Consider the following 230,686-nt stretch of genomic DNA (forward strand, 5'->3'; position numbering starts at 1 on the left):
AGTATCACCGAGCCGCATGGCCGTTCCGGGGAACTCTCCGCTCGATCCCGCGCAACGGATTTCGAAGAGGACGGCGTGAGCGCATGGACCGGGCCTGCCGATTTCGGATAGACCGAGGACGTCCCGGCGACGTGGTCACTGCGCTTCTTCCAGTTGCTTGCTGATCTGGTCGATCCGGCGGATCCGACCGTCCGAGGCCAGGCGGCCGAACATGTAGATCTCCGCCGTGAAGGTCCTGCCCTTGCGCAACTTGGTGCGCAAGGTCCACCGAGCGGCGATCCGGTCACCCGAGACCAGCACCTCGTGGATCTCGACACCAGACCGGTCGTCGGCGAGCATCGCCTCTTTGTCGACGTTCTTGCGGACGGGACGGGCATGGTCGATCATGCGCTGCCGGTCGATCACGAGCCCGTCGTTGCAGTACTCGAAGTCCGGAACGAAGTAGCGGTCGAGGATCGCGCCGGGTTCCTCGTCGGAGACGGCCATGTCCCGTGTGTAGGTGATCAGAAAGTCGGCGAGATCGCACTCGGATCCGATGCCCATGAAGTTTCCTTGCAAGGAGAGGGGCCTGCTTCCACCAGTAGATCAAAACTACACCCCGGCGGGGTATTCCGCCATCGAATGTCTCGGGCCGACGCCTGGACGAGCGGCTACGGGCGCCGAGAACTCGGCCACCTTGCGCGGCCTGCACGACACTCAGGGAGCGGCCCGCTCATCTGCTCGGCGGCCAGCGGTTCTCGCCCGCGCACGTCGGAGACGAGTTCGGGGTCGATGGTCTCGCCGCGCCGGGGCACACCGACGGCGCCGGTCCGTTCGAGGCTCACGACCGCGACGTCGTCGTATCGGTGGACGGCTGCGAGCCGCAGTCCGTCACCTCAGCGTTTGCGGAAGGTCCGCGCCTCCTCGGCCGCGGCGAGCACGGCCTCCAGCGAGCCGCCCGCGCTCGCCGCGACGGCCGCCGCGATCGCGCCCTCCACGAACGGCACGTCGGCGATCACGATCCCGGGCCCTTCGAACAGCCGGGCGGTCAGCACCGAGCCGCCCAGGTCGGGGATGAGGAGCACCCCGTCGCCGCCGTCGGCCCGCTCGATCGCCGCCGCGACCAGGTCGGGGCTGGTGCCCAGTCCGCCGTCCTCGGTGCCCCCGGCCGGCACCGGCGCGGCGCCGGTGCCGCAGATCCCCGCCGCCAGTGCCGCGACCTCGGCGGCCAGCGGCCCGCTGTGGGAGACCAGCACGATGCCTACCACCGCGCGGCCACCGTACGGAGCGCCGCCACCAGGAGCGCGGCCGAGGCGGCACCGGGGTCCTGATGGCCGACGCTGCGCGGGCCGAGATAGCTGGCGCGACCCTTGCGCGCCTGCATCGGGACGGTCGCCTCCGCTCCGTTCCTCGCCGCGGACGCCGCGGCCTCCAGTGCCTCCGGCACCTCCCGCCCCTCCCGTACGGCCTGCGCCAGTGCCCTGACCGCCGGGGCGAGCGCGTCGACCATGGTCTTGTCCCCCTCCACCGCCGATCCCAGCCTCCGCACCCCGTCCACGGCGGCCTCCAGAGCCCCGGCGAGGGCGCCGGGGGAGACCGCGGGCTCCTCGCCCAGCGCCTTGCCGGCCTCCCGGAAGGCCGTGCCGTACAGCGGGCCGGAGGCGCCGCCGACCTTGCGGATCAGCGTGCCCCCCACCAGGACGAGCAGCGCCCCGGGGGACGCGGGCGGGCGGTCGGCCAGGACCTGGACGGCGGCGGTGAGACCCCGGTCGAGGTTCGTCCCGTGGTCGCCGTCGCCGATCGCGGTGTCGAGCCGGGTGAGCCGGTCCTTCCCGGCCCGGACGGAGCGGGCGGCCTCCTCGATCCAGGCGGCGAAGAACCCGGTGCCGAGCGGCGGCCCCTGCGTCCCTTGCGGCCCCTGCGTCCTTTGCGGTGCCGCTGTCCCCGGCGCCGTCGGTGTTCCCGGTGTTCCCGGTGTTCCGGGTGGTTCCGGGGCCATCAGCGTCCCCATCGCAGGGCGGGGGTCTCGACCGGGGCGTCCCAGAGCCGGGTGAGCTCCTCGGTGAGCAGGCAGACCGTGACGGAGAAGCCCTGCATGTCCAGGCTGGTCACGTAGTTCCCGACAAGGCTGCGGGCGACCCGCGCGCCCGTGCCCGCGAGCTGGTCCGCCACCTCGGCGAAGGCGACGTAGAGCTCGATCAGCGGGGTCGCGCCCATGCCGTTCAGCAGGACGAGGACGTCACCGGAGACCGGCATGTCGGCGCAGACCGCGTCCAGCGCGACGGAGACCAGGCCCCGGGCGTCACGCACGGCCTCGCGGGAGCGGCCGGGCTCACCGTGGATGCCGACGCCAAGCTCGACCTCGGTCTCGTCCAGGTCGAAGGAGGGCACGCCCGCCGCGGGGACGGTGCAGGCGCTCAGCGCGACGCCGAAGGAGCGGCTGCGCGCGACGACCTCGCGGGCGACCCGGGCCACCTCGGCGAGCGGGGCGCCGGTCTCGGCCAGCGCTCCGGCGATCTTCTCCACGAAGAGCGTGGCCCCGGTGCCCCGGCGGCCCGCCGTGTGCGGCGAGTCGCGCACCGCCACGTCGTCGTCGACGAGCACGCTCGCCACCTCCAGGCCCTCCTCGGCGCAGAGCTCGGCGGCCATCCGGAAGTTGAGCACGTCCCCGGTGTAGTTCTTCACCACGTGCAGCACCCCGGCTCCGCCGTCCACGGCGGCGCTGGCCTCGGCCACCTGGTCGGGGACGGGGGAGGTGAAGACCTCGCCGGGGCAGGCCGCGTCGAGCATGCCGTACCCGACGAAGCCGCCGTGCAGCGGCTCGTGCCCGGAGCCTCCGCCGGAGACCAGCCCGACCTTGCCGGGGCGTGGTCCCGAGGCGCGCAGGACGATCCGGTTCTCCAGGTCCACCCGGAGCCCCGGATGCGCGGCGGCGATCCCGCGCAACGCGTCCGGGACGACCGTTCCGGCATCATTGATGAGCTTCTTCACAATGAGAACTTCTCCCCTTCACCGGGTGGGGACAAGCCCGGCGCGGAGAGTTCGCCGGGGGACCCGCCCGCTTCCAGATGGCGGAGCAGAGCGGCGGCCTCCCGGCGGACGCGCGGGTGCGGGTCGTCTCGGCTGACGGCCGCGAGCCGGCTCGGAGTGGCGGGATCGGTGCGGGAGCGGACGGCCGCCGTCCACAGGGCGATCCGCCGGACCTGCCAGGCATCGTCTCCCCGGGCGAGGTCCCAGGACCACGACGCCACGCCGGGATCCGTAAGCGGGGAGAGCTCAGCCACCCGCTGCACCGCCGCCGCACGCACACCCCAGTGCCCGGTTCCGTCGGCGAGTCCACGGAGCCAGGGCAGCGGTTCCGGATCCCGCCGGTCCGTGCCGGCCTCCAGTGCGCAGATGCAGGCCACGGCAGGGCTGGGATCGCACAGGAGCCGGTCCCGGAGGGAGGAGAACGCCTCCGGGAAGCGGTGCCGCACACCGATGAGCGCCTCGGCGGCCGTCTCCCGGACCTGCCAGTGGTCGTCGTGCAGCGCGCGGTCGCACAGCAGGTCCAGCGTCCCGGGGGCGCCGGTCCGGCACCGGGCCAGCGAGCGCAGCGCCGCCCGCCGCACCTGGGCGTGGTCGTCGCGGACGGCCCGGTCGTGCAGGAGGGAGAACGTCGCCGGGTCATGACCCCATTCGGAGAGGAGCGCCTCGAGTGCCGCCCGCCGTACCCTCCAGTGGCCGTCGGCCAGGGCGCGGTCGCGCACCAGCGGCAGGGTGCCCGGTTCGCCGGGCCAGTTGTCCGCCAGCGCTTCGACGGCAGCCTTCCGCACCTCGGGGCAGGGGTCGCCGACGGCGAGGGATCTGACGAGATCGTGAGTACCGTCGTCGGGCCAGTTGTCCGCCAGCGCTTCGACGGCAGCCTTCCGCACCTCGGGGCAGGGGTCGCCGCCGGCCCGGTCCCGGAGCAGAAGGCGCGTCGCGGTCTCATCCGGCCAGCTGCCCGCCAGCGCCGTCACGGCGGCGGCCCGGACGGTCCCGTCCCCGTCCCGGCTCCCCGTGATCAGTGCACGGACCCACGACCGCACGCCGGGATCGTCCCGCCAGCAGGCGGCCGCCGCCTGGAGCGCGGCCGCGCGGACGTCCCGGTCCCGGTCGCCGGCCGCCCTGCCGCGCAGCCAGGACAGGACCGCTCCGTCGTCCGGCAGGGCGCGGGCGAGGCGGCCCGCCTCCAGCAGAGCTGTACGGCGGACCTCCCAGTGCGGGTCGTCCTCGGCGCGTCCGCGCAGCCAGGCCGTCGTCCCGGGGCCACCCGATCCGCTCCGTGCCGCCGCCTCCACCGCCGCGAGCCGTACCTTCCAGTGCTCGTCGCTCTCAGCGCGTTCGCGGAGCCAGGACGGAGTCGCGGGGTCGCCGGGCCAGATCCGGGAGAGGACCTCCACCGCGGACGTCCGGACCCGCTCGTCGCGATCGGCCGTACCGCGCAGGCGCACCCACGACGACGTGCCGGGCAGGGAGGATCCGCTCAGGGCGGCCGCCTCGACCGCCGCGGCGCGGACATCGGCGTCGTGGTCGGCGACGGCGCGTTCCGCCAGCCAGGACAGGACGCCCGGCGTGTCCGGCCACAGCCGCCCCGCGAGAGCGACCGCGGTGCCGCGGACGCTCCCGGAGCCGTCCTCGACGGCGATCCTGGTGACCCACGGCAGGACCTCGGGGAGGTCCGCGCAGGCCAGGGCGGTCGCTTCGACGACCGCGGCCCGGGATTCCGCCTCCCCTTCCGCGCAGGCGCGTTCGCGGAGCCAGAGGAAGGAGAGAGGATCGCCTTGCCTGGCTTCGGCGATCTGCTTGAAAGCGGCGCGCCGGACCTGCCAGTGGTCGTCGGCCGTAGCGCGCTCGCGGAGGAAGGCGAGGTCGTCGTCGTCGATCTGCAGCAGCAATGAGAGCTGCAGCAGGGTGGCGCGCCGGACCTGCCAGTGGTCGTCGGCCGTGGCGCGTTCCCGCAGGAAAGCGCGGTCATCATCGCTTTTCCCGGAGTGAAAGTACTGCAGGGCGGCGCGCCGGACCTGCCAGTGGTGGTCGGCCGTGGCGCGCTCGCGCAGGAACGCGCGGTCGTCCTTCCTCCAGGAGCGGAGCCGCTGTACGGAGGCGAGCCGGACCTGCCAGTGGTCGTCGGCCACGGCCCGCTCGTGGAGAAGCGACGCGACGGCCGGATCATTCCACCAGGGTGAGGGGAGGTTCCGCACGGCGGCGTGGCGGACACGCCAGTGAGGATCCGTCAGTCCCCGCTCTACGGTCATGCCGTCGGAAAGCGGCTCCACCTGTTGCATGGCGGCCGCACGCACCTCCCACGCGGCGTCCGTCAGCGCCCTGCCGCTCAGCCATGCCGCCGTCACCGAGCCATCCGGCCGGGCCGTCGCGAGCGCGACCAGCGCCGTCGCGCGGACCTCGGCGTCGTCCGCGCTCTCCACCCACTGCGACAGCCACTCCAGGACATCGGGGCGGCCCCGGTAGGACTCGGCGACGACGCGTGACGTCTCCCGGCACACCCGGTCTCCACCGTCCCAGGCCTGCCCTTTCAGCCACTCCAGGATGTCGGGCCGGTCTCGCCATCCGACGGCGACGATGCGCGCGGCGAAGGTGCGCACCTTCTCTGTGACGTCTCCCTCGGCGCGTCGTCTCAGGAGGGGGAGGGTGTCGGGGTGGTCTTTCCAGCCGGTGGCGAGGGCTTGGAGGGCGGCGGCGCGGGTGTCTTCGTCGGGGTCGGTGACGGCGCGTCGTCTCAGGAGGGGGAGGGTGTCGGGGTGGTCTTTCCAGCCGGTGGCGAGGGCTTGGAGGGCGGCGGCGCGGGTGTCTTCGTCGGGGTCGGTGACGGCGCGTCGTCTCAGGAGGGGGAGGGTGTCGGGGTGGTCTTTCCAGCCGGTGGCGAGGGCTTGGAGGGCGGCGGCGCGGGTGTCTTCGTCGGGGTCGGTGACGGCGCGTCGTCTCAGGAGGGGGAGGGTGTCGGGGTGGTCTTTCCAGCCGGTGGCGAGGGCTTGGAGGGCGGCGGCGCGGGTGTCTTCGTCGGGGTCGGTGACGGCGCGTCGTCTCAGGAGGGGGAGGGTGTCGGGGTGGTCTTTCCAGCCGGTGGCGAGGGCTTGGAGGGCGGCGGCGCGGGTGTCTTCGTCGGGGTCGGTGACGGCGCGTCGTCTCAGGAGGGGGAGGGTGTCGGGGTGGTCTTTCCAGCCGGTGGCGAGGGCTTGGAGGGCGGCGGCGCGGGTGTCTTCGTCGGGGTCGGTGACGGCGCGTCGTCTCAGGAGGGGGAGGGTGTCGGGGTGGTCTTTCCAGCCGGTGGCGAGGGCTTGGAGGGCGGCGGCGCGGGTGTCTTCGTCGGGGTCGGTGACGGCGCGTCGTCTCAGGAGGGGGAGGGTGTCGGGGTGGTCCTTCCAGCCGGTGGCGAGGGCTTGGAGGGCGGCGGCGCGGGTGTCTTCGTCGGGGTCGGTGACGGCGCGTCGTCTCAGGAGGGGGAGGGTGTCGGGGTGGTCTTTCCAGCCGGTGGCGAGGGCTTGGAGGGCGGCGGCGCGGGTGTCTTCGTCGGGGTCGGTGACGGCGCGTTCGAGGAGGAACGGCCGGGTGTCGGGGTGGTCTTTCCAGCCGGTGGCGAGGGCTTGGAGGGCGGCGGTGCGGGTGTTCTCGTGGGGGTCGGTGACGGCGCGTTCGAGGAGGAACGGCCGGGTGTCGGGGTGGTCTTTCCAGCCGGTGGCGAGGGCTTGGAGGGCGGTTCGGCGCAGTTCCCAGTGCGGATCGGACAGGGACCTCTCACTCAGGAACGTCAGTGCCCCGGGAGCCTTCGGCCAGTGGGCGGTGATCGCTTCGGCCGCCGCTCGGCGCGCGGTCGGGTGCGGGTCGCCGGTGGCGCGCTCCCAGAGGAGAGGGAGGACGTCGGGATGGTTCTGCCAGCCGTCGGCCAGTGCGTGAAGCGACGCCGCGCGGACCTCCTCGTGGGAGTCTTCGAGGGCCCGGTCACGGAGGAGCCGGAAGGCGCCGAGGTGGTTCCGCCGGTTCTCGGCGACCGCCTGCAACGCGGCCGAACGGACGCTCCGGTGCGGATCGCGGAGTGCCATGGCACGCAGAGCCGTCAGAGCGTCCGCGTGATCACGCCACTTCTCCGAGAGCTGCTCCAGGACGGCTCCCCGCACATTGTGGTCGGGATCGGTGAGAGCGCGATCTCGGAGGAGCGGCAGGGTGCCGGGATGACCGGGCCAGCCCTCGGCCAGCGCCCGCACCGCCCTCTCCCGCATGCCGGCGCCGGGTCCCGCGGTCGCCTGCCGGTGGAACCGCTCGCGGAGGAGGTCGTCGTCGGGGAAGAGGGCGACGACGATCTGCGTCGCCGTCCGCAGCTCATCGAACGAATCGGCCAGCTCGCGGATCAGGAACCAGTGCAGGTAGGGGTCGCGGCCCGGCCAGCGGGGCCGGACGGCGCCCATGGCGGGGATGATCTGCTCGGTGAGCAGTTCCCTGTTCTCGAGGTGGTATTCCCTCTCCGCGTGCTCCAGCCAGGCGATCACCGCTCTCACCACCGCGGCGCCCTGCGGCTCCATCGCTCCCAGGTTGCGGGTCTCGGCGATGCACCGGGCGGCCAGGACCAGGTGGTGCGGCTCGTCCGTGTCGGTGTGCGGCCACAGCGGATTCGCCTCGTGGAGCAGGTAGTCGATGATCCGCCCGGTGAACTGCTCGTCGATCATCCCGGCGATCAGGAGGAGCACCTCCCGCCAGGCGGGATCGCGCCAGTGGCCGCCGAACACCTCGGCCGTGAGCTGACCGGGATCGAGCTGCCGCTTGTTCTGGAACCGCCGCACGATCTCGTCGGCGCAGAAGAACTCCAGGAAGGCGCGATGGACGAACCCGTAGACGCCTCCGCCGTACAGGCTGAGGATGAAGTTCCGCTCCCGGAACTGCTCCAGCATGCTGCGTGCGATCGTCTTCGCCGCCGGGGGATCGAGCTGGTAGCGGCCGGTCAGGTAGCCGATGAACTCCTCGAGCAGGTCCTCGCCGCGGATGTGGTTGCCCGCCAGGCCCGATCGGCCGCTCTGCATCCGCCAGGCGACCCGGCGGAGCAGTTCCTTCTTGTCCTCGCTGTCGATGTAGTCGGCGGGGATGCGGGCGTTCTCCAGGTGCCTGTTGACATCCCAGTGCTCGACCAGCACGGAGGCCGCGTGCAGGTACACCGCCCGGCGTTCGCGGGGGAGCTCCTGGCGCCTTCCGATGATCGCCAGGATGGTGAGCAGCAGCGGGTTGCCGGCCAGTTCCCGGATGGACGGCGAATCGGACATCGCATGGAGCAGGCGTGCCCGCAGGTGCAGGGCTTCGTCCCTGCGGTCGTGGATCGCCAGCTCGTACCAGCGGGCGGTGAACTCCTCGATCTGCGCGGTGTCGAGGTCCTGGAGGGTGTGGTGCCGGAATCCGGCGTCCTGCAGCTCGGCCCGCCGGTATCCGATGATCCGGCTGGTGACCAGGATCCGCACCTTCGGGTACCGCGTGGCGAACCCGGCGATCTGCCGGGTCACCGCCTCCCGGATCTTCGGGTCGAACAATTCGTCCAGGCCGTCGAAGATGACCAGCGCCCGCCCGTCCTCGCGCAGGTAGGAGTCGAGGGCGTCGGCGGGGATCCCGCTGCCTTCGGTCCGGTACAGATGGTCCAGGTAGCCGAGGAAGGTGTCGCAGCGCGAGCGCAGGTCGGCGTAGGTCCGCAGCTCCACCAGCAGGGGAAGCCAGTCCTTCAGCCCCGACAGGGCGTCCGGAGTCTCCCCGTTGAGGAGGGACAGGATCAGATAGCGCGCCAACGTCGACTTCCCGGCTCCGGGATCGCCCAGCAGCACGGTGAGCCGTCCGCCCGGTTCGCCCAGCACCTCCAGGACCGGACGGCGGGGCGTGCCGTCGTAGGTGGTGCGCGCCTGCGCGACCCGGTGCGGGTCGAGCCCTTCGGGGAGGTCCTTTTCGGAGATCTCCTCCGCGCTGAGCAACCGTCTCCAGAGTTCCTTGGACAGCTCGACCGGAGGAGGGTCGGCCCGGACGTGCTGCGGCACGAACACCGCGCGGAGGAGGACCGGAATGTGGGTGTCCTGCTCCGCCGGTGTCAGGACCGCCAGGTCGAGACGGCGGTAGCGCTGCTCCATCCGGGTGAGGTAGGCCGCGCGGGCGACCGCGAACGGCTCCTGCCTGAAGGCGGCGGACCCCGCCTCCGCGACCGGAGCCGTGTGCGCGTCCCGGCAGGCGACGAGCGCGTGGAGGACGCGCCCGCCGAGGTCGTCGGGCGAGGTGAAGGTGTCGACCATGACGCCGGAGGTGAGCAGGCGGTTCCGGAACGCCTCGACGGCGGAGCGGTCCTTGTCGACGAACCGCATCGGGATGGGGGCGTCCTCGTCGAGGAGGAACAGCAGGCGGGGGAGCCCCCGGCCGGTCGCGGAGACGAATTCGAGTTCCGTGTAGGAGGAATCGCTGCCGGGAGCGATGGAGCCGTACCGGAATCCGATGATTCCCAGGTAGAAATCGCATGTTCCGACGCGTTCATCGCAGTATGCGGCGGGAGATTCGTCCGTGGCGGGGAAATGCCTCATGTCCACGGGTGTCAGTCCGGCCCGGCTGACGGCGTCGATGGCGGCCTGGACGAACGACCCCCCGGAGGGATATTCCGCCAGGTCCGATGTGTGGCTGATGAAGACGCTCGGCACATCGCAGAAATTACCCGCTGATGTGACTTCGTCGGGCTGTATGCGCGAAGCGGTCCACTTGTGGCAGAACATGCCGAACCAGAGGGATTTTTCCGGCTGCTTTCTATGAGGTTCCAGCCGGCGCGTGGCGCGGCAGCCGCCGGATCCGTGAGGGAGGCGGCCTGATCGGCGCTTCCGGCCGTGTGGTTGGGTGACGGATGTGACGGTGGGGGAGATGGCCGCGCTGGTCGGGGTGGGGGCGCTGGCCGGAGTGGTCAGCACGGTGGTGAGCCTGGCGTCCGTGATCTCCTATCCGGCGCTGCTGGCGTTCGGCCTGTCCCCGCTGAGCGCGAACGTCACCAACACCGTGGCGCTCGTCTTCACCGGCCTGGGGGCGGCGGCCGGGTCGCGGCCCGAGCTCGCGGGCCAGGGACGGCGGGTGCTGCGCCTGGGGTGGATCACCGCGCTGGGCGGGGCGGCGGGCGCCGCGCTGCTGCTGACGACTCCGCCCCGGGCCTTCGAGGCGGTCGCGCCCTGGCTCATCGCGGGCGCCTCGCTGCTGCTGGCCCGCCCGCCGCGCCCAGGAGGGCCACGCGGGCGGAACGGAGCGGACGGACGGCATGGGCCGGGTATGCCTGCCGGAGCGGACGGACGGCATGGGCCGGGTATGCCTGCCGGATCGGGCGGGGACGGCGCGGGGAGCGGGGACGGTGGATCGGGCGGGGGCGGCGCGGGGAGCGGGGACGGTGGATCGGGCGGGGGCGGCGCGGGGAGCGGGGACGGTGGATCGGGCGGGGGCGGCGCGGTGGAACGCGGCTGGGCCACGCGGGTGGCGCTGTTCGCGGTCGCGGTCTACGTCGGCTACTTCGGGGCCGCCGGGGGGATCCTCATGTTCGCGGTGCTCAGCACCGTGCTTCACCGGCCCGCGGCCGAGGTCAACGCCGTCAAGAACGTGATCGCCGCCCTCGCCAACGCGGTGGCCGCCCTCGGCTTCGCGCTCTTCGGGCCGGTCCGGTGGGCCGTCGCCGTACCGCTCGCCGCGGGGTTCCTGGCCGGCGGCTGGATCGGGCCGGCGATCGCCCGGCGGCTGCCCGGGCGGTCGCTCCGGCTCGTCGCCGCCGCCTGCGGCCTGGCCGTCGCGGTCAAGCTCGGGGTGGAGACCTACCGGGTCTGACCTCCGGGCGCCGCGAACCCGGGACCTCCGGCCCGGACCGCTCCGCGGTGTCGCCTCCGCTCCGCGGCCGGCACCGACGCGATCACCGCTATCGTCACTTTGAGTAATCAGAAAATGCTCAGGGTGACGACACGGGCGGGCGTGCTCCGCCGCGAAGGAGGACGGGGTGCTGCACCACCCTCTGGAAACCGTGGTGGAGCCACCCGCGGGCGGGCCCGCGGACCCGGCGGGACCGCCGCCTCCCGGCTTCCTCGTGCGCCGCCGCCGGCTGGTCCTGTGGCTCGCCGCCCTCGGCCTCGCCGGGGCGGCGCTCGTCGGCCACGGCGTCCACGACCGGCTGAGCTTCGGCGGGGCGACGGTCTCCGGGTCCGAATCCGGACGTGCCGCGGAACTGCTGGAAGCGGGATTCGCCGCGGGCGACCCCCACCTCGTGGTGATCGCCCGCAGCACGCAGCCGGTGGACGGCGCACAGATCGCGCGGGCGGGTTCGGAGACGGCGGCGCGGCTCGCCCGCGACCCCGGCGTCGCCCGCGTCGCCTCCTACTGGGACGCGCGCTCACCCGGCCTGCGCAGCCGGGACGGACGGGCCGCGCTCATCGTGGCCCGCCTGCACGGCGACGACATGCGCCGGACGGCCACCGCCGCCCGCCTGGCGCCCGGCCTGACCGGTGCGCACGGGCCGCTGACCCTCTCCGTGACGGGGGAGGCCCAGGTCACGGCCGAGGCCCGGAGCCGCAGCGAACACGATCTGCGGACGGCGGAGCTCATCACGGCGCCGCTGACCGTCGCCATCCTCCTGCTGGTGTTCGGCGGCCTCGTCGCCGCGGTGCTGCCGGTCCTCGTCGGCGTGTTCGCGGTGACCGGGACCACGGCGGTGCTGCGCCTGCTCACCGAGGTGACCGAGGTCTCCGCCTTCGCGATGAGCATCGCCAGCGCCCTGGGGTTCGCGCTGGCGGTGGACTTCAGCCTGTTCATCGTCACCCGATTCCGGGAGGAGCTGGCGGACGGGCGCGGCGTCGCCTCCGCGATCCGCGTCACCCTGCGCACCACCGGCCGGGCCATCGCCTTCTCCGCGTTCACCGTCTCGTCCTGCCTGGCCGCGCTGCTGCTCTTCCCGTTCACCCTGTTCCGCTCGGTCGCCTTCGGCGGCATCGCGGTGACGCTGCTGGCCGCCGTCGGGAGCCTCGTGGTGCTGCCGGCGGCGCTGGCCGTCCTCGGAACGCGCATCGACGGCCTGGCCGTTCCCGGGCCGTGGCGGGCCGCACGCGGCCGGACGCCCCGGCGCGGCCCGGAGGGGCGGTGGTTCCGGCTGGCCGAGGCGGTGATGCGCCGACCGCTGGCCGTGGCGGTGCCTGCCGTCGTGCTGCTGGCCCTCGTCGCGTCGCCTTTCCTCGGCGCCCGCTTCGGCGTCTTCGACGACCGGCTGCTGCCGCCCGAGGCCCCCGCCGCGCGGGCGGCGGAGGACCTGCGCCGCGACTTCGACGCCCGCGACGGCATCTCGGCGACCACGGTGGTGCTGCCCGGGATCACCTCGGCGGGCGGTGGTCCGGTGGCGGCGCCCGGCCGTACGCCTCCCGGCGACGCCGGCGCGTGGCCGGACGTCCCCACCCGGCCGGGCATCCGTGCTCGGGTGGAGGCCCGTGCTCGGGTGGAGGCCCGTGCTCGGGTGGAGGCCCGTGCTCGGGTGGAGGCCCGTGCTCGGGTGGAGGCCCGTGCTCGGGTGGAGGCCCGTGCTCGGGTGGAGGCCCGTGCTCGGCTGGACGCCTACGCCCGGCGCCTGTCGGCGCTGGAGGGTGTGGCGCGGGTGAGCACCGCCACCGGCTCCTATCGTGACGGCGGGCTCACGGGCCCGCCTCCCGGTCCGGCCCGGCGCTTCGCCTCGCCCGCCGGGACGTGGCTGGCGGTCGCCACCGACCACGAGCCCTACTCCGTGGAGAACGGCGAGCTCGCCCGCGCGGTGCGTGCGGTCCCCGCCCCCGGCCCGGCGGTGGTGGGCGGGCCGGGGGCGCAGCTGGCCGACATCCGCCAGGCCGTCGCCGGAGCCCTGCCGCAGGGCCTGGCCCTGGTCGTGCTGACGTCCTTCGTGCTGATCACGGTGATGACCCGCAGCGTGGTCCTGGCCGTCAAGGCCCTGGTGATGAACGCCCTCAGCCTGGGGGCGACGTTCGGCGCGCTGGTCCACGTCTTCCAGGAGGGCCACCTGCGCGAGCTGGTCGGGGGCTTCTCGGTGACGGGCACGCTCGACGTCCTGGTCCCGGTGCTCATGTTCTGCATCGCCTTCGGGCTGTCCATGGACTACGAGATCTTCCTGCTGTCCAGGATCACCGAGGAGTACCGGCGCACGGGGGAGACCCGTACGGCGGTGGCGACGGGGCTGGAGCACACCGGCCGCCTGTTCACCTCCGCCGCCGTGATCTTCGCCGTGGTGATGGCCTCGCTGGCGACCTCCGGCCTCGTCCTGCTCAAGATGGTCGGGGTGGGGCTGGCACTGGCCGTGCTGCTGGACTGCACACTGATCCGGGCCCTGCTGGTGCCGGCCGTCATGTGCCTGGCGGGCCGGGCGAACTGGTGGTCCCCTCGCCGCCCGGCCCGACGCGGCGCGCGGGAGGGGTACGGCGCGCGGGAGGGGTACGGCGCACGGGAGGGGTACGGCGCCGCACCGCAGAAAGTGAATCTACATCGTAAAGGGCGGAGGCCGGTGACCGGCTGAGGTACGGTTCAGCCATGGCTGAGATCGTGTATCCCCCGGTCATCGCGGCGGCGAAGACCATGTTCCGGCTGCTGGACATGAAGATCCGCATCGACGGCGCCGACCGGATCCCCCGGAGCGGCGGCGCGGTGCTGGTCAGCAACCACATCAGCTATCTCGACTTCATCTTCGCCGGGCTCGCCGCCAACCCCGCCGGACGTCTGGTGCGCTTCATGGCCAAGAAGGAGGTCTTCGACCACCGGATCTCCGGCCCGCTGATGCGCGGCATGCACCACATCCCCGTCGACCGCGCGGCGGGCGCGTCGGCGTTCGGTGCGGCGCTGAAGGCGCTGAAGGGGGGCGAGGTCGTCGGCGTCTTCGCCGAGGCGACGATCAGCCGGTCCTTCACCATCAAGGACATCAAGAACGGCGCGGTCCGGATGGCCGTCGCCGCGGACGTGCCGATGATCCCGATCTCGCTGTGGGGCACCCAGCGGTTGTGGACCAAGGGCCGCCCGAGGAAGCTGACCCAGCGGCACGTGCCGATCAGCATCACCGTGGGCGAGCCGATGCGTCCCAAGCGCGGCGACGACTACGACGCCGTCACCGCCGACCTGCGCAGGCGGCTGGAGGAACTGCTGGACCGGTCCCAGCGGAGCTATCCGGAGATCCCGCAGGGCGTGTGGTGGCAGCCTCGCCACCTGGGCGGCACCGCGCCGACCCCGGAGGAGGCGGCGGCGATGGACGCGGCCGAGGCGGAGGTCCGCCGCAAGCGGTGAGCGGGCGCTGTTCCGGATCCGCAAGCGGTGAGCGGGCGGGGACGCTGTTCCGGATCCCGCAAGCGGCGGGCGGATGCTCCCGCCTTCCCGGCGCCGAGCGGGCGGATCCTGGCGATCCGGACCCTGCAAGCCGCGAACAGGAGGGTTGCAAGTGGCGTAGTGCACCATATGTCCATGAGTGACTCGTTCGACGACATCATCGGCGCCCTCCAGCCCGGACCGAAGCCGAGTCCCGGCAACCTGCCGGGGCGTGCGGTCCAGGCGCTGCTCGTCGGGTGCTGGTTGCTCGTCTGCCTGCTGCCGATCCTGCTCGCGGTGGACGGGATCGAGCTCGCGGCCGGGAAGACCGGAACGCCGGGCACGCTCACCGTGGTCTCGTGCGAGGCGCTGGGTCAGGGCCGCTACGACTGCAAGGGCAGCTTCACCCCCGACGGCGGAGGCGCCCCGGTCCCGGTGGACGCCTCCCCGGACTCCGAGGCGGGCGACGTCACCCGCGCCCAGCTGACCCCGGAGGGGGACCGCGCGGTGAAGGCGGGTACGGCCGGCGTCGTCGCCGCCCTCACCCTGCCCTTCCTCGGTGTCGGGGGGCTCGGTTTCCTGCCCTATGTGATCATGTACTTCCTCGGCGTGCGCCGGGGCCGGCGCGGCGCGGTGGTCGTCGGTTTCGCGGTCACCGCCCTCGGCACGGCGGGCGTGGTCGCCGGCATGGTCGCCTCGTACTCCTGACGCCCGCCGGTCGGGCCCGTCCGTCGTGGTCGGTGAGGCGTTCCGGCAGGGGGAGCGCCTCCGCGGGGAGCCGGCCCCCCTTCCCCGCGCGGGACCGTCGTACGGGCGAGGGACAGGCGCGGGACAGGCGAGGGGCGGGCGAGGGACCGTCTGCGGGCGCGGGACGGAGAGGCGCGCGGGCCGCGGGGCGGGATCAGGCGCATCCCTCGAACTGGGGGACGGTGAAGGTGAGGGCCAGCCCCGACCCGCCGAACCACTTGCGCAGCAGCCTCGCGGCGGTGCCGTCCTGGTACATGGCGGTGATGGCGCGGTTGACGGCCTCGCAGCCGTCGAGATCGCCCTTGCGCATCCCGATGCCCAGCCGCTCGTCGGTGAACGGGGCATTGACGATCGTGAGGGCCGAGCCGTCGCGCGCGGCGAACCCGGCCAGGATCAGGTCGTCGGTGGAGACGGCGTCCACCGCTCCGGCGCGCAGTTTGGCCAGGCAGTCGCCGTAGGAGGAGGCCGGGACCAGCTCGACCGGGATCCGCCGCTCCTCGGCGACGCGGCGCCAGGAGTTCGATCCCGCGGCCTGGCAGAGGCGGCGGCCCTTCAGGTCCCGCACGTTCTCGACGGCCCGGTCGTCGGCGCGGACGAGGGTGTCCTGGTGGGCGACGTAGTACGGCCCGGCGAAGGTCACCTTGCTCCGGTTCTCGGGCGTGATCGAGTAGGTCGCGACGACCAGGTCGACCGCGCCCTTCTGGATGAGACGCTGGCGGGTGGACGACAGCGCGGTGACGAACCTGACGTCGGGCACGCCGATCCGCCGCGCGACCTCGGTGGCGACGTCGACGTCGAAGCCCTCGTACCGGCCCTCGGCGACCTTGACGCCCAGGCCCGGCTGGTCGGGCTTGACGCCGACCACCAGGGTCTCCCGGTCGAGGATCGACGCGGGGCCGCCGGTCCCGCAGGCCGCCGCGGGAAGGAGCGCCAGCAGGACCGCCGCGGCGCGTGCGATCAGGGGCCGTACGGTCGGGGACGGCACGGTCACAGATCGCAGGGTCACAGATCGCAGGGTCACAGATCGCGCGGTCGCAGAGCGCGCGGTCGGGGACGGTGCGGTCGCAGATCGCCCGGCTTCCCGCGTCATCGCGGCCCCTCCCGTCATCGGTACTCCGACAGCCGGGGCCGGACCCCGGCGAGGATCATCGCGGCCGTGCCGGCCATGGCGATCGGCAGGAGGAACCACAGCCGGCCGACCCGCTCCTCGCCGATCCGGATCTCCCGGTCGAACGTGCGGCGGTGCAGCTCGGCGAGTCCCAGCAGCGCGGCGTCGTACTCCTCGAACGCGCTCTCCAGCCGCCCCATCCGCTGCTCGACGGCCCGGCCCGGCTCCAGTTCCCGCATCGTGCGGTCCGCCTGCTGGAAGTCCCGGTAGCGCGCCAGCACGTCGGCGACCGCGGACCCGCTGCCGGGCAGGCGGGCGCGGGCCGCCTCCTGCCCGACCAGCCCGAGGAAGGCGGTCCGGTTCCGGTCCACCGCCGCCTTCACCGCCCGCTGGTAGGCGACGAGGTTGCCGCCCGGCGTGTACAGCACCGACTGCGCCTTGTCGAGGTAGGTCTGCTCGTAGGTGTCGGCCCGCCCGGGATCGAGCAGCCAGCGGCTCTGGTCGCCGTGCATGCTGCTGCCGACGGCCCGGGCCCGGGCCAGGGTGAGGACCGAATCGAACCCGTCGCGCTTGGCGGCCCGCAGGACCTCGGCCTCCTGCCCGAGGACCGTGACGCCCGTCAGCGCGTACGCTCCGGCGATCGCCGTCGCCGCCAGCAGGGCCGGGTTGAGGACCCGGCGGAACCGGCGCGCCAGGACCACCTGGAGCCAGAGCAGGCAGCCGAGTGCGGCGGCTCCGGCGGCCCCGGTCAGGATCTGCCCCGCCCGCACGGCCAGGGTCCGCTCCTGGTGGGCGCGGCGCACGACGGTCCCGCTCTCCAGGGTGAGGTTGTAGGCCATGGGCAGCAGCTCCAGCCGCATCAGGTCGGTCGCCCGCCGGTAGACCTCCAGGACGGGTCCGGGCGGCGGTCCCGCCGGGTGCCCGGCCTGCTCGGCGAGGAGCAGGGCCCGTGCGGCCAGCCGTTCGTAGCGTCCCAGGCCGTCCAGCACGGCCTGGACGGTCCGCCGTTCGGCCGGGTCGCCGCCGGCCAGCGCGGAGGCCTGCAGCACCGCCCGTCCGGCGTCGCCCCTGCGCCGCTCGTAGACCTCCAGCGCGCGGGCGCGCCCCTTGCCCAGCCGGGGCTCGCCGCCGATCAGCAGCACGTTGGCGACCTGGGCGTCCATGTCGCTGAGCGCGAAGTACAGGTCGGCGCTGGCCACGACCTGCGGCCCGGCGTCGTGGCCGATGACGTCCAGGCCGTCCCGGACGCTTCGGGCGGCGGCGAACAGGGTGCCGAACAGCACGGCGAGGGCCAGCACGGAGACGGCCGTGATCAGGCGGATCCGGCCGGGAACGCTCCGCGGCAGGAGGGCCCGGCCTCCGCGTCCGGGGGCGGCGGGGACCCCGCTCCCCGAGGGGACGGAGGGGCCGGCGGTGGCGGTCTCCGGGTCGCCCGCCCGATCCGGGTACGGGCCCGTCACAGCATCGTCCAGGGACGGGTGGCGTTGGCGCGGTCGATCAGCGCGTGCCGTTCGGCGGCGGTGGCCGCGCTCCGGGCGAGCCCGCGGTAGAGGCGCTCCAGCTCCCGGCGGAGCGCGCGTGCGGTGAACGGCACGCCCAGGATCGTCCCGGAGCCGCGGCCCCGGCCGGAACCGAGCCACTCCAGGGCGCTCTCCAGCACCTCGGCGGCCAGCTCCCCCCGGCGGCGCGGGTCCAGGTCGGCCAGGTCGTCCAGGCGGGCGCCGGCCCCGGTGAGCGCGGCGGCGTCCAGCGCGGCGGGGTCCCGTGCCCGTACGGCCGCCGCCACGCAGGCCAGCCGCGCCGCGACGAAGTGGCCGGAGCTCGGCGGCACCCCGTCGAGGACCGCGACCGCCCCGTCCGGGTCGCCCGCCGCCAGGCGGGTCCTGGCCAGGCCGAAGGACGCGCTCACGTAGGAGCGGTCGGTGCGCTGCACCGTCTCGTAGCGGCGCGCCGCCGCCCGCGCCTCCCCCGCGCACTCCAGGCAGAACGCGAGGGCCAGCCGGGGCGCGCACTCACCGGGCAGGAGGCCGTAGCACCGGTCGAAGACCTCCGTCGCCTTCGGGAGGTCGCCCGAGACGAGTGCGCGCACGCCCCGGCACCACAGGACCCGCCAGTCGCCCGGCAGCTCGGCGGCGGCCCGGGCGAGCAGGGCGTCCGTCTCCCCGGCGCCGTGCTCGGCGCTCATCCGGGTGAGGGCGAGCAGGGTCTCGGGGGTGTGCGGCGTGGAGCCCAGCATGGCGGTCAGCTCGCCGGGGGTGCGGGCGGTGAGCCCGGACAGGAAGGGGGTGGCCGGGTCGGCGGGGTCGGCCAGCGGGACCGGCAGCGCGGCCGCGGCGGCGGCGCGCTCCAGCGGGACGAGCACGCGCCCGCGGCCGGGCGCGGACAGGGCGGTGCCGGCCGCGATCCGCTCGGGGCCGAACAGGGCGGACGGCGCCGGGTAGGGGACGCCGTCCTCGGCGGCGCGCACCTCCCGCAGGACCCCCACCAGCTGGTCGGCCATCTCCTCGGCCGTGGCGAAGCGGGCGGCGGGATCGGGCGCGGTCGCCCGGAGCAGGAAGCGGTGGAAGGACTCGTTCCGGGCCGACGGCGGGAGGTCCTCCAGGGCGGGGACGGGTGCCTCGGCGCCGCCGGAGACCGGGCTGAAGGGGATGGCCAGCACCGCCAGCGTCCGGCCCACGGTGTAGAGGTCGGAGGCGATCGACGGGCCTTCGGAGGCGATCTCCGGAGCCTGGTAGCCGGTCGTGCCGTAGACGGCGCCGTCGGAGTCGCCGATCATCCGGACCGCGCCGAGGTCGATGACCTTGAGGTCGCGGCCGACCTGGATCACGTTGGCGGGTTTGAGGTCGCAGTAGAGCATCCCCCGCTCGTGCAGGTAGCCGAGGGCGCGCAGGATCTCCAGCGCGTACGGGATCGCCTGGCGCAGCGGCAGGGCCTCGGCGGCGCCGGTCTCCCGCAGCCGGCGGCGGAGCAGGTCGTGCAGGGACTCACCGCCGATGTACTCCATGACGAGGTACCCGGCCATCCGCCCGGCGGCCGGGCCGGTGCCGGGCTCCCGGTGCCGGACGAAGTTGAAGATCTTGACGATGTTCGGGTGGTCCACGCCCGTCAGGAAGCGGCGCTCGGCCTCCGCCACGGCCAGCGCCTCGGCGTCGTTGGTGTTCAGCAGCCCCTTGAGGACCACCCACCGGCCGTCGAGGTTGCGGTCGGCGGCCAGGTAGACCCAGCCGAGCCCGCCGTGCGCCAGGCAGCCCTTCACCTCGTACTGCCCGGCGACCAGGTCGCCCTCGCGCAGCTTGGGGGCGAAGGAGAACGGGGTGCCGTCGTGCGGGCAGACCCCCTCGGTACGGCCCGGCCGGCCGCCGCGGCTCCGGCCGACGGGCCTGCCGCAGCCGGGCGCGCCGCAGAACCGGCGGTCCTCCGGGACCTCGGGGTCGTGCAGCACCACCGCCGCCGGGTCCCGGTAGAGCACGGGCGGCACCTCGGCCAGCCCGGTCCCCAGCAGGCCCGGCCGCGACCCGCCGGTGCCCCGCGTCCCGCGGCTCGCGATGGCGCCGGTCCCGCGGCGCCCGGCCGAGGGGACGGTGACGGGCGCGGACCCGGCGGCGGGGGAGGAGGACGGCCGTCCGGGGGGCGAGGGTGCGGGCGAGAAGGCGGGGGACGGGGAGGCGGGGGACGGGGAGGGGACGGAGGAGGGCCGGGGCCGCGCGAGGTGGCCGCACCGGCCGCAGCGGCCGTCCTGGGCGGTTCCCGAGCAGTCCGGCCGGGTGCAACCGGTCATCGGGCGCCCCCTTCGATCGCGCGCGGGTGTCCGGTCACGGCCACCGCCGCCCGCCGCAGGTCGCGGCGCTCGTCGGCGGTCCGGCCGCCGCTGGACTCTGCGTCACCGATCCCCGTACCTTCCCGTGCGCGAGGCCCCCGTGGAAAGTGTGGTTCTTCATCCGCTCTTTACCCGTTGACGAAGGATCGCGGGGGAAAGTTTCCGAAACGGGATGTTCGCACGGGCGGTGGCGCGGCACCCGGGACGGACCGCGCCCTTCCGGAGGGGGCTCTTCCGTGTAGGGAGGGGGCACCCGTCTCCGCAGGCATACCGCCCCGCTCACCTGCGCTGATATCCGTTCGGGTATCCGTCGGATGCGTTCACCGGTATTGGACATGATCCGGTGGTTCTGGTCTGCTGTCCTCTGCGATCGGCGGGCGGTGCGGGAGCCGCCGGGGCGGGGGCCGTCACACGTCGGAGGACGGCCCCGTCCCCCAGGTCGGCGGGCATCGCGTGGACTCACCGCGAACGCCCGTCCCGCGGGTCCGCCCATGACGTCCCAGACGCAGGAGGAACGATGCACATGGCCGTCGCGAGCCGGTTCACGGCCGCGCCGCCGTCCGGAGGGACGCGGCGGTGTCCCGGGAGCCGGAGGACGGCCGACGGGGGCACCGGCGCGGGTGCCGCCGGATGAACGGCATCTTCGGAGAGCCGGGAGAGGCCCTCCCGGAGGAGCGGACCGGGACGCCGGCGACGGGGCGGACCGCGACGGGATCCGGTGTCGTGCGCCTGGTCCAGGCGGCGGTGGGCGCGGGGGTGCTGGCCGCGATCCTGGCGCTGCCCGCCGTGGGCGGTGCGGGGGCGCTGGTGGTCACCGCGTCGAACGAGCTGAACCTCCGGCCGGTGGACCTCCCGGAGCCGCCGCTGGCGGAGAAGACGACCGTCCTGGACGCCCGGGGCAACCAGATCGCGCAGTTCTACGAGGAGTACCGCGAGATCGTCCCGCTCGCCGAGGTGGCCCCGGTGATGCGGACGGCGATCATCGCGATCGAGGACGACCGCTTCTACGAGCACGGTCCGATCGACGTCGAGGGGACCGTCCGGGCCCTGGCGAAGAACCTCGTCTCGGGCGGGGTGAGCCAGGGCGGCTCCAGCATCACCCAGCAGTACGTCAAGCAGGTGCTGCTCAACACGGCCGTCACCGACGAGGAGAAGAACAAGGCGCTGGAGGCCAGCTACGCGCGCAAGCTCAACGAGCTGCGCCACGCGCTGGCCGTCGAGCGGAAGTACTCCAAGGACCAGATCCTGGAGAAGTACCTGAACATCGCCTACTTCGGCGCGGGGGCCAACGGCGTGGAGGCGGCGGCCAAGCGGTTCTTCGGGACCACGGCGGCCGAGCTCGACCTGGCGCAGGCGGCGACCCTCGCGGCGGCCGTGCAGCTGCCCAACGCCACCGACCCCGAGGGCGGCAGGAAGAACCGCGCGCGGCTGCTGGAGCGGCGCAACGTCGTGCTCGACCGGATGGCGGAGCTCGGCAGGATCACCCCGCAGGAGGCCGCGAAGGCCAAGGCCAGGAAGCTGGGCTACCGGGGCACGCCGCTGCCCGGCGGGTGCGAGGCCAGCCCGTACCCCTACTTCTGCATGTACGTGCGCCACGAGATCCTGAGCAACCCGGCCTTCGGGAGGACGAAGAGCGCCCGGGCCCGGTTCCTCAACCGCGGCGGTCTGACGATCAGGACCACGCTGGAGCCCCGGATGCAGGCCGCGGCGGAGAAGGCGATCAGGGCGCGGGTGCACGCCTCCGACGAGCCGGTCGCCGCCCAGGCCCTGGTCCAGCCGGGCACGGGGATGATCCGGGCGATGGCGGCCAGCCGCGAGTACGGCACCTCCCGGCGCAGGAACGAGATCTCCTACAACGTGGTGGCCGACGCCGCGCACGGCGGCGGCATCGGCTTCCAGCCGGGCTCGACGTTCAAGACCTTCACGCTGATCGCGGCGCTGAAGGAGGGCATGAAGCTCGACGACGGCCTCACCGCCGGCGCGGGCTACCGCGCGCCCGCCTACGCGACCTTCAAGGACTGCAAGGGCGGCAACGTCGGCGACCCGACGCACACCATCACCAACGACGAGGGTTCGCCGGGCTTCAAGACGCTGCGGACGGGCACCTGGAGCTCGGTCAACACCTTCTTCCTGGTGCTGGAGGAGCGCGTGGGCCTGTGCGACACGGTGCAGACGGCCAGGTCGCTGGGGATCAAGCGCGCCGACGGCCGGCCGCTCCAGGAGGTGCAGACCTTCACCCTGGGCGTCAACGAGACCGACCCGGTCACCGTCGCCGGCGCGTACGCCGCGATCGCCGCGCGCGGCAGGTACTGCCGGCCGATGGCGATCACCCGGATCACCGACCGGGACGGCAGGGCGACCGATCACCGGCCCCAGTGCCGCCAGGCGCTGGACCCGGCGATCGCCGACGCCGCCGCCGACGTCCTGTCGGGGGTGTTCACCGAGGGCACGATGCAGAGCGTGGGCGGCATCGGCCGGCCCGCCGCGGGCAAGACCGGCACCACCGACGACCACGCCACCGCCTGGTTCGCCGGGTTCACCCCCGACCTGGCCGGCGCGGTGAGCCTCGGGGACCCCCGGGGGTCGACGGCGCACAAGCTCCGCGGCGTGACCATCGGCGGACACTACTACGGCGCGGTCTTCGGGGCCTCCATCTCCGGCCCGATCTGGAAGGACACCATGATGGCCGCGCTGAAGGGCGTCAGGGCCACCCCCTTCCACCCGGTCGACTCCGCCCGCTTCGGCGGCTGCGGTGCCGGCTGTCCCCCCAGGCGGCCCGCCTCCGCCGACGGCGACGGACCCGGGAACGGCGAGGGACCCGGGAACGGCGAGGGCCCGCCCGGGAACGGCGAGCCCGGACCGGGCCGCGGGCACGGGCCGGGGCAGGGCCGGGGGCCGGGCGGGAACGGCGGGGCGAACGGACCGGGCGGAGGCGGCGGGTGACCTCGCCCGCCTCCCTTCCTTGATCGATCTTCGGTAGGGTGCGCGTCATGCAACGTCTGACCGGATTGTTGATCGGCGCGGTTTTCGGCGCGGTCTTCGTGTTCGTGAACTCGCACCCGCCCCTCGATCCGACGATCGCCCTCGTCCTCCGGGTCGCCGCCTCCGCCACCCTGGGCGGCGTCCTCCTCCTGTGGTTCACCGCCGTGAGGCGGGCCAGGACGACCGGCGTCGAACCGGTCGTCGCCGGAGGCCGGGCCGGCGGGAAGATGTTCGGCCTCGGCTTCGCGGTCATCGCCGTGGCCGAGGTCGTCATGCTGTTCGGCGGCATCGCGGTGCTGCGCGCCCTGGACCGCCCGGTGGAGACCAACGTCGCCTGGATCGCCCTCGTCGTCGGCCTGCACTTCGTCGCCCTCGGGCCGGTCTGGAAGAACCGCACCATCATGCTGCCCGGCCTCGTCCTCACCGTGCTCGGCGCCGCCGGGCTCGCCATGACCTTCACCCCGGCCCTGGAGTGGGTGCCCCTCGTCAGCGGGGTGCTGTCCGGCGTGACGCTGCTGGCCGGCTGCACGGCCTCCTCCTGGTCGGCCCTGTCCGCGCCGGCCGCCACCCGCTAGCCGGGCACCGCCCCGGCACGGGCCCGGTGCGGGTCCGGTATCCAGCGGGGATTCCCCGGTTCGGGGGACGCGGGCGGAAGGCCTGCCGTACCCTCCCGGCGTGGACGATCCGCGGGCAGGCCATTCCTCCGACCGGCGTGAAGAGGCCCGGCTGGAGTTCCGGGAGGCCGGGCGCGAGCTCCGCTGGGCCATGAGCCGGTACGGCGACGCCCGGCAGGCGATCGACTCCGGGGGCGTGTCCATCGGCGAGCTGTTCCGGGCGAGGCAGGCCTGGGCCTGGGCCCTGATGGAATGGGTGCGCACACTGACCTCCCGGGAGGAGATCCTGGACGGGGTGCGGAGCGGTCCCGGCGACGGGAGTGAGCGCCCGGACGCCGGTGCCGGGCGCTTTCCGCCGCCCGCCACCCTCGAGGCGGCGCGCCGCCAGGTCGAGGTGCTCTCCGGGCAGTACGAACGGGTCCGCCACAGGGCCTCTCCCGACGAGGTGGCCCTGGCCCGGAGCCTCTGGGCGCGGGCGCTGGCGTCCTGGGCCCGGATGCTGATCACGATGGAGGAGGCCGCGGACCGCGCCCGGCTCGACCGGTTCGACGAGGGAGGCCGGGTGGGCGCGGCCCTGTCCCGTCAGGACCCGCCCGAGCAGGAGGAGTGGGTGGTGCGGCAGCACGAGGTCGTCACCGCCAGCCGGGAGCGGGCCCGGGCCGCCAACCTCGCGGCGAGAGGCTATCTGCCCGGGGAGGACATCCCCCCGGCCGCGGGCGGCGCCGGCGGGCGCGACGTCCCCGCGGCGGCGGCGCCGGCCCGCCGGGCCGCGGACCGGCCGTCACGGCGGGCCGGATGAGACGGCGGGCGCGGATCATCAGCCGGAGGCTGCTCATCCCCGCGGGGTGTAGGTCGGGTACGCGGTCAGATCCACGTCCGCGTCCGGCCACCGGCGGCGCAGCGCCCATGCCGCCCGCCGGGCCCAGCCGGCCAGGTGGGGCAGCGCCCGTCCGTCGGCGGCGTCGGCATTCCGGCAGGGTTCCAGACGGCGGCCGCATCGCCAAGGGGTTTCGCCGTCGGAGGGCGGTCAGCCCATGTGCGGGTAGCGGTGATCGGTCGGGGCGACGAAGGTCTCCTTGATCGTCCGGGCGTTCACCCAGCGGATCAGGTTGAAGATCGACCCGGCCTTGTCGTTGGTGCCGGAGGAGCGGGCGCCGCCGAAGGGCTGCTGGCCGACGACGGCGCCGGTGGGCTTGTCGTTGACGTAGAAGTTGCCCGCCGCGAAGCGCAGCCGCTCGGAGGCGGCGGTGATCGCGTAGCGGTCCCGGGCGATGACCGAGCCGGTCAGTGCGTACGGCGAGGCGCCCTCCATCTGGTCCAGCACCGTGTCGAAGTCGGCGTCGTCGTAGACGTGCACGCCGAGGATCGGCCCGAAGTACTCCTTGGTGAAGATCTCGTCGGTGGGGTCGGAGGAGACCAGGATCGTCGGCTTGACGAAGTAGCCGGTCGAGTCGTCGTAGGAGCCGGTGAGCACGTCGATCGAGTCCAACGCGCGGGCCCGGTCGATCGCGGCCCGGTGCTTGGCGAACGCCCGGGCGTCGATGACCGCGCCCATGAACGTCGACAGGTCGGCGGCCACGTCGCCGACCGTCAGCGACTCGGCGGTGCCGACGAGCTCGTCGCGGATCGCCGTCCAGACCGAGCGCGGCACGTAGGCGCGGGAGGCGGCCGAGCACTTCTGGCCCTGGTACTCGAAGGCGCCGCGGATCAGCGCGGTGGTGAGCACGGCCGGGTCGGCCGAGGGGTGGGCCAGCACGAAGTCCTTGCCGCCGGTCTCGCCGACCAGGCGCGGGTAGCTCCGGTAGGAGGCGATGTTCGCGCCGACCGCCGACCACAGGTGCTGGAAGGTCGCGGTGGAGCCGGTGAAGTGGATGCCCGCCAGCTCCGGGTGGGGCAGCGCGACCTCCGAGACGGCCGGGCCGTGGCCGGTCACCATGTTGATCACGCCCGGCGGGAGGCCGGCCTCCTCCAGCAGCCGCATCGTGAAGTGCGCGGCGAACTGCTGGGTGGTGGCGGGCTTCCAGACCACGACGTTGCCCATCAGCGCGGCCGAGGCGGGCAGGTTGCCGGCGATGGCGGTGAAGTTGAACGGGGTGATCGCCAGGACGAAGCCCTCCAGCGGGCGGTACTCCATCCGGTTCCACACCCCCGGGGAGGAGAAGGGCTGGTCGGAGTAGAGCCGCCGGGCGTAGGCGACGTTGAACCGGAGGAAGTCGATCAGCTCGCAGGCCGCGTCGATCTCCGCCTGCTGGGCGGACTTGGACTGGCCGAGGATCGTGGCGCCGTTCAGCGTCTGCCGCCACGGGCCCGCGAGCAGCTCGGCGGCGCGCAGGAAGATCGCGGCCCGCTCGTCGAAGGGCAGCGCCCGCCAGGCCGGGGCCGCCGCCAGCGCGGCGTCGATCGCCGCCCGCACGTCACCGGCGGTGGCGTCGGCGGTACGGCCGAGCACGGAGGCGTGGTCGTGCGGCTGCACCACGTCGGTGGGGGCGCCGCCGGCCATCCGCTGCTCGCCGCCGATCGTCATGGTCAGGTCGAGCCCGGCCCCGGCCAGCTCCTTGACGCGGGCGGTGAGCGCCTCCCGCTCGGGGCTGCCGGGCGCGTAGCCGTACACCGGCTCGTTGGCGGGGACGGGGACGTCGGAGATGGCATCCATGGCTACTTGCCTCCCAGGGCGCGGAGAAAGAAGGCGACGTTGGCCGGGCGCTCGGCGAGGCGGCGCATGAAGTAGCCGTACCAGTCGTCGCCGTAGGGGACGTAGACGCGGACGGTGTGCCCGGCGCCGGTGAGGGACTGCTGCTTGTCGGTGCGGATGCCGTAGAGCATCTGGTACTCGTAGTCGCCCCGGGAGCGGCCGAAGCGGTCGGCGAGGAGCTCGGTGATCGAGATCAGCCGGTCGTCGTGCGTGGCCACCATGGGATACCCGCCGCCCGCCATGAGGATGCGCAGGCACCGGACGTAGGCCTTGTCCACCTCGGCCCGGTCGCGGTGCGCGACCGAGGCGGGTTCGGCGTAGGCGCCCTTGACCAGGCGCACCCGGGAGCCCTCGTGCGCCAGGTCGCGGCAGTCGGCCTCGCTGCGGAACAGGTAGGCCTGGAGCGCCACGCCGGTGCGGGGGAAGTCGCCGCGCAGCGCGCGCAGGACGCCGAGCGTGGAGTCGACCGTGGTGTGGTCCTCCATGTCGAGGGTGACGTCCGCCCCCGCGGCCCGTGCCGCCTCGCAGATCCGGCGGGCGTTCTCCAGGGCGATCGCGTCGCCGTCGGCGCCGAGCGCCTGGCCGACGGCGGAGAGCTTCACCGACACCTCGGCGCGGTCGCCGAGGTCCAGCTCGCGCAGCGCGCCGAGCAGGGTGGTGTAGGCCCGCGCCGTGTCCGCGGCGGCTCCGGCGTCCCGGGTCTCCTCGCCCAGATGGTCGATGCTGACGGTGAGGCCCGCGCCGGTCAGGCGCCGGACGGCCTCCACCGCGTCCTGAGGGGTCTCGCCCGCGACGAAGCGGTCGACGACCGTGCGGGTCAGCGGGACGCCGGAGACGGCACGCCGTACGAGCGGCACCCGCGACCCGGCGAGAAGAAGTGAACCGAGCATGCCTTCCAGCTTAAAACTCCAGGTCAGCCCAGCCGAATGTGCATCTGCCACGACCGTGGGCGCAGGGTTTGTACAGATGTACGACAATGGCGGCATGCTCCAGGAGACCGTCGACGAGATCGCCGCCCGCCTCGGGGCCGCCGCCACCCTGGAGGACCGCTCGCTGAAGCTGCTGGCGTACGCCGCGCAGAGCGGCGACATCGACACCGTGCGCCAGGAGTCCATCCTGCGCCGCCGCGCCTCCGACGAGGTCCGGGCCTACTTCGAGGGGTACGGCATCGCGACGGCGCCCGGCCGGGTCCGCATCCCCGCCGACGCCGCGCTGGGCGTGCTGGCCCGGGTCTGCGTCCCGCTCCGGCACGACGGGGTGACCTACGGCTATCTGTGGCTGCTGGACGACGGCACGCTCACCGACGGGCGGCTGGCCTCGGTGGCGGGCCTGGTCGGGCGGGCGGCGGCGACGCTCGCCCAGGAGGCTCGCCGCCGCCGGGATGTGGGCGCGCGGCTGCGGGAGCTGTTCTCCGCCGACGCCGAGGAGCGCGCCCGGGCCCTGCCGCTGCCGGACACGCTGGACCTGCGCGGCCCGGTGGCGGCGATCGCCGTGCACGGCCCGGCCGACCGGGTCGCCGCGCTCTGGACGCTCCCGCGCGACGTGCTCGCCGAGCCCGGCGTCCCCGCCGCCGGCGGGCCGCTGGTCGCGCTGCTCACCCCGGCGGCCCACGCGCGGGAGGTCGCCGGGCGCGTCCAGGCCATGTACGGCACGGCGGCCGGGATCGGCGACGCGCGCGACGAGGCGGGGGAGGCCTGGCTGAGCTGGCGGGAGGCGGTCGGCGCGCTCCGGGCGGCCCTCCGGCTGCCCGGCCTGGGACCGGTCGCGGCCTGGTCCGGTCTGGGGGTCTACCGGACGCTGCTCCGGCTGGCCCCGGCCGACCTGCGCGAGCTGGCGGGGGAGACCGCCGCGCTGGCGGCCGACCCCGAGCTGTCCCGGACGGTGGAGGGCTACCTCGACCGCGCCGGGCACGTCCAGGAGGCCGCGGCGGCGCTCGGCGTGCACCGCCAGACGCTCTACTACCGGCTGGGCAAGGCCGAGCGGCTCACCGGGCGCGACCTGGGGGACGGGGAGAGCCGCCTGCTGGTCCACCTCTCGCTCAAGGCCGCACGGCTGCTGTAGCTCCCGCGGGGCGGGCGGAGACCGGAGACCGGGCCGGGCAGGACGGGCGGCCGGGGCCGGCCGCGACGCCGGCGAAGGTGCTCGCTCACCAGCGGCGGCCGGGCGCCGGGTCCGCCCGATCGGCTGACCCGGTGGCTTCCATCAGCCGCCGAGGCGGCGCAGCAGGTGTGCGCGGGCCGGCGCGTCGCCGGGGCCGCCGCGCTCGGCGAGCCGCTCGGCGATGTGGCGCCGGTGCGCCTCGTCGGCGTTGCCCCCGTACTTGAACTTGCCCTCGACCTTCCGCACGGTCAGGCGCAGCCCCAGGATGCCGGGCAGCCGGCGCGCGTGCTCGGACGGGTCGGCCAGCGCGCCCTCCGGCTCCAGCCGGGCGAGCTGGGCCCGCAGGATGTCGAGCTTGCCCTCCGGATCGGTGACGACCTCGGCGTGGCAGACGAGCTGGACGGCGGCGTAGTAGGTGGTGGGCACCCCGAGGCGGGGGTCGCCCCCGCCGGGTGGGACCTTCCAGCCGCCGGGCACGTAGGCCCAGTCGCCGGCCACCGACAGCAGCACGGCCGGGTTCTCCGCGATCGCCGCCCAGACCGGGTTGGGCCGGGCCAGGTGGAGCAGGACCGTGCGGTCGTCGGCGAGCAGGAACTGGGTCGGCACCACGACCGGGACGTCGCGGTCGCGGCCGGAGGCGATGAGGTGGCCGAACTCGTTCGCCCTGACGAACTCCAGCGCCTCACCGGGAGCCGCGGCGTCCCACGGATGGATCATCATGCGGCCAAACGTATACCTATCCAGTCGGGTGCATCAAAAAGCCCGGCACCCGGAGCGGGCCGCGCCCCGGGGCCGGGCCGGAAGGCCGGGCGGAGCCGTCAGGCGGCCGACGGCTCCAGGGCGCGCGCCTCGGAGGGGACGACGTCCTCGTAGACCCGGACGAGTTCCTGGCTGATCCGCTCCCACGAGTAGCGGGAGCGGACGCGGTCGGCGCCGGCGAAGCCCAGAGCCGTCCGCCGGGTGGGGTCGGCGAGCAGTTCGCGGACGAGGCGGGCGGTCTGCGCGGGGCGGTCCGGGGCGACCAGCAGGCCGGTCACGCCGTCCACGACGGAGTCGGTGTGCGCGCCCACCGCGGAGGCGACGACCGGCACGCCGCAGGCCATGGCCTCCAGCGCGACCACGCCCGCAGCGGTCTCGCGGGGCAGCGAGACGACCACGTCGGCGCTGCGCATCAGCTTGGGCACGGAGGCGTGCGCGACCTGCCCGAGCAGGGTGACCCGGTCCTCCACGCCGAGCTCCTTGGCCAGCATCATGACCCGGTGCGCGTCGGCGTCGTGCTCCAGGTCCGCGGCGGCCGGGCCGCCGGCGACGAGCAGCTCCGCGTCCGGGACGCCCTCCAGGGCCCGGACCGCGGTCAGCACGCCCTTGCCCTCGGAGAGCGGCCCCACGTGCAGCAGCCGGGACCGGGTGCCGCGCGGCGCGGCCGGCCCCTGGCGGCGGAACCGCTCGACGTCGATGCCGCAGGGCACCACGGCGATGTCGCGGCGCGGCACGCCCAGCCGGATCAGCTCCGACTCCTCGCCCCCGCACCCGGCGACCACCGCGCCGGCGCGGCGGGTGATCGCCCGCTGCAGCCGCGCCTTCCTGGGGTCGGCGCTCTCGCAGATGAACCCCTGCACGACCGGGACCGCCAGGCCGTCGGCGCCCGCGATGGCGGCCAGCCCGGCGGTCCAGGAGCAGGCGTGGACCACGTCCGGGCGGTCCTGGCTCCAGCGGCGGGTCAGCTCGGTGCCGAAGCCGGACAGGTGGCGCAGCACGTCGTCCTCGGACAGGTCCTCGGCGGGCCCGACGGCCAGGTGCTCCATGGTGACGCCGTGGGCCACGCGCACGCGGGCCTTGCCCGAGTCGGAGGCCCTGCGCGTGTAGACGGTGACCTTGTGCTCCTTGCCGAGCTCCCGGGCGATGGCGAGCATCTGGGTGCGCTGGGCGGAGAGGTCGGACCGGTCCTGGCCGTCGGACAGGGCGTCGGAGAAGACAAATGCAATATTCACGGCACACCTCTGGGAGGAGACAGGCATGGAAAGCCAGGGATTCCTTCAGGGGTGCCTGCGTCTTAGGCACTCATCTGTATGAGAGAAACCATACCCGGATCACGGTTGATGGCAAACCTCCGTATTCCCGGCGCCGTGCGGGCCCTACACCACCCGCAGCGCGAGGACCACGATCTCGTCCCAGACCCGCCCGCCGGAGAACGCGTGCCGGTCCTCCTCGACGGTCTTGACCACGGTGGCCGGAGACTGCGAGACGCACCGGGCCAGCACGTCGGCCAGCCGCATCTCGCCGTAGGCCTCGCCCTCGTCGTTGCGCGAGGCCACCAGGCCGTCGGAGTAGAAGACCAGCATCTGGCCGGCGGCCAGCGTGAGCTCCTCGTCGAACGTCTCGGCGTCGGGGGAGATGCCCAGCGGCACGCCGCCCCCGGCGGTGAAGCGCACCGTGCCGTCGGGCCGCAGCAGCGCGGCGGGATGGTGCCCCGCGCTGGCCAGCCTGATCCGCCGTCCCTTGACGAACCCGGCCAGCGCCATCACGAACATGCCGCTGTGCTGCGCGGCCAGCGCCTGGTTGAGCCTGCGCAGGGCCTGTCCGGGGTCGGACTCCCAGACGCTCAGCACGCGCAGCCCGTTGCGGACCAGGGCGCTGACCGAGGCGGCCTCCTCGCCCTTGCCCGCGGCCCCGCCGAGCGCGAAGCCCCAGCCGTCCGCGGAGGGGAAGACGTCGTAGAACTCGGCGCCCACCGGGCTGGAGCCCGCGTGGTAGATCGCCGCGGCCTCGAACCCGGGGATGTCGGGGAGGCTGCGCGGCACGACGCTGGTGCGCAGCGCGTCGGCGGCCTGCGACCGGTTCTGGAAGCTGCGCCGGGCCCGCACCGCGAGGCCGAGGTGCACGCCGATCTCCTGCAGCACGCCCAGGTCGGCCAGGGAGAACGGCTCGCGGTCGCGCAGCCGTACCAGGGTGAGGGAGCCCGCCGGGCCGTCCTCGCCGCCGATCGGCACGCACAGCACCGAGGCGGCGCCCATCACCCGCAGCAGCGGCGGCCCGTCGCCGGCGGCCCCCAGGAGGCCCTCGTCCTCCACCATCTCGTGCACCACGCCGGAACCGCCGGTCAGCACGTGCGCGATGAGCGGCGCCCGCAGGGGGTTGAGCCCCTCGACCAGGCGGACCAGGTCGGTCACCGGCCGGTCGGAGGGACCGAACACGCACGCCCGGCGGGGGGTGCCGTCGCGGACCACGTCGGCGATCACCCAGTCGGCGGCCTCGGCGGCCAGCAGCCGCGAGGCCCGGGTGACGGTCACCGGCTGGCGCAGGCTCTCCTCGTCCAGCAGCAGGCGGGTCATCCGGGACAGCAGCTCCTGGCGGCGCGCGGAGGCCAGGATGAGGGCGGCGTCCGACCGGTCCGCCGTCCCCGGCGGCGCCTCGGCGACCTGCGCCTCCAGCGGCAGGATCACCACCGCGGTCATCGCGTGCGGCTCGCCCGGCATCGTCAGCCGCACCAGGGCGAGCTGCACGGTGTGCGCGCGGCCCTGGTGCGCCAGCCGGGTCTGGAACGTCGCCGTCTGGCCGCTCTGCTGCACCGCGGTCAGGTGCGAGCGGAACGCCGCCCGCCGGGAGACGTCGACGAACAGCGGGAACGACCGGCCGATCAGGTAGCCGGCCGGGCTGCCCAGCATCCGGGAGGTCTCCGCGCTGATCCGCCGGACGACCCCCGAGCCGTCGAGCACCGCCACCGGCACCGGGAACGTCTTGAACACCTGGCGCAGCAGCTTGAGCTCCCGCTGCGCGCCGTTCTCCCGCTCGCCGGACCGCCGCGGGGTCCTGCGCAGTTCGCGCAGGGCGGCGTCCAGCAGCTCACGGGCGGTGTCCAGCTCGGCGAGCGCGGCATCGAGTGTGGAACGGGGGTCCGCGGGGTAGCTGGACCTGGCCTCACGCAGGGACAGGACTCTGGCGGTCAACGCGTCGAGCGCCTGCTCCAGGGCGGGAAGGCCAACGGGTTCGGTCAATGCTCGTCCTCGTCCAGGGCCGGTGCGGGGTGTCCTGCCGTAGACGGTACGCCACCCCGCGGGTCTCATCGATGCACGGTCAGGTAGTGGTTAAGGTATCGAAATTCCGGAAGGGGCCTCATCCCATGGACATGATGACTCCCGTTCTCGCCCGGGATCTCGCGGCCCTCGGCAGGGTGAGCGAGGAGACCTCCAGCGAGAGCGTGCTGCGCGGGCTCACCGCCACCCTCGCCGGTGGCGTGCCCGGCTGTGCGGGCGGGTCCGCCGAGCTGTGGCGGGAGGAGCGGCTGGTGGTCTCCGCCTCGCACAGCGAGCTCGTCGTGCTCGTCGACAGCGAGAGCGGGCTGGGCCGGGGACCCTGCGCGCAGGCGCGCTCCACCGGCCGCCACGTGATCGTGCAGGACGTCCTGCGTGAGACCCGCTGGCCCGACTACACGGCGATGGCGGTCCGCAGCGGGGTCCGCTCGGTCCTGGCGATGCCGATCACCGTCGAGCGCGCGATCCTGGTCCTCGGCCTGTACGGCGTGCGCCCCGGTGTCTTCGCCACCCGCAACGTGACCCCGCTGGCCGAGATGCTGGCCGAGCAGGTGACCGTGGCCCTGGCCAACATGTGGGACTACGACGAGGTCCGGACCGACGCGGCGCAGATGCAGGAGGCGCTGGCCGGACGCGCCGTCATCGACCAGGCCAAGGGCATCATCATGAAGTCCAGCGGCTGCTCGGCCGAGGAGGCCTTCGACGAGCTGCGCCGGGTCTCCCAGCACCACCAGGTGAAGGTCGCCGATCTGGCCAGGCTCCTGGTCGACGAGCACCAGCGCAACCGGGGCGGCCGGCCGGTCCGGCCGGACCAGGTGCTGTAGGGCCGTCCGTCCGGGGCGGGCGCCCCTGGCCGGGGCCCGGCGCCCGCGACCTCGGCGGGCGGGCCGACCGCCGGGCCGGCGGCCGGAGCGGGTGCGCCGGCGGTCAGGACCGGCCGAACGCCGCCAGCGCGTCGTCGAGCGTGTCGTAGAGCGGCAGCCGCTGGGCCAGGCCGGTGATCCACATCACCTTGGTCTTGGCGTACTCCACCCCGATGAGGGCGAACCGCCCGCCGGCCTGGGTGCTGACCTGCCACTGGTGCACGATGAGACCGAGCGCCCGCGAGTCCATGAAGGTGACGCCGCCGAGGTCCAGGACCATGTCGGTGCCGTGCTCGGCGGCCTCCGCGGCGAGGTAGTCGGCGAACTGGTCCCTGGTGGTGGCGTCGAGCAGGCCCGTCACCCGGATCACGTTCACTCCGTCCACGGTCGCCGACGCCAGGGCCAGGGCTGATCCACCACCGTTGTTCGACACCGTCACCCAGATCCTCCTCGCGATTCGCATAGCAACCTTACTGTTACCTGGCGGGGAGTAATACTCCCGGAATCTGGGGAATACTCGAGGCGAGGTCCAGCAGAGGGCCTCGCCTCGAAACGTGGTCGAGGCGATGCCGTCTGCCCGGATACTGCTCCGCTGGCTTCGGCGCCGCCCGACAGTCATATCAGGGAGCAGCAATGTCTGTTCAGGCACTCGAACTCAACGACATGACCGCCGAGGACCTCCTGGCGGAGATGGTCTCGCCTGAAATCTCTGAATACCGCGCCGAGCGGCTGCGTGAGCGCATCGTCGAGATGCACCGCCCGCTGGCGATGGAGATCGCCCGCCGCTACCGCTACCGGGGCGAGCCCCTGGAGGACCTCCTCCAGGCCGCCTACGTCGGCCTGATGAAGGCGATCAACGGCTTCGACCCGACCCTCGGCCACCCCTTCCGGGGATACGCCGTCGTCACCATGACCGGCGAGGTCAAGCGGCACTTCCGCGACCGCACCTGGGCCATCCGCGTGCCCCGCGTCTACCAGGAGCGGCGGGCGGAGCTGAACCGCCTGGTCGCCGACCTGAGCCAGGAGTTCGGCCGCGCCCCGACCGTCGCCGAGCTCGCCGAGAAGATGAAGATCAGCGAAGAGGACGTGCTGCTCACCCTCGACGCCTCCGCCGCCTACAGCGCGCTCTCCCTCGACGCGCCGCTCGGCGCCGACGACGACGCGGCCGCCCTGGGCGACGTCATCCCCGACGAGGACGACGCGCTGTCGGTGCTGGTGGACCGGGAGGCGGTCAAGCCTTTGATCGACAAGCTGCCGCCGCGGGAGAAGAACATCCTGCTCCTGCGCTTCTTCGGGAACCTGACCCAGGCGGAGATCGCGGCGGAGTTCGGCATCTCCCAGATGCACGTCTCCCGGATTCTGCGTAAGGTGCTGGACCAGTTGCGCGCAGAACTTCTCGCCGAGGCCTGAATACGACCCTGGTTGCGGGGCAGCTTCAGTCGGCGGGAGCCTAGGTGTCGTAGAGTGCGTTCCGATGAGCCCCGGGCGCTCAGGGTGCAGGTGCCACGGGGCGGGGGAGGCGGTTCACGAGTGAACGAGGACGGTGCTCGTCCGGCCCGCTTTCAGGCGGCCGACGGCCGGCTTCGGCCTTCCTTCGAGGGCGCGCCGTCCTCCGGTGAGACGACCTCCCCGGACGGGGCACCTCCCGCCGGGGGCGGCTCCGCGCGGATGGCCCAGGCCGAACTGGCCTTCTGCCTGCCGGACCTGCCGGAGGTGCGCGAGTTCGCCACCGTGCACGCCCTGCGCAGCGGGATGGCGCAGGAACGCCTGCCCGACTTCCTGGTCGCGGTGAACGAGGTCGCCACCAACGCCGTCACCCACGGGCACGCCAGCGCCAAGGCGCTGCTGCGGATGTGGGCCGAGGACGGGACCCTCGTCGTGGAGGTCCGCGACGAGGGCCGGTGGGTCCCCGAGACGACTCCCGGGACCGTCCCTCCCGGTCCCTACGCCACCAGCGGCATGGGGCTGTGGGTGGCCCGGATGGTCAGCTCCGCCATCGACTTCCGGACCGGACCGGGAGGAACGGCCGTCACGATGTCCTTCACGATCTGAGGCCGGATTCGCGGGTAGGGGCCGGGAATGAGTCACATTCCCCGCATCCTGATCGTCGGTGGCGGCTACGTCGGCATGTACACCGCCCTGCGTCTGCAGCGCAGGCTCCGCCGCGGCGAGGCCCGCGTCACCGTCGTCGACGCCGACTCCTACATGACCTACCAGCCCTTCCTCCCGGAGGCGGCGGCCGGCAACATCGAGCCCCGGCACGTCGTCGTCCCCCTCCGCCGGGTCCTGCACCGGTGCGAGATCGTCAACGGCTGGGCGGTCGGCGTCGACCTGGCGGCCCGGACCCTGGAGGTCCACCCCCACCAGGGGCCGCCGCGCACCCTCCCCTACGACCTCCTCGTCTTCGCGCCCGGCTCCGTCTCGCGCCTGCTGCCCATCCCGGGCGTGGCCGAGTGCGGCATCGGCTTCAAGACGGTCGAGGAGGCCATCCACCTGCGCAACCACGTCCTGGCCCAGCTCGACCTGGCGGCCTCCACCGAGGACGAGGCGGTCCGCTCGCGGGCGCTGACCTTCGTGTTCGTCGGCGGCGGCTACGCCGGCGTCGAGGCGCTGGCCGAACTGGAGGACATGGCCCGGGACGCCTGCCGCTACTTCCCGTCCATCGACCCCGGCGACATGCGCTGGCTCCTGGTCGAGGCCACCGACCGCATCCTCCCCGAGGTCGGCCCCGACATGGGCCGGTGGACGCTGGAGCAGCTCCGCGCCCGCGGCATCGACGTCCGCCTGAACACCCGCGTCGAATCGGCCGAGGGCGGCCACGTCGTCCTCGACGACGGCGGGGCGTTCGCCTCCGCCACGCTCGTGTGGACCGCCGGGGTCAAACCCCACCCGCTCGTGCGGGCCAGCGGCCTGCCCCTGGACGACCGGGGCAGGGTGAAGGCCACCGCCGAGCTGACGGTCGAGGGGCATCCCGCCGTCTTCACCGCCGGCGACTGCGCCGCCGTACCGGACCTGACCCGGCCCGGGCAGACGTGCGCGCCCAACGCCCAGCACGCCGTACGGCAGGCCCGCACGCTGGCGGACAACGTGGTGGCCGCCCTGCGGGGTACGGAGCGCAAGGCCTACCGGCACGCCTACGCGGGCTCGGTCGCCAGCCTGGGCCTGCACCGCGGCGTGGCCCAGATCTACGGCCGCAAGCTGCGCGGCTTCCCCGCCTGGTTCATGCACCGGACCTACCACCTGTCGCGGGTGCCGACCCTCAACCGGAAGGTACGGGTGCTGATCGACTGGACGCTCGCCCTGTTCTTCCGCCGGGAGATCACCTCGCTCGGCGCGCTGACCGATCCCCGCCAGGAGTTCGAGTTCGCGGCCCGTCCGGAGTCCCGCATCCCGGAGCGGGCGGGGAGCCCGGCCCGGGACGGGCGGCCGGGCTCCCCGGCCCCGGCTGAGCGGTCCGACGTCGGGGAGCGGCGGCCCGACGCCCCGGCTGAGCGGTCCGACGCGGAGGCTGAGCGGTCCGACGCGGAGGCTCGGCGGTCCTCCGACGCCCCGGCACCGGTCGAGCGCGGGTGAGACCCGTCCGTCCGGACGGGGGAGTCCGCCGGTGAGACCCGTCCGTCCGGACGGGGAAGGGGCGCCGCCCCGTCAGGGCGGCGCCCCTTCCCCGTCCTGCCTCCCGGCCTGTCGTCGTCCCCGTTCCCGCGGGAACCGCTCACCTCCTGCGGCGCCAGCCTCCGCCGCGCAGGCCGGCGGTGCCGACCCCGGCCTGGTGCAGGGCCAGGAGCAGGAGTCCGAGCAGGATGAACGTCGTGCCGGTGATTCCGGCCCCGAGCCGGACGCCGATCAGATCGAGCAGCAGGCCGAGACCGAACACGATGGCGGCGGCGATCGCGAGCATGGGTCACCTCTTCCTGGACGACGTGGGGGAAACGGGCGACGGGACGGGCGCGTCGCCGGTGGAGGGGGCCGACAGTTCCAGCAGTTGCTCCAACACCGACCGGTAGTCGCGCAGGGTCGTACGGAGCGCTTCGGTGTCGGCCTGGCCGGCGTCCTTCCAGCGGCTCTGCAGATCGGAGGCCCGGGTCTCCAGTGCGGTGCGGATCGCGGTCGTGATCTCGCCCAGGAGCGAGTCGGCGCGCTCCACCGCCGTGCGCGGATCGTCCACGAACCCCACCTGGACCTCCTGCCAGCGCCGCCGTACGTCCTCGGGGTCCGCGTCGAGGAGCGAGAGGCGGCCGGCGGGCCGCGGCGCGGAGGGCCCGGGGAAGGGGGCGCTCCCGCGGGGCGGGCCGGCGGGGGCGGACGGCTCGTCGTCCGGCAGGTCACCGGGCCGGCCGACGGGTGCGTCGTCGTGGGCCGTGCCGGCGTGAGCGGTGCTGTCGTGAGCCGTGCCGGCCTGAGCGGCACCGCGGTGGGTCGTGTCGGCGGTGTCGTGGTGGGTCGTGTCGGGGCCGGGGGGCACCGCGTCGGCGCGCTGGGGGGGCACGAGCGGTCCGGTGTCGCTGAGCCCGTCGTCGTGGCGGTCCGCGCGGCCGGTGCCGCGCGGGTGGACCAGGCGGTCGGCGATGCGTTCGGAGGCGCGATCGCCCGCGCCTCGGTCGGGTCGGTCGTTCATCGGGGTCACCGTCCTCAGGGGGGTCGGGGGTCTGTGATCCTCAGTCGGCCTGCGTGCCGTCGCCGGTCCGCCCGGAGCGCGCCTCCGCGGGCCGGGGGGTCCGGGGGGCGGGGTCGCCGGGGGAGCGGTCCGGGGAGGAACCGTCCCGGGGGGAGCGGTCCCGGGGGGAGTCGTTGTTCGCGCCGCGGGATCCGGGAGCCTCCAGCAGCTCCTCGAACAGGGCCCGGTAGTGCACCATGGCCTGCCGGAGCTCCTCGGTGGAGGCCGCCTGGCGGACGGCGCGTCCGCTGATCTCGTGGGCCTTGCGGTAGTGGTCGAGGGTGCGGCCGTGGGCCACCGACAGGTCGGCGATCCGCTGCTCGAAGTCGTCGGTCGGATAGCCCCGGTCGGCCATCACCGAGGTCACCAGATGGTCGGCCTCGGTCACCGAGAAGCCGGGAGCGTCCACGAAGCGCTCCTGGACCTCGGTCCACTTCTTGGCGTAGGCCTGGCGCGCCTCGGAGGTGAGCGGGCGGATGTCCAGGGAGTCGAAACGCTGTTCGCGAGCGAGGAGCTCCTGCTCGGCCTCGCGCCGGTTCTCGCGCTCGCGCACGGTCCGGTCGTACTCGGGGCCGAACCGGTCGCGGAGCCGGTGCCGGCGTCGTTGCCGCAGTACGGCGTAGCCGACTGCGATGATCGCCACCACCGCGACCACGACGGCGGCCACCCAGAGGAGGGTATCGGCGGGCATGTGGGCCTCCGGTCGGTTGTGCCAGCGGTTGCCTTCGTGCGCTGCCCTGAGCGCACGCCTCGAAACCGCCGACGTCACCGGGGGATCACGGCCCGCAGGAGCCGTCCGTGAGGGCGCTGCGGGCCTCGGCGAGGACCGTCCCGACGAGTGACCCCCCTGATCCCGCGGAGGCGGCCGGGACCTCCCGGAACCCGAGCTCCGGGTCGTAGGCGATGTCCAGCCCCGCGGCGACCAACCGGTCCGCCCAGCGCAGGGCGGTGTTGAGCTTCTCCGGAGGGATCACGCGGCCCTGGGCGACCGACGACAGGTTGCGCAGGTTGGTCGCGGGACCGGACTGCGTGTGCGCGCGGGCCAGCTTCCACGGGATCGCCCGGGAGTGGTCGAGCATCGGCTTCGACAGTCCCGCCGCCCGCTTGGCCTGCAGGATGCCGGACTCGCTCACCCCGAACCGTGCGGCCAGCTCCGCGTTCGACAGCCCCTGCCCGGCCAGCCGCCGCAGCTCCTCCTGGTCGATCAGCGCCCTGCGCCCCACACGCCCCGCCCTTCAGCCGATCACGTCGCCCGGCGAACGTCTCGGCGTGCACATGTCCACTCGATCTGCGCTAAGGTTATGACGTCCGCCCGAGAGGGGCGGCCCGCAAGGGCCGAACGGACAAACCGGGACGTAGCGCAGCTTGGTAGCGCACTTGACTGGGGGTCAAGGGGTCGCAGGTTCAAATCCTGTCGTCCCGACCATGCTTTAGCTGGTCGGCAAGGGTGTCACCCGAAAGGGAGACACCCTTTCTGCATTCCGGGTGACTGCCGCTCCGTTCATGTGAAGATCTGGTCCGTCGCCTCGGTGCCACCGGGCGGCACCGGGCGGAGCTGTTCGCGGTGGACCGCCTCCGTGACGGTCGTCCCGCTGTGGCCGACGAGCCGCGCGATGTCCTCCAGGGGCGCACCGGGGCCGGAGAGCAACGAGGCGAAGCTGCCGCGCCCGGTGTTCCCGCAGGGCCCCCACGCACCGCTCGGGAAGGGCGGAGGAGCCTCGGGACCTCCGCTTGCGCCGTCGTCGCGATGAACCGCACGGCATCCGTTCCGAAGGCGCGGAGGACCAGGTCGGAGCTGTGGCCGCGTCAGGTGGTGGGGCCGGTGACGCCGGCGCAGCGGCGGGCGAGGCGTGCGAAGGCGCGGGTGAGCTCGGGCGGGCTGATGACCGTGGTGGCGGTGTCGAAGCGGGCGATGGCGGCGGCGAGGCCGGTCCAGGACCAGGAGCCGAGGGTGAGCCGGCAGCGGCCCGGGCCGATTTCCTCGAGGACGCCGTCGCCGATGTAAGGCGCCAGGGTGGCGGCGTCCTGGTCGAGGATGACGGTGCCCGTGCAGGGCCAGCCGCCCGCGGGGTCGGTGGAGCCGCGGAATCGTCCGGTGACGAAGGCGGCGACGTCACCGCCGGGCAGCTGCCTGGGGGGGAAGCGGGGTCCGTTGGGGGTGCGCAGGGTGATCCGGTCGGCGCGGTAGGTACGCCACTCCTGCTTGTCGAGGTCGTAGGCGACGAGGTACCAGCGCCGGTCCCAGGTGACGACGTGGTGGGGTTCGACGCGGCGGGGAGGCCGGTCGAAGGGGTCGGTGCCGTAGCCGAAGCCGAGCACTTCGCGGTTCCGGGCGGCGGTGCTGAGCGCGAGCAGCACGTCACCGCCCACGGGGGCGGCCGGCTGTGCGGCGGGTCGTTCGACCGCGGTGACCTGCAGGGCGTTGACGCGGTTGCGCAACCGGGCGGGCATGACCTGCCGGATGGTGTTCAGGGCTTGGGCGGCGGGTACGGCGAGGCCGCCGTCGGCGTTGCCGGCGGCGATCTGCAGGGCGACGGTGAGGGCGATGGCCTGGTCGTCGTCGAACAGCAGCGGGGGCGGTTCGGCGCCGGCGCCGAGCCGGTACCCGCCCTCGGGGCCCTTGACCGCGGTGATGGGGTAGCCGAGTTCGCGGAGCCGGTCGACGTCGCGGCGCACGGTGCGCAGGCTGACGTCGAGCCGGGCGGCGAGGTGGGCGCCGGACCAGTCCCGGCGGGTCTGCAGCAGCGACAGCAGGGCCAGCAGGCGAGCAGAGGTCTTCGGCACGAATGTGAGTCTGCCGCACGTAGGTGACACTCCCTGGCACCTACCCCTGCGACCCTTTCTCCTATCAGAACGAACCACGTGAGCAGGGGGACACCATGGGCATCGAGACGACCGTGCACCTGAACTTCGAGGACGAGGCCCGCGAGGCGCTGGAGTTCTACCGGTCGGTCTTCGGCGGGCAGGTCGTCGCGTTCACCTACGGCCAGGCCCAGGACGTCGAGCATCCGGCCGACACCGACCGGCTGGCGTGGGGCGAGGTCCGCACCGAGGCGGGCTTCCACGTCATGGCCTACGACGTCCGGGAGGACCAGACGTACGACGCGGGTGACCGGCCGTTCTTCGTCTCGGTCCGCGGCGACGACACCGAGGAGATCATCCGCTACTGGAAGGGCCTGTCCGACGGCGCCACGATCATGGCGGACCTCGGCCCGTCCGGATGGGCGCCGCTCTACGGCATGCTCAAGGACCGCTTCGGCGTCATCTGGACGCTCGACATCGCCGCGAACCACGGCGGCTGACCTCGACCCGGGCGCGATCGACGTCGCACACGTGCCGGCCGCCCCCGCACAGCCGGGGCTGCGCCGTCGCGGCACCGGCGACCGCGCCGCAGCCTGACACCCGGCCCCCTCCAGGAGGACACCGACCGTGACAGCGCGACTCGACACGCGGGCACTCAACCGAGCCACCCTCGCCCGGCAGCACCTGCTCGACCGCACCCGGACACCGGCACTGGAGACGGTCGCCCACCTGGGCGGGCTGCAGGCCCAGGAACCGCAGGAGCCGTTCGTCGGCCTCTGGTCCCGCATGAGGGCCTTCGACCCGGCGGAGCTTTCCCGGCTGCTCGAACAGCGTCACCTCGTCCGGCTGCACCTGATGCGCCGCACCGTGCACCTCGTCACCGCCACCGACGCCCGCGCCTGGCGGCCACGACACCACACCCTGCTCCGGCAGAAGGTCCTGGGCACCTACCGGCGTGACCTTGCCGACGTCGACCTCGACGTGCTCACCGGCCGAGCCGAGACGCTGATGGCCGACGGACGACCCCGCTCCCTCGGCGAGATCGGCCGCGAACTGGCCCGGCACTGGCCGGCGACCGCCCCGCGCGTGCTGGGCGAAGCCGTCGTCGCCGCGCTCATCCCGACGGTCCAGATCCCGCCGCGAGGCACCTGGCGCAGCACCGCCGGAGCCCGCTACCTGCCACTGAACACCTGGATCGGTGCGGCGCCACCGCCGGGCCGCCCCGACAGCGACCTGATCCGGCGCTATCTGCGCGCCTTCGGACCCGCCTCCAGCGCCGACCTTCGCGCCTGGTGCGGACTGGCCGGACTGCCCGATGCCGTGACAGCCCTGCGCGACGAACTCGTCGACATGCGCGACGACCGCGGCCGGCGCCTGCTCGACCTGGCCGACGCCCCCAGACCCGACCCCGGCGCACCCGCCCCGGTCCGCTTCCTGCCCGCCTTCGACAACGCCGTCCTCGGCTACCACGACCGCAGCCGCATCATCGACGACGCACACCGCGGCCTGTCCGTCACCGGTGCACGGTTCGTCCTCGTCGACGGCCGGGTCGCCGCCACCTGGACCACCACCACCGGGCACGTCGCCGTCACACCGCTACGTCCTCTCACCCGTGCCGAACACACCGAGATCACCCACGAAGCCGACCGGCTCACCGCCTTCCTGAGCTCCAAATAAGTACACAGCGGACGACCGTGACCTGCGCCACCGCTGGAAGCGAGCAGCCGACGCAGATCTTCGTCGGCGGATGGGCGGATGGGCGGATGGGCGGATGGGCGGATGGCGCGGCGGCCGTCGCGTACGGCGTTCCCCGGCCGAGGCGGTGCCGGACGCGGATGGCGGACGGCACGGCGCCGCAGACGCCGCGGCGGTGAAGGTGACGCATCAGACACCGCTTTGAGCTAGCCGCCGCCGGATCCAGCCGATAGGAAGGAGTGGTCGCTGTTAACCGTGGGGAGGCGGCATGAAACCCGACCTGAAGTGCGTGATGGACTCGTCCCGTCCTTGCGGCGGCTGCAGTGCGTCCGGCCCGAGCGAGTGCCCCTACGCCTATCTGCTGGGGGCGGGGGAGCCGGACCCGGTCGCCGAGGCCGATGAGCCCGGCAGGTCGTACGCCGCGCGCTGACCGAGACGCGCACCGCCTGGCCGTGTCCGTGCGGCCGGGGCGGGCAGGCCGCGCCGGGGCGGTCAGCGCACCGAGCCCCGCCGCGGCGGGGTCGATGCCCCGACGGAGACGATGACCGCGGCGATGGCGGCCATGAGGGTGGCGACCAGCGGCATGTCGAAGTGCGACCCGTTCACCGGGAACAGCTGCCATGCGACGTTGAGCGTCATGTGGAAGAGCGTCATGGCCAGGACGCTGCGGCCCATGTGATCGAACAGCCAGACCATGATCACCCGCGCGGCGACGGTGCCGAGCGACCACCAGGCGATCCAGGACACGGAACGCTGCACCTGCAGCAGCGGCACCCAGTGCCACACGGCCCAGACCGCTCCCAGGACGAGGCCGGCTCCCGCCGTTCCCCACCGTTCCCGCAAGGGCCGGGTGGCGTACCCGGACCAGCCGAGTTCCTCGCACAGGGCGCCGAGGAAGAACCCGAGAGCGAGCAGCAGCGTCGGCGCCAGGGGGATGCGCGGATCCGGTACGGCGGTCCCGGTCAGGCGGAGCAGGAAGAACGAGGCCGTCACCACGGCGGGATACAGCAGCAGGACGGGGAGGTACCAGACCTTCGCCGGGACCCGGTGGCCGTCGAACGAGCGGGCGAGAAGCGCTCGCACGCTCGCCGCCCCGCCCTCGCGGTGCCTCAGGATGACGGCGGCGACGGCCGGGCAGAGGAAGGCCAGCCCCGACAGGGGGACGCCGGGCAGGATGTGCGGCCCTCCCAGGGCGCCGAGCACCAGGAAGGGCGCGCTGAGGGCGAAGACCAGCGCGAAGAACGCGAACGGCGACTGCGGTGGGGGCATGCGGGGGTCCGCCGCCCCCACTGATGCCATGGGCGCCTCCGCCGGCGTCTCCGGCGCGAAGGGCGGTCCGGCACGGCGGAAAGCCGTGAGAAAACTTGAGATACCATGTCTCATATTCGGAAAATACTCCTCGGGAGGCGGGACGTCCATGGCGAGTGAGCCCCGTGCGGCCGGCGGTCCGAGCCGGCGGCGGCCCCGGTTGAGCGACCAGGAGACGCGCCGGCGCATGCTCGACGCCGCGCTGGCCACGGTGCACCGGGACGGACTGACCGTCGGGCTCGATCACATCGGCTTCGAGGAGGTCATCCGGCACGCCGGTGTGTCGCGCGCCGCGGTCTACCGCCGCTGGCCGTACAAGGACCTGTTCTTCGGCGACCTGCTGCGGGAACTGGCGCAGGGAGCCGCTCCGGCCGCCGCCGTCACGGAGGAGGCCGCCATGCGCCTGCTCGGTTCGGTGCTGGCCGGGCGGGAGGAGGCGCTCGCCTCGCCGCAGGGCCGGCACGACCTCGTCACCGAGATGCTGAGGGTGAGCGCGAGCAGCGACTTCGAGGCCGTCCACGGCTCCGCCGAGTGGCGCACCTACCTGGCGCTGCAGGCCACGTTCCTGAGCCTGCCCGACGGCGACCTGCGCGACGACGTCCAGGCCGCGCTGGCCCGTTCCGAAGCGCGGTTCGTCGACCGGGTGGCGCGCGGCTGGGAACGGATCGCCGGCGCCATGGGCTATCGGTTGCGGCCGGGCTCCGGGGGCAGCTTCCCCGTCATCGCGACCTTGGCCGGTGCGCTGATGCGCGGACTGGTCCTGATGGCGCTGTCGGATCCCGGCCTGCCGGCGCGGCGGGTGCCCGCCAATCCCGTCGGGGCCTCCGCCGCCGCCGATTGGCCGTTGATCGGTCTGGCGGCGGCCGGTATCGCCGGCACCTTCCTCGAACCAGATCCGGACGTCGTCTGGGACGACGAACGGGTGGCGTCCCTGCGCGCCCTGCTCGGCCGGGACGTGACCGGTGATGCCGCCGGCCCGGGCCGGTGATCTGCCGTGCCGGGGCCGGTGACCCTCCCCGTGAGGCGCCCGCTCACGCGCCGGGATGCGGCTTCGCGCCGTACCGGATCCCGGTCGGGTGGTTACACGCGCGTGATCGTTGGTAGGAGGGGACCACCATGTGCCCTGACCCCGGCAGGCAGGAACCTCCGCGATGACATTCCCACCCGGCTCCGTCCACGGTCCCAAGCTGACCGTTTCCGCCACCCGGCACGAGCAGCGGATCGTGCTGGTCCACCTGGCCGGAGAGCTCGACCTGTACACCGTGCCCGTCCTGCGCGATGCGCTGGAGTCGGAGTCCGTCTGGGGCCCGCCCGCCGCCCGCGCGGTGATCCTGGACCTGGGCGAGCTCGCCTTCTGCGACTCGGCCGGGCTGGGCGAGCTGATCGCGGTGATGAAACACGCCCAGACCGTCGGCGGCCGGCTGCTGCTGAGCGCGGTGCCCGCCGCGGTGGCCCGGCTGCTGGCCATCACCGGCCTGGACAAGGCGTTCACGGTCTGCTCCAGTACCGCGGAGGCCCTCCGCCGGGCTGTGGAGGACTGACCCCGTCGCGTGCCCGTGACGACCGGCGCCGGGCTGAGGAGCGCGGTGCCGGGCCGCCGGGCGGGTCGTGCGCGGCTGCGCGACGGCGAAGAGGCGTCCAGAACAAAGCGGACAAAACCGCTAAATGGGTAGGAGGCTTCTTCGGGGGGTGAGAGTGATGAGCACAGTTGACCATTTCCATGACCGGAGCCGCCTGCAGGTCCTGCACGCCACCGGTCTGCTGCGGGTGACGAACGTCCCGCTGCTGGACCGGGTGACCCGGCTGGCGGTCCGCTGGCTGGACACGTCGGTGGCCATGGTGTCGCTGATCACCGCCGACCGGCAGGTGGTCATCAGCGCCTCCGGGCCGGCCGATCCGTGGACGGTCCAGCACAGCCCGTTGTCGCAGTCGCTGTGCCAGCACATCGTGGCCACCGGCACGCCGCTGATCGTGCCGGACGCCCGCGCCGACCAGCGCTGGCGCGAGGTCGAGGCCGTGGACGGCGGGCAGCTGCTGTCCTACGCGGGGATGCCGCTGCACGCCGAGGGCGACCAGGTGCTGGGCGCGGTGTGCGTGATCGACGACCGGCCCCGGCACTGGAGCGTCGAGCAACTGGGCACGCTGGAGGATCTGGCCGCGATGGTGGAGGCGGAGATCGCGGTGCGGCTGGCGCACGCACAGGCGGCGCTCGACCGGGTGCCGGAGGCGGCGATGTCCTTCGACGCCGCCGGGGCGGTGATGGCGTGGAACTCCGCGGCCGAGCGCCTGTTCGGCTGGTCGCCCATCGAGGCGCTCGGACGGCCCGCCGAAGAGCTGATCTGCCCGCCGAGGCTGCACGCCGGATGGGAGGAGGTCCTGCACCGGGTGTGGGAGGAGGGCGGAGCGTCCGGGCAGCGCCTGGAACTGACCGCGGTCGACCGGACCGGGCGGGAGTTCCCCGCCGAGATGCTCGTGCGCACCGCCGCCGGCAACGACGGGTTGCTGTACGACGCGCTGCTGCACGACATCACCGACCAGAAACGCCTCGGCATGCTCCGCCAGGTCCAGCAGACGGTGGTGCAGACGCTGGCCGAGGCCGCCTCCAGCCGGGAGGCCGCGGTCGGGGTGCTGGCCGCGGTCACCGGGGCGCTGGGCTGGACCTGCGGCGAGTACTGGCAGGTCCGGCCCGATCGGGGCGGCATGACCCGCATCGCCTCCTGGACGCGGCCCGGACGGGAGGTGGCGGTCTTCACCGGAGACGAACCCGTCACCTTCGCCCCCGGGCAGGGACTGCCCGGACTGGTGCGCGACGGCGGGCGCGCGGTGTGGGCGGCCGATCTGTCCGCCGACGACCGCGACTTCGCCCGCAAACCCGAGGCGATGCGGGCCGGTCTGCGCGCCGCCATCGGCCTGCCCGTCTGCAGCGGCGGGGAAGCGGGGGAGACGGGAGGCGTGCTGGCCTTCTTCACCGACACCGTCCAGGAGCCCGACGAGGACCTGGTCACCCTGCTGGACGGGATCTGCGCCCACGTCGGACGGTACATGGAGCGCCGCCGCGCCGAGGAGCTCGCGCTGGAGCTGGCCGAGAGCCGTCGCCACTTCGAGCAGGTCGTCGCCCAGCTCGACGACGACGTGTGGACCATCGAGCTCGGCCCGCACGGATGCGTCCGCTCCGTGGACGTCAGCTCGAATCTGGCCAAACTGCTCGGCGGGCCGCTGCCTGCGGGCGCCGACCCGTCCGAGGTCTTCATGCGCCAGATCCACCCGGGCGACCGCCGGGCCATCGCGGCCTTCCTGGACGTCGTCTCCGCGGGCAGGCGGGCCGAGACCGAATACCGCCTCATCGGCCTGGACGGCGTCACCCGCTGGATCTGGATGCGCGGCATGCCGCGCCGCGAGGGCGACCGGGCGCTGGTCGACGGCATCTCCACCGACATCACCGAACGCCACCGGCTGGCCGAGGAGCGGGAGCGCCTGCTGGCCGCCGAGCAGGAGCAGGTGCGCCGCCTGCGGGAGCTGGACCGGATGAAGGACGAGCTGATGGCGCTGGTCACCCACGAACTGCGCAACCCCATCGGCGCCGTCCGCGGCTACACCGAACTGCTGCTGGACGATGAGGAGCTGACCGACGGGCAGCGCGCCTTCGCCGACGTCATCGACCGCAAGAGCGCCCACATGCAGTCGCTGGTCGACGACCTGCTCGATCTGGCCCGTCTGGAGGCCGGGCACGTCGGCATCGACCCCCGGCCCCTGGCGCTGACCGGCCTGCTGCGCGAGGTCCTCGACGACCACCGGCCCGCCGCCGAGGCCAAGGACCTGGCCGTCGGCGCCGAACTGGCCCAGGGAGCGCGCGTGCACGCCGATCCGGTCCGGTTGCGCCAGATGATCGACAACCTGCTGTCGAACGCGATCAAGTACACTCCGCCGGGCGGGACGGTCACCGTCACCGTCCGGCCCGCCGGCGGCGCGACCGCGTCGGTCATGATCGAGATCGCCGACACCGGCATCGGCATCCCCGCCGAAGAGTACGGCCGGCTGTTCTCCCGCTTCTTCCGCGCCTCCACCGCCAAGGACGCCGGGATCCAGGGCACCGGACTGGGACTGGCCGTCACCAAGGCGATCGTGGACGCGCACGGCGGCACCATCACGGCGGCCCCCCGTGACGGCGGCGGCACCGTCTTCACCGTGCGGCTGCCCGCCGATCCGCCGGAACCGGGGTGACGCCCGTCCGCGGGCCGCTCCCGCCCGGCCGGCCGGCGGTCGCGGCGGCGTCCGCGCGACGTCCCGACGCGACCGGCCGGTCACGCGGGGCCGGACCGCGGAGGCGGGGGCTCCAGGAACCAGGCCGTGGTGAAGGGGGGTGGGTTCGGTGGCGGGCACGCGGCGGGAGGCGGCGCTGGTGAAGCTGCTGGACACCATCACGGCCGTGGCCAACACCGGTGACGACCTCGAAGAGGCGGCACGCACGGTGCTGAGTTCGGTGTGCGAGGTGACCGGCTGGCCGCTGGGGCACCTGTGCGTGCCGGCCGACGTCGGGGAGGACTACGTCTCCTCCGGGATCTGGGTCGGGCCGATCGGTGAGTTCCCGGCCCTGCGCGAGGTCAGCACCACGGTCCGTTTCGCGCCCGGCACCGGCACGATAGGCCGGGCCGTGGTCACCGGCCAGCCCGTCTGGTCGCGCGACCTCGCCGCCGACCCGCTGGTCTTCCGGGCTCAGCAGGGCCGTGATCTGGGGGTGCGGGCGGTGTTCGCGTTCCCGATCGTGGCCGCCGACGGGGTCGCGGCGGTGCTGGAGTTCTTCTCCACCCGGCCGGCCGATCCCGACGAGCCGTTGCTGCGGGTGATGGCCAGCCTCGGTCACCAGCTCGGCCGCATCGTCGACCGCCGCACCGTCCAGGCCACCGTCCAGGCGGGCCGCGACCGGCTGCGGCAGATGATCGACACCTCGGTGGAGGGGTTCGTCTCCACCGACGCCGCCGGGCGCATCACCGAGTGGAACGCCGCGGCCGCGCGCATGTTCGGCCGCTCCCGCGAGCAGGTGCTGGGCCGGTTGGTGCACGAGACGATCGTGCCGGACCGCTACCGCAGGGCCGACGAGGCCGGTCGGGCCCGGTTCCTGGTCACGGGCGAGTCGAAGGTGCTGGGACGGCGCCTGGAGCTGGCCGGGGCGCGGTCCGACGGCGGCGAGTTCCCCATCGAACTCGTGGTCTGGGCGACCCGCGAGGGCGGCGAGTGGGCCTTCCACGCGTTCATCCACGACATCACCGACCGGCGCCGCGCCGAGCAGGCGCTGCGGGAGGCCTACGAGGCCGAGCAGGCCACGGTGGCACGGCTGAAGGAGCTGGACGCGGCCAAGGACGCCTTCCTCGCCACCGTCTCCCACGAGCTGCGCACCCCGCTGACCTCCCTGATCGGCTACCTGGAGGTCGTGGCCGACGCCGAGACCGGAGTGGTGGAGGCATCGCCGCCGGGCCGCAGGATGCTGGACGCCATGATCCGCAATGCGGCCCGGCTGCAGAACCTGGTCGAGGACCTGCTGGCGATCACCACTCTCAGCTCCGACCGGCTGGAGATCGATGCGGCCCCCGTACCGGTGGGTGAGGTCGTCGAGGAGGCGGTGCGCGTCGTCGCCGCCGCGGCCCGCTCCGGAGGGCACGTCGTCCAGACGCTCCTGGACGACGGCGGTGACGGCGGCGGTGACGGCGTCGGTGACGGCGGCGGCCGCGTCGCCGGCGATCGGGACCTGCTGGTGCGGGCGGTGGGTGCGCTGCTGTCCAACGCGATCAAGTACTCGGCCACCGGCACGCCGATCACCGTGCGGGCCTCGGCCGCCGGCCGGCAGGTGGTGATCGCGGTCACCGACGCCGGGTCCGGCATCGACGCCGAGGAACTGCCGCACGTGTTCGAGCGCTTCTACCGCACCCGCTACGCCGAGGAGAACGCCATCCAGGGCGTCGGGCTGGGACTGGCCATCACCAAGGCGATCGCCGAAGCGCACGGCGGCACCGTCACCGCGGTCAGCGCGCCGGGTGAGGGGTCGACCTTCGCCCTGACCCTGCCCCTCTGGACGCCCGGCCCGGACGGCGGTCCGTCGGGAGAGGCCGACGACCGGGGAACGGCCCCCCGCCGCGGCTGAGGGAACGGCGCCGTCCCGCCGACCGCGGTCGTGCCCTGCCGTGCGCGGGGTGCGGCCGACCTCGACCGGAGGGGCCGCCGGGCCGGTGCGGGAAGCCGGTGCAGGCGGTCTCCGATTCGCCTGCACCCGGCCCCCGACATGTCGTATGCTCGCTGAGCGAGACGGAACCCCTGGCAGTCCAGCGGTGCTGGGTCGCCGTTCTGCCGGGAGTCCCGTCGTCCTCGTACGGCATCGCCCCCGGTGGGGTCCGTCCGGTGCGATCGATCAGCCGGTCGGCCCCAGCAGGACGGGGACCTCCCGGTAGTCGTTGCCGATGAACGACGGTTGCGGAGCCAGCGCCGCGCGTTCTCCGGCCAGGCGCAGGCCGGGGAAGCGGGTGAACAGCGCGGGCAGGGCGACGCGGGCCTCCAGCCGGGCCAGCGGAGCGCCCAGGCAGTAGTGGATGCCGTAGCCGAACGCCAGGTGCTGACGGTCGGCCCGGTCGATGTCGAACCGGTCGGGGTCGGGGTTGGCCTCCGGGTCGCGGCCGTGCGCGCCGAACGCGATCAGGACCAGGTCGCCCGCGCGCAGGGTGACGCCTTCGCCGAGGTCGATGTCGGCGGTGGCGTATCGCAGGGGCAGGTGCATGATCGGCGGGTGTTTGCGGAGCGTCTCCTCGATGACGTCGTCCCAGCGGGCCGGATCGCCGAGCGCGACGGCCAGCTGGTCGGGATGGGACAGCAGCTCGACGACCGCGTGGTCGATCAGCGCGACCGTGGTCTCCGATCCCGCTCCGATCATCAGGATCAGGGTGCTGACCAGTTCGGCCTCGCTGAGCCGGTCGCCGTCCTCCTCCTGCGCCGCCAGCAGGAGGCTGGTCATGTCGTCGCCGGGCGCGGCGCGTTTGGTCGCGATGAGGGTGTTCATGGCGATGAACAGGTCCTCGTGGGTACGGGCGGCCTGCTCCGGGGAGGCACTGGTGTCCAGGATGGCGTCGATGACGCGCAGCATGCCGGGGCGCTGGTCGTCCGGGACGCCGAACAGGTCGCAGATCACCCGGGTGGGCAGCGGGTAGGAGAAGGCGGCGCGCAGGTCGACCGGCCGGTCCGGCGCGCCGGACCGCGGAGCCTGCAGGGTGTCGAGCAGGTCGGTGACGATCGCTTCGACGGCCGGGCGCATGGCGTCGATCCGGCGGGCCGTGAACGCCCGGGCGACCAGGTCCTTGAGCCGCTTGTGGTCGGCGCCGTCCGAGGTGAACATGCTCACCACGTCGACCCAGGCGGTCAGCCAGGGGAAGGCCCCGGGCCGGTGGTCGGGCCAGCTCGCGCGGGCGTCCTTGGAGATGTTCGGGTGGACGAGGAGCCGCCTGGCGACATCGCCCCGGCTGACGGACCAGGCGACGAGGCCGCCGGGCATCCCGACGCGTACGGCGGGCCCGGCGGCGCGCAGGTGCTCGGCCTGCTCGTACAGGAGGCGGCCGGTGGTGTCGAGCACGGTGCCGGTGGTGCCGGTGGTGCGGGTGGTGGTGTCGGTGGTGGTCATGGGGAACCTCCGGGGGATGAGGTGCTGAGAGCGTCCGCCGGTTGCGGTCGGAACCGGACGCCCAGAGCGGCGGGGCACTGGTGGAAGGGGCCGTGCCGGTTGGGGACGCCGGCATCGGTGAGCTCCAGGTCCCAGAGCCGGTCGAGGATCGTCTCGATGGCGGTCTGGGCGATGACGGCGGCGTGGCTGTCGGCCGGGCAGCGGTGCGGTCCGGCCGACCAGGCCAGGTGGGAGCGGTTGTCGTGGCCGAGGCCGGGTGGGAGCTGCGGATCGGTGCCGGTGGCGGCGTGGCTGATGAGGATCGGCACGCCGGGCGGGATGGGGATGCCGTGCAGCGTCGTGGCGCGGCGGGCGAAGTGCACGGAGAAGTTGGCCATCGGCGAGCGGGTCCACAGCACCTGCTCCATGGCGCGGCGCACGGTGACCGCGCCGCCGGCGAGGTCACCGACGTAGGCGTCGTCCTCCAGCAGCAGCCGCAGCCCGGAGGCGATCCAGGCCGCGGTGGGGATGACGCCGGCGCCGATGAAGCAGAACAACTGGTAGAGGACCTCCTCGGGGGTGAGCCGGGCGGGGTGGGCGAGCATCCAGGAGGTGAAGTCCCGGCCCGGCGCGGCCTTCTTCATCTCGATGAGCTCGGCCAGGCACCGGGCGAAGTCGTCCGCGGCCCGGATCGCCTCCGGGCCGGCGCTGATGAGGCCCTGGGAGCCGGCGACCATGCGGCCGACCATCGGGGCGGGGCAGCCGAGGATGTCGGTGAAGACGAGCAGCGGGATCGTGTCGGCGAACTCGGTCATCAGGTCGGCGCGGCCGACCGGGGCGAAGCGGGCGATGAGCCCGAGCGAGTGGCGCTGGGTGCTCTCCCGGAGCTCGTGCAGGTCGATGCGGGCCGCGCAGTCCTCGATCGCCCCCCGGAGCCGCTCGTGCTCCCGCCCGTCGGCGTAGAGCAGGTTCGGCCGGTAGGCCATGATCGCCAGGACCGGGCTGTCGGCGGGGACCTGCCCGCTGTGCAGCGCGGCCCAGGCGCGGCTGTCCTTGCTGTAGGTGGCGGGGTCGTTGAGCAGGGTGACCGCGGCGCGGTGGCCGGTGACGACCAGTGCGTACACGGTCGGCGCGATCTCGGCCCAGGCGACGGGGCCGTGCGCGCGCAGGGCGGCGTAGGCGTCCTGCGGCCGAGCGGCGAAATCATCACCGAACAGCTGGGGGATGGGGGCCGGGTGCTGGGTCATCGGGCGGGCTCCGGACGGGGGCGGCTGAGGATGTCGGTGACGAGGGAGATCAGGCCCTGCTTGGCCGAGGCGCGCGTCCGGGCGTCCAGCCAGACCAGCGGCCTGTCGTCGGCCATGGTCAGCGCGTCGCGCAGTGCGGCGTCGTCGTAGCGGGGCGCGCCGTCGAAGTGGTTGACGGCGACGGTGTACGGCAGGCCGGCGGACTCCAGCAGGTCGATCGCGTCGAAGCTCTCGGCGATCCGCCGCGTGTCGACCAGGACCAGTCCGCCCAGGGCGCCTTCCATCAGCGAGCGGACCATGCGGTGGAAGCGCGGCTGACCGGGGGCGCCGAAGAGGTACAGCACGATGTCGTCGGCCAGGGTGACCCGGCCGAAGTCCATGGCGACGGTGGTGGTGACCTTGCCCCGCAGGCCGCCGAGGTCGTCGACGAGCTCCCCGGCGCGGGTCATCCGCTCCTCGGTGCGCATGGGCCGGATCTCCGAGACGGTGCCCACGAAGGTGGTCTTGCCGACCGCGAACGGGCCGAGGACGAGCACCTTCACCGAGCGGGCCCTGTCCGGCACGTAGCGGCGGTCAGAGCTGTTGGAGTCCATGCAGAACCCTTCTCAGGAAGTCCTCGTCGTGCTGGTCGGCGGTGGGGGTGAACGGCGCGCGGGCGACCAGGTGCCCGCTGTCCACCAGGCCGGAGACGACCACCTTGGTGACGGCGCCGGGGAGCCGGAGGTGGTGGGCCACCTCCGAGACCGACAGCACCCCGGGCAGGCACAGGTCCATCACCCGGTAGGCCTGCGCCTGCAGGCCCGCCAGCGGCAGCTTGGGGTCGGCGATGAGCAGGGTGGCCTCGTCCAGGCTGGTCCGCGACGGGGCGGCGCGACCGCCGGTGGCGGTGTAGGAGCGCACCACGCCGTTCCTGCGGTGCCCGCGCGGGCTCATGCGCCGCCGCTTCGCTCGCGGGCCGCCAGGACCGGGCGCAGCCCGGCGATCAGCTTCAGGGTGGCGGTGATGGCGAGCGCGACCTCCTGGCTCATGGAGTCGCCGCGTACCGCCACGCCGAGGCCGGTGCGCTCGCCGGCGGCGAACAGCAGCACGGTGAAGTCCTTCAGGTCGCTGACCACGTGCCGCATGGGCAGCGGGTCCCCGCGGTCGGGCAGGCCGCAGAACGCGCCGAAGTCCCCCTGCAGCGCCTTGACCCCGCACAGGGCGGCCGCCGCACGGTCGGCGTCGTCCCTGGCCAGGCCGGCGGAGGCGGCCAGTACCAGCCCGTCGGTGCTGAACAGCAGGGCGTTGACGACGCCCGGCTCCTCGGTCAGCCGGTCCAGGGCCCAGGCCATGTCGGTGGAGTCGGCGGTGTGCTGGTCGCTCATGACGGGAGACGTCCTCCGGGGTCGGTGTCGCTGTCGCCGTAGCCTGCGCTGAGCGCGCGGCGCATCTGCTCGAAGCCCTCGGCGAGTGCGGCGGGGTCGCCGCTGTCGGTGAGGGCCTCCTGGCTCGGGGACGAGGGCCGGGGTGCCGCCCGAGGGTCTTTGGGCTGCCGTTTGGGCAGGCCCAGGACGGTCGTGAGCGGCAGGTCCGCCTCGGCGGGGCCGGGGTGCCCGGTGTGCTCCGCGCTCGCGGACCCGGCGGTCGGGGCGGCCCCGGCGGCGGAGCCCGCGAGCGCGCCGGGGAGGCCGACGGTGTCGGGGAGGCCGGCGGTGTCGGGGAGGCCGGGGACGCCGGGGACGCCGGGGACGCCGAGGGGCCCGGCGGGTGGCGCGGAGGGGGCCTCCCGGGCGGCGGGCGGGGACGGGGCCTCCGCGGCGGATCGGCTCATGAGGTCGTCGGGCACCACGAGCACGGCCTTGACGCCGCCGCCGGCCGAGGGAGCGCTCACATCGACGCGGAACCCGTAGTCGTGGGTGAGCCGTCCGATGACGGCGAACCCGAGCCTGCGCTCGTCCTCCAGGGTGGTGACGTCGAAGACCGCGCGGTGCGCGAGCATCCGCTCGGCGGCGGTCCGCTGGAAGTGGTTCATGCCCAGGCCGGTGTCCTCCACCACGATGCGGTAGCCGGCCTGCACCCGCTGCACGTAGACGCCCACCGGATCGCTGGAGTAGTCGGTCGCGTTGGCCAGCAGCTCGGTCAGGGCGACGACGATCGGCTCCACCACCCGGCCCTCGACGAACAGCTCGCCGACCTCCGGCAGGTAGGTGTGCTCGACGCGGTCGTAGGGGCCGATGCGGCCGCGGGCGCTCTCGACGATCTCGCGGAAGGTGCAGTCGGCCCGCTGCGTCCCCGGCCACGAACCGGTCAGGATGCGCAGGCGCTGGACCGCGTGCAGGCTCCGGGTCGCGACGTGGTCGATGTCGATGAGGCTCTGGTGGTAGGCGCTCGCGGCCGGATGCCGGTCCAGCTCCTCGTCGATCTTGATCTGGAGCCGGGTCAGGAAGGCCTGCGCCTCGTCGGCCATGCCGCGGACGCCGGCGCGGGCCGCCCGGCCGACCCCCGCCCGGGTGCTCTGCAGCGCCTCGCGCAGCAGGTCCTCGGCCGCCTGGTGGAGCTCCTCGAACGGGGTGCCCTTCAGCAGGGGGTGCAGGAGGCCGGGCACGACCGCGTCCGAACCGGACCGCGCCTCGGCGTCCAGCGCCGCCGGCAGCCGCTGCCCCACCAGATGCCGGGTCTCCTCCAGCGCGGTCTGGTACCACTCGGCGTTCACGGTGATCTGCCGGCGCAGCTCCTCGGTGTCCTGGGCGAAGCGCAACTGCGCCTTCTCCAGGTCCCGCGCCGCCTCGATCCTGGCCTTGACCACCTCGTCCTCGGCGGTGCGCCGCGCCCGGACCGCGGCGTTCCTGCCGCGGGTCCGCACGACCAGTGCTCCGCAGGCGGCGGCCAGTCCGCTGCTCAGCAGCACCTCGGCCACGACGTGTTCGATCATGAGAGTCCTTGGGCTGGGGGGCCGGAGGCGTGCCGGAGCGGGGGCCTGCCGGACGGCGGGGCCGGATCATCCGGCCGCAGGGCGACGCGCGACAGTGAATGCTCCCCGAACCGATTCGACCGGTGGTCCTGTTAATTCCGAACGCGACTCATAATGGAATCGGCGGTAAACGCTAGCACGCTGTCATGTGATTCTCCACCGCTTGTCATATGTCCCGACCGGCAGTATGTGCTCTTGCTCCGGGTGTCATTTCGTGCGCGTTGACGGCCGATGACAGTGCATCATGCATCACCGCGGAGGGCAAGCGCCGGTTTTGTGTACGGTTCGGCCCCGTTGCTCACTGTGTGATTGTGCCGCCACTGTGTGAAGAAGAGGCTGACCGGGTGAACGGGGCGGGGATTTCCGCGTGCGCCAAGAGGTCTCGGAGAGATGTTCCGCCACCACCACGCGAGAAATGTTCACTTTCCAGGGGCGTATCGAGGTCCGTTTTGGTCGTCCGGCGCACTGAATGGCGACCGGTGAGTTCGGGTGCGCCCGCCGCCGCGTTTCGTCCGCTTCTCGCTGCATCGACATGGGGCGAACCGGAAACGGACGATCACCGTGTCCGCCGGCGCGGAGCCGAGGATCCTCCCGTATGCGGTGGAGTTCTCCGACGGCACTGCGGACACGGAGAAAACGGTTCTCGTCCACCCGCCGTGGGCGGGGCCCGACGGAACGGCCCTCGGGCGGCGGCGGTCCCGGATATCCGGGCCCATGGCGGAGGCGGAGCGCGAGCCCCGACTGCGACCGTCTCGACAAACCCGGCCGTTTCCTATTGCTTCGAAGGTGGAAACGGGAAACGCCGGCCTTGGCCTTGTCCGTTCGGCGGTGTCTGCCGCAGGCTTGCAAACGGTGAATCACGGCTGCTCGGGCTGGCGGTGACGGAGGTTCATGTGGTCCAGCAGTCCGTCCGGTTCGGAGGAGAACTACGGAGACGGCGTCTCGCCGCAGGTCTGACCCTGACCGATCTGGCACGGCTGGTCCATTACAGCAAGGCCCAGCTCAGCAAGGTCGAGCGAGGGGTCAAAACGCCGAGCCGCGAACTGGTCCGCCTGTGCGACGCCACGCTCGGCGCCGGAGGCCGGCTCGCCGCGCTGGCCCGCGGCCGGCCTCCGGGAGAAGGGCCCGCAGAGGCGGAGACCGGTGACGGGGAGGTGTGGCTGATGCAGTTGTCACCGGACGGGCAGAACCTGTTCCAGTCTGTCAGCCGACGGCAGGTCATGGCCGCGGGTGCGATCTCGCTCGCGGGGGCGGGCGGCGGGCCGGGGCTGTCATCGGACGCCGGTGACGGGAGATTCCTGGAGATCTCCCGATCGCTTTTCGATCAGTACCGGCAACTCGGCCAAGCGGTGGGTCCCGCCCTTCTGCTCCCGGCACTGATCACCCAGACGCACACACTCCGGGAGCTCTCCGCTCAGGCCGGTTCGCGTACCCGCCGGGCGGCGCTGAGACTCGGTTCCCGGTACGCCGAATACGTCGGCTGGCTGGTACAGGAGACAGGCGACGAGCGGGCGGCCCTGTGGTGGACGCGGCGCGCAGTCGAGCTGGCGGCGGCCGGTGATGATCATGACCTCGCCGCATACGGACTGGTCCGTCATGCCTTGGTCACGTTGTATCGGGAGGAGGCCGACCAGACCATTGAACTGGCCCGGCGGGCGCAGAGCGGAAAACTGCCTCCGCGGATCCGCGGCCTGGCCGCGCAGCGGCAGGCTCAGGGGCATGCACTCGCGGGTGACTACGGCGCCTGCATGCGCAGCCTGGACCGTGCCCGCACGCTGCTCGGGCTGCACGTCCAGGACCCGGACACGCCCGTCATCGGCACCATGAACCTGCCCGACCCGGTCGCGATGATCACGGGTTGGTGCCTGTACGACCTGGGACGGCCGAAGGAGGCGGCCGAGGCCATGGACCGGCAGCTGGCGCTGATCCCACCCCGTGCACTGCGCACCCGGGTCCGTTACGGAGTGCGCAGCGCTCTCGCCCATGCTGCGGCCGGAGAGATCGACCACGCCTGCCGCCTGACCGGCCGACTGCTCGACGCGGCCGTCACCGTCAGCTCCGCCACCATCGCCGCGGACCTGCGCGGTCTCGCCCGGATCCTGGCGCGCCACCCGCGGAGTCCGTCGGTGCGCGACCTGGCTCCCGAACTCGGCACGGCCCTGCAGATCGTCACCCCGTAGGAGGGAACCGCCATGCACGACGTCTTCATCAACTACCGCACCGGGGACGGAGAGAAGAGCGCCGCCCTGATCGCGATGAGCCTCTCGGACCGCTTCGGGAAGGACCGGATCTTCCGGGCCTCGCAGTCCATCGGACCGGGCGAGCACTTCCCCGCGAGACTCCTCGGCGCGGTGCGCCGCAGCGCCGTCCTGCTCGCCGTCATCGGCCCGGAGTGGATCCGCTCGTCCGCCGCGTTGCACGACCAGGACGACTGGGTCCGCAAGGAGATCGCCGAGGCGTTCGCCTGCGGAATACCGGTCATCCCGGTCCTGGAGGGCCGCACGACCGAGCGGCTGGACGGCGCGCTGCTCCCGGCGGAACTGGTCCGGCTCGCCGAGGTCCAGTACGTCCGCCTGGACTATCAGAACGTGCAGGCGGACCTCACGCGCATCGGTGACATGCTGGCCGCCCGGGTGCCGTCCCTCAAGGAGGCTGACCGCCTCGCCTCGCGGCCACCCGGTCCGGACGCCGCCGGCGACGCGGCGGGCAATGCGGCGGGCAATGCGGTGGGCAATGCGGCGGGCGACGTGTACGGCACGAGCGTGCAGAGCCGCGACATCACCGGAGACGTGGGCACCGTCACCAAGCACAGTCACGGACCGGTGCACCTGGGGAAGGGCGATCTCTACAGCAATTCCCCGCGTTTCTCCGGCGACGGCGCGACGTACGTCGCAGGGGACAACCAGGGCGGCATCCGCCACCGGTTCGGCGGTTCCCGTGGAAACGAGGACGGCGACCGTTGAGCGACCAGATCATCTCTTCCGTGCTCAGCGACGGCGGAGAGGTGCACGCGGGCCGGGGAGACCAGTACAACAGCGACGGGCCCCAGTACAACAACTGCACCTTCGCCGCATCGGCCGGAGCCGGGGGGAAGCACCCCCGAACCGTCGCCGACGACCAGTTGCTGTGGCTCTGGCGGCGCTTCGTGCACCCCGGAGGATTCGGCAGGGCCCGAAGGGTCCTGTCCTCCTGCGGCACCGTGCTCCTGGACGGGACACCGGGCAGCGGACGGACGGCCGCGGCGAAGATGCTCCTGTACGAATTGCGCTCCGGCCCGGAGACGTTCCGCGAACTGCTGCCGGACGAGGAGCGGGAGGGGCACCCGAACGTCGAGGGCGTCGGTGACGGTGACCTGGTGTGGCTGGACCTTGCGACCGCTTCCGAGCGGCTCTGGAGTGAGGTCCACGGAGGGCTTCCCTCGTTGCGGAAGACGGTGCAGGAGCGCGGCGCCCGGCTGGTGGTCGTGCTGCCGGGCGGCAGGGTCGAGCGGCTCCACCCGGAACTCGGTCAGTATCGCGTCGAGATCACTCGTCCGCCGGGCGCGCAGGTGTTCCAGCGCTACCTGCGCCTGGCCGGCGTCCCCGCGTCCGACACCGTGGCGCCGGTGCCCGCGCTCTCGGGTTTCCTGCGCGCGAACCGGTCGATGCAGGAGATCGCCGAATTCGCCGAGCGGGTCGCCAGGGCGAGGAGCGCTCCGGGCGCGGGAGGATTCGCCACCTGGTGCGAGAACGCCCGCGCCGCGGTGACCGATCGGAGCGCGGAGGTCGCCCGGTTCGTCGCCCAGCTGCGCCGGGGACCGCAGCGCGCCCTGCTGCTGACCGCGGCCATGCTGCACGGTGCCCACGCCGACGCCGTCCACGGAGCCGGGGCCGTGCTGCTGCGCATGGTCGAGAACCCGCAGGAGGAGTGCCCGCTGCTGGAGCGCGCGGACCTTGTCGAGAGGCTCCACGAGATCCACGCGGAGCCCGACGCCCACGGCAAGGTGTCGTTCAGGAAGCCCGGGTACGACGCGGCGGTCCGTGCCCATTTCTGGAGGCACATGCCGGAACTCCGCGAGCACCTGCAGGCGTGGGTGGAGAAGACCGTCGGGTCTCCGGATCTCGATCGAGGCGACCGCGATGGTCTGGTCAGGCGGTTCGCCGAGCAGTGCCTGCACGACAGATACCGGACGGCGCTGGTGTCGCTCCTGTGGCGGTGGACGGCGGGGCCCTCCAGAAGCGAGCTCAGGCTGCGGGCGGCCGCCGGGCTTCTGGAGCAGGGTCTTCAGCATGACGAGCACGGTCGGTTCTTCCGCGAAAAGATCTTCGAGTGGTCGCTCAAGGAGGACCTGCCCGACGGACTGTCCCAGGTGCTCGTCGAGGCATGCTGGCAGACGATGGCCGTCCGCCATCCGGACCAGGCGATGGTCCGCCTCCACCACCTGGCCCGGCGGGAGGGCCGGGCGACCCGGGCGCGCGAGGCGCTCGTCGGGCTGGTGCGGGCCGATCCCCGCCTCCACCGGAGCATGCTGGAACGGCTCTGCCGCCACTTCACCGGAGAGCTGGGGAGGAGGGAGTGGCCGCTCGACGTCGACCTGTTCCTGGAGCTCGCCGAACCGCGGCTGATCACCGACGGCGGGACGCACGCCCACGCGTTCCTCGCCGACACCGCGGTACGGGAGCGGCTGGCGGCCGGCTGGAGTGCGGCTTTCCGGCTCCGCGCACCTGATGAGTGGACCCCGCAGGCGCACGCCTGGCTCTCCGCGGCCTCCCGGCAGGGGCGGTACCGCGCCCGGCTCGTCGACGTCCTCATGGAGGGCAGTGAGCGGCGGATGGACGTCCGGGCGCGTCTCTACGTCCTCGCGCGGGGCGTGGACCGTTCCACGGCGGTGGGGCGGCGGGACGTCGACTCCGTCGCCGAGCACGTCTATCGGAGGACCAACGCCGCTCGGGCGGCCCGGCCCGGTGAATGAACGTCGGAACGACGGATCAGGGAGACACGCTCATGAGTTCTGGCCGCAACACCGTGACGATCTACTTCACGGTCTTCGGCGGGTTGATCCTCGCAGGCCTCGTCCTGTTCGCCCCCCGGCAGATCTGGAGCTGGCTGCTGCCGGTTCTGCTGCTCGCGGGCCTGGCGGTGGCGGGGACGAAGGTCTTCGGACGCCGGCCGGTCCCACCGCCACGGCCGGAGCCGTACCGGCCCGTGATCCCGGTGGAGTCCGGAGAGCAACGCGTCGTCCAGGTGCCTCTCCCGAGCAACGAGGAGGACTACGACTTCCTGTTCTCCGCGGTGGTGCGATGGTCGCCGCTCGGTGCCGCGGTGAACGAGTCCGCGATCAGCCGGGAAGGTCTGGCGATCGACGCGATCCTGGAGCGTGCCCGGAGGATCACCGAGGATCGGCACCCCGCCAGGGCCGCGCTGGTCCAGCACGAACTGAACGGCGCACTGGGCAGGATGCAGCCGGATGACACGGGGTGCCTGCGGGCGATGGCCGAGTCCGTCACGCTCACACTCTCCGGCCACGACCAGGAGCGGCTGGACAAGATGGCCACGGTCCGCAAGAACAGGGCGCTCTGGGAGCACGAGAGGAAATACGAGCAGAGCAAGCGGGAGTACCTCGGTGAGGACGTGCTGAAGGACACCGGCAGTGCCGTGGTCTGGTGGCTGGCCAGGAACGACGACCAGGTGGACCGGACGGTGAAGGACATCGGGGCTCTCGCGCAGCTCTCCTCTGCGGCGAACAACACGGAGGTGCCCGAGCGGTTCCGGCATCTCGTGCCCGATCCGGGCGCCGCCCGGTCACCGGACGCGTCGGCGGCGTATCCGGATCGCACCGGGACGACCGGATCCCCCCGGGAGGGGACCTCCGCCGCCGATCACTTCGACGCCTTCCTCCGCGCGATGGACTTCCCGGAGGGCGACCCGCAGCGTGCCCTGCTCGCCCGGCAGGTGGCCGAGCGCGTCGCCGAGTACGGCAGGCAGGAGGTGGCGGACGGCCTCCTGCGACGGTTCGACCCGTCCGACGCTCCCGCGCCGGGCGGGTTCGATCCTTCGGTGGAGAGCCCGGACGCACTACCGGGTGCCTGACCGCCCGGACGCCTCCGGGCGGTCAGGCACGCCGGACGGAGGCGGCCGTCGGCCCGCCGGGGGCGGCCCCCGCTCCGGAAGCCCGTGGTCACCGCCCCGCCCCGTCCGCGGAACGCTCAGCGGCGCTCCGGCTCCGGCGGGGTGGGGTCGATCACGCGCACCCGGGGATCGTCCGCCGGGTAGCCGAGCCGCCGGACGAGATCGGATGTCCCGCCGGGGCCGTCGCCGTCCTGCCCGTTCCAGACGAGGAGAACGCGAGGTCGGGCGTCCATCCGGCGTGCCAGCGCCACCATGCGGGCGTTGGTCAGGGCGAACACTCCGCCGCAGGCCTCCTCCCCACCGGCGCGGCCCGTGCCGTCGGGGGGCGGGAGCACCTCGGCGACCCGGAGCAGGCGGCGGAAGCGCTCGCCCCAGCCGGTGCCCGGAAGGTCCACCGACCGCCGCCGGAACTCCTCGACGGGCAGTGCCAGGCAGAGCAGGACGCGGGCGCCGCGGGCGTGCCCCTCTTCGGCGGCGATCACGTCTGCTCCGCGGGCGCCTCCGCAGATCACGGTCGTGTCCGGCCCGACCGCCCAGGCGTCGAAGGCGGCGCGGATCTCCTCCGTCACCCAGGGGATGCGCGAAGGGGGGAACCGGGCGGCCGGACGGCCGGGGGCGTCGATCATGTGACCGGCCGCGATGATCACACGAGTCATCACCCCAGCATGCCGTACAGCTCCGCGAGCAGTTCCCGCAGCCCCTCCGCCGCGCCCTGCGGCGTCCCCGGCCGCCGCGGCAGGAGGCGCACGCCGAGTTCCAGGTCTTCGAGCGTGCTCCGGAGCTTCCACCCCGTGACGCCCTCCTGCCGGAATCGTCCGACGAGGCCGCGGGCCCGGTCCAGGTCGCCGTCGTCGAAGGCTGAGCCGAGCAGCGTCAGCCGGATCCACTCGTCGTGCGGGTCCCGTGCCAGGGAGATCTCGCGCGCCGCCCGGGCGACGACCGCGACCTCGTCCGCCAGGCGCCCGTCGCCCTCCGCGTCCCGCAGCCGGTAGAGGCGGGGCAGGTTGGAGGACGGGTAGTAGTCGTTGAGGTCGAGACGCATCCCCTGCTCGTAGGCGGCGATGGTCTTGCCGAGGAAGCCGCTCGACCGGGGGGACCCCGCGTTGCTCCACATGAGTTCCTTGTACCGGCCGCCCAGCAGGCCGTACCGCTCGGACGTCGGGCCCGAGTGCTTGATCAGCTGCTCCAGCGCCGCTGCGGACTCCTCCACCCTGCCGGTCCTGGCCAGCGCGAGCTGCCGTTGCTCCACCACCGACGGATGCCGCCGGAGCACGGGGGGCAGTCCTTCGACGTAGGCGAGGACCTCGGCCCACGTCAGGTTGTCGCGGATCAGCTCGATCAGTTCGAGGACCACCGACTCGCGCACGACGGGCCTCGTGCCGTACCGGGTCACCAGGTCGCGGGTCCTGCTCCGCCGATCCTCGGCGTCCGCGGTCAGCCGGATCGCGCCGGCGCCGGCCTCGAATCCCGACAGCTCACCCACGAGGTCGCTGAAGGCGGCCTGCCGGAAGCCGTCCTCGGGGTCGGGGTATCCCGGTATCGCGTCGAAGACGGGGGAACGTCCGGGGAGCACTCGTTCGATCCCCGCACGCAGGACGGCCCGCGCCTCGGCGGCCGCCTCGGCGCCGCAGGCGCCGTCGGAGAGCGGGTACTCCAACCGCCGGATCTGCTCCAGGTCGAACACCGGCTCCGCCCACTCCGCCGCGACCAGGATGCAGTGCCGCCGTGCGGCGTGACGGACGCCGACCTCGTAGTAGACGTTGGAGTTGGCGAGCGAGACGTCCGCGACCACGAGGTCGGCGAGCGCCAGCCGCCGGATCATCTCCACGATCACCAGCGGCCCGAGGTCGCTGTCGGCGCGGACGGCCCGGTAGCCGAGATCTTCGAGGACGGGCCGGTGCACCTCATGCCAGAGCACGTTGAAGTCCACTTCGCGCGGGACGCCGTCCTCCCGCCTCATCGTGGACTTCCTGCCGTACGGCATGACCATGAAGGCGATCTCCGGCATCGGGCCTCCGCGGTGGGGACGGCCGTCCGTCCCGGCGGCCGCTCCGGAACACCGGCTGCGGTCGGGGAGGGTGGGCCGTCGACGTTTCCTGTGAGGTGCTTCCGGTCACCCCGAGTGTCCCCCGCACCGCCTCTCCCGTCCAGGCGGAGCGGTCCCCCTTGCGTGGTCACCGCTCACGCGAACGATCTGGAAGCCCGCTGTGGCGAGGACGGCGGGCAGGTTGCGGACGGTGGCGCGGTCCTTCTCCCGGGAGGACTCCGGCAGCCGGCTCCAGTCCTGCAGATCGGGGTGGCGCCTGCCGGCGTCGTCACGGGCGGGACCGTGTGTCCAGCCGTCCTCACGGCGCTCGCGCATCCAGCGCTCGTGCTCCATCACGGCGAGCCGGTCGATCTCCTCCTCCCGGAACGAGAAGGCGGAGTCCGGGCCGATCCGCGGGGCGAGGAGGCAGCCGATGCTCCGGAGTTTGCGGCCGATGTCCGCGGCCTGGGTGAGGTTGGCGTTCCTGAGCGACGCCGGCAGTTCTTCCCAGGGGGCCAGCGAGGCGTTGATGTCCGGGGTGTCGCCTTTCTTCAGGCGCTCGTAGGCGTAGTCCTCGTGCACCGCCCTGGCCAGTTGCTCGACGAGGTCCTCGGCGATCAGCTGGGGATCGACCGCCTCGTCCGTGACGGCGAACACGTGCAGGGCGCCTCCGAGGTCGTCCAGCAGGCCGGGACCGCGGAAGGCGTCGTCGAACACGCCCTGCTCCACCCGGACCACCAGCGACCCCGGCTCCCGGGTCCACAGCCGCACGCTGGTCAGCGCCGTCCGCAGGGCCAGGTTCTCGTCGTGGTGGCAGACGTACACCCGCTGGGGCGGCTCGGCGGGGATCCGCTCCAGTTCCTCGAGACCCGCCCCGCGCAGCTCCAGATGCGCGCCGACGAACGCGTACCGGCGGAGCAGCGCGGGCAGCACGCTGTCGGCGCGGGGGTCGACGACGGTTACGGGCAGGGGCCGCTGCTCGTGCGGGACGCGCAGCCGCCAGTGCCGCGCCAGTTCGATGACGAGCGCGCGGCCGAAGTCGTCGAGGCCGACCAGCACGACCGGCGAGGACGTGCGGAGCGGATGGCGGTCGAGGAGCACACGCGCGGCGAGCTGGTCGAGGTTGAAGAAGTCGAGCCGGAGCCCGGGAGGGTCCGGCATGCCGAGCCGGCGGGCGCGCAGCGCGGTGCACAGGTCCAGGTCGGGGATGAGGGCGTAGGCCCGGAGCGGTTCGGACGCGGATCTCTCGAGGCCTTGGGCGGCCAGGACGATCCCCGTGTTGGCGGAGCCGTCCGTCTCGCAGGCGTACACGACGTCCGCGCGATGGGCGCCCGCCGCCCGGAGCACCTCGGGATCGCGGGCGTCGCCCGTCACGGTGAGGATCCGGCCGCGGCCCGGCGCGGGGGGAGGCGCGCCGGTGACGGCGACGACGCGATGCCCGGCTCCGTGGAGCCGTGCGGTCAGCGCGTGCGCCGCGGGACCGTCCCCGCAGACGACGGCGTGCCGTCTGGACCGGCGGGCCCTGATCCGCTGGATCTCGGCGGAGAGCAGCAGGCGGGTGGTCTCGACGAGCGCGTAGATCGTCACCACGGGCGCCGCGAAGCGGGCGAACTGCAGCATCGGGGGGATCGCGCTCGTCCCGTCGATCGGCGTCGGATCAAGGACGAAGAGCTGGAGGGTGTAGTAGAGGAGGTCCCACGGGGACCGGGTGAACTCGGTGTGCGACGACAGGTGGGCCCGCATGCCGAGATAGCCCAGGACAAGGACGCCGCCCGTGAGGAGCGCGAACAGCAGGCGGATGACGGCGGAGGGGGTGCGCAGCGCGGACAGGGGATTCTTCACGAGGCCTCCCGAGGGGGACGTCCGGGAGGCCGCGGGTGGTTCCCGCCGGGGAGGGGGGACCGGATGCGGGAGGCTCTCTTCATCACCAACAGTTTGGATCTTCCGGCCCTGTCGGTGTGGTTATATGTGACATTCCCTGGTTTCGCCGTCCCGCCGGAGCGCCGTCCTTCCCGCGTTCCGCGGGGTCAGACCGCGTACTGCGGGTAGCCGTAGCCGACGACCTCGGCCTTGGGTCGGACGCGCCGCTCGACCTTGCCGTTGCCGGTGTTGCCCTCGATCGTGGTGACGGTGCCGTCGCCGTTGTCCTTCTCGACCAGGCCGACGTGGTCGATGCCGGACAGGCTGTCGCCCCTCTTCCAGTCGAAGAAGACGACCGCGCCCGGGGCGGCCTTCCCGCCCCACCTGCCGTTGGCCTTGAACCACTGGGCGTAGGTGACGGTGTAGGCGTCCCAGCCGACGGTGGGCCGGAGGCCGGCCCGCTCGCCGACCCAGGAGACGAACATCGCGCACCAGGGGGCGTCGGCGTAGGCCCGGACGCTGCCGCCGTCGCGCTCGACGGTCTCCCGCGCGCGCCGGGACTCCATGTACCAGCTGTGGAACTTGGTCCCGCCGCCCTCGGCGTTCTCCTCCACGCCGATCTGGCTCTCGGCGATCCTCAGCAGCTCCTGCGCGGTCACGCCGGACGGCTTCGTGCCTGTGGCGGAGGGGGCCGGGCCGGTCGCCAGGGCGCCCACGGCCAAGGCCACTCCGCCGGTCAGGCTCGCGCCCAGGGCGGCGGCCACGACACGGGTACGGGTGCTGAACCGGGCGAGGGAGATCATGGAGGAAGGGAGTCCGTTCGTCGCGGGCGGGACGGTCCGGGCCCGGTTGCGGCGCTCGGCCGCCGGGCCGGCGCGGCCGGAAACCGGCCGCCTTCCTCCATTGGGCCCGCACGACGTAGCAGGAGGAGAGCGGGAAAGGTGCGGTGCGGTTGCCCGCGGCCGGGAAGGCTCGGCCGTCCCGCCCCGCGACGCCCCGTCCTTCCCGCGCCCGTCCTTCCCGCGCCCGTCCTGAGGGCCGTCCTCTCCGCTGGGCCGTCCTCTCCGCGGCGGCCGTCAGCCGACGCGCAGCACCAGCTTGCCCCGGGTCCGGCCCTCGGCGAGGCGCTTGTGCGCCTCGCCCGCCCGTTCCAGGGGGAAGACCTCCTCGACCCCGATCCGGACCCGGCCGTCGTCGACCAGCTCCGCGATCCGGGCCAGCGCGCGGCCGTCCGGCTCGACGAGGAACGCGCTCACCCGCAGGCCGCGCTCCTGCGCGCGCCGGGCCAGGTCGGGGGAGACGCCGGAGGGCACCGCGACGAGCAGGCCGCCCGGGGCGAGCACGTCCAGGGAGCGCGTGCCGGTGGCCTCGTGCTCGTCGCCGACCAGGTCGACGACCACGTCGACGTCCTCGACGGCCTCCTCGAACCGGACCGAGGTGTAGTCGACGAGCTCGTCGGCGCCGAGCCCGCGCAGCCACTCGTGCTTGCCGGCGCGGGCGGTGCCGATGACGTGCGCGCCGAGGTGCTTGGCGAACTGGACCGCGAAGTGCCCGACGCCGCCCGCCGCCGCGTGCACGAGCACGCGCTGGCCGGGCCGGATCCCGGCCGCGTCCACCAGGGCCTGCCACGCCGTCAGCGCGGCCAGCGGCACGGCGGCGGCCTCGTCGTGGCTCACCGAGCGGGGCTTGAGGGCGAACTGCCGGGAGGGGGCGGTCACGTACTCGGCGTAGGCGCCGGCCCGGCGGGGGAACCACGGCATGCCGTACACCTCGTCCCCGGGCCGCAGGGTGTGCACCCCGAACCCCACCTCCTCCACGACCCCGGAGACGTCCCAGCCGAGGACGAAGGGGGGCCCGCCCAGGACTCCGGCCATGCCCCCGCCCTCGCGGGTCTTGACGTCGACGGGGTTGATCCCCGCCGACACGACGCGGACCAGGACCTCGGTGGGCAGCGGTTCGGGCCGCGGCAGGTCCGCGGTGCGCAGGACCTCGGGTCCGCCGAAGGCGTCCTGGGTGACAGCGCGCATGAGCGCCATGGTCTTTTCTCCTTGCCGATGGGGACTGGCGACGTCGGTGAAGCTATCCTGATGACCCCAGTAACCATCAAGGGCTATTACTTCCCTTTGGGAAGCATCTAGGCGGGAAGGGAGCCGGTCATGTCCATGAGGTGCACGACGGGCCGTCACGACAAGCACGACGTCTACGCCGCCCAGTGCCCCTGCCGCGGCGTGCTCGACCTGCTGGCCAGCAAGTGGACCGCGCTGGTGATCGGCGCGCTGGAGGATGGGCCGCAGCGTTTCGGCGAGCTGCAGCGCCGCCTGGAGGGGGTCAGCCCCAAGGTCCTCACCCAGACCCTGCGCCGCCTGGAGGAGTCCGGGTTCGTGGACCGCACGGTCTACCCGGCCGTCCCGCTGCACGTGGAGTACGCGCTGACCGGCCTGGGCTCCGGCGTCGCCGAACCGCTGGCCGCGCTGCGCGGCTGGGTCGAGCGGAACCTGGACGACATCCGCCGGGTCTGACCCGCCGGAGGGCGCGGGACGGGTGGGATCCTGGGCGGATGGAAGAGCTGAGAAGCCGCTGGACGGAGATCGCGGGCGAGGACGCGGGGGAGCGGTACGCGGCGCGGTTCGCCGAGCTCGCGGCCTCCGGGGCGGACGTGCACGGGGAGGCGCGGTTCTGCGCGGCGCTCGCGCCGCCCGGATCGCGGGTGCTGGACGCCGGGTGCGGCACCGGACGGGTGGCGATCCGGCTGGCGGAGCTGGGCTACGAGTGCACGGGCGTCGACCTGGACGAGTCCATGCTCGCGGTGGCGCGGAGCCGGGCGCCCGAGCTGACCTGGGTGACGGGGGACCTGAGCGCGCTCGGTCCGGAGGCGCCCGGCCTGGACGCCTCCGGCGCGGGGCGGCCCTTCGACCTGGTGGTCGCCGCCGGGAACGTGATCCCGCTGCTGGCGCCGGGGAGCGAGGCGCGGGCCGTACGGGGGCTCGCCGCCCTGCTGCGGCCGGACGGCCTGCTGGTGGCCGGGTTCGGGCTGGACGCCGCGCACCTCCCGCCGGCCTCGGCCACCGTCGGGCTGGCGGAGTACGACGCCTGGTGCGGGGTGGCGGGTCTGGCTCTGGAGCGGCGTGCGGCGACGTGGGACGGCGACCCCTACGACGGCGGAGGGTACGCGGTGAGCGTGCACCGCCGGATCCCGGACGGGACGAGTCCCAAATAGTAGTAATTTCAACGCATGCGATTGGGCGTTCTCGATGTCGGTTCCAACACGGTCCACCTGCTGGTGATGGACGCCCACCGGGGGGCCCGGCCGCTGCCCGCCTACTCCCACAAGGTGGAGCTGAGGCTCTCCGAGCACGTCGAGCGCACCGAGGACGGCGACCGGCTCTCCGAGACCGGGGCGGCGCGGCTGCACGCGTTCGTCGAGGAGGCCCTGCGGATCGCCGAGGACAAGGGCGTCGAGGACCTCATGGCGTTCGCCACCTCGGCGGTCAGGGAGGCGGTCAACGGCGACGGCGTGCTGGAGCGGATCAAGGCCGCCACCCAGGTCGACATCCAGGTGCTCTCGGGGCAGGAGGAGGCCCGGCTGACGTTCCTGGCCGTGCGCCGGTGGTTCGGCTGGTCCTCCGGGCGGCTGCTGGTGCTGGACATCGGCGGGGGATCGCTGGAGATCGCCTCGGGGATCGACGAGCAGCCGGACGTGGCGGTCTCACTGCCGCTGGGCGCGGGCCGGCTGACCCGCGACTGGTTCACCGCCGACCCGCCGCCCGCCGAGGAGGTGCGGGCGCTGCGCCGGTACGTGCGGACGGAGATCGCCCGCTCGGTGGGCGACGTCGCCCGGTACGGCCAGGCCGACCACGCCGTGGCGACGTCCAAGACGTTCAAGCAGCTGGCGCGGATCGCCGGGGCCGCGCCCTCGGCCGACGGGGACAACCTCCGCAGGTCGCTCCGGCACGCGGACCTGACCGGGTGGACCGGCCGGCTCGCCGCGATGGACGCGCGGGAGCGGATGGGGCTGCCCGGGGTGTCGGCCGGGCGGGTGCGGCAGCTCCCGGCGGGGGCGATCGTCGCGGACGCCACGATGGACCTGTTCGGCGTGGCGGAGCTGGAGGTGTGCCCCTGGGCGCTGCGCGAGGGGGTCATCCTGCGGCGCCTGGACGCGCTGCCGGGCTGAGGCCCCGCCGCAACCGTCCCGCCGGAGTCCGTTCCCCCGCCGGAGTCCGTTCCCCGTGGCGGGGACCGACCCGCTCGAAACCGCCCTCCGCCGCGGGGGCATCCCGTCGCGGCCCTCCGCCCCGGACGCGGGGGCTGCCCCCGGGCGATTCCCTCCACACCTGGTCGTGGGAAGGTTTGCTCCCTCTTTGTGAGGTAAGAGCGCAGTGTTATGAACAGCGCACAGGTGGAAGGCGCCGCGCGCAGAGCGGCGAACAGTCGGACACTGGACAGGCTGGCCAGGCTCGGCATGGCCTGCCGCGGTGTCCTCTACGGTTTGATCGGGTTCCTGGCGCTGCAGATCGCCTTCGGCGGCGGCAGCGGCGGAAAGGAGGCCGACAAGACCGGGGCGATCGAGATGGTCCAGGAGCAGCCCTTCGGGAACGTGCTGCTCTGGCTGATGGTGGTGGGCTTCACCGCACTGACGCTCTGGCAGCTCTCGGAGGCGGTGATCGGCCGGGGCCGGACCAAGGACCGGGCCGAGTCGGCCGGGCGCACGGCGGTCTACGCGCTGATCGTGGCCACCCTGCTGAGCCTGCTGCTGCGCGGCGACTCGGGCGGCTCCACCGACCAGCACTCCCAGGACCTCACCGCGACGGTGATGGAGTGGCCCGGCGGGCGGTTCCTCGTCGGCCTGGTCGGGCTGGGCCTGATCGCGCTGGGCGCCTACTGGGTCCACAAGGGCTGGAAGAAGAGGTTCCTGCAGGACCTGCGGACCGGCGAGATGCCGGCCAGGGCCAGGGACCTGGCCGAGAAGCTCGGCACGGCCGGCTACCTCGCCCGGGGCGTGATCGCCGCGGTGGCCGGGGTCTTCGTCGTCCAGGCGGCGGTGACCTACGACCCCGACAGGGCGAAGGGGATCGACTCGACGCTCCGCTCGCTGGCCGAGACCCCCGCGGGCCCGTGGCTGCTGGGACTCGTCGCGGTCGGTCTGCTCCTGTTCGCGGTCTACTGCTTCTTCGAGGCGCGCTGGCACCGGGTGTGACGGAGGCGGGCGCCTGGGGCGGCGGATGCGGGCACGCAGGAGAAGCCCCGCGGAGCAAGTCCGGGCTGACTATCCGGTAAGCCATCCCATTCGTACTTTTCCGGGACATCGCACCTTCCGAATCCCGCGTCTTCCCAGAGTCGCGGACAGCATCGGGAGGGCTGCATGGACCTGTCGGAGTACGAAGAGGAGCACGACGAGGAGCTCGGCGGCGGGTTCGGCGGGGCGCCGGGCGGAGGGACCGGCGGCGAATGGGTCCTCCGCCTGGCGGGCTCCCCCGAGCAGGTGATGCGGGCCCGCCGCCTGGTCTCCGCGACGCTGGGCCGGGACCACCCGCTGCACGACGACTGCGTGCTGCTGACCAGCGAGATCGTCACCAACGCGGTGGTGCACTCCCGATCGGGCCGGGGCGGGGCGTTCGTCCTCGGGATCTCCTGCTCGGCCCGCGGGGTGCGGGTGAGCGTCCAGGACGAGGGCTCCTCCTCGGCGCCCTGCGTCTGCCACGCCTCCGCCGAGGCGACCGGCGGCCGGGGCCTGCCGCTGCTGGAGGCGCTGGCCCACCGGTGGGGCCTGGTCCGCCGGGCCGGCTCCACCCGGGTCTGGTTCGAGCTCCAGCCGGAGCCGGCCGCGCTGCCCCGGCCGCACCTGGCCGGCGTCAGGTGAGCGCCGACCTCCGTGGGACGGTCCCGGCCACAGATGAAGACCCCGACGGGTTCTCGGCTGCGGCGCTCCGTCTCCTGCGGGGCGGACGGTTCCCTGCTTTATCGGAGATCAGCTCTCCACCGCGTGTCGGCTCCCGAAACGACGCAGGACGTAGTTCGCCCAGACCGGTTCGTATGGAGCGCCCTGCAGGTCGACGGCGGCGGCCACGAGGCGGGTCAGCTCGTCCGGGTGCACTCCGGAGGCGGCGAGGAGGGAGAGGGCGCACGCGCGTACTCTCCAGTCCGGGTCCTCGGTCGCGAGCCGTACCGTCTCCTCGTCCGGTCGCGGCAAGCGGATTCTTTCGGATATCAGTCGGACGACCCCCTCTTGCGGAAAATGAATTGATACCGCATCGGATTTGATCTGATCCTCCGGGAAATAGCGGAACGCCTGGACGTACAGCCAGGCGATTCGATATCCGGGATGGCCGGACTCAAGGAAAGGAACCAGCTCGTCAGGAGTGGTCCCGGTCTTCAGCAGTGCTCTGGCGATCACCGCAGGGTCCGGTCCGCCCAAATCGTCATTGATTCTTCGGAGAATCACCTGTTTCACCTCGTGGGCATGCCAGGGAGGGAAGTCGGCCAGGACGTCACAGCACGCCGTGTAGGTCTCCAGATCCTGGGTCCGGGTCGCCAGGCTCATCAACCATCCGTATGGATTGTCGTGCGGGGAACTATGCGGGCCGTCGTCCAGGGAGTTTACGATCAGGGAGTTCATGGTGAGGCGGAGCGAGGCCTGAGCGGGCAGCAACCGGACTGCTTCTTCGAACAGCCGGTCCGCCGCCGCTGTGGGGGACTGCCATATCCCCCTCACCCCGGCCATTATCGCGTGTGCCAGCAGGCGGCCCGATGGATCGAGGGCGCCGTCGATCCTTTCGGCCGCGAGACCCAATTGGACCGGGTCGTTCCATGATCTGGTTATCAGGAAGACAGCGATGCGGAAATAATCCAGGTCCAGATTGCGTGATCCCGGGAACACCTTCGACGCGGCGAACCGGATCGCCAGGCAGAGGGCGTGCCGGTCACCGGCCCAGCGGTCGCAGAGGTAGGGGACGGCGATCTCCGCGATGTTCTGGCGCTCCCGGCCCACCCGTGCCGTCAGGGCGTGCAGCAGCGCGTCATCCAGCGACCAGCTCCGGACCAGTGCCCGGAGGGCGTCCGCGCGGATCCGGGTGTGCCGCTCGGAGTCGAAGAGCGCGAGCAGGGTGAATCCGACGTGTTCGTTGCCCGGCCACTCGCGCTCCAGCACGGCTATCGCCCCCCGGCTCGCCGCCTCGTCGCCGCGCAGCGACGCGAGCGCGAACGCCAGCCGGTCGCCCCGTCCGCGCAGCGCGACCTCTAGTTGGAAGGCGATCAGCCGGACGCGGAACTCGCGGTGGTGGGAGAGTTCCGCGGCGAGGCCCAGGACCCGGGAGGAGGGCGGGACCGCGTCCCCGATCAGGAAGAGCGCGGACAGGAACCCGGTGATCGACGCGTCCCGTGTCGGGGTGCGTCCCTGCGGTGCGAGCACATGGACGAACCCGACCACTTTGTCGACCAGGCCCTGCGCCCACGGCTCGGCCCCCGCCTCGCCCAGGAGCCGGGCGGCGAAGGCGACGGCGTCCTGGTGGAATCCCGGGGTCACGGACGACGGACGCGGCGTCAGATGCTCGACGTGCTCGATCACCTTGCGGATCGGGGAGCCCTGGCCCTTGAGCATCGCGGCGAGCAGCAGCAGGACCTCGCGCCAGTCGTCCGAGGACCAGTGGGCGCCGAAGACCTCCTCGGTGAGCCAGCCGAAGTCGGACTCGCGCGCGTTGAATTCGGCGAGTACGTGGCCCGCGGCGAAGAACTCCATGAAGGTGCGGTGGACGAAGCCGAAGACGTTCTCCCCGATCTCGGCCAGCACGTAGGTGCGCTCCCGCAGGTGGTCGATGATCTCCTCGGCGATGCCGCGGGCCTCGCCGGGGGAGCGGCGGTAGGCCTCCTGTAGGTAGCCGGAGACGATCTCGATGAGGGACCCGCGGGCGATCGCGTTGAGCTCGCGGCCCGGCCGGGCCCCGTGGAGCATGGCGATGGCGACGCGCTGCAGGAGGTGCGCCTTCTGCTCGGCGGTCATGACGAAGCTCAGTAGTTCCTCGCGGCCGATCTTCTTCCGTTTGACGTCCCAGTCCTCCAGCAGCACCTCGGTGCACTTGCCGTACAACTGCCAGCGGCGCTCGGGCAGGTCGGAGTGCTTGTAGATGACGGCCATCATGGTCAGCAGGAGCGGGTTGCCGGCGAGCTCGCGCAGCCGGGCGCTCTCGGAGATGCGGTGGACCAGGCTGTGGGCGTCCCGCTCGTCGCCCTGCAGGGTGTAGAACTCGTACCACTTCGGCACGAAGGACTTGATCTCCGGCATGCCGAAGTCGAGCAGCGTGTAGTGGGTGAAACCCGCCTGGTCCAGTTCGGTGCCGTCGTAGCCCGCCAGTCGTGACGTCACGACCACGGCCGCCTGCGGGAAGGCCTCGGCGAACGCCCTCACCTCACCGGTGATCCGCGCGCGATCGTTCGGGCCGAGCACTTCGTCCAGGCCGTCGAAGAGGACGGCGGACTCCCCATGGGCGAGCAGGTCCTTCAGCCCGGCCGCGTCGAGGTCCATCAGGTGGTCGCGCTTCAGGGTGTCGGCCATGTAGTCGAGGAGGTTCCGCGAGGGATCCAGCGCGTACTGCCGCAGCTCCACCAGGATCGGGACCGGCGCCTCCGGATCCTCGCAGAGCCGCAGCATCCTGCTCAGCAGCAGGGTGCTCTTCCCGCTGCCGGGACCTCCGAGGACGACCTGGCGGTCCTCCCGGCCGAGCACGGCCGCGGCGGACCCGTCCGCCGCTGGCGCCAGCGGCGGTCCGCCCGCGAGGTCTCCGGAGTCGGGGTCGGTGCCGTCATCCTGGAAGAGGTCGTAGTCGGGCCGCCCGCTGCGGCAGGGCTGCGAGACGAACACGTCGTTCAACGGGATCTCGATCGCCCGGTCCTGCCGGGCGCCCATGATGACCTGGAGGCGTACCAGCCGGTGCCGGTCCGTGACCGCGACGCGGTAGGCGCCCCAGTTGGCCAGATGGCCGGGGCGTGCCTCCTCCTGCTCCCGCCCCCAGCGGTGCACCGCGGCGGCCAGCTCGGCACTGAGATCGTTGGCGTCGGTGAACTCGGCCGTGAGGAAGTCCGCGCGCAGCCTCTCCCGCAGACTCTGGACCCGGGAGTGGGCGGAGAACTCGATCTGGCCCGTGTCCCAGGTGGCCCCCTCCTTCAGGACGAAGGCCAGGATCGGCTTGCCGAGCTCCTGCGCCCTGAGGAACTCCAGCTCCGTGATGGAGCGGTCACGGCCCTCCGGGACGAAGCCGTACCGGAGGGCCACGATGCAGATGTAAAGGTCGCAGGCGGCCACGTCGGCCAGGCAGCGGTCCAGTGGCCGCACGTTCTCGGCGACGTAGTACTCCATGGCGACGTCGGTGTGGCCCATCTGCCGAAGCGTCACGCGGACGCGTTCACGGCATTCAGCCAGGTCCTGAAACGTGGACGAGACGTATACCTTCGCCATGAAGCCCCTCGCACCATGAAGAACACCCGTGATACGGGACGGAATCCTGATCCCCGTGCCGACCCTAGCCGCGTACCCCGCCGGAGTCTTCCGAACGTACGGCGGAAGCGCGCCCCGGAGGATGCCGGGTGATCTCGCGGCGCGACCTCGCTCGACCTTGACACGGCGACACGGTCTTCACCGCTGCCGAAGAGGCGGTGCCCGCGCCCATGCCGGAACGGGATGCGGCGGCGGCGCCCGCGACATCTCAGAGGTAGAGGCCGGTGCCGGCGGCCGGGGCGGCGGCGGTCCGCTGCGCGAAGCCGTCCCGCAGGGCGAACAGCTCGGCGAGGGTGGCTCCCTCGAGGGAGACGTCCTCGGCGGTGCCGAGCCAGGCCGCCGCCTCGTCGTGCGGCAGCGCGCCCACCTCCAGCTGGGCCAGGCAGCGGCCCGGACGGACCACGGCCGGATGGAGCCGGGCCAGGTCCTCGTTGGTGGTGATGGCCACCAGCACGTCGCGGCCCTGGCCGAGGAGACCGTCGGTGAGGTTGAGCAGCCGGGACAGGCCCTGCCCGGTGGCCTCCTTGGCGCCGTTCCTGATCAGCTCGTCGCAGTCCTCCAGGACCAGCAGGCGCCACTTCTCGCCGTCCTGCGCGGAGTCGGAGCCGACCGCGACCTCCATCAGGTAGCCGGGCGAGCCGAACAGCCGCTCCGGGTCGAGCACGCAGTCCACCTGGCACCAGGAGCGCCACTCGTGGGCGAGCGTGCGCAGCAGGGTGGTCTTGCCGGTGCCCGGCGGGCCGTGCAGCAGGAGCAGACGGCCGTGCACGTCACCGGGGGTGAGGGACATCAGGCGGGAGATCGGCTCGTGCAGCGACCGCGCGTAGTTGCCGCTCACCTCCGCCCACGGCGAGGTGGTGATCGGCTTGCCGGAGCGGCGGCTGCCGTGCTCGCCCTGCCACCAGAAGCCCATCTGGACGTGGTCGTCCTCGGGGGCGGGCTCGGTGGCGCCCCTGACGGTCTCCTCGATCACCGAACGGGCGAGCTCCTCGCTGACCGCGGTCACGCTGACCGTCGCCGAACGGCTCTTGTAGCGGATCACCCGCAGCGTCCAGCCCTCGCCGGTCACCAGCCGCGAGTCCCGGCCGTCCTCCTCCCCGGCGGCGCGGACGAGGGTCCCGCCGGCGGGCATGAGCGGCGCGTCGGAACGCACGCGCTCCAGGGTCGCGGTGCGGGCCCACGGCTGCGTCCCGGTGGCGAACGGGGAGAGCGCGAGCGCGTCGATGACGTCCACCGCGGTGTCGCCGTCGTCGAGCCAGATGTTCATGGGCAGCTCCGCCTGCGGCTGCTCCGGGGCGAAACGGACCTCCTTCAACACGGACATGCCGGTAATGATCCCGTCTGCGGCCGCGCAGGTCGACGGGTTTTCCGGTTTCCGCCGGCCGCGTACGGGGCCCCCTACCGTCCCCGGGTACGGCCGTGTGCCGCCGCGTACGGCCCGCCCCGCGCACCGGCCCGCCTCGCGCACCGGCTCGCCTCGCGCACCGGCTCGCCTCGCGTACGGCCCGCCCCGCGCCGGGCCGTACGGCTTCGCGTGCGGGCCCCGCGCGGACCGCCGCCCGCGCGGACCTCCGTTCAGGAGACTTTGGTGAGGTCGCCGGTCTGGGTGACGATGCCGAGACCGGGGACGTCCTTCCAGGTGTAGGTGAGCGACCGGCCCTTCCGGGTGAGCCAGACGGTCCCGGCGACGCAGCCGGTGCCCTGGCCCAGTTCGAACGTGAGCGTGTCCTCCTCGGCGGTCTTCAGCGTGATCCGGCCCTTGCAGTCGTGCTCCGGCTCGGCCCATGCCGCGTCGTCGTCGCCGGCCGTCAGCTCGACCTCGATCCTCGTCCCGCCCGGGGAGAGCGGGTTGGTCGAGGTGATGCCGTCACCGGCCCACCTCCCGGCGAAGGAGGCAGGGATCACGGGGCCGGAGGGCCGCGGGTCGTCCGTGCGCCCGGTCCCGGCCGGACCCGGGCTCTTCCCCGGCGGTCCGGAGGCGGCGGACCCGGACGGGGAGGAGCCGGTGGAGACCGGCGTGGGCGGGGCGCTCCGGCCGGCGTCGCCGGGACGGCCGCCGAGGACGAGCCAGGCGGCGACCCCGGTGGCGACCAGTACGGAGGCGGCGACCAGGGCCGAGCCGGCCGTGCGCCCCCGGGAGGCCCGCTTCGCCAGAGCGGTGCGGGCGGACCGGCCGGGATCGGTCCGCCCGGGGGAGCCGAGAGGGCCGGGAGGGCCGGGAGGGCCGGAGGCGTCCGGAGCGCCGGCGGGGGAGGCCAGCTCGCTGCCGAGCCGGGCCAGGTCGCCGGTGGAGGCCCCGGATGCCGCGCCCGGGTCCACCAGGCTGACCATGAGGGCGCGGGCGGTCGGCCGACCGGCGGGATCCTTGTCCAGGCAGGAGGCGATCAGCGCGCCGTACCGGGCGGGCAGGGCCGACAGGTCGGGATGGAGGCTCAGGATCCGGTGCAGTACGGCGGGCACCGTGTCGGCCCCGAACGGGGACGTCCCGGTCGCCGCGTAGACCATGGTCGCGGCCCAGGCGAACACGTCGGAGGCGGGCGAGGCGGGGGACCCGGCGATCTGCTCGGGGGACAGGTAGGCGGGGGTGCCGATCAGGCCGGAGGTGTGCGTGGCGGCCCCGTCCTCGCGGGCGATGCCGAAGTCGACCACCCGGGGGCCGTCCGGGCCGAGCAGCACGTTGGCGGGCTTGAAGTCGCGGTGCACCACCCCCGCGGCGTGGACCGCGGCCAGGGCCGTGGCGGTACCGACCACCAGGCGCTCCAGCTCGCCGCCGCGCAGCGGCCCGCTCCGCCGCACCCGCTGCTCCAGGGAGGGGCCGTCCACGAACTCGCTCACCACGTACGGCCGGGGCCCGTCCACGGAGGCGTCCAGCACCCGCGCGGTGCAGAAGGGGGCGACGCTCTCCAGCGCCGACAGCTCCCGCGTCAGCCGGGCCCGCGACGCGGCGTCCCCGCGGAACAGCAGCTTGACCGCGACGGGCCCGCCGCCGGGCGTGTGCGCCAGGTAGACGACGCCCTGCCCGCCCTCGCCGAGCCGCCCGGCCAGCCGGTACGGGCCGAGGCGGACCGGGTCGTCGGGGGTGAGGGGGGTTGCGGCCATGCGGGCAAGGTAGCCCATACCGGTCCGGTACGGGAGTGGTCCGCAGGCGGAGGCGGCCGGGAGGACCGACCGCCTCCGCCCCTCTCCCGGCGGAGCGGTCGCAGCCGGGTGGGCGGCCGTCCGCCCGGCGTCCCCCGGCGTCCTCCGGAGCCGTGCCGCCGTGCCGCTGTGCCGCCTCCGCGATCAACCGGGGCCCACCGGTGGCGTCACGCGGTGCCCGGTCACCATGGGCGTACGTCTGACCTGGGTGTCTGTCGGCGTCCGGTACGGGCGCAGGGCCGCCGCCCGTCGGGACCGGCGGAGGTTTCACCTCCCTACCCACGGGTACGGCGCGCGGGTCCGCTCGTACGCTCGATGGAGGAATCCGCCGAATGGATGCCAGCAAGCCCGCCAAGGCGGTCAAGGACGCGGTGAAGAACGCCGCCGAGAAGGTGGCCGACTTCCTGACGCCGGAGGTCCCCGGCGCGCCGGGCAGCGCCCCGGCGACCGTCGAGGAGCCGACCGCGCCGCACGACCCGCTTCCGCCCAAGAAGGAGCAGGGCGCCCCCGCGACCGTCACGCCGACCGGGGCGGAGACCGGCGCGCCCGCCACGGCCAGGGGCCAGCAGGGCGCCTACCTCACCACCGCGCAGGGGGCGCGGCTGCGCGACACCGATCACTCGCTGAAGGCCGGCGAGCGCGGTCCGACCCTGCTGCAGGACCACCACCTGCGTGAGAAGATCACGCACTTCGACCACGAGCGCATCCCCGAGCGCGTCGTCCACGCCCGGGGCGCCGCGGCCCACGGCGTCTTCGAGGCGTACGGCACCGCCGAGACGGTGACCAGGGCGGGCTTCCTCAAGAAGGGGAGGAGGACCGACGTCTTCGTGCGGTTCTCCACCGTCCTCGGCTCCCGCGGGTCGGCCGACACGGTCCGCGACACCCGCGGCTTCGCGACGAAGTTCTACACCGACGAGGGCACCTTCGACCTCGTCGGCAACAACATCCCGGTCTTCTTCATCCAGGACGGCATCAAGTTCCCCGACGTCATCCACGCGGGCAAGCCGCATCCGGACCGGGAGATCCCCCAGGCGCAGAGCGCGCACGACACGTTCTGGGACTTCGTCTCCCTGCACACCGAGGCGCAGCACCACACCATGTGGAACATGTCCGACCGCGGGATTCCGCGGTCCTACCGGATGATGGAGGGCTTCGGCGTCCACACCTTCCGGCTGGTCAACGAGGCCGGGGAGACGGCGCTGGCCAAGTTCCACTGGAAGCCCAAGCTCGGCGTGCACTCCCTGACCTGGGAGGAGGCGCAGCTGCTCGGCGGCGTCGACCCCGACTTCCACCGCCGCGACCTCTACGACGCGATCGAGGCCGGTGCCTTCCCCGAGTGGGAGCTCGGCGTCCAGGTGTTCCCCGACACCCCGGACGAGACCTTCGAGGGCATCGACCTGCTCGACCCCACCAAGATCGTTCCGGAGGAGCTCGCGCCGGTGCAGCCGGTCGGCAGGATGACGCTCAACCGGACGCCCACGAACTTCTTCGCCGAGGTGGAGCAGGTCGCCTTCCACCCCGGCCACCTGCCGCCGGGCATCGACGTCACCAACGACCCGTTGCTGCAGGCGCGGCTGTTCTCCTACCTCGACACGCAGATCACCCGGCTGGGCGGTCCGAACTTCTCGCAGATCCCGGTCAACTGCCCGCACGCGGCGGTCAACGACATGCTCCGGGACGGCTTCCACCAGCACGCCGTGCACGCCGGGGTCGCGCCGTACCGGCCGAACTCCCTCGATGGCGGCAACCCGTCCGTCGCCGGAGAAGCCGAGAGCCCGTTCACCGACGTGCCGGTCGAGGTCGCGCGGGCGCGCAAGGTCCGCGCCAACCCGGTCTCCTTCGGCGACCACTACGGCCAGGTCCGCCTGTTCTGGCTGAGCATGTCGCCGGTGGAGAAGGAGCACATCATCCGCGCCTACACCTTCGAGCTGGGCAAGTGCTACGAGCAGGCGATCAAGGAGCGCCAGCTCCGCTGCCTGGCGAACATCGATCCCGTGCTCTGCCGGGAGGTCGCCGCCGGGCTGGGCCTCCCCGCGCCGGAGCCGTCCCGGCCGCTCGTCGAGCCGGCACCCAGCCCCGCGCTCTCCCAGGTGGGCGGGGAGTGGCCGGCCGACGGCCGCGTCGTCGGCATCGTCGTCGACGACTCCGCCCTCGACGACTCCGGCCTCGACGGCGTGCACGAACTGCGCACGGCGGTGTTCGCCGGCGGCATGGTGCCCCTGCTGATCGCCCCGCACGGCGGCGTGGTGGGGGGCATGCCCGTGCAGCGGACCTTCGCCACCGCCCGGTCGGTCGAGTTCGACGTGCTGCTGCTGGCCGCCGCGCCGTCGCCGGCGCCCGACGCCGTCCCCGCGCGCGACGCCAAGGCGGGCGCCGGCGACTCCGCCGCGGTGGATCCGCGGGTGACGCTCCTGATCGACGAGTGCTGGCGGCACGCGAAGGCGATCGGCGCCTGGGGCGGCGGGGCGACCGCGCTCGCGCACGCGGGGGTCACCGGTGCGCCGGGCGTCGTCCTGGGCGACTCCGCCACTGAGGTCTTCACCGAGGTGAAGCGGTTGATGGCCGCCCACCGGGTCTGGGAGCGGTTCCCCGCCTCGGTCGCCTGACCCCCCACCTCCACCCTCCGCCCGTCGCCTCCGGTTCTCCGCCCGCCGCCCCCGGGGGCCGGGCGGCGGCCGGGCCGAGAGGGCGTTTAGGCGTGCTCCTCGCGGAAAGGGAGTCGGGGCCCCATCCGGAGGCGTGCCGGGTCGGTGTCCGATCAGGGCCGATTCGTGAACCGCCCCATATCGCGCCGCACGACCCGTTACGCTCCGGTCATTCCCCCGACAACCGATCCCCTGGAGATTCCGTGGCCATCGACCTCGTCACCCGGCGCGAATGGGGTGCTCGTCAGCCGCGCGGTTCGTACACGCAGATCAGCTCCACCAGGGGCGTCAAGGTCCACTACACGGGCGGCCGGGTCGATCCCGGGATCGTCAACGACCACACCCGGTGCGTGGCCCTGGTGAAATCCATCCAGAACAGCCACATGGATGGAAACGGCTGGATGGACATCGGCTATTCGCTGGTGGTCTGTCCGCATCGGAAGGTGTTCGAAGGGCGGGGGCCCAAGCGCCTGCCCGCGGCGAACGGCTCCGGGCTGAACAACGCCCACTACGCCGTGCTCGGCCTGGTCGGCTCCTCCGGCCTGGTCCAGCCCACCGACAACATCCTGCACGGCATCCTCGACGCCGTCGAGTACCTCCGGGAGCGCGGCGGCGCGGGCCGGGAGATCAAGGGCCACCGTGACGGCTACGCGACCTCCTGCCCCGGCGAGCCGCTCTACGCCTGGGTGCGGCGCGGCGCCCCCCGGCCCGGCGGCGCCCCCGACCCGCCCGAGCCGCACCCCTCGTTCCCCGGCCGGACGCTCAGGTACCCGCCGGTCATGGCCGGCGAGGACGTCCGCGCCTGGCAGCAGCAGATGCGCAAGCGCGGCTGGGCCGTCGAGGTCGACGGCCTGTACGGCGCGCGGTCCCGGGACGCGTGCCGGGCCTTCCAGGAGGAGAAGGGCCTGGCCGTCACCGGCGCGGTCGACCGCCTCACCTGGAACGCGACCTGGCAGGAACCGATCACCTGATCGCCTGATCACTTGATCGCCGCCCGGACCGCCCGGACCGCCCGGTCGCGGGTCGCTCCGCCGCCCGGGCCGGGGCGGCGGGTGGTCCCGCATCGGCCGGCGCGCCCGGCACGACCGGGCCTCCCCACTGCGGGAGCACGCCCCGGCGACTGCTCCGGCGGCTGCCTGCGGCCGCCGCGCGGACGCGCCCGGTGGGACCCTGAGAGGGCATGGAGGCAAGCGACGGCTTACTATCCCCTGCATGACCGTCCCACCTGAGGAGCTCCGGCCGGCCCTGCGGTCGGCAGCGGACCTCCCGCCGCCCACGCGTGACGAGTGGCGGGAGCTGGCGCTCGGGGTCCTGCGCAAGTCCGGGGTCGAGGCGTCCTCCCCGGAGGAGGCGCTGGCCTCGACGACCTACGACGGCGTGACCGTCGCGCCCCTGTACGACGCCGCCGACCTGCCCGGCGACCCCGGCCTGCCGGGAGCCGCCCCCTACCTGCGGGGCCCGCGCCCGGTGCGCGGCGGCTGGGACGTCCGGCAGCGGCACGAGGCCGCCGATCCCGAGGCGGTCCTCGCCGACCTGGAGAACGGCGTCACCTCCCTCTGGCTCGCCCTGCCCCCCGAGGACCTGCCGCGGGTGCTGGAGCGGGTCCACCTGGAGCTGATCTCGGTCGTCCTGGAGGCGGGCGAGCGGACCGGCGCGGCGGCCGAGGCGCTGCTGGCGATCGCGGCGCGGCGGGCGGCGGCGGGCTCGGCGGCGCCGGGCCTCACCGGCAACCTCGGCGCCGACCCCCTGGGGCTGCGCGCCCGCACCGGAAGCACGGCGCGCCCGCGAACCACCCCCGCGGATGGCGGTGCGGAGGGCGGCGCGGAGGGCCCGGCGGACGCCCGGACGGGTCCCCGGACGGACGCGGCGACGGGCCCCGCGACGGAGGAGGCCGTCGCGCTGGCCCGCCGGTGCGCCGCGGACTTCCCCGGGCTGCGGGCGCTGGTGGTGGACGCGACGCCGTACCACGACGCGGGCGGGAGCGACGCCGAGGAGCTGGGCTGCTCGCTGGCGACCGGGGTGGCCTACCTGCGGGCGCTGACCGGCGGCGGGCTGGGCCTGGAGCAGGCGTTCGGGCAGCTGGAGTTCCGCTACGCGGCCACGGCCGACCAGTTCCTCACGGTCGCCAAGTTCCGCGCCGCCCGGCGCCTATGGGCGCGGGTGGCCGAGGCGTGCGGGGCGGGCCCGGCGCCCGATCCGGCCGACCCGGGGCGTCCGCTGGCCGCGCAGCTGCAGCACGCGGTGACCTCCTCGGTCATGATGACCGCCCGCGACCCGTGGGTGAACATGCTCCGCACCACCCTGGCCTGCTTCGCCGCCGGGATCGGCGGCGCCGACGCGGTGACCGTGCAGCCGTTCGACGCCCGGCTGGGCCTGCCGGACGGCTTCGCCCGCCGTATCGCGCGCAACACCCACGCGCTGCTGGTGGAGGAGGCGCACGTGGCCCGGGTGACCGACCCGGCCGGCGGCTCCTTCTACGTCGAGCGGCTCACCGCCGACCTGGCGGAGCGGGCCTGGGCGTGGTTCCAGGAGATCGAGCGCGCCGGCGGCATGGCGCGGGCGCTGGAGTCCGGCCTGGTCGCCGACCGGCTGGCCGTCACCCGGGAGCGGCGCGCGGCGAACATCGCCCGCCGCCGGGACCCGATCACCGGGGTCAGCGAGTTCCCGAACCTGGACGAGCGGCTCCCGCGGCGACCGCCCCGGCCCGCCGCGCCCGGAACGTGCGGCGCAGCCGTCCCCGGGACGGCCGGTGCCGCCGCGCCTGCCGCATCCGGGGCGGCCGAGCCCGGGACGACCGCCCCGGCCGGCGCCGTCGCCGCCGGGGGGCTGCCGGTCGTGTACCGCGCCGGGGAGTTCGAGGCGCTGCGCGACCTGGCCGACGCCCAGCCGGTCCGCCCGGTCGTCTTCCTGGCCACGATCGGCCCGGTGGCCGCGTACACCGCGCGCGCCTCGTTCGCCGCCAACCTGTTCCAGGCGGGCGGCCTGGCCACCGTCGCCTGCGGGCCGCTGACCGACCCCGGCGAGATCGCCGCCGCGTTCACCGCGAGCGGCGCGCGGATCGCCTGCCTGTGCTCCAGCGACCGGCTGTACGGCGAGCACGCCGAGGCGGTCGCCGCCGCGCTGGCCGGGGCGGGGGCGGCGCGGATCCGGCTGGCCGGCCGGGGCTCCTACCCGAACGTGGACGGCACCGTGTACGCCGGGTGCGACGCCCTGGCCGTCCTCCGCGAGACCTTCGACGACCTGGGGGTGGGCCGGGCCGCCGACGGCGGTCCGGCGGGCTCCGGCGCCCCGGACCCGGCCGCCGGCGGCGCCCCCGCGGCGGTCCCCGACGAGCAGGGAGAGGCCCGATGACGATTCCCGACTTCTCGACGATCGCCCTGACGGGCGGGGCCGCGGCGCGGGGCGGAGCCCCGGACGGGAGCCCGGCCGAGGGTCCGGCCGAGGGCGCGGCCGGCGGGCCGGACCCGGCCGCCTGGGCGCAGGCCGTACGGCGGGCGACCGGGCGGGCGCCCGCCGACCTGGTGTGGCAGACCCCGGAGGGCATCGCGGTCAAGCCGCTCTACACCGCCGCCGACACCGCCGGCCTGGACTTCCCGCACACCTATCCGGGGATCGCGCCGTACCTGCGCGGGCCGTACCCGACGATGTACGTCAACCAGCCGTGGACCATCCGGCAGTACGCCGGGTTCTCCACCGCCGAGGAGTCCAACGCCTTCTACCGGCGCAACCTGGCCGCCGGGCAGAAGGGCCTGTCGGTCGCCTTCGACCTGGCCACCCACCGCGGCTACGACTCCGACCATCCGCGGGTGGCCGGCGACGTCGGCATGGCGGGCGTGGCGATCGACTCGATCTACGACATGCGGCAGCTGTTCGACGGGATCCCGCTGGACCGGATGAGCGTGTCGATGACCATGAACGGCGCGGTGCTGCCGGTCCTGGCGCTGTACATCGTGGCCGCCGAGGAGCAGGGGGTGGAGCCGGAGCAGCTGGCCGGGACCATCCAGAACGACATCCTCAAGGAGTTCATGGTCCGCAACACCTACATCTACCCGCCGGCGCCGTCGATGCGGATCATCTCCGACATCTTCGCCTACACCAGCGAGAGGATGCCGAAGTTCAACTCGATCTCGATCTCCGGCTACCACATCCAGGAGGCCGGGGCCACCTGCGACCTGGAGCTGGCCTACACCCTGGCCGACGGCGTGGAGTACCTGCGCGCCGGGGTGGCGGCCGGGCTGGACGTCGACCGGTTCGCGCCGCGGCTGTCCTTCTTCTGGTGCATCGGCATGAACTTCTTCATGGAGGTCGCCAAGCTCCGGGCCGCCCGGCTGCTGTGGGCGCGGCTGGTGGAGGGCTTCGGCGCGAAGAACCCCAAGTCGCTGTCCCTGCGCACCCACGCGCAGACCTCGGGCTGGTCGCTGACCGCCCAGGACGTGTTCAACAACGTCGTGCGCACCTGCGTGGAGGCGATGGCCGCCACCCAGGGCCACACCCAGTCGCTGCACACCAACGCGCTGGACGAGGCGCTGGCCCTGCCGAGCGACTTCTCCGCGCGGATCGCCCGCAACACCCAGCTGCTGCTGCAGCAGGAGTCGGGCACCTGCCGGGTGATCGACCCGTGGGGCGGCTCCTACTACGTCGAGCGGCTCACCCACGAGCTGGCCGAGCGGGCGTGGGGGCACATCCGGGAGGTCGAGGAGGCCGGGGGGATGGCGAAGGCGATCGACGCCGGGCTGCCCAAGCTCCGCATCGAGGAGGCCGCGGCCCGCACCCAGGCGCGCATCGACTCCGGGCGGCAGCCGGTCATCGGCGTCAACACCTACCGCCCGGACGCCGACGAGCCGATCGAGGTGCTCAAGGTCGACAACACCGCCGTGCGCGCCAGCCAGCTGGACAAGCTGCGCCGGCTGCGCGCCGAGCGCGACCCGCGGGCGGTGGAGGACGCGCTCGCCGCGTTGACGGCGGGCGCGGCCGGGGACGCCAACCTGCTGGAGCTGGCCGTGCGGGCGGCGCGGGCCAAGGCGACGGTCGGGGAGATCTCCGACGCGCTGGAGAAGGTGTTCGGCCGCCACGCCGGGCAGGTCCGCACGATCTCCGGGGTGTACCGCGAGGAGGTGGGTTCCGGCGTGGAGGCCGTGCGGGCCGCGTGCGCCGCGTTCGCGAAGGCGGAGGGGCGCCGGCCGCGCATCCTGGTCGCCAAGATGGGCCAGGACGGCCACGACCGCGGGCAGAAGGTGATCGCCACCGCGTTCGCCGACCTCGGCTTCGACGTGGACGTCGGCCCGCTGTTCCAGACGCCCGAGGAGGTCGCCCGGCAGGCGGTCGAGGCCGACGTGCACGTGGTCGGCGTCTCCTCGCTGGCGGCAGGGCACCTGACGCTGGTGCCCGCGCTGCGGGCGGCCCTGGCGGAGCTGGACGCCGCCGACGTCATGATCGTGGTCGGAGGCGTCATCCCGCCCGGCGACGTCGACGAGCTGCGGGCCGCCGGCGCCTCGGCGGTCTTCCCGCCGGGCACCGTCATCGCCGACGCCGCGCTGACCCTGCTGGAGGACCTGTCGGCCCGGCTCGGCCATGCGTCTTGACGACTACCTCCACGGGGTGCGGTCCGGCTCGCGGCGCTGGATCGGCCGGGCCGTCACCCTCGTGGAGTCCACCCGGGCCGATCACCGGGAGCTGGCGCAGCGGCTGCTGGTCGAGCTGACGCCGCTGGCCGGCAAGGCCCGCAGGATCGGCGTCTCCGGGGTGCCCGGCGTCGGCAAGTCCACCTTCATCGACGCGCTCGGCACCCATCTGACCGGGCGGGGCCACCGGGTGGCGGTGCTCGCCGTCGACCCGTCGTCCACCCGGACCGGCGGGAGCGTGCTCGGCGACAAGACGCGGATGGCCCGGCTGGCCGCCGACGAGAACGCCTTCATCCGCCCCTCGCCGACCTCCGGGACGCTGGGCGGGGTGGCCAAGGCGACCCGCGAGGCCATGGTCGTCGTGGAGGCGGCCGGCTACGACGTCGTGCTCGTGGAGACCGTGGGCGTCGGCCAGTCGGAGACCGCCGTGGCCGACATGGTGGACACCTTCCTGCTGCTGGCGCTCGCCAGGACCGGGGATGGGCTCCAGGGGATCAAGAAGGGCGTGCTGGAGCTGGCCGACGTGATCGCGGTCAACAAGGCCGACGGCCCGCACGAGCAGGACGCCCGCAGGGCCGCCCGGGAACTGGCCGGGGCGCTGCGGCTGCTCCGCTCCGAGCGCGCGGTCCCCGTGCTGACCTGCAGCGGGCTGACCGGGGCCGGTCTGGAGGAGCTCTGGCGGCGGCTGGCCGTCCACCGGGACGCCCTGGAGGCGTCGGGGGAGCTCGCCGACCGGCGGCGGCGCCAGCAGGTCGGCTGGACGTGGGCCCTGGTCACCGACCGCCTCCTGCGGAGGCTGCACGACCACCCGGGCGTGTCGGCCGTCGCGGGGGAGGTCGAGCGCGCGGTCCTGGACGGCTCCCTCACCCCGGCGCTGGCCGCCGACCGCATCCTGGAGGCCTTCGCCCAGGACGGTCCCCGGCCCTGACCGTGGAAGGATCGTCACTTTCCGTGACGTCCGGGGGCCGGGGCCGGCCGTCAATTAAGGCGCTTCCGTTAATTCGTGGTTAACGCCGTGGTTCTCCCTGTCGGTTGAGATTTCTGGGCGGATGCGAACTTGATCAACCGTAGTCGATCATGTGATACTTCGTCCCGAGAATTACGAATGTCGTGATGTGGTCCGCTGTGAATGTGTAGCCTCCGGAAGAAGGAGGACGGCGAGCCGGGGCCGGCCGATCCGTGTCCGACCGCCGACCGCCGGGCGCCGTCTGCGCACCTGATGTCGCCGTGCCGCCGCGCACCGCGGATCCTCGTCGCGCAGGTGGGAGACAGGCAGTGCCGATCGATGTGGACGCCGGGCCTTCCCGGCGGGTGAGGTCCGTTCCGATGCGCCGGGCGCTGCCGAGGCTGGTGCGCGACCCGGTGAGCGCGCTGGCGGAGTTCGCGCGGGAGGCCGGGGGAGAGGTCGTCCGGCTGGACCTGGGGCCGTTCCGGCCGTACCTGGTCACCCATCCTGACCACGTCCAGCAGGTGCTCCGCACGGAGTGGACGAACTACCAGCGGGAGGGCGTGTTCTGGAAGCCTCTGGGGCGCATGCTCGGCAGCAGCATCCTCGGTGAGGGCGAGCCCTGGACGTCCAGCAGGAAGGCGCTGCAGCCGCTGTTCACCTCCCGGTACGTCGCCCGGATCGCCGACGAGATGGCCGCGACGATCAACGAGCGGGTCGGGGAGCTGGCCGGGTACGCCCGCGCCGGCCGGCCGATCGACGCCGCCCGGGAGATGAAGGACATCGTCAACCAGGCCGTCGTCCGGGTGCTCTTCGGAGACAAGATCAGCCGGGCGGACGGAGAGCGCCTCGCCCCCGCCTACGACACCGCGGCGGGTTCGATCGGCCTCCGGCTGCTCATGCCGTTCATCCCGTACGCGGTGCGCGTGCCCGGCGACCGCGCCTTCATGGAGGCCGTCAAGACGGTCGACGACGTGGTCTTCCCCCTGATCCGCGCGGCGCGGGCCGATCCCGGTGACGGGACGGACGTCATCTCCGCCCTGTGCCGGAACCGCGGGGAGGAGGTCGGCGACCGGCAGATCCGCGACGACCTGGTCAGCGTGTACGGCGCGGCGTCGGAGACCACGGCGATGACCCTCACCTGGCTGTGGCCGCTGCTGGACGCCCACCCGGAGGTGGCGGCGAGGCTGCGCGGGGAGATCGAGAGCGTGGTCGGCCCGGACCCCGTCGCGCCGGAGCACGTCCCCGGACTGGGCTACACGCGGATGGTCCTGCAGGAGCTCATGCGGCTGTACCCGGCGGGCTGGATCTTCCCGCGGATGGCGATGGAGGACGGGGTGATCGGCGGAGTGCGGATCAAGGCGGGCTCACAGCTGCTGATCACCCCCTACGCCACCCACCGGCTGGACGCGTTCTGGGAGCGGCCGCTGGAGTTCGACCCCGACCGGTTCCTGCCGGAGAGGCAGGAGCGCCGGCACCGGTACGCCTACTTCCCCTTCGGCGGCGGCCCGCACCAGTGCCTGGGACAGCACCTGTTCTACGTCGAGGCGCCCCTGCTGGTGGCCGCCATCCTGAGCCGGTTCCGCACCGCCGTGCGGAGCCCGGGGCCGTTCACCCCCGCCCGGAGCGCGTCCCTGCGCCCCGAGCAGAAGATCGAGCTGGACCTGACCGAGGTCGTCTCCGCCCGGGGAGGCGCGTGATGGCGGCCCGTTCCGGCCCCGGGGACCGGGTGGCGGCGGTGGAGAGCGGGGCGGTCTGCGCCGTCGCGGGGCGCTCCCAGCGGGAGATGCGCGAATGGGCGCAGGCGTATCCGGACCTGTTCTCCGCCAAGCCGTTCGACGCCGCCCTGTACAGCACGCTCTCGCTCGCCATGGCCTTCAGCGGGCCGTGGCTCACCGCCGAGCAGCTGCGCATGGCCAACAAGGCCACCCTGTGGGCGTTCGGGCTGGACTGGCTCGTCGACTACGTCGCGGCCTCGCCGCAGGAGGCCGAGGAGATCGCCCGGCGGTGCCGGGAGGTCGCCGGCGGGGCTCCGCCGGCCGACGGCGACGACCTGGCCCGCATGCTCGCCGACATCCGGGACGAGCTCGCCTCCCGCCCCGCCTTCGCCGAGCTCGGGCCGGTCTGGCGGGACGAGCTGGAGCGCATGCTGGACGGGATGCTCACCGAGTGGCGCTGGAAGGCGGGCAAGTCCGTCCCGACGTTCGAGGAGTATCTCGGCAACGCCGACAACCTCGGTTTCTCCTTCGTCTTCGCCGCCCACTGGATCCACGTCTCGGACGGGGGGCCGGTGGCGGACGCCGACCGGGTGCGGGAGGCGGGCCACGCCGTGCAGCGGGTCATCCGCCTCCTCAACGACCTGGGCACCTACGAGCGGGACGTCGCCTGGGGCGACCTCAACGCCCTGCTGCTCGACGTGGACCGCGCCGAGGTGGAGCGGCGGGTCGCCGCGCTCGCGGCCCGGAGCCGGGAACTGATCGGGCCGCTGCGGGACGCCCAGCCGGGACTGGCGGGCTACCTGGAGCGGCAGATGGACTTCTGCGCCGGGTTCTACCGGGTGGGCGACTACTGGGGGACCCTGTGAGCGTCGACGTGAACACGGGGACGGCCCGGCGACGGGCGACGGGCGGCGGCGCGGGGACACCCGATCCGGTCGCCGAGGCCGGCGAGCTGGTCGCCGGGCTCCTGACCCGGCCGTGGGGGCGGGTGTCCCCGTCGGTCTACGAGACCGGGCGCGTGGTGAGCCTCGCCCCCTGGCTGGCCGGCCACGCCGAACGGGTCGGCTTCCTGCTCGCCGCCCAGCGGGCGGACGGGGCCTGGGGCCGTCCCGAGGGCGGGTACGCGCTCGTCCCGACGCTGAGCGCGGCCGAGGCGCTCCTGGCGGAGCTGCGGCGCCCGTCCCCCTGCGCGGACCCGGTCGTGCTGGCCGGGGCCGTCCGGCGGGGACTGGGGGCGGCCCGGCGCTGGTCGGGCCCGGACGGGCCGCCGCTGCCCGACATGCCGGCGATCGAGCTGATCGTGCCCGCCCTGGTCTCCCTGATCGACGGCCACCTGGCGGAGGGCCACCCGCCGGACGGGCTCCCGGCCGGCGCGGACCCAAAGGGCGCGGACCTGGACGGCGCGGACCTGGACGGCGAGGGTCCCGGTCTTCCCGCGGGCGTGGACGGATCCAGGCTCTCCGCGGTCCGGGCGCGGCTGCGGGCGGGCGGACGGGTCCCGCGCAAGCTGGTCCACGCACTGGAGATCGCGGGCCCCGCGGCGACCGCGGCGGAGATCGTCCCCACTCCGGCCGGCCCGGGTCTGGCGTCCGTCGGAGCCTCGCCCGCGGCCGGCGCGGCGTGGCTGGGCGCGGTGCGGCCCTCCGCCGAGGACCCCCGGCGGCTCCGGGAGGCGGCCGAGGTTCGGCGCTACCTGGAGGCGGTCGTGGAGGACTCCGGCGGGCCCGTGCCGTGCGCGATCCCCATCACCGTGTTCGAGCGGGGCTGGGTGCTGAGCTGGCTGCGCCGGGCCGGCGTGCCGGTGGACGTCCCGGCGGAGCTGACGGCGAGCCTGCGGGACGGGCTGGGGCCGGAGGGCGTCGCCGCGGGACCGGGCCTGCCGGAGGACGCGGACACCACCTCCGTCGCGCTGTACGCGCTGGCCCTGCTCGGCGAGCCGCGCGAGCCGGACGGGCTCTGGCCGTACGAGCTGGAGGCGCACTTCTGCACCTGGCAGGGGGAGGAGGGCTTCTCCCCGACGACGAACGCGCACGTGCTCGACGCCTTCGGCGCCCACCTGCGCGCGACCGGCCACCTGCGCGCGACCGCCCGCGTCCCCGCCGGAAGGGGCGCGCCCGCCGCGCCCGCCGGGTTCTCCGCGGCCCCCCTCCCCGCATCGGGCCGCCCGGTCCCGTCGGGCTTCCCCGCGGAGCGTTACGCGGCCGCGGCGCGCAAGGTCTCCGCGCGGCTGCGCGGCTGCCAGAGCGAGGAGGGCGGCTGGCGGGACCGCTGGCACGCCTCGCCGTACTACGCCACGGCCTGCTGCGCGCTCGCGTTGCACGAGTTCGGCGGCGCGGAGTCGGCGGGGGCGGTGGAGCGGGCCGTGCGCTGGGTGCTGGCCGGCCAGCACCCGGACGGGTCCTGGGGACGGTGGGAGGGCACGGCCGAGGAGACCGCCTACGCGCTGCAGACCCTCCTGCTGACCCTGCCGGAGGGCGGGGGCGCGCCCGCCGGGACGGTGGAGGCGGTCGAGCGCGGACGCCGCTTCCTGGCGGACGCCGCGGACGGGGACGAGGGGCCCCGGCTCTGGCACGACAAGGACCTGTACTTCCCGGCGGCGATCGTCCGGGCGGCCGTCCTGGGCGCGCTGCACCTGGCCGGGGAGTTCCTGGTCTCGGGACGAATCTCCGCAAGGCGGTCATGACAGATGTTATGATGAATATTTACCGTTGGCAGTTAGGGCAACAAAAGGGACAGACGGTCGTATGTGTCCGGGGCTGCCTTGAGTGTAATTACCGACGTTGCTATGGTTCGGCGGGTGCGATGGGCGGTGCCCCACCACGTCGGTCATGCGGCCTCTGTGGATTCACGCGTCCATCGCCGCCGAATGCAATGTGATTTCTTTTCATTTCCCCCAGGGTGGTGCCATGCGCTTGCGCAATGCGCGTTTGCGGACCAAGGTCACAGCGCTGCTGGTGTCGCTCGCGGCCCTCTGGGCGTTCACCGCATGGGTCACCGTCCGTGACGGTCTGAACATGCTGGGCGTGGCCACGCTGAACTCCGGCGTGGCCGAGCCGAGCGAACGGCTCCTGGTCGAGCTGCAGGCCGAGCGGCGGCTCACCGTGATCATGCTGGGAGACCCCGGCGGCGGCGTCCGGCAGCGCGAGGCGCTGGGAGCCCAGCGCCGGCGCACCGACGCGGCCGGGGCGGACCTGCGCGAGCGCTCGTCCTCCTTCACCGTGGGGCTGACGGCCAGCGACGAGCTCGTCCGGCGGATCGACGGGGTCCTGCGGCGGCTGGACGGTCTGGGCGCGGTCCGCCGGGCGATCGACGGCGGCAGGCTGGACCGGTTCCGGAGCGCGGAGACGCTCACCGGCGTCATCGACGGGATCCGGCGCGTCTACGACGCCATGGCGGTCCTGGACGACGAGGAGATCGCCAAGAGCACCCGTACGCTCATCGACCTGACGGACGCCGCGGAGATCCGGGCGCAGGAGGACGCCCTGGCCGTGGGCGCCCTGACGGCGGGGCGGTTCACCGAGGACGAGCGCGTCCGGTTCACCCAGATCGTCGGCGCCCAGCGCTTCCTCACCGCCCAGGCGGTGGCCGAACTGCCCGCCGCCGCGCAGGAGGAGTACCGGCGGCTGGTCGGCGGCGAGCACTTCACCCGGCTGCGCGCGATGGAGGACCGGCTGATCCAGGGCCGGCAGGCGGGAGCGGCGGACCGGGTCGACGCCGGGCAGTGGACCGCCTCCGCGCAGCGCGTGCAGGCGGAGCTGTGGCAGTTCGTGCTGAGGGCCGGAGACCGGCTGGTCGAGCAGTCCGCTCCGGTCGCCACCGGCGTCATCGTACGGCTCGCGCTCGCCGGCGGCCTGGGGCTCATCGCCGTCATCGCCTCGGTGGTCCTGTCCATCACCACGGCCCGCGCCCTGATCCAGCAGCTGGAGAAGCTGCGGGCCGCCGCCTGGGAGCTGGCCGACAAGCGGCTGCCCGGCGTGGTGGACCGGATCGGCCACGGGGAGGAGGTGGACGTCGCGGCCGAGGCCCCGCCGCTGCGGTTCGGCGACGACCAGATCGGGCAGGTCGGCCAGGCGTTCAACGCCGTCCAGCGGACCGCGATCGAGGTCGCGGTCGAGCAGGCCCAGCTCCGGCGCGACATCGCCGACATCCTGCGCAACCTCGCCCGCCGGACCCAGGGCCTCGTGCACCGCCAGCTGAGCGTCCTGGACACCATGGAACGGCGCGAGCAGGACCCGCAGGAGCTGCGCGACCTGTTCCGGCTGGACCACCTGGCGACCCGCATGCGCCGCTACGCGGAGAACCTCCTCGTCCTGGCCGGGGCCGCCCCGGGCCGCGCCTGGCGGGACTCGGTCCCCCTGCTCGACGTGGTGCGCGGAGCGCTGGCGGAGATCGAGGACTACACCCGGGTCGACGTGCTCCCCATGGGGGAGGCGTCGCTGGACGGACGGGCCGTCGGCGACGTCATCCACCTCGTCGCCGAGCTGGTCGAGAACGCGGCGTCCTTCTCCCCGCCCTACACGACGGTGAAGGTCGGCGGGCACAGCGTGGCGCACGGCTACGCCATCGAGATCGAGGACCGGGGCCTGGGCATGAGCGAGGAGGACATCGCCTCCGCCAACGAGCGGATCGCCAACCCGCCCGAGCTCAAGCTGGCGGGCAACGCCCGGCTGGGCCTGTACGTCGTCAGCAGGCTGGCCGAGCGGCACGGCATCCGGGTGACGTTCAAGGCCTCGCCGTACGGCGGCACCACCGTCGTGGTGCTGATCCCGCAGGAACTGATCGGCCGGGACGCTCACGCCCCCGAGGACGCGGGGGGCGTGACCGTTCCGGCCGCCCGGAGCGTCCCGGCCGTCCGGGCGGGGGCGATCCCCCAGGCCCGTGCCGAGAACTCCGGCCCGGCCGGTGCGGTCGTCGCCGTGGCGCCCGCGCGGGAGGCCGCCCCGTCGGAGACCCCGGCCTCCCCGGCCTCCCCGGACCCGGCGGGAGCGCCGGGAGCGCCGGGAGCAGAGACCGTCTCCGGGCGGACGGACGCCGGGGCGGGCGCGACCCTCTCCGGATCGTCCTCGCCCTCGATCCTGCCGCCGCCGGACACCAGCCACACCCCGGGCGGCCTGCCGCGCCGGGTCCCCCAGACCCACCTCGCCGTGCCGCTGCGCGAGGACGACCCGCTCCCGGAGCAGCCCGCCGAGGACCCCGGACAAGACGACGGGCGTTCCCCCGAGGAGATCCGCGCCGCCTTCTCCTCCTTCCAGGCGGGAACGCGCCGGGGCCGGTCCGACGCCGCGCAGCTGCTCGCCGGGGACGGCGGTTCCGCGGACGGCGACCGGCCGCCCGTGTGATCCCCGCGACGACCGTGATCCACGCGTGCCCGCGGGCTCCGGAGGCCGGAGCCCGAACGGCGAAGAGAGGACGACAAGTGGTGCAGGGAACAGGATCCGTCACCGACCTGGCCTGGTTGCTGGACGACCTGGTCACACGCGTGGCCGGGGCGGAGAACGGCATCGTCTTCTCCACCGACGGCCTGCTCATGGCCGCCTCGGCGGGGCTGGGCCCGGCCGACGCCGAGCACCTGGCCGCGGTGGGGTCGGCGATCCAGAGCCTGGGCAGGGGGGTCAGCGACCGGGTGGGCGGCGGAGCGGTGCGCCAGACCATCATCGAGATGCGCTCGGCCTACCTCCTCGTCTCCGCGGCCGGGCAGGGCGCCTGCCTGGCGGTGCTCTGCACGCACGAGGCCGACGTCGGCCTGGTCGCCTACGAGATGGCCATGCTCGTCACCCGCGTCGGCCAGTACCTCACCTCACCCGCCCGGACGGCGGGCGCCCCGGCCAAGGGCGACGCCGCGTGATGGGTCCCCGCGACGAGCACCCCGACGTCCAGTGGGTCGGCGACGAGGCGGGCCCGATCGTCCGGCCGTACGTCCTCACCCGGGGCCGGACCGAACCGGCCCGCGGCCGGTTCGACCTCATCACGCTGGCGGTGACCCTCCGCCCCGCCGTGCCGGGGGAGACGGAGCTGGGACCGGAGTGCCTGGCCATCGTGCGGCTCTGCCTCCAGCCGCAGTCGGTGGCGGAGATCGCCGCGCACGTCAACCTGCCGGCGGGCACCGTCCGCGTGCTGCTCGGCGACCTGCTCGACCAGGGCTACATCACCCTGCAGGAACCCCAGATGGAGACGGACATGAACGACGAGAGGCTGTACCGGGCGGTGCTGGATGGACTCCGTGCGCTCTAGCCGCGACGCCGGGCGGGCCGTGCTGCCCAAGGCGATCAAGATCCTGGTCGCGGGCGGGTTCGGGGCGGGCAAGACCACCCTGGTCGGCGCGGTCTCCGAGATCGAGCCGCTGCGCACCGAGGAGACGCTGACCGACCGGGGCGTCGGGATCGACGACCTGTCCGGCGTGGAGGGCAAGGGCACCACGACCGTCGCGATGGACTTCGGCCGCATCACCATCGGCGACGCCTACCGGCTCTACCTGTTCGGCACCCCCGGCCAGGAGCGGTTCTGGTTCCTCTGGGACGAGCTGGCGCTCGGTGCGATGGGCGCGGTCGTGCTGGCCGACACCCGCAGGCTGGCCGACTGCTTCCCCTCGCTGGACTACTTCGAGCGGCGGGACACGCCCTTCATCGTCGCGGTGAACTGCTTCGACGGCGCCCGCCGCTACGACCTGGACGAGGTGCGGCTCGGGCTGACCCTCCCCGAGGACGTCCCGATCGTGCTCGGGGACGCGCGCCGGCGGCAGTCGGGCAAGGAGATCCTGATCACCCTGGTGGAGCACGCGATGAAGGTCCGCCTCGGCCGCGCCGAGGCCGCCGGTCCGGGGAGGCTGGAGCCCACCCGGTAGAGACATCCGTCCACCCGGGTGGGATGAACCACCTCCTCGGGAGGACGCGCTCCTGACGGCCCGTGCTCGCCGTGTCACGATTGCGGAGATCACGATGAATCCGTCCGAGGAGCATGCATGTGCGACGATCCCGCTCTCCCTCCGGCGGTGGCCGGGGCGCTGGAGGACTACCGGGCGCTGCTGGCCGCGCACGGGGTCACCTGGGGCGAGGACCCGATCTTCTACGTCATGTCGATGGCCACCGACGCCTACCTCATGGGGCCGCGCGACTTCTGGGGCGTCTGCCACCGGAAGGTCGCCGAACGCCACCCGGACGCCGACCCCCGCGAGCTGGAGGACCACCTCGTCGAGCTCGACATGGCCGAGGTGGTCAGGGACGTCCTCGCCGGAGAGGTGCTGGAGAACCTGGCGGCGCTCCGCCTCACCGCCGACGGGGCGGTGCTGGAGGCCAAGGCGCAGGCCGTACTGGACGGACGGCCGCTGGAGACGACGCTGCTCGTCGACTCCGCCCGCACCGGGCCCGCGACCGTGGTGGTGGGCGGACGCGCGTACGAGGTCGCCCCGGGCGGCGCGCTGCTGATCCCGATCACCTCCGCCGTCGAGGTCGCCGCCGACGGGTCGCCGGTGGACCTGTCCCCGCTGACCCGCCCCGCGGCCACCGCCCGCCTGCGGCTGCGCGCGGGCATGCCGTGCCGGTGGAGCGTGTACGGCGAGCACGGCCAGGGCTGGTACCCGGCCGGGGCCCCGCACCGGCGCGACGCCCACGTGCGCCCCTACTTCCACGGCGACGACCTGGTGCTGGACGTGCCCGCCGAGCCGCTCACCGTCCGGGTGGCCCGCGGCATGGAGTACGGCTCCGCGGAGGCGGCGGTCACCCCGGTCGCCGGGGAGGAGACGCTGGTCGAGCTGGCGCCCGAGCGGCTGCACGACGCCGCGGCCCGGGGCTGGTACGGCGGGGACATGCACGTCCACCTCAACTGGGCCGGGGACATGGTCGGCACCCCGGCGCTGGCCGCGGCCATGCAGCACGGCGAGGACCTGCACGTGCTCAACCTGGTCGCCGGGAACGTCTCCTCGGCGCGGGTCTACGACGCCGAGGCGCTGGAGCACTGGGCGGGCGAGGACCTGCCGTGGTCGGACGCCGCCCACCTGGCCCGGCTCGGCGTCGAGTACCGCAACGACCTGCTCGGCCACTTCTACGCCTTCGCCCCGGCCGGCCCGCCGTCCCGCTTCCACACCGGCTTCCTGGGCACCGCCGACTGGCCGCCCAACAGCGCGGCCTGCCGGGAGTTGCGGGCGCTGGGCGCGGTCACCGGCTACAGCCACCCCTTCCACGCCCCGGTCTCCGAGACCGACGGCCCGGAGGCGGTCCTGCTCCGCCGGCGCAACTGCTCCTCGCGGGAGATCGTCGCCGACGCGGCGCTCGGCCTGGTCGACGCCCTCGACGTGCTCAACCACTCTTCGGTCGAGGGGACCGCCCTCGTCTACCGGCGCCTGCTCGGAGCCGGCAACCGGCTGGCGGTCACCGCCGGGACCGACTCCATGATCTCCTTCGCCCGCCGGGGCTGCCAGTCCAGCCCGCCGGGGTGGGCGCGGGTGTACGCCCGGGTGGAGGGGCCGCTCACCGCCGAGTCGTTCGCCGAGGCGATCCGGCGGGGCCGGACCTTCGGCACCACCGGGCCGTGGCTGGAGCTGTCGGTGGACGGGCACGGGCCGGGCGACGCCCTGGACCTGCCGGCCGGGGCCCGGGTGACGGTGACGGCCAGGGCGGTCGGGCCGGAGGTGGAGCGGCTGGAGCTCCGCACCGCCGACGGGGTGATCGCCGTAGGACCCGGCGGAGGTGTGACGGTCGCGGGACCCGGTGGAGGTGTGACGGTCGCGGGACCCGGCGGTGCGCCGGGGGGCGCACCGGTCACCGAGGTGACCGCGGAGCTGGTCGTGACCGAACCGACGTACGTGGTCGCGGTCGCCTCCGGTGGGCCGCACGAGCGCAGTTTCCACCCCACCGGCGTGCACGCCCACACCAGCCCGGTCCACCTGGACGTGGACGGCCGCCGGGTGGCCCGGCCCGAGGACGTCCGCTGGTGCCTGGAGTGGCTGGACGGCCTGGAGGCGATGGTCCGCGAGGAGGGCCGGTTCGAGAGCGCCGGGCAGCTCGCCGACCACCTGGCCCTGTACGACCGGGCCCGCGAGGTGTACCGGAGCCGCCTGCACCGGGGCGTGCGAGGCTGGGAGGCATGAACCGACTGGCTGAGATCGACCTGTCCCGGAGACTGCACAAGAAGGAGGCGTCCGAGCGGCTCGACGCCGCGCTGCACCGCCTGCTGAGGCTGCGCCTCATGCTCGGCGGGCAGATCGGCGACAAACGCGTCGGCCCGCCGCTCTGCGTCGTGTTCGAGGGCTGGGACGCCTCCGGCAAGGGCGGCGCGATCAAGCGCCTGGTCCGCCCGCTCGACCCGCGGCACGTGCGGGTCGCCCAGTTCGCGGCCCCGACCTACGACGAGAAGCGCCACCACTTCCTCTGGCGGTTCTGGCCGGTCCTGCCGGGCTGGGGCGGCATGGCGGTGCTCGACCGGTCCTGGTACGGGCGGGTGCTGGTGGAGCGGGTGGAGGGCTTCGCCACCGAGGAGCAGTGGCGGCGGGCCTACGGCGAGATCGTGGAGTTCGAGCGGACCCTCGCCGCCGAGGGCATGATCCTCGTCAAGTTCTGGATGCACGTCTCGGAGGAGGAGCAGCTCCGCCGCTTCCAGGACCGGGCCGACGACCCGCTGCGCGCCTGGAAGCTCACCCCCGAGGACTGGCGCAACCGGGAGAAGCGCGCGCAGTACGAGATCGCGGTCGAGGAGATGCTGGAGCGCACCGACCACCCCGACGGCCCCTGGCACGTCGTGCCCGGCGACGACAAGCGCCTGGCCCGGGTCACGGTCGTGGAGACGGTGTGCGCGGCGGTCGAGACCGCGCTGGCGGCCCGCGGCTACGACCTGAGCGACCCCGCCCCCGGCTCGACCGGAGAGGACTGATCGGAGGAACGCGCGGTTGACGATGATTTTTCCTGCCGCGGCCAGGGGCGAGGGACGGTCCGGGGAAGGTGGCGGATGAGGCCGGGTTGCTCCGCGGAACGAGCGGGTAAGGCAGCCGATCCACGCCACGGCCACCGAACGAGGAGAGGCGAATGTCCTTCAATCCGTTGCAGGAGCGGGGAATCCCGCTGGACCGGCAGCTGCGCAACTGGCGTGAGCTGAACGTCGACCCGATCGACCCCGACCACTCCGATCCCTACACCCGGTGCCGCGTCATCGCGATGAACGGCATCGAGGTCGAGGCGGTCATGTTCAGCCACCACTTCGCCCGGCACTGCCCGGACCCGCTGATCAAGCAGCAGCTGGCCGAGGTCCGCTACATCGAGGCCCAGCAGCAGAAGGTCGTCAACTGGCTGCTGCCGGGCCTGGCCTCGGTGCTGGAGACCACGCTCGCCTACGAGCAGGTCGCGGTGGACCTGACCGCCTGGGTCGCGCGGATGGAGCCGGACCCCTACCTCAAGCAGGCCTACCAGTTCGGCGTGCTGGAGGACTTCGACCACCTGTACCGCTACGCCAACCTGTTCGAGATGATCGAGCACCGCAAGGCGGAGAGGATCGTCGACGGGCTGACCGAGGTCATGCCCGGCCGCCCCACCTATCTGCACCACCGCCATCCGATCGACAACGTGCGCGCGCCGTACGACAGGAGCGTCACCGAGCCGATCTCGAAGCTGCACGCGCTGACGATCATGGCGGCCGAGCAGCAGACCATGAACTTCTACATGAACGTCGGCCCGACCTACATGGAGCCGATCGCCCGCCAGCTCTACCAGGAGATCGGGCTCATCGAGGAGGAGCACGTCACCCACTACGAGTCCCTGGTGGACCCGGGGGAGACGTGGTGGGAGATGCTGCTCAACCACGAGTACAACGAGTGCTACCTGTACCACTCGTTCATGGAGACCGAGTCCGACCCGAAGGTGAAGGCCGTCTGGGAGCTCCATCTCAACATGGAGCTGGAGCACCTGCGCATCGCCGCCGAGCTGTTCAAGAGGAACGACGGCCGCGACCCCGAGGCGGTCGTGGCCCCGTACCTGCCGGCGCCGGTGACCTTCGAGCCGAACAAGGAGTACGTGCGCGAGCTGCTGGCCACGCAGATCGACCACACCACGATCGGCACCGGCTACGTGCAGGAGATGCACGAGCGGTTCGAGAAGCTGCAGGAGTCCATCCACGGCGGGGAGAAGCCGCCGAGCGAGCTCGTCATCGACGAGAACCGCGCCAAGTCCGGCCGGGAGTACCGCCACCAGACGGAGGGCGAGCACCCGGTCCCCAGCCTCCGCGGCATCAGCTAGGCGTCGGTCGCGGGCGCCCTCCCGGCGCCCGCACGCCGTACGGCCCGTACCCCTTCACCCGGGGTGCGGGCCGTACGGCGTGCGGGGCGGCTCAGCCGTCCTTGCCCATCGCGTTGCGGACGGCGTCGCGGACCCGGTCCATCATCGCGACCGGGGTGCCCACCAGCAGGTTCTTGGTCGCCGACTCGACCCCCGGGTGGGGATGGGTGGGGGCCATCGCCTCGGCGGCCTTCAGCCCGGCGGCCATCGCCCGGCGCTCGGTCTGGCTGGTGCGGGCGCGCAGCTGGGTGAACTCGTAGCGCTCCTCGCTCCTGGCGTGGGCGAGCACGGAGGCCCGCAGCACGGCCAGGTTCGTCAGGAACCGGGAGTCCTCGGGGCCCGCCTTGTCCATCGCCATCAGCAGCTTCTTGGCCTCGTGCTCCTCGGCCAGGCGGTCGTCGACCACCGCGTCCCCGCCCTCCAGCTTGCGGCGGGCGTAGGGGTGCACGATCTCCTCCTCGGCGGTCTCGTGCACGGCCAGCATGCGGACCAGTCGCTGGAAGGCGTCGGCCCGTTCGGCGCCGGTCGCCCTCTCTACCTCGTCGAACAGGTCCCTGATCAGCGCGTGCTGCCGGATCAGCAGATCGATGACGTCGTTCTCCTGCATCAGTTCGGGCACCGTCCGGTGCTCTGTCATGTCGTTCTCCCTTCGTGTACCGGTGGCCTACCCGGGTTCGCGGGCCGAAACCGGGGCCGCGTCCCGCCCTGCCCGGAGACCGTCCGTCTCCGGGCGCACAGGTGCGCGCAGGCGAATGGGCAAAGGTGTGCGTACATGAGCGGACGGGGAGAAAAGGTCATCTCCGCAGGGACGCCGGGCGGCGCGGGCACGGAAACGGCGGGGGACGGCCGATCCCGTCCCCCGCCGCGTCGCCGTGGCGCGTCAGCTCGTGAAGGCGTCCTTGATCTTCTTGCCGGCGTCCTTCACCTTCTCGCCCGCCTGCTTGAGGCTGCCCTCGGCCTGGTCGGCCCGGCCCTCGGCGCGCAGTTCCTCGTCACCGGTGGCGTATCCCACGTTCTCCTTGGCCCGGCCCTTGAGCTCCTCGGCCTTGTTGGAGATCTTGTCCTCGGTGCCCATGATCGTCCCTCCGTAGGTGCGTTCTCCGACGAGGACAGCCCCTATCCCCGGAGCGGGTCGGCAAACGCCGCGGGGGCGGATCCGGCGCTAGAGGTCCAGTTCGGAGCGGCCGAACCGGTCGCGCAGGAAGCGGCCCTGATCGCGCAGCGCCTGCTCGTCGCCCCGGTGCACGGCGCGGGCGATCTCCCGGAGCCCGTCGTCCAGCAGGTCGAGCTGGGCCAGGAGCTCCTCGTGGGCGCTGGGCCCGCGGCCGTCCCGGCGCTCCAGCGCGTAGGCGCGCGGCAGGTTGGCGTAGGCCTCCAGGCTCGCCGGGAGGTAGTCGCGGATCGTCCGGGAGACGACGTGCAGGTGGTCGGGGGAGGCGGCCAGCGCCTCCGCCCGCTCCAGCATGCCCGCCAGCAGCCCGGCCAGCTCCTCCACCCGGGCGGTCACGTCGGCGGGGAACCGCTCCGACCCGGTCGCCCGCCTGCGCAGCGCGTCCAGGTCGGCGCGGAGCGCACCGGTCTCGGCCTCGGCGGGGGAGGGGGCCGTCCGGGCCCGCTCGGGCGGAGCCAGCAGCGCGCCCACACCGTACAGGCCGGCCACCACCAGCGGCCAGAGCGTGCCCGCGAGTCCGAGGAAGTGCGCCGCCAGGCCGGTCAGCGCGAGGACGCAGCCGGCGATGTTGCGGGTGGAGCCGAGATAGCGTGCCACCCCGCCGGAGCCCGCCCGGCCCCTCCCGCGGCGCCGGTCACTGGTAGCCACGGATCTCCTTGAAGGCCTCGGCCAGGGAGCCGTCGCGGGCGTCGAAGACGGCGCCCCCGGTCAGCGTCGCGACGCGCGTCATCTCCTCCGCGTCGCTCTCGCCGAACAGCACCACGAAGGTCCGCGCCCGCCGTCCCTGCGGGATCATCCGGTACAGCGACGCGAAGTCCTCGAAGGAGGCGCCGTCGGTGTTGCGCCCGTCGGTCATCAGCACGATCGAGGTGAAGTGGCCGGGATCGGTCCTGAGACTCTCCGGGTAGGCGGCCCGCAACCCGTCGTAGATCGCGGTGCCGCCGCTCGCCTGGAGCCCCTCGGCGTACCGCCGGATGTCCGCGAGCACCTGCTGCGGGGCGTTCTCGGGCAGGGTGAAGGAGCGCGTCTCGCCCACGCTCCCGCTGAACGGGATCATGGTCACGGTCTCGCGGCTGCGGAACCGGGAGAACGTCCCGGAGGCCGAGCGGTCGGCGCCGGTCAGCGTGACCAGGGCCTTGCGCAGCGCGTCGATCCGCTCGCCCCGCATCGAGCCGGAGGTGTCCAGCACGAACAACGCGTGCGCCGGGGCCCGCAGTTCGTCGAGGTAGGCGGTGATCAGCCCGTCGGCGGTGCCCCGGCGGTTGGGGAACGGCAGCTCCAGCAGGGGCTCCGTGCCGAACTCCGGGCCGGGCCGCACCCCGGGCACGGCGGGCCGCCGGTGGGTGTCGGTCATGATCTTCCGCTGCGTGTCCGGGGTGCGCAGCCAGGCGGCCAGCCTGCCGTACAGCTCCTTCTTCTCCGCCGGGGCGGAGGCCAGCAGGGTCAGCGGGTAGTCCGCGGTCACCACGCCGTCGGACGGGCGGACGAGGGTCAGGCCCTCCATGCCCAGCAGCACCGACTCGTAGTTGACGATGCCGTCCACCCCGCCGTCGCGCGCGTAGGCCTCGGCCAGCCAGCCGGAGGAGCCGGAGGTGAGCTTCTGGGCGGCGAAGAACTCCTTGAGCCGCGGCGTCACCACGGCGACCTGCTCGGCGGTCAGCGCCCCGTCCGCGCCCGACAGCCCGGCGGCCACGCCGACCAGCGCGGAGAAGCCCGAATTGGACGAGGCCGGGTTGGTCATGCCGAAGGTGAAGCGCCCGTCGCGGGCGGCGGTGGCGATCTCCTCCCAGGTGGCGCGGCCGTCCGCCCAGCCCAGCTCGGCGGCCTTGGCGGTGCGCAGGCCGAGCAGCACCGGGGAGACCATGGTCGGCGTCTCGGTGGACAGCCGGGCCCGCGCGCCGTCGATCAGCGACAGGTAGCGGTTGGAGGAGAACCACACGGCGTCGTACCGGCCGTCGGCGCCGCCGGAGGCCACCTGCTCGGCCCCGTCCAGAGTGCCGGCGTAGGTGAGCCGCACCTTCACGCCGGACTGCCCCAGCAGCGGCTCCAGGTCCGCCACCTCGCTGCCGGCCAGGACCCGAAGCACGTCCGGCCCGTCCTGCGGTCCGTCTCCCGGTGCGCCGCCGGCCCCGCACGCCGCCAGGACGAGCGCCGACACCGCCGCCACCGCTGCGGCGGTCAGCCGCCGCAGCGTCCCTGGAGCCGCCGGAGCCCCCCGAGTTCCTGATGTCCCTCGTGCCCCTCGGGTCTCCTGTGCTCCCCGCGCGGTACGGCGGGCGCCGCCGGGCGGTGCGCTCATCGGCCCGCCTCCGGCCCCTCGACGGCCCGCGAGGCCGCCCGCTCGACGTAGGTCCTGGCGTGCTCCACCTCGACGGTCAGGCTCTCCACGGTGACGGCCATGTTCTGCACGGCCTGCGCGCGGAAGGAGTCGATCATGTCCATGGTGGCGTAGACGTCGTCGAACGCCCGGCGCAGCGTGTCCATGTCCACCGTGGTGGCGGCGGCCTGGTTCTGGATCGCGCCGGCCTGGGTGCGGAGCATCTCGCCGGTGGCCAGGATCAGGTCGCCGGTCATGGTGGTGAGCGCGGTGATCTGGTCCAGCACCAGCTTCTGGTTCGCCAGCGCCCGGGCCACGATCACCGCGGTGCGCAGCGCGGCGACCGTCGTGGTGGTCGCCCGGTCCACGCCCTTGATCAGCTCCCGGTTGTTCTTGCGGACCAGGTCCAGGGCCAGGTAGCCCTGCACGGAGACGGCCAGCTGGGTGAGGAGGTCCTGGTGCTTCTGCCGTACCGGGAACAACGCGTCCGAGCGGAGCGCGGTCGCCCGCCCCGGGTCGGTGGCCTCCAGGTGCAGCAGGTGCTCCTCCAGGGCGGTGTCGAGCGCGGCGGCCAGTACCGCGTACTCCTGCAGCCGGGTCATCGCCTCCCACAGGTTCGCCTTCTCGCCCTCGATCGCGGCGTTGTCCTTGAGCAGCTCGTCCTGTCCGGACTTCAGCGCCCGGACGATGTCGTCGAGGTGCTTCTGCGCGGAGGCGTACCTGGCGAAGTAGTCGCGGAGCCGGTCGCCGAACGGGATCAGCCCCAGCAGCCTGCGCGGCCCGCTCGCCGCCTGTTTCGGGTCGAGGTCCACCACGGTACGGCGCAGCTCCACCAGCCGCCCCGCCACCCGCGCCTGGGCGTCGGCGCCCTCGCCCCTGGCCGCGGACAGGGCCGCCACCGGCCGGTGGAGCATGCGGCCGGCCACCTGCGAGGCGGAGCGGATCTCGCCGTCGCCCATCGAGGCGATGTCGTCCACCCGGCGGGTGAAGTCCGGCACCCGGGGGTCCATCGCGGCCAGTTCCGCCGCGAAGTCCCGGGCCTTGGCGGTCAGCTCGGCCCGGCGCTCCTCGGGCAGCGGCAGCATGGTCGCGGCCTGCTGCGCCGGGACGGCCGCCACCGGGGCCGGCGGGGTGAGCGTCAGGCCGCCCGCCGCCGGGACGGGCGGGGCGGACGGGGCGGACGGTGCGGGCGGGATGAACGGGGCGGGCGTCAGGCCGCTCCCGGCTGCGCTCGCAGGGTTCCCGGCGGTCCCCGGGTTCCCGGCGGTCCCCGTGCTCTCTGCCGCGCTCTCTGTCGTGCTCTCTGCCACGGTCAGGACCCTCCCTCGGTCCGCGGTGCGGCGCCGCCGGCGTAGAGCCGCTCGATGCCGGCGATGAGCCGGTCCAGGTGCTCGTAGGCGGGTGGTTCGACCACGTCCACCAGGTTCCGCGCGACCGGCGCCCGGTGGGCGGCGACCAGGTCGGTGAAGGACTTCGGGTCGGCGGTGCGGAAGCCGTGCCGTACGGCGAGGGCACGCAGCTCGGGGTCCTCGGTGAGCAGCCGGCCGACCCGCTCCCCGTGCTCGCCGAGCGGCACCAGCGTGTGCTTGCTGAGCACGGTCGGCGCCGGGTACAGCAGCCGCATGTCGGAGGTGATCGACCCGTCGCCGGAGAACAGCCGGGACAGGTACTGCGCCTCGTAGATCACGACCATCGGCGTCTTGCCGGACCCCATGACGAGGTAGTCCTGGAACGGCGCCTCGCTGGAGGCCTGCGAGTAGCCCTGGTCGAGGAAGACCGGCGCCAGCTTCTCCGCCAGGCGGGGCACCTGCGCGGCGGAGTCGACCACGTCGTCGCCGTTGGCGACGTAGCTGGTCATCGCCAGGTACATGGCGGCGGAGTTGGAGGTCCGCACGTCGGTGGTGGTCAGCAGCACCCGCTTGCGCGCGGGGTAGGCGGTGTTGCCGGGCAGCCGGTCCCAGCGGGCCCCCTCGGCGACCAGGTCGAGGTAGGCGGCGATGTCGAGGAGCTGGTGGCCCTGACCGGAGTCGCGGACCAGCCCGGCGCCGGCCAGGACGCGGACGATCGGCTCGAAGGTGGCCACCGCCATGGGCGAGTGGAAGGGGGAGTAGACCCGGGCGACCTTCCGGTCCTTCCTGATCTTCTCCGCCGCGGGGAGGCTGGAGGGGAAGGCGAAGGCGTAGCCGTCCAGGTCGGACCCCACGGCGATCTGCCGGGATCCGGCGGTCTCCACCTCCACCCGCAGCCCGTGCTTCTCGAACGCCGCGCGCACCCGGGGGTCGTTGAAGAACGGCTCCTTCTCCGAGCCGATCACCCCCCGGACCACGACGGGTTCGCCGCCGCCGTTGCCGAGGTAGAGGGCCACCGCGACCACGGCGGCGAGCAGCAGCGCCAGGGCGATGCCGAGCAACCGCTTCATCGCACCCCATTTCCTGGAAAACACCTTTGATGGGGATTATCTGCGGCGAGTAAAAGGGGTGCGCATGGGATATGGAGGTGATCGGCAGAATTACATACCTGTTCATTTGCCCGTCATTCGAGAGGGTGGGGACGATGCGGTTGCGGGAGCGGCTCGGCAGGATGGACCGGCGGTTGTTCGCCGCCGTGGCGGGCGCCCGGCTCGCCGGCCTCGACCGCGTGGTGCCCGCCCTGTCCCGTGCGGCGGACAACTCCCTGCTCTGGGCCGGGATCGCCGGAGCGCTGGCGGTCAGCGGCCGACGGCCGCTGCGCCGGGCCGCGACCCGGGGTCTGCTCGCGGTCAGCCTGGCCAGCCCGCTGGTCAACCTGGTGGGCAAGCAGGCCTTCCGCCGGAACCGGCCGTCCCCGGACGGGCTCCCCTTCGCCCGGCTGGTCAGGATGCCCCTGTCGGCGTCCTTCCCCTCCGGGCACTCGGCCTCGGCCGCCGCGTTCGCCGCCGCGGTGGCCATGGAGGCGCCCCGGGCCGTCGCCGTCCCGGTCGGGCTGCTGGCGGCCGGGGTCTGCTTCTCCCGGGTGTACACCGGTGTGCACTACCCGGGGGACGTGCTGGCCGGGGCGGCGGTCGGGGTGGCGGCGGGAGCGCTCACCCTGCGGCTGTGGCCGGAGGCGGCCGAGGCGGGGCGGGCCCGCGCCGCCGTCACCGCGCCCCCCGTCCGGCTCGACCCGGAGGGGGAGGGGCTGGTCGCCGTGGTGGACGAGGGCGCGGAGCAGGTCGCGGAGCGGGACGCCGGGGGCGGGGCGGGGCGGGGAGCCGGGAAGGGCGCGTTCACCGCGGCGGAGGCCGGGACCAGGACGGCCGACGCGCTGCGCGCCGCGCTCCCGCGCGCCGAGGTCTGCGAACCGGGTCCCGGCGACGACATCGCGCAGGTGGTGGACGAGGCCGCCTCCCGGGCCAAGGTGCTCGCGGTGGCCGGGGACGACGGCGTGGTGGCCCGGGCCGCCGGGCAGGCGCTGCGGACCGGCGTCCCGCTGCTGGTGGTGCCCTCGGGGACGCCCGGCGACTTCGCCCGCGCGCTCGGGCTGCTGACCGTGGACGACGCCGTCGACGCCTACCGGTCCGGCGACCTGGTGACCGTCGACGTCGGGGAGGCCGCCGGACGGCCCTTCGTCGACGCGGCGAGCCTGGGGATCTACCCCGAGGTGCTGGCCCGCCGGGAGCGGCGGCAGGGCCGGATCGGCAAGTGGCCCGCCCTGCTGTGGGCGATGGCCGAAGTGCTCGGGCCGGGCGGCGCGCGCCCCGTCGACCTCGTCGTGGACGGGGTGCCGCGCCGGGTCTGGCTGGTCTTCGTGGGCAACTGCCGCCACCAGGTGCGCGGCGCCGCGCCCACGCGGCGTGAGCGGCTGGAGGACGGGCTGCTGGACGTGCGGATCCTGACCGCCGCGGCCCGTCTGCCCCGGGCGCGGGCCTTCCTCAGCGTCCTGACCGGCAGGTTCCGGCTGTCCCGCCACTACCAGCAGTGGCAGGCCGACACGCTCCGGGTGTCCTCCCCGTCGGGTGAGGTACGGCTCGCGTGCGACGGGGAGGCGTTCACCGTCTCCGGTGAGGTGGAGTTCGCCAAGCGCCCCCGCTCGCTCCTGGTGTTCCGCCCCCTCGGCTGAGCAGGTCCATGCCGTCCGGGCGGGTCCGCGCCGTCCGGGTGGTTTCGCGCCGCGGTCCGGGCGGTCCCGTGGCCTGGACGGCTCCGTGGTGAGGCCACGGCGCGGGGAAAACGGCGCGGGGAAAGCGGTGAGGCCACGGCGCGGGAAAAAGAGTTGACGCCCCCGATGCCGCGACGTAGCGTCGTTGACGTCCTATCGCCGTCATCCGGGGAGTCCGGTGGAGTTCTGAGGTCCCGACACCGCGCTGCGAGAGCCGCCCTGCGGCCCGGCGCGCATCCGACCTCAGTCGAGCCTCCCCGTCCCCGACGGCGTTTCTCCGTGGGCTCTTCCCCGTCGAGGCGTGCGCGCACGCGGTGTCTCCCGTGTCCCCGACATCACGACGCATTCCCGGGAGCCGCCCATGTCATCCTCTGTCTCATCCTCCATCGTCTGCGACCGCCTCTCGTTCGCCTGGCCGGACGGCACGGTCGTGCTGGACGGCCTCGACGCGGCCTTCCCGACCGGCCGTACCGGCCTGATCGGCGTCAACGGCTCGGGCAAGTCCACCCTGCTCAAGCTCGTCGCGGGCGAGCTCACCCCGCTCTCCGGCTCGGTCGCGGTCGGCGGGGAGACCGGCTACCTGCCGCAGAACCTCACCCTGGCGGCGCGCCGTACCGTCTCCGACCTGCTCGGCATCACGGACCGGCGGAACGCGCTGCTGGCCGTCGAGCGCGGCGAGGTCGCCGAGCACGAGCTGGCGGAGTGCTTCGCGGTGATCGGCGACGACTGGGACGTCGAGGAGCGCGCCCGCGCCGAACTCGGCCGGCTCGGCCTCGGCCACGTCGGCCTCGACCGGACGGTCGCGACGCTGTCCGGCGGCGAGACCGTCATGGCCGGTCTGGCCGCGCTGCTGCTGCGCCGTCCCGCGGTGCTGCTGCTGGACGAGCCGACCAACAATCTCGACCTGGACGCCCGGCACCGGCTGTACGCGGCGGTGGAGGCGTGGACCGGCGTGCTGGTGGTGGTCAGCCACGACCGGGCCCTGCTGGAACGGGTGGACACCGTGGCCGACCTGTCCGGCGGTGCGATCCGGATGTACGGCGGGAACCTGACGGCCTACGAGGAGGCGCTCGCCGCCGAGCGGGAGACCGCCGAGCGGATGGTCCGCACGGCGGAGGCCGACGTGCGGCGGCAGAAGCGCGAATGGGAGGAGGCGCAGGTGAAGCTGGCCCGCCGGGTGCGCTACGGCGACACGATGTACGAGCGCAAGCGCGAACCGAAGATCGTCATGCAGGCCCGGAAGCGCGAGGCGCAGGTCGCGGCGGGCAAGCACCGCATCATGCACGCCGGCAAGCTGGCCGAGGCCCGCGAACGGCTCGGCGAGGCCGAGGCCGCGGTCCGCGACGACCCCGAGATCCGGATCGGGCTGCCCGAGACGGCCGTGCCCGCGGGCAAGACCGTGCTGACCGTGACCGGCCTGCGGACCGCGAGCGGGACGGCGGTGGAGGAGCTCGTCGTGCGGGGGCCGGAGCGCATCGCGCTGGTCGGCCCCAACGGGTCGGGCAAGACCACGCTCCTGCGCACGATCGTCGGGGAGCTGGAACCGGTGGAGGGGTCCGTCACGGTGGGCGTGCCCGGCGTGCGGTACCTGCCGCAGCGGCTCGACCTGCTCGACGACGGGCTCAGCGTGGTGGACAACGTCCGCCGGTTCGCGCCGTCGGCCACGGCCAACCAGGTCCGGGCCAGACTGGCCCGCTTCCTGTTCCGGGGCGATCGGGCCGACCGGGCCGCCGCGACGCTCTCGGGAGGAGAGCGGTTCCGCGCCGTGCTGGCGGCGCTGCTCTGCGCCGAGCCGCCGCCGCGGCTGCTGCTGCTGGACGAGCCGACCAACAACCTCGACCTGGCGAGCGTCCGGCAGCTCGTCCAGGCGCTGGGGGCCTACCGGGGCGCGCTGGTGGTGGCGGGCCACGACCGGCCGTTCCTGGAGTCCATCGGGATCACCCGCCGACTGACCCTGGACCGGGAGGGCATGCTGTCGGAGCAGCTGGTGTCCCCTGCCCGGAAGGAGGTTTGACGTAGATTAATCAATCGGGCAATAGTGGGGCAGATGAGTCCCCTGGCTGCCCCCCGCACGCGCTCCCGCGCCGCGCTCGCCGCGGCCGTCGGCGCGGCCACCGCGCTGGCCCTGACCGCTTGCACCTCCACCACCGGTGTCCGGCCCGTCGCGGGGCAGGCCACCGCGAGCGGAGTGGTCGGGTCACCCGGCGCCCCGGCCGGCACCTCGTCCGGCGGCACCGTCGCGAGCACCGCGCCGTCCCCGTCGACCCTGACCGCGGAGGCCTACCGGACCGAGCTGCAGCAGGCGCGCGGTCCGGTCCGGGACGCCCTCAGGAAGCTGGCCGACACCGACGGGCTGAAGAACCTCGACAAGCGGATCGGTCAGGCCTCCACGGCGGCGAACGAGGCGGCGTCCCGGCTTCAGGCGCTGGCGCCCCCGCCCGAGCTGGCCGTCCAGCACGCCACCTACCTCGACGCGCTGCGCGCGTTCGGCACGGCCCTCGACGGGGTGCGCCCGGACGTGCTGGCGCAGGAGAGGTGCACCGGTCCCGCGGTGCTGACGAAGCTGGACCGCGCCGGGGATCTGGCCGACATGAAGGAGGCCGCCGCGGCGCTGGCCGGCTACCCGGCCGACGTCGTCGCGGTGAAGGCAGGCAAGCAGAAGACCCGCCGCCTGTCCAACGGGAAGGTCATCCAGTCCGAGAGCCGTACCGGCCGGGGCTCGATGAAGGTGGACAACGGCGGCTCGCGCGATGCGGTCGTCGTGGTGATGCGCGGCAAGAAGAAGGCGTTCAGCTTCTACGTGCGCAAGAAGTCCAAGGCCACGGTCTCGGGTGTGCGCGACGGGAAGTACAAGGTCTTCTACACCACGGGCACCGACTGGGACTCCGGCGCCAAGGCGTTCACCCGCTCGTGCGGGTTCACCGAGTTCGGCAAGAGCGTGCGGTTCAGGACCACCCGCTCCGGCGGGTACATCCGCTGGAACAACTGGACGCTCACCCTGCACGCCGTCAAGGGCGGCACCGTCCGCTCCAAGCCGGTGGACCCGGACAAGTTCCCCAAATAGCCGGTCCGGTCCGGGCGACCGCTCCGGCCGGGCCCGGCCGGAGCGGTCGCCCGGACGGTTGGCGCGATCCGGCCGCGCGGACGGTTCGCGTGACCCGGCCGCGCGGACGCCCTCACGCGAAGACCGCGACCTCGACGAGGCCGCGGTCCCGGGTCATCCCCCCTGAGCCGATCGGGAGCCGATCGGGAACCGGTCAGGTGGAGAAGAGCATGCCCACCCAGCTGCGCTGGCGGTGGTGGCCGTAGTGACCGCCGTAGTGCGGGGCCGGGGCTCCCCAGCCCGGGGCGCCGTGGGCCGGCGGCGGAGGCGGCGGAGCGGGGGCGGCGTGCTGCTGGGACCACTGACTCTCCATGCGGGTCAGCGTCTCGAGCTCGCCGTAGTCCAGGAAGATCCCGCGACAACCGTCGCACTGGTCGATGTGGACACCATTGCGCTCGTACGTGCGCATGTTGCCGCGACACTTCGGACACTGCATGTGGTCGATCTCCTTGCCTTGGCATCGGGTCGTCGTAACACCAACCTACTGCGTGTCAGCACTATGGCAGGCGCTCCGGAACCGGACAATCCTCTGGCAGGAGTCGATCAGCACCTGCTCCACCTCGTCCAACTCCCGCCCCTCCCGCCCGGCCGCCGCCACCGCCGCGGCGGCGAGCTGCACGGTCAGCGCCTGCGCCGGGAGGTCCAGCCGCTCCCACGGGTCGCCGCCGGCTCCCACGGCGCACCCGCCCGCGGCGCGGTAGGCCGCCAGGAAGCGGTGCCACACCTGCGGCTCCAGCAGACCGGCGGCGAACCAGGCCGCGGGCCGGGCCAGGTCCCAGGCGGGGTCGCCGACCCCCAGGTCGTCGGCGTCGATGAGGATCCACTCGCCGCGGTGGCGGACCATCTGCCCCAGGTGCCAGTCGCCGTGCGCCAGGGAGCACGGCCCGGACGGACGATCCGGGGCGGATCGCCGTACGTCGGCGCCGGACGACCCGGACGACCCGGGCAGTCCGGGCAGGGAGTGGAAGGCGCGGCGCACGACGCGCGCGGCCGCGGAGTCCGCGGGGCCGGCGTCCAGGCGGGCGACGGTCTTCCCCACCCGCGCGGGTCCGCCCGCGGGCGGCAGCGGCGGCAGCGCCCCGGCCGGTACGGCGTGCAGCCCGGCCAGCAGCCGCGCCCCCGCCTCCCAGGGGGCCGCGTCCGGATCCTCGGGATCCACCGGTGTCCCGGCCGGCCAGACGGTGACCAGCCGGTCCCCGGCGGTCATGACCTCGCCCGTCACCGGTTCCAGCAGGATCCCGCGCAGCCGGGGACCGGCGACGGCCCGCATCCGCGCCGCCAGCGGCTCCCGCTCGGCGCCGGGGGCGTGCGCCTTGACCACCGCGGACCCGGCCCGCACGATCGTCACGTCCGGCCGGGTGGGCAGCACCACCGGGGGCGCGTCGCCGTACCGGACGCCGATCCGGCCCAACGCGTCGATCAGTTCGTCACTCGCCCGGGGAGTCTCGTCCACTCCGCCAGTCTCGCCCATCCGGGGAGGTCCGCCGGCCCGGCCACCGCTGCTGCGGCGGTCCCCGCGCCGTCCGGTGCCCGGACCCCGGCGGTGCCCGCCTCCGGTGCCGGGACCCGGCGGCGTCCGCCTCCCCCCGCGGGCGGGCACGGTACGGCGGCCGGGTCCGAACCTGTCATCCTGGTTGTCTCCAGATAAAACCGGATACATGACTGAAAAGCGGGGGATCTCGGATCATGGCGGACGTGCGCAAGCCGATCGAGTGCTGGCTGTCGGACATGGACGGGGTGCTCGTCCACGAGGGCCACCCGGTGCCGGGGGCCGACGAGTTCATCCGCCGCCTGCGCGAGACGGGCCGGCGGTTCATGGTGCTCACCAACAACTCCATCTACACCCCCCGCGACCTGGCCGTACGGCTGCGCGCGGCGGGCCTGGAGATCCCGGCCGAGTCCATCTGGACCTCGGCGCTGGCCACCGCGCAGTTCCTCGCCGACCAGCGGCCCGGCGGCTCCGCCTACGTGGTCGGCGAGGCCGGGCTGACCACCGCCCTGCACGAGATCGGCTACGTCCTGACCGACCTCGACCCGGACTACGTGGTCCTGGGTGAGACCCGCACCTACAGCTTCACCCAGATAACGCGGGCGATCCGGCTGATCGACGGCGGGGCCCGCTTCATCGCCACCAACCCCGACCCGGTCGGTCCCTCCACCGAGGGCTCCCTGCCCGCCTGCGGCGCGGTCGCAGCGATGATCACCAAGGCGACCGGCGTCGAACCGTACTTCGTGGGCAAGCCGAACCCGATGATGATGCGCAGCGCGCTGCGGGCCATCGACGGGCACAGCGAGACCACCGCGATGATCGGCGACCGGATGGACACCGACATCGTCTCCGGCATGGAGGCGGGACTCCACACCATCCTGGTGCTCACCGGGGTCATGGCCCGGGAGCAGATCGACCGCTACCCGTTCCGCCCGTCCCAGGTGGTGGAGTCGGTCGCCGACCTCATCGACGCCGTCGAGTGAGTTCCCCGCCGCCCCGAGGCCGTCCGGGGCGGGGACCCGGCGAGGCGGCGGGACCGGTCCGGCCGGGACCGGGGATTCCGGGCGGCTGGGCTGGGAAGACCACTGGGGTGACGATCGAGCAGGCCGGGAGAGGGATCGGGGACGACGCCGGGCCGCCCGGCGGAGCGCCGTCCGGCGGGGGGCTGCTGCAGGCGGTCTTCGCGGGTCTGGGCGAGGGCCTCTACCTCACCGACCGCGACGGGCGCATCAGCGCGGTCAACCCCCGGGCCGCCGAGCTGCTGGGCCGTCCGGCGGAGACGATGCTGGGGGCGGACGCCCACGACCTGCTGCACCGGGCCGCCGACGGCTCGGTGATCCCCCGCGCGGCGTGCGGGCTGTGGCCGGTGCTGGAGCGCGGCCTCGCCGACCGCGGGGGCTGCCCCCGCTTCCTGTGCGGCAACGGGCACCTGCTGCCGGTGTCGTGGTCGGTGTCGCCGGTCCGGCAGGACGGCCGGGTCCGCGCCGCGGCGGTGCTCTTCACCGACGCCGCCGACCGGCTGGAGTTCTCCCGACGACTGGCCGACCAGCTCGCGGCGCTGGAACGGCTCACCGAGCGGCTGGCGGTGGCCACCGAGGCGGGCGCGATGCTCGCCCGGACGCCGGAGGTGGACGAGGCGTTGCACCGGCTGGGACGGCTGGTCGTGCCGCGGCTGGCCGAATGGGCGGCGGTGGACCTGCACACCGGTTCCGAGGACGTCCGCCGGGTGGTGGTCGTCCCGCCCGGCGACTACTCCGGAGACCCCGTCTGGGAGGGGCCGCTGCCGCCGGTCACCGAGTCCTCCGGTGCGCCGCTGGCCCGCGTCCTGCGGAGCGGCGAGGCCCTGCTGCTCGGTCCCGACGACATCGCCGCGCCCGACGACGCGCCGCTGGCGGAGGCCCACCGCGAGCTGGTCGCCGCCTTCGGCGCCACGTCGGTGATCATCGTGCCGCTGCGCACCGCCCGGCGGATCCTGGGCGCCCTGACCGTGGCGCGCACCGACCCGGCCCGCCCCTTCGACGCCGCCGAGCTGGCGCTGGTCGAGGACCTCGGCCGCCGCGCGGGTCTGGCGGTGGACGGCGTCCGCCTGTCCGACCGGCAGCACGAGGTGGCCGAGACCATGCAGCGCCAGCTGCTGCGCACGCCGCCGCAGGCGGGCCGGCTGGGCCTGGCCGCCCGCTACCGCCCCGCGCCGGAGGGCTCGGCGGCCGGCGGCGACTGGTACGACGTGCTGACGCTCGCCGACGGCGCGACCGCGCTGGTCGTCGGCGACGTGGTCGGCCACGACCTGCAGGCCGCCGCGCGGATGGCCCAGCTGAGCAACATGCTGCGGTCCATCGCCTGGGACCGGGTGGAGCCGCCCAGCCTGATCGTGGACCGCCTGGAGAACGCGGTGCTCGCCGTCGGCGACCCGGCCCTGGCCACCCTGGTCCTGGCCCGGGTCGAAGGCCCCGAGGAGGGGCCCTGGCAGCTGCACTGGGCCAGCGCCGGGCACCCGCCGCCCCTGCTGGTCACCGAGGACGGCCACGCCCGCTATCTGGAGGCGGCGCAGAACGTGCTGGTCGGCGTGGAGTGGCACGACGTCGGGGACCGCCACGACGCGATCGAGCGGCTGCCGGCGCGCAGCACCGTGCTGCTGTACACCAACGGTCTCGTCCACGCGCCGGGGACCGGCATGGACGCCGGCCTGGACCGGCTGCGCCGCCGTGCCGCGGCCCTGGCCCGCCGCTCGGTGGAGGGCTTCTGCGACGAGGTGCTGGAGGGCGCTCCCTCCGGCGGCGTCGACGACATCGCCCTGCTCGCCCTGCGGGTGCCCGGACCCGGCGAGGACGCATGACCGCCGGCGGGACCGCCCGCACCGGGCGCCGGTCCGGCGCCACGGCTCCGGCCGGTCCCCGGGCCGCGGGCGGGAGGGGACCGTGATGACGGAGGCACGGGACCCCGCCGAGGGGACGGAGCGGCTCCAGGAGCAGGACAGGAAGCGGCTGGGCGACACCCGCATCGCGACGGACGAGCAGGGACCGGGCGGGAGGGAGGGCGCCTCCCCGCCGGGGTCCGCCGTCCTCATGGAGCCGGACTTCTCCGCCCTCGCCACCTCGGCCGCGCTGGCCTGCAAGGCCCCGATCGCACTGGTCAGCGTGATGGGAGCCGGTGACCGGCGGCTCACCGGCCGCGCCGGCGCCGGCGCGGAGGACCTGGACGAGCAGGCGCTTTCCTTCTTCCCCTGCACGGTCCAGGACCGCGAGCTGCTGGAGGTCCCCGACGCCTGCGGCGACGCGCGCTTCCACGACGACCCGGCGGTGACGGGGGAGCCGGGGGTGCGCTTCTACGCGGGTGTGCCGATGATCGGCCGGTCGGGGAACGTCCTGGGCGTGTTCTGCGTGATGGACCACCGGCCCCGCCACCTCTCCGACGACCAGCGCCGGATCCTGCGCAGCCTGGCGGCGAGCGCCACCGCGCTGCTGAAGACCTACCGCTACGCCCGCCAGTCCGACCACATCATCTACGGACTGCAGGAGGTGCAGGACCTCAAGGACCAGTTCCTGCGCACCGTCAACCACGAGCTGCGCACCCCGCTGACCTCGATCCGCGGGTACCTGCAGCTGGTCCGGGAAGGCGGGCTGGACGAGGCCACCGAGCACCGCTTCCTGCAGGTGATCGAGCGCAACAGCGAGCACATCCTGAAAATGATCGACGAGCTGCTGCTGATGTCCAGCCTCAACGCCCGCACCGCCGTCTTCACCCCCGAACGGGTCGACCTGGTCGCGGTCGTCCGCCGCGTGGTCGGCGACGCCGCCGCCGCGGCCGAGAGCAGGGGCCACACGCTGCGGCTGGAGGCCCCGCCCTCGATGACGGCCTGGGCCGACGCCCGGCGGCTCCAGCACGCGCTGGACCACCTGCTGGACAACGCGATCAAGTACACCCCGGACGGCGGCATGATCGAGGTCGCCGTGACCGCCGATCCCGCGCGCCGCATCCGGATCCGCGACACCGGGATCGGCATCGCGCCCGGCGAGGTGGAGCGGATCTTCGAGGACTTCTACCGGTCGCCGCAGGCCGAGGAGGTGACCGGCGGCACCGGGATGGGCCTGCCCCTCGTGGACAAGATCATTCAGCTGCACGGAGGCAGCGTCCGCATCGACAGCGAGCCGGGGAAGGGCACCTCCGTGCGCGTCACCCTGCCCGTCCCGCCCTCGGACCCCTCCCCGGACTGACCGGCGGCCGGGACCGGTTCTCCCCCGCCGGACCGGCGGCCGGTCCGGTCCCGCACGGGCGCGGGTCCCGGACCGGTCCGGGTCCCGCACGGGCGCGGCCGTCGGCGGGGGCCGGGCCGCGGGTCAGCCGGTGATCAAGTCGGGCAGCCGGGCGACGGCGCCGGCCAGATAGTCGCCCAGCTCCCGGGGGACGAGGTTGAGGGCGCTGATCTCGTCAGGGTCGAGGGGCACCCGCACCACCTCGTAGACGCCGCGGGCCGGGTCGGTGAACTCCGGGCCGCAGCGCAGGGCGGGGTCCATGGAGACCAGGCGGCAGCCGTACACGTGCTGGAGCTTGACGCCCTCCTCGCGCGGACAGCGCAGGGTGGTCAGCGGGGTGACGGCCGAGACGGTGGCGCCGAGCTCCTCCAGGAGCTCGCGGTGCAGGGTGTGCTCCAGGGAGGCGTCCTCGGGCTCGACGTGGCCGCCGGGGGCGGACCAGTACAGCTCCTTGCCGGGCACGGTGCGCCGGAACAGCACGAGCCGGTCGTCGTCGAGGAGGACGGCGCGGACACTGGGAACGGGCGGCATCCTCCGGATTCTCGCACCCGCCCCCGCGGAGGTCTTCCCCGGGGAGCCGAACGCCGGGACAGGGCCCGGTCAAAAGGCCCGCCCAGAAGGTCCGGTCAAGGAGCCAGGTGGGACCAGGTCGAGCGGGCCCGGTCGAGCGGGCCCCGCGGGAGGACGGCGCGGGCCGCGGACGGCCGCGGCGGGGCCGAGGGGGACTCAGATGTCGCGGCGGAGCCGCTTGAGGTCGGAACGGTGCTTCTTGGCGGCGATGCGGCGCTCGACGGCGCCCCTGCTCGGCTTGGTGGGGCGGCGCTTCTTCGGGGGCGGGGCGACGGCCTCGCGCAGGAGCTGCGCCAGGCGCATCTCGGCCGCCTCGCGGTTGCGCAGCTGGGAGCGGAACTCCGAGGCGGCGATGGTGACGACGCCGCCGGTCAGCCGGGAGGCGAGGCGCTCCAGCGCGCGCGTCTTGAGCAGCGGGGGTAGGGCCTCGGTGGCGGCCAGGTCGAAGCTGAGCACGACCCGGCTGTCGGTGGTGTTGACCCCCTGGCCGCCGGGGCCCGAGGAACGCGAGAAACGCCAGTGGAGCTCGGACTCGGGAACGGAGACCGAGCCGCTGATCTGAAGCGGGCCGGGCATGGCGGACGACTCCTTCGGGCCGGGGGTGCATGGTCAGCGTAGCGAGGGGACACACCCGTCGATCAACCGGTTTATGCCCCATTCGAACTGCTCCACCGAATTCCACGCCGCCGCGACGTCCGCCACCGCGGCGATGCGGGGCGGGCCTGCGGCCAGTGCGGCGCGCCGCGTCCGCACGGCCTCGGCCGGGCTGACCTCCGGTCCGGGGAGGTCGGCGGCGGCCATCGCGGCCGAACCGAGGACGTGGACCATCACCGCGTACGCGGCCCGGGCGCCGTCGGCGGCCGGCAGCCCCGCCTCGGTGAAGGCGGCCAGCAGGCCCTCGCCGACCAGGGCCGCGCTCGGGCCGGTCATGGGGCCGGAGAGGAAGAACGGCACGGCGCCGGGCCGGGCCAGCAGCTCCGCGCGCAGGCGCAGCGCGTATCCGGTGATCCGCTCCCGCCAGGGGGCCCCGCCGGTCAGGACGCCGGGCCCGGCCAGGTCCAGGAGGTGCTCGACCACGGCGCCCTCCAGCGCGGCCCGGTCGGGCACGTAGGTGTAGAGCGTGTTCGGCCGCACGCCGAGGTGGGCGGCGACGCCGCGGAGGGTGGGAACGGCCGCGGGGTCCTCCGCGAGCAGTTCCAGGACCGCGTTCACGATCTTGGGGACGTCGAGGCTGCGCTTGGGGCCTTTCATCTTTTCATTGTGCGGTGTATAAATTTTGTACAGTGTACATTGTGCAGTGTATAGAAAAGGAGTCGTCATGAAGAGAACCGCGATCCTGCTCGTCCTCGGCGCCGTGCTGGCCAACGCGGCCTTCACCGGCTTGGCGCTGGTCTTCGACTATCCGGAGGTGCTCTCCAGGCCCGCCCCCGAGGTGATGGCCGCCTTCCAGCGTGACCGGGCAGCCGTCAGCCTGCTGTTCCTGCTGCTGGCGGCGGGCGCCGGGATGATGGCGCCCGCCGCCGCCGGGCTGGCTCCGCTCGCCGGGAGGCTCTCGTCCGGAGTCGGGGCGGCGGCCGCCGCCGTGCAGGTCGCGGGACTGCTGCGCTGGCCGCTGCTCGTGCCCTTCGTGGAGGACCCGGAGACCTTCGAGCTGCTCGGGACCGTGCTCGGCACGGTGGTCGGCGAGACCGCGGGCTACCTGCTGACCGCCGTCTGGACGGTGCTGGTGGTGAGATCCCTGCGCGGTCGCCTGCTCAGGGCGTGGGGTCTGGCCGCGGCGGTCCTGGTGGCCTCCGGTCTCCTCGTCCCGTTCGGTGTGCCCGGGGCGGACCAGGCGAACTTCGCCGGATACGTGCTCTGGAGCCTCTGGCTGGTCGGGCTCGCGGCGGCCTTGTGGCGCGGGACTCCTTCCGCCACAGTGATGCCCGGGGCGCAAGCCGTACATGTCGGGAGATGAGGGGCGAGGGCGCGTGGGTGCGATCGTGGGCGTGCACGGGATCGGGAAGTACCGGTACTACCGCGAGGCGGGGAACTCGGTCGCCGGGGCGCAGGCCGCGATGCGCGCCAAGTGGGACCGCTACCTGCACCGGGGGCTCGCCGCCGGGACGCCGCACGCGGGGGAGCGCTACGTCACCGAGATCGCCTACTACGCCCACCTGCTCGGGGAGCACAAGCGGGACGGCGACCCCCGCGCGGTGCGGGGCATGGCGGTGGGAGAGCAGGAGGTCCTGGTCGCCTGGGCGCGCCAGCTCGACGCGGTGGGGGAGGGGCTGACCGGCGCGCTGCACCGGGTGGCGGGCTGGGTGCTGGAGCGCATGCCGGACCGGGCCGCGCAGTTCGCCGCGCTCTTCGCCCCCGAGGTGGCGGCCTACCTCGCGGCCGGGGGCGAGGCGCGGGCCGGCGCGCGGGCGGCGGTGGCCGAGGTGATCCGGCGCAACCGCCCCCGGGTGGTCATCGCCCACTCCCTCGGCAGCGTGGTCGCCTACGAGACGCTCTGGGCCCACCCGGACCTGGAGGTCGAGCTGCTGGTCACCCTCGGCAGCCCGCTCGGCATGCGCGAGGTGATCTTCGAGCGCCTGCTGCCGGCCCCGGTGAACGGCCGGGGCGAGCGGCCCCGCCAGGTGCGGCGGTGGGTCAACATCGCCGACCGGCACGACGTCGCCGCCATCCCGCCCGCCCTGCGCTCCTGCTTCACCGGGGTCGACCGGGAGGTCCTGGTCGACCTCGACCGGTTCGACTTCCACACCGTGGAGAAGTACCTCGGCTGCGGGGAACTGGGCGACCAGCTGAGGCCGTACCTGTCCTGACCTGACCTGTTCTGGCGAGGAGGCGCGCCTGCCGTCCCGCGGCTGTTCACCCCGCCTTGACGTGCAGGTCACAGCGGGGCCAGGCGGGGCGGGTGCACTGGGGGGCGTGGAGCAGAAGCCGTCACGCAGAGCGTTCCTGTCCGCCGCCGCCGGTGCCGGCGGCCTGTTGCTCACCGGCGCCGGGCCCGCCTCGGCGGCGGCCTCGCCGGCGCGGTCCCGGGCCCTGGTCCGGGACCCGTTCACCCTGGGGGTCGCCTCCGGGGACCCGTCGCAGGACGGATTCGTGCTCTGGACCCGGCTGGCGGCCGATCCGCTGAGCGGGGACGGCCACGGAGGGATGCCGGGCCGGGACGTGGACGTGCGCTGGCAGGTGGCCGCCGACGAGCGGTTCACCGAGGTCGTGCGCTCGGGCGCCGAGACCGCGCGCTGGAACCGGGCGCACAGCGTCCACGTCGAGCTGGACGGGCTGGAGCCCGGCCGGGAGTACTTCTACCGCTTCCGCGCCGGCGGCCACCTGTCCCCGGCCGGCCGCACCCGCACCGCCCCCGCCGCGTCGGCGGCCCCGGCGGCCGGGCTCACCTTCGCCGTCGCCGCCTGCGCGCACTACGAGCACGGCTACTACACGGCCTACCGCAGGCTCGCCGAGTCCGAGCCCGATCTCGTGGTCCACCTGGGCGACTACATGTACGAGTACGGGCCGCAGGGCTACACCGCGCTCGGCGGCGCCGTCCGGGAGCACACGCCGGGCAAGTGCGAGACGCTGGCCGACTACCGGATGCGGCACGCGCAGTACAAGAGCGACCGCGACCTGCAGGCCGCGCACGCGACCGCGCCGTGGCTGGTCGCCTTCGACGACCACGAGATCGAGAACAACTGGGCGGCCGGGGTCTCCAGCACCGGCGCCCCGGCGTTCGCCCGGCGCCGGGCCGCCGCCTTCGCGGCCTACTACGAGAACATGCCGCTGCGCCGCTCCAGCGTCCCCGGCGGGACGTCGATGCGGGTGCACCGGCGGGTGGACTGGGGGCCGCTGGCCCGCTTCCACCTGCTCGACACCCGGCAGTTCCGCGACGACCAGGCGTGCGAGGACGGCGTCCGGGCCGGCTGCGACGACCGGCTCTCCCCCGAGCGCACCCTGCTCGGCGCCGACCAGCGGAACTGGCTGCTCGGCGGGCTCGCCGCCTCGACCGCCCGCTGGAACCTGATCGGCCAGCAGATCCTGATGGCCCAGCGCGACCACCGGACCGGCCCCGGCAGCGAGGTCAACCTGGACTCCTGGGACGGCTACGCCGCCGAGCGCACCCGCCTGCTGACCGGGCTGCGCGACTCCGGCGCGGCCAACCCGGTCGTGCTGACCGGCGACGCGCACATGCACCACGCCGCCGACCTCACCCTCGACTTCGACGACCCGGACGCGGAGAGGGTGGCGGTGGAGCTGGTCACCTCCTCGGTCTCCAGCGACGGCGACGGCTACCGGGACGAGAGCCGGGTCGCCGAGATCGTGGCGGAGAACCCGCACATCTCCTACCTGGACCAGCGGCGCGGCTACATCCTCTGCCGGCTGACCGAGGAGGAACTGCGGGCGGACTTCCGCGTCCTGGAGTACATCAGCCGCCGCGGGGCCCCCGCGAGGACCGGCGCCCGCCTCACCGTCCCGGCGGGGGAGCGGACGCTCGACGCCCGCTGATCCGGACCGGGCTCCGCGCCGATCGGGGCGGGCTTCGCGCCGGTCGGGGCGGGCTTCGCGCCGGTCGGGGCGGGCTTCGCGCCGATCGGGGCGGCTCCCGCTCCGGCCGGGGCGAGTCCTGCGCCGGCCGGGGCCGGGAGGGGGAGAAAATCCCCGCGATTTACCGGAACATGGGTGATATGAGTCACTCCCTCACGAGGCTCACCGCCGCGGCCCTGGCCGCCGCGCTGGGCGGCACCCTCCTCCAGACCCCCGCCGGAGCCGCGGTTCCGGCCGTCCCCACGGCCCCGCCGCCCGCCGCGGTCGCCGGGCTCCCCTGGCTCTCCGGCCTCTCCGGGTCCTCCGGCGCCTCGGCGGCGGCCAAGCCGAGGTTCACCGCCTACGCCCGCTACGACAAGTACGTCCGCAGGGGCGGCTACGTCACCTACCGGATCAAGGTGACCAACAGGGGCGGTTACAAGGGCCAGGCCTACGCCCTGCTCGGCGGGGTCTTCCCGTCCGGGACCCGGCGGATCAAGGTGGTCGCCAAGCCGCGCAGCATCGGCTGCACGACCCGGGGCCGGAACCTGAGGTGCTGGATCACCTCGCTCGACGACGGCGACACCACCGCGGTGACGGTCCGCGCCTGGCTGCGTCCCGCCACGCGCGGGAGGTACGTCCCGAAGCTCGGGGTCGCCTACACCGCGGACCGCGACGCCGACCGGAGCCGGCTGTTCCGCACGATCCGCTTCAAGAAGCTCACCGGGACCCGGATCCTGTGAGCGCGTAGCCGAACAGGGCGCTCCCGGCGCCGGTGGCGAGAGTCCGCGCCGTCGCCGGGCGCACTCCCGGATCCGCCCCCGCGCGGTCCCGTCCGCGCAGCAGGACGAGCCGGCCCGAGGCCGGCGCGGCCACCACCAGGCCCCGCCCCGGCACGGTGGCCAGCGCCGCGCCGAAGTCGCCCCCGCGGCCGGTGACCAGCAGGTCGTTCCGCTTCGTCAGGCCGCCGGACGGGGTCCCCGCGAGCACCTGGACGGCGTTCTCGCCGGGCACCCCGATCACCAGCTCGTCGTCGCCGTCCCCGTTGAGGTCCCCGGCGGCCAGCGCCGCGCCGAACCGGTCGAAGTAGCGCGGCACGCCGTCGAGCCCCCGCTGGGAGAAGGCCTCGGAGGTCCCGGTCCGCAGGCCGTGCGCCGAGCCGTAGAGGGCCACCACTGTCCCGTCGCCGTAGTCCATCGCCCGCTGGTTCGCGGTCAGGCCCTCGCCCGGCGCCCCGACGGCCAGGTCGGCGCGGCCGTCGGCGTTGAAGTCCCCCGTCGCCAGCGCGGCCCCGAACCCGTCCCAGGGCTCGGCGGCGCCGGCGAGGCCCGGAGCGTCCTGGGTGAGGCGGAGGGCCCCGCGCCGCCGCACGTCGAGCACGGTGACCGAGCCCTCCCCGCTCTTGCGGAGGCTGTCGGCGGGCACGCCCACCGCGATCTCGGCCCGGCCGTCGCCGTCGAAGTCGCCGGTCGCGAGCACCGACCCGAACTGGTCGGTCCCGCGCTCCCGCTGCCCGATCCAGCGGGTCCGCTGGGTGACGACGTACGGCCTGCGGCCCCGCATCCCGTGCACCCCGACGCCGCCCCCGCCCAGTCCCGGGATCCCGATCACCAGCTCGTCGTCGCCGTCCCCGTCCAGGTCCCCGGCGGCCAGCGCCGCGCCGAACCGGTCGGCCCCGCGCCCGCGCCCCAGGTCCCCGGCGTCGAGCACCCCGCCGGGCCGCAGGCCGCCGGGCGAGCCGTGGAAGAGCTGCACCACGCCCCGGCCGTCGGAGCCCGGTCCCGGCCGGTCCTCCTCCGACACCCCGACGGCCAGGTCCGCGCAGCGGTCGCCGTCGAAGTCGCCGACGGCCAGCGCCGAGCCGAACGCGTCCCCGGTCTCGGCCTCTCCCGGCACGCCGGGATCGTCCTGGGTGAGCCGCGCCTCGGTGCGCATGCCGTACAGGACCGTGACGGAGCCCGCCCGGGCGTGGCCGCCCACCTCCGTGTACGGCGCGGCGACCGCGAGGTCGGCGCGGCCGTCGCCGTCGAAGTCGGCGGGCACGCCGGAGCACGCCCGGAAGGCCGCCGGAGCCGGGAGCGGCCCGGAGACCGGGACGGCCGGGGCCGGGGGACGCGGGGCGGAGGCGGGGGAGTCCGGCGCCGCGGCAGGGGCCGGGAGGGCCGGGGCCGCCGGGGCGGCGAGGGAGGCGGCCAGAACGGCGGAGGCGAGGAGCATTGCTCTCATAACCGGGATGTTCTCCGGCGATTCGGACCGCCCTCCCACCGCCACGTGAACGATATGTGGCCGCTTTCGGTAGAGCGCGTGCCAGGATGGGCGGATGGACATCGACCTGGCTGATCTGGGGTTCTGGCGCCGTCCGACGAAGGAGCGGCACGAGGCGTTCGCGCGGCTGAGAGAGCTGGAGCGGCCGGTGTTCTTCACCGAGAAGCGGGTGCCGCTGCTCCGCTCCGGCAGCGGGTTCTACGCACTGGTGCGCCACGCCGACGTGGTGGAGGCCAGCCGCAACGCCAAGGTCTTCTCCAGCGAGCCGGCCGCGAGCAGCCCCGAGCCGCCGGGCTGGGTCAAGCACGTGTTCGGCGAGTCGATGGTCAACATGGACGACCCCCGCCACGCCCGGCTGCGCCGGATCGTCTCGCGCGCGTTCAGCCCGAAGATGCTCTCCGGCCTGCAGGGCGACATCGACAAGGCCTGCGCCCGGATCGTCGACGACGCCGTGGCGGCGGGTCCCGGCGGCGACTTCGTCGAGCAGGTGGCCGCCCGGCTGCCCATCCACGTCATCTGCGACATGATGGGCGTCCCGGACGACCTGCGCGAGCGGGTCCACCGGCACGTGGACGTCTCCACCGCCTACACCGGCGTGCGGCCCAGCCTCGCCCGGAGCGTGCGGATGGCCGTGGGCAACATGCTCGCCCTGCTCGCCCTGCAGCGCATGGTGATCGGACTGGGCCGGGAGCGGGCCGCCGATCCCCGCGGCGACCTGGTCTCGGCGCTGGTCACCGCCAACGTGGACGGGGAGCGGCTGACCGACCGCGAGCTCGGCTCGTTCTTCGCGCTGCTGCTCGTCGCCGGGAACGAGACCGCGCGCAACACCATGGCGCACGGCATCAAGCTGCTCACCGACAACCCCGAGCAGCGGCGGCTGCTCTTGGAGGACTTCGACGGCCGCATCGGCGGCGCGATCGAGGAGATGGTCCGCCACGTCTCGCCGATCATGCAGTTCCGCCGGACCGTCACCGAGGACTACGACCTGCGCGGCCTGCACCTGAAGCCGGGCGACAAGGTCGTGCTCTTCTACGGCTCGGCCAACCGCGACGAGACGGTCTTCCCCGACGCCGACCGGTTCGACATCACCCGCGACGCCAAGGGGCACGTGGGCTTCGGCGGTCCGGGCCCGCACTTCTGCCTGGGGGCCAACCTCGCCCGCCAGGAGATCCGGACGATGTTCCGCGAGCTGTTCACCCGGCTGCCGAACGTGCGGTCGGTGGGCGAGCCGGAGCTGCTGCTGTCGAACTTCGACAACAGCGTGCGGAGCCAGAAGTTCACCTTCTGAACGGCGCGGACGTCTCTGCCGACGGGTGACGGGCGAGGTTCTCACCACCGGTGGGGGGGTCCTCCGCGGTGACCGGCACGGCGGGGCAGGTGGCGCCGGGCCGGGGCAGCGCCAGGGTCAGCAGATAGCGGTCGACCGCGGCGCGGGCGCAGGGGCTGGCGTCGTAGGTCCAGTGGCCGACGCCTTCGTAGGTGAGCAGCGTACCGCGCGGGATCCGCCGCGCCACCGTCACCGCGAACTCGTGCGGAGTGGCGACGTCGTGGCGGCCGTTCACCAGGAGGATCGGCGGCGTGCCGGGCCGGAAGCGGTAGGGGCGCTGCGGGTTGCGCACGGCGATGTCGCGTCCCTGGCAGCCTGCCACGTCCCGCCAGCCGGTGAGGGTCCACCGCAGGTGCGGGGCCGCGCGCCGCACGGCGTCGCGGATCCGTGACAGTTCGCCGAAGTCGCGGATGGGCCAGCGGAAGTCCGAGCAGAAGATCGCGGCGTACGGGTTCTCCACGGACTCCGGGGGTTCGGTGGGCTCGGGGGCCCGTGCGGCGCCGGACGCGGCCTGGTCCCGCAGGGCGATGAGGTAGTCGTCGAGCGGGGGCCAGAAGGACTGGTCCGCCGCGTGAGAGTCGATCCTGGCCGCCAGCCACTCGGGCGTGAGCACGAATTCGGGGACGCCCGGCTCGTGGATCTCCCCGCGGGCGGCCCGGGCCATCAGCCCGTCGAGCAGTTCCGCCGGGTCCTGCCCGCCGAGCGAGCACCCGGAACCCGGTCCGCGGCACCAGTCCCCGAACATCCGGAACGTCCGCTCCGAGGTGCGGGCCCTGGCCGTCAGGAAGTCCACCGGCCGCCGGAGGCTGTGGTCCAGGTTGCCCTCCAGCACCAGCGCGCGCAGCCGGTGGGGGAAGAGCTCGGCGTACCGCTGGCCGAGCAGCGTGCCGTACGACAGGGTGTACAGGGAGATCGTCCGTTCGCCCAGCGCGGCGCGGACCGCCTCGACGTCACGGGCGGTGCTCTCGCTGTCGGCGTGGTCGAACACCGGCCCGGACAGCTCGCGGCACGCCTTGTCGTAGGCGTTCAGCCGGGCCAGCATGCGGTCGTACTCCTCGGCGGTGGCCGGGTTGTCCGGGACGCTGGACGTCCCCGCCGGGCAGAGCACCGGCGGGCTGCCGGGGACGCCGCGGGGGTCGAAGCCGACGAGGTCGAACCGCTCCAGCAGTTCCGGGGAGAAGATCCCGGCGGCGTTGACGGTCTCCCGTACGCCTCCGATGCCCGGGCCGCCGAGGTTGAACACCAGCGTGCCGACGCGGCGGGCCGGGTCCCCGGCCTTCCGCCGGGCCACCGCGATCTCGATCCCGGGGCCGTCGGGACGCGACCAGTCCACCGGCACGCCCACCGACCCGCACTCGACCGCGGGATCTTCGGGGCACGGCCGCCAGGCGATCTGCGGAGCCGCCGACGCGGGAGCCGGAACGCCTGTCAGGCCGCACGCCAGGAGGAGGACCGACATGATCCATCGGGACAGCCGCACCGGATCCGCCTTTCTGGACGCGTGTGCCGTCACCCTCATCCGGGAGATCACCGTTGTCAACGGCGGCCGTCCCGTTTCCGGGGATTCGATGGGGACGTCTCCGGCGAACCGCACATTCATAAATAAATAATCAATGCATTTGACCGAATGATCTTATCATGCTGTCATGGCGGCATGCTGTACGGCACGCCCGCGCTGGACGCGGAAGACGAGAAGGTCCTCGCCGAGATCGAGGACATGCGCACCGACCTGCGGCACCGGCTCGCCGAGACGCACCGCTGGGACGGCCAGCTCCGCAGGCACCTGCAGGCCCTGGCCATCCAGGGGTCGAACGCGATCGAGGGCTACCAGGCGAGCGCCGAGGACATCGGGTCGATCATGGCGGGGGAGGAGCCGCTGGACGCCTCCCCGGCGGTGGCCAGGGAGATCGCCGGATACCAGCAGGCGATGACCTACATCCAGCTCCTGTCCCGGGCGGCGGTCTTCCGCTACGACGCGGGCCTGCTGCACGCGCTGAACTTCATGATGATCGGCCACCACCGGGACAAGACGCCGGGCACGGTCCGGCCGGGGGCCATCTTCATCAGCGACTCCGGCACGGGTGAGGTCGTCTACGAGGGACCGGATGTGGAGACGGTCCCGGGCCTGCTCGACGAGCTGGTCGACTGGCTCAACACGGGCGACCTGGACGCCCCGGGCTACGTCCGCGCGGCCATGGCGCACTTCAACCTGGTGAAGATCCACCCGTGGCGGGACGGCAACGGCCGGGGCTCCCGCGCGCTGCAGACCCTGGTGCTCGGCCGCGACCGCATCCTCACCCCGGAGTTCGCCTCGATCGAGGAGTGGCTCGGGCAGGGACGCACGACGTACGACTACTACAACGTGCTCGGCGAGGTCGGCGGGAAGCGGTGGAGCCCGCACGGCGACACGCTCCCCTGGGTCAGGTTCAACCTCCGCTGCCACCACATGCAGGCGCAGAAGGTCCGGCGGCGGCTGCGCGAGGCCGGCGAGGTGTGGACCGTGCTGGAGGAGGGCGTCGACGCCGACGGCCTGCACACCCGCTGCGTCTCGGCGTTGTACGAGGTCTTCGTCAACCGGCGGCTGCGCCGGACCATGTACCAGGCGGACGAGTCGCTCAGCCAGGGCCAGGCCGCCCGCGACCTGCGCGAGCTGACGGCCAAGGGCTGGCTGCGGCCGTACGGCGAGACCAAGGGCCGCTTCTACGCTCCCGGCCCGAGAATGGAGACGATCAAGGCCGACTTCGCCGGCCGGCTGGTCCCCCTCCGCGACCCCTACCGGCCGGAGCCGCCCGCGGCCTTCGCGTGACAGGCCCTTCCTGCCCCCAGGTCCGGCGTCAGCCGTACGACGCGAACGGGTCGACGACGGACACCCCCGTGCCCTCGAAGTCCTCGACGTTCCGGCTCACGAGCGTCCAGCCGTTCACCCGGGCCGTCGCGGCGATCAGGCCGTCCGCCGTCGGAAGCGGACGTACGGCGTTCAGCCGTCCCCACTCCTCGGCCACCTCCTCCCCGTGCCGGGTGACGATCTGCGGCCCTTCGTCCGTCGCGCGCCGCACGACCTCACTGAAGCGCTGTTTCGCCTCCTGGACCTGCCATGCGGTCATGAGCCGCCTCCTGTCCAGTCTGTCTAGACCTGGACTGTACGACCGAGGTCTCGGCTACGGGGCGGTCAGCACGTTCTCTCGGACGGTGAGGAAGGCGATCAGCGCCGAGACCGCCATCATCGCCGCGCCGATCAGCATCGCCGTGCGGAAGCCCGCCGTGAAGGCGGCCGGGGAGGTGAAGGCGTCCCCGGTCAGTCCGGTCAGCGGCGGGATCGCGGCCACCGCGAGCAGGCTCCCCGTGCGGGCCACGGCGTTGTTGACGCCGCTGGCCACCCCGGCGTAGCGCTCCTCGGCGGCGCCCAGCGCCGTCGCGGTGAGCGGCGCGACCGCCGCCGACAGGCCCAGGCCGAACAGGGAGACCGGGAGCAGCACGTCCACCGCGTAGCCGGAGCCCTCGCCGATCCGGGCCATCCAGAGCAGCGCGGCGGCGCAGACCAGGATGCCCGCGGTCATCGGGAGCCGCGGCCCGACCCGCTTGGCCAGCTCGCCCGCGCGCGACGACAGCAGCAGCATCAGCACCGTCACCGGGATCATCGCCGACCCGGCGAGCAGCGGGGAGAGGCCCGAGGAGACCTGGAGCTGGACCACCAGCAGGAAGAACACCACGCCCATCGCGGCGTACATGACGAACGTGACGGCGTTGACGGCGGTGAACACCCGGGAGGCGAAGACCCCGACCGGCACCAGCGCCTCTGGCGAGCGCCGCACCTGCAGCCGGGCGAACGCCGCGCCCAGCGCGGCGCCGACGGCCAGCGGGAGCGGGAGCAGGTCGATCAGGCCGTAGGTGATCGCGGCCAGCGCCGCGGCGGCCAGCACCGCGCCGAGCACGTCGAACCGCCCGGTGGCCGAGGTGTCCCTGCTCTCCGGCACGTGCCGTACGGTGACCGCCACCACGAGCGCGGCCACCGGCAGGTTGATCAGGAACACCCACCGCCAGCCGGCCGCGTCCACCAGCCATCCGCCGAGCAGCGGCCCGACCGCCGCGGCCACCCCGCCCAGCCCGGACCAGGCGCCGATCGCCCGGGGCCGGTCGCCGGGGTCGAAGGACGCCTGGATGATCGCCAGGGAACCCGGGGTGAGCAGCGCCCCGCCGACGCCCTGCAGGGCCCGCGCCGCGACGAGCGTCTCCAGGTCCGGAGCCAGGCCGCACAGGGCCGAGGCCAGGGCGAACCAGACCACACCGGCGAGGAAGACCCGGCGCCTGCCGTACCGGTCGCCGAGTGCGCCGCCGAGCAGGATCAGCCCGGCGAGCGTGAGCGTGTAGGCGTTGACCGTCCACTGCAGCCCGGCCATGCCGGCGCCCAGCCCGGCGCCGAGCGCGGGCAGCGCCACGTTGACGACCGTGCCGTCCAGCAGGGCGACGCCCGAGCCGAGCACGGTGGCCAGCAGGACCCACCGTCCGGCGGGGGAGGCGAACCGGATGCGGCCGTCGTCCATGGAGATCATCGTCCTCGGTGTCCGTCGCGGCCCGTCCTGTCCGCCGGGTCCCGGCAGGGCGGCGGGCCGCGTTCCAGGACCGTGCGAACAACGGGTCCGTCCGGCTGATTCCCCGCCGCGCGCGGTCCCTCTTCCGCCGTGATGCGGGAAGTGTCGGCGATCTCTGGTAGGACAGGTCCGTCGCGTTCCGCCTGACAGGAGCCCCGGATGGACTACAGCGAGTTCAACGACAGCCTCGGCGACCTCTCCCGGGGGGTCTACGCCGGACTGCCGATCGCGCACGCGCCCGACAAGGACGGCGGGGAGCTTCCCCCCGCCGACCGGGTGGCGTGGCGCGTCTCGGCGGCCGTCTACGACTCCGAGGAGAGCTTCGAGGAACGGTTCGCCCGCTTCCTGACGGCGGTGGACACCACGCGGGTGAAGGCGGTCATCGTCGGCGGGTGGGCGGAGGCCTACGATGACGACAGCTCCGCGGTCGTCGGGCTGCTCACGGAGAACGCGGCGCGCTTCCCGGAGCTGCGCTCGCTCTTCCTCGGCGCGATGGCGTCGGAGGAGTGCGAGATCTCCTGGATCCGGCAGAGCGACGTCACCCCGCTGCTGGAGGCGTTCCCGAAGCTGGAGCGCCTGGAGGTGCGCGGCGGGAGCGGCCTGGAGTTGCGGCCGGTCCGGCACGAGGCCCTGCGCGTCCTGCGGTTCGAGACGGGCGGGCTGCCCGCCGGGGTGGTGCGCGCGGTGGGGGCCTGCGAGTTCCCCGCGCTGGAGTATCTGGAGTTGTGGCTCGGCGTCTCCGACTACGGCGGTGACGCGACGGTGGCCGATCTGGAGGGCGTCCTGTCGGGGGACCGGTTGCCGGCGTTGCGGCATCTGGGGCTGCAGGACAGCGAGATCCAGGACGAGGTGGCGGCGGCGGTGGCGTCGGCGCCGGTGGTGGCGCGGCTGGAGTCGCTGGCGCTGTCGATGGGGACCCTGTCGGACGCGGGCGCCGAGGCGCTGCTGGCCGGCCAGCCGCTGACCCACCTGAAGAAACTGGACCTGTACCACCACTACCTGAGCGAGGCGATGGCCGAGCGGATCCGCAGGGCGCTGCCGGAGGCCGAGATCGACCTGGCCGAGCGGGGGGATCCCGGCGACGAGTGGCGCTACGTCGCCGTGGGGGAGTGAGCGGGATGGCGCGGGGCGGTCTCAGGAGATTCGGCACCCTGCCGCTGGAGGGCTTCCCCTGCCTCGCCGACGAGGACCTCGACCTGGACGAAGACCTGGGCGACGGCGAGGGCGAGCCGCTGCCGCGCGCGCAGGCGTGGTCGCTCTGGCTGAACGAGCAGTACGACCACGAGGAGTCGTTCGAGGACTACTTCGCCCGGTTCCTGGCCGATGCGGACACCACGGTGGTCCGCGAGCTGGTCTTCAAGATGTGGGGAGACCCGGCCGCCTCGTCGGAGCAGGCCGTGCGGCTGCTCACCGAGGCGGCCGACCGCTTCCCCGCCCTGCGCGCGATCGTGCTGGGCGACATCCCGCCCGACGAGTGCGAGATCTCCTGGATCCACCAGAGCGACCTCACCCCGCTGCTGGAGGCGTTCCCGGAGCTGGAGGTGCTGGAGGTCAGAGGGGGCAACGGGCTGCGGCTGCGGCCGGTCCGGCACGAGCGCCTGAAGGTCCTGCGCTTCGAGAGCGGCGGGCTGCCCGCCGGGGTGGTGCGCGCGGTGGGGGCCTGCGAGTTCCCCGCGCTGGAGCATCTGGAGTTGTGGCTCGGCGTCTCCGACTACGGCGGTGACGCGACGGTGGCCGATCTGGAGGGCGTCCTGTCGGGGGACCGGTTGCCGGCGTTGCGGCATCTGGGGCTGCAGGACAGCGAGATCCAGGACGAGGTGGCGGCGGCGGTGGCGTCGGCGCCGGTGGTGGCGCGGCTGGAGTCGCTGGCGCTGTCGATGGGGACCCTGTCGGACGCGGGCGCCGAGGCGTTGCTGGCCGGCCAGCCGCTGGGGCACCTGAAGACGCTGGACCTGCGTCACCACTACGTCGGCGCCCCGATGGCGCAGCGGCTCGCCGGGGCGCTTCCGGAGACCACGACCCTGCTCATGGGCGCGGCGCGGGAGCCGTACGCGTTCGACCCGGACGGCCGCTACGTGGCGGTGGCGGAGTGAGCGGAGATCCGGTCCTGGCGGTCGTCGGCACGCCCGGCGACCGGCGGGTGACGATGTTCGCCGACGCCTGCGCCCGGTACGGCCTGCGCCCGCCCGAGGTCGTCCCGTGGACCTCCGTGCTGCGGGGCGAGGAGATCCGGCTGGAACCCGGGACCCTCGTCCGGGTCGACTCGCCCGGCGAGGACCCCGAGGCCGACGCGCTGCTGCGCGGGCCCGGCGAGCCGTCCCGGGTGGGCGGGGGCGCGCGCTGGCACGCCTCCCTCACCGCCGGGACGGCGCGGGTCCGCGAGGCCGTACGGCGCACACCCGGCGCGGTGCTGCTCGCCGACCCCGGCGAGATCGCGGTGATGTTCGACAAACGGCTCTGCCACGCCCGGCTGGCGGCGGCCGGGGTGCCGGTGCCGCCCGCGCTGCCCGGACCGGTCGAGGGCTACGCCTCCCTGCGCCGCCAGATGGCCGACGCCGGATGGGGCCGGGTGTTCGTCAAGCCCGCGCACGGCTCCTCGGCCTCCGGGATCATCGCCCTGCACGCCGCCGGGAGCCGGGTCAGGGCCGTGACGTCGGTGGAACCGGCGGACGGCGGCCTGTACAACTCGCTGCGGGTGCGCTCCTACGACCGGGAGGCCGAAGTGGCGACGATCGTCGACCGGCTGGCACCGGACGGGCTCCACGTCGAGCGCTGGTTCCCCAAGGCGGGCATGGGCGGACTCACCTTCGACCTGAGGGTGGTCGTCGTGGGCGGCGTGCCCACGCACGCGGTCGTGCGCGCCGGCCGTCACCCCATGACGAACCTGCACCTGGGCGGGGTCCGCGGCGACCTGGACGCGGTCCGCGACCGGCTCGGCGCGCCGGGGTGGGCACGGATGCTCGGCGTGTGCGCGCGGGCGGCGGCGTGCTTCCCCGGGAGCCCGGCCGTCGGGGTCGACGTGATGGTCGGCACCGACTGGCGGAGCGTGGCGGTGGCGGAGGTCAACGCCTTCGGCGACCTGCTGCCGGGGCTGACCGGCCTGCCGGGGAGCGGGGCCGAAGGGCTGGACACCTACGGGGCGCAGGTGCGGGCGGTCCTGGGGCGGCGGGCCGGAGGACCGGCCCGTCCCGGGCGCACCGGGGAGCGGGACGGGCCCGCCGCGCCGGGCCCGGAGGAGCCCGGGCGGGCCGGGAGGACCGCGGAGCGCACGGAGGTCGGGGAGGCCGCGGAGGTCGCGGAGGCCGTGGAGGCCGCGGAGGCGCGGACGTGACGCGGGACATGAACCGGATCGTGGGGAGCCACGACCTGCTGCTGGTGACGCTCGACACGCTCCGCCACGACGTGGCCGACGACCTGCTGCGGGCGGGCCGGCTGCCCAACCTGGCCCGGGCGCTGCCCGGCGGGCGGTGGGAGCGGCGGCACAGCCCCGGCGGCTTCACCTACGCCGCGCACGCCGCGATCCTCGCCGGGTTCCTGCCGACCCCGGCCGCACCGGGTCCGCACCCCCGGCTGTTCGCGGCGGCCTTCCCCGGCAGCGAGACCACGGCGGAGGGGACCTGGGTGTTCGACGCGCCCGACCTGCCCGCCGGGCTGGCGGCGGCGGGCTACCGCACGATCTGCGTCGGCGGGGTGGGCTTCTTCAACAAGCTGACCCCGCTCGGGTCCGTGCTGCCGGGCATGTTCGCCGAGAGCCACTGGGAGCCGGGGTTCGGGGTGACGTCCCCCACCTCGTTCGAGGAGCAGATCGCGTGCGCCGAGCGGGCCGTCGCGCGGGCGGACGGGCCGGTGTTCCTGTTCGTCAACGTCTCCGCGCTGCACCAGCCGAACTGGTTCCACCTGCCCGGCGCGACCCGCGGGCACGGTGACGGCGTCGAGAGCCACGCCGCCGCGCTGGAGTACGTCGACCGGCACATCGGCAGGCTGTTCGCTCTGGTCAGCAGAGAGCGGCCGGGGTTCGCGATCGTCTGCTCCGACCACGGCACCGCCTACGGTGAAGACGGATACATCGGGCATCGGATCGGCCACGAGGTGGTCTGGACCGTGCCCTACGGCGAGTTCGAGTTGAAGCAGGGAGAGTGGCGTTGACCCCGATTCCCCCGCGGGCGGCGGTGCAGGCGCAGGTGGCGGAGGCCCCGCCGTCCGGAGACGGCCACGGCCCGGCGCCGGATCCCGGTGACGGTTCCGGCCCCTACCAGGGCTACGTCTACGCCTATCCGCACAAGACGGCCTACCGGCCGCTGGAGCCGCGCCCGCCGCTGCGGGAGGTGTGGGCGGGCGAGCCGACCGGCAGCCTCTCCCTCTACCTGCACATCCCGTTCTGCGAGGTGCGCTGCGGGTTCTGCAACCTGTTCACCCGGACCGGCGCGCCCGAGGAGCTCGTCACCGCCTACCTGGACGCGCTGGAGCGCCAGGCGCACGCCGTACGGGACGCCCTGGACGCGCCGAGGTTCGCCACCGCGGCGATCGGCGGCGGCACGCCGACCTACCTGAGCGCGGGCGAGCTCACCCGGCTCCTCGACCTCACCGAGAAGATCATGGGCATGGACCTGCGGGCCGTGCCCCTGTCGGTGGAGGCCTCGCCCGCCACCGCGACCGCCGACCGGCTCGCGGTGCTGGCCGAGCGGGGCGCGACGCGCGTCTCCATCGGCGTGCAGAGCTTCGTCGACGCCGAGGCCCGCGCAGCGGTCCGGCCGCAGAAGCGGGCCGAGGTCGAGGCGGCGCTCGGCCGGATCCGGGAGACCGGGTTCGAGGCGCTCAACCTCGACCTGATCTACGGCATCGACGGGCAGACCGAGCGGTCGTGGCGCCACTCCCTGGACGCGGCGCTGGCCTGGAAGCCCGAGGAGATCTACCTGTACCCGCTGTACGTCCGCCCGCTCACCGGTCTCGGCCGCCGGGCCCGCGACTGGGACGACCACCGGCTCGCCCTCTACCGGCAGGGCCGCGACCACCTGCTGGCCGCCGGGTACGAGCAGGTGTCGATGCGGATGTTCCGGCTGCCCGGGACGGGGAACGCCACCGAGTACTGCTGCCAGCGCGACGGCATGGTCGGCCTCGGCTGCGGGGCCCGCTCCTACACCGCCGACCTCCACTACTCCTACGAGTACGCGGTGGCCGTCGGCCAGGTCCGCGCGATCATCGACGACTACGTACGGCTCGCGCCGGAGGAGTTCGCGGTCGCCAACGTCGGCTTCCGGCTCGACGCGGAGGAGCGGCGCAGGCGCCACCTGATCCAGTCGCTGCTCCAGGCCGAGGGCGTGGACCCGGCCGCCTACCGGGACCGGTTCGGCACCGAGGCGGCCGACGACTTCGGCGGCGAGCTGGCGCTCCTGGCCGACCGCGGCTGGCTGGAGCCGGTCGGCGGGCCGGAGGGGGGAGCGGACCGGATCCGGCTGACCGCCGAGGGCCTCGCGTACTCCGACGCGATCGGCCCGGCGCTCTTCTCCGGCCGGGTCCGCGCGCTGATGGCCGGATACGAGGCCCGGTGACCGCCCGCCCGCCGGTCGGTGGTCCGGAGGGCGCCGGCGGTGACGGCCACCTGTCGATCCTCTACCGGGGGCCGCTGGCCAGCTGCGACTACGACTGCCCCTACTGCCCGTTCGCCAAGCGCCGCGACAGCCCGGAGCGGCTGCGGGCCGACCGGGCGGCGCTGGAGCGGTTCACCGGCTGGGTGGCCGGACGGGACCACCCGGTCTCCGTGCTGTTCACCCCGTGGGGCGAAGGGCTCGTCCGGTCCTGGTACCGCCGGGCGATGGCCGGGCTCAGCCACCTGCCGCACGTCCGCCGGGTCGCCATCCAGACGAACCTCAGCGGCCGGACCGACTGGCTGGCCGAGGCCGACCTGGACACGCTCGCCCTCTGGGCGACCTACCACCCCGGCCAGGTCGCCTACGACCGCTTCCTCGGCAGGTGCCGCGACCTGGCCGACCGGGGCGTGCGGTTCAGCGTCGGCGTCGTCGGCCTGCCCGAGCACCTCGACCGGGCCCGCAGGCTCCGCGCCGACCTGCCGCGCGAGGTGTACCTGTGGGTGAACGCCGCCGAGGGCCGCCTGTACACCGACGCGGAGGCGGACGACTGGACGGAGATCGACCCGCTGTTCCACCACAGCCGCTTCCCGCACCGCAGCGCCGGGCGGGCCTGCCGTACCGGCGACAGCGTCGTGTCCGTGGACGGCGACGGCACCGTGCGACGCTGCCACTTCGTCCCGGCCGTGCTCGGCAACCTCTACGACGGGACGTTCCGGCGCCGGGCCCGGCCGTGCCCGGCGGCGCTGTGCGACTGCCACATCGGCTACGTGCACCTGGAGCAGACGGGCCTGTACGACGTGTTCGCCGGAGGCGTCCTGGAGCGCGTCCCGCACGGCTGGTGACCCGTGCGGAACCGCGGTTCCGCGTCGTTCCGGGCCTGCCGGCGGGGCGTTCTCCGGCGCGGCATCGCAGGGTTCCGCGGAGAGGACGACGCGAAGGAGCGGTTCCACGGCCGTGGAACCGCTCCTTCACTCACTGATCACCAGAAGATCCCTCCATGGGAGGGGCGGTGTCTCCACGGGAGGGCGGCCCCCGTTTCGACGGTTCACGCTCGGTCCTCTCCGGCCGGCGGAGACGACCGGGACACGGATTCCTCCTCCGGCGTCGGCGCCGGCGCCCGGTGCGATGAAGCCGGAGGCGCCGCCGCGTTCAGCCGTTCAGGGAGGGGATCAGTTGTCGATGATGCCGAGGATGGCGATGTCGAGGAGGTCGTTCAGGACCTCGTTGTGGTTGCTGCGGTCGATGTAGGTGAAGTCGGGCCGGTCGTGGCCCCGGCCGTAGTCCCCGCCGCCGGCCGACGCGGGACCGGCGACCGCCAGGCTGGCGAGGCCTGCGACGCCGGCGATGACCGCTCCGGCGAGAATGCGACGCATCATGGGTTTTCCTCCATGGGAACGAGACGGAGAGTTGTCGGTGACTCCGGCGCGGGGCCGCGTCCGGCCGTCCGCTCGTCGTCGTGACCAAGCATCGCTCGGGCGGGGAGCGCCGTTCCGTCGGGTTCCTCCCGTGTCCGGCCAAGGCGGGGTGATGCTTTCTTAGGGCTGCTCCTGGTTTCGCCCGGGTCGCCGGGAGGTATCAGGTCTCCCGCTCGGGGCGGTAGTCGGCCTCGGGCAGGCCGAAGGTCCAGGCGACGCCCTCGCGGGCGGTCCGGGTGGCGGGCGGGACGCGCAGCCAGTACTTCCGGAAGGTGCCGTCGGGCTCGGCGGTGGAGTTGACCACCTCGACCATCACCACGGGCTCGTCGTCGGGCAGGTCGATCCGCCACAGGACGCCGGTCTCGTCCCGGTGCAGCGGGACCGCGCCGGACTCCTCCAGATAGCGGTCGTAACCGAAGTGCTCCAGCATCACCCGGCGCAGCTCGGCGTTCTCCTCGGCGTCGATGCGCGCGGGGGTCAGCCCCGCCATGGACGCGGCGAAGTCCGCGGGGACGGGCATGCCGCCCCAGGCGTGCAGCGCGAAGCCGTCGGAGAAGAGCAGGGCCGGGCCGTCGGCGCGGTGCAGGCGGTGCAGCTCGTCGCGGTGCAGTTCGGTGGGGCGCTCGCAGACGACGGCCACCCGCTCGAACGGCCACCACCAGCCCGCCGACCGGGCGACCCGGGCGAGTCCCGCGGTCTCCGGTCTGCCCAGCGCGTCGAAGAGCGCCAGCCAGGCGGCGTCCTGCTGGCCCAGCACGGCGTCCAGCGTCGAACCCCGGAGCGCGGCCCCGGCATCCTCGGTCTCCTCCGCCGCGGCGAGGCCCCGCCGGATCTGCGTGACCAGGTCGCCGATCGGGCCCCAGAGCCGGCCTCCCGTCAGAGACCAGGCCAGCGACCAGTCGGCGGTGCCGAGCGAGGCGTGCACGGCGGCTCTGGCCCGCTCCCACTGCCGGGTCCTGACCTCCTCGCGGACCGGCCGGCCGGCGTCCAGCGCGGCGGCGGCCCGTGCGCCCGCGAGCGGTGAGTCGACCCAGACGATCTCCTCGGGCTCCGCCAGCCCGGCGGCGCGGTAGGCCGACCGCACGCCGGCCTCGGCTTCGGTGCGGTCGGCGGTCCCGGTGCGGAAGGCGGTCTCCTCCCAGTCGCGGGCGGCGGCGGTCAGGGCGTCGGCGAGTTCGATGGTGACGGTCATCTCGTCGGTCTCCCGGGATCAGTCGGCGACGACGCGGAACGCGCCGGGGACGTATTCGCGCTGGCGCTGCACGCGGTACCACCCCTTGGGGAGGGGGATCGCGGCGTGCTCCTCGTGGACCACGCGGCCCCCGGAGGGGAGGTGGAGGAAGTCGGGCTCCATCGGGTGCGGGCTGCGGACCAGGACGCCGGGGCCGACGACGGCGTGGGCGTGGCCGGTCGCCTCGCCCAGGGCCAGCACGAGCCGGCCGCCGGGGTCGCGCGGCGCGGAGGGAGCGGTCCGGACGGCGGCGGGCACGGTCTCCTCGGGGACGGGCACGATCAGGATGTCGCCCTGGCGGTACATGGGAAGGCTCCTCGGGTCGGGGTCGATCGAAAGCTAACCCCCGCCACCGACATTTCACCGGCCTCCGGGGGCGCGCGCCTCCGGGGCCACCCGACCGGACCGCCTCCCGGCGTACGGCCCGGCGCGGCTCCCGCTCGGCCCTTCTCCCGCTCGGCCCTTCTCCCGCCCCCGCCCCGGACCGGTCGGTGCGGGATCGGCGCGGGGCGCGGGCGTGGTCGCAGCCGGTGGGATTCCGGCCGGAAGCGGCGATGTATTCCTTGAGAGGATCGAAAAAAGCGGCTCCATGGCCGGGAACAGGCCATGGAGCCGCTTTTTATTGCGTTGATCAACGCGCCAGAAGTTCCCCTGGAATCGGGGTCGTGCCTAGAGGTAAGACGGTTTCCCGTGGTGGACGCCATTCATGGGGTGAATGTATCCGGCCGGCGGGAGCGCCGGGGGCGGACCGTCTCCGGGCGGGGTGCCTGATCTCGGGACCGGGCGCCCGCCGCCGCGCAGAGAGGATCAGTTGTCGATGATGCCGAGGAGCGCGAGGTCCAGGAGGTCGTTCAGGATCTCGTTGTGGTTGCCGCCCTCGACGTAGGTGGTGCCGCGGTCGTGACCCCAGTCGCCGGCCGAGGCGGTGCCGGCGACGGCCAGGGCGCCGACGCCCGCGAGACCTGCGATGGCCACACCGGCGAGAATACGACGGATCATGATTTTTTCCTCCATGGGAATGGAACGGGGAATTCTTTGAGGCTTCCGTGGCGGGCCGCATCCGGCCGTCCTCGGGGTGCCGCGAATAAGCATCCCGTACCGGTGGAGTCGTTTCAGCGAATTAACGCCATGATTGATCAAAGCCTGGTGACGGTTCTTTTACGGTGGCGGCCGGTTTTACTGATTCGCCGATCGCGGTCGTCGCGGTGATTCCGGTGAACCGGCTCCCAGCGCACGGAGCACGAATCCGGAGACGATGCCCTCGGCCTCCTCCACCTGCACCGTGCCGTCGAGCAGCGGCAGCCGCTCCGCGCCGATGACGGCCAGGATGAGTCGTGCGGTGGCGGTCACGTCGGCGGCCTGGAAGTCGCCGGAGGCCACCCCTCCCTCGATGATGCCGGTCAGGATCCGCTGCATCGGCGCGACGTGCTCGGCCAGGCGCTGGTAGGCGTCGGGGCCCAGTGCGGCCGACAGGTCGGCGGGCCCGGGGTGCGGGTGGGCGAGCAGCCCGGCGAGCTGGAGCCGGACGAACACCCGCAGCCGCTCGGCGGGCGGGGCGTCGTCCGCGAGCTCGCGTTCGTAGGCCTCGATGAAGTAGTGCGTCACCTGCTCGGTGAAGGCCAGCAGCAGCGCGGCCTTGTCCGGGAAGTAGTTGTACAGCACGGTGCGGGTGATCCCGGCCTCGCCGGCCACGTCGGTCATGGAGATGGCGTCGATGCCCTGACCGCGGGAGAGCCGCGAGACCGCCTGCAGGATGCGCTCGCGCGTCTGCGCGCGGTGCTCGCCTATCGTCGCGGCCGAAATGCGGGGCATGGGCCCATCGTCGCACATGCCCGGCGCGCCGGCCGGAGCATCGCGGTCAGGCCGCGAGCTCGGCCCGCGCCACCCGCCCGAGGTCGGCCAGGACCTCGGTGTTGAGCTGGTAGGCGAGCCTGGTCTCGCGGATGATGCGCTGCTTCTCGGACTCGTCCACCGGCAGGGCGTCCAGCCGGGCGCGGTAGGCGTCCTTGAACCGGGGCAGGCTGCCGACCTGGTCGAAGCGGTAGAAGTCGACGCCTCCACCCGGCCCGTAACCGTAGATCTTCTCCAGCTCCATCCGGATGAACTGCCCGCCGGACAGGTCGCCCAGGTAGCGGGTGTAGTGGTGGGCGATGTAGCCGCCGGGCCAGCCGGCGACCTGGTTGATCCGGGCGACCAGGGTGAGGGTCGGCTTGGAGGGCTCGATCCGGTCCGCCCAGCGGGCGCCGTAGATCGTCTCCAGGTCGCGGACCAGCGCCTCCTCCCGGTAGAGCTCGGGCAGGACGAACGGCCCGGCGACCGGGTCGCCGGCGAGTGCCCGGGAGGCGCCGTCGAGCGCGACGTAGGCGAAGTAGTGCTGGGCCACCAGCTCGCCGTAGGCCTCGCGGCTGAGCCGTCCGGCCATCAGCGCCGTGAGGTAGCCGTCGTCCTCGGCGGAGGCGTGATCACCCCAGGTGGCGGTCCTGAGGACATCGGAGAACGGCGCCTGGCTCATGATCACTCCATGTCGAAGGAGGCTTTCATGACAGAGTGTCACAAAGAATCGGGGGGCGCGTCAAGAAGATGATGACACCTTGTCGTGAAACGTGGCACGCGGCCCCGGCGGTACGGTCCGCAACACGGTGCCGGCCGCGCCGGCCAGGGCGAACAGCGCGGCGATCGCCGCCAGCCAGGCCAGGCGGTGCGCGAGCCAGGAGGGATCGGAGGGGGAGGAGAGCAGCCCGGGGACGTCCCCGAAGCGGAGCGCCGCCACGGCGGTCATGGACAGGGCCGTCTGGTGCCAGAGGAAGAGCGTCATCGCCGACAGGTTGACCAGCGCGATCACCGCCCACAGCCGGGGCCGCCGCATCAGCCGGGCCAGCGGCCCGCGGACCAGCAGGGCCAGCCCCACCTGGGCGAGACCGAAGCAGACCGCGGCGAGCGTCGGAGGACTGAGGTTGGACACCTGCGCCCCGGTCACCCCCACCATGCTCGCCGGATAGCCGAACCCGGCCACCAGGACCACCGCCCCGGCCGTCCCGCCGGCCAGCAGCGCCGCCGCCGTCCGCCGCGAGGCGAATCCGCCGCCCGCCCAGCCCGCCCCCAGCGCGTACGGCACCAGCCATCCGGCCGCGAGGTTCACCCAGCCGAGCCGGTCGAGCCAGGCGGGGCCGCCGGGCCAGAACCTGGCCGTGTCCACGGCCAGGACCACCGCGACGGCCGCGGCGGTCGTGACCGCCGGCCGCAGCCTGGTCAGCAGCGGAGTGGCGGCGGTCAGCGCGGCGAAGACCGCCAGGAACCAGAGCGGCGCGAGCGCCGGCAGCGCCAGCGCCCGTATCGTCGTCCAGGGCGTGCCGTGCAGCGCCAGTCCCGCGGCGATCCCCGTCCAGACCAGCAGGAGCGGCATCACCGGCGGCAGCAGCCGCGCGGCCCGGGCCCGCAGCCACACCCGCACCCCCGGGGCCGATCGCAGGCTGCGCGCCGCCGCGTAGCCGCCGACGAAGAAGAACACCGCCAGGGTCTGGAGCACCCAGGACAGCGGTGTGAACGCCGGCAGGTGGGCCAGCGGGCTGGAGATCGCCAGTCTTCCCCCGGGGCCGGGCGTCCACGCGGTGACCAGCCAGTGGCCCAGGACCACCCCGCCGATCGCCAGCGCCCGGAGCGCGTCCACCCCGCGGTCCCTGCCCGGCGGCGTCGCAGCCCCGATCCGGCCCGCCCAGCCGGTCGCCGGGCCGGTCGCCGGGCCGGCCGTGAGGCCGGACGTGGAGCCGGACGTGAGGCCGGACGTGGAGCCGGTCGCCGGGCCGGCCGTGAGGCCGGTCGTCCGGTCGCTTGCGGGGTCAGCCACGGGACACCTCGGCGGTCCGCCCGAGGGCGATCAGCGCGAGGTTGCGCAGCGACCGGCTGCCCGGCTCGAGGTAGTCGCTGTGCCCGGCGGCACCCGTCGCGAAGATCCGGGAGCCGAAGCCCGGTCCCGCCGGATCGGGGCCGAAGCCGAGCGGCCCGAAGCGGACCTTGGGGACGTGGCGCATCCAGTCGCGCGTGCCGCTCCCCGCCCACAGGCGCGTCCCGCCCAGCTCGGCGGCCGATGACACCCGCAGGCCCGGGCTGCCGAACACCGCCAGGTCGGCGACCCCCGACCCGGGCACGGCCCCGGAGCACACCACCGACCCGTAGCTGTGGCAGAGCAGGGTGACCCGCTTGCCGCGGAGCGTTTCGGAGACGTAGCGGCGCAGCGCCGGGGCGCCGCGCTCGGCCGCTCCGCCGGTGGCGACGTGCAGGCTGACGGTCGCCGGGCTGTCGTAGCCGAGCCAGGCGACCACCGCCAGCCGCGCCCCGGGGTCCAGCTCACGCGCCTGCGCCAGCAGGGCCCGGGCGCCGCCCCCCGGTGTGCTGTGCACCTTGGCCCGGCCGCCCTCGAAGGTGGCGGCGGTGGTGTCGGCGCCGGGGACGACGACGGCCACGTGCTCGGCCGTGCGCAGGTCGCCGTAGACCTTGACGATCCGGTCGCCCGGCGGTTGCGGGACGATCACGTAGGTGAGCGCGGTGATCGCGCCCACGGCGAGCACGGGACGGAGCATGCGGGCCTCCTGCCGAGTTCCGGGGACCTTCCGGGGAACAGGACAGGACGGTATGAATCATGATCGATAACCCGCGTCACCCCGCGGAGCCCACCGTTCCGTCACTCCGTGGAGGGACGGGGACGACAGGGCGGGCTCCCGGCGCTGCGAGGACGGCGGGCGACGGCGGGACTCCAGAGCGACGGCGGACCGCCCGGACACGTGCCCACCCGCCGGGGCGGACCCCGGCGGGCGCCTCACTCGCCGGGACGGACCACCCCGGTCTCGTAGGCGTACACGATCGCCTGGGCGCGGTCGCGCAGGCCGAGCTTGGCCAGGATCCGGCCCACGTGCGTCTTGACCGTCTGCTCCGAGAGCACGAGCTCCGCGGCGATCTCCTGGTTGGACAGGCCGCGGGCGATCAGCGCGAGGACCTCGGTCTCCCGCTCGGTGATGTCGTCCGGCCGGGCGCGCGGACGGCTCGGCCCGACGCGGGCGAACTCCGCGATGAGCCGCCGGGTCACCGACGGCGCCAGCAGCGCCTCCCCGGCCGCGACCACCCGGACGGCCTCGGCCAGCTGCTGGGCGGAGGCGTCCTTGAGCAGGAACCCGCTGGCCCCGGCGCGCAGCGCCTCGTAGACGTAGTCGTCGAGGTCGAAGGTGGTCAGGATCAGGATCTTCGGCGCGTGGCCGCCGGAGGAGAGGATCTCCCGGGTCGCAGCCAGCCCGTCCATGACGGGCATGCGCACGTCCATCAGCACGACGTCCGGCCGGAGCTCCGCCGTGCGGGCCACGGCGTCCCGCCCGTCCACGGCCTCCCCGACGACCTCCAGGTCGGGCTGGGAGTCCAGGAAGACGGTGAAGCCCGTCCGCACCATGCCCTGGTCGTCGGCGATGAGCACCCGGATCGGCATACGTCCTCCGTGATCATGAGTTGTCCGTGCTCGGGAGTATGGCAGCGACCGCGGAGCCCGGGAACGGGCCGCCCCCGGGCCACCGCGCTCCCCGAGGGGCCGATGCCGTTCGGATGGATCATTCGGGCAGGGTGTCTCCGCCCCGGTTTCCTCCCACCGCTCCTGGCGGCCGGAGCGGGTGGCGGACAAGCCCGGACGCCCCCTGGGGGACCTGCGGCGATCCCTCTTCCGGCCACGCAGGGCTTCTTCGGAGGTCAGTGGATGTCGCACGGGCGAGGCGGCCGTCAGTCGGCCGCCTCGCCCGTCTCGGCCTGCGGTCAGAGGCCGATGACCTCGGCCAGGAGGTCTGATGAGATTCCTTCCGGAAAGAGATGCCGAGATGGTGCGGCAGGCGTCACGGGAGCCGCCTGTCAGTCAGGACGGTCAGGACGGATCGGAACGCGGTGCGAGCCGGTCGGGTCGCTCCCGCAGGAGCACGCGCAGATCGGCGACGGGCTGGACCCCGGAGACCGGCGGGCGGCCGTCGATCACGAGACCGGGCACGCCGGTGATGCCGTGCTCGGCGGCGCGGCGCCGGTCGCCGCGCACCTCGTCGGCGTAGCCGCCGCCGTCCAGCACAGTGCGCACCTCCCCGGTGTCCAGTCCGGCCTCGCCGCCGAGGCGCTGCAGGACCTGCGCGTCGGCCACGTTGCGCCCCTCGGTGTGGTACGCGTGCAGCAGCAGCTCCATCATCTGGTCGGCCCGGCCGCGGTCGGCGGCGAGCTTGACCAGCCGGTGCGCGTCGAAGGTGTTCACCGGACGGGCCAGATGCAGGTTCAGCTCCAGGCCTTCGGCCGCGCCCAGCGACCGGATCCGGGCGATGCGGGCGGGCGCCTGCTCGCCCCACCAGCCGGCCATGGCCTCCGCGGCGGTCTGGCCCGGCGTCCGGTCTCCGTCCGGCGCGAGCTCGTAGGCGCGCCAGACGATCTCGATGCCGTTGCGGCCGGGCTGCTGGGCCAAGGCGGCCGCCAGACGTCTCTTGCCGATGTAGCACCAGGGGCACAGCACATCGGCATATATCTCAAGCTTCATGGATGTCCCGCAGAGTGGTCGTGGTCGATGGAGCGGGTTCGGCGACCCGGCGGCGGGTACGGCCCGCCGGCAGGAATCGGGCGATCAGGCATCGAGGCGCTGCGGCCCAGGACCGACCTCGCGGACGACGGTGTAGGTGGGCGCCCCGGTCATGCGTGGTTCGGCCTTACCGGACAGGCTCTCCAGCGCCTTGCCGATGGCGGCCATCCGGCCATCGGTGTCGGAGGTCTCCACGAAGCGGCGGTAGTCCGCCTCGCTCGCCCAGTGCACGATGTTGCACACCCGGGTCCCGTCGGTGCTCACATGGAAGCGAGCCGAGCGGTAGCCGGGATGGAAGCGCACCCACCGCTCCTGGATCTCCGCGAACGCCTCCACGAGCTCACGCTGTGTGTCAAAACCGTCAACGGCGTAGTCGATGATCGAATAGAAACCGGGATCAGTGCTCATGAACCCACTCCTCACGGTCGGATGCAGGGGCGACGTTCCGGCGGCCATCGTGCAATCTCAACCACGGTCGAGGTCAACCGCCCGGGCGGCCGTCCCCCTGAACCTCCGCATGATCTCTGGGCCCGCACCGTCCACCGGGTCGGCCGGCCCGCAACCGCAGTCCCCAACGCCGTCACCGGACCTGCCCCCGCTCCGTCGAACGCACCCGGCGCGGCAGCTGCCGGAGGTCAGGGGGCGTCCGGCACCGGGAGCACGGCGGTGACCGCGAAGCCGGTGCCGGCCGGTCCGGCCCACAGCCTCCCGCCGAGCATGGAGACCCGCTCCCGCATGCCGAGCAGGCCGTGCCCCGCGTGCCGGGAGGCCCCTGCGCGCCCGGGTTCCGCGGGGGGGCGGCGCCCGCCGTCGTCCGCCACGTGGAGATGGAGCTCGTCGGCGGTCCGGGTGATCCGCACCGCCACGGCCGAGCCCGGGGCGTGCCGCATGGCGTTGCTCAGCGACTCCTGCACGATCCGGTAGGCCGACAGGCTCACCGCCGCGGGCAGCCCGGTCAGGTCGCCGCCGAGCTTGAGCGTCACGGCGAGCCCGGCCGAGCGCGCGGTGGCGGCCAGCTCCTCCAGGTGGCCCAGGCCGGGCTGCGGCGCGGTGTCCCGCGCCCCGTCGGCGTCCCGCAGCACGCCCAGCACCCGCCGCATCTCGGTCATGGCGGCCAGCGAGAGCGTGCGGATCTCCGCCAGCCCCTCCTCCAGCAGCCGCGCCTCACCCCGGGCCCTCAGCGGCACGGCCTCCGCCTGGATGGCGATCACGGACATGTGGTGGGCCACGATGTCGTGCAGCTCCCGGGCGATCCTGGCCCGCTCCTCCAGCACCGCCTGCCCGGCCAGGGCCTGCTCGCTGCGCCGCTCCTCCTCGGCCAGGAGCCTGACCGCCGTGCGCCGGGCCCGGACGTTGTAGCCGAGCAGGACGGCCGCGGTCATCAGGCCCACGCCGATGGCGGTCAGGCCGGACTGGTCGATCTGCACCTCGAGCCACCACGCGCCGGCCGCCGAGACGAGCCACGCACCGATGGTGACGTGCCGCTCGCAGCGGACCGCGACGGCGTAGAGCACCAGCAGGTACATGATCACGGTGTCGGCGGAGTAGGGCGTCTCCAGGGTCTGCAGGCGGGTGAGGATCCCCGCGGGGACCAGCACCGCCGCCAGGCGCCAGGCCCCCAGCGGCCAGCGGTCGCGCAGCGCCAGCGGGAGCGCGGAGCAGGCGGCGGCGAACTGGATCTCCCCCCAGCCCAGCGGCGTCGGCAGGCGCGTCGTGTCGGTCTGCAGCATCGACTGCACGGCGCTGTACAGCACGAAGGCGAGGACGAGGTCGGCCAGCAGGACCAGGTCGATCGTGCGGAACGGCAGCAGGCCCAGGAAGCCCGGCACGCGGGGGGCCAGCCGCCGGGAGCGGGAGTGCGCCGGGTCGGCCCTGCCGCTCCACGCCGCGCCGGCGAGCGCGCGCGCCAGCCAGGTCACAGGGCTGCGGGCCCGGTCCCGCGGGGCGGCAGGGGGGATCATCCGGCCAGTCTAGGGAGAGGGACCCCGTACCGCGTCACCCCGGAGAGGCACCCGCGGGCTCACCCCGCAGAGGGACGACGAGTCGCTGATTACACGATTACGATCGCTGACAGCGAACAGGCTCAATGCTGGGAACAATCCAGGGCTCCTGTTAATTGAGTCGGTATAACTCAACCCGATGGAGCCAAGATGAGTGAGAGCTTGAACCTCCCGGTCCTTCCGCTCGACGACGAGGTCGTGCTTCCGGGCATGGTGGTCCCCCTCGACCTGTCCGACACCGAGGTCAGAGCCGCCATCGACGCGGCCCAGGCCCTGGGTGAGAAGAAGCCGCAGGTGCTCCTCGTCCCCCGGATCGACGGGCGGTACGGGGCCGTGGGGGTCAGGGCGGTCGTGGAGCAGGTGGGTCGGCTGCCCGGCGGCGAGCCCGCCGCCGTCGTGCGCGGAGTGGACCGGGTCCGTGTGGGCGCCGGCACCACCGGCCCCGGCGCGGCGCTGTGGGTGCGGACCACCCGGATCGAGCCCGTCGCGGCGGGTGAGCGCGCCGAGGAGCTCGCCAAGGAGTACAAGGCGCTGGCCACCACGATCCTGCAGAAGCGTGGCGCCTGGCAGGTCGTCGACGCCGTCAACGCGATGAGCGACCCGTCCGTCCTGGCCGACAACTCCGGCTACGCGCCCTGGCTCACCACCCCGCGCAAGGTCGAGATCCTGGAGACGGCCGACCCCGCCGACCGGCTTGCGATGCTGGTCGAGTGGTCCCGCGAGCACCTGGCCGAGCTCGACGTGGCCGAGACGATCCGCAAGGACGTCCAGGAGGGCATGGAGAAGCAGCAGCGCGAGTTCCTGCTCCGACAGCAGCTCGCCGCGGTCCGCAAGGAGCTCGCCGAGCTCGACGGCTCCTCCCCGGAGACCGAGGAGGAGGACTACCGCGCCCGGGTCGAGGCCGCCGACCTGCCCGAGAAGGTGCGTGAGGCCGCGCTCAAGGAGGTCGGCAAGCTGGAGCGGACCTCCGACCAGTCCCCGGAGACCGGCTGGATCCGCACCTGGCTCGACACCGTCCTGGACATCCCGTGGAACGAGCGCACCGAGGAGCGCCGTGCCGAGGGCGCGCCGGAGGGAGCAGTCGACATCGCCGCGGCCCGCGAGGTCCTCGACGCCGACCACACCGGACTCGACGACGTCAAGGACCGCATCATCGAGTACCTCGCCGTCCGGGGCCGCCGCGCCCAGCAGGGCCTCGGCGTGGTCGGCGGACGCCGCAGCGGCGCGGTGCTCGCGCTGGCCGGTCCCCCCGGGGTCGGCAAGACCTCGCTGGGCGAGTCCGTCGCCCGCGCGATGGGCCGGAAGTTCGTCCGCGTCGCCCTCGGCGGCGTCCGGGACGAGGCCGAGATCCGCGGACACCGGCGCACCTACGTCGGCGCCCAGCCCGGCCGGATCGTCCGGGCCATCCGCGAGGCCGGCTCGATGAACCCCGTCGTGCTCCTCGACGAGATCGACAAGGTCGGCTCCGACTACCGGGGCGACCCGACCGCCGCGCTGCTGGAGGTGCTCGACCCCGCGCAGAACCACACCTTCCGCGACCACTACCTGGAGGTCGAGCTCGACCTGTCCGACGTGCTCTTCCTGGCGACGGCCAACGTGCTGGAGGCGATCCCCGGCCCGCTGCTGGACCGCATGGAGGTCGTCACCCTCGACGGCTACACCGAGGACGAGAAGGTCGCGATCGCCCGCGACCACCTGCTCCCGCGCCAGCTGGAGAGGGCGGGCCTGTCGGCCGCCGACGTGACGGTCGGGGAGGAGGTGCTGCGCAGCCTCGCGAGCGAGTACACCCGGGAGGCCGGGGTCCGCTCCCTGGAGCGCGCGATCGCCCGGATCCTGCGCAAGATCACCGCGCGGGCCGCGCTGGGCGAGACCGAGCTGCCGGTGACGGTGGACGACCTGGTCGCCTACCTCGGCCGCCCGCGCCACGTGCCGGAGTCCTCGCTGCCGGAGTCCCGTCAGCGTACGGCGGTGCCGGGCGTGGCCACCGGGCTGGCGGTCACCGGGGCGGGCGGCGACGTCCTGTACGTGGAGGCGTCGCTGGCCGACCCGGAGACCGGCGCCACCGGGCTGACCCTGACCGGCCAGCTCGGCGACGTGATGAAGGAGTCGGCGCAGATCGCGCTCTCCTACCTGCGCTCGCGCGGCGCGGAGCTGGAGCTGCCCGTCTCCTCGCTCAAGGACCGCTCGGTGCACATCCACTTCCCGGCCGGAGCCGTCCCCAAGGACGGCCCCTCCGCGGGCGTCACCATGACCACGGCCCTGGCCTCGCTGCTCTCCGGCCGCCCGGTCAGGAACGACGTGGCGATGACCGGCGAGGTCTCCCTCACCGGCCGGGTGCTCCCGATCGGCGGGGTCAAGCAGAAGCTGCTGGCCGCCCACCGCGCGGGCATCACCACGGTGCTGATCCCGGCCCGCAACGAGCCGGACCTGGACGACGTGCCCGAGGCCGTCCGCAACGAGCTGACGGTGCACGTGGTGAGCGACGTGCGGGAGGTCCTGGAGATCGCGCTCACCCCCGCGAAGGTCGCCGAGCCCGCGGCGGCCTGACACCACGGCCGCCCGGCCGCGGACCGGGATCGGCCCGGACCAGGACCGGGAGCGGACGGCCCGTGCCCCGTCACCGGGGTGCGGGCCGTCCGCCGTGTCCGGGGGCGCGGTGAGGCGGCCACGGGCCATCCGGAAGATCACGATTTGCCGTAGGACTCCCCGTCCGGGCCCGGGAGTTGGAAGAATCTCGCTCCGGCGGACGTGAACCGAGCAGAGAGCCTTTCATGAGCCCTTCGACGAGCACCGAGACCGACATCTACGATCCCTCGCTGTACGAGACCGCCATGCCCTGGGACCGGTACGCCCGGCTGCGGGCGGACGACCCCGTCCACCGGCACGCCGAGCCCGGCGGCCGCGGTTTCTGGGCCGTCATGCGCCACGCCGACATCCAGCACGTCTCCCGGCACCCCGAGGTGTTCTCCTCCCACGCCGGCGGCGTCATGGTCCCCGACCCGAGCGAGGAGCAGCTCTCCCGGAACCGGCTCATGATGCTCTTCCAGGACCCGCCGGAGCACACCGGCACCCGGGCCGTCGTCAACCGGGGCTTCACGCCCCGGATGATCGGGAAGCTGGAGGAGCACATCCGCGAGATCTGCCACGAGCTGGTCGACGCGGCCCTGGCCCGCGACACGGTGGACTTCGTCGCCGACATCGCCGCGCCGCTCCCGCTCTACGTGATCTGCGAGCTGCTCGGCGCGCCCGCCGAGGACCGGGAGAAGATCTTCACCTGGTCGAACGCGCTGATCGGCGCCGACGACCCCGACTTCGCCGCCCAGGACACGACGCCGATCTTCGAGCTGCTCGGCTACGCCTCCGCGCTCGGCGCCCGGCGGCGCGAGGAGCCGCGCGACGACATCGTCAGCAAGCTCGTCGCCCCCGCCGAGGACGGCTCCAGCATGGACGACCTCGCCCTCGGCGTGTTCGTGGTGCTGCTGGCCGTCGCGGGCAACGAGACGACCCGCAACGCCGCCTCCGGCGGGCTGCAGGCGTTCTTCGACCACCCGGAGCAGTGGCGGCGGCTGCTGGAGGACCGGTCGCTGCTGCGCACGCTCCCCGACGAGGTCGTCCGCTGGGTCTCCCCGGTGATCACCATGCGCCGCACCACGCTCAGCGCGACCGAGCTCGGCGGCAGGGCGATCCCGGCGGGGGAGAAGGTGGTGCTCTACTACCCGTCGGGCAACCGCGACACCGCCGTCTTCCCGGACGCCGACGTGTTCGACGTCGGCCGCGACCCCAACCCGCACGTGGGCTTCGGCGGGGGCGGCCCGCACTTCTGCCTGGGCGCCCACCTGGCCCGGATGGAGCTGCGGGTGCTGTTCGAGGTGCTCGCCGAGCGCGCCCCCGGCATCGCCCCCGCCGGTACGGCCCGGCGGCTGCGCTCCAACTTCGTCAACTCCATCAAGGAGATGCCCGTCCGGCTGCGGGGCTGAGGCGGGCGCCGCCCCGATCCGGGCCGGGGCCGTACCGATCCGGGCCGGGGCCGTACCGGCCGGGTCGGCCGGGGCGGGGCGGGACCGGAGAGCGGAGGAGTCACCGGCCGGCGCACAGGGCGCGGTCGACCAGTTCGGTCGCGGCCTTCTCCAGGGCCAGCGTGCGCGGGCCGTCCATGATCTTGGTGGCGACGAGCAGGGTGACGCTGCGCCCGCCGTCGCCGCTGACGCCGGTGCGCGTGGTGAAGCCGGGGTCGTCGCCGCCGTGGTTCCAGTAGACGCCGCCGCACGACAGCGGGCGGGACATGATCCCCAGCCCGTAGCGGGCGTCCGGCCAGACCTGGTGGAACGCCGTGGCGGGGACGGTCCTGCGCATCTCCGCCAGGAGCGCGGGCGGGAGCAGCCGGCCGCCCGCCAGCGCGCGCAGGAAGCGGTTGACGTCCGGGACGCTGGAGATCAGGCCGCCGGCGGCGTCGCCGTCGAAGTGCCGGGTGACGTCCACCGGCCTCTCCCCGGGGGCGGGCACCAGGTAGCCCCGCATGTGCGGGCGGGGCACGTCGACCGAGGTGCCCGACCAGCGCGTGCGCGTCAGCCCCAGCGGCCGGCTGATGCGGTCGTGGACCTCCACGTGCCAGGGACGGCCGGTGACCCTCTTGATGATCATGCTGGTGAGCAGGTAGCCGGTGTTGGAGTAGAGCCAGCCCTCTCCGGGCCGGAACGAGGGCCGGTGCCGCATCGCCTCCGCGACCACCTGCTCGTCGGTGAAGCGGTCGTAGCGGCGCTCGCGGTAGTCCTCCAGGGAGGTGAAGCCCGGGTAGGCGTCGTACACGCCGGCGGTGTGCTGCAGCAGCCGGCGCACGGTGATCTCGCGGCCGTCGTGGCCGTTGCCCCGCACGACGCCGGGCAGCCAGCGCTCCACGGTGTCGTCCAGGGAGAGCTTCCCCTCTCCGGCGAGCTGGAGCACCACCGCGGCCACGAAGGTCTTGGTGACGCTGGCGATCCGGGTGTGGCCGCCGGCCGGGACGGGCCGCCCGGTACGGACGTCGGCGACGCCGGCGGTGGCGACCAGGCGCCTGCCGTCCTCGGTGACGACCTGCGCCTCGACGCCCGTGACGCCGAGGGCGCGGACGGCGTCCACGTCGCGCTGGAGCCGGGCCCGGTCGTACCGGCCGACGGGACCGGCCGTGGGGGCGGGGGACGCGGACGCTGCGGAGGACGCGGGGGCCGCCGCCGGGCCGGCCGGGCCCGTGGGGGCCGCGGAGACGGGGGGCGCGGTGACCAGCGAGACGGCGAGCACGGCCGCGGCCAGCGCCGCGGTGCCGCCCACGGTTCCGCCCGCGGTGGATCCCGCCATGCCGCCTGCGGTGGATCCCGCCATGCCGCCTGCCACGGCGCTTGCGGTGACCGCCGTGCCGGACGCCGGTCCGCTCCGCGCCGATGCCGTGCGGGGCGTCGCGGCACGGTCGAGACCGGGAAGACGCAGGAGGCGGGGGAAGCGGGAGAGTCGGGAGAAGGGAAGCCGGGACACGGGTTCTCCGTTCGGTCGGTCCACCGGGCGATCCGGCGGACGGACCGACCCTAGGAAAGGCCGGTCGCCGAAGGGATCGGCCGAAAGCCCGCAACGGCCTCGGCCCGCCGGAGGAGACGGCCGGGGCACGGGGCAACTTTCGATGCGTTCCGGTCGCGGGCCCGGACCTCTACCCTGGTTCGCGGAACGGTGCCCCGGCCTCGGCGAGACCGGCGACGGCGTGTCGGAGACGGGTCCGGCCCGGCCCCGGCGCCGGTCCTCCCCCTTCTACGGCGGGTCCCCACTCTGTACGGCGGGTCCTCACTCTGTACGGCGGGTCCCCGCTCTGTACGGCGGGTCCCCGCTCTGTACGGCGGGTCCCCACCCTCTACGGCGGGCCCCGCACCCGGGAAGAGTCGATGAACACACGCACCACCGGACCGGCCGGTACGCTGCGGCGGTGCCTGGAACGGTGCCCGCAACGGCGGCCCCGGCTCGCCGACGCGGGACTGGCCTGCGGGCTGACCGCGGCGGCGCTGCTGCTCCGGCTCGGCGAGGCGTTCCCCGCGGACCCGGTCCACGCCCTCGTCCTGATCGGGCTGCTGCTCGCGCAGGCCGTACCGCTGCTGTGGCGCCGGTCCCGCCCGTGGCCGGTCATGGCCGCGGTCGGCGCCGCCTATCCGGTCTACGAGCTGACCGATCCGCTGGTCGCCTTCCACGACGGGCTGTACGTCCTGTGCGCGGTCTACGCCGTCGGCCGGTACGCGCGCCCGCCGGGGAGCGCGGCGGCGGCCGGCGTCGCGGCGGCCGCGCTGCTGCTCCCCGAGGTCGCCGGGCCGTGGCTGAGCCTGCCGGTGCCGCGGGAGTCGGTCCTCGGCCCCGTCGAGGCGCTCCTGGTCACCGCGGCGGCGGCGGGCGCCTGGCTGCTGGGCGCCTCCCAGCGCCGCATCCACGCCGACGCGGCGCGCCTGCGGGACCTGGCCGACCGGCTCCGCGCCGAACAGGAGGCCGGCGCCCGGCGCGCGGTCACGGCCGAGCGCGCCCGCATCGCCCGTGACCTGCACGACCTGGTCGCCCACCACGTCAGCGCGATAGCCCTGCAGGCGCGCGCCACCGCCGAGGCGCTGGCCGACGATCCCCGCCGGGCGGGCCCGGGGATGGCCGGGATCGGCGAGGCCGCCGACACCGCGCTCGCCGAGATGCGGCGCCTGCTGGGACTGCTCACCGACGACCGGGACGGGCGGGACCCGGGGCCGGAGCCGTCCTTGCGCCACCTGGACCGCCTCGCCGCCACCGCCCGCGCCGCCGGGTGCCGGGTCGAGATCGACACGCGTGACACGGGCGGCGGGGACGGCGGGAGCGGCGCGGATCCGGTGGCCGGGGTTCCGCTCGCGGTGCAGGTGTCGGCCTACCGCGTCGTGCAGGAGGCGCTCACCAACGTCCTGCGGCACGCGGGCGCCACGGAGGTGGACATCGCGCTGAGGCGGGAGGAGGGGCGGCTGACCGTCCTCGTCGGCAACGGTCCGCCTGCGCCCGCCCACGTCCCGGCGCCCGGTTCCGGGCTCGGCCTGGTCGGCATGCGTGAACGGGTCGCGCTGTTCGACGGCGTCCTGCGGGCCGGCCCCCGGGACGGCGGGTGGCGGGTGGAGGCCGTCTTCCGGTTCCCGGAACCGGCCGCCCCCGGCTCTGGGGCGGGTGCCGCGCGCCCTGGCGGTACCGTCGCCTTCGGCTCTGGGGCGGGTGCCGCGCGCCCTGGCGGTACCGTCGCCTTCGGCTCTGGGGCGGGTGCCGCGCGCCCTGGCGGTACGGTCGCCTTCGGTTCCGGGGCGGGTGCCGCGCGCGGGGGCGGCCGGGGCGCGGGAGGTGCGGGGTGAGGCCCGTGCGGGTGCTCGTCGCCGACGACCAGGAGCTGGTCAGGTCCGCCCTGCGCCTGGTGATCGGGCGGCGCGCCGACCTGGTGGTCGCGGGGGAGGCCGCCGACGGGGAGGAGGCGGTGGCGGCGGCCTTCGCGCTCCGGCCCGACGTGGTGCTGATGGACGTGCGCATGCCCGGCCTGACGGGCGTCGAGGCGACCGGCCGCATCCTCGGCGACTGGCCGCACGCGGACCCGCGCCCCCGGGTGCTGATGCTCACCACGTTCGACCTCGACGAGTACGTCCACGCCGCGCTGCGGGCGGGCGCCACGGGCTTCGTCCTGAAGGACATCTCCCCCGACCGGCTCGCCGAGGCCGTCCGGGTGGTCGCCGCGGGCGAGTCCGCGCTCGCGCCGACCGTCACCCGGCGGCTCATCGGAGCCGTCGCGGCGCTTCCCCCCGCGCTGCTCGCCGGGCCGCCGCGGCCGGGGCCGGAGAGGGGGCCGGGGGAGGAGACGGGGACGGGGACGGGGACGGGGACGGAGAGGGAGGGGACCGGGAGGCTCGGGGGGCTCACCGCCCGGGAGCTGGAGGTCCTGGTCCTGGTCGCCCGGGGCCTGTCCAACACGCGGATCGCCAGGAGCCTCGGGTTGTCGGAGGCGGGGGTGAAGAGCCGGATGAACCGCATCCTCACCCGGCTGGGGCTGGAGAACCGCGTCCAGGCGGCGATCCTCGCCCACGAGGAGGGCCTGGTGGACCCCGCCCGGGTCCCGCCGCGCCCTCCGCGGTGACCGGTCCGCGCGGCCCCGGGTGATCTGTGACGCGGATCACGGAGGGCGGGGGAATGCGGGCGGGGAGACGGGCGTTTGCGCAGGCGTGAACGTGGCACGCGACATCGGCACGACCCCGCAGGACCGGGTCGTGTGTCGCGGCGGGCGCATGCGCGGGTCCTGTGGGACGTGTGCCATGGGCGGTATGCCCTCCATGCGCTGAGTCCCCTCCGCGCCGCCCGCCCCGCCGGAACCCCGAGCCCGTTCCTCCCGAGAAGGTCCTGCCTCCCATGATCTGCCCCGCGGACACCCTCGTCCTGCGCCGCCTGAGCCATCTGCCCTTCCCTCCCGGCACGCGCTAGCGGTACTCCGTCGACGTCCTTTCTCTGCTGATCCGTTCCGTGTTGGGGGAACCGCTGTGATCGATGTGTCAGGCCTGCGCAAGGTCTACCGGGACAGGGGACGCGAGGTCGTCGCCCTGGGAGGGGTCGACCTGCGCGTCCGCGAGGGTGAGATCTTCGGCGTGCTCGGGCAGAGCGGCGCCGGCAAGAGCACCCTGCTGCGCTGCGTGAACCTGCTGGAGCGGCCCACCGAGGGCACGGTCTCCGTGGCGGGCCAGGAGCTGACCGCGCTGCGGGAGGGCGAGCTGCGCCGGGCCCGCCAGCGGATCGGGATGATCCACCAGCACTTCGCGCTGCTGTCCTCCCGGACGGTCGCCGGGAACGTGGCCTTCCCCCTGGAGGTGATGGGCGTCGGGCGGTCCGAGCGGGCCCGGCGGGTCGCCGAGCTGCTGGAGCTGGTCGGCCTGACGGACAAGGCCGGAGCGCATCCGGCGCAGCTGTCCGGCGGGCAGAAGCAGCGCGTCGGCATCGCCCGCGCGCTGGCGGGCAACCCCTCGGTGCTGCTCTCGGACGAGGCCACCTCGGCGCTCGACCCGGCGACCACGCAATCGATCCTGGCCCTGCTGCGGACCCTCAACCGCGAGCTGGGGCTCACCATCCTGCTGATCACCCACGAGATGCACGTCGTCAAGGGCATCTGCGACTCGGTGGCGGTCATGCGCGACGGCCTGATCGAGGAGTCCGGGGCCATCCCCGAGCTCATCGCGCGGCCCGGCTCCCGGCTCGCCGCGGAGCTGTTCCCGCTGCCCCGACCCGAGGCGGGGAACGTCACGATCACCTTCACCGGGCAGGCCGACGAGCCGGTGGTCTCGGAGATCGTGCGCAAGTTCGACGTCGACGTGAATATCCTCGGCGGGGCGCTGGAGGAGGTGGCGGGCGTCTCGGCCGGTCGCCTGCGGGTGCGCCTGACCGGCGGCGAGCGCCAGGCCGCCCTCGACTACCTGACCGAGCGCGGCCTGCTGGTGGAGGTGGCCGGATGAGCGGGCGGAACGCGCGAACCGGTGCGCAGGGCACGCCGGTCACGGGATTGACGGAGGAGCTCTCATGACCTGGGACGAGATGAGTCCCCTGCTGCTGGAGGCCACCGGGCAGACCGCCCAGATGGTCGTCTGGTCCACGCTGTTCACCGTGCTGTTCGGGCTGCCGCTCGGCATCGCGCTGATCGTCACCGACCGGGGCGGGCTGCTGCCCTCCCCGACGCTGAACCGGGTGCTCGGCCTGGTGGTCAACCTCGGCCGGTCGCTGCCCTTCATCGTCCTGATGATCGCGGTGATCCCGCTGACCCGGCTCATCGTGGGCACCACCATCGGCACGTTCGCCGCGGTCGTCCCGCTGACCCTGGGCGCCGCGCCGTTCTTCGCCAGGCTGGTGGAGACCGCGCTGCGCGAGGTCGGCCGGGACACCGTGCAGGCGGCCCAGGCCATGGGCGCCGGGCGCGGGACCATCATCGGCAAGGTCCTGCTCCCCGAGGCGATGCCCGGCCTGGTGGCGGGGCTGACCGTGACGGTGGTCGCGCTGATCTCCTACTCGGCCATGGCCGGGGCGATCGGCGGCGGCGGACTCGGCGACCTGGCCATCCGGTACGGCTACCAGCGCTTCGAGACCACGCTCATGGTGGTCACGGTCGTGGTGCTGGTCGTCATCGTCCAGGTGGTGCAGACCCTGGGCGACGCCGTCGCCCGCCGCCTCGCCCGCCGCTGAACCCCCGCCGCCGCCCAGGTGGTCCGCCACGAGCGATATTCTGGGTTTTCCTATCTACAAATAGGGTTTTTACTCACCGAAGGAGCGCACAGTGCGCAGATTGTTCGCCATCGCGTCCGCCGCGACCGCCCTCGTCCTCACCCTGGGCGCCTGCGGCTCCACGGAGTCCGGCACCGCGGGGGAGACCGCGGCGGCCTCCGCGCCCGCCGCGGGCGAGGTGCTCAAGGTCGGCGTCAGCCCGGTCCCGCACGGGCAGATCCTGAAGTTCGTCAAGGACGAGCTGGCCGCCAAGGAGGGCCTGAACCTGGAGATCGTCGAGTTCACCGACTACGTGCAGCCGAACGTGCAGCTCCAGGACGGCGAGCTCGGCGCCAACTTCTTCCAGCACCGGCCCTACCTCGACGACTTCAACGCCTCCAAGGGCACCAAGCTGACCTACGTCCAGGACGTGCACCTGGAGCCGCTGGGGCTGTACTCCAAGAAGATCAAGGCCGTGACCGAGCTCGCCGACGGCGCGACCGTCGCGGTGCCCAACGACGCCACCAACCTGGGCCGCTCCCTGAAGCTGCTGGCCGACAACGGCGTGGTCACCCTGAAGGAGGGCGTCGGCACCGCCGCCACCGAGCGCGACGTCACCGGCAACCCGAAGAACCTGAAGTTCCAGCCGCTGGAGGCCGCGCAGCTGCCCCGCTCCCTGGAGGACGTGGACGCGGCCGTCATCAACGGCAACTACGCGCTGGAGGCCGACCTCAAGCCCGCCTCCGACGCGCTGGTGCTGGAGAAGGCCGAGGGCAACCCCTACGCCAACGGCCTGGTCGTGGCCGCCGGGCACGAGCAGGACCCGCGCGTGGTCAAGCTCGCCAAGCTGCTCTCGGGGACCGAGGTGAAGCAGTTCATCGAGCGGACCTACAGCGGCTCCGTCATTTCGGTGACCGCGGGCTGAGAATCGGCGGGGCCGGACCGGTGATCCTTTCACGGCGCTTCACGCGCGATCGGGAAAAAGCGCTTATCGGATTTCCGGTCCGACCTCGCCGTTCAAGCGGGCTGTAAGCGGGCGGCAATCGCCGGGACGTACAACGGGAGCGTCAGAAAATCCTCATTCCCGAGAGGTTCCCTCAGATGCGATTCGCCACCCGTATCCTCGTCGGCACCGGCGCGGCCGCCCTCCTGGCCCTGGGCGCCCCCGTCGCGGCCAGCGCCGACCCCATCGAGAACGCCGCCACCGGCCCCGGCGGGGCCGGCGGCCACTCCGCCTCGCCGTACTTCTCCGGCCACTGGGGCCCCTACGCCTCCGCCAACCACAAGGCCGTGGCCGCGGGCAAGGTCACGGTCACCAAGGAGTCGAAGAAGCAGGGCTACTGGAAGAAGTATCCCAAGGTCGTCAAGAAGTGCTGGTGGAAGGACGGCCACAAGAAGTGCGCGTGGATCAAGACCTGGCACAAGAAGTGGGTCGGCAAGTGGGTCCACGAGTACGACTACACCGTTCACGGAAAACTCACCAACCACAAGTGGTGGGGACACCCGAAGTACCGCTGCTCGTGGGCGACCTTCAAGGTCCACGGTTTCGACGGCTCGACCTCCTTCAAGAGCTTCAAGAACTGCGGCAAGCCCGCGAAGTTCTACTCCTTCAGCGGTGAGGGAGCGCAGGAGATCTCCGTCAAGGTGAGCCGCGGCGACCACGGCGGACCCAGGGGCTACTTCGGCGGCTGGGAGAGCGTCTACAGCCACGCCTGATCGCCCGGCCGTCCGGCGGCATCCCGCAGCACCCGATGACACGGGGCCGCGACCTCCTTCGGGAGGCGCGGCCCCGTGGCGCGTTCCGCGGTAAGCGGGCACTTCCCGCGGATCACCGAACCGAGTAGCGTTCGGTTATGCATCCGGGAGCCATCGCAGCCGTTTCGCCCGACAAGCCCGCTGTGATCATGGCGGGCTCCGGACGGGTCGTCACCTACCGAGAGCTGGACGAGGAGTCCAATCGCCTGGCCCGGCTGTTGCGGGCCTCGGGCCTGCGCCCGGGCGACCACATCGCCTTCATGCTGGAGAACCACCCGCTCTTCCTGGCGGTGGCCTGGGCGGCGCACCGCTCGGGCCTCTACTACACCGCGATCAGCTCCCGGCTGACGGCCGGCGAGCTCGCCTACATCGTGGACAACTGCGAGGCCCGGGTCTTCATCTCCTCCGCCGCCCTCGCCGACGTCGCCACCTCGATCACCGAGGCCACCCCCCGGGTCGAGACCCGGCTCATGCTGGACGGCACCGCCCCCGGGTTCGCCTCCTACGAGGAGGCGGTCGCGGCCCATCCGCCGACACCGGTCGCGGACGAGTGCCAGGGCGCGGACATGCTCTACTCCTCCGGCACCACCGGCCGCCCCAAGGGCGTCAAACCGGCCCTGCCGGCGACCCCCCTCGACGAGCCCGGCCCGCTGCTCCAGCTCATCCAGTTCCTCTTCGCGCCCTCGTCCGAGAGCGTCTACCTCTCCCCGGCGCCGCTCTACCACGCCGCCCCCCTGCGCTACTGCATGAGCTTCCAGCGCCTCGGCGCGACCATCGTGGTGATGGAGCGGTTCGACCCCGAGCAGGCGCTCGCGCTCATCGAGAGGCACCGGGTCACGCACGCGCAGTGGGTGCCGACCATGTTCATCAAGATGCTCAAGCTCCCCGAGGAGACCCGCGCGCGGTACGACCTGTCGTCGCTGGCGTGCGCGATCCACGCCGCGGCGCCCTGCCCGGTCCCGGTCAAGGAGCGGATGATCGACTGGTGGGGCCCGATCGTGCACGAGTACTACGCGGGCACCGAGGGCAACGGCTTCCTCTACGCCGGCCCCGAGGACTGGCTCAAGCACAAGGGCACCGTTGGCCGGGCGCTCCTCGGCGTGGTGCACATCTGCGACGAGGACGGCGAGGAGCTGCCGCCGGGCGAGCACGGCACGGTCTACTTCGACAAGGGGCCGCAGTTCGTCTACCACGGCGACGAGGACAGGACGCGGGCGTCCAGGGACCCCAAGGGGCGGGGCTGGACGACCCTCGGCGACATCGGCTACCTGGACGAGGAGGGCTTCCTCTACCTGACGGACCGGCGCTCCTACATGATCATCTCCGGCGGGGTGAACATCTACCCGCAGGAGGCGGAGAACGTGCTCGCGCTCCACCCCGAGGTCGCCGACGTGGCGGTCTTCGGCGTCCCGGACGAGGAGATGGGCGAGCAGGTCAAGGCCGTCGTCGAGCCGGCCTCGATGGACCTGGCCGGGCCGGGGCTGGAGGCCGAGCTGATCGCCTACTGCCGCGAACGGCTGGCGCCGTACAAGTGCCCGAAGTCGGTCGACTTCCGCCAGGAGCTTCCCCGCCACGCCACGGGCAAGCTCTACAAGCGGGTCCTCCGCGACGAGTACTGGCCTGCCAAACCATGATTTTTCCTCTCTTGTACGGTCTCCACCGGGTCCTCTGACCACGGCTGATAAAGCGGCCGTCAGGAGGGGCGGATCATCTCGATCGCCCCCTTAACCAGCTCTTACCTCCCCTCTCGCAGGATATGGACACCGGTGAGGACCGGTCGTCGCCGTGGTGTCCACGGAGGGACGCGGGAACTGGGGGATGAACGAGATGGACGACAGGAAGAACGAGCAGGACACCACCCCGATCGAGGCGGCCTCCGGTGACGGCGGCTGGAGCCAGTTCGGTGCCGAGCCGCCTCGGGCCGGGGGGTTCCCGGGCGGTCGCGCCACCGGGGCGGCCGAGACGGCCGGGACCGCTGAGGCCGCCGGACGGGAACGGACCGCCGTGCCGCCGGCGCCGCCCCTCGGCGCGCCGTCCGGCTCGCCCGCCGGACCGCCCGCGCCGCCGGTGACGCCGTCCGGCATCCCGGCACCGTCCTCCGCGCCCGCCGCGGCACCGGTCGCGGGGCCCGTCCCGGTGCCCGCCCAGCGGGGCCGGCTGAGCGGGATGCAGAAGCTCGGCGCGGGCCTCGCGCTGGCCGCCATGGCGGTGGGCGGCGGAGTGGCGGGGGCCTTCGCCGCGACCGCCCTCGACGACCGCCCCGCGCTCGTCTCCTCGGCGGCCCCGGTGGTCAGCGCGGCCGGCGACGTGACCACGGTCGCCGACGTCGCCGCGGCCGTCCAGCCCGCGGTCGTCTCGATCGAGGTCACGACGGCCGCCGGCGGCGGGGAGGGCTCGGGCGTGGTTCTCTCCGCCGACGGGCTGATCCTGACCAACAACCACGTGGTGGGCTCCGCCGGGCAGAACGGCCAGGTGACCGTCAAGTTCAGCGACGGCAGGACCGCGTCGGCCAGGATCGTGGGCACCGACCCGGCCACGGACCTGGCGGTCATCCGGGCCGAGGACGTCTCCGGGCTGACGGCTGCCTCGCTCGGCGACAGCGACCGGCTCAAGGTGGGCGACTCCGTCCTGGCCATCGGCAGCCCGCTCGGCCTGTCCGGCTCGGTCAGCGCGGGCATCGTCAGCGCGCTCGACCGGACGGTGACCGTCGGCGGCGAGCAGGAGCAGCAGCTCCCGCCCGGCTGGGGCGGCGGCCGCCGGCAGCAGGGCGCCTCGCAGGCCACCACCATCGGCGGCGCCGTCCAGACCGACGCGGCGATCAATCCCGGCAACTCCGGTGGGGCGTTGGTCAACGCCTCCGGGCAGGTGGTCGGCATCAACACCGCCATCGCCACCAACGGCGGCGAGGGCAGCATCGGCGTCGGCTTCGCCATCCCGATCAACACCGCCCGGCAGGTCGCCGACCAGCTCATCGAGACCGGCAAGGTCGTCCACGCCTTCCTGGGCGTCGGTCTCGCCGACGCCGCCGGCGGCACCGCGGGCGCGCTGGTCAGCCAGGTCGCCGAGGACGGCCCGGCGGCCCGGGCGGGGCTGCGGCAGGGCGACGTGATCACGAAGATCGACGACACCCCGGTCGAGGAGGGGGACACCGTGGTCGGCGTGGTGCGCGGTCTCAAGCCGGGCGACGAGGTCACCCTCGTCTACCTCCGCGACGGTCAGAGCCGGACCGCCACCGCGACCCTGGTGCAGAAGACCGGGGAGTGACCGCGTGGAGCGCGTGCCGCCGGGGTCACCGCGACCCCGGCGGCACGCGTGACGGCACGAGGGGGACGGCGAGCAGCGGAGCCGCGGCGGCGAGCGCCCACACCGCCTGCCAGGAGGCGGCGCCGAGGACCGCGGGGATGAGGAGCGGGGTGAAGAACGCGGCGGCGAAGACCGTGGTGCCCTCCAGGCCGAGGGCCGTCCCCGCCCGGTCCGCGCCCGCCATGGCGGCGATCTCGGTGTAGGCGACGCCGTGCCAGGCGTTGGCCAGCAGGCCGCCGAGGGCCAGGGCGGCGACGGTCAGCGGGGTGGGGGCGTGGGTGAGGACGGCCGCGCCGGCCATGGCCACCGCGGTGAGCATCCCGATGCCGCGGATGAGGGTGCGGCGGTCGCCGCGCCGGTCGCTGAGCCTGCCGGTCCAGATGCGCGCCGCACCGCCTCCGAGCTGGGCGACCAGGACGGTCAGGCTGGCCAGCGCCACGCCGGCGCCCTTGGCGTCGTGGAGGAAGATGGCGGTGAAGGAGAGCACGGCGAACTGCGGGACGGTGAGCAGGCCGCTGGCCAGGGCCAGCCGCCAGACGTCCCAGCGGCGCAGGGGCGAGCGTCCCGCCGCGGCGGACCGGTCCGCCGCGCCCGCGGGCACGGGCGGCAGGTCCGGCTCGTGCAGCCAGCGCCAGGCCGCCGCGGCGGACAGCAGGCAGAACGCGGCCGGAACCGCGTAGACCGCACGGAAACCGTACGCCGCGGCCAGCCACGGCAGCAGGGCGACCCCGACGGCGCCGCCCGCCGGGATGGCGGTCTGGCGGATGCTCATGGCGAAGCCCCGGCTCCCGTCGGTGAACCAGGTCATGACCGCCCGGCCGGAGGAGGCGTTGACGCTGCCGCCCAGTGCTCCGGCGGCCAGCATGCAGGCGGCCAGCGCGGGCACGCCGACCCCGTCGCCGGGCGTGACGGCCGCGGCCATCAGCGCCAGCAGCCCGCCGGTGGAGAGCAGGCCGGTGAGCAGGATCCGCCGGTCGCCGAACCGGTCGGTCAGCAGCCCCCACGCGATGTCGGACACCGCCACGCCCAGCCCGAGGCAGCCCAGCACCAGGCCGAGCGCGCCGGTGGACAGCCCGTAACCGGCGCGCATCGTGATCCCGGTGACCGGGATGCCGGAGAACATCGCCGAGAAACTCGCCTGTGCGGCCACGCCCACGGCGAGGACGGTCCAGCGGTGGCGGGGGCCGTACCGCCGTGGGGGACGGGTGGATGCGGCCGGCGCGCCGGTGGAGGCGGGGAACGCCATGGGCTTCCTCCTGTGAAGTAACCGCAATAAGGGGTTACTCACTCTGGCAGCCTTCAAAATAACCTGTCAATGCGGTTACGATGGAGGCGTGGAGTTCACCTTCGTGAGTGGGAACCTCGGCCTCGACCTGGCCGGGACGGTGGGCCGGCGCCGGACCGGCCGCGTCGACCTGCTGGCGACGCCGACGGATCTCGCCCGGTGGACGGTCGCCGCGGGGCTCCTCGACACCGCGCCCGCCGTGAGCGGCGAGGACCTGACCTGGGCGGTGGCGGTGCGCGAGGCGATCTACCGGCTGGCGTCCGCCGTCCGCGGCGGCTCCCCGCTCGGCGCGGCCGACCGCGAGCTGCTCAACCGCGCCGCCGAGCGGGCGCCGGCCGGCGTCAGACTGCGCGACGACGGCGGGCTGGAGCGGACCGGTGATCTGCGGGCCGCGCTGGCCGCCGTGGCGCGGGCCGCCGTCGAACTGCTCGGCGGCCCGCGCGCCGCGTTGATCCGCGAGTGCGAGGCGTCCCCCTGCACCCGCCTCTACGTCGACTCCTCGCACCGGCGCTCCCGCCGCTGGTGCGACATGCGCGGCTGCGGCAACCGGGCCAAGGCGGCGGCGTTCCGGGCGCGGGACCGCCAGGACGGGCCGGCCCGCCCGGGCCCGGCCTGAGTCCGGCCGAGCCCGGCCTGAGTCCGGCCTGAGTCCGCCCGAGCCCGGCCTGAGTCCGGCCTGAGTCCGCCCGAGCCCGCCGCGGAGACCTCCTCAGGAGAAGCGGCGGCCCTCGTCGCGGCGGTAGGCCCAGACCGCCAGTACTCCGGCGGCGATGGTCCAGACGGCGAACATGGCCATCGTCAGCGGCCGGGGGGAGCCGTGGCCGATCGCCGCCCAGACCAGCTCGACCGCGCCCCGGGTGGGCAGGAAGGGTGCGATCGCGTCGATGAAGGCGGGGGCGTTCACCGGGTTGGTCAGCAGGCCGCCGCCCACCGCCATGGGCAGGAAGATCAGCTGCACCACCGCCAGCGCCCCCTTGAACGGCAGCGCGTACCCGATGAAGAGGCCGAGCAGCTGGAACGGGGCCGAGGCGACCACCAGGGCGCCCAGCCCGAGCGCCAGCCGGCCCGGGGTCACGGTGGCCTCGGTGAACAGCGCGGAGATGGCGAACACCGGCAGCACCCCGATGAGGGTGAAGAGCAGCGCGTTGAGGATCCGGCCGCCGAGCCGGGGCCAGGGCCCGGCGGGCAGGGTGCGGACATAGGGGTCCCAGGGCTGCTCCCGGTCGGAGGAGACGCCCGTGCCGTGGGTGAACAGGCCGCCGGTCATCACCGCGAAGGTCATCATCGACGCGGTGGCCAGCGTCGCCCCGACGGAGTCGTCCCCGGTGAAGGGGACCACGAAGAAGAGCATCGAGGCGGCGGGGAAGAAGCCGTTGCCGATCAGCGCGATCGGTACCCGGACGGTCTCCATGAACTGGTACCGGGTATGGGTGAGAAGGAGTGACATGGGGCCTCTCTCGGAGAAGGGGGACGGCCGGGGGAGGCGGGTCAGGCCGCCTCGGAGGCGCGGGCGGTGATGGTCAGGAACGCCTCCTCCAGGGAGGTGGGGCGGATCTCCAGACCGGAGAAGGGCACGTCGGCGCGGACCAGTTCGCGCACCAGCGCGTCGGCGTCGGAGGTGAGCAGGTGGGTCCGGTCGCCCTCGCGCTCCGTCCTCAGGAGCCCGGGCAGCTCGGGCAGCTCGCCGGCCGTCAGGGTCACCCGGCGGACGCCGGCGATACCGCGCACCTGATCGGTGGTGCCGTCGGCCAGGACCCGGCCCCGCCCGATGACCACGACCCGCTCGGCCAGGGCCTCGACCTCCTCCAGGTAGTGGCTGGTGAGGACCACGGTGCCGCCGCCGGAGTGGAAGTCCCGGATGGCGTCCCACAGCGCCCGGCGCGCCTCGACGTCCAGCCCCGTGGTCGGCTCGTCGAGGAAGACCAGCCGGGGGTCGCCGACGAAGGCCAGCGCCACCGCGAGCCGCCGCTTCTGCCCGCCCGAGAGCCCGCCGACCTGGCGCCGCTCCAGCCCGGACAGGCCGAACCGCTCCAGCAGGACGCCCCGCGCGACGCTGCGCGGGTAGTGGGCGGCGACGAAGTCCACGATCTCCCCGACCCGCAGGGTCGCCGGCAGCCCGGTCTCCTGCGGCGTGACGCCGATGGCGCGCCGCCGTGCCGGATCGGCGGGGGAGCCGCCGAGCAGCTCGACGCGGCCGGAGGTGGGCCGGCGCAGCCCGGAGAACAGGTTGATCAGCGTGGACTTGCCCGCCCCGTTGGGCCCGAGCAGTCCGACCAGCTCGCCGGAGCGGACGCCGAGGGAGACGCGGTCCAGCGCCGTCACCTCCCCGTAGCGCCGGGTGACCTCCACGGCGCGCACCAGGAACCGCCCGGACTCCGCTTGCGTGTCCGCTTGCGTGTCCGCTCCCGGCGTCGTGCCAGGTTCGGTGCCCGGTTCGGTGCCCGGTTCCGTGCTCAGTTCCGTCATCGGTTCCGTCATCGCGGGACCGTCCTTTCTCGGATCGCGAACAGAGGTCAGGCGCCGGACGGCGGCGCCGAGGTGGTGTCCAGAAGGGTGCGGAGCGCCGCGGTGTACTCCTCGAAGGCGAGGCGGCCCCGGCGGGTGAGGGCGACGTAGGTGACCGGGGTGCGGCCCCGGTGCGTCTTGACGATCTCCACGTAGCCGGCCTCCTCCAGCTTGCCCAGGTGCACCGAGAGGTTGCCCGCGGTCATGCCGAGCAGGTCTTTCAGCCCGGGGAACGTGATGCTGTCCCCCTCGCCCAGGGCGTTGAGCGTGACGACCACCCGGAGCCTGGCCTGGGCGTGGATCACCGGGTCGAGCTCGGGGGTCACCGGCGGACCCGCCGGCGGAGCAGCAGCCCGGCGAGGACGGATCCGCCTCCGGCGCCCACCGACATCAGCAGTGCGTGCCAGCCGGGCCCGGCGGCCACGCCCACCGCGTCGAGCACGGCCAGCACCGCGCCGAAGACGAACATCGGGCGGGCCAGCCAGATGGCCCCGCCCGCCATGTAGAGGATGGCGACCACCAGCATCGACAGGCCGCCCCAGAGCAGGCCCAGCTCCGCCGGCGGGAGGTGCGCCCCCACCCGGACGGCGATGGCCCACATGGCGAAGAAGGCGAAGGACCAGGCGAAGCCGTACATCATGCCGCGCTGCTGGGAGGCGCCGCGCACGGGGCTGCGCAGCTGCCACATGGTGAGCGCGCTGACCAGCATCGCCAGCGCCATCAGCCCGAACAGCAGCGCCATCGCCACGCCCTCCGGGATCGCGACGTACGGTGTGCCGGACAGCCCCTGGCGGAGGAAGATCGCACCGAACCCGATCAGCCAGGCGACGCCCCATGCCAGGTAGTGCGGGACCGGGTCGGGGACGAACTGCTCGTGCGCCGCGGAGCCCTGCTGCTCGATCAGCCGGAGCGTCTCCTCCGGGCTCAGCTCCCGCTCGTCGTCCACGGCCTTCTCCTTGGCGGTCCAAATCGGTTTGTGTTTCAAACTCGTAGTTTGAACTGTAAACCACATTGCTCCGCCAACTCAATGCCTTCGGCCCTACGAATCCGATCCCGGACGGACCGGCGCGCGCCGCCGGTCCCCGGTCCCGCCCGCCGGGATCCCCTCCGGAGATCCCGGTTCCGGCGCGGTCCGCGCGTCGCGGGAGGGCATACGGCATCCGCCGGACGACCTCGGGAGGGAACGCCGGGAGATAGGGGCCGCCGGACCCGCGCTACCCCCGGGCGACCAGGGCCTCCGACCGCCACAGGTCGCGGTAGTAGCCGGGGGCGTCCACCAGCTCCCGGTGGGTGCCCCGCTGCAGGACCGAGCCGTTCTCCAGCACGACGATCTCGTCCACCTCCTCCAGGCCGCGCAGCCGGTGCGTGACCAGCAGGGTCGTCCGCCCCCGGGTGGCGTCCAGCAGGTCGGCCATGAGCGCGTCGGCGGTCTCCTCGTCCAGCGCCTCGGCCGGCTCGTCGAGCAGCAGCACGGGCGGGTCGTTCAGCAGCGCCCGCGCCAGGGCCAGCCGCTGCAACTGCCCGCCGGAGACCGTCCGCCCGTCCTCGCCGAGCACGGTGTCCCAGCCGGTCCGCTCCGCCCAGTCCGCCAGCCGGGCCCGCCGTACGGCCTCCGCCAGCGCCTCCTCGTCCGCCTCCGGCCCGGCCAGCCGGAGGTTGTCGCGGAACGAGGCCTGGAACACGTACGGGTCCTGGGTGAGACCCGTCATGATCCGCCGGGCCTCGTCCGAGGGCAGGTCGCGCAGGTCGACGGCCTGCCCGGTCCCGGGGCCGGGCGCATCGCCGCGGTCGGGGCCGGACAGCCGGATCACGCCGGACTCGGGTTCCACCAGGCGCATCAGGGCCGACAGCAGGGTGCTCTTGCCCGCCCCGCTGGGACCGACGATCGCCACCCGCCGGCCGGGGGTGAGCGTCAGGCTGACGCCGTTCAGCGCGGGGGCGCGGTCCGCCGCGTGGCGGACGACCAGGTCCTCGACCTCGACCGTGAGCGGGCCCGCGGGGACCGCCGCCGGCCGGACCGGCTCGGCGACGGCGGGCGGGGTCGCGCGGACCTCCCGCAGGCGGCGCAGGGCGGCGGACACCCCGGTCATGCGCTCGGCCGCCGCGATCATCGGCAGCAGGGGCTCGAAGGAGACCAGGGAGGTCAGCGCGAGCACGGCGGTCGCCACCGACCCGGCGCCCGCCTCCTGCGCGACCAGCACCACCCCCGCCACGGTCAGCCCCTGGGCCAGCACGCCCAGGCAGGTGGCCACGGCTCCCGTGCGGGCCTGCGCCCGCTCCAGCGCGGCCAGCCGGGCGTCCGCCCCGGCGGAGGCGGCCAGGGCCCGGTCGCCCGCCCCGTAGGCGGCCAGGTCGGCCGCGCCGTGCAGCAGGTCGGCCACCCGGGCGGCCAGTTCGGCCCGGGCCGGGGCGATCAGCGCGGCCCGGCGCCGGGTGACGGCGGTGACCCCGGCGGGCAGCAGGACGCCCGCCACCAGCAGTCCCGCCGCCAGCACCAGCGCGGCCGACGGGAGCAGGAACAGGCCGAGCACGACCGCCGTGATCCCGGTCACCAGCGCCGCGACCGCCGGGAGCAGGCCGCGGACCAGCAGGTCCTGCACGGCGTCGGTGTCGTCCACCATCCGGCTGAGCAGGTCGGCGCCCCGCTGGCTCGGCGGGCCGGCCGGGATGAGCGCCTGGTAAAGCCGTTCCCGGGTCGTCGCCTGGGCCCGCAGCGCCACGTCGTGCCCGGTCAGGCGCTCGCCGTACCGGAAGACGCCCTTGCTCGTCGCGAACGCGCGCACCCCGACGATCGCCACGCTCAACGCCGCCAGCGGCGGCTGCTCGGCCGCCCTGGTGATCAGCCACGCGGCCGAACCGATCAGGGCCAGTCCGGCGAGCTCCGCCGCGATCCCGGCCGCCGCCGCCAGGGCGATCCGCCCGCCCATCCGCATCATCGCGCTCCTCCGGCACTCGTCGTCACCGTGTCACCGGGGGCGGTCGTGTCACGGGGCGCCGCGGCGGCATCGGGGGAATCGGCGCCGCCGGGGGGCCCGGTCTCACGGCGCGCCGTCGGCGCATCGGCGGAACCGCTGTCGGACACGACCCGGCCGCCGGCGATCCGGACCACCCGGTCGGCCAGGTCGATCATCGCGGGCCGGTGGGCCACGATCACGGCGGTCCGGCCCTCGGCCAGTTCGCGGGTGGCGGCGACGATCGCCGCCTCGCTCCGGCCGTCGAGCCGGGCCGTCGGCTCGTCCAGCAGGAGCAGGTCCGCCGAGGGGCGGCAGAAGGCACGGGCCAGCGCGATCCGCTGCCGCTGACCGGCGGAGAGGTTCACCCCGCGCTCACCGAGCACCGTGTCGTAGCCCTCGGGCAGCTCCGCCACGAAACCGTCCGCGTGCGCGGCCCCGGCCGCGTCGCGGACCTGCTGGAGCGTCGCGCCGGGGGAGCCGAGCCGGATGTTGTCGGCCACCGAGACGGCGAACAGGTGCGGGCGCTGGGGCACGAACGCCAGCCGCCCGCGCCAGGCCTCCCAGCGGGTCCCGGCCTCCCCGCGCGTCCCGGCGTCCCGGGCGGCCCCGGTGCTCGCGGCGTCGCCGGTGTCCCCGCCGGTGTCCCCGGTGTCCCCGGCGGCCCCGCCGGTCCCGGCGTCTCCGGAGCCGGGACCGGTGAGCTCCACCCCGTCGACCAGGACCCGCCCGCTCTGCGGGGCGAGGAAGCCCAGCAGCAGGTGGAGCAGCGTGCTCTTGCCCGCGCCGCTCTCGCCGACCAGCGCCACCCGCTCGCCCGGCGCGATGACCAGCGACACGTCCTCCAGGGCCGCCTCCGCCCGGCCGGGATAGCGCACCGTGACGCCCTCCAGCCGGATCTCCGGCGCCGCGCCGGGGACGGCCGCGCTGGAGGACCCACCGCCGGAGGGGCGCGGCCCGGACGCCCGGGGTTCCGGGGACCGAGGCGCGGAGGGCTCCCCGTCGAGTACGGCGAACACGTCGTCGGCGGCGGCGACCCCCTCCATCGCGGCATGGAACCTGGTGCCCATGTTCCGCAGCGGCAGGTAGGCCTCGGGGGCCAGCAGCAGCACCAGCAGCGCGGCGGGCAGGTCGAGCGTCCCGCCCAGCAGCCGGAGGCCGACCGGGACCGCGACCAGCGCGAGCGAGAGCGAGGCGGCCAGCTCCAGCACCAGCGAGGACAGGAAGGCCACCCGCAGCGTGCGCATCGTCGCGCTCCGGTGGGCGTCGGTGACCCGCCGGATCACCTCCGCCTGGTAGCGGGCCCGGCCGAAGGCGCGCAGCGTGGGCAGCCCGCGGACCACGTCGAGGAAGTGCCCGCCGAGGCGGGACAGGGCCCGCCACTGGCGTTCGGTGACGGCCTTGGTGTGCATGCCGACCAGCGCGCCGAAGACCGGGATGAGCGGGAGCGTGACGAGCACGATCAGCGCGCTGGCCAGGTCCGCGAAGACCAGCCGGGCGAGCACGGCGACCGGCACGACGCCCGCCACCGCGACCGCCGGGAGGTAGCCGTTCAGATAGGGGTCGAGGGCGTCCAGGCCGCGCCCGGTGAGCGTCACCAGCTCGCCGGAGCGGTGGGCGGCGAGCCGGGCCGGGCCCAGGTCCCGCAGCCGGGTGAGCAGCCGGCGGCGCAGGACCGACTTCACGGCGGTGGTCGTGCGCCCGGCGGCGATCCCCTGGGCGAGGCCGAGCAGGCCCCGGATCCCGACGACCGCCGCCAGCAGGCCCAGCGCCGAGGCCTCGAACCTCCCGGACAGGACGCCGGCCAGCAGTTCGGCCTGGACGAGGACGAGCAGTCCGGCGAGGACCGCGGCGGCCAGGCAGAGGGCCAGGTGGCCGCGGACTGCCCGCTCGCCCCGCACCAGCCGCAGGAGATCCTTGTGCATGTGAGCCCTAGAAGAACGAGGGGAACCGGTCGGCCGCACTCCGGGGACCGAACGTGCGCCACACCCATACTTGCGCACCCGCCATGACCGGTGCGCAGGGCAGGATCATGAGACTGAGCACATTCAGCGTATCCGCCGGGGCGGTGTGCTCCAGGAGCCACGGGGCGGCGCCGGCCAGCAGCACGGCGGCGGGCGCGGCGGCCAGGACCGCGGAGACGGCCGGCGCCGCCGCGCCCCGGCCCGCACCCGTGGCCACGGCCGGTCCGGGAAGCGATCGGGTCGTCGTGCCGCCGGGCACCGCGCCGGGGGGCACGCCGGTGGCCGTACCCGTGGTGGCCCCGGCCGCTCCGCCGGGCAGCAGCCAGGAGCCGAAGGCCCGGCCGTGGAAGGCCAGCAGCGCCGCGAGCGCCGCCGCGCCCGCGAGGGCGGCCGGGACGATCGACAGACCGGTCGCCAGGGCGGTCAGGGCCGCACCCCAGGAGAGGGCGAGCCCCCAGGAGCCCAGGCAGATCATCCGGTCCCACCCGGCGCGCCAGGCGGGGCCGTCCGTCCTGCGGCGGAACCAGAGTCCCGCGTCGCGCACGATCCAGGAGACCAGCAGGCAGACCACCAGCGGGTAGAGGCCGAACAGCACCTCGCCCTCGGCCTGCGGGTACACGCCGAAGAGCGCACCGGCCACGGCCACCAGCCACACCTCGCCCGCCAGGACGAACGGCGCCATCGCGGCGACGATCCGGTCCCGGCCCTCCTGGGTGCGGCCGAGGGCGGGCAGCAGCATGCCCAGGCCGATGTTCGCGCCCTCCAGGGCGAAGTAGCCGATCAGCAGGACGGTGAAGATCACGAACCAGAGGATGTCCATCGGTGCCTCCTTACAGGGTCAGCGCGGGGGTGCGCTCGGGCGGCGGGAGCGGGGCGGCGCCCAGGGTGGCGGCGGCGGGGCCGCGGCGCACCAGGCGGGCGATGAGCAGGTAGTCGACGACCGCGAGCAGGCCGAGCACGCCGGTGAAGGCCGCCAGGGACATGGTGATCATCGCCGGGGTGAGGCCGGGGGACATCGCGTCGGCGACGGTGAGCCTGCCGTACACCAGCCAGGGCTGGCGGCCGGCCTCGCGGGCGAGCCAGCCGAGGATCGCGGCCAGGAACGGCAGCGGGGTCATCAGCATCACGATCGGGTGCGCCCACCGCCAGCGCGGCAGCCAGCGGATGACGGGCAGCAGCACGAACAGCACGACGAGTTGGAGCAGATGTCCGATCATGATCATGAAACCGAGTCCGACCCCGGCCAGGGGCGTGTCGAACTTGCCCGGCTGGAGCTCCCCGACCGGGCCGAACTGGGCGTAGCCGAAGCCGACCGCGAGCACGGTGCCGATCGAGGCGACGGCCACGCCCAGCCGGAGGGACGTGGTGAAGAACTCCTGCTCGGCGGTCCGGCGGAACAGCTGGTAGGCGCTGGCTCCCATGATCACGAATCCGCCGGTGAGCAGGGCCGCACCGATCACGTGGGGCAGGGCCATGGCGAGCATGGGGTTGGTCGGCACCGCCCCGAAGTCCTCGACCACGAGCCGGCCGCCCCGCTCCACCGCCCCGGCCGGGTTCTGCAGGAAGGCGTTGGCGGCCATGATCCAGAAGGCCGAGGCGTAGGCGGTCAGCGTGACGACCCAGATGCACGCCAGGTGGAGCCGGCGGGGCATCCGGTGCCAGCCGAAGATCCACAATCCGAGGAACGTGGACTCCAGGAAGAAGGCGGCGAGCGTCTCGATCGCCAGCGGTGCGCCGAAGACGTCTCCGGCGTAGTGCGACAGCCCGCTCCAGTTCAGGCCGAACTGGAACTCCATCACCAGACCGGTGACGATGCCGAGCGCGTAGTTGATCAAGTAGATCTGACCCCAGAAGCGGGTCATCCGCTCGTGGACCGGCTTGCCGCCGAAGGTCCACAGGGTCTGCATGACCGCGACGAGGGGGGCCAGGCCCAGTGTCAGCACGACGAACAGGAAGTGGAGACTCCCCGTCACCGCGAACTGCGTCCGGGCCAGGTCGAGTACGTCCATGGCGTCGCCTCCATCAGATGACTGTCTACCTATAGGCACTCTACATGTAGAGAGCCTACATGTAGGTCGTCTATGCGAGAGGTAGGGTGATGGGCGTGAACACCGACGCGCTCCGCGGGCACATGGACGCCCTGCTGCTCTCCGTCCTGGAGCACGAGCCCCTGCACGGATACGCGATCATCGAGGCGCTGCAGGCACGCAGCGGCGGCGCGCTCAGCGTGCCGACGGGCACGGTCTATCCGGCGCTGCGCAGGCTGGAGCAGGCGGGATACCTGGCCGGCGAGTGGGCCACGGTGGGCGGGCGCAAGCGGCGCACCTACCGGCTGACCGCGGCGGGCCGTACGGCCCTGGCCGGAGAGCGCTCGGCCTGGCGGGAGTTCGCGGGCGTCATCGGCAGCGTGCTGGAGCCGCGCGCCACCAAGTGAGCGCGCCGCCCCGTACGGCCGGCGTGCGCTCGCCCGCCCGGCTCACCCGGCCGCGGCCCGCCGCCGGGTGAGCGAGAGGCAGCGGGTCGCGCAGTAGAGCTGCAGGCCCCAGCATCCGTAGCTCACCACCGAGGCGGCGAGACCGGGAGGGTAGCCGGAGAAACCGGCCGGTCCGTTCGAGCCGTACATCAGGGCCGCGCACAGGACGAGCATGACCGGCATCATGGCCCAGACGAACAGCGCCAGCGCCCGGGTGACCAGCCGGGGCCGCCGGATCCTGCGCCGCCCCCGGCCGAGCGCGAGCAGCGCCAGCGCGCCGAGCACCCCGATGACCATCTGTGCGGCGTCCACGGCGCGGGCCACCGGCACGAACCAGCCGGGCCAGGCGTGGTAGGCGGCCGGCGCCGTCGGGAACAGCTTCCAGATCGCGGTCCACATGACCGCGGTGAGCGGCACGGCGAGGAAGAGCAGGGCGGCCAGCCTCCGGCCCGCGGCGACGGACAGCTCCTCCTGGTAGCCCGGGGCGATCTCGTGGACGGCGCCGAACTCCTCGACCGCGGCCCGCTCGGCCTCGGTCCGCTCCAGGCCGCCGTCCTCCAGGGCCTCCGCGGCGTCGAGCAGGCTGTCGCGGGCCTCGGCGACCAGGTCGAGCCTGAGCCCCCTCGGCCCGCGGAGCGCAAGGCCGAGCTCTGCGACGTAGTCGTCGATGACTCCGGCGTCCACCCTGTCTCCCTGGTTCTCCCCGCTCGAGCGGTCCCCCGTCCACGGGCGCCCGGCGCCCATGATGCTCCCCGCCCGGCGCCCGCACATCAGGGAGGACCCTGATGCGTCCCCGGATCCAGACCAAGGGCAGCCAGTGTTGCCATGGACCGGTCGACACGATCTGCCAACGTTTTTCCATTTCACTATTCGTCCACCTATAGGGGGACGTTGGGAGATCAAAAGACCTCTACGCTCCTGCCCATGCGTGCTTTATCCCGGGCGTTCGCCGCCCTCGCGGCCGTCGGCGTCACCGCCGCCGGCGTCGCGACCCTCACCACGACCCCGGCCCTGGCCGCGCCGGGCACCGTCGTCATCAGCCAGGTCTACGGCGGCGGCGGCAGCGGCGGCGCGCCGTTCGCCAACGACTTCGTCGAACTGTTCAACCGCAGCGCCGCGCCCGTCTCCCTGGACGGCTGGTCCGTCCAGTACGGCAGCGCCACCGGCACCGGCACCTTCGGCTCCAACCTGGTGCCCCTGTCCGGCACGCTCGCGCCCGGCCAGTACCACCTGCTCCAGCTCGCCGGCGGCGCGACCGGCGCCGCGCTGCCCGCCCCCGACGGCACCGGAGCCGTCAACATGAGCGGCAGCGCGGGCAAGGTCGTGCTGGCCCGCTCGGCCGACGGCCTGGCCTGCAACGGCGGCTCGGTGCCCTGCACCCCCGAGCAGACCGCGCTCATCGCCGACCTCGTCGGCTACGGCACCGCCAACTACGCCGAGGGCGCCGCGGCTCCCGTCCTGTCCGCCGCCACGGCCGGGCTGCGCAGGGACCACGGCTGCGCCGACACCGACGTCAACGCCGCCGACATCGAGGCCGCCGTCCCCGCGCCGCGCAACCGGGCCACCGCTCCGGCTCCCTGCGGCGACGCGGAGCCCACGCCCACCCCGACGGCGACGGCCACCCCGACCGCGACCCCGACCGTGACCCCGACCGCCACGCCGTCCCCGACGACCGCGCCGTGCGAGACCCCCGCCACCCACCAGATCGCCGAGGTGCAGGGGAGCGGCGACGCGAGCCCGCTCGCCGGCAAGACGGTCCGGGTCGAGGGCGTGGTGACCGGGGACTTCCAGGAGCCGAACCAGCTCAGCGGGTTCTTCCTGCAGGACCCGACCCCGGACGCCGACCCGGCCACCTCCGAGGGCCTGTTCGCCTTCGCCCGCTCGTCCTTCACGGACGTCGAGGTCGGTGACCGCGTCCTGGTCACCGGCAGGGCCGTGGAGTTCAACGGCTGGACCGAGCTGTCGCCGGTCACCGCCGTGGACGTCTGCGGCACCGGCACGATCAGCCCGGCGAAGCAGCGCCTGCCGCGTCCCGAGGGCGCCACCTTCGAGCCGGTCGAGAACATGCTCGTCACCTTCCCCGAGCCGCTCGCCGTCAGCGACCACTACAACCTGGCCCGCTACGGCGAGATCAACCTCTCCTCCGAGGGCCGGATCTACCAGCCGACCGACCGGCCGGGCGCGAGCGCCGCGCTGAACGCGCGCCGCACCCTGCTCGTGGACGACGGCTCCGGTGCGGAGAACCCGCCAGCCGTCCCGCACACCGACCCGCGCGCGGTCCGGCTCGGCGACACCACGCTCGGCGTCACCGGCGTGATGGGCTACGGCTTCGGCAAGTACCGCCTCCAGCCGACCAAGCCGGTCCGCTTCCTGCGGACCAACCCGCGCCTGCCCAAGCCGTTCCCGGTGGTCGGGAACGTCAAGGTGGCCAGCTTCAACACGCTCAACTGGTTCACCACCCTGGGCTCGCGCGGCGCGAGCACCGCCGAGGAGCAGCAGCGGCAGCTGGCCAAGCTGGTCGCCGCGCTGAAGGGCATGGACGCCGACGTCGTCGGCCTCATGGAGGTCGAGAACAACGGCCAGACCGCCGTCCAGGCCCTGGTCGACGCGCTCAACGCCGAGGTCGGCGCGGGCACCTACGCGGCGCTGGCCCACCCCTACCCGGGCACCGACGTGATCCACGTGGCGATGATCTACAAGCCGGCCAGGGTCCGGCCGGTCGGCGCGGCGCAGTCCTCGACCGACCCGGTCTTCCGGCGGCCCCCGCTGATCCAGACCTTCCGCCGCCCCCAGGGAGGCCAGTCGTTCACCGTCCTGGTGAACCACTTCAAGTCCAAGGGCTGCGACGAGGACGCCACCGGCGCCGACGCCGACGCCGGTGACGGGCAGAGCTGCTACAACGGCGAGCGCGTCCGCCAGGCCCGGGCCACGCTGGACCTGATCGGCAGGCTGGACCTGTCCGATCCGCTGGTCCTGGGCGACCTCAACGCCTACGGCGAGGAGGACCCGATCGACACGCTCGAGGCCGGCGGCCTGACCAGCGTGACGAAGAGGTTCGTCCCCGCCCCGCTGCGCTACAGCTACCTGTTCGAGGGTCAGGTCGGCGAGCTCGACCACGCGCTGGTCGGCGGGCGGCTGCTCAAGCGGGTCACCGGCGCGACGATCTGGCACATCAACGCCGATGAGGCTAGGTTCCTAAGTGCGATAGGTCAAGGTCACCGGGATGACATGCACGAACCCAACGCCTTCCGGGCCTCCGACCACGACCCGGTCATCATCGGTCTGACTCTCCCTGGAGGCAGGGGCTAAGCGTGGACATCGACTCGTTCACAAGGGATCTCGCTCCGTTGTCTCCGGCGGAGCGGGTTCGCTCCCTCAGCCATATGTACCGCGCCATGCGGGCTGTGGCCGATCAGTTGGGGGAGGAGCTGAAGGAAGCCGCCAAGGCGTGTGTGGATGAGGACGTAGATCATGCCGCGCGGGTCTTGGACCTTCCTCCTGATGTGATCGCGCGGTTGTCCTTGGACCCTGACACGCCGGATGTGGCGCTCCTCCGGAGAGGACTGAGGGCCGTCAGCAAGCTGCCTGATCTCTCGTTCGACGGAGTGTGTGATGCCGCAGACGCCTTGGCCATTCAGGAAGCTTCTGATGAGGCGATCCGGGAGATTGTCCGTGGCCGTGCAAAAGTAGCCGCAGGTGGCCGGGTTGAGGTCACCGCTGGTGGCCAGTTTTAAGTCCCCACGCCCTCGTGTGCTTGCCGGTGTGTCGTGGGGCGGGCATGCCCCTGAACGGTGATCGTGACGGTGTCAGCCAGTCACAAGATCACCGTTCAGAGAGTCTGCCGGGCCATGAAATCTTCGGGGGAAGTCATGGACATCATCGCCGCCTACCGTGAGGTAGGCACCTATCGTGGAGCCGCGCAGATGTGCGGCACCACGCACAAGACCGTCAAACGCATCATCGACAAGGCCCTAGCTGACGACAAGGCGCCGCCCCGCAAGCAGCGCGAGCACAACTACGAGGGCCTTCCCCCCGAAGTGTGGACACCTTGAGTGCCGGATGATGGAAGTCCGGAGACGAGGAGTTCCACGTGGCGATGAAGTCGTACTCGCCGGAGTTCAAGGCCGACGCCGTCGCGCTGTACCTGTCTGACCCGACGCGGACGTACGCGTCGGTGGCCCGGGACCTGGGCCTCAACCGCGAGACCCTGCGCTTGTGGGTGAAGGAGTCGCGGGCCACCGGTTCTGCCCCCACGACCGCGGGGCCGACGAAGAAGCAGGCCGGCGGGCCGGTATCGTCCGACGCCGTGTTGGAAGAGGAGAACAGGCAACTGCGGGCCCGCATCCGGGAACTGGAGACCGAGCGGGACATCCTGCGCCGGGCGGCCAAGTATTTCGCGGGCGAGACGAACTGGTGAGCCGCTTTCAGTTCGTCGCCGACCACCGCGGCGCCTTCGGCGTCAAGCGGCTGTGCCGGGTGCTGGGGGTCTCGCGCTCGGGCTTCTACCGGTGGCAGAGCGCCGCTCCCGCGCGCGAAGCCCGCGCTGCGGCGGATGCCGCGCTGGCCGAGGAGATCAAGCAGATCCATGGTGAGTTCGACGGCACTTACGGCAGTCCGCGCGTCACCGCCGAGCTGCGTGGCCAGGGCATGAGGATCAACCACAAGCGCGTCGAGCGCATCATGCGCCGGTTCGGCATCGTCGGGCTGCACTTGCGCAAGAAGATCCGCACCACCGTCACCGAGCCGTCCGCGTCCAAGGCGCCCGATCTGATCAGCCGGGACTTCACCGCGCCCGCGCCGAACCAGCGCTATGTGGGTGACATCACCTACCTGCCCCTGGCCGACGGCGCGTTCCTGTACCTGGCGACCGTGCTCGACCTGCATTCACGCCGCCTGGCGGGTTGGTCGATCGCTGATCACATGCGTACTGATCTGGTCGTTGATGCGCTGCGGGCCGCCGCTGCGACCCGGGACGGCCTGGACGGAGCGATCTTCCATTCCGATCATGGCAGTCAGTACACCTCGCACCGGTTCGCCGAGGTCTGCGCCGAGCTGGGGGTGCATCAGTCGATGGGAGCGGTTGGCAGCAGCGCCGACAACAGCGCTGCCGAGGCGTTCAACGCCTCGCTCAAGCGCGAGACCCTGCAGGGCGCCCGGTCATGGCCCTCGGCCTGTCAGGCCCGTCTGGAGGTCTTCCGGTGGATCACTCGATACAACACCCGAAGGAGACATTCCGCTCTCGGTCAGCTCAGCCCGATCGACTACGAGCAGACGTCCGATAAGGTGCTGCTCGCCGCATGACAGCCGGTGTCCACACTTCGGGGGGAACCCCCCGACGCGGTCGCCCGGCTGGTGGCCGACAAGGTCACCGCGACGCACGGGAAGATCTCGGCCAAGCGGCTGCTGCCGCTGGCGCAGGCGGCCGGCTACGGCGGCTCAGCGCGTAACTTCCGGCGGCTGGTCGCGAAGGCGAAGAAGGCCTGGAGGCAAGACAATCATCGCGGGCGGCGCCCGGCCATCTGGGCCCCGGGCGAGATGCTGGTCATCGACTGGGGCGACGCCGGAGGCGGGCTGCACGTGTTCTGCGCGGTGCTGGCCTGGTCGCGGGTGCGGTTCGTGCGGTTCGCCGACAACGAGCGCGCTGAGACCACCCTGGCGCTGCTGGCCGAGTGCTTCGAGACGCTCGGCGCCGTGCCCAAGGCGGTGCTGGCCGACCGGATGGGCTGCCTGAAGGGCGGCGTGGTCGCCAACAAGGTCGTCCCCACCGCCGACTACGTCCGCTTCGCCACCCACTACGCCTTCCGTCCCGACTGGTGCGAGGCCGCCGATCCCGAATCGAAGGGCATCGTGGAGAACCTGGTCGGCTACGCCAAGCGGGACCTGGTCGTCCCGCTGGAGCCGTTCGAGGACCTGACGGTGGCCAACATCGCCGCCCGAGCGTGGTGCGCCGAGGTCAACGGCGTGACGCATTCGGAGATCTGCGCCGTCCCGGTCGAGCGGCTGGCCACCGAGCGGCAGGTGATGGGCGCGCTGCCGTCGCTGCGTCCGGTGATCGGCAAGGCGCCGCTCACGCGCAAGGTGGACAAGCTGTCGTGCGTGCGCTTCGGCTCGGCCCGCTACTCGGTGCCCACCCGGCTGATCGGTGCTCGTGTCGCGGTGGTCGAGGCCGATGGGCGGCTGCTGGTGACCGACCTGGCCACCGGCGAGATCGTCGCTGAGCACGCGCCGGTCGCGCCCGGTGAGGCGGCGGTCTGTGATGAGCACTACGGCGGGCCCCGGCCCGCGCCGCGTCGCGCCGCCCGGCCCCGCACCCCGGCGGAGAAGGCGTTCCTGCAGCTGGGCCCGGTCGCCGAGGCGTGGTTGAGCGGCTCGGCCGCCTCGGGCAACACCCGTCTGGCCGCCGACCTGGTCGAGCTGGCCGCCCTCGGCGCGGCGCACGGGGACGCCGCCCTGGTGGCCGCGCTGGAGCGCGCCGCGTGCTTTCGCCGCTGGCGGGCCGAGGACGTGCGCTCGATCCTGGCGGCCGGGGCCGGCGTCCCGCAGCCGACCGCTGCCGGGCAGGCACTGGTGATGGCCCTGCCCGCCGTCCCGACCCGGTCGCTGGCCGACTACGCCCTGGAGCGGATCGGAGAGGCCGGATGAGCGCGCCCGCCGTTCCCGCGCTGCCCGGCGACCTGGACGCCGCCCTGCGCCGCCTGAAGCTGGCCGCCATGCGCCGTCTGGCGCCCGAGCTGCTCGTCACCGCGCGCACGCAGCGCTGGAATCCCGAGGAGTTCCTGCGCACGCTGCTGGAGGCCGAGCTGACCGCACGGGATGCCTCCAACGTCCGCACCCGGATGAAGGCCGCCGCCTTCCCGGTGATCAAGACGATCGAGGAGTTCGACGTGGCCGGCTCCTGCATCCCGCGTGCGACGTTCGACTACCTGGCCTCGCTGGAGTGGATCCGCGCGAGCGAGAATTACTGCGCCATCGGCCCGGCGGGCACGGGCAAGTCCCACAGCCTGGTCGCCTTCGGCGTCGCGGCCGTCCAGGCCGGGCACAAGGTGCGCTACTTCACTGCGGCCGAGCTGGTCGAGACGCTCTATCGGGGCCTGGCCGACAACTCCGTCGGCCGCGTCATCGACAACCTGCTCCGCAACGACCTGGTGATCATCGACGAGGTGGGGTTCGCCCCGCTGGACGATACCGGCGCGCAGCTGTTGTTCCGGTTCGTGGCCGCCGCCTACGAACGTCGTGCGCTCGGTATCGGCTCGCACTGGCCCTTCGACCAGTGGGGTCGTTTCCTGCCCGAGCACACCACCGCCGTCAGCCTGCTGGACCGGCTCTTGCATCACAGCGTCGTCGTGGTCACCGAGGGCGAGTCCTTCCGCATGAAACAGGCACGAACCCGGACAGGCGGGCGCCCGGCCAAGAAGTAGTCAACTTCAACGGGATGGGGACCTCGACCCGGCCACCAGCGGCGACACGCACTTGGCCGTTGACACTCTGCACAGTACTTCTCGCAGATGTCGCGCTGGCGCTGCGGGCTCGTCGTCGTGTCCGTCATGTTGGACAGGCGGATCACGATCAAGGCTCGGTTGCCGTTCGTGCTGCTCATCACGGCGGATCGTAGAGCCTGCTTGCGTGGGGGCAACGGTTCTCCTGTGTTCGTCCCCTGATCATCCGAATCGGGGAGACCCTACGCGACGGGTGATCCATCGCAAAGCGGAACACGGACGAGCCCAGGGCGCTGGACTACAACATGGAGTACAACCCGCCGGGGCTGTACCGGCCCGACGCGTTCCGCTCCTCCGACCACGACCCCGTGGTCATCGGCCTGACCCTGCCGGGCGGCAGGGGCTGAGCGGACGTCCGAACGCCCGGGTGCCGTCCCCGCGGGGCCGGTGGCGGCCCCGCGGGCGGGCGACCGGTTTCCCGGGGGCGCGGGGGGATGGAATGCTCAGCGCGGGTATGCGGTTATGCGAGCCGTACAGACGCAGACACAAGAGGAGCCAGTGGTGGCGACCATCGAGGTAACCGAGAAGAACTTCAACGAGATCGCCGACCAGGGGATCGTCCTGCTGGACTTCTGGGCGGCCTGGTGCGGGCCCTGCCGCACGTTCGGCCCCATCTTCGAGAAGGCCTCCGAGAAGCACGGCGACATCACGTTCGGCAAGATCGACACCGAGGCGGAGCAGGCGCTGGCACAGGGCTTCGACATCACCTCGATCCCCACGATCATGGCCATCCGCGACGGCATCGTCGTCTTCGCCCAGCCCGGCGCGCTGCCCGCCCCGGCGCTGGAGGACCTGATCACCCAGGTCAAGGCGCTCGACATGGACGAGATCCGGGCCGAGCTCGCCAGCGAGCTGGGCGCCCAGCAGAACTGACGGCCGGCGGCGGGCGCCCGCCCCGGGGGCCCGGCGGTGACGTCGGAGTCGGGCCGGTGCTCCGGGGCGGGACGACGCCGGTGCGTCAGACCGACCGGTAGAGCTCCGCCACGCGGAAGGCGAGGTCCAGCGACTGGCTCCGGTTCAGGCGCGGGTCGCAGGCCGTCTCGTAGCGCAGCGCCAGGTCGCCCTCGGCGATCTCGTGGCCGCCGCCCACGCACTCGGTGACGTCGTCGCCGGTGAACTCGATGTGGATGCCGCCCGGGTGCGTGCCGAGCGCGCGGTGCACCTCGAAGAAGCCGACCACCTCGTCCAGCACGTCGTCCAGCCGGCGGGTCTTGTGGCCGCTGGGCGCCTCGAAGGTGTTGCCGTGCATCGGGTCGCAGATCCAGGCCACCTGGGCGCCGCTCGCGGTGACCTTCTCCACCAGCTCGGGCAGGTGCTCGCGGATCTTCGACGCGCCCATCCGGGTGATGAACGTCAGCCGGCCCGGCTCGTTGTCCGGGTTGAGCTTCTCGATCAGGGTGAGGGCCTCCTCGACCGTGGTGGTCGGGCCGAGCTTCACGCCGATCGGGTTGCGGATGCTCGCGAAGAACGCGACGTGCGCGCTGTCGAGCTGGCGGGTGCGCTCGCCGATCCAGACCATGTGCGCCGAGACGTCGTACGGCAGGCCGGTCCGGGAGTCGATCCGGGTGAGCGCCTGGTCGTAGTCGAGGATGAGCGCCTCGTGCGAGGAGTAGAACTCGACCGTGTGGAACTCCTCCGGGTCGGCCCCGCAGGCGTGCATGAAGGCCAGCGCCTGGTCGATCCCGCGGGCGAGCTGCTCGTAGCGCTTGCCGGCCGGGGACTCCGCCACGAAGTCCTGATTCCAGGCGTGCACCTGGCGCAGGTCGGCGTAGCCGCCCTTGGTGAAGGCCCGGACCAGGTTCAGCGTCACCGCCGAGGAGTGGTAGGCGCGCAGCAGCCGCCAGGGGTCGGGGGTGCGGGACTCGGGGGTGAAGTCGAGCCCGTTGACCATGTCGCCGCGGTAGGCGGGCAGCTCCACGCCGCCGCGGACCTCGGTGCCCTTCGATCTCGGCTTGGCGAACTGCCCGGCCATGCGGCCGATCTTCACCACGGGCACCTTCGCCGCGTAGGTGAGGACGATGGCCATCTGCAGCAGGGTCTTCAGCTTGTTGCGCACGTCGTCGGCGGTGGCTCCGGCGAAGGTCTCGGCGCAGTCTCCGCCCTGGAGCACGAAGGCCTCGCCCCGTGCCACCGCCGCCAGGTGCGCCTTGAGGCTGTCGCACTCTCCGGCGAACACCAGGGGAGGCAGCCCCTCGAGCTCGGCGACGACCTTCTTCAGCTCGTCGCGGTCGGGCCATTCGGGCTGCTGAGCCGCGGGCAGCCGCCGCCAGGAATCCAGGTTGATGCTCACGCCCACCAGGCTATTGCAAGCGGTCGGGCGGACCGGCCGTAATGTCCACGGACTGAGAAGGTCTTTCCCCCTGGTGAGACACCGCCGGGGTCCTCACGTGCTCGGCGAGCACGCCCATGCCGATGAAACGGCGGGCCGCGGCGCCGATCAGCGGGAGGCGGGCCAGCGCGGGAATCCGTACCGGCCGGGCGGGTTCCGACAGGGCGGGCCGTATCACCCGGTTCTGGACGAGGCGCTGGGCGAACTGGGTGACCGCCGTCGGCGGGGTGCGCCGCCGCTGCACCCGGGCGAGCAGCGACTCGGGGATCTCGCCCCCGGCCAGCAGCGGCCCCGCCAGCAGGTTCGCGGCGGCGACCGCGTCCTGCACGGCCAGGTTGATGCCGACGCCGAAGACCGGGGACATGGCGTGCGCGGCGTCGCCGATGACCAGCAGGCCGGGCCGGTGCCAGCGGCGCAGCCGGTTGAGCGCCACCGACAGCACGCTGACGTCGTCGAAGTCCTCGATCAGGCCGACGCGGCCGGCCAGGTACGGCAGCATCGCGGCGACCGGCCGGCGGAGCGCGTCGATCCCCCGCTCCCGCAGGGCGTCGAAGCCGCCCTTGGGGATGACGTAGGCGAGCTGCCAGTAGGTCCCGCGGTCGATCGAGACCATCAGGTGGCCGGTGGAGGCCCGCAGGAAGGTCTCGTCGGGGTCGGACGGCTCGCGGGGCAGCCGGAACCACAGGACGTCCATCGGCGCGCCGTACTCGGCGGGGACCAGCCCGGCGGCCCGGCGCACGTCGGAGCGTCGGCCGTCGGCGGCGACGGTGAGGACCGCCCGGAGCTCGTGCTCGCCCCCCGGGTCGCGGTAGCGGACCCCGCGCACCGCGTTCCCCTCCCGGATCACGCCGGTGACCTCCGCGTTCATGACGAGCTCGAACCCGGGGTACCGGGCGGCCGCGGAGGTGACCAGGTCGAGGAAGTCCCACTGCGGGACGAACGCGATGTAGCGGTAGGGGCCCTTCAGCCGGGACAGGTCGGCGACCGGGACCGCGGCGTCGTCGGTCCTGACCGTCAGCCGGTACGCCTTGCGGTGCGGGATCCGGTGGAACTCCTCCGCCAGGCCGAGCTCGTCGAGGATCTGCAGGGTCGAGGGATGGACGGTGTCGCCCCGGAAGTCGCGCAGGAAGTCGGCGTGCTTCTCCAGCAGTGTCACCCGGACGCCGGAGCGGGCCAGCAGGAGGGCGAGCATCGCCCCCGCCGGGCCGCCCCCGGCGATCACGCACGTGGTCCGGTTCGTTCGGCTCATAATTCATCACCCATTGAAATTGTCGCACGGGTCGCGTCCGCAGGGAAGGGGGGATCCTGTGTCCCGGCCCGCAGGTCCGCCGGCTCATGGAGATGCCGGATCGTACGGATAGTCGGTTACACCTGGTTACGAGGGGGTAACGCTAAGAACGAACCGTCATCGGGGGGATGAGAAATGATCAGCATGCTTCACAGGATGGGTGTGAAGTCCGGCATGATGTACAGCGCCGGGATAGCGTCGATCGGCCTGTCGTTCGCGACGTGGTGGGCCTCGAAGAACAAGGAGAACGCGGGCCTCGACCGGGCGGACCGCTGGGGCATCTTCGTGGGCGAGTGGGCGCCGACCTTCTTCGCCATGGGAGTCGCGCTCCGCATCGAGGAGACGCACCGCGACCTTTCGCAGAGCGGTGAGCGCGAGATGCTCGACGGCACCTACGCCGAGAGCAGGATGCCCTCGCACGCCAGGGTCTGAGTCTCGGCGGCGGATACCGGCGGGCGGGCCGTCCCCTCCTCGGAGGGGACGGCCCGCTCCTGCGTCCGCCCCCGGCGGCCGGGGTCCGGGACCGTCTGCGTTCCGGGACCGTCTGCGTTCCGGGGCGCGTCCGGGGTGTCAGGGGCGGGACGGTTCAGCGGGCCGAGACGACGTCCAGGGCGCGGGCGAGGTCGGCGACGGCGCCGTCGCGGATCGGGGCGTAGTCCTGCTCGGGATACCGCCGCGGCCCGCTCTCGACGATCAGGATCAGATCCAGATAGAGGCGGTAGAGCGCCATCCGGACGCGGGCGCCGTCGTCGAAGGGCACGACCCCGCCCGCCTCGCGGTAGCCGGCCACGATCGGGGCGTCCTCGGCCAGCTCACCGAAGATCGTCGGCGTGACGAAGTCGGCCAGCGGATCGCCCCAGAACGCGCGCTCGTGGTCGATGATCGCCTGGACGCGGGGGTCGCCGCCCTCCGGGGAGACGAAGACGTTGCCCGGCCAGACGTCGAAGTGCACCAGGCGGGGAGTGGTCACCTCCTCCAGGGCCTCGGCGGCGGCCTCGACCGCCGCGGCGACGGCGGCGGCCGGGACGGGCAGCGGGACGGCGTAGCGGCCGGCGTCCTCCAGCACGGCGCCGACCATCGCCAGGAACGCCGCCCGCCAGGTGGGGCCGGTCAGGCCGGCGTGCGGGTAGCCGTACGTCTCACCCGTCACCGTGTGCAGCCGGGCCAGGTGGGCGCCGACCTGGTGCCAGAGCGGCTCGGCGGGCAGGTGCCCGGCGCGGTTCCAGGCCGTGCCGTCCAGCGCCGACAGGACGAGGTGGTCGCCGCCGAGCACCGGGTCGTCGAACCCGGCGTGCAGCAGCTCGGGTCCCGGCAGCACGCCCGTACGGTAGACCATGGCCTCGGCGCGCAGCAGGTTGCGCTCGTAGCGCAGCTGCTCCAGCTCGGGCGGGGGCGAGAGCTTGAGCACCACCTCCCGGTCGTCGTCCAGGGTCAGCCGCCACACCGCGTTGGCGAACCCGTCGCTCAGCTCGGCGGAGGAGGCGACCCCGGCGCCCAGGGACCGCCGCAGCAGCGCGTCGAGCTCGGCCGGGCCGAGCCGCCGCTTGGTCCTGCTCTCCATCGCCCTATCCCTCCAGCGGCGAGATCGTCCAGGAGGCCTCGGCCTTCTCGCCGGGCTGGAGCACGATCAGGTCGGTGCCGGAGTTGAAGGCGTCGGGCGGGCAGGTCATCGGCTCGACGGCCAGTCCGGCGTGGTCGAGGGCGCTGCCGGTGCACACCTGCACCCACGGCATCTCCGCGGCCCGCCAGCGCATCTCGACTCCGCCGTCCGGGCCGCTCACCCGGACCCGGACGAGGCCGTCGGCACCGGGCAGCAGGCCGGTGAAGGCGTGGTCCACGGCGGTGCCGCCGACCGGGCGGGGCGCGGTGAAGTCGTACGGCGTGCCCGAGACGTCCTCCAGCGAGCGGGGGAGCAGCAGGTCGTCCACGAGCAGCACCCGCTCGGCGGGCAGGTGCAGCTCGTACTCCTCGACGTTCCCGCCGGCCAGCAGCCACGGGTGCGGGCCGCAGCCGTACGGCGCGGCGGTCTCACCGGTGTTCTGCGCCGTCAGCGTCGTCGTCAGCCCGTCGGGGGACAGGGAGTGGAGCACCTGGAGGGACAGGGTGAACGGGTAGCCGGGGACGGGGCCGACCGTGTGCGCCAGCCGTACGGAGTCACCGGGGTCACCGGGGTCACGGCCGTCCTCCACCGCCGCCCAGGCGGCCTCGGCGACCAGCCCGTGCAGGGCGTGGCCGCGGTCCTCCTCGTTGACCGGGAGCCGATGGGTCTCGCCGCCGAAGGAGTAGGAGGCGCCGCCGACGCGGTTGGGCCAGGGGGCGAGCAGAGTGCCGCTGTAGTAGGGCGTCGGCCCGTCGGCGGGCCAGCTCGTCACCAGGTCGCGCCCGCCGTGGCGGAGCAGCCGCAGGGCCGCGCCCCGCTCGGTGATCTCGGCGTGCAGCGTGCCGCTGCGGAGGGTGAACTGCCGGGGCAAGGGGGATCCTTTCGCGTGGCCGGGCGGGAGAGCCGGGGGACCGGCGCGCGGACGGCTCCTCAGGCGGAGTCCCGCTCGACCAGGTGGGTGTCCAGTATCACCACGGGCTGCTCCAGGTGCTCGCCGTTGATGCGGGCCACGAGCAGGTGGGCCATCTGGCGGCCCATGGCCTCGGTGGGCTGGTGCACCGTGGTGAGGCTGGGGGAGGAGTGGACTCCGGCGGGGGAGTCGTCGAAGCCGATCACCGCGACGTCGCCGGGGATCTCCCGGCCCTCCTCGCGCAGCACCCGCATCGCGCCCAGCGCCATCGGGTCGGAGGCGGTGAAGACCGCGTCGATGTCGGGGTTGTCCGCCAGCAGCCCGCGCATGGCGAGGATGCCGCTCTCCTCGCTGAAGTCGCCGTAGGCCACGATCTCCGGCACGCCGGTGGCGAGCAGGGCGTCGCGGTAGCCCGCGAGACGGTCGACGCCCACGCCCATGTCCTGGGGACCGGCGATGGTGGCGATCCTGCGGCGGCCCTTGGCCAGGAGGTGCTTGACCGCCTGGCGGGCGCCGGCCCGGTTGTCGACGTCCACGTAGCTATAGGGGGTCAGGCCGATGGGACGGCCGCCGATGACGGTCGGCACGCCCATCGCCTCCAGCCGGCCCGGCAGCGGGTCGGCGCCGTGCAGGGAGATCAGCAGCACGCCGTCGACGTGCTGGCCGGTCAGGTAGAGCTCCAGCCGCTCGTGGTCCTGCTTCGACTGGGCCATCGCCAGGATCAGCTGCAGGCCGGTCTCGGACAGCGCCGAGCCGATGCCGCGGATCGTCCCGGCGAAATAGGGTTCGTCGAAGACCCTCAGCTCCGACTCCGAGACCACCAGCGCGATGGTGTCGGTCCGCCGGGTGACGAGTGCCCGCGCGGCCCGGTTGGGAACGTAGCCCAGCTCCTGGATCGCCTGGTGCACCGCGTCACGGGCCCTCTCGCTCACTTTCGGTGAACCGTTGATGACCCGTGACACCGTGCCGCGGCCGACGCCGGCCAGGGCCGCGACCGCCTCGAGAGTCGGACGACGGTCGCCGTTCATCTGCTTCGCCCCCATGGGTAATGTGCCGCCCTTATTCTGCCGGACCGCTCAGGCCTCCGCGCCTGATGGTCTCGGCATACCAAAGAGCGCTCTCCTTGGGAACTCTCACTTGCGTGTCGTAGTCGACGTGCACGAGACCGAAGCGCTTGCCGTATCCCCAGGCCCACTCGAAGTTGTCCATCAGCGACCAGGCGAAGTACCCCTCGAGCGGGACGCCCGCCTCGATCGCGGCGTGGCAGGTGCGCAGGTGGGCGGCGAGGTAGTCGCGCCGCTCGTCGTCCCGCACGGCTCCGTCGTCGGTCATGACGTCGTCGAAGGCGGCGCCGTTCTCGGAGATGACCAGCGGGACCGCGGGGTACTCCCGGGCCACCCGGACCAGGAGCTCGTAGAGGCCGGAGTCGTCGATCTCCCAGCCCATGGCCGTGACCGGACGGCCGCCCTGGACGAACGAGACGTGCTCGCTGCCGACCCACGGGGAACCGGTGTCGGTGGGCGCGGCCGCCGCCGACGCCGCGCCGCCGGGCGTGCCCGAGACGGTGAAGCGGCTGTAGTAGTTGATCAGCAGCATGTCCAGCGGGGCCGAGATCACGTCCAGGTCGCCGTCCTGGGCGAAGTCCGCCATCGCGCCGAAGTCCTCCAGCACGTCGGCGGGGTAGGAGCCCTTGAGCAGGGCGTCGAGGAAGAACCGGTTCTGCAGGCCGTCGATGCGGCGCGCGGCGTCCAGGTCGGCCTCGGAGCCGGTCTGCGGCGAGATCGCGTAGAGGTTGACGCAGCCGCCGATCCGGGTGTCGGAGCGCTGGGCGCGCATGGCCTCCACGGCCAGGCCGTGCGCGAGCAGCAGGTGGTGCGCGGCGCGCAGGGCCTGGGCCGGCTCGCGCCGCCCGGGAGCGTGCTCGCCGGAGGCGTAGCCGAGGAACGCCGCGCACCACGGCTCGTTGACCGTGCTCCAGTTGCGGACCCGGTCGCCCAGGGCGTCGTGCACGAGGGCCGCGTAGTCGGCGAAGCGCTTGGCCGTGTCGCGGGCGGGCCAGCCGCCCGCGTCCTCCAGCGCCTGCGGCAGGTCCCAGTGGTAGAGCGTCACCCAGGGGTCGATGCCCCGGGAGAGCAGCTCGTCGACGAGCCTGCTGTAGAAGTCGAGGCCCTTGGCGTTGACCGGGCCGGTGCCGTCCGGCTGGATCCGGGGCCAGGAGACGGAGAACCGGTAGGCGCCGAGGCCGAGGCCGGCCATCGTCTCCACGTCCTCGCGGTAGCGGTGGTAGTGGTCGATGGCCACGTCCGCGTTCTCGCCGTTGACCACCCTGCCGGGCTGCCGGACGAAGGTGTCCCAGATGGAGGTGCCGCGGCCGTCCTCGGAGACGGCGCCCTCGATCTGGTAGGCGGAGGTGGCCGCGCCCCAGACGAAGCCGGTCGGGAACACCAGATCCGGGCTCTGAATCTGCGTATCCTGCGTTGTCACGCCTTGACCGCACCTTCCATGAGTCCGCCGACGATCTGCCGGCCGAACGCGACGAAAACGATGACGAGCGGGAGGACCGAGGCCGCCGTGCCGGTGAAGAGCATGACGTAGTCGGTGCCGTGCGCCTGGTTGAGCGCCGCGATCGAGGTCTGGACCACCGGGTTCTCCGGGTTCAGCACGATCGACGGCCACATGAACTCGTTCCAGTTCTGCATGAAGGTGAGCAGCGCCAGAACGGCCATGCCGGGCCGCACGGCGGGCAGGATCACGTTGGCGTAGATGCGCATGGTGGAGGCGCCGTCGACGCGGGCGGCCTCGACGAGCTCGTCCGGCACGGCCTGGGTGGTGTACTGGGTCATCATGAAGACCCCGAACCCGTTGACCAGGAAGGGCAGGATCACCGCCTGGATCTGCCCGGTCCAGCCGAGGTTCACCATCATCTCGTAGAGCGGGACGATGCCCATCTGCTGGAGCGGGACCATCATGGTCAGCAGGATCGAGCCCAGCAGGATCTTGCTGCCCCGGAACCTCAGCTTGGCGAAGGCGAAGCCGGCCAGGGTGGAGATGATCACCACCGAGACGGTCACGGTGGTCGCGATGATGATCGAGTTGATCAGCCCGGTGGCGAAGTAGGCGTCCTCGGTGGCCAGCAGCCGCTCGACGTTCTCGCCGAGGTGGCCGCCGGGCAGCAGCGGCGGCGGGGTGTCGAGCGCCTCGTCGTTGGTCCGCGTGGCCATGATGAACATGTAGTAGATCGGGAAGGCCGAGAGCACGAGGGCGAAGGCGAGGACGGCCTTCGTCAGCGGGCCCGCGTCCCAGATGCGGTTCGCCGCGGACGCGGGGCCCTTGCGCCGCCGGGCTTGGATCGCCGTCACTTCTTACCCCCGATGCGGCGGGTGAACGAGTAGTTGATCAGGATGCCGATGAGGATGAGCGCGAACAGCAGCCAGGCGGCCGCCGAGGCGTAGCCCATGTCGAAGTCGCGGAAGGCCTCCTTGACGATGAACATGGCCACCGTCTGGTACTGGTTCGTGGCACCGCCCGCCATCGTCGGGTTGCCCTCGAACATCACCGGCTCGGCGTACAGGGTCAGGCCGCCGATGGTGGAGACGAACACCACGAAGATGAGCGTCGGGCGCAGCATCGGCACGGTGATCTGCCAGAACTGCCGCCGGGGCGAGGCGCCGTCGAGGGAGGCGGCCTCGTAGAGGTCCTTGGGGATCGTCTGCATGGCGGCCAGCAGGATGATCGCGTTGTAGCCGGTCCAGCGCCAGTCGATCATCGTGGAGATCGCGATCCACGCGCTCCAGCTCTGGTTCTGCCACTCGATGGCCTCGACGCCGAACAGGCCGAGGAACCAGTTGATCATTCCGTAGTCGCGCCCGTAGAGCTGGGTGAAGACCACCGCGACCGCGACGACCGAGGTCACCAGCGGGAGCAGGATGCCGAGGCGGAAGAAGAGCCGGCCCCGGATGCGCTTGTTGAGCGCGTTGGCGAGCATCAGCGCCATGACGAGCTGCGGGATCGTCGAGATGATGAAGATCCCGACGGTGTTGAGCACCGCGTTCCAGAACGATCCGTCGGCGATCAGCTCGACGTAGTTGTCGAGTCCGAGGAAGGTCTTGTCGCCGGCCAGCTCCCAGTCGTGCAGGGAGACCCAGGCGGTGTAGCCGAGCGGGAAGAGGCCGAAGACGGCGAAGAGCAGGAAGTAGGGGGAGACGAGGAAGTAGGGGGTCGCCCGGAGGTCGAACCGGGCGAGTCCGCTGCCGCCGCGTCCCGAGCCCCGGTGTCCGGAAGACCGGCGGGGGCCTTCCCGCCGCGCCGGGGCGGGGGTGTCGACATTGAGGGTCATCGGTCAGCCTTTCAGCTCAAGGGCAGGCCACGGGCCCGGCGGCGGGGTCGCCGCCGCCGGGCCCGGGCCGAACGGGAGGGGTCAGCCCGCTGCCTTGGTGCCGGCCTCGACGAACTTGGTCCAGGCCTCGCCGTAGGGGATCGAGCCCTTGTCCATGCCCTCCAGCACCTTCTCCGCCGCGGTCTTGACCTGGGCGTGCTTCTCACCCAGGAAGAGCGGGAGCAGGTCCTTGACCGAGGCGCCGAAGATCTGGCCGGTCGGCGCGTCGTTGAAGAACTCGTTCTTCAGGTCGGCGACCGCCGGGTCCTGCTGGGCGGGGAGGGAGCTCGGGAAGGCGGCGGCCTCCTGGAAGGCCATGACGTGGCCCTCCTTGCCGGTGAGGTAGTTCAGGACCTCGGCGGCCTCCTTCTGGTGCTTGCTCTGCGCGGGCACCGCGAGGTAGGAACCGCCCCAGTTGCCGGCGCCGCCGGGAACCGCGGCCACGTCCCACTTGCCCTTGTTCTCGTCACCGGCCGCACCGGAGACCACGCCCAGCATCCAGGCCGGGCAGCCCATGGTGGCGAAGCCGCCCTTCTTGATCGCGGCGTTCCACTCGGGGGTGAACGAGGCGAGCTTGGCGGTCAGGCCGGCCTCGCTGAAGGACTTCACCGTGTCGAACGCGGTCTTGACGGCCGGGTTCTTGTCGATGACGAGCTGGTTGCTGGTGTCGAAGTAGGCGATGTTGCCGTTCTTCGGGCCCTCCTGCGAGAGCACCACGTTGTAGAGGGTGTTCGGGCCGTCGAGGAACTTGGGGTCGCCCTTGCCGGTGTTGGCGGCCTGGAACTTCTTGCCGGCCTCCATGAAGGCGGCCCAGTCCGGCCAGAGCTTGCCGACCTCCTCGCGGTCGGTCGGCAGACCGGCCTTCTCGAACAGGTCCTTGCGGTAGCACATGGTCATGCCGCCGATGTCGGTGCCGAGGGCGAAGAGCTTGCCGTCCTTGTTGATGCCGTTCTCCCACTTGGCGGCGGGGAAGTCGGCCTTGCGGCTGTCCAGCCCGAACTGGCCGAGGTCGGCGAAGAACTGCGGGCGGGCCTTCATGAGGCCCATCGCGCCCTCGTCGATGCCGACGATGTCGGCGGTGCCGCTGCCGGCCTGCAGCTTCTGCAGCAGCTGCGGCAGGTAGACGTCCTCGAACCGGTCGGTCAGGTTCTGGTACTTGACCTGGATGTTCGGGTGCTCGGCGTTCCACTTCTCGACGGCCTTGTCGTAGCCGAAGTTCTCGCCGCCGCCGAAGGTGTGGACGGTGATGGTGACCGGCTCGGCCGCGGCCGAGGACGCGCCGCCGCCGGCGGCGGGCTTGGACTCGCCCGAACCGCAGGACGTGATCGCAAGGGCGGTGGCCGCCATGACCGCTACTGCGGCGAGCTTGCCCTGCCGCTTGGTGTTCAACATTCCGGACCCCTCTCAGGTGGTCGCCCGAATCGGTGGGAGGTGCAGCCGCAGCCGGTCCCCGACAACCGGGCTGCGGCTGGCTGCTCTGCAAAATGCTTTGGGAGCGCTCCCACGAAGCGTGGACGATAGGCAACCTGGACGTCAATATGCCGAAACTCAACCGTTACATCTCGGTCTTAAACATCGGACATATGGCTGTTTGTAGGGATGTATATCTCAGATAGACTCTTGGGAGCGCTCCCATAACGCGACCATGCATCCTGGTCCTTCGCGGACCGGGGGGCGGAAACCTCCATGTCCGGACGGGGTCGGTGACCAGGCCCGGCGGGCGGGGGCCCGGGCCGGACGGCAGGAAGGGGGCGGCTCGCCCGAGCCGCCCCCTTTTCCGGCGGGTTCTGTTCCGGCGGACCGTTCAGGCCCGGTAGACCGGGTAGCCGTAGCCGACGACCTCGGCCTTGGGCCGGACGCGCCGCTCGACCTTGCCGTTGCCGGTGTTGCCCTCGATCGTGGTGATCGTGCCGTCGCCGTTGTCCTTCTCGACCAGGCCGACGTGGTCGATGCCGTACAGGCTGTCCCCCCTCTTCCAGTCGAAGAAGACGAGGGCGCCGCGCTCGGCGGCGGTTCCCCAGTGGCCGTTGGCCCGGAACCACTGGGCGTAGGTCACGGTGTAGGCGTCCCAGCCGAAGACCGGCCGGATGCCGGCCCGCTCGCCGACCCAGGAGACGAACATCGCGCACCAGGGGGCGTTGGCGTAGCCGCGGATCGCGCCGCCGTCGCGCGTGACGGTCTCCGCGGCGCGGTAGGAGTTCATGTACCACCGGTGGAACCGGGTCCCGCCGCCCTCGTCGTCCTCCTCCACGCCGATCTGGCTCGCGGCGATGGAGAGCACCTCGTCGGCCGAGACCCGGGGCAGCCCGTCGGCGATGAGCTGCAGCGGGGTCCTGGCGGAGGCGGGCAGGTCCGCAGCGCCCCCGGCGACCCCGGCGAGGACGTCGGGCAGCGCGGGGCGTAGGGCCGCGGCGTGGGCCGGCGGGCTCGCCGCCACCCCGCCCGCCAGGGTGACGGACGCGCCCACGAGGACGTGGGTGAGGCGGCGCCCCGTCGTGGGGGAGGGTGAGGCGGCGGGGCGGGTCTTCACGGGAAGGATGCGGCGGATCTTCGCGGGGGAGGTACGGCGGTGCTTGCCCATGCGGGGGTTCGACTCCTTGCTCGGCTTCCGTGCCGCCGTACCGGGTCGACTGACGGGTTCGGGCCGGGAAGCGCCCTACAGCGCGCGGGCGCTGATTCACCCCGGGGGAGCCGGGTCCCCGGTTCCGCGGGGTCGCGGATTCGGCGTCCATGACCTCATCGGGAGGAGGCGGGGCGAGTTGAGTCACGTCCCGGCAAAGGTCCGGTCATGGCGGAGAGGGGCCGGCCGGGGGCCGCTACGGAGCGTCCATCGGTTCAGTGCACCTGGTTGAACGTCGCCGGGTCCGGGCCCAGGCGCCGGCCCGCGTCCAGCGACGCGATCGCCTCCATGTCCGCGTCGTCCAGCTCGAACCCGAACACGTCGAGGTTCTCGGCGATCCGCGACGGCGTGACCGACTTGGGGATCACCACGTTGCCCAGCCGCAGGTGCCAGCGGAGCACCACCTGGGCGGGGGTGACCCCGTGCCGGGCCGCGACCCCGGCCAGGACCGGCTCGTCCAGCAGTCCCCGGCCCTGGCCGAGCGGGCTCCACGCCTCCGTGACGATGCCGTGCGCGGCGTGGTGGCCGCGCAGCTCGGCCTGGGGGAGCTGCGGGTGCAGCTCGATCTGGTTGACGGCCGGAACGACGCTCCCCTCCTGGAGCACGCGTTCCAGGTGCTCCACCGTGAAGTTGCTGACCCCGACGGCCCGCACCCGGCCGTCGGCGTACAGCCTCTCCAGCGCCCGCCACGCCTCCAGGTACAGGTCCTGGGCCGGGACCGGCCAGTGGATCAGATAGAGGTCGAGGCGGTCCAGGCCGAGCCGCTCCATGCTCGCGTCGAAGGCGCGCAGCGCCGCGTCGTAGCCGTGGGCGTCGTTCCAGAGCTTGGTCGTGACGAACACCTCCTCACGCGGCACGCCGGCGGCGCGCAGGGCCCGGCCCACGCCCTCCTCGTTGCGGTACAGCGCGGCGGTGTCGATGCTCCGGTAGCCGGCCTCGAGCGCGGTGGCCACGGCCGCGGCGGCCTCGTCGTCGGGTATCCGCCAGACGCCGAAACCGAGCCGGGGCATACGGACACCGTTGTTGAGAGTCACGAATTCCATGCCTTCATGATCTCCCATCCGCACCCGGACGAACCGGATGGAACTGCGCTTTACCTCCCGTAGGGCGTGGTCGGCTGTTCACCCGGGGTTCCCGGTCCCGTAAGACCGCCGCGTTACGTTGGGGCGGTCGTGAACGGGTCATCGCCCGGCGTGGAGCAGGACGGTCGAGACCACGCGCGGGAGCAGTGTTCGGCCGTCGCCTGGGTGGAGTCCCCGCTGCAGATGCTCTGCGCCCTGGAGGCCCACCACGCGGGACTGCTGGGCGCCCGGACCCGGGTCGTGCCCCGGGCGGGGCTGCGCCCGCTCGCCGTCACCCGCCGGGAGCTGCGCCGGCTCGGCCTGCCGGACGGGCTGGAGCTGGCCGCGCCGGAGCCGGACATGCCGCGCCCGGCGCGCGCCGCCGCCTGGGTGATGGGCGACGCCTTCTCCGGTCGGGTCCAGCTGGCCTGGCTCACCGCCTTCCCCCGCCGCGTCGTGATCGTCGACGACGGGCTGGCCACCGTCAGGCTCCTGGAACTGCTCACCCGGCGGGCGGGCACGCCACTGCTGCGGGCCCGCGCCACCGGCGGGGCGCTGCGCTCCGCGCTCCGGGCGGCGCTGGGGACGGCCGCGGCCCTCCGGCTCCGCGCCGCCGCCCGGTCCGGCCGGCTGACGGTCTTCACCGCGCTGCCCGTCCCGGACGAGCTGGCCGCCGCCGTACGGCGCACCGGCGCGGAGCTGGTGACCCACGACTTCGCCTGGCTGCGCGGCCGGCCGCTGCAGGGCCCCGGCCCGCGGGAGCGCACCGTCGTGCTGGGCACCTCGCTGGTCCGCAACGGCCTGATCGACCGCGAACGCTACTTCACCTGGCTGGCCGGGCTCGGCTCGGCCGGGCCCGTGGCCTACTTCCCGCACCGCCGGGAGGACCCCGACGACCTCGCCCGGGTCGGGCGGCAGCCCGGGATCACCGTCTACGACGGCGGGGGCCCGGCGGAGATGACCCTGCGCGGGCTGGCCGCCGAGCAGCGGGTGCTGAGCCTGCCCTCCACCGCGGTCACCTCCCTGCGGGTCCTGCTCTCGGCGCGGGGCGTGACCGTGGAGACGGTGGAGGTCCCCGACGAGTGGTGGACCTCCCGGGCGGCGCCGTCGCTCCGCTCGCATCTGTCGATGTTCGCCCATCACGACACTGGAGCCGTGCGTTGAAGGTCCTGGCCGTGGCCGACTCGGATTCCTACCTGAAGTGGGCCGCCTGCCTGCTCGCGGGCCTCCCCGAAGGCTGCACGACGGAACTGGCGGTGGTCCGCACCCCCATCACGCCGTCACCCGCCCAGATCCGCGCGGCGGTCTCCGGCTCGGCGCCGGGCCCGGCCTCCGGCGCCGGGCCCGGAGCGGTGCCCACTGCCGGGCCCGGGGCGGTGCCCGATCCGCCGGTGCTGTCGGCCCGGGGGCTGCGCCGTACGGCCGAGCGGTTCCGGCCGGACGCCGTGCTGGTCGCCTGCACCGGGCCCGTGGTGGACATCCTGACCTCGGAGGTGCTCGCGGGGCTGTCTCCGAGGCCGGTGTTCGTGACCGGACTGCCGGGGATCTCCGTCCCGGCCACCGACAAGGCCTGGCTGTTCCGCAGCGGATGCGACCTGTTCGTGCTGCACAGCGGGCGGGAGGTGGAGGAGTTCTCCGAGGTCGGCCGGAGGTTGGGCGGAGGCGGGCAGGTGGGACTGGCCCGGCTGCCCTTCCTGCGCCCCGGAAGGCCCGGCGGCTTGGGCGGTCCGGCGGGTCCCGGCGCCCTCGGCGGCGTCGGCGGCTCCGGGGGATCCGGCGGCTCCGGCGGCTCCGGCCCGAGGGAGGGCGAGGCCGCCCCGGCGCCGCCGCGCGACCGGGTGGTGTTCGCCACCCAGGCCAAGGTGCCCAGGCGGCGCGAGGACCGCGAGCGCATCCTGCTCGCCCTGGCGGATCTGGCCGAACGGCGCCCGGACCTGGACGTGGTCGTCAAGCTCCGGGCGCTGGCCGACGAGCGCCAGACGCACAACGAGCGCCACCACTACCAGCGCCTGTGGCAGGAACTCGGCGGGCGCTCCGGCGCCCTCCGCTTCGAGGCCGGCCCGATGCACGAGCACCTGGCCCGGGCGGCGGGGTTCGTCACGGTCAGCTCGACCGCCGCGCTGGAGGCCATCGCCTGTTCGGTGCCGCTGCTGGTGCTGTCCGACTTCGGGGTCAGCGCCGAGATGATCAATCTCGTCTTCGAGGGGAGCGGGGTCCTCGGCACCCTGGAGGACCTGTCCGAAGGGCGGTTCCGCACGCCGGACGGGGCGTGGTGCACGGCGAACTACTTCCACGGCGACGGGGAGAGCGACTGGACCGGGCGCCTGGTCTCCCTGGTCGGGCAGGCGCGTTCCGGCCGGCTCACCCCCGCCGCCTCGCTGCTCGACGGACCCGAGTACGCGACCGCCCGTCGCCGCGCCCGCCTGCGCGTGGAGGTTCCGCCCAACGTGCTCCGGGTCGGCTACCGGGCCAAGCGGCGGATGCGCCGCTACCTGAAAGCGCTGGGCTGACCCGAGGCGCCGGGCCGGCCCGACGCGGCGGAGCGGCGCCGGCCGGCGCGTCCCGGGCCGGATCGGCGCCTCGGGGCGTCCGGACCGTCGCCGGGCCGGGTGCGGCGGTCGCGGGCGGGGGCCGCCGGTCGCCCGCCGGCGGAGGGTGCTTAACTCGATAGTGGCAGGCCCACGCACCGGGTGACCTCAGGGGGACGGAACCATGGAGGTGGCGGACCATGTGCTCGGCGCGCCCGGCGTCACCGGCGGCCGGTGACGCGCGCCGGTTGGAGGCGCTGCGCGCCACGGGTCTGCTCGACGCCCCGGAGGCGCCCTCCCTGACCCGGCTGGCCGGACTGGCGGCCGCACTGCTGGACGTGCCCGCCGCGCTGGTGGTCCTGGCGGACGCCGCCGAGCAGGTGGTCCTCGGCGCGGCGGGGTCCGCCGCACGGCAGAGGGCACCGCGGGAGGCACCGGGGGAGGCGCCGCAGGGGGTGCGGTGGGAGGCACGGCAGGGCGCGCGGCGGGCCCCGCTGCGGGGCTCCCTGTGCGGGCACGTCATGGCGCGGGGGACGCCGCTGGTCGTGTCCGACGTCCGCGACGACACCCGGACGGGAGGGCGGTGGTGCGGCGATCCGGCGCTCCCCTGGCTGAAGGCGGGCTCCTGCGCCGGGTTCCCGCTCCGCGCGCCGGACGGCGCGGTCCTGGGGGCGCTGGGAGTGATCGACACCGGGCCCCGGCGGTGGGCGGCGGCCCAGGTGGACACGGCCGCGGACATCGCGGCGATGGCCGAGGCGGAGCTCGCGTCGCGGCTGGCGGACGGCGAGGCGCTGCTGACGGAGCGCCGGTTGCGGGCGGTCCTCGACCGGGCCCGCGACGTGTCCGCGTCCCGGTCCGGCGACGTGTCCGCGTCCCGGGCCGCGGAGAAGGAGCTGGAGCTGGAGCGGGAGCGGACCTTCCTGGCGGCACTGCTCGACAGCCTCGAGGTCGGAGTGGTCGCCTGCGACGCCGACGGCAGGATCGCGCTGTTCAACCGGGCGCTGCGCGCCGTGCACCGGATCTCCGAACAGCCGCTGGACGCCCGGGAATGGGCCGAGACCTACCATCTGATGACCGCGGACGGACGCGGGCTGCTCCGCCCGGAGGAGGTGCCGCTGGCGCGGGCCTTCGCCGGCGAACGGGTCGAGGGCGAGCAGGTGGTGGTCTCCACGCCGGGCCTCTCCCCGCGCCGGTTCCTGGTCAACGGCCGGCCGATCGACGCCTCCGACGGGAGCCGGCTCGGTGCGGTGGCGGTCATGCACGACATCACCGACCGGCACCGGAGCGAGGTCCTGCGCGGCGCGCAGCGGGCCGTCGCCGAGGCGCTGGCCGACGCGTCCTCCGGCGAGGAGGCCGCCGGATGCGTGGTCGCCGCGGTCGCCCGGGGACTGGGCTGGGCGTGCGGGGAGTACTGGCACATCGCCGCCGACGGCTCCGGCATCGTCCGCACCGCCTCGTGGTCCGCGCCGGGACGGGACCTGGCGGAGTTCACCGGAGAGGAGAAGGTCACGTTCCACTCCGGGGTGGGCCTGCCCGGCCTCGTGTGGGCCACCGGCGGGGAGATCTGGGTCCGCGACCTGCCGTCCGACCCCCTCGGTTTCATCCGGCGGGAGGCCGCGGCGCGGGCCGGACTGCACGCCGCCGTCGGCCTGCCGGTGCGCGGCGGCCGGGAACTGCTGGGGGTGCTGGCCTTCTTCGCCGACACCGTCGCGGAACCGGACAGGGAGCTGATCACCCTGCTCGACGGTGTCTGCGCCCACCTCGGGCACCACCTCGTCCGCCGCCGCGCCGAGGAGATCGCTCGGGAGCTGGAGGCCGGCCGCCGCCATTTCGACCGGATCATCAGCCAGGTCAACGACGACGTGTGGACCCTGGAGATCCTCCCCGACGGCGCGTTCCGCACGGTGTACACCAGCTCGGACACCGGCGGGAGGTCCGGCGCCCGGTCGGTCGGGGACGTCCGGATCCCGGAGCCGGCGCTCTCCCGCGTCCACCCGGAGGACCGGGCGGCGGTGGACGCCTACCTGCACGCGCTCGCGTCCGGCCGGGCGGCGGAGGCCGTGTTCCGGATCCGCGGCCCGGACGACGTCACCCGCCGGTTCTGGTGCCGGGCCCGGCCCCGCCGTGAGGACGGGCGCCTGTTCGTCGACGGCATCTCCAGCGACGTCACCGAGCACTACCGGCTGGAGGAGGAGCGCGAGCGCCTGCTGGCGGAGGAGCAGGAGCAGGTCCACCGGCTGCGGGACCTGGACCGGATGAAGGACGAGCTGGTGGCCGTGGTCAGCCACGAACTGCGCTCCCCGATCGGGGCCATCCGGGGCTACACGGAGATGCTCCTGGACGATCCCGACCTGGCCGGTGAGCGGCGGTCGCTCACCGAGGTGATCGACCGCGAGAGCGAGCACCTGCGGCGGCTGGTCGACGACCTGCTGGACCTGGCGCGTTTCGACGCCGGGCGGGTCGGCATCGACCTGCGGGAGGTCTCCCTGGCCCGCCTGGTGCGCACCGCCGTCGACGACCACCGGCCCGCGACCGCCGTCAAGCGGCTCACCGTCACCGCCGACGTGGTCGGCGGCCTGTCCGTGCGCGCCGACCCGGTACGGCTCCGCCAGGCGCTGGACAACCTGCTGTCCAACGCGATCAGGTACACGCCCGTCGGCGGCTCCGTCACCGTCACCGCCGAGGGGAAGGGCGATGAGACGATCATCTCCGTCGCCGACACCGGCATCGGCGTCCCCGCCGAGGAGTACCCGCGCCTGTTCGACCGGTTCTTCCGCGCCTCCACCGCGCAGGAGGCCGGGGTCGAGGGCACCGGGCTGGGCCTGGCCGTCACCAGGGCGATCGTCGAGGCGCACGGCGGGAGCGTGGCCGCCGCGCCCCGAAAGGGCGGCGGCACCGTCTTCACCGTCCGGCTGCCCGCCGCGGACCCGGACCGGGCGGACGCCGCGGACGCGGACCGGGCGGACGCCGCGGACGCGGACCGGGCGGACGCCGCGGACGCGGACCGGGCGGACTGAGTCCTCCCTGCGTCCTCCCTGCGCCCTCCCTGGGGCGTCCCTTCCCCGGAGTCCTCTGCCCGATCGCGCCTGGACCTCCTGAACCTCCCGGGCGCGCCCGCGTCAGGAGAGCGCCCGGGACAGCCGCCGCCGCAGCCTGTCCAGCGCGCCGGAACCGGGGCCGGCCGTACCGGCGGCGCCCGCGGGCAGGAGGTCCAGGGCGGTCAGGCGCTGCCGCTTGAAGTAGCGGGCCGTGCCGTGCGCGTCCAGGTAGGCGGCGGCCTCCGCGCGCAGTTCCGGATAGGCCTCGCTCTGCATGCAGTAGCCGACCGCGCGGACCAGCGCCGGGACGTCGAGTGACGGAGGCCGTTCCAGCGAGCCGTCCGGCCGCAGCCGGGGCAGGAGCGCGTCGGTGATGGTGACGGGCACGCGGTTGCTGTTCTCGTACGGCGTGAGCCGCTCCAGGACGAGTTCCCCGCCGACGGTGGCCGCCTCCAGGCCGAACAGGTGCCGGGCGGTGACCAGGGCGGTGGAGAAGCAGCCCACCACCAGCTCCGGGCGGAGCGCCGCGAAGCACGACTCGGCGGGGACGGTCTCCTCCGCCACGGAGAGCCGGACGCCGAGTCCCGCGGCCACCTCGCGGAGCCGGCGCGCGTGCCGCCGCCCGGCGGCCGGATGCGGCTTGAACAGCACCGACGCGCAGCCCCGGGCGGCCAGGGCGCGCAGCATGTCCGCGTGCAGCCCGTCCTCCTCCTCGGGGGTGACGATGCCGAGCGCCGACAGGTACTGCCCGAGGATCATCCCCGTGCCCGTGCCCGTGCCCGTCTCGCCGACCGCCGTCCCGGTGCTCTCCCGGCCCGTCCCGGTGCTCTCCGGTCCCGGGATCCCGCCGAGGGCGCGCAGGAAGGACGCGCCGGAGACGGTCCGCGCGGGCACGCCGTACTCCGACAGCAGGAGCGGGGCCAGGCCCGGTACCAGGTCGAGGTGGAGCAGGCGGGTGATCCGGCCGGCGATCTCGGTGGGCAGCGGGTCGCGGGTCGGGCCGTAGCTCATCAGGCCGTCGGAGTAGACGGTGACGGGGCAGTCCCGCAGCAGGCCGGCGACGGTCCGCGCGGGGGGCACCGCGACGGACTCCACGACGAGCTCGTCCGGGCCGTCGCCCAGGGACAGGTGGGAGCGGAGCAGCCGGCCCGTCATCGGGACCTCGATGACGCGGGCCCGCCAGTCCGACGGGTGCATCGGGGCGATGATCTCGTTCCATGAGTGCACCTCGTCGAAGCGCGGGCGCAGCGCCGCGAAGCCGGGGGCCTCGTCCAGGGCCGGGGTGATCTCCGGGACGGCCGCGTTGTTGGAGACCAGCAGGATCCGGCGGCCGTCGTGCGGCCCGAACGCGCCCTCGTCCAGCGCGGCGGCCAGGGTCGCCGCGCCGAACAGGGTCGAGGCGTAGAACAGCTGGGTCCTCGCGGTCATCGGGTCTCCAGGAGCCTGCGCAGGATCTGGTCGCGTTCGGGGTCCAGCCCGACGCCGGGCAGGTCCGCCGGGAGCCGCCGCAGGGCCTCGGCGCCGCGCCGCTCGAAGCGTTCGCGCAGTTCGGGCGCGAAGCGTTCGCGCAGCTCCAGGTGGTGGGCGAGCAGCGCGCGGAACTGGCGGACCGCCTTGGGCGCGAACTCCTCGGGGAGGTCGGCGAAGACCAGGTCGAAGGCGTCGAAGAAGTGCAGCTGGCGCTCGTCCCCGACCTGGGTCAGGGAGCCGGAGACCATCCGGCGGTAGAACACCCCGGCCAGGGAGACCACCGCGAACGAGGCGGCCTCGCGGTGCAGCCGCCAGATCCACGGCCGGTCCTCGGCGGTGTGCAGCCGGCCGGGGAAGGTCAGCAGGTCGCCGAGGGCGCGCCGGTAGATCCCGGCCCAGGCGTAGGGGTAGTCGACCATGGTCTTCGACCGGGCGGGCAGGATGTGCTCGCGCGGCGTGAGCACCGTGTTCCGTACGGCCTGCGGCGCCCGGTGGGTCACCCGCTTGCGGCCCTCCGCCTGGACGTGGTCGACCCGGACGAAGTCGCAGCCGAGGTGCTCGATCGCGCCGACGAGATCGGCGAGGTAGCCGGGGGCGAGCCAGTCGTCGCCGTCCATGAAGCTCACGTAGCGGCCGGAGGCCAGCGAGAGCCCCAGGTTGCGGGCCTCGGCCAGGCCCACCGGGGTCTCGTTGCGGAGCACGACGAGACCGGGCAGGTCGTCGCGGAAGTCCTCGACGACCTGCCCGGTGCCGTCCACCGATCCGTCGTCCACGACGACGAACTCGAAGTCCGGGCGCGCGTTCCGCACGAGCGAGGTGAGCGCGTCGGAGACGTAGAGTTCGGCGTCCCGCACCGGGACGACGACCGACAGCTTGATCACGTTCTTCCCTCAGGGATCGGGGCGCGGAGCCTAGACGGTGACGCGGCGCAGCCGGGCCTTGGGGGCCTCCTCGCCGGGGAAGACGCGCTTGACGCCGTCGCCGAGCGCGGTCTCGATGATGCGGATGTCGCGGACCAGGTGCTCCAGGCCGGACGGCTCCAGCGAGGCGGCGTGGTCGGAGCCCCACATCGTGCGGTCCAGGGTGATGTGCCGCTCCACGGTCACCGCGCCCAGGGTGACGGCCGCCAGCGAGATCTGCAGGCCGCGCTCGTGGCCGGAGTAGCCGACGGGCACGCCGTACCGCTCCTGCAGGGTGGTGATCGCGCGGAGGTTGGCCTCCTCCGGGGGGAGCGGGTAGGTGGAGGTGGCGTGCATCAGCACCAGCCTGGAGGTGCCGAGGATCTCCACCGCCCGGTCGATCTCCTCCAGCGTGGACATGCCGGTGGACAGGATGATCGGCTTGCCGGTGGCGGCGAGCGCCCGCAGCAGCTCCAGGTCGGTCACGCTCGCCGAGGCGACCTTGTGCGTGACGACGTCCATGGACTCCAGGAACTCCACCGACGGCACGTCCCAGGGGGAGGCGAACCAGTGCAGGCCGCGCTCGGCGGAGTACTTCGCGATCTCGGTGTACTCGGCGTGCCCGAACTCGGTCCGGATCTTGTACTCCATGTAGGTCATCTCGCCCCACGGCGTCTGCCGGATCTGGTCGCGCTGCTCCAGCGGGACGCAGATCTCCGGCGTGCGCTTCTGGAACTTGACGGCCTGGCAGCCCGCCTCGGCGGCCACGTCGATCAGCCGGCGCGCGATGTCCAGGTCGCCGTTGTGGTTGATGCCGATCTCGGCGATCACGTAGACCGGCTGCCCGGCGCCGACGAGCGCGTCGCCGATCGCGACCGGGCGGGGAGAGGCGGTCAGGCGGAGCTCGGCCCGCAGGGCCGGGGCGGTGGCGGTGGCCGGGGCGGCCGCCTCCTCGGGACGGGCCGCCAGCACCCGGTCGCACAGCTCCCGTACGGCTCCCGCCCCGCCCTGCCGGGTGAGCACGACCCGCGCCGCGGCGCGCACCCTGGGGTGGGCGTCGGGGACGGCGACGGGCCAGCCGACGTCGCTCATCGGGCCCAGGTCGTTGACGTCGTTGCCGACGTAGGCGACGCGCGCCGGGTCCAGGCCCTCGATGGCCAGCCAGTCGCGCAGCACGGTCCGCTTGTCGGTCAGGCCCTGCAGGACGGGGACGCCGAGCTTGCGGGCGCGGGCCGAGACCACCGGGTTCTGCTCGGTGGACATGATCATGATCTTGACGCCCGACCGGCGCAGCAGGGAGACGCCCATGCCGTCGGAGCGGTTCACCGCGACCATCTCCTGGCCGTCCTCGCCGACGTAGGCGCGGTCGTCGGTGTGCACCCCGTCGAAGTCGGTGATCACCGCGTCCACGTCGATCGGCTCGGGCAGGTCCGTGAAGGGGGCCAGCGCGCGGACGATCTCCAGATCCTCGGGGGTGTCCACCTCGACGGCGTGCCGCGCCGGAACCGGCTGCACGGCGACCCGGCCGAAGAAGCGGTGGCCGTGCTCGCGCAGGCCGTCGGCGCGCATCACGTAGAACGCGCCGGTCTCGCGGTAGTGCGGTTCGCGGTCCTGCCGGCGCGGGCGGTACGACGGGTCGTGGTTGACTCCGGCGCCCGCGGCGTCCCACAGGAACTCGTGCGTCTCCAGCCCGGAGAAGACCACGTCGGCCTCGCCGCCGAGGACCTTCGCGATCGCGGCGTCCAGGTCGGCCGGGTCGATGAACGCGCTGGTGCACTGGACGAGGAGGACCACCTCGGGGGTCTCGGGCAGCCGGTCGAGCGCGTGCAGCAGGGCCGACTCGCTGGTGGCCTCCGCGCCGCTCAGCTCCCCGGGCCGGTCGACGACCCCGGCTCCGGCGGTGCGGGCGGCCTCGGCGATCCCCGGGTGGTCGGTGCTGACCACGACCCGGTCGACGAGCTCGGCCCGGACGCAGGCCCGCACCGCACGGGCGACCAGCGGGGTGCCGCCCACGGGGGCCAGGTTCTTCAGCGGCACGCCCGCCGAACCTCCACGGGCGGGGATGACGGCCAGGACTCGCACGGTGACTCCTCTTACCTCCGACAAGCACCCCTGAGCTGGGGTCTTTTCGGAACGCTAGCCACGAGGGTGACCGGTAAGGGGTGTGTGAGCTGAACGTCCAGAGTCGTCCGTCTTAACTTTCCGGGGGCCGGGGATCCGGCGGCGGCCCGGGCGGCCCGGGCGGGAATCCCTCCGGTGCGGGAAACGAAATTTCCGATTTATCCGGAAAGGCGATATCTGTAGAAAAAGGAGGACGGGGGAGGTCCGGGAAAGGGAGGCGGGGAAAGTCCGGAGAATACGGAAAGGCGCCACGGCCGGGGTGAATCCGGTCCGCGGCGCCGGTGATCCGACGCGGGTTGCTACTGGTCGTAGCTGTCCCGCGCGCGGTCGGTGACGTCCCGCGCGGTCTCGCGAGCGGTCTCCTTGGCCTTCTTGGCGGTCTCCTTCGCCTTGCCCTTGGACTGCTCGGCGCGGCCCTTGTTGGCCATGCTGTCGTTGCCGGTCATCTTGCCGGCGGCCTCCTTGGCCTTGCCCCGCATCTGATCGAAGTTCGTCATTTCGAGCCTTCCCCCGTTGGAATGACAGGTTGTCGGTGGAAGTCATAACCGGACAATCGCGGTACTAATCGTGATCTAGGGATCTTTAGGGCGAGGAACACCGCACGTATATGACCGATTGCCCCTTCCAGGGGGAGCGCCGACCGAATCCAGAGAAAAGGACGGCGCATCATCCGCAGGTCCGTGGACGCGCCCCGGCGCACGATCACCTTCCTGCCACCCTCCTGTCACCCGCCCGCGCCGACCGCGTCCATGAGCAGGGGCAGCGAGCGCTCCAGGGCGCGCCGCCAGTACGGCCAGCTGTGGGTGCCGGGTCCGTAGAAGTCCGCGGTGACCTCCAGCCCGTCGCCGCCCGCCCGCCGGACGAACTCCCGGGACTGGGCGAGCAGGGTGGCCTCGCCGCCGTCCCGGGCCGCGGGCGGGTCGTCCAGCGGGCCGGGGGAGCCGTCCCCGCAGGAGACGTAGAGCCGCACGCCGGCGAGCTTCGAGGTCAGGGCGACCGGGTTGTGCGCCACCTGCTCGGCGCCGCCCGGCGGACCCCACAGGTCGCCGACGTCCTCGCCGTGGCGCTCCAGCAGCCAGGGCGCGCTCTGCGTGGAGTCCAGCACCCCGGAGAAGGAGGCCGCCGCCCGGAACATGCCCGGATGGCGGGCCGCGTAGGAGATCGCGCCGAACCCCCCCATGGACAACCCGGCCACCGCCCGGCGGTCCCCGGCGCCGTAGTCGCGCTCCAGGATCGCGCGGACCTCCGTCAGGTGGAAGGTCTCCCACCGCGGTCCCCTGCGCCAGTCGGAGTAGAAGCCGACCGTGCCGCCCTCCGGCATGACCGTGATCACCGGGTAGGGCGAGGTGAGCCGGGCGGCGTCCCCCTCGGTCAGCCAGGAGTCGGGGGCGGGCCGGCAGCAGCCGTCCAGCAGGTACAGCACCGGCCACGGGCCGGAGCCCGGCTTCCAGCCCTCCGGCAGCAGCACCCGGACCCTGCCCTGGCGGCCGAGCGCGGCCGAGGCGAAGGTGAGCACGTGGTCCCGCTCGCCCCGCCGCTCCACCCGCACGTCGGCCGGGGCCCGGCCGCGTTCCCCGCCGGAGGGGGCGGCGGAGGAGGAGGCGCCGGAGGGGGCGCCGGAGGAGGGATCGGAGAAGAAGGGCGTCAGCAGGGCGAGCGAGACGGCGGCCACCGCGAGCGCCGCCGGCAGGACCACGCCCGGACGGCCGGCCGTACGGTTCATACCGCCCCATCCTGGCGCGCCGAAGGGATCAGGGGAAGCCACCGCCGGGAGGAGGGCGCTCGACGGGAGACATCGCCCGGGGCCGCCACCGGGAGGGGACGGTCCGCCGGATTCCGCCTTTCTCGCCCCTTCGCGGTGCCGTGCCGCCCTTTTGGCTGGATCATGGGCGGATGACTCCGGACACATCCCCTCCCCGGCCCCGGCGCGCACGACCGCTGGTCGTCGTGATCGCCTCCCTGGCGGCGCTCGCGGTCGCGGCCGTCGTGGTCCCCATCGCCCTGCAGTACGCCAACCGGGGCGAGTCCCTGCCGCTCTTCCGGTTCCAGCCCGTCCTGGCCGTGGCGGCGGCGCCCTGCGCGGGCACGGACCTGCCGGACCCCGGGGGGACCGAGTGCCTCCGGCTGGCCAACGGCGTGACGGTGAAGGAGGTCGCGGAGGCCGAGGCCGTGGAGGGCACGGGCGGATGGGCGGTCGAGGTCGCGCTGGGACCCGAGGACGCCGCGGCCTTCGCCGAGGTGACCGGGAAGGTCGCGGCCGAACCCGCGCCCCGCAACCGGCTCGCCGTCGTCGTGGACGGCGAGGTGCTCTCCGCCCCGGTCGTGCGGGAGGCGATCACCGCCGGGCGGGTGCAGATCGCCGGGGCCTTCACCCGCCCGGAGGCCGCCGACCTCGCCCGGCGGCTCGGCGAGGGCCGGTAGCCCCGCACCGGGCCACCCGGCCGTCACCGCGGCGGCGCGTGCGGTGACGGCCGCGGCGACCTTCGGGCCGTCGAAGGGGATGGCGTGGGCGACCCACGGGTCGTAGACCTCGGGGCCGTGCACGCGCGGCATCACGTCCTCCGGCCAGTCGGTGCCCGCCCACCGGGACGCGTCCTTCGGGCGACCGGTCGCGGGAACGTGTTTGGAGGCCGGTTCTGCGGGGAGTCACCCTCCCCGAGGGGAGAGGAGGCACCCGGCCGCCGGTACGGGTCCGGGTGTTTCAGTGGGCGCGGTCGCGTGGTGGCGCGGCCGCGCCCACGGTTTTCCGCCCGGGGCGGGTCGTCTCACCGGCGTGCGACCGGTTCCGCCGCGTGCGGCGTCCGGGCGGCGCGTCGCCGTCCGGCGGGGTGCCGCCGGTCCGGTGGGACCGGCGGCACCGGGTGGTCAGCGCCAGGTGTCGGTGCGGGTCGCGGTGCCGCCCGCCGGGGTGGTGAAGGACCGGTCGGGGTCGCTCTCCCAGGTCACCGATCCGTCCGGGTTCTTCTTGACGTACTTGTAGGAGATCGTCTTTCCGGCGGGCAGGTTCACCGTCGCCTTCCAGACCGGGTAGGAGGCCGCGGAGAGCGCGACCGCGTTCGCCGGGTTCCAGGAGCCCAGCTCGGCCACGTCGCCGACGACGAAGACGTTCTGGCCCCAGGAGGTCGTCACGTTCGCGTTGAAGGAGGTGGCGATCTCGTCCGAGGTGGCGGTCGGAGTCGGCGACGGGGTGGGGCCGGTGCCGAGGCGGATCGCGACCGCGCCCTTGGCCGGGACGGTGACGCTCGCGTCGCCGCCGCCGTCGACGGTCACCGAGCCGCTCCCGGCGACGTTGGGGTAGGTTCCGGCGGGCAGGCCGGTGGCGAAGGTGCGGGTGACGGAGCCGCTCTGGTTGTTGATCGCGACCCAGCCCCTGCTCCCGCGGCTGAAGGCGATCAGGTTGTCGCCGTTGTCGTACCAGTTGGCGACCGGGGTGCCCGCCACGGCCCTGTGGAAGCCGACCATGCCGGTCATCTGCCGGTGGAAGCAGGTCCACCGGCCGTTGCCGCAGTCGGTGTCGGTGACGAAGCCGCCTCCTGCCGAGGGCGGCCCGGCCTCGGAGTCGCTCCAGGTGAAGCCGGAGTAGACGCGCGGCGTGCCGTACGGCCAGGCCAGCATGAAGACGTTGGCGAGCCTGTAGGTGTCACCGTACTTGTGGTTGAGGGTGGAGCCGTTGCGCTCGGTGTCGTGGTTGTCGACGAAGGTCACGGCCCTGTCGCCGGGCACCGAGAGGCCCCAGCTCTCGCCGAACGTCCTCAGCCACTTGATCTGGCCGGTGAACTGCTCCTTCATCGTGCGGCCGAACACGAACTCGTGCACGTCGCCGATCCCGGTGTACTGGCCCGGCTGGACCTTCTCGCCCTCGCCGTGGATGACCTCCAGGTGCAGGTACGGCGAGCCGGTCAGCTTGGACCTGATCGCCGCCAGGTCCTCCGGCGGGATGTGCTTGGCCGCGTCGACGCGGAAGCCGTCGACGCCCAGGGAGGTCAGCCTGTTGAGCCAGCCGGCGATCTGGTCGCGGACGTACTCGGAGCCGGTGTCGAGGTCGGCCAGGCCGGCGAGCTCGCAGTTCTGCACCCGCCAGCCGTCCTTCTTGTAGTCCTCCTGCTCGATGACGCAGGCGGGCGAGTTGTGGAAGTCCCAGGAGGAGTAAAGGCCGGGATAGTCGTACTTGCCGAAGCGGTACCCGCCGTAGCTGGTGCTGCCCTGGCCGGTCATGTGGTTGACGACCGCGTCGACGTGGACCTTGACGCCCGCGTCGTGGCAGGCCCTGACCATGTTCCTGAACGCGTTCTCGTCGCCGAACTTGCTGGTCAGGGTGTAGCGGGCGGGCTGGTAGACGTCCCACCAGACCGAGCCGCCCCTGCTCATCGAGTCGTGCGGCGGGGAGACCTGGACGGTGCCGTACCCGGCCGGGCCGAGCACGTCGGTGCACTCGCGCGCCACCGAGTTCCAGTTCCAGCTCCAGAGCTTGACGATGGGGCCGGTGCCGGCGGGGGGAGCGGCCTGGGCGGTCGCGGGGGCGGCGGCGCCGAGCGCGGCGGGCGCGAGCAGGGCCGCGCCCGCCAGGACGCTCAGCGCGGCCGCGGTCAGGGGGACGGGGGGTTTGTAGGATCGCATGGCGGGGGGCCTCCAGGAGCGTTGGACGGGTTCCCGTGCCGGGCCGGGTGCTGCAACACCCGGCCCGGTGGCTTCTTCGCAGGTCCGCCGGGCGGCGGCCTTCAGGACTGCGCTCCGGGCCGCCGCGGGTCCGTCGCCGGGACGCGCGGGGCGGCTCTTCCGATTGTTCCGGGGGCGTTTCGGGGGTGCTCTGAGACCTTTCCGGACGGCTGTCAGGACTGCACGAAGACGGCGACCGTGCGGGCGGGCACCGTCAGCGTGCCGGTGGCCGGGTCGAAGCCCGACCGCTTGACGACGGCGTCGCCGCCGCCGGCCTGGACGGGGTGGAGGGCCACCCGGGCGCCGGACAGCGCGGCGACGGTCTGCCGCTGCTCCTGCGGGGTGGCGTTGAAGACGACGGTGATCGACGTCCACTTCGGGTCGAGCCCCGAGGCGTCCAGGCGCATGGTCACGACACCGGGGGTCTCCGCGGTGCCGCCGATCGGGAAGGAGAGCCGCTTCTGCACCTCGGCCAGGGAGCCGAGCCCGAAGACCGGGGAGGAGGAGCGGATCTTCAGCAGCTCGCCGTACCGGGCCCGGGCCGCGCCGATCGCGGCGCAGTCCGGCGTGAGCGCCGGGTCGGCGAGCAGCGGCCTGGCGTACGGCCACTTGTCCTCGTTGTCGGCCTTGGGCGGCAGACCCGCCCCGAAGCCGTTGCCCTGCGCGCAGTCCCACAGCAGCCGGTTGAACCAGTCGCCGGAGTCGTAGGAGTTGCGGTCCAGGGACTTGGAGCGGAGCCGCTCGCTGCCCGCGTGGACGAACGCGGTGCCCTGCGCGAGCACGCTCGCCGCCAGCGAGAGCGACTGCATGCGCACCCGGTCGGCCATGGTCGTGGCCTGCGGCAGCTTGTAGGCCAGCGCGTCGAACAGCGTCTCGTTGTCGTGCGCGTCCACGTAGGCCACGGTCTCGCCGGGCGCGGCGGCGTACCCGGCGGGCGAGCCGTTGTAGTCCACCTCCGAGCCCCTGACCTCCTTGCCGGAGGTGGCCGTGAAGCGGTAGTCGCGCAGGTTGCCGGCCAGGCCCAGCTTGACCAGGTCCTGGTAGCCCAGCAGGCGCGCCCGCTGCCGCTCGGCGTCGCCGTTGGCGGGCGAGCCGTTGGGGGCGCCGGCCAGGCCCGAGCCGAAGCCCTGGACCCGGGGGTCGGCGTCGAACGGGCCGCCGCCGCGCACCGCGTCGCGGAGCCGGTCACTGAACGTGCCGATCCCGGTCCCGGCCAGGTTCGCCTGGGTGGCCTGCTCGAAGCGGGCGTCGTCGGCGACCTCGCCGAAGTTCCAGCCCTCGCCGTACAGGATGATCGATTTTCCGTCCACGCCGTCCTCCCCGGGGGTCAGCGCGTCGAGGGCCGCGCGGACGGCGAGGATGTTCGCCTTCGGGTGGTGGCCCATCAGGTCGAACCGGAAGCCGTCCACCTTGTACTGCTTCGCCCAGGTGACGATGGAGTCGACGACCAGCCGGCCCATCATCGTGTGCTCGGGCGCGGTGTTCGCGCAGCAGGTGGAGGCGGCCACCGAGCCGTCGTCGAGCAGCCGGTGGTAGTAGCCGGGCACGATCCGGTCGAGCACCGAGGCGGGGTCCTGCCCGGCGGCGTGGGTGTGGTTGTAGACCACGTCCATGACCACCCGCAGGCCCGCGCCGTTCAGGCCCGCGACCATGCCGCGGAACTCCCTGATCCGCGCGGAGCCGTCGGGGTCGGAGGCGTAGGAGCCCTCCGGCACGGTGTAGTGCAGCGGGTCGTATCCCCAGTTGAAGCCGTCGGAGGCCGCGGTCCTCGCCACGCACTCCTGCTGCCGCTCGGAGTCGGGGGGCAGCGCGGCCAGGTCGGCCGGGTCGCAGTCCGGCTCGGTCCGGTCGGCCCTCCGCTCCGGGACGGTCGCGATGTCGAAGACGGGGAGCAGGTGCACGTGGGTCAGGCCGTCGGCGGCGAGGGAGCGCAGCTCCCGCATCCCGGCCGAGTCGCCGGCGAACGCCGCGTAGGTGCCGCGCGATGCGGCCGGGACCGTCGCGTCCGAGGCGGAGAAGTCGCGCACGTGCAGCTCGTAGACCGACGCCCTCTCCTGCGGCACGGCGGGCGGCTTGGCCAGCGAGGCCCAGCCGCCGGGCCGCAGCGAGGGGTCGGACGGGTCCACCAGGTGGCTGCGGACCGAGTCCGCGGCCAGCGAGACGCTGTAGGGATCGGTCACCTCGTTGGTGACGACCTTCCCCGCGGCGGGGGAGAAGACCGTGACCAGGAAGGTGTAGTAGCGGCCCTTCCAGGACGGCAGCCCGCGCACCGACCAGACGCCGGTGGCGTCGTCGCGCCGCATCGCGTGCACGGTCCGGCTCCCCCCGGAGGGGGCGCGGTAGAGCGCCAGCTCCACCTTCCGCGCGGTCGGCGCCCACACCGACAGGCGGGGCGTCGCGCCGGAGGCGTCCGGGCCGAGCTCGGCCGCGGCCGCCCCGGCGTGGACGTCGTCGAGCACGCCGGGGATCTGCACGCCGGTCGCGGTGCGCAGCGCGCCGGAGGCGTCCCGCTCGACGGCGACGATCTGGCCGCGCAGCGCCTCGGCGACCAGGTCGGCGTCGCGCGGATCCACCGTGAACGCGGCGTGCCCGGCCAGGTGCGGCCACTTCGCCTTCTGCGCGGCGGTGAGCGCGCCGGGGTTCAGCCGGATGATCCGGTGGGAGCCGGTCAGGCCGCCCCCGGCGACGGCGATGCCGCCGGCGGCGGAGAAGGCCAGCGCGTGGCGGAGCGAGGCCGACGGCCGGACCTTCCAGGCGACGGTGGACCGGTCGATCCAGTGCGCGGACGCCTTGGACAGGTCGGCGTCGGCGCCGCGCGCCGCGGACTGCGGGAGCACGTGGCCCTCGGCCGCCGCGACCCGCCACACCTCGTGGCCGGAGACGGCCAGGTCGAGCGCCTGGTCGGACGGGAGGTCCTTCTCGTCGCCCTTGTGGACGATGTAGCTCACGTTCTTCGCCCCCTCGGCCAGGGGGACGCGGAAGAAGACGCCGAAGCCGTCCTTCCCGGCGGGCCGGAGCGGGGCGGCCCACTCGGTGGGGGCCGCCACGTCCCCCCACAGGTGCAGGCCCCAGCCGTCGTAGTCCCCGTCGGGCCGGTGGTAATGCAGGATCGCGACGTTCTCGGCCGCGGCGCGGGTGGCGTACGGCTCCGCCACGCCGGAGGCGACGTAGGCCTCCGGCCGGACGGCCGGGGTGAAGGACTGGTCGGGGCCGGGGTCCTTGGCGTCGCCCTTGTGCACGATGTGGTTGACCGGGACGGAGGCGTCCTTCAACGGGACCTTCCAGAACACGCCGTAGGAGTCGGTGCCGTCCGGCGGGCGCGGCGCGGCCCACTCGGTGGCCGCGCCGTCGGCCAGCCCGTCGCCCCACAGGTGCAGGCCCCAGCCGTCGTAGTCCCCGTCGGGCCGGCGGTAGTGCACGGTCGCGTGGCCCTGGGCGGCGGCGCGGGAGGCGTGCGTCACCGGGCTGCCCTCGGCCAGCCACACCTCCCCGGTCACGGCCGGGTTCACGGTCCGGTCGCCGCCGTCCTTCTCGTCGCCCCGGTGGGCGATGATCCCGACGTTCGTCGCGCCGGGCTTCAGCTTGATCCAGGCGAACCGGCCGTAGGCGTCCTCGCCGGTGAGCGGGAGCGGCCGCGCCCATTCGGTCGGGTTCTCGACGTCGCCCCAGACGTGCAGGCCCCAGCCGTCGTAGTCGGCGCGCTGGTAGTGCACGACGAGCCAGTCGCGCCTGACCGCGCCGGGCTCGGCGGGTCCGGGCTCGGCACCCACGGCCGCCTCGGCGCCCGCCGCGGCGAAGCGGCCCGCGGAGTCCTTCACCACGGCCTTGTAGGCGACCTTCGTGCCCGCCGGGACGCCCCTCAGGTCGTGGAAGACCCGGAACGCGCGGCTCCCGCCGACGGCGGTGGGCGCGTCGTCGGTGCCGATCACCCGCCACCTGCCGTCGCCGACCTTCGCGGCGAAGGTGACCTGGTCGAAGCCGGTGCCGGGCACGGCCGCGGTGATCGGGACCCGGCCGTCCCCGGGGGCGCCCCGGAGCTCCGCGCCGGGCAGGGAGATCGAGACGGCCGGGGCCGCCGCCGGGGCGGCGAGCTTCGCCGAGGCCCGGTAGACCACCGCCGACAGCGCCGGGACGGTCACCGCGAGCCTCGTGTCCGCGCCCGAGGCGGCGGTGTCGGGCGCCGGGCCGTACACCCGGGTGAAGGCCATGCCTGAAGAGAAGGTCGGCACCTGCGCGGTCGCCGCCTGCTCGGCGTTGTTGACCGCCACGACGTACTCGATCTGGGCGCGCGCGTCGATCCGGGAGAAGGCGTAGACGCCGCCGGCGGCCAGCCGCTCGATCTGGGCGCCGTCGGCCAGCGCGGGGTGGGCGTCGCGGAGCTCGGCCAGGGCGGAGAGGCCCCGGTAGAGCGGGTGCGAGGGGGTGAAGTTGTGCTGCGCGTGGGTGGCGTCGGTGCCGATGAGGTCGTTCGACAGGTAGCTCGCGGTCGTGGAGGCGAACATGGGCTGGCGGGCGTCCTGGTCGCCGCCCGAGCCTTCGGCGGGGCCGGTGAAGCCCTGTTCGTCGCCGTAGTAGACGACCGGCTGGCCGCGGGTGAGGTACATCAGCTCGTGGGCGAGCAGGTCGCGCCGGAGCAGCTCCGCGTCCGACGCGTCCGGGTTGTCCTGCCTCAGGAACCGGCCGATGCGGCCCATGTCGTGGTTGCCGAGGAAGGTCGGGAGCGAGGAGGCGTTGGAGTCGGCGTCGGTGTGGTGGTCGTCGGCCGCGTACAGTGTGGCCAGGCGCGCCGCGCCGGCCGTGCCGCCGGCGAAGGAGCGGGCCGCCTCCTGGAACGGGAAGTCCAGGGTGGCGTCCATGCCGCCGCGGGTGGAGTAGCGGCTGGTGAAGGCCGGATCGCCGGAGTAGACCTCGCCGAACATGAAGAAGCGCTCGTTGCCGAGTCCGGCGGCGTAGCCGTGCAGGGCGGGGGAGAACTTCTCCCAGAACTCCATGTTGACGTGCTTGGCGGTGTCGATGCGGAAGCCGTCGACGCCGGTCTCGCGCACCCACGTCCGGTAGATGTCGATCATGCCCTGGGCGACCTCGGGACGCTCGGTCCACAGGTCGTCCAGGCCGAAGAAGTCGCCGTATTCGGAGTTCTCGCCGCTGAAGGTGGAGTCGCCCCGGTTGTGGTACATCGTCGGGTCGTTCAGCCAGGCCGGCGTCTTGGCCCGCTTCGGCGCGACCGGGGTGTACGGGAAGGAGTCGGCCGTGACCTTCGGGAAGGTCTTCCCGGCGGCGTACTCCCGGTCGTCGAACGGGGCGCCGGAGGCGTCGACGTAGGGGTGGGCGCCCTTGGAGCGGTAGGCGTAGGCCTTCTCCGCGTAGTCGATCACGTCGGCCGTGTGGTTGGTGATGATGTCGAAGAACACCTTCATCCCGCGCCTGTGGGCCTCGCGGACCAGCTTCCTCATGTCGGCGTTCGTGCCCAGATGCGGGTCGATCCGGGTGAAGTCGGTGATCCAGTAGCCGTGGTAACCGGCCGAGGCGTTCGCGCCGGCGCCCTGCACCGGGCGGTTGGCGAACGCCGGGGTGATCCAGATGGCGGTGCTGCCGAGGTCTTCGACGTAGTCGAGCCGGTCGATCAGGCCCTTGAGGTCCCCGCCCTGGTAGAAGCCCTTGTGAGTGGGGTCGAAACCGGTGCTGAGCCGGTCGCCGGACAGGCCGCCGGTGTCGTTTCCGGGATCGCCGTTGGCGAACCGGTCGGTCATCGCGAAGTAGAAGCGCTCACGGCTCAGATCGGCGCGGAGCGCGTCGCGGGCGAACTCCCGGTCTCCGGGCCCGGCCGTACGGCTCGGCGCCGAGACGACCGGCTCGGAGGCGGGCGGGGCGGTGGAGATCGTGAGCGGGGCGGTCCGGGCCGCGGGGTGGGGCGCGGACGCCGCCGACGCGGCGGCGGGCGGGGTGACGACGGCGAGGGGGGCGGCGACCAGGACGGCCGCGAGGACGGCGCCCGCCAGGGGAGCCGGTCTCGCGCGCCGTGGGGGGAGGGGCCAGACCACCGGGGCCTCCACGGAGTGGTTTCGGGGGTGTTGCCCGGAAGTTACTCACTGGACATGAGGGATGCAATCCCTTGCCGCAACTTTCTGAATCGTGATGGGCGAGGCGGCCCCGGGCCGACCGGCGTGCCCCCGATGATGAGGGCCTCGATCCTGAAGCACCCCGGTGAGCTGCGGATATTCTGCGTTTCGCGTGCAGTGGACGGATTGGTCTGGTTTGGGGGATCGACTGCGGATGTAACAAGTTTGCAGACTCTTGCAGCAACTTCTTCCACTGGGCTTCACGTGGGCGTAACGTCCGGCGTACTCCACACCGGTCGGTGGCCTGCGGGCCCGGGCCGGCCCCCTGAGCTATGAGGAGAAATCATGCGGCGAGCCTTCTCTGCCGCGACGATCGTCGCGGCCCTCGCCCTGGCGGTTTCCGCCTGTGGCGGCGGCGACAGCGGTTCGACGGCGGCCCCCGCCCAGTCCGCGCCCTCCGACCCGTCGAAGATCAGCGGCGAGATCACCTGGTGGGACACGGTCCGGCCGGACAGCGAGGGGCCGACGTTCCAGGCCCTGATCAAGGACTTCCAGGCGAAGTACCCGAACATCAAGGTCAACTACGTCAACGTCCCCTCGGACCAGGCGCAGAACAAGTTCCAGACCGCGGCCCAGTCCGGCTCCGGCGCACCCGACGTGATCCGCTCCGAGGTCGCCTGGACCTCCCAGTTCGCCTCCCTCGGCTACCTGCAGCCGCTGGACGGCACCCGCGCCGTCGAGAACGAGGCCGACTTCCTGCCCGGCCCGCTGAGCAGCACCAAGTACAACGGCAAGACCTACGCCGTGCCGCAGGTCACCGACACCCTGGCGCTGATCTACAACAAGAGGCTGCTCAAGGAGGCCGGCTGGGACAAGGCCCCCACCACGGTCGAGGAGCTCAAGAAGGCCGCGCTCGACGTCAAGGGGAAGACCGGCGTCAACGGCCTCGCGCTCAACGTCGACGCCTACTTCCTGCTGCCCTTCATGTACGGCGAGGGCGGCGACATGCTCGACGTGCAGAGCAAGAAGATCACCGTCAACTCGCCGGCCAACGTCAAGGCCATGGGCATCGTCTCCGACCTGATCACCTCGGGCGCCGCCGCCAAGCCGGCCATCCAGGACAGCTACGCCAACGCGATGACCGCCCTCAAGGACGGCAAGACCGCGATGATCTACAACGGCCCGTGGGCGCTGGCGGAGATCTACCAGGGCAAGGAGTTCAAGGACAAGGAGAACCTGGGCATCGCCCCGGTCCCGGCGGGCTCGGTCAAGGCCGGCGCCCCGACCGGCGGGTGGAACTACGCCATCTACGCCGGCTCCAAGAACATCGACGCCTCGTACGAGTTCGTCCGCTTCATGAGCACCGTGGAGTCCCAGGCCAAGGTCGCCAAGGAGATCAGCCTCCTGCCGACCCGCGCCTCCGCCTACGAGAACGCCGACGTCAAGGGCAACGCCGACGTCGCCGTCTTCAAGCCGATCATGGACACCGCCCTCCCGCGGCCGTGGATCCCCGAGGGCGGCCAGCTCTTCCAGCCGCTCCTGGAGGGCTACCAGGCCCTGGTCGGCGGCAAGACCTCGCCCGAGGACATGCTCAAGTCGGTCGACGAGAAGTACCGCGGCATCTTCAAGGACTGGAGCTGATCCGTGGTGACCTCCACTGGACGTGTGACCGGCACGGCCAGGGACCGGGCCGCGGGCGCCGCCGACGGCGCCCGCGGCCGGGGCCGCCCCAAGCAGGCCGGCCCGGTGCGGCGGGCGATGTCGCGGTACTGGTACGCCTGGGCCATGGTGGCCCCGGTCATCCTCGTCACCGCCGCGCTGGTCGGCTGGCCGCTGGCCCGGGGGGTGTACCTGTCCCTCACCGACGCCACCGAGGCCACGATGGGCCGTACCATCGGCGTCAACGTCATCCCGGCGACCTATGAGTTCGTCGGACTGGAGAACTACGTCGGCATCCTCGGCAGCGGCCTGTTCTGGGAGAAGCTGACCTGGACGGTCGTGTGGACGGTCGCCTGCGTCGCGCTCCACTACGGCCTGGGCCTCGGCCTGGCCCTGATGCTCAACCGGCGGCTGCGCTTCCGCTCGGCCTACCGGCTGATGCTCATCCTGCCGTGGGCGATCCCCGGCTTCGTCGCCGCGTTCATCTGGCGCTACCTCTACAACAGCGACTACGGCGTCATCAACGCGATGCTGCGGACGATCGGGCTGGACGGGGTCGGCTGGCTCGACGACCCGACCACCGCGAAGATCGCCGTCATCGCGGTCAACGTCTGGGTGGGCGTGCCGTTCATGATGGTGGCCCTGCTGGGCGGCCTGCAGTCGATCCCCCGGGAGCTGTACGAGGCGGCCGAGGTCGACGGCGCCTCGCCCTGGCAGCGCTTCCGCTTCGTCACCGTTCCCGGCCTGCGCACGGTCTCCAGCACCGTGGTGCTGCTGGGCACGATCTGGACGTTCAACATGTTCCCGATCATCTTCCTGATCACCGGAGGAGGACCGGGAAGCTCCACCGAGATCCTGGTCACCTACGCCTACCGCGAGGCCTTCACCGGCATCCGCAACTACGCGGGCTCGGCGGCCTGGGGCGTCATCATCCTCGCGCTCCTGGTCGTGATGGCCCTGGTCTACCGCCGCGCGCTGCGCAAGCAAGGGGAGGTCTGGTGAGCGCCGTCACCACCCGCAGGAAGGCCCGCGGCCGCGACGAGCGCGGCCTGGGCGGTTCGATCCTGCTGCACGGGACGCTGATCGTCGCGTCCCTCGTCTCGATCTTCCCCATCGTCTGGCTCGTCCTGACCTCGCTCAAGCCGCGCGACGGCTGGCTCTCCACCGAGCTGACGTTCTTCGACGGCGCGTCGCTGGACAACTACACCCGTGTGCTGACCGAGACGCGGTTCCCGAGCTGGCTGCTCAACTCCGTGATCGTCGCGGGGCTCACCACGGTCATCGGCGTCTTCCTGGCCTCGACGACCGGGTACGCGATCAGCCGCTTCCGCTTCCCGGGCTACCGGGGCGTCATGTGGATGCTGCTGGTCACCCAGATGTTCCCGGTGGCGATCCTGATCGTGCCGCTGTACAACCTGATGGCGGGCCTCGGCCTGCTCAACCAGATCCCGGGCCTGGTGATCGCCTACATGACCGTGGCGGTGCCGTTCTGCGCGTGGATGATGAAGGGCTACTTCGACTCCATCCCGCGCGAGATCGACCAGGCCGGCATGATCGACGGGCTGTCGCCGTTCGGCACCTTCTGGCGGGTCGTCCTGCCGCTGGCCCGGCCGAGCATCGCGGTCACCGCGTTCTACTCCTTCATGACCGCCTGGGGCGAGGTCGCCTACGCGTCGGTCTTCATGACGGGGGACGACAAGCGGACGCTGGCCGCGGGCCTGCAGCAGTTCGTCGGGCAGTACTGGGCCGACTGGGGCCTGCTGACGGCCGCGGCCGTGCTCATCGCGGTGCCCGCGGCGATCGTCTTCCTGTTCGTCCAGCGCCACCTGGTGGCCGGCCTCACCGCCGGCGCCACGAAGCTGTGACACCGCTGCCGTACCGAACACCGCTGCCGTACCGAACACCACTGCTGTACAACGACTGTGCTATCACGTCCTGATATGTCATTTGATCGGGGGACAAACATGACCGAGCTCGTCCACGCGGACCGTGCCGCCGCCACCGAGGCCACGGGCCGCTGGTGGCGGGACGCGGTGATCTACCAGGTCTACGTGCGCAGCTTCGCCGACGGCAACGGCGACGGCGTCGGCGACCTGCTGGGCGTGCGGAGCCGGCTGCGCTACCTCGCCGACCTGGGGGTCGACGCGATCTGGCTGACCCCGTTCTACACCTCGCCGATGGCCGACTTCGGCTACGACGTGGCGGACTACCGGGACGTGGACCCGATCTTCGGCTCGCTGGCCGACGCCAAGGCCCTGATCGACGACGCGCACCGGCACGGCCTGCGGGTGATCGTCGACGTCGTGCCCAACCACACCTCCGACCGGCACGCCTGGTTCGTCGAGGCGCTGGCCGCGGGGCCGGGCGGTCCCGCGCGGGAGCGCTACATCTTCCGCGAGGGCCGGGGCGCGGCCGGGGAGCTCCCGCCGAACGACTGGGAGTCGGTCTTCGGCGGCCCGGCGTGGACCCGGCTGCCCGACGGGCAGTGGTACCTGCACCTGTTCGCCCCCGAGCAGCCCGACCTCAACTGGGAGAACCCCGAGGTCCACGCCGAGTTCGAGTCCATCCTGCGGTTCTGGCTCGACCTGGGCGTGGACGGCTTCCGCATCGACGTCGCCCACGGCATGGTCAAGGCCGAGGGCCTGCCCGACGTCGGCCACGCCGACCAGGTCAAGATGATCGGCGCCGACGTGGTGCCGTTCTTCGACCAGGACGGCGTGCACGAGATCCACCGCGCCTGGCGCCGCCTGCTCGACTCCTACCCGGGCATGCGCATCGGCGTCGCCGAGGCGTGGGCGCCGTCCCTGGAGCGGCTGGCCAACTACGTCCGCCCGGACGAGATGCACCAGGCGTTCAACTTCCACTTCCTGACCACCCCCTGGGACGCCGCCCGGTTCCGCGCGGTGATCGACGCGTCGCTGGCGTCCTCCGGCGCGGTCGGCGCACCCGCGACCTGGGTGCTGTCCAACCACGACGTCAAGCGGCACGTCACCCGCTACGGCCACGGCGAGCTCGGCCTGCGCCGGGCCCGCGCGGCGGCCCTGCTGACGCTGGCGCTGCCCGGCTCCACCTACGTCTACCAGGGCGAGGAGCTCGGCCTGCCGGAGGTGCTCGACCTGCCGGAGGAGTATCTGACCGACCCGCAGCGGCTGCGCAACCCCGAGGACGGGCGCGACGGCTGCCGGGTGCCGATCCCGTGGGCCGACGTGGAGCCCCACTTCGGCTTCAGCATGCCCGGCATCGAGGAGACGTGGCTGCCCATGCCCGCCTCCTGGGGACCGCTCAGCGTCGAGTCCCAGCTGCGCGACCCCGCCTCCACACTGCGCCTCTACCGCGAGGCGCTGCGGATCCGGCGGGACCTGCCCTGCCTCGGCCAGGAGTCGCTGACCTGGCTCGACTCCCCGGCGGGCACGCTGGCCTTCACCCGGGGCGACGGCTTCGCGGTCACGGTGAACCTGACCGGCGAGCCGGTCGAGCTGCCGGCGCCCGGCCGGGTCCTGCTGGCCAGCGCCGAGGTGGAGATCACCGGAGGCACCGTGCGGCTGGCGCCGGACTCCGCGGTCTGGTGGGGACGCGATGACGCATAACGGCGCCTCGTTCGGCACCGGCACGGCCCGGCTGACCGACATCGCCGCGCAGGCGGGGGTGAGCGAGGCGACGGTCAGCCGGGTGCTCAACGGCAAGCCGGGGGTCTCGGCGGCGACCCGGCAGGCGGTGCTGACGGCGCTGGACCTGATGGGGTACGAGCGTCCGCAGCGGCTGCGCCAGCGCAGCAACGGGCTGATCGGGCTGGTCACGCCGGAGCTGGACAACCCGATCTTCCCGGCGTTCGCGCAGGCCATCGAGAAGGCGCTCACCCAGCACGGCTACACGCCGCTGCTGTGCACCCGGCTGCCCGGCGGCGCGGCCGAGGACGAGTTCACCGAACTGCTCGTCGAGCGGGGGGTGAGCGGCATCATCTTCGTCTCCGGGCTGCACGCCGACACCACCGCCAACCAGGACCGCTACACCCGGCTGCTCGGGCAGGGGGTACCGCTGGTCCTGCTCAACGGGCACTCGGGCGACGTGCAGGCCCCGTTCATCTCGCCGGACGACTGGGCCGCGGCGCGGCTGGCCGTGCAGCACCTGGTCGACCTCGGGCATGAGCGCATCGGCCTGGCCGTCGGGCCGGCGCGCTTCGTGCCGGTCATCCGGAAGATCGAGGGCTACCGGCGGGCGATGTCCCAGCTGCTCGGCGTGACCGAGGTGGACGAGCTGATCTCGCACTCGCTGTTCTCGGTGGAGGGCGGCCAGGCCGCCGCCGGGGTGCTGCTGGAGCGCGGCTGCACCGGCATCGTGTGCGCCTCGGACCTGATGGCGCTGGGCGCGATCCGGGCCTGCCGGGACCGGGGTCTGGCGGTGCCGGGGGAGGTGTCGGTGGTCGGGTTCGACGACTCGCCGCTGATCGCCTTCACCGACCCGCCGCTGACCACCGTGCGCCAGCCGGTGCAGTCGATGGTGACGGCCGCGGTGCACACCCTGCTGGAGGCGATCGCGGGAACGCCGGGGCAGCACTCCGAGCTCATCTTCCAGCCGGAGTTCATCGTCCGCGGCTCGACGGGCTCCGGCCCGAAGATCGTGCGCTGACCGCCACGGGGCGGCGGGCTCTCCGGCGTTACCGGCCGCCCTCCCCGGGGGTCCCGCAGCACAGGACATATCCTGGACACCTCCTCCGAACATCGGCGAAACCTGTCCAGGACACCCTGGGGGCGGAGATGAGGTGAGCGGTGATGATGGTGCGGTTGCGGGTGTCCTTCCCCGACAGGCCGGGCGCCCTGGGACAGGTCGCCCGGGTGCTCGGCACCCTGGGCGCCGACATCCTGCAGGTGACGGTCCTGGAGCGGGAGACCGGTAGGGCGGTCGACGATTTCGTGGTCTCCTGGCCGGGGTCACCGGCCGCCGAGACCGTCCGGGACCGGCTGTCCGCCGTCCCGGGGATCCGCGTCGAGGGCGTCTGGCCGACCCGTGAGGTCCCGGGCGCCGCTCCCGACTACGACCTGCTCCGCCACGTCGCCATCGATCCCTCGCGGGCCTTCGCCACGCTCGTGGACGCGGTGCCCGACCTGGTCGGCGCCGAATGGGCGGTGGCCTTCTCCCCCGACGGGGACGGCCTGGTGCACCGGAGCTGGCAGGCACCGCCGTCCCTCGACGACGACGGCGGCATCGCCGGGGTCAAGCTCGCCGACCTCGCCTCGCTGCGCCCGGCGACCCTGACGTCGGGCTCCCACCGGTTGATGAGCCTGCCCGTGCCCGCCGCCGGGATGCACCTGGTGCTGGCCCGCACCTTCGGCCCGTCGTTCCACCGCGCGGAGGTGGACCGCGCCGGCAGGGTCGTCGAGCTCGTCTCCCTCATCGCCGGTCCCTGATCCGGGCCCTGTCGCGTTCCCGGGGGCGCTGTCACGTTCCAGAGGGCGGGTGCGGCGTGCTCGTCCGGCCCGCGGGGCGGGAGCGCGATCAGCGGTGCGGCGGGTCGATCCGGGAGCCGTCGGACGCGAAGAGCAGCAGGCGGGTGGCGTCGACGCCGACGCGGGCGGGTTCCCCGGCCCGCCAGACGGGACGGGAACCGACCCGGACGATGAGGTCGGCCCGGCGGTGGGTGCCGCTGGACTGGTCCTGCGCCTGGTACTGGGGCTCGGCCTCGGCCTCCCCGCTCGACAGCAGCCGGCGCATCATCGCGCGGATCCGGCCGCCCTGGGCGGCGGAGTCGGCTCCGCGGGCGTGCAGCCGGGGGTCCGGGGGCTCGGGGACGCTCACCGAGGTGATGCCGGACTCGACGTAGGCCATCCACTCGTGGCCGTGGTACTCCAGGGCCCGGACGCGGCCGAGGAAGACCGGCCCCTCGAAGGTGTCCGGCACCGGGGCCAGGCAGTCGGGGCGCAGGCCGACGATGATCTGGTTGCCGACGTGCTGGGAGATGGCGTAGGCGCGCGGATCGCTCCACGGGATGGTGATCTGGTGCGGGCCGAAGTCCAGCAGGATGAACTGGTTCTGCGGCGTGCGGACGACCGCCGAGAGCAGGTTCAGCTGCTGGGAGTTGAGGAAGGCCGCGGTGAAGGCGGTGGCCGGGTCGTTGTAGACCTGGCCGGGGGTGCCGACGTCCTGCAGCACGCCGCGGTTCATGATGGCGATCCGGTCGGCCAGGGTCAGCGCCTCGACCTGGTCGTGCGTGACGTAGATGGTGGTGACGCCCAGCGAGCGGACCAGCGAGCCGATCTCCATGCGGAGCTCGGTGCGCATGCCGGCGTCCAGGTTGGACAGCGGCTCGTCCATCAGGAACAGCGAGGGCTGGCGGACGATCGCGCGGCCCATCGCGACCCGCTGCCGCTGGCCGCCCGAGAGCGTTCCGGGGCGGCGGTCGAGGGTCTCGTCGATGTGCAGGGCCCTCGACAGCTCGGTGACGCGCTCCCGGACCATCTCCGGGTCGGCCTTGGCGATCTCGAGCGGGAAGGAGAGGTTGCCGCGGACGGTGCGGTGCGGGTAGAGCGCGCCGTTCTGGAAGACCATGGCGACGTCGCGGTCACGCGGGGCCAGGTCGTTGGCCAGGTTGCCGCCGAGCCACAGATCACCGGAGGTGACGTCCTCCAGCCCCGCGATCATCCGCAGCAGGGTGGACTTCCCGCAGCCCGACGGCCCGAGGAGCACCAGGAGCTCCCCGTCCTCGGCACGCAGGTTCATCCGGTCGACCGCGAGGTACCCCCCCGGGTACACCTTGGTCACGTTGTCGAGGACGACGGTACTCATGCGCGCTCGTTCCTCCCGGACGGGGATGCCCGGATCCAGCCGTGTGATTGATGAGGTAGTACATCGCGCAATATAGCTGTGTGTCCAGAGATGGCATCAGAAATCACACATCTGCAGGTCACAAGTGTGTTACCGCTCCCTTTCCGGCTCGACGGCCGGGACGCTCCGGGGCGACCGCCCTGGGTATCCCGGCAACGGCCCATCCGCCGGACCTCGATGGATGTTAGTATTTTCGGAAAGTTTACGTAAGAATTTTCACAACGGACCGCAGCGGGCCGCCCGGCTTGCCGCCTTCTCCGCCCACATGGTGAGGTAGGTCCCGATGGATGGTGAAGTGACGCAGATCCCGCGCTCCCGCGCCGACGGGACCGTCACCCGGCTGGCCGACATCGCCGTGCAGGCGGGGGTGAGCGAGGCGACGGTCAGCCGGGTGCTCAACGGCAAGCCGGGGGTCTCGGCGGCGACCCGGCGGGCGGTGCTGACGGCGCTGGACCTGATGGGGTACGAGCGTCCGCAGCGGCTGCGCCAGCGCAGCAACGGGCTGATCGGGCTGGTCACGCCGGAGCTGGACAACCCGATCTTCCCGGCGTTCGCGCAGGCCATCGAGAAGGCGCTCACCCAGCACGGCTACACGCCCGTGCTCTGCACCCAGCTGCCCGGCGGCGCGCCGGAGGACGAGTTCACCGAGCTGCTGATGGAGCGCGGGGTGAGCGGCATCGTCTTCGTCTCCGGGCTGCACGCCGACACCACGGCCCGGATGGACCGCTACACCCGGCTCATCGACCGGGGGCTCCCGATCGTGCTGCTCGACGGCTACTCCGACCAGATCGACGCGCCGTTCATCTCGCCGGACGACCGGCTGGCCGCGCGGCTGGCCGTGCAGCACCTGGTCGACCTCGGGCACGAGCGCATCGGCCTGGCCCTGGGGCCGGCGCGCTTCGTGCCGGTCGTCCGGAAGATCGAGGGCTACCGGCGGGCGATGTCCCAGCTGCTCGGCGTGACCGAGGTGGACGAGCTGATCTCGCACTCGCTGTTCTCGGTGGAGGGCGGCCAGGCCGCGGCGGTGAAGCTGCTGGAGCGCGGCTGCACCGGCATCGTGTGCGCCTCGGACCTGATGGCGCTGGGCGCGATCCGGGCCTGCCGGGACCGGGACCTGGCGGTGCCGGGGGAGGTGTCGGTGGTCGGCTTCGACGACTCGCCGCTGATCGCCTTCACCGACCCGCCGCTGACCACCGTGCGCAAGCCGATCGGCGCGATGGCCTCGGCCGCGGTGGAGACGCTCCTGGAGGAGATCAACGGCATGCCGGGCAAGAACATGGAGCTGATGTTCCAGCCCGAGCTGGTCGTGCGCCGCTCCACCGGCTCCGGCCCGCTGGTCAGCCGCTGACCGTTCCGCTCCACCGACTCCGCGGGCACCCGCCCCTCCGGCCCCCGTCTCCTCGGAGCCCCCGCCTCCTCCGGCCTGTCTCCGTACGGCCGGTCCCTCTCCGGACAAGGACACGAACCGATGACGCACGACGTCGTGGTGATCGGCGGGACAGGCGTGGACACCACCGCCTACGTGCCCGCCCTTCCCCTGCCCTACGCCGACACCTACGCCGTCCCGCCGGTGGTCGACCGGATCGGCAACACCGGCAGCGGCGTCGCGCTCGGCTGCCACGCGCTCGGCCTGCGGGTGTTCATCGCCGACCTGGTCGGCGACGACCCGCAGGGACGCCTCATCCGGGAGCACTTCGCGGCCCGGGACATCGACGCGGGCTGGGCGCTTGCGCCCCAGGGCACCCGGCGCAGCGTCCTGCTCGTCGGCCCGGACGGGCGGCGCACCTCGCTGTTCGACCCGCGCGCCGAACCGGGCGAGCGGCTCCCCCGCGAGCTCTACCTGGACGCCGTACGCGACGCCCGGCACGTGCACGTGTCGATCACCGACTTCTCCCGGCACGTCTACCCCGACCTGGCCGGCCGCCCCGCCGTCACCGTCTCCACCGACCTGCACGACTGGGACGGCGAGAACGACCACCACCGGGACTTCGCCCTCTCCTCCGGCCTGGTCTTCCTGTCCGCGGCCGCCCTCGGCGACCGGCGCGAGGAGGTCATGCGCGGCATCCTCGACGGCGGCCGGGCCGAGACCGTCGTCTGCACGGCGGGCGCCGACGGCTGCCACGTGCTCGACGCCGACGGGCCGCGGCACTTCCCCGCCGCTCCGTTGTCCGGCCCGGTGGCCGACAGCAACGGCGCCGGGGACGCCTTCGTCAGCGGCTTCCTGTACGGCAGGCTGCGCGGCCGCCCGGTGGAGGAGTGCGTGCGCCTCGGCGCGGTCGCCGGGGCGCACGCCTGCACGGTGGCGGGCACCCACGAGGCCCCCATCACCGCCGAGGCGCTGCTCGCCCGGGTGTAGCGGGCGCCGCCGCGGTCCTCCGCGGAGGGGGAGGGCCGCAGCGGCGCCTCTCCGGCACGGCCGCCTGCGCGGGCGGGCCGTGCCGGGATCCGGCCGCCGCCGCCGGGCAGGACGGGCCGGCGGCCGGGGCGGGCGGTCAGCGCGGGCGGTCCAGCTCCGCCAGCAGGGCGGCGGCCCTCTCCCGGTAGGCGGCGACGCCCGCCAGCTTGATCTCCTCGTAGCCGCGGATCACCTCGGGCAGCTCGGCCAGCTCGCGCACCCGGTCCTCGGTCTGCGGGGTCAGACCCGCCAGGGCGCGGTGCACGTCGCGGGTGTACTCGGTGACGAGCTCGCGCTCGACCTTCCGCACCCCGGCCGCGCCGAACGGGTCCAGCCGCGTGCCGCGCACCCTGCGCATGCCGTACAGCAGGCGGAAGGCCGGGTCGAACCAGGAGCCCAGGCGGATCTTGCGCTTCATGCCCATCGCCCGCAGGACCGGCGGGTGCAGGTTGTACGAGATCTTCGCGCCGGGGCCGAACTCGGCGGCGATCCTGGCCCGCTCGGCCGGGTCGAGGTGCAGGCGCGCGACCTCGTACTCGTCCTTGTAGGCCATCAGCCGGTACAGCTGGCGGGCGTAGGCCTCGGTGACCGGGCAGCGCTCCGGCGTCTCGCGGGCGAGGACCTCGCGGACCGCGTCGGCGTACCGGGCGGCGTAGCGCAGGTCCTGGTAGGCCACCAGGTCCGGCACCCGGACCGTGAGGAGCCGGTGCAGCTCGCCGCCCTCGGCCGCGCCGACCGACTCGACCAGGCGCCGGACCGCGTCGCCGAGGGGGCCGCCGGGCGCGCCGGGGCCCGCGGACGGGGCGGCGGCCCCGCCGGTCGCCCGCGCCACCGCCTCCGGGTCGGCGACGACCGCCCGGCCCCAGTGGAAGGCGGCCACGGTCCTCTCGGCGGACCGGCCGCCGCCCGCCCGGATGGCCCGTTCGATCGCCTGGAGGCTGAGCGGGATGAGCCCGCGCTGCCAGGCCGCGCCGACCACGATGGTGTTGGCCGGCATGTGGTCGCCGAACAGCGCCTGGGCGATCTGCTCGGCGTCGAGGTAGACGTTCAGCTCGCGGCGGGTGCGGGCCTCCAGCGCGCCGATCGGCGAGCCGGTGTCGGTCAGGTTCGTCGCCGGGTCGAGCACCATGGAGCCGGTCGGGACCAGGCTGGTGGAGACCACGGCCACGGTCCGGTCGCGGTCGGCGGCGCGCAGGTGGAGGGGGTCGGTGGCGCCGATCAGGTCCAGCGCCAGGTAGGCGTCCACGCTGGCCGCGCTCGCCCGGCCGGACCGCTCCCCGTCGTCCCCGCCGTCGTAGACGACGATGTCGGAGACGACGGTGCCGCCCTTCTGCGCCAGGCCGGTCTGGTCGAGCCCCCGGGACCGCTTGCCGTCCAGGAGGGCGGCGGTGCCGAGGATCTGCGCGACCGAGACCACGCCGGTGCCGCCGATGCCGACCAGGCGGATCGTCGTCTCGGCCGTGCGGAACTCGGACAGCGGCATCGCCGGAGGAGCCGGTACGGCCCGCCGCTTCGCCTTCCCCGCCGCCGGGACCACGCTGAGGAAGGACGGGCAGTCGCCCTCGGCGCAGGAGTAGTCCTTGTTGCAGGACGACTGGTGGATCTCGGTCTTGCGGCCGAACTCGGTCTCCACCGGCAGCACCGACAGGCACTCCGACGTCTTCGCGCAGTCGCCGCAGCCCTCGCAGACCCGCTGGTTGATCACCACCCGCTTCGCCGGGTCGGGCAGCGCGCCCTTCTTGCGCAGCCGGCGCTTCTCGGCGGCGCACTGCTGGTCGTGGACCAGCACGGTCACGCCCGGGATCGCGGCCAGCTCGCGCTGCGCGTCCTCCAGGGCGCCGCGGTCGCGCACCTCGGCGATCCTCGCCAGCCTGACGCCCCGGTAGCGCCCGGGCTCGTCGGTGGTGACGATCACCCGGCGCACGCCCTCGACCTCCAGCCAGCGGGTCAGGTCGGCCACCGCCAGGGACGGCTGGATGGCCTGCCCGCCGGTCATCGCGACCGCGCTGTTGTAGAGGATCTTGTAGGTGATATTGACGCCCGCGCCGACCGCGGCCCGGACCGCGAGCGAGCCGGAGTGGTGGAAGGTGCCGTCGCCGAGGTTCTGGAAGATGTGCGGGGTGTCGGTGAACGGCGCCTGGCCGATCCACTGGGCGCCCTCGCCGCCCATCTGGGTCAGGCCGGTGAGCGTGCCCTTGCCCTCGGGGTTGAGCACCACCATCGTGTGGCAGCCGATGCCGGCGCCGACGGGCGCGCCGTCCGGGACGGCGGTGGAGCGGTTGTGCGGGCAGCCGGAGCAGAAGAACGGGGTGCGCTGGGCGGCGAGCAGCTTCAGCGGCTCCGGGCGGGAGATCACCGCCAGGCTCCGGCTCACCCGGTCGCCGAGGTCGGAGCGGTCCTGCTCGGTGGCGACGCCCCTGCGGCGCAGCCGGAAGGCGATGGCCTTGGCGGCCAGGTCGGCGTCCACGCCGCCCGCCTGCGGGATCAGCGGGGCGCCGTTCTCGTCGCGCTTGCCCAGGACGCGGGGGGCGTCCGCGGTGCCGTACAGGACGTCCTTGATCAGGGTCTCCAGCAGGGGCGCCTTCTCCTCCACGACCATGATCTCGTCCAGGCCGCGGGCGAAGGCGCGGACGATCTCCGGCTCCAGCGGCCAGAGCATGCCGATCTTCAGCAGCCGGACGCCGGCCTCCTCCGGGGTGATGCCGAGCGTGCGGAAGCCCTCGCGCACGTCGTGGTAGGCGGGGCCGGAGGCGGCGATGCCGAGCCGGGCGCCGGCGGGGTCGGCCGTGATCCGGTTGAGGCCGTTCGCGCGGGCGTAGGCGCGGGCCAGCTCCGTGCGCGGGCCGACCAGGGTGCGCTCCATCTCCAGCGACCACGGGGTGAGCAGGGTGCCGTTCGGCATGTGCCGGTACGGCCGGCCTTCGTAGTCCACGTCGTAGCCGGTGCCGTTCGCGTCTCCGGCGCCGGGCATGACCGGGACGACCCGGTCATGCCCGACGCTCACGGTGCCGGTGCCGTCCACGACGTTGGAGACGGCCTTCACCGCGACCCACAGGCCGCTCGCCCGTGAGGCCGCGATGGCGTGGCGGCCCAGGTCGAGCAGCTCCTGGACGCTGCCGGGGTGGACGATCGGCATGCCGAGGGCGGCGAGCGCGCTCTCGGTGGCGGAGGGGAGGGTGGAGGACTTGCAGGTCGGGTCGTCGCCGCAGAGGGCGATCAGGCCGCCCAGCGGGTGGGCGCCGACGAAGTTGCCGTGCCGGAGGGCGTCGGCCGCGCGGTCCACGCCGGGGGCCTTGCCGTACCAGACGCCCAGCACGCCGGCCCTGCGCGGGCGGGGGAGGGTGGGCACGAGCTGGCTGCCCCAGACGGCGGTGGCGCCCAGCTCCTCGTTCTGGCCGGGGCGGTGCACGACGCCGAGCGGCTCGGCGTGCGCGCGGGAGCGGGCCAGCTCCAGGTCGAAGCCGCCCAGGGGAGAGCCCGGATAGCCGGACACCATCGCCCCGGTGTCGAGTCCGGCACGGCGGTCGGCGCGCATCTGATCGAGGATCACCCGCACCAGCGCCTGGGTGCCGGTCATGAAGACCCGTCCTCCGTCGAGGAGGTAGCGGTCGTCGGGAGTGGCTTCGCGCGGGTCGGCGAAGATCGTCATGCTGGTGGTCCCGTCTGTCGGCCCGCTTGGATTGCGGCAAGGTTATGTCAGAGGGACCGGAATCCGATGTCAATATCCCCGGTGATTCCTGTCTTGGTTAGCATGGTTTGCCATGGATGCCACGGATCGCGCAATTCTCAGTCTCCTGCAGGCGGAGGGGCGGCTGAGCAATCTGGAGCTGGCCGAGCGGGTGCGCCTGACGCCCTCCCCGTGTCTGCGCCGGGTCCGGAACCTGGAGGAGGCGGGGGTGATCGCCGGATACCGGGCCGTGGTCGACCCGGCCGCGGTGGGGCGGGGGTTCCAGGTCCTGGCCTACGTGGAGCTGGAGGGGCAGGACGCCGAGACGGTCACCGCCTTCGAGGCCGCCGTCCTGG

At 73.5% G+C, this 230,686-nt stretch carries 186 protein-coding genes, 1 tRNA gene, 2 pseudogenes and 1 riboswitch (1 of these 190 running past the window's edge); of the genes and pseudogenes, 95 read left to right on the plus strand and 94 right to left on the minus strand.

The features are described 5' to 3' along the window. Nucleotides 1–135 precede the first annotated feature (135 nt). From HS045_RS25575 to HS045_RS25595, 5 genes are all read right to left on the minus strand, one after another. Nucleotides 136–543, minus strand: coding sequence for a nuclear transport factor 2 family protein (locus HS045_RS25575; protein WP_196454020.1), 408 nt, complete (start codon nt 541–543; stop codon nt 136–138). Between the two features lie 332 nt (nt 544–875). Further along, the gene (locus HS045_RS25580) at nt 876–1,247 is read right to left on the minus strand and encodes a PTS-dependent dihydroxyacetone kinase phosphotransferase subunit DhaM (protein ID WP_196454021.1); all 372 of its coding nucleotides are present in this window, start codon (nt 1,245–1,247) and stop codon (nt 876–878) included. Beyond that, nucleotides 1,241–1,978 (minus strand): dihydroxyacetone kinase subunit DhaL, encoded by a 738-nt coding sequence (gene dhaL, locus HS045_RS25585; RefSeq protein ID WP_196454022.1) that lies wholly within the window; start codon nt 1,976–1,978, stop codon nt 1,241–1,243. Before dhaL ends, HS045_RS25580 begins: the two co-directional genes overlap by 7 nt. Then, nucleotides 1,978–2,970, minus strand: coding sequence for a dihydroxyacetone kinase subunit DhaK (gene dhaK, locus HS045_RS25590; RefSeq protein WP_196454023.1), 993 nt, complete (start codon nt 2,968–2,970; stop codon nt 1,978–1,980). The genes dhaL and dhaK overlap by 1 nt, the downstream gene beginning before the upstream one ends. After that, complete coding sequence (locus HS045_RS25595) at nt 2,967–9,740, minus strand: HEAT repeat domain-containing protein (protein WP_230884816.1); 6,774 nt, start codon at nt 9,738–9,740, stop codon at nt 2,967–2,969. Before HS045_RS25595 ends, dhaK begins: the two co-directional genes overlap by 4 nt. A gap of 118 nt (nt 9,741–9,858) precedes the next feature. Between HS045_RS25595 and HS045_RS25600 the strand changes: the two genes are divergently transcribed. The 4 genes from HS045_RS25600 to HS045_RS25615 all read left to right on the plus strand — a co-directional run bounded on the left by HS045_RS25600 (nt 9,859) and on the right by HS045_RS25615 (nt 15,015). After that, complete coding sequence (locus HS045_RS25600; protein ID WP_196454025.1) at nt 9,859–10,821, plus strand: sulfite exporter TauE/SafE family protein; 963 nt, start codon at nt 9,859–9,861, stop codon at nt 10,819–10,821. A gap of 166 nt (nt 10,822–10,987) precedes the next feature. Then, a complete protein-coding gene (locus HS045_RS25605; protein WP_196454026.1) occupies nt 10,988–13,531 on the plus strand; it encodes an MMPL family transporter in 2,544 nt (847 codons plus the stop codon). A gap of 14 nt (nt 13,532–13,545) precedes the next feature. Then, nucleotides 13,546–14,289 carry a 1-acyl-sn-glycerol-3-phosphate acyltransferase gene (locus HS045_RS25610; protein WP_196454027.1) on the plus strand — a complete coding sequence of 248 codons (744 nt, stop codon included), beginning with the start codon at nt 13,546–13,548 and terminating at the stop codon, nt 14,287–14,289. A gap of 174 nt (nt 14,290–14,463) precedes the next feature. Then, a complete protein-coding gene (locus HS045_RS25615) occupies nt 14,464–15,015 on the plus strand; it encodes a hypothetical protein (RefSeq protein ID WP_196454028.1) in 552 nt (183 codons plus the stop codon). A gap of 193 nt (nt 15,016–15,208) precedes the next feature. Here HS045_RS25615 and HS045_RS25620 read toward each other — a convergent pair whose 3' ends face one another. The 3 genes from HS045_RS25620 to HS045_RS25630 form a co-directional block, all read right to left on the minus strand. After that, nucleotides 15,209–16,060, minus strand: coding sequence for a glutamate ABC transporter substrate-binding protein (locus tag HS045_RS25620; RefSeq protein ID WP_307827715.1), 852 nt, complete (start codon nt 16,058–16,060; stop codon nt 15,209–15,211). A 98-nt stretch (nt 16,061–16,158) separates the two neighbouring features. Continuing rightward, entirely contained in the window at nt 16,159–17,622 is a 1,464-nt protein-coding gene (locus HS045_RS25625; protein ID WP_196454030.1) for a hypothetical protein, read from the minus strand. Beyond that, a complete protein-coding gene (locus tag HS045_RS25630; RefSeq protein ID WP_196454031.1) occupies nt 17,619–19,940 on the minus strand; it encodes a serine/threonine-protein kinase in 2,322 nt (773 codons plus the stop codon). Before HS045_RS25630 ends, HS045_RS25625 begins: the two co-directional genes overlap by 4 nt. A 669-nt stretch (nt 19,941–20,609) precedes the next feature. Between HS045_RS25630 and HS045_RS25635 the strand changes: the two genes are divergently transcribed. The 3 genes from HS045_RS25635 (at nt 20,610) to HS045_RS25645 (ending at nt 24,374) form a co-directional block, all read left to right on the plus strand. Continuing rightward, nucleotides 20,610–22,922, plus strand: coding sequence for a transglycosylase domain-containing protein (locus HS045_RS25635; RefSeq protein ID WP_196454032.1), 2,313 nt, complete (start codon nt 20,610–20,612; stop codon nt 22,920–22,922). 47 nt (nt 22,923–22,969) lie between these two features. Next, nucleotides 22,970–23,536, plus strand: coding sequence for a hypothetical protein (locus HS045_RS25640; RefSeq protein ID WP_196454033.1), 567 nt, complete (start codon nt 22,970–22,972; stop codon nt 23,534–23,536). A gap of 100 nt (nt 23,537–23,636) precedes the next feature. Then, on the plus strand, nt 23,637–24,374 hold the full coding sequence (locus tag HS045_RS25645; protein ID WP_196454034.1) for a hypothetical protein: 738 nt from the start codon (nt 23,637–23,639) through the stop codon (nt 24,372–24,374). A gap of 228 nt (nt 24,375–24,602) precedes the next feature. Here the strand turns inward: HS045_RS25645 and pruA are convergent, their stop codons facing one another. Both pruA and HS045_RS25655 read right to left on the minus strand, forming a co-directional pair. Beyond that, nucleotides 24,603–26,228 carry an L-glutamate gamma-semialdehyde dehydrogenase gene (gene pruA, locus HS045_RS25650; protein WP_196454035.1) on the minus strand — a complete coding sequence of 542 codons (1,626 nt, stop codon included), beginning with the start codon at nt 26,226–26,228 and terminating at the stop codon, nt 24,603–24,605. 2 nt (nt 26,229–26,230) lie between these two features. Further along, nucleotides 26,231–27,157: a proline dehydrogenase family protein gene (locus HS045_RS25655; RefSeq protein WP_196454036.1), complete on the minus strand. Its 927-nt coding sequence runs from the start codon at nt 27,155–27,157 to the stop codon at nt 26,231–26,233. A 94-nt stretch (nt 27,158–27,251) separates the two neighbouring features. Here HS045_RS25655 and HS045_RS25660 point away from each other — a divergent pair, with 94 nt between their 5' ends. After that, a complete protein-coding gene (locus HS045_RS25660; RefSeq protein WP_230884817.1) occupies nt 27,252–28,328 on the plus strand; it encodes a CdaR family transcriptional regulator in 1,077 nt (358 codons plus the stop codon). Nucleotides 28,329–28,469: 141 nt separating this feature from the next. Here HS045_RS25660 and HS045_RS25665 read toward each other — a convergent pair whose 3' ends face one another. From HS045_RS25665 to HS045_RS25675, 3 genes are all read right to left on the minus strand, one after another. Beyond that, nucleotides 28,470–29,087: an FMN-binding negative transcriptional regulator gene (locus tag HS045_RS25665; RefSeq protein WP_196454038.1), complete on the minus strand. Its 618-nt coding sequence runs from the start codon at nt 29,085–29,087 to the stop codon at nt 28,470–28,472. Nucleotides 29,088–29,185: 98 nt separating this feature from the next. Beyond that, nucleotides 29,186–30,358 carry a glycosyltransferase gene (locus HS045_RS25670; RefSeq protein ID WP_307827717.1) on the minus strand — a complete coding sequence of 391 codons (1,173 nt, stop codon included), beginning with the start codon at nt 30,356–30,358 and terminating at the stop codon, nt 29,186–29,188. A 144-nt stretch (nt 30,359–30,502) separates the two neighbouring features. Continuing rightward, a complete protein-coding gene (locus HS045_RS25675; protein ID WP_196454040.1) occupies nt 30,503–32,362 on the minus strand; it encodes a SpoIIE family protein phosphatase in 1,860 nt (619 codons plus the stop codon). A 131-nt stretch (nt 32,363–32,493) separates the two neighbouring features. On the opposite strand from HS045_RS25675, the gene HS045_RS25680 reads away from it, so the two are divergent. Further along, nucleotides 32,494–33,222: an ANTAR domain-containing response regulator gene (locus HS045_RS25680; protein WP_230884818.1), complete on the plus strand. Its 729-nt coding sequence runs from the start codon at nt 32,494–32,496 to the stop codon at nt 33,220–33,222. A gap of 103 nt (nt 33,223–33,325) precedes the next feature. Here the strand turns inward: HS045_RS25680 and HS045_RS25685 are convergent, their stop codons facing one another. Then, nucleotides 33,326–33,700: an STAS domain-containing protein gene (locus tag HS045_RS25685; protein ID WP_307827718.1), complete on the minus strand. Its 375-nt coding sequence runs from the start codon at nt 33,698–33,700 to the stop codon at nt 33,326–33,328. A 194-nt stretch (nt 33,701–33,894) separates the two neighbouring features. On the opposite strand from HS045_RS25685, the gene HS045_RS25690 reads away from it, so the two are divergent. The 3 genes from HS045_RS25690 to HS045_RS25700 all read left to right on the plus strand — a co-directional run bounded on the left by HS045_RS25690 (nt 33,895) and on the right by HS045_RS25700 (nt 36,834). Then, nucleotides 33,895–34,671, plus strand: coding sequence for a SigB/SigF/SigG family RNA polymerase sigma factor (locus HS045_RS25690; RefSeq protein ID WP_196454043.1), 777 nt, complete (start codon nt 33,895–33,897; stop codon nt 34,669–34,671). 258 nt (nt 34,672–34,929) lie between these two features. Continuing rightward, nucleotides 34,930–35,313, plus strand: coding sequence for an ATP-binding protein (locus HS045_RS25695; RefSeq protein ID WP_230884819.1), 384 nt, complete (start codon nt 34,930–34,932; stop codon nt 35,311–35,313). Nucleotides 35,314–35,340: 27 nt separating this feature from the next. Continuing rightward, nucleotides 35,341–36,834 (plus strand): NAD(P)/FAD-dependent oxidoreductase, encoded by a 1,494-nt coding sequence (locus HS045_RS25700; RefSeq protein WP_196454045.1) that lies wholly within the window; start codon nt 35,341–35,343, stop codon nt 36,832–36,834. Between the two features lie 139 nt (nt 36,835–36,973). On the opposite strand, the gene HS045_RS25705 is transcribed toward HS045_RS25700, so the two are convergent. From HS045_RS25705 to HS045_RS25720, 4 genes are all read right to left on the minus strand, one after another. Then, nucleotides 36,974–37,159, minus strand: a complete 186-nt coding sequence (locus HS045_RS25705) for a hypothetical protein (protein WP_196454046.1) — start codon at nt 37,157–37,159, stop codon at nt 36,974–36,976. A gap of 3 nt (nt 37,160–37,162) precedes the next feature. Beyond that, the gene (locus HS045_RS25710; protein ID WP_196454047.1) at nt 37,163–37,876 is read right to left on the minus strand and encodes a hypothetical protein; all 714 of its coding nucleotides are present in this window, start codon (nt 37,874–37,876) and stop codon (nt 37,163–37,165) included. Nucleotides 37,877–37,916: 40 nt separating this feature from the next. Next, nucleotides 37,917–38,606, minus strand: coding sequence for a hypothetical protein (locus HS045_RS25715; protein WP_230884820.1), 690 nt, complete (start codon nt 38,604–38,606; stop codon nt 37,917–37,919). 85 nt (nt 38,607–38,691) lie between these two features. Then, nucleotides 38,692–39,138 carry a hypothetical protein gene (locus HS045_RS25720; protein WP_196454048.1) on the minus strand — a complete coding sequence of 149 codons (447 nt, stop codon included), beginning with the start codon at nt 39,136–39,138 and terminating at the stop codon, nt 38,692–38,694. A gap of 126 nt (nt 39,139–39,264) precedes the next feature. On the opposite strand from HS045_RS25720, the gene HS045_RS25725 reads away from it, so the two are divergent. Further along, a tRNA-Pro gene (locus HS045_RS25725) sits at nt 39,265–39,341 on the plus strand. A gap of 75 nt (nt 39,342–39,416) precedes the next feature. On the opposite strand, the gene HS045_RS25730 is transcribed toward HS045_RS25725, so the two are convergent. Then, nucleotides 39,417–39,563 (minus strand): hypothetical protein, encoded by a 147-nt coding sequence (locus HS045_RS25730; RefSeq protein WP_196454049.1) that lies wholly within the window; start codon nt 39,561–39,563, stop codon nt 39,417–39,419. A gap of 158 nt (nt 39,564–39,721) precedes the next feature. After that, on the minus strand, nt 39,722–40,699 hold the full coding sequence (locus HS045_RS25735; RefSeq protein WP_196454050.1) for a YafY family protein: 978 nt from the start codon (nt 40,697–40,699) through the stop codon (nt 39,722–39,724). A 95-nt stretch (nt 40,700–40,794) separates the two neighbouring features. On the opposite strand from HS045_RS25735, the gene HS045_RS25740 reads away from it, so the two are divergent. The 3 genes from HS045_RS25740 to HS045_RS25750 all read left to right on the plus strand — a co-directional run bounded on the left by HS045_RS25740 (nt 40,795) and on the right by HS045_RS25750 (nt 42,842). Beyond that, nucleotides 40,795–41,217 (plus strand): VOC family protein, encoded by a 423-nt coding sequence (locus tag HS045_RS25740; RefSeq protein WP_196454051.1) that lies wholly within the window; start codon nt 40,795–40,797, stop codon nt 41,215–41,217. A 127-nt stretch (nt 41,218–41,344) separates the two neighbouring features. Next, nucleotides 41,345–42,394: a winged helix DNA-binding domain-containing protein gene (locus tag HS045_RS25745; protein WP_196454052.1), complete on the plus strand. Its 1,050-nt coding sequence runs from the start codon at nt 41,345–41,347 to the stop codon at nt 42,392–42,394. A gap of 286 nt (nt 42,395–42,680) precedes the next feature. Beyond that, a complete protein-coding gene (locus HS045_RS25750; protein ID WP_196454053.1) occupies nt 42,681–42,842 on the plus strand; it encodes a hypothetical protein in 162 nt (53 codons plus the stop codon). Nucleotides 42,843–42,904: 62 nt separating this feature from the next. Here the strand turns inward: HS045_RS25750 and HS045_RS25755 are convergent, their stop codons facing one another. After that, nucleotides 42,905–43,711, minus strand: a complete 807-nt coding sequence (locus tag HS045_RS25755) for a type II CAAX prenyl endopeptidase Rce1 family protein (protein ID WP_196454054.1) — start codon at nt 43,709–43,711, stop codon at nt 42,905–42,907. 118 nt (nt 43,712–43,829) lie between these two features. Here HS045_RS25755 and HS045_RS25760 point away from each other — a divergent pair, with 118 nt between their 5' ends. The 4 genes from HS045_RS25760 to HS045_RS25775 all read left to right on the plus strand — a co-directional run bounded on the left by HS045_RS25760 (nt 43,830) and on the right by HS045_RS25775 (nt 49,856). Further along, nucleotides 43,830–44,708, plus strand: coding sequence for a TetR/AcrR family transcriptional regulator (locus HS045_RS25760; RefSeq protein ID WP_196454055.1), 879 nt, complete (start codon nt 43,830–43,832; stop codon nt 44,706–44,708). Nucleotides 44,709–44,871: 163 nt separating this feature from the next. Next, nucleotides 44,872–45,261, plus strand: coding sequence for an STAS domain-containing protein (locus HS045_RS25765; protein WP_196454056.1), 390 nt, complete (start codon nt 44,872–44,874; stop codon nt 45,259–45,261). Nucleotides 45,262–45,418: 157 nt separating this feature from the next. Further along, complete coding sequence (locus HS045_RS25770; protein ID WP_196454057.1) at nt 45,419–47,941, plus strand: ATP-binding protein; 2,523 nt, start codon at nt 45,419–45,421, stop codon at nt 47,939–47,941. 148 nt (nt 47,942–48,089) lie between these two features. Next, nucleotides 48,090–49,856 carry an ATP-binding protein gene (locus tag HS045_RS25775; protein ID WP_196454058.1) on the plus strand — a complete coding sequence of 589 codons (1,767 nt, stop codon included), beginning with the start codon at nt 48,090–48,092 and terminating at the stop codon, nt 49,854–49,856. A 264-nt stretch (nt 49,857–50,120) separates the two neighbouring features. On the opposite strand, the gene HS045_RS25780 is transcribed toward HS045_RS25775, so the two are convergent. From HS045_RS25780 to HS045_RS25805, 6 genes are read right to left on the minus strand one after another with little or no spacing between them, the layout of a single operon-like run. After that, nucleotides 50,121–51,377, minus strand: coding sequence for a cytochrome P450 (locus HS045_RS25780; RefSeq protein ID WP_196454059.1), 1,257 nt, complete (start codon nt 51,375–51,377; stop codon nt 50,121–50,123). Further along, a complete protein-coding gene (locus HS045_RS25785) occupies nt 51,374–52,603 on the minus strand; it encodes a cytochrome P450 (protein ID WP_196454060.1) in 1,230 nt (409 codons plus the stop codon). Before HS045_RS25785 ends, HS045_RS25780 begins: the two co-directional genes overlap by 4 nt. After that, nucleotides 52,600–53,196, minus strand: coding sequence for an ATP/GTP-binding protein (locus HS045_RS25790; RefSeq protein ID WP_196454061.1), 597 nt, complete (start codon nt 53,194–53,196; stop codon nt 52,600–52,602). Before HS045_RS25790 ends, HS045_RS25785 begins: the two co-directional genes overlap by 4 nt. Continuing rightward, nucleotides 53,177–53,536, minus strand: a complete 360-nt coding sequence (locus HS045_RS25795; RefSeq protein ID WP_196454062.1) for a DUF742 domain-containing protein — start codon at nt 53,534–53,536, stop codon at nt 53,177–53,179. Before HS045_RS25795 ends, HS045_RS25790 begins: the two co-directional genes overlap by 20 nt. Continuing rightward, complete coding sequence (locus HS045_RS25800) at nt 53,533–53,967, minus strand: roadblock/LC7 domain-containing protein (RefSeq protein WP_196454063.1); 435 nt, start codon at nt 53,965–53,967, stop codon at nt 53,533–53,535. The genes HS045_RS25795 and HS045_RS25800 overlap by 4 nt, the downstream gene beginning before the upstream one ends. After that, nucleotides 53,964–55,514: an ATP-binding protein gene (locus tag HS045_RS25805; protein ID WP_196454064.1), complete on the minus strand. Its 1,551-nt coding sequence runs from the start codon at nt 55,512–55,514 to the stop codon at nt 53,964–53,966. Before HS045_RS25805 ends, HS045_RS25800 begins: the two co-directional genes overlap by 4 nt. A gap of 932 nt (nt 55,515–56,446) precedes the next feature. On the opposite strand from HS045_RS25805, the gene HS045_RS36270 reads away from it, so the two are divergent. The 4 genes from HS045_RS36270 to HS045_RS25825 are packed head-to-tail and all read left to right on the plus strand — an operon-like array spanning nt 56,447 to nt 61,622. Continuing rightward, nucleotides 56,447–57,733, plus strand: a complete 1,287-nt coding sequence (locus HS045_RS36270) for a helix-turn-helix transcriptional regulator (RefSeq protein ID WP_196454065.1) — start codon at nt 56,447–56,449, stop codon at nt 57,731–57,733. 12 nt (nt 57,734–57,745) lie between these two features. After that, a complete protein-coding gene (locus HS045_RS25815) occupies nt 57,746–58,516 on the plus strand; it encodes a toll/interleukin-1 receptor domain-containing protein (RefSeq protein WP_196454066.1) in 771 nt (256 codons plus the stop codon). Then, nucleotides 58,513–60,504: a hypothetical protein gene (locus tag HS045_RS25820; protein WP_196454067.1), complete on the plus strand. Its 1,992-nt coding sequence runs from the start codon at nt 58,513–58,515 to the stop codon at nt 60,502–60,504. Before HS045_RS25815 ends, HS045_RS25820 begins: the two co-directional genes overlap by 4 nt. Before the next feature lie 32 nt (nt 60,505–60,536). Then, nucleotides 60,537–61,622, plus strand: coding sequence for a hypothetical protein (locus tag HS045_RS25825; RefSeq protein WP_196454068.1), 1,086 nt, complete (start codon nt 60,537–60,539; stop codon nt 61,620–61,622). A 116-nt stretch (nt 61,623–61,738) separates the two neighbouring features. Here HS045_RS25825 and HS045_RS25830 read toward each other — a convergent pair whose 3' ends face one another. The 5 genes from HS045_RS25830 to HS045_RS25850 form a co-directional block, all read right to left on the minus strand. Beyond that, nucleotides 61,739–62,317 carry a hypothetical protein gene (locus HS045_RS25830; RefSeq protein WP_196454069.1) on the minus strand — a complete coding sequence of 193 codons (579 nt, stop codon included), beginning with the start codon at nt 62,315–62,317 and terminating at the stop codon, nt 61,739–61,741. Then, nucleotides 62,317–63,669, minus strand: coding sequence for a tetratricopeptide repeat-containing protein (locus HS045_RS25835; RefSeq protein WP_196454070.1), 1,353 nt, complete (start codon nt 63,667–63,669; stop codon nt 62,317–62,319). The genes HS045_RS25830 and HS045_RS25835 overlap by 1 nt, the downstream gene beginning before the upstream one ends. 105 nt (nt 63,670–63,774) lie before the next feature. Next, a complete protein-coding gene (locus HS045_RS25840) occupies nt 63,775–65,529 on the minus strand; it encodes a RyR domain-containing protein (RefSeq protein WP_196454071.1) in 1,755 nt (584 codons plus the stop codon). A gap of 185 nt (nt 65,530–65,714) precedes the next feature. Then, nucleotides 65,715–66,350, minus strand: coding sequence for a CHAP domain-containing protein (locus tag HS045_RS25845; protein WP_196454072.1), 636 nt, complete (start codon nt 66,348–66,350; stop codon nt 65,715–65,717). Nucleotides 66,351–66,623: 273 nt separating this feature from the next. Further along, complete coding sequence (locus tag HS045_RS25850; protein ID WP_196454073.1) at nt 66,624–67,574, minus strand: NADP-dependent oxidoreductase; 951 nt, start codon at nt 67,572–67,574, stop codon at nt 66,624–66,626. A gap of 129 nt (nt 67,575–67,703) precedes the next feature. On the opposite strand from HS045_RS25850, the gene HS045_RS25855 reads away from it, so the two are divergent. From HS045_RS25855 to HS045_RS25875, 5 genes are all read left to right on the plus strand, one after another. Then, nucleotides 67,704–68,066: a helix-turn-helix domain-containing protein gene (locus HS045_RS25855; RefSeq protein ID WP_196454074.1), complete on the plus strand. Its 363-nt coding sequence runs from the start codon at nt 67,704–67,706 to the stop codon at nt 68,064–68,066. Nucleotides 68,067–68,104: 38 nt separating this feature from the next. Further along, nucleotides 68,105–68,764 (plus strand): bifunctional 2-polyprenyl-6-hydroxyphenol methylase/3-demethylubiquinol 3-O-methyltransferase UbiG, encoded by a 660-nt coding sequence (locus tag HS045_RS25860; protein ID WP_196454075.1) that lies wholly within the window; start codon nt 68,105–68,107, stop codon nt 68,762–68,764. 15 nt (nt 68,765–68,779) lie between these two features. Next, on the plus strand, nt 68,780–69,718 hold the full coding sequence (locus tag HS045_RS25865) for a Ppx/GppA phosphatase family protein (protein ID WP_196454076.1): 939 nt from the start codon (nt 68,780–68,782) through the stop codon (nt 69,716–69,718). 210 nt (nt 69,719–69,928) lie between these two features. Next, nucleotides 69,929–70,741 carry a DUF1206 domain-containing protein gene (locus tag HS045_RS25870; RefSeq protein ID WP_196454077.1) on the plus strand — a complete coding sequence of 271 codons (813 nt, stop codon included), beginning with the start codon at nt 69,929–69,931 and terminating at the stop codon, nt 70,739–70,741. 165 nt (nt 70,742–70,906) lie between these two features. Next, nucleotides 70,907–71,404, plus strand: coding sequence for an ATP-binding protein (locus tag HS045_RS25875; RefSeq protein WP_196454078.1), 498 nt, complete (start codon nt 70,907–70,909; stop codon nt 71,402–71,404). A 108-nt stretch (nt 71,405–71,512) separates the two neighbouring features. On the opposite strand, the gene HS045_RS25880 is transcribed toward HS045_RS25875, so the two are convergent. The 3 genes from HS045_RS25880 to HS045_RS25890 all read right to left on the minus strand — a co-directional run bounded on the left by HS045_RS25880 (nt 71,513) and on the right by HS045_RS25890 (nt 78,130). Beyond that, nucleotides 71,513–74,992: a DUF4062 domain-containing protein gene (locus HS045_RS25880; RefSeq protein WP_196454079.1), complete on the minus strand. Its 3,480-nt coding sequence runs from the start codon at nt 74,990–74,992 to the stop codon at nt 71,513–71,515. 247 nt (nt 74,993–75,239) lie between these two features. Next, nucleotides 75,240–76,355, minus strand: coding sequence for a DUF5925 domain-containing protein (locus HS045_RS25885; protein ID WP_230884821.1), 1,116 nt, complete (start codon nt 76,353–76,355; stop codon nt 75,240–75,242). Nucleotides 76,356–76,606: 251 nt separating this feature from the next. After that, complete coding sequence (locus HS045_RS25890; protein ID WP_196454080.1) at nt 76,607–78,130, minus strand: serine/threonine-protein kinase; 1,524 nt, start codon at nt 78,128–78,130, stop codon at nt 76,607–76,609. 371 nt (nt 78,131–78,501) lie between these two features. On the opposite strand from HS045_RS25890, the gene HS045_RS25895 reads away from it, so the two are divergent. The 15 genes from HS045_RS25895 (at nt 78,502) to HS045_RS25965 (ending at nt 100,315) form a co-directional block, all read left to right on the plus strand. Then, nucleotides 78,502–80,775 carry a catalase gene (locus HS045_RS25895; protein ID WP_196454081.1) on the plus strand — a complete coding sequence of 758 codons (2,274 nt, stop codon included), beginning with the start codon at nt 78,502–78,504 and terminating at the stop codon, nt 80,773–80,775. A gap of 242 nt (nt 80,776–81,017) precedes the next feature. Continuing rightward, nucleotides 81,018–81,785, plus strand: a complete 768-nt coding sequence (locus tag HS045_RS36275; protein WP_196454082.1) for an N-acetylmuramoyl-L-alanine amidase — start codon at nt 81,018–81,020, stop codon at nt 81,783–81,785. Between the two features lie 241 nt (nt 81,786–82,026). After that, nucleotides 82,027–84,165, plus strand: a complete 2,139-nt coding sequence (locus HS045_RS25905; RefSeq protein ID WP_196454083.1) for a methylmalonyl-CoA mutase family protein — start codon at nt 82,027–82,029, stop codon at nt 84,163–84,165. Next, a complete protein-coding gene (scpA, locus tag HS045_RS25910) occupies nt 84,162–86,396 on the plus strand; it encodes a methylmalonyl-CoA mutase (RefSeq protein ID WP_196454084.1) in 2,235 nt (744 codons plus the stop codon). Before HS045_RS25905 ends, scpA begins: the two co-directional genes overlap by 4 nt. Beyond that, nucleotides 86,386–87,363, plus strand: a complete 978-nt coding sequence (meaB, locus tag HS045_RS25915; RefSeq protein WP_196454085.1) for a methylmalonyl Co-A mutase-associated GTPase MeaB — start codon at nt 86,386–86,388, stop codon at nt 87,361–87,363. Before scpA ends, meaB begins: the two co-directional genes overlap by 11 nt. 347 nt (nt 87,364–87,710) lie before the next feature. Next, on the plus strand, nt 87,711–89,081 hold the full coding sequence (locus tag HS045_RS25920) for a cytochrome P450 (protein WP_196454086.1): 1,371 nt from the start codon (nt 87,711–87,713) through the stop codon (nt 89,079–89,081). Then, complete coding sequence (locus HS045_RS25925; RefSeq protein ID WP_230884822.1) at nt 89,081–89,965, plus strand: terpene synthase family protein; 885 nt, start codon at nt 89,081–89,083, stop codon at nt 89,963–89,965. The genes HS045_RS25920 and HS045_RS25925 overlap by 1 nt, the downstream gene beginning before the upstream one ends. Continuing rightward, the gene (locus tag HS045_RS25930) at nt 89,962–91,782 is read left to right on the plus strand and encodes a terpene cyclase/mutase family protein (RefSeq protein WP_307827719.1); all 1,821 of its coding nucleotides are present in this window, start codon (nt 89,962–89,964) and stop codon (nt 91,780–91,782) included. Before HS045_RS25925 ends, HS045_RS25930 begins: the two co-directional genes overlap by 4 nt. Nucleotides 91,783–92,005: 223 nt before the next feature. Further along, the gene (locus HS045_RS25935) at nt 92,006–94,438 is read left to right on the plus strand and encodes a nitrate- and nitrite sensing domain-containing protein (protein WP_196454088.1); all 2,433 of its coding nucleotides are present in this window, start codon (nt 92,006–92,008) and stop codon (nt 94,436–94,438) included. Nucleotides 94,439–94,518: 80 nt separating this feature from the next. Beyond that, nucleotides 94,519–94,944 (plus strand): roadblock/LC7 domain-containing protein, encoded by a 426-nt coding sequence (locus HS045_RS25940; protein WP_307827720.1) that lies wholly within the window; start codon nt 94,519–94,521, stop codon nt 94,942–94,944. Beyond that, nucleotides 94,944–95,330, plus strand: coding sequence for a DUF742 domain-containing protein (locus tag HS045_RS25945; protein ID WP_196454475.1), 387 nt, complete (start codon nt 94,944–94,946; stop codon nt 95,328–95,330). Before HS045_RS25940 ends, HS045_RS25945 begins: the two co-directional genes overlap by 1 nt. Next, nucleotides 95,311–95,940: an ATP/GTP-binding protein gene (locus HS045_RS25950; protein ID WP_196454090.1), complete on the plus strand. Its 630-nt coding sequence runs from the start codon at nt 95,311–95,313 to the stop codon at nt 95,938–95,940. Before HS045_RS25945 ends, HS045_RS25950 begins: the two co-directional genes overlap by 20 nt. Before the next feature lie 117 nt (nt 95,941–96,057). Beyond that, complete coding sequence (locus HS045_RS25955) at nt 96,058–98,181, plus strand: CehA/McbA family metallohydrolase (protein WP_196454091.1); 2,124 nt, start codon at nt 96,058–96,060, stop codon at nt 98,179–98,181. Then, nucleotides 98,178–98,960 carry a polyphosphate kinase 2 family protein gene (locus tag HS045_RS25960; protein WP_196454092.1) on the plus strand — a complete coding sequence of 261 codons (783 nt, stop codon included), beginning with the start codon at nt 98,178–98,180 and terminating at the stop codon, nt 98,958–98,960. Before HS045_RS25955 ends, HS045_RS25960 begins: the two co-directional genes overlap by 4 nt. A gap of 152 nt (nt 98,961–99,112) precedes the next feature. Next, the gene (locus HS045_RS25965) at nt 99,113–100,315 is read left to right on the plus strand and encodes a hypothetical protein (protein WP_196454093.1); all 1,203 of its coding nucleotides are present in this window, start codon (nt 99,113–99,115) and stop codon (nt 100,313–100,315) included. A gap of 91 nt (nt 100,316–100,406) precedes the next feature. On the opposite strand, the gene HS045_RS25970 is transcribed toward HS045_RS25965, so the two are convergent. The 6 genes from HS045_RS25970 to HS045_RS25995 all read right to left on the minus strand — a co-directional run bounded on the left by HS045_RS25970 (nt 100,407) and on the right by HS045_RS25995 (nt 106,261). Beyond that, nucleotides 100,407–100,991: a hemerythrin domain-containing protein gene (locus tag HS045_RS25970; RefSeq protein ID WP_230884823.1), complete on the minus strand. Its 585-nt coding sequence runs from the start codon at nt 100,989–100,991 to the stop codon at nt 100,407–100,409. Nucleotides 100,992–101,234: 243 nt separating this feature from the next. Then, a complete protein-coding gene (locus HS045_RS25975) occupies nt 101,235–101,429 on the minus strand; it encodes a CsbD family protein (protein ID WP_196454094.1) in 195 nt (64 codons plus the stop codon). A gap of 87 nt (nt 101,430–101,516) precedes the next feature. After that, nucleotides 101,517–102,173 carry a hypothetical protein gene (locus HS045_RS25980; RefSeq protein ID WP_196454095.1) on the minus strand — a complete coding sequence of 219 codons (657 nt, stop codon included), beginning with the start codon at nt 102,171–102,173 and terminating at the stop codon, nt 101,517–101,519. Continuing rightward, on the minus strand, nt 102,160–103,683 hold the full coding sequence (locus tag HS045_RS25985; RefSeq protein WP_307827722.1) for a substrate-binding domain-containing protein: 1,524 nt from the start codon (nt 103,681–103,683) through the stop codon (nt 102,160–102,162). Before HS045_RS25985 ends, HS045_RS25980 begins: the two co-directional genes overlap by 14 nt. A 137-nt stretch (nt 103,684–103,820) precedes the next feature. Further along, entirely contained in the window at nt 103,821–105,152 is a 1,332-nt protein-coding gene (locus HS045_RS25990; protein ID WP_307827723.1) for a toxic anion resistance protein, read from the minus strand. A 2-nt stretch (nt 105,153–105,154) separates the two neighbouring features. Then, nucleotides 105,155–106,261, minus strand: a complete 1,107-nt coding sequence (locus HS045_RS25995; protein WP_196454097.1) for a hypothetical protein — start codon at nt 106,259–106,261, stop codon at nt 105,155–105,157. A 134-nt stretch (nt 106,262–106,395) separates the two neighbouring features. On the opposite strand from HS045_RS25995, the gene HS045_RS26000 reads away from it, so the two are divergent. The 3 genes from HS045_RS26000 (at nt 106,396) to HS045_RS26010 (ending at nt 111,022) form a co-directional block, all read left to right on the plus strand. After that, a complete protein-coding gene (locus HS045_RS26000) occupies nt 106,396–107,919 on the plus strand; it encodes a phosphatase PAP2 family protein (RefSeq protein WP_196454098.1) in 1,524 nt (507 codons plus the stop codon). A 400-nt stretch (nt 107,920–108,319) separates the two neighbouring features. Next, nucleotides 108,320–109,972: an ABC-F family ATP-binding cassette domain-containing protein gene (locus HS045_RS26005; protein WP_196454099.1), complete on the plus strand. Its 1,653-nt coding sequence runs from the start codon at nt 108,320–108,322 to the stop codon at nt 109,970–109,972. Between the two features lie 33 nt (nt 109,973–110,005). Further along, on the plus strand, nt 110,006–111,022 hold the full coding sequence (locus HS045_RS26010; protein WP_196454100.1) for a hypothetical protein: 1,017 nt from the start codon (nt 110,006–110,008) through the stop codon (nt 111,020–111,022). Between the two features lie 193 nt (nt 111,023–111,215). Here the strand turns inward: HS045_RS26010 and HS045_RS36445 are convergent, their stop codons facing one another. From HS045_RS36445 to HS045_RS26020, 3 genes and pseudogenes are all read right to left on the minus strand, one after another. Beyond that, nucleotides 111,216–111,374 carry a hypothetical protein gene (locus HS045_RS36445; protein WP_374191421.1) on the minus strand — a complete coding sequence of 53 codons (159 nt, stop codon included), beginning with the start codon at nt 111,372–111,374 and terminating at the stop codon, nt 111,216–111,218. Between the two features lie 15 nt (nt 111,375–111,389). Beyond that, a pseudogene (locus tag HS045_RS36450) lies at nt 111,390–111,497 on the minus strand (zf-TFIIB domain-containing protein); the annotation flags it as partial. 45 nt (nt 111,498–111,542) lie between these two features. Further along, nucleotides 111,543–112,514: a phosphotransferase gene (locus HS045_RS26020; protein WP_307827724.1), complete on the minus strand. Its 972-nt coding sequence runs from the start codon at nt 112,512–112,514 to the stop codon at nt 111,543–111,545. Nucleotides 112,515–112,789: 275 nt separating this feature from the next. Here HS045_RS26020 and HS045_RS26025 point away from each other — a divergent pair, with 275 nt between their 5' ends. The 3 genes from HS045_RS26025 (at nt 112,790) to HS045_RS26035 (ending at nt 116,764) form a co-directional block, all read left to right on the plus strand. Continuing rightward, complete coding sequence (locus tag HS045_RS26025; protein WP_230884927.1) at nt 112,790–113,533, plus strand: HAD-IIA family hydrolase; 744 nt, start codon at nt 112,790–112,792, stop codon at nt 113,531–113,533. 107 nt (nt 113,534–113,640) lie between these two features. Next, a complete protein-coding gene (locus tag HS045_RS26030) occupies nt 113,641–115,386 on the plus strand; it encodes a SpoIIE family protein phosphatase (protein ID WP_196454103.1) in 1,746 nt (581 codons plus the stop codon). An 85-nt stretch (nt 115,387–115,471) separates the two neighbouring features. After that, nucleotides 115,472–116,764 (plus strand): GAF domain-containing sensor histidine kinase, encoded by a 1,293-nt coding sequence (locus tag HS045_RS26035; protein WP_196454104.1) that lies wholly within the window; start codon nt 115,472–115,474, stop codon nt 116,762–116,764. Between the two features lie 123 nt (nt 116,765–116,887). Here HS045_RS26035 and HS045_RS26040 read toward each other — a convergent pair whose 3' ends face one another. The 3 genes from HS045_RS26040 to HS045_RS26050 form a co-directional block, all read right to left on the minus strand. Continuing rightward, nucleotides 116,888–117,334: an NUDIX domain-containing protein gene (locus HS045_RS26040; protein ID WP_196454105.1), complete on the minus strand. Its 447-nt coding sequence runs from the start codon at nt 117,332–117,334 to the stop codon at nt 116,888–116,890. A gap of 195 nt (nt 117,335–117,529) precedes the next feature. Further along, nucleotides 117,530–117,949, minus strand: coding sequence for an alternative ribosome rescue aminoacyl-tRNA hydrolase ArfB (gene arfB, locus HS045_RS26045; protein WP_196454106.1), 420 nt, complete (start codon nt 117,947–117,949; stop codon nt 117,530–117,532). Nucleotides 117,950–117,982: 33 nt separating this feature from the next. Then, nucleotides 117,983–118,624: a TetR/AcrR family transcriptional regulator C-terminal domain-containing protein gene (locus tag HS045_RS26050; RefSeq protein ID WP_196454107.1), complete on the minus strand. Its 642-nt coding sequence runs from the start codon at nt 118,622–118,624 to the stop codon at nt 117,983–117,985. 67 nt (nt 118,625–118,691) lie between these two features. Here HS045_RS26050 and HS045_RS26055 point away from each other — a divergent pair, with 67 nt between their 5' ends. From HS045_RS26055 to HS045_RS26070, 4 genes are all read left to right on the plus strand, one after another. Continuing rightward, a complete protein-coding gene (locus HS045_RS26055; RefSeq protein ID WP_196454108.1) occupies nt 118,692–119,330 on the plus strand; it encodes a hypothetical protein in 639 nt (212 codons plus the stop codon). 13 nt (nt 119,331–119,343) lie between these two features. Next, complete coding sequence (locus HS045_RS26060; protein WP_196454109.1) at nt 119,344–120,180, plus strand: hypothetical protein; 837 nt, start codon at nt 119,344–119,346, stop codon at nt 120,178–120,180. Nucleotides 120,181–120,286: 106 nt separating this feature from the next. Continuing rightward, nucleotides 120,287–121,864: an alkaline phosphatase gene (locus HS045_RS26065; RefSeq protein WP_196454110.1), complete on the plus strand. Its 1,578-nt coding sequence runs from the start codon at nt 120,287–120,289 to the stop codon at nt 121,862–121,864. A gap of 179 nt (nt 121,865–122,043) precedes the next feature. Further along, nucleotides 122,044–122,625 (plus strand): hypothetical protein, encoded by a 582-nt coding sequence (locus HS045_RS26070; protein WP_196454111.1) that lies wholly within the window; start codon nt 122,044–122,046, stop codon nt 122,623–122,625. Here HS045_RS26070 and HS045_RS26075 read toward each other — a convergent pair. After that, nucleotides 122,603–124,108 carry an FG-GAP repeat protein gene (locus HS045_RS26075; protein WP_196454112.1) on the minus strand — a complete coding sequence of 502 codons (1,506 nt, stop codon included), beginning with the start codon at nt 124,106–124,108 and terminating at the stop codon, nt 122,603–122,605. The genes HS045_RS26070 and HS045_RS26075 overlap by 23 nt on opposite strands. 94 nt (nt 124,109–124,202) lie before the next feature. Between HS045_RS26075 and HS045_RS26080 the strand changes: the two genes are divergently transcribed. Continuing rightward, the gene (locus HS045_RS26080; protein WP_196454113.1) at nt 124,203–125,435 is read left to right on the plus strand and encodes a cytochrome P450; all 1,233 of its coding nucleotides are present in this window, start codon (nt 124,203–124,205) and stop codon (nt 125,433–125,435) included. Here HS045_RS26080 and HS045_RS26085 read toward each other — a convergent pair. Further along, nucleotides 125,425–126,933: an alpha/beta hydrolase gene (locus HS045_RS26085; protein WP_196454114.1), complete on the minus strand. Its 1,509-nt coding sequence runs from the start codon at nt 126,931–126,933 to the stop codon at nt 125,425–125,427. The genes HS045_RS26080 and HS045_RS26085 overlap by 11 nt on opposite strands. Nucleotides 126,934–127,128: 195 nt before the next feature. Between HS045_RS26085 and HS045_RS26090 the strand changes: the two genes are divergently transcribed. Beyond that, on the plus strand, nt 127,129–128,280 hold the full coding sequence (locus HS045_RS26090) for a Fic family protein (RefSeq protein ID WP_196454115.1): 1,152 nt from the start codon (nt 127,129–127,131) through the stop codon (nt 128,278–128,280). A 28-nt stretch (nt 128,281–128,308) separates the two neighbouring features. Here the strand turns inward: HS045_RS26090 and HS045_RS26095 are convergent, their stop codons facing one another. Both HS045_RS26095 and HS045_RS26100 read right to left on the minus strand, forming a co-directional pair. Continuing rightward, nucleotides 128,309–128,578 carry a type II toxin-antitoxin system prevent-host-death family antitoxin gene (locus tag HS045_RS26095; RefSeq protein WP_196454116.1) on the minus strand — a complete coding sequence of 90 codons (270 nt, stop codon included), beginning with the start codon at nt 128,576–128,578 and terminating at the stop codon, nt 128,309–128,311. Between the two features lie 54 nt (nt 128,579–128,632). Beyond that, the gene (locus tag HS045_RS26100; RefSeq protein WP_196454117.1) at nt 128,633–130,024 is read right to left on the minus strand and encodes an MFS transporter; all 1,392 of its coding nucleotides are present in this window, start codon (nt 130,022–130,024) and stop codon (nt 128,633–128,635) included. A 198-nt stretch (nt 130,025–130,222) separates the two neighbouring features. On the opposite strand from HS045_RS26100, the gene HS045_RS26105 reads away from it, so the two are divergent. The 6 genes from HS045_RS26105 to HS045_RS26130 are packed head-to-tail and all read left to right on the plus strand — an operon-like array spanning nt 130,223 to nt 136,493. Next, a complete protein-coding gene (locus tag HS045_RS26105) occupies nt 130,223–131,176 on the plus strand; it encodes an STM4015 family protein (RefSeq protein WP_196454118.1) in 954 nt (317 codons plus the stop codon). A 5-nt stretch (nt 131,177–131,181) separates the two neighbouring features. After that, a complete protein-coding gene (locus HS045_RS26110; protein WP_196454119.1) occupies nt 131,182–132,156 on the plus strand; it encodes an STM4015 family protein in 975 nt (324 codons plus the stop codon). Continuing rightward, complete coding sequence (locus HS045_RS26115; RefSeq protein WP_307827725.1) at nt 132,153–133,394, plus strand: STM4014 family protein; 1,242 nt, start codon at nt 132,153–132,155, stop codon at nt 133,392–133,394. The genes HS045_RS26110 and HS045_RS26115 overlap by 4 nt, the downstream gene beginning before the upstream one ends. Before the next feature lie 8 nt (nt 133,395–133,402). Next, nucleotides 133,403–134,209 (plus strand): STM4013/SEN3800 family hydrolase, encoded by an 807-nt coding sequence (locus tag HS045_RS26120; protein WP_196454479.1) that lies wholly within the window; start codon nt 133,403–133,405, stop codon nt 134,207–134,209. Between the two features lie 35 nt (nt 134,210–134,244). Then, nucleotides 134,245–135,612, plus strand: a complete 1,368-nt coding sequence (locus HS045_RS26125) for an STM4012 family radical SAM protein (RefSeq protein ID WP_196454480.1) — start codon at nt 134,245–134,247, stop codon at nt 135,610–135,612. Then, nucleotides 135,609–136,493, plus strand: a complete 885-nt coding sequence (locus tag HS045_RS26130; RefSeq protein WP_196454120.1) for an STM4011 family radical SAM protein — start codon at nt 135,609–135,611, stop codon at nt 136,491–136,493. The genes HS045_RS26125 and HS045_RS26130 overlap by 4 nt, the downstream gene beginning before the upstream one ends. A 327-nt stretch (nt 136,494–136,820) precedes the next feature. Here the strand turns inward: HS045_RS26130 and HS045_RS26135 are convergent, their stop codons facing one another. From HS045_RS26135 to HS045_RS26190, 12 genes are all read right to left on the minus strand, one after another. Further along, nucleotides 136,821–137,027, minus strand: a complete 207-nt coding sequence (locus HS045_RS26135) for a hypothetical protein (protein ID WP_196454121.1) — start codon at nt 137,025–137,027, stop codon at nt 136,821–136,823. 199 nt (nt 137,028–137,226) lie between these two features. Next, entirely contained in the window at nt 137,227–138,258 is a 1,032-nt protein-coding gene (locus HS045_RS26140) for a DUF6745 domain-containing protein (protein ID WP_196454122.1), read from the minus strand. Between the two features lie 18 nt (nt 138,259–138,276). Next, a complete protein-coding gene (locus tag HS045_RS26145; RefSeq protein ID WP_196454123.1) occupies nt 138,277–138,603 on the minus strand; it encodes a hypothetical protein in 327 nt (108 codons plus the stop codon). Between the two features lie 501 nt (nt 138,604–139,104). Next, nucleotides 139,105–139,272, minus strand: a complete 168-nt coding sequence (locus HS045_RS26150; RefSeq protein WP_230884825.1) for a hypothetical protein — start codon at nt 139,270–139,272, stop codon at nt 139,105–139,107. A 201-nt stretch (nt 139,273–139,473) separates the two neighbouring features. Continuing rightward, the gene (locus HS045_RS26155) at nt 139,474–140,109 is read right to left on the minus strand and encodes a TetR/AcrR family transcriptional regulator (RefSeq protein WP_196454125.1); all 636 of its coding nucleotides are present in this window, start codon (nt 140,107–140,109) and stop codon (nt 139,474–139,476) included. A 46-nt stretch (nt 140,110–140,155) separates the two neighbouring features. Further along, complete coding sequence (locus HS045_RS26160) at nt 140,156–140,809, minus strand: heme oxygenase (biliverdin-producing) (protein WP_196454126.1); 654 nt, start codon at nt 140,807–140,809, stop codon at nt 140,156–140,158. 60 nt (nt 140,810–140,869) lie between these two features. Beyond that, nucleotides 140,870–142,141 carry an acyltransferase gene (locus tag HS045_RS26165; protein ID WP_307827726.1) on the minus strand — a complete coding sequence of 424 codons (1,272 nt, stop codon included), beginning with the start codon at nt 142,139–142,141 and terminating at the stop codon, nt 140,870–140,872. Then, nucleotides 142,134–142,874, minus strand: coding sequence for an alpha/beta hydrolase (locus tag HS045_RS26170; protein ID WP_196454127.1), 741 nt, complete (start codon nt 142,872–142,874; stop codon nt 142,134–142,136). Before HS045_RS26170 ends, HS045_RS26165 begins: the two co-directional genes overlap by 8 nt. A 236-nt stretch (nt 142,875–143,110) precedes the next feature. Further along, a complete protein-coding gene (locus HS045_RS26175; RefSeq protein ID WP_196454128.1) occupies nt 143,111–143,767 on the minus strand; it encodes a response regulator transcription factor in 657 nt (218 codons plus the stop codon). Between the two features lie 423 nt (nt 143,768–144,190). Continuing rightward, a complete protein-coding gene (locus tag HS045_RS26180; RefSeq protein ID WP_196454129.1) occupies nt 144,191–144,838 on the minus strand; it encodes a DsbA family protein in 648 nt (215 codons plus the stop codon). A gap of 84 nt (nt 144,839–144,922) precedes the next feature. Continuing rightward, on the minus strand, nt 144,923–145,285 hold the full coding sequence (locus HS045_RS26185) for an antibiotic biosynthesis monooxygenase (protein ID WP_196454130.1): 363 nt from the start codon (nt 145,283–145,285) through the stop codon (nt 144,923–144,925). A 227-nt stretch (nt 145,286–145,512) separates the two neighbouring features. Continuing rightward, the gene (locus HS045_RS26190) at nt 145,513–146,838 is read right to left on the minus strand and encodes a sensor histidine kinase (protein WP_196454131.1); all 1,326 of its coding nucleotides are present in this window, start codon (nt 146,836–146,838) and stop codon (nt 145,513–145,515) included. Between the two features lie 189 nt (nt 146,839–147,027). Here HS045_RS26190 and lon point away from each other — a divergent pair, with 189 nt between their 5' ends. Both lon and HS045_RS26200 read left to right on the plus strand, forming a co-directional pair. Continuing rightward, nucleotides 147,028–149,424, plus strand: coding sequence for an endopeptidase La (gene lon / locus HS045_RS26195; RefSeq protein ID WP_196454132.1), 2,397 nt, complete (start codon nt 147,028–147,030; stop codon nt 149,422–149,424). A 224-nt stretch (nt 149,425–149,648) separates the two neighbouring features. Further along, on the plus strand, nt 149,649–150,854 hold the full coding sequence (locus HS045_RS26200) for a cytochrome P450 (protein ID WP_196454133.1): 1,206 nt from the start codon (nt 149,649–149,651) through the stop codon (nt 150,852–150,854). A gap of 100 nt (nt 150,855–150,954) precedes the next feature. Here the strand turns inward: HS045_RS26200 and HS045_RS26205 are convergent, their stop codons facing one another. Beyond that, complete coding sequence (locus tag HS045_RS26205) at nt 150,955–152,208, minus strand: serine hydrolase (protein ID WP_196454134.1); 1,254 nt, start codon at nt 152,206–152,208, stop codon at nt 150,955–150,957. Nucleotides 152,209–152,780: 572 nt separating this feature from the next. Here HS045_RS26205 and HS045_RS26210 point away from each other — a divergent pair. The 8 genes from HS045_RS26210 (at nt 152,781) to HS045_RS26245 (ending at nt 162,123) form a co-directional block, all read left to right on the plus strand. Then, a complete protein-coding gene (locus tag HS045_RS26210; protein ID WP_196454135.1) occupies nt 152,781–154,235 on the plus strand; it encodes a sensor histidine kinase in 1,455 nt (484 codons plus the stop codon). Next, nucleotides 154,232–155,005 carry a response regulator transcription factor gene (locus HS045_RS26215; protein WP_307827727.1) on the plus strand — a complete coding sequence of 258 codons (774 nt, stop codon included), beginning with the start codon at nt 154,232–154,234 and terminating at the stop codon, nt 155,003–155,005. The genes HS045_RS26210 and HS045_RS26215 overlap by 4 nt, the downstream gene beginning before the upstream one ends. Before the next feature lie 397 nt (nt 155,006–155,402). After that, entirely contained in the window at nt 155,403–156,365 is a 963-nt protein-coding gene (locus HS045_RS26220) for a methionine ABC transporter ATP-binding protein (RefSeq protein WP_196454136.1), read from the plus strand. Nucleotides 156,366–156,429: 64 nt separating this feature from the next. Continuing rightward, nucleotides 156,430–157,086 carry a methionine ABC transporter permease gene (locus HS045_RS26225; protein ID WP_196454137.1) on the plus strand — a complete coding sequence of 219 codons (657 nt, stop codon included), beginning with the start codon at nt 156,430–156,432 and terminating at the stop codon, nt 157,084–157,086. Between the two features lie 91 nt (nt 157,087–157,177). Beyond that, entirely contained in the window at nt 157,178–158,029 is an 852-nt protein-coding gene (locus HS045_RS26230) for a MetQ/NlpA family ABC transporter substrate-binding protein (RefSeq protein WP_196454138.1), read from the plus strand. 176 nt (nt 158,030–158,205) lie between these two features. Further along, a complete protein-coding gene (locus HS045_RS26235) occupies nt 158,206–158,820 on the plus strand; it encodes a hypothetical protein (RefSeq protein ID WP_196454139.1) in 615 nt (204 codons plus the stop codon). Nucleotides 158,821–158,957: 137 nt separating this feature from the next. Next, entirely contained in the window at nt 158,958–160,493 is a 1,536-nt protein-coding gene (locus tag HS045_RS26240; protein ID WP_196454140.1) for an acyl-CoA synthetase, read from the plus strand. A gap of 184 nt (nt 160,494–160,677) precedes the next feature. Next, entirely contained in the window at nt 160,678–162,123 is a 1,446-nt protein-coding gene (locus HS045_RS26245; RefSeq protein ID WP_230884827.1) for a S1C family serine protease, read from the plus strand. A gap of 25 nt (nt 162,124–162,148) precedes the next feature. On the opposite strand, the gene HS045_RS26250 is transcribed toward HS045_RS26245, so the two are convergent. Continuing rightward, complete coding sequence (locus HS045_RS26250; RefSeq protein WP_196454141.1) at nt 162,149–163,408, minus strand: MFS transporter; 1,260 nt, start codon at nt 163,406–163,408, stop codon at nt 162,149–162,151. An 88-nt stretch (nt 163,409–163,496) separates the two neighbouring features. Here HS045_RS26250 and HS045_RS26255 point away from each other — a divergent pair, with 88 nt between their 5' ends. After that, nucleotides 163,497–164,063 (plus strand): ABATE domain-containing protein, encoded by a 567-nt coding sequence (locus HS045_RS26255; protein WP_196454142.1) that lies wholly within the window; start codon nt 163,497–163,499, stop codon nt 164,061–164,063. 93 nt (nt 164,064–164,156) lie between these two features. On the opposite strand, the gene HS045_RS26260 is transcribed toward HS045_RS26255, so the two are convergent. From HS045_RS26260 to HS045_RS26295, 8 genes are all read right to left on the minus strand, one after another. Then, nucleotides 164,157–164,894 carry an ABC transporter permease gene (locus HS045_RS26260; RefSeq protein ID WP_196454143.1) on the minus strand — a complete coding sequence of 246 codons (738 nt, stop codon included), beginning with the start codon at nt 164,892–164,894 and terminating at the stop codon, nt 164,157–164,159. A gap of 41 nt (nt 164,895–164,935) precedes the next feature. Continuing rightward, nucleotides 164,936–165,925 (minus strand): ABC transporter ATP-binding protein, encoded by a 990-nt coding sequence (locus HS045_RS26265; RefSeq protein ID WP_230884828.1) that lies wholly within the window; start codon nt 165,923–165,925, stop codon nt 164,936–164,938. A 35-nt stretch (nt 165,926–165,960) separates the two neighbouring features. Then, nucleotides 165,961–166,278, minus strand: coding sequence for a transcriptional regulator (locus HS045_RS26270; RefSeq protein ID WP_196454144.1), 318 nt, complete (start codon nt 166,276–166,278; stop codon nt 165,961–165,963). Continuing rightward, nucleotides 166,275–166,937, minus strand: coding sequence for a hypothetical protein (locus HS045_RS26275; protein ID WP_196454145.1), 663 nt, complete (start codon nt 166,935–166,937; stop codon nt 166,275–166,277). The genes HS045_RS26270 and HS045_RS26275 overlap by 4 nt, the downstream gene beginning before the upstream one ends. A 229-nt stretch (nt 166,938–167,166) precedes the next feature. Continuing rightward, nucleotides 167,167–168,888: a thiol reductant ABC exporter subunit CydC gene (gene cydC, locus HS045_RS26280; RefSeq protein ID WP_196454146.1), complete on the minus strand. Its 1,722-nt coding sequence runs from the start codon at nt 168,886–168,888 to the stop codon at nt 167,167–167,169. Beyond that, nucleotides 168,885–170,828, minus strand: a complete 1,944-nt coding sequence (locus tag HS045_RS26285) for an ABC transporter ATP-binding protein/permease (RefSeq protein WP_196454147.1) — start codon at nt 170,826–170,828, stop codon at nt 168,885–168,887. The genes cydC and HS045_RS26285 overlap by 4 nt, the downstream gene beginning before the upstream one ends. A gap of 7 nt (nt 170,829–170,835) precedes the next feature. Further along, complete coding sequence (locus HS045_RS26290) at nt 170,836–171,687, minus strand: cytochrome d ubiquinol oxidase subunit II (protein ID WP_196454148.1); 852 nt, start codon at nt 171,685–171,687, stop codon at nt 170,836–170,838. A 10-nt stretch (nt 171,688–171,697) separates the two neighbouring features. Then, on the minus strand, nt 171,698–172,876 hold the full coding sequence (locus HS045_RS26295; protein ID WP_196454149.1) for a cytochrome ubiquinol oxidase subunit I: 1,179 nt from the start codon (nt 172,874–172,876) through the stop codon (nt 171,698–171,700). Between the two features lie 95 nt (nt 172,877–172,971). On the opposite strand from HS045_RS26295, the gene HS045_RS26300 reads away from it, so the two are divergent. After that, nucleotides 172,972–173,301 (plus strand): PadR family transcriptional regulator, encoded by a 330-nt coding sequence (locus tag HS045_RS26300; protein ID WP_196454150.1) that lies wholly within the window; start codon nt 172,972–172,974, stop codon nt 173,299–173,301. A gap of 42 nt (nt 173,302–173,343) precedes the next feature. On the opposite strand, the gene HS045_RS26305 is transcribed toward HS045_RS26300, so the two are convergent. Further along, a complete protein-coding gene (locus tag HS045_RS26305) occupies nt 173,344–174,024 on the minus strand; it encodes a permease prefix domain 1-containing protein (RefSeq protein ID WP_307827729.1) in 681 nt (226 codons plus the stop codon). A gap of 240 nt (nt 174,025–174,264) precedes the next feature. Here HS045_RS26305 and HS045_RS26310 point away from each other — a divergent pair, with 240 nt between their 5' ends. From HS045_RS26310 to trxA, 7 genes and pseudogenes are all read left to right on the plus strand, one after another. Beyond that, the gene (locus tag HS045_RS26310; RefSeq protein ID WP_196454152.1) at nt 174,265–176,649 is read left to right on the plus strand and encodes an ExeM/NucH family extracellular endonuclease; all 2,385 of its coding nucleotides are present in this window, start codon (nt 174,265–174,267) and stop codon (nt 176,647–176,649) included. 2 nt (nt 176,650–176,651) lie between these two features. After that, nucleotides 176,652–177,074: a hypothetical protein gene (locus tag HS045_RS26315; protein ID WP_196454153.1), complete on the plus strand. Its 423-nt coding sequence runs from the start codon at nt 176,652–176,654 to the stop codon at nt 177,072–177,074. Between the two features lie 135 nt (nt 177,075–177,209). Further along, nucleotides 177,210–177,392 carry a hypothetical protein gene (locus tag HS045_RS26320; protein WP_196454154.1) on the plus strand — a complete coding sequence of 61 codons (183 nt, stop codon included), beginning with the start codon at nt 177,210–177,212 and terminating at the stop codon, nt 177,390–177,392. A 38-nt stretch (nt 177,393–177,430) separates the two neighbouring features. Continuing rightward, a protein-coding gene (locus HS045_RS26325) for an IS3 family transposase (RefSeq protein WP_196454155.1) occupies nt 177,431–178,641 on the plus strand; the annotation gives its coding sequence in 2 pieces (ribosomal slippage) (nt 177,431–177,737 and nt 177,737–178,641; 1,212 coding nt in all). A 33-nt stretch (nt 178,642–178,674) separates the two neighbouring features. Beyond that, a pseudogene (istA, locus tag HS045_RS26330) lies at nt 178,675–179,982 on the plus strand (IS21 family transposase); the annotation flags it as partial. Next, nucleotides 179,979–180,758 (plus strand): IS21-like element helper ATPase IstB, encoded by a 780-nt coding sequence (gene istB / locus HS045_RS26335; RefSeq protein WP_196454157.1) that lies wholly within the window; start codon nt 179,979–179,981, stop codon nt 180,756–180,758. The pseudogene istA and the gene istB, both read left to right, overlap by 4 nt. Nucleotides 180,759–181,337: 579 nt before the next feature. Next, on the plus strand, nt 181,338–181,709 hold the full coding sequence (gene trxA / locus HS045_RS26340; protein ID WP_196454158.1) for a thioredoxin: 372 nt from the start codon (nt 181,338–181,340) through the stop codon (nt 181,707–181,709). An 85-nt stretch (nt 181,710–181,794) separates the two neighbouring features. Here trxA and HS045_RS26345 read toward each other — a convergent pair whose 3' ends face one another. Both HS045_RS26345 and HS045_RS26350 read right to left on the minus strand, forming a co-directional pair. After that, nucleotides 181,795–183,126: a class II 3-deoxy-7-phosphoheptulonate synthase gene (locus HS045_RS26345; RefSeq protein ID WP_196454159.1), complete on the minus strand. Its 1,332-nt coding sequence runs from the start codon at nt 183,124–183,126 to the stop codon at nt 181,795–181,797. A gap of 10 nt (nt 183,127–183,136) precedes the next feature. Continuing rightward, the gene (locus HS045_RS26350; protein ID WP_196454160.1) at nt 183,137–184,414 is read right to left on the minus strand and encodes an FAD-dependent oxidoreductase; all 1,278 of its coding nucleotides are present in this window, start codon (nt 184,412–184,414) and stop codon (nt 183,137–183,139) included. A gap of 195 nt (nt 184,415–184,609) precedes the next feature. On the opposite strand from HS045_RS26350, the gene HS045_RS26355 reads away from it, so the two are divergent. Beyond that, nucleotides 184,610–184,885 carry a hypothetical protein gene (locus HS045_RS26355; RefSeq protein WP_230884831.1) on the plus strand — a complete coding sequence of 92 codons (276 nt, stop codon included), beginning with the start codon at nt 184,610–184,612 and terminating at the stop codon, nt 184,883–184,885. Between the two features lie 154 nt (nt 184,886–185,039). Here HS045_RS26355 and HS045_RS26360 read toward each other — a convergent pair whose 3' ends face one another. The 9 genes from HS045_RS26360 to HS045_RS26400 all read right to left on the minus strand — a co-directional run bounded on the left by HS045_RS26360 (nt 185,040) and on the right by HS045_RS26400 (nt 195,001). Next, on the minus strand, nt 185,040–186,014 hold the full coding sequence (locus tag HS045_RS26360; RefSeq protein ID WP_196454162.1) for an aminoglycoside phosphotransferase family protein: 975 nt from the start codon (nt 186,012–186,014) through the stop codon (nt 185,040–185,042). Nucleotides 186,015–186,018: 4 nt separating this feature from the next. Continuing rightward, complete coding sequence (locus HS045_RS26365; protein WP_196454163.1) at nt 186,019–186,924, minus strand: aldose 1-epimerase family protein; 906 nt, start codon at nt 186,922–186,924, stop codon at nt 186,019–186,021. A 59-nt stretch (nt 186,925–186,983) separates the two neighbouring features. Next, nucleotides 186,984–187,991 carry a LacI family DNA-binding transcriptional regulator gene (locus HS045_RS26370; protein ID WP_196454485.1) on the minus strand — a complete coding sequence of 336 codons (1,008 nt, stop codon included), beginning with the start codon at nt 187,989–187,991 and terminating at the stop codon, nt 186,984–186,986. Nucleotides 187,992–188,022: 31 nt separating this feature from the next. Continuing rightward, on the minus strand, nt 188,023–189,447 hold the full coding sequence (locus tag HS045_RS26375; protein WP_307827731.1) for a GH1 family beta-glucosidase: 1,425 nt from the start codon (nt 189,445–189,447) through the stop codon (nt 188,023–188,025). Then, nucleotides 189,444–190,322 (minus strand): carbohydrate ABC transporter permease, encoded by an 879-nt coding sequence (locus tag HS045_RS26380; protein ID WP_196454164.1) that lies wholly within the window; start codon nt 190,320–190,322, stop codon nt 189,444–189,446. The genes HS045_RS26375 and HS045_RS26380 overlap by 4 nt, the downstream gene beginning before the upstream one ends. Next, complete coding sequence (locus HS045_RS26385) at nt 190,319–191,299, minus strand: carbohydrate ABC transporter permease (protein WP_196454165.1); 981 nt, start codon at nt 191,297–191,299, stop codon at nt 190,319–190,321. Before HS045_RS26385 ends, HS045_RS26380 begins: the two co-directional genes overlap by 4 nt. An 81-nt stretch (nt 191,300–191,380) precedes the next feature. Next, nucleotides 191,381–192,730: an ABC transporter substrate-binding protein gene (locus tag HS045_RS26390; RefSeq protein WP_196454166.1), complete on the minus strand. Its 1,350-nt coding sequence runs from the start codon at nt 192,728–192,730 to the stop codon at nt 191,381–191,383. Between the two features lie 412 nt (nt 192,731–193,142). Continuing rightward, complete coding sequence (locus HS045_RS26395; protein WP_196454167.1) at nt 193,143–193,919, minus strand: CHAP domain-containing protein; 777 nt, start codon at nt 193,917–193,919, stop codon at nt 193,143–193,145. Between the two features lie 19 nt (nt 193,920–193,938). Beyond that, nucleotides 193,939–194,075, minus strand: a riboswitch (cyclic di-AMP (ydaO/yuaA leader). A 98-nt stretch (nt 194,076–194,173) separates the two neighbouring features. Continuing rightward, complete coding sequence (locus HS045_RS26400) at nt 194,174–195,001, minus strand: aldo/keto reductase (protein ID WP_196454168.1); 828 nt, start codon at nt 194,999–195,001, stop codon at nt 194,174–194,176. A 129-nt stretch (nt 195,002–195,130) separates the two neighbouring features. Here HS045_RS26400 and HS045_RS26405 point away from each other — a divergent pair, with 129 nt between their 5' ends. The 3 genes from HS045_RS26405 (at nt 195,131) to HS045_RS26415 (ending at nt 200,564) form a co-directional block, all read left to right on the plus strand. Next, a complete protein-coding gene (locus tag HS045_RS26405; RefSeq protein WP_196454169.1) occupies nt 195,131–196,183 on the plus strand; it encodes a hypothetical protein in 1,053 nt (350 codons plus the stop codon). 11 nt (nt 196,184–196,194) lie between these two features. After that, nucleotides 196,195–197,529, plus strand: a complete 1,335-nt coding sequence (locus HS045_RS26410) for a DUF6716 putative glycosyltransferase (protein ID WP_307827732.1) — start codon at nt 196,195–196,197, stop codon at nt 197,527–197,529. A 218-nt stretch (nt 197,530–197,747) separates the two neighbouring features. Next, nucleotides 197,748–200,564 (plus strand): ATP-binding protein, encoded by a 2,817-nt coding sequence (locus tag HS045_RS26415; protein ID WP_196454171.1) that lies wholly within the window; start codon nt 197,748–197,750, stop codon nt 200,562–200,564. A 102-nt stretch (nt 200,565–200,666) separates the two neighbouring features. Here HS045_RS26415 and HS045_RS26420 read toward each other — a convergent pair whose 3' ends face one another. From HS045_RS26420 to HS045_RS26440, 5 genes are all read right to left on the minus strand, one after another. Further along, nucleotides 200,667–202,013 carry a polysialyltransferase family glycosyltransferase gene (locus HS045_RS26420; RefSeq protein ID WP_196454172.1) on the minus strand — a complete coding sequence of 449 codons (1,347 nt, stop codon included), beginning with the start codon at nt 202,011–202,013 and terminating at the stop codon, nt 200,667–200,669. After that, complete coding sequence (locus tag HS045_RS26425; protein WP_196454173.1) at nt 202,010–202,936, minus strand: glycosyltransferase family 2 protein; 927 nt, start codon at nt 202,934–202,936, stop codon at nt 202,010–202,012. The genes HS045_RS26420 and HS045_RS26425 overlap by 4 nt, the downstream gene beginning before the upstream one ends. Nucleotides 202,937–202,966: 30 nt before the next feature. Further along, a complete protein-coding gene (locus tag HS045_RS26430; protein WP_196454174.1) occupies nt 202,967–205,036 on the minus strand; it encodes an N-acetylneuraminate synthase family protein in 2,070 nt (689 codons plus the stop codon). Between the two features lie 338 nt (nt 205,037–205,374). Further along, entirely contained in the window at nt 205,375–205,572 is a 198-nt protein-coding gene (locus tag HS045_RS26435) for a CsbD family protein (protein ID WP_196454175.1), read from the minus strand. Nucleotides 205,573–205,799: 227 nt separating this feature from the next. Next, a complete protein-coding gene (locus HS045_RS26440) occupies nt 205,800–206,798 on the minus strand; it encodes an alpha/beta hydrolase family protein (RefSeq protein WP_196454176.1) in 999 nt (332 codons plus the stop codon). 170 nt (nt 206,799–206,968) lie between these two features. On the opposite strand from HS045_RS26440, the gene HS045_RS26445 reads away from it, so the two are divergent. Beyond that, on the plus strand, nt 206,969–207,496 hold the full coding sequence (locus HS045_RS26445; protein ID WP_196454177.1) for a hypothetical protein: 528 nt from the start codon (nt 206,969–206,971) through the stop codon (nt 207,494–207,496). Nucleotides 207,497–207,940: 444 nt separating this feature from the next. Here HS045_RS26445 and HS045_RS26450 read toward each other — a convergent pair whose 3' ends face one another. Both HS045_RS26450 and pulA read right to left on the minus strand, forming a co-directional pair. Next, a complete protein-coding gene (locus HS045_RS26450) occupies nt 207,941–209,692 on the minus strand; it encodes a carbohydrate-binding module family 20 domain-containing protein (RefSeq protein WP_196454178.1) in 1,752 nt (583 codons plus the stop codon). Nucleotides 209,693–209,904: 212 nt separating this feature from the next. Then, a complete protein-coding gene (gene pulA / locus HS045_RS26455; RefSeq protein WP_196454179.1) occupies nt 209,905–215,772 on the minus strand; it encodes a pullulanase-type alpha-1,6-glucosidase in 5,868 nt (1,955 codons plus the stop codon). A 363-nt stretch (nt 215,773–216,135) separates the two neighbouring features. On the opposite strand from pulA, the gene HS045_RS26460 reads away from it, so the two are divergent. The 6 genes from HS045_RS26460 (at nt 216,136) to HS045_RS26485 (ending at nt 222,854) form a co-directional block, all read left to right on the plus strand. Then, a complete protein-coding gene (locus tag HS045_RS26460; protein WP_196454180.1) occupies nt 216,136–217,431 on the plus strand; it encodes an extracellular solute-binding protein in 1,296 nt (431 codons plus the stop codon). 24 nt (nt 217,432–217,455) lie between these two features. After that, nucleotides 217,456–218,451: a sugar ABC transporter permease gene (locus HS045_RS26465; protein WP_307827733.1), complete on the plus strand. Its 996-nt coding sequence runs from the start codon at nt 217,456–217,458 to the stop codon at nt 218,449–218,451. Further along, nucleotides 218,448–219,314, plus strand: a complete 867-nt coding sequence (locus HS045_RS26470) for a sugar ABC transporter permease (protein WP_196454182.1) — start codon at nt 218,448–218,450, stop codon at nt 219,312–219,314. The genes HS045_RS26465 and HS045_RS26470 overlap by 4 nt, the downstream gene beginning before the upstream one ends. 99 nt (nt 219,315–219,413) lie before the next feature. Further along, nucleotides 219,414–221,036: a glycoside hydrolase family 13 protein gene (locus HS045_RS26475; protein WP_196454183.1), complete on the plus strand. Its 1,623-nt coding sequence runs from the start codon at nt 219,414–219,416 to the stop codon at nt 221,034–221,036. Then, nucleotides 221,026–222,075: a LacI family DNA-binding transcriptional regulator gene (locus HS045_RS26480; protein WP_196454184.1), complete on the plus strand. Its 1,050-nt coding sequence runs from the start codon at nt 221,026–221,028 to the stop codon at nt 222,073–222,075. The genes HS045_RS26475 and HS045_RS26480 overlap by 11 nt, the downstream gene beginning before the upstream one ends. Nucleotides 222,076–222,218: 143 nt before the next feature. After that, complete coding sequence (locus tag HS045_RS26485) at nt 222,219–222,854, plus strand: amino acid-binding protein (protein WP_196454185.1); 636 nt, start codon at nt 222,219–222,221, stop codon at nt 222,852–222,854. Between the two features lie 88 nt (nt 222,855–222,942). On the opposite strand, the gene HS045_RS26490 is transcribed toward HS045_RS26485, so the two are convergent. Beyond that, on the minus strand, nt 222,943–224,229 hold the full coding sequence (locus tag HS045_RS26490; protein ID WP_196454186.1) for an ABC transporter ATP-binding protein: 1,287 nt from the start codon (nt 224,227–224,229) through the stop codon (nt 222,943–222,945). A gap of 322 nt (nt 224,230–224,551) precedes the next feature. Here HS045_RS26490 and HS045_RS26495 point away from each other — a divergent pair, with 322 nt between their 5' ends. Continuing rightward, nucleotides 224,552–225,616, plus strand: coding sequence for a LacI family DNA-binding transcriptional regulator (locus HS045_RS26495; protein WP_196454187.1), 1,065 nt, complete (start codon nt 224,552–224,554; stop codon nt 225,614–225,616). Nucleotides 225,617–225,736: 120 nt separating this feature from the next. Beyond that, entirely contained in the window at nt 225,737–226,624 is an 888-nt protein-coding gene (locus tag HS045_RS26500) for a carbohydrate kinase family protein (protein ID WP_196454188.1), read from the plus strand. A gap of 136 nt (nt 226,625–226,760) precedes the next feature. Here HS045_RS26500 and HS045_RS26505 read toward each other — a convergent pair whose 3' ends face one another. Beyond that, nucleotides 226,761–230,312, minus strand: coding sequence for an indolepyruvate ferredoxin oxidoreductase family protein (locus tag HS045_RS26505; protein ID WP_196454189.1), 3,552 nt, complete (start codon nt 230,310–230,312; stop codon nt 226,761–226,763). 112 nt (nt 230,313–230,424) lie between these two features. On the opposite strand from HS045_RS26505, the gene HS045_RS26510 reads away from it, so the two are divergent. Further along, a protein-coding gene (locus tag HS045_RS26510; protein ID WP_196454190.1) for an Lrp/AsnC family transcriptional regulator crosses the window boundary here: on the plus strand, nt 230,425–230,686 show its 5' portion. The gene runs 191 nt beyond the window's last position; 262 of the gene's 453 nt are visible here — the first part of the coding sequence; its start codon is at nt 230,425–230,427; the stop codon falls past the right edge of the window.

Origin of the sequence: Planomonospora sp. ID82291, assembly GCF_015711645.1 — a bacterium.
Taxonomy (GTDB): domain Bacteria; phylum Actinomycetota; class Actinomycetes; order Streptosporangiales; family Streptosporangiaceae; genus Planomonospora.

Bases quoted from the DNA above. Each gene is read 5' to 3' on its own strand.
- HS045_RS26055 (WP_196454108.1), top strand. From the start codon at position 118,692: ATGAAGAGAACCGCGATCCTGCTCGTCCTCGGCGCCGTGCTGGCCAAC.
- HS045_RS25750 (WP_196454053.1), top strand. From the start codon at position 42,681: ATGAAACCCGACCTGAAGTGCGTGATGGACTCGTCCCGTCCTTGCGGC.
- HS045_RS26170 (WP_196454127.1), bottom strand. From the start codon at position 142,874: ATGCTCCGTCCCGTGCTCGCCGTGGGCGCGATCACCGCGCTCACCTAC.
- HS045_RS26000 (WP_196454098.1), top strand. From the start codon at position 106,396: ATGCGGTTGCGGGAGCGGCTCGGCAGGATGGACCGGCGGTTGTTCGCC.
- HS045_RS25815 (WP_196454066.1), top strand. From the start codon at position 57,746: ATGCACGACGTCTTCATCAACTACCGCACCGGGGACGGAGAGAAGAGC.
- HS045_RS25770 (WP_196454057.1), top strand. From the start codon at position 45,419: ATGAGCACAGTTGACCATTTCCATGACCGGAGCCGCCTGCAGGTCCTG.
- HS045_RS25870 (WP_196454077.1), top strand. From the start codon at position 69,929: ATGAACAGCGCACAGGTGGAAGGCGCCGCGCGCAGAGCGGCGAACAGT.
- HS045_RS25830 (WP_196454069.1), bottom strand. From the start codon at position 62,317: ATGACTCGTGTGATCATCGCGGCCGGTCACATGATCGACGCCCCCGGC.
- dhaL (WP_196454022.1), bottom strand. From the start codon at position 1,978: ATGGCCCCGGAACCACCCGGAACACCGGGAACACCGGGAACACCGACG.
- HS045_RS26050 (WP_196454107.1), bottom strand. From the start codon at position 118,624: ATGAAAGGCCCCAAGCGCAGCCTCGACGTCCCCAAGATCGTGAACGCG.
- HS045_RS26500 (WP_196454188.1), top strand. From the start codon at position 225,737: ATGACGCACGACGTCGTGGTGATCGGCGGGACAGGCGTGGACACCACC.
- HS045_RS26040 (WP_196454105.1), bottom strand. From the start codon at position 117,334: ATGCCGCCCGTTCCCAGTGTCCGCGCCGTCCTCCTCGACGACGACCGG.
- HS045_RS25710 (WP_196454047.1), bottom strand. From the start codon at position 37,876: ATGAACGACCGACCCGACCGAGGCGCGGGCGATCGCGCCTCCGAACGC.
- HS045_RS25850 (WP_196454073.1), bottom strand. From the start codon at position 67,574: ATGCGCGCTGTCACCCAGGACGCCTTCGGCGGACCCGAGGTCCTGCGC.
- HS045_RS26320 (WP_196454154.1), top strand. From the start codon at position 177,210: ATGGACATCATCGCCGCCTACCGTGAGGTAGGCACCTATCGTGGAGCC.
- HS045_RS26390 (WP_196454166.1), bottom strand. From the start codon at position 192,730: ATGTTGAACACCAAGCGGCAGGGCAAGCTCGCCGCAGTAGCGGTCATG.
- HS045_RS25610 (WP_196454027.1), top strand. From the start codon at position 13,546: ATGGCTGAGATCGTGTATCCCCCGGTCATCGCGGCGGCGAAGACCATG.
- meaB (WP_196454085.1), top strand. From the start codon at position 86,386: ATGCGTCTTGACGACTACCTCCACGGGGTGCGGTCCGGCTCGCGGCGC.
- HS045_RS26025 (WP_230884927.1), top strand. From the start codon at position 112,790: ATGGACGGGGTGCTCGTCCACGAGGGCCACCCGGTGCCGGGGGCCGAC.
- HS045_RS26435 (WP_196454175.1), bottom strand. From the start codon at position 205,572: ATGACGAACTTCGATCAGATGCGGGGCAAGGCCAAGGAGGCCGCCGGC.
- HS045_RS25995 (WP_196454097.1), bottom strand. From the start codon at position 106,261: ATGAAGCGGTTGCTCGGCATCGCCCTGGCGCTGCTGCTCGCCGCCGTG.
- HS045_RS25895 (WP_196454081.1), top strand. From the start codon at position 78,502: ATGGATGCCAGCAAGCCCGCCAAGGCGGTCAAGGACGCGGTGAAGAAC.
- HS045_RS26310 (WP_196454152.1), top strand. From the start codon at position 174,265: ATGCGTGCTTTATCCCGGGCGTTCGCCGCCCTCGCGGCCGTCGGCGTC.
- HS045_RS26095 (WP_196454116.1), bottom strand. From the start codon at position 128,578: ATGACCGCATGGCAGGTCCAGGAGGCGAAACAGCGCTTCAGTGAGGTC.
- HS045_RS26460 (WP_196454180.1), top strand. From the start codon at position 216,136: ATGCGGCGAGCCTTCTCTGCCGCGACGATCGTCGCGGCCCTCGCCCTG.
- HS045_RS26260 (WP_196454143.1), bottom strand. From the start codon at position 164,894: ATGTCACTCCTTCTCACCCATACCCGGTACCAGTTCATGGAGACCGTC.
- HS045_RS26140 (WP_196454122.1), bottom strand. From the start codon at position 138,258: ATGACCGTCACCATCGAACTCGCCGACGCCCTGACCGCCGCCGCCCGC.
- HS045_RS26505 (WP_196454189.1), bottom strand. From the start codon at position 230,312: ATGACGATCTTCGCCGACCCGCGCGAAGCCACTCCCGACGACCGCTAC.
- HS045_RS25700 (WP_196454045.1), top strand. From the start codon at position 35,341: ATGAGTCACATTCCCCGCATCCTGATCGTCGGTGGCGGCTACGTCGGC.
- HS045_RS25970 (WP_230884823.1), bottom strand. From the start codon at position 100,991: ATGACAGAGCACCGGACGGTGCCCGAACTGATGCAGGAGAACGACGTC.
- HS045_RS26395 (WP_196454167.1), bottom strand. From the start codon at position 193,919: ATGGGCAAGCACCGCCGTACCTCCCCCGCGAAGATCCGCCGCATCCTT.
- HS045_RS26090 (WP_196454115.1), top strand. From the start codon at position 127,129: ATGCTGTACGGCACGCCCGCGCTGGACGCGGAAGACGAGAAGGTCCTC.
- HS045_RS25925 (WP_230884822.1), top strand. From the start codon at position 89,081: ATGGCGGCCCGTTCCGGCCCCGGGGACCGGGTGGCGGCGGTGGAGAGC.
- HS045_RS36445 (WP_374191421.1), bottom strand. From the start codon at position 111,374: ATGGAGAGTCAGTGGTCCCAGCAGCACGCCGCCCCCGCTCCGCCGCCT.
- HS045_RS26210 (WP_196454135.1), top strand. From the start codon at position 152,781: ATGAACACACGCACCACCGGACCGGCCGGTACGCTGCGGCGGTGCCTG.
- HS045_RS25855 (WP_196454074.1), top strand. From the start codon at position 67,704: ATGTCCATGAGGTGCACGACGGGCCGTCACGACAAGCACGACGTCTAC.
- HS045_RS25795 (WP_196454062.1), bottom strand. From the start codon at position 53,536: ATGAGCCCGCGCGGGCACCGCAGGAACGGCGTGGTGCGCTCCTACACC.
- HS045_RS26155 (WP_196454125.1), bottom strand. From the start codon at position 140,109: ATGCCCCGCATTTCGGCCGCGACGATAGGCGAGCACCGCGCGCAGACG.
- HS045_RS26035 (WP_196454104.1), top strand. From the start codon at position 115,472: ATGACGGAGGCACGGGACCCCGCCGAGGGGACGGAGCGGCTCCAGGAG.
- HS045_RS26145 (WP_196454123.1), bottom strand. From the start codon at position 138,603: ATGTACCGCCAGGGCGACATCCTGATCGTGCCCGTCCCCGAGGAGACC.
- istB (WP_196454157.1), top strand. From the start codon at position 179,979: ATGAGCGCGCCCGCCGTTCCCGCGCTGCCCGGCGACCTGGACGCCGCC.
- HS045_RS25950 (WP_196454090.1), top strand. From the start codon at position 95,311: ATGGACTCCGTGCGCTCTAGCCGCGACGCCGGGCGGGCCGTGCTGCCC.
- HS045_RS26295 (WP_196454149.1), bottom strand. From the start codon at position 172,876: ATGGACGTACTCGACCTGGCCCGGACGCAGTTCGCGGTGACGGGGAGT.
- HS045_RS26235 (WP_196454139.1), top strand. From the start codon at position 158,206: ATGCGATTCGCCACCCGTATCCTCGTCGGCACCGGCGCGGCCGCCCTC.
- HS045_RS25905 (WP_196454083.1), top strand. From the start codon at position 82,027: ATGACCGTCCCACCTGAGGAGCTCCGGCCGGCCCTGCGGTCGGCAGCG.
- HS045_RS26010 (WP_196454100.1), top strand. From the start codon at position 110,006: ATGAGTCCCCTGGCTGCCCCCCGCACGCGCTCCCGCGCCGCGCTCGCC.
- lon (WP_196454132.1), top strand. From the start codon at position 147,028: ATGAGTGAGAGCTTGAACCTCCCGGTCCTTCCGCTCGACGACGAGGTC.
- HS045_RS25680 (WP_230884818.1), top strand. From the start codon at position 32,494: ATGATGACTCCCGTTCTCGCCCGGGATCTCGCGGCCCTCGGCAGGGTG.
- HS045_RS26360 (WP_196454162.1), bottom strand. From the start codon at position 186,014: ATGGAGAGCAGGACCAAGCGGCGGCTCGGCCCGGCCGAGCTCGACGCG.
- HS045_RS26080 (WP_196454113.1), top strand. From the start codon at position 124,203: ATGGACATCGACCTGGCTGATCTGGGGTTCTGGCGCCGTCCGACGAAG.
- HS045_RS26480 (WP_196454184.1), top strand. From the start codon at position 221,026: ATGACGCATAACGGCGCCTCGTTCGGCACCGGCACGGCCCGGCTGACC.
- HS045_RS26415 (WP_196454171.1), top strand. From the start codon at position 197,748: ATGTGCTCGGCGCGCCCGGCGTCACCGGCGGCCGGTGACGCGCGCCGG.
- HS045_RS25835 (WP_196454070.1), bottom strand. From the start codon at position 63,669: ATGCCGGAGATCGCCTTCATGGTCATGCCGTACGGCAGGAAGTCCACG.
- HS045_RS25880 (WP_196454079.1), bottom strand. From the start codon at position 74,992: ATGGCGAAGGTATACGTCTCGTCCACGTTTCAGGACCTGGCTGAATGC.
- HS045_RS26285 (WP_196454147.1), bottom strand. From the start codon at position 170,828: ATGCACAAGGATCTCCTGCGGCTGGTGCGGGGCGAGCGGGCAGTCCGC.
- HS045_RS26485 (WP_196454185.1), top strand. From the start codon at position 222,219: ATGATGGTGCGGTTGCGGGTGTCCTTCCCCGACAGGCCGGGCGCCCTG.
- HS045_RS25805 (WP_196454064.1), bottom strand. From the start codon at position 55,514: ATGATCGAACACGTCGTGGCCGAGGTGCTGCTGAGCAGCGGACTGGCC.
- HS045_RS26070 (WP_196454111.1), top strand. From the start codon at position 122,044: ATGAGTCACTCCCTCACGAGGCTCACCGCCGCGGCCCTGGCCGCCGCG.
- cydC (WP_196454146.1), bottom strand. From the start codon at position 168,888: ATGATGCGGATGGGCGGGCGGATCGCCCTGGCGGCGGCGGCCGGGATC.
- HS045_RS26250 (WP_196454141.1), bottom strand. From the start codon at position 163,408: ATGGCGTTCCCCGCCTCCACCGGCGCGCCGGCCGCATCCACCCGTCCC.
- HS045_RS25760 (WP_196454055.1), top strand. From the start codon at position 43,830: ATGGCGAGTGAGCCCCGTGCGGCCGGCGGTCCGAGCCGGCGGCGGCCC.
- HS045_RS26385 (WP_196454165.1), bottom strand. From the start codon at position 191,299: ATGACCCTCAATGTCGACACCCCCGCCCCGGCGCGGCGGGAAGGCCCC.
- HS045_RS26290 (WP_196454148.1), bottom strand. From the start codon at position 171,687: ATGGACATCCTCTGGTTCGTGATCTTCACCGTCCTGCTGATCGGCTAC.
- HS045_RS26105 (WP_196454118.1), top strand. From the start codon at position 130,223: ATGGACTACAGCGAGTTCAACGACAGCCTCGGCGACCTCTCCCGGGGG.
- HS045_RS26445 (WP_196454177.1), top strand. From the start codon at position 206,969: ATGACTCCGGACACATCCCCTCCCCGGCCCCGGCGCGCACGACCGCTG.
- HS045_RS25755 (WP_196454054.1), bottom strand. From the start codon at position 43,711: ATGGCATCAGTGGGGGCGGCGGACCCCCGCATGCCCCCACCGCAGTCG.
- HS045_RS25575 (WP_196454020.1), bottom strand. From the start codon at position 543: ATGGGCATCGGATCCGAGTGCGATCTCGCCGACTTTCTGATCACCTAC.
- HS045_RS25875 (WP_196454078.1), top strand. From the start codon at position 70,907: ATGGACCTGTCGGAGTACGAAGAGGAGCACGACGAGGAGCTCGGCGGC.
- HS045_RS25885 (WP_230884821.1), bottom strand. From the start codon at position 76,355: ATGTCCGTGTTGAAGGAGGTCCGTTTCGCCCCGGAGCAGCCGCAGGCG.
- HS045_RS26005 (WP_196454099.1), top strand. From the start codon at position 108,320: ATGTCATCCTCTGTCTCATCCTCCATCGTCTGCGACCGCCTCTCGTTC.
- HS045_RS25785 (WP_196454060.1), bottom strand. From the start codon at position 52,603: ATGACCCAGCACCCGGCCCCCATCCCCCAGCTGTTCGGTGATGATTTC.
- HS045_RS26135 (WP_196454121.1), bottom strand. From the start codon at position 137,027: ATGATGCGTCGCATTCTCGCCGGAGCGGTCATCGCCGGCGTCGCAGGC.
- HS045_RS26200 (WP_196454133.1), top strand. From the start codon at position 149,649: ATGAGCCCTTCGACGAGCACCGAGACCGACATCTACGATCCCTCGCTG.
- HS045_RS25780 (WP_196454059.1), bottom strand. From the start codon at position 51,377: ATGACCACCACCGACACCACCACCCGCACCACCGGCACCACCGGCACC.
- HS045_RS25660 (WP_230884817.1), top strand. From the start codon at position 27,252: ATGCTCCAGGAGACCGTCGACGAGATCGCCGCCCGCCTCGGGGCCGCC.
- HS045_RS26370 (WP_196454485.1), bottom strand. From the start codon at position 187,991: ATGAACGGCGACCGTCGTCCGACTCTCGAGGCGGTCGCGGCCCTGGCC.
- HS045_RS26100 (WP_196454117.1), bottom strand. From the start codon at position 130,024: ATGATCTCCATGGACGACGGCCGCATCCGGTTCGCCTCCCCCGCCGGA.
- HS045_RS26185 (WP_196454130.1), bottom strand. From the start codon at position 145,285: ATGAGCACTGATCCCGGTTTCTATTCGATCATCGACTACGCCGTTGAC.
- HS045_RS26440 (WP_196454176.1), bottom strand. From the start codon at position 206,798: ATGAACCGTACGGCCGGCCGTCCGGGCGTGGTCCTGCCGGCGGCGCTC.
- HS045_RS25790 (WP_196454061.1), bottom strand. From the start codon at position 53,196: ATGGACTCCAACAGCTCTGACCGCCGCTACGTGCCGGACAGGGCCCGC.
- HS045_RS25630 (WP_196454031.1), bottom strand. From the start codon at position 19,940: ATGACCGGTTGCACCCGGCCGGACTGCTCGGGAACCGCCCAGGACGGC.
- HS045_RS25640 (WP_196454033.1), top strand. From the start codon at position 22,970: ATGCAACGTCTGACCGGATTGTTGATCGGCGCGGTTTTCGGCGCGGTC.
- HS045_RS26075 (WP_196454112.1), bottom strand. From the start codon at position 124,108: ATGAGAGCAATGCTCCTCGCCTCCGCCGTTCTGGCCGCCTCCCTCGCC.
- HS045_RS26245 (WP_230884827.1), top strand. From the start codon at position 160,678: ATGAACGAGATGGACGACAGGAAGAACGAGCAGGACACCACCCCGATC.
- HS045_RS25595 (WP_230884816.1), bottom strand. From the start codon at position 9,740: ATGTTCTGCCACAAGTGGACCGCTTCGCGCATACAGCCCGACGAAGTC.
- pruA (WP_196454035.1), bottom strand. From the start codon at position 26,228: ATGGATGCCATCTCCGACGTCCCCGTCCCCGCCAACGAGCCGGTGTAC.
- HS045_RS25635 (WP_196454032.1), top strand. From the start codon at position 20,610: ATGAACGGCATCTTCGGAGAGCCGGGAGAGGCCCTCCCGGAGGAGCGG.
- HS045_RS25690 (WP_196454043.1), top strand. From the start codon at position 33,895: ATGTCTGTTCAGGCACTCGAACTCAACGACATGACCGCCGAGGACCTC.
- HS045_RS26120 (WP_196454479.1), top strand. From the start codon at position 133,403: ATGAACCGGATCGTGGGGAGCCACGACCTGCTGCTGGTGACGCTCGAC.
- HS045_RS25665 (WP_196454038.1), bottom strand. From the start codon at position 29,087: ATGATGATCCATCCGTGGGACGCCGCGGCTCCCGGTGAGGCGCTGGAG.
- scpA (WP_196454084.1), top strand. From the start codon at position 84,162: ATGACGATTCCCGACTTCTCGACGATCGCCCTGACGGGCGGGGCCGCG.
- HS045_RS26175 (WP_196454128.1), bottom strand. From the start codon at position 143,767: ATGCCGATCCGGGTGCTCATCGCCGACGACCAGGGCATGGTGCGGACG.
- arfB (WP_196454106.1), bottom strand. From the start codon at position 117,949: ATGCCCGGCCCGCTTCAGATCAGCGGCTCGGTCTCCGTTCCCGAGTCC.
- HS045_RS25655 (WP_196454036.1), bottom strand. From the start codon at position 27,157: ATGCTCGGTTCACTTCTTCTCGCCGGGTCGCGGGTGCCGCTCGTACGG.
- HS045_RS26110 (WP_196454119.1), top strand. From the start codon at position 131,182: ATGGCGCGGGGCGGTCTCAGGAGATTCGGCACCCTGCCGCTGGAGGGC.
- HS045_RS26495 (WP_196454187.1), top strand. From the start codon at position 224,552: ATGGATGGTGAAGTGACGCAGATCCCGCGCTCCCGCGCCGACGGGACC.
- HS045_RS25965 (WP_196454093.1), top strand. From the start codon at position 99,113: ATGTCCTTCAATCCGTTGCAGGAGCGGGGAATCCCGCTGGACCGGCAG.
- HS045_RS25695 (WP_230884819.1), top strand. From the start codon at position 34,930: ATGGCCCAGGCCGAACTGGCCTTCTGCCTGCCGGACCTGCCGGAGGTG.
- HS045_RS25715 (WP_230884820.1), bottom strand. From the start codon at position 38,606: ATGCCCGCCGATACCCTCCTCTGGGTGGCCGCCGTCGTGGTCGCGGTG.
- HS045_RS26240 (WP_196454140.1), top strand. From the start codon at position 158,958: ATGCATCCGGGAGCCATCGCAGCCGTTTCGCCCGACAAGCCCGCTGTG.
- HS045_RS25765 (WP_196454056.1), top strand. From the start codon at position 44,872: ATGACATTCCCACCCGGCTCCGTCCACGGTCCCAAGCTGACCGTTTCC.
- HS045_RS26355 (WP_230884831.1), top strand. From the start codon at position 184,610: ATGGGTGTGAAGTCCGGCATGATGTACAGCGCCGGGATAGCGTCGATC.
- HS045_RS25800 (WP_196454063.1), bottom strand. From the start codon at position 53,967: ATGAGCGACCAGCACACCGCCGACTCCACCGACATGGCCTGGGCCCTG.
- HS045_RS25865 (WP_196454076.1), top strand. From the start codon at position 68,780: ATGCGATTGGGCGTTCTCGATGTCGGTTCCAACACGGTCCACCTGCTG.
- HS045_RS26450 (WP_196454178.1), bottom strand. From the start codon at position 209,692: ATGCGATCCTACAAACCCCCCGTCCCCCTGACCGCGGCCGCGCTGAGC.
- HS045_RS25860 (WP_196454075.1), top strand. From the start codon at position 68,105: ATGGAAGAGCTGAGAAGCCGCTGGACGGAGATCGCGGGCGAGGACGCG.
- HS045_RS26350 (WP_196454160.1), bottom strand. From the start codon at position 184,414: ATGAGCCGAACGAACCGGACCACGTGCGTGATCGCCGGGGGCGGCCCG.
- HS045_RS26490 (WP_196454186.1), bottom strand. From the start codon at position 224,229: ATGAGTACCGTCGTCCTCGACAACGTGACCAAGGTGTACCCGGGGGGG.
- HS045_RS25705 (WP_196454046.1), bottom strand. From the start codon at position 37,159: ATGCTCGCGATCGCCGCCGCCATCGTGTTCGGTCTCGGCCTGCTGCTC.
- HS045_RS26265 (WP_230884828.1), bottom strand. From the start codon at position 165,925: ATGACGGAACCGATGACGGAACTGAGCACGGAACCGGGCACCGAACCG.
- HS045_RS25975 (WP_196454094.1), bottom strand. From the start codon at position 101,429: ATGGGCACCGAGGACAAGATCTCCAACAAGGCCGAGGAGCTCAAGGGC.
- HS045_RS25955 (WP_196454091.1), top strand. From the start codon at position 96,058: ATGTGCGACGATCCCGCTCTCCCTCCGGCGGTGGCCGGGGCGCTGGAG.
- HS045_RS25825 (WP_196454068.1), top strand. From the start codon at position 60,537: ATGAGTTCTGGCCGCAACACCGTGACGATCTACTTCACGGTCTTCGGC.
- HS045_RS26180 (WP_196454129.1), bottom strand. From the start codon at position 144,838: ATGAAGCTTGAGATATATGCCGATGTGCTGTGCCCCTGGTGCTACATC.
- HS045_RS25935 (WP_196454088.1), top strand. From the start codon at position 92,006: ATGCGCTTGCGCAATGCGCGTTTGCGGACCAAGGTCACAGCGCTGCTG.
- HS045_RS26190 (WP_196454131.1), bottom strand. From the start codon at position 146,838: ATGATCCCCCCTGCCGCCCCGCGGGACCGGGCCCGCAGCCCTGTGACC.
- HS045_RS25845 (WP_196454072.1), bottom strand. From the start codon at position 66,350: ATGATCTCCCTCGCCCGGTTCAGCACCCGTACCCGTGTCGTGGCCGCC.
- HS045_RS26160 (WP_196454126.1), bottom strand. From the start codon at position 140,809: ATGAGCCAGGCGCCGTTCTCCGATGTCCTCAGGACCGCCACCTGGGGT.
- HS045_RS25945 (WP_196454475.1), top strand. From the start codon at position 94,944: ATGGGTCCCCGCGACGAGCACCCCGACGTCCAGTGGGTCGGCGACGAG.
- HS045_RS26475 (WP_196454183.1), top strand. From the start codon at position 219,414: ATGACCGAGCTCGTCCACGCGGACCGTGCCGCCGCCACCGAGGCCACG.
- HS045_RS26225 (WP_196454137.1), top strand. From the start codon at position 156,430: ATGACCTGGGACGAGATGAGTCCCCTGCTGCTGGAGGCCACCGGGCAG.
- HS045_RS26205 (WP_196454134.1), bottom strand. From the start codon at position 152,208: ATGGCGGGATCCACCGCGGGCGGAACCGTGGGCGGCACCGCGGCGCTG.
- HS045_RS25960 (WP_196454092.1), top strand. From the start codon at position 98,178: ATGAACCGACTGGCTGAGATCGACCTGTCCCGGAGACTGCACAAGAAG.
- HS045_RS26400 (WP_196454168.1), bottom strand. From the start codon at position 195,001: ATGGAATTCGTGACTCTCAACAACGGTGTCCGTATGCCCCGGCTCGGT.
- HS045_RS25740 (WP_196454051.1), top strand. From the start codon at position 40,795: ATGGGCATCGAGACGACCGTGCACCTGAACTTCGAGGACGAGGCCCGC.
- HS045_RS25615 (WP_196454028.1), top strand. From the start codon at position 14,464: ATGAGTGACTCGTTCGACGACATCATCGGCGCCCTCCAGCCCGGACCG.
- HS045_RS25890 (WP_196454080.1), bottom strand. From the start codon at position 78,130: ATGGCCGCAACCCCCCTCACCCCCGACGACCCGGTCCGCCTCGGCCCG.
- HS045_RS26085 (WP_196454114.1), bottom strand. From the start codon at position 126,933: ATGTCGGTCCTCCTCCTGGCGTGCGGCCTGACAGGCGTTCCGGCTCCC.
- HS045_RS26420 (WP_196454172.1), bottom strand. From the start codon at position 202,013: ATGACCGCGAGGACCCAGCTGTTCTACGCCTCGACCCTGTTCGGCGCG.